The following is a 222,584-nucleotide window of genomic DNA, read 5'->3' as shown; positions in this document are numbered from 1 at the left end:
AGACGTGCGAAGAACAGAGAGGCCCAGGCCACGCCGAGCCACAGGAAGGCACGACGCTTGCGACGGTCGCGCCGCCATGCGGTGCCCTCCCCCATCAGAAAACCGACCGCGAGACCGATCAGCGACCAGCCGATCAGCGCCGACACCAGCATGCCGGTGCCATAGAGGGCGTTGGTGATGAGACCGGGGACGAAGTTGTCTTCGCCGCGGCCCGTCCACAGCGCGAGCGCAGCCGCGGCTGCGGCGGCCACGAGACCGCCGATGGCCGCAGACGGGGGTGACTTCTGGATCAGCCGCACGACGGTGAACACCGCGGCGAGCCCGACCGACACGCCCAGAGGAACGATCAGCGGCTCGGGGCGGATGGTGAAGAGGATGACGAACGCGAGGCTCGGAAGGACGGACTCGAGGATGCCGCGCCATCCGCCGATCGCGGACCACACCACACGGTGCGTCGCGCCGCTCTCGTTCGGGTCGAGACCCGCTCGGCGAGCGGCGCCGCCGAGAGCCGCGCCGACGATGTCCGACGCGCTCTGCTCGCGCTCGGGCTCCGGGGCCGGGGTGGTCACGCGGAGCCGGGAGTCGCGGGCATCTTCAGCGGGATCAGGTCGCGCGGCGGCATCGGAGCGCCACCGCGCACGACGACGATCGACCGGAAGAGATCCTCGACCTTGGCGGCCGCTTCGAGATCGGATGCCGCGGCTCCGCCGATGACCCCACGAAGGAACCAGCGGGGCCCGTCGATGCCGATGAAGCGCGCGAGGCGCAGCTCGGATCCCTCGTTGGCCGCCGCGGGAACCTCGGCGAGGAGCTCCTTGCCGAGGGGACCGTCCCGCTCCTCGACCCGGCCGCCCTGGGTGCGCACCTGATCACGCAGCTGCACCCGGGTCTCGTCCCAGAGGCCGCCCGAGCGCGGTGCCGCGAAAGGCTGCACCTGCAGGGACGAATCGGCGTAGTCGAGCCCGACGGCCACGATGCGCTTGGACTGCTCTTCGACCTCGAGCCGAAGGTTGAGGCCCTCGCGCGGAAGGATCTTGATGCCGCCGAGATCGATGTAGGGCCGGACGGGGTTCGCCTCGGAGTCGTCGAACGGGCCCTGTGTCGCCCGGTCGTCCGGTGCGGACTTCGAAGGAGTCGCGTTGTTGTCAGTCATTGGTCTGTCCTGCCGAAGGGGAATGGGATCCTGCCTGGTAGCCCGTCGAGCCGAAGCCACCCTCGCCGCGGACGCTCTCTGGCAGCTCCTCGACCGGGATGAACACGGCTCGGGTCACGGGCATCACGATCAGTTGCGCGATGCGATCGCCGACGGCGACATCGTACGCGCTGTGAATGTCGGTGTTGATCAGGCTCACCTTGATCTCACCGCGATAGCCGGCATCCACCGTGCCGGGCGAGTTGACGATCGAGATCCCGTGCTTGGCCGCGAGTCCGCTGCGCGGCACCACGAAGGCGGCATATCCCTCGGGCAGGGCGATGCGCACTCCGGTGGCCACGAGCGCCCGCTCGCCGGGTGCCAGGTGGACGGCCTCGGCGGCGACGAGATCGGCGCCCGCATCACCGGGGTGGGCGTAGCCGGGCACCACAGAGGCGATAATGGGGACATCAACGGAATCAGTCACCCCACGAGGCTAATGCAGAACATCGCTCCTGACGCGCGGATCCACTACCGCGAGAGACTGTCCCCCAGCCTGTGGCTGCTGGTGACGGTCGCTCTGGCGGGCCCAATGGTGGCGCTCATCTTCGTGCCCGTCGGCTCGACCATCGCCCTGGTCGTCGGCGCAGCGGTCTCGGCTCTCCTCGTGATCGCCTTCCTCGCACTCGCCCCGCCCGTCTCGGTCGACGGCGATGTGCTGCGGGCCGGTCGAGCGCATATCGACGTCCGACACCTCGGCACACCACGGGCGCTGAACGGCGAAGAGGCGCGCCAGGCTCGAGGACCGGGGCTCCCGGCGCGCGGCTGGCATCTGATCCGGGGCGGAGTCGACGGAATCGTCGTCGTTCCGAACATCGACCCCGACGATCCCGTCGACACCTGGACCATCTCGTCGCGCACGCCCGATCGGCTGGCCGCCGCGATCGTCGCGGCCCAGCGCTGACCACGCCGCCCGCCTGAGCACGTTGCGGGATCGATCACGCCGCTCAAGGCCGGAAAGACGACGCGCCCCTGACCAAGCGGTCGGGGGCGCGTGAGATCTCGCTCTATGGTGCGCTCAGGCGGCGCACTCCTTGCAGATGGGGCCGGATGCGCCCTCGTGGTCGAGCTGAGAACGGTGCTTCACGAGGAAGCAGTTCATGCAGGTGAACTCGTCCTGCTGCGCGGGCAGCACGACGACATCGAGCTCGAGGTCGGAGAGATCCGCTCCCGGGAGGTCGAAGCTGGACGGGTTGTCCGCGTCTTCGTCTCCCGATGAGCCGGAGAGCTTGTCCGGCACACGCTCCTTGAGGGCTTCGATCGACTCGGAGTCGTCTTCACTCTTGCGGGGAGCGTCGTAGTCGGTTGCCATGTGGTAAATCTCCACTTTCATGCGAGTGGGTGGTGCGCCGTCGGGGTAATCGGCGGCCATAGTTTGCATGACCGCGGAGGAATAAGCAAATGCCCGCGGCTGCGACAGACCAAACTCACGGCACGCCCAGACTATTCCCGGTTCTGAGCGGCCCCGCGTGACACCATGAACGCACACCCATCAGAGGGGCATTCGCATGGAAAACGTCACCATCGTCGGCACAGAAGCAGGACTGCTCGTACTCGCGACCGAGTCGGGCGAGCGGTTCGCGCTGCCCATCGACGACGTCCTGCACCGAGAGATCCGTCGGGCGACGCGACAGAGCGAGCCGGCTGCTCAGCGTCTCGCGGCGAGCCCGCGCGACATCCAGGCTCAGATCCGCGCCGGTCTCACGGCGCCCGAGGTCGCGGCCCTCCTCGGCATCGGCGTCGACGACGTCATCCGCTTCGAAGGACCCGTTCTCGCCGAGCGCGAGCACGTCATCGGCCAGGCGCTCGCCGTACCCGTCCTGATCGGCAGCGATGTCGAGCCCGACGCTCAGCCGACTTTCGGCACCGCGATCCGAGCCAAGCTGTCAGAGGTCGAGGCCTCTGCCGAGCGCTGGGCGAGCTGGAAGGACGAGAGCGGCTGGATCATCAAGCTCGAGTTCACCGCCAACGAGGTCGAGCACGACGCTCGCTGGAGCTTCGACCCCCGCCGCAGCGCCCTCGCACCGCTCAACGCCGATGCGACCCAGCTGTCTCGCCAGGGCTCGCTGCCGGACGGACTCATCCCGCGACTGCGCGCCGTCGAGGCCGAGCGGCAGGCATCGCCCTACAAGGACGACAGCCGTTTCGACTCCGGTGCCTTCGGGCCACGTCTGCTCCCGGCGCCCGAAGCCGAGGTCGACGACAGCATCGCCCCAGAGCGCTCGATGGCAGCGGCGCAGGACGCCGCGATCAAGCGCGCGCCGGAGTCCGCGACGACGAGCCCCGAGACCGCCGACCTGCTCGAGGCGTTGCGACGCCGGCGGGGTCAGCGCGAGACCGCACCGATCCTCGACGAGCCGGACGACGAGAACACGGACCAGAGTCCGATCGCGCTGTTCGACGCCTTCGAGAGCGTTCCTGCGGAGAGTGACGAGCCGGAGCCCGCACCGGAGCCCGCGAACGAGGGCAACGGTCGCCGTCGACGCCGCAACGCGATGCCGTCGTGGGACGAGATCGTCTTCGGGGCCCGCACCGACGAGTAGACCGGCCCCGGCACGAGTGCGAGGACTCAGCGCGCGAAGGCTCCGAACCTGAGCAGCGGAACCTGACGCTCTTCCGGCGTCAGCCCCCCGTGCTGCCCGATCATTCCACGACCGCGCTGGTCTGCAGCCGTGCCGTCGTAGACGGCACCGTTGCCCCGGGCCACGACGAGGACATCGCCGATCCGCGATGAGGCCGCCTCGGTCACCTCCGGGCCGAACAACCCCGCCGCGATCGCCTGATCCCGGGTTCCGACATCAGCGACGCCGTCGAGGTCACGAACCCACCGCTCGGAGACCGCAGATGCGTCGGTATCCGGTTCGACATAGACGTGCAGCATCCGCGGTTCCCCACCGAGATGGCGAACTCCCTCGAGGTGCTCTGCCTCGAGAACGATCTGCCGGTGTGCCGGCACGTCGAGCATGCCGTGGTCCGACGTCACGAGCACACCGACACCCGGCGGCACACGTCGTGAGAGCGCGGCGTCGATCTCCTCGAGCGCGGCGATCCAGTGTGCGGAGTCGAGGCCGTATCTGTGCCCCGCCTTGTCGGCCTCGGGGAGGTAGCAGTAGACGAGCGAGCCCGGGTGGCGCTCCGCGAGGTCGTATGCGGCCTCCACCCGCTCGGCGGGTGTCTGGGCGGCGACGAAGTCGGCACCGCGCAGCGTCGCACGGGTGAACCCGCTCCCCGCGTACGCCGCGACGCCGACGGCGAAGGTCGGACGACCCTCTGACCTGGCGCGCTCGAAGACCGTCGGAGCCGCCTGCCACGTCGCCGGATCGAGACCATCCGACTCCCAGCCCGTGAGCTGGTTGACCAGCACGTCCCTGTCCGGATCGAGGACCCGGTAGCCGACCAGTCCATGCTGGCCGGGCCATGTGCCCGTGAGGATGCTGGTGAGAGCCGCCGCGGTGGTCGAGGGGAAGACCGAATGGGCGACATCCTTCTTCGCCATACCGGCGGTGAGCGCTCTGGCGTGGCCGGCATGGGCGCGCAGACTGATGGCGCCGAGGCCGTCGATGAGCACGAGGACGACGGACTCGGCCCGCGGCAGGGTCGCGGACTCACCGCGCAGAGCGGCGAACACGTCGTCCGCCACCCCGACGACGCTCCGGGCTGCCGGCGACTCGGACGGTAGAATGAGGGACATCCGAGCCAGTCTGACACAGGCTCCCGTACGCCCTCAGCCTCGCACCATTCAGGATGCCCATGCCGAAGACCCCGCCTGCCGAGCTCGCCCCTGAGCGTATCCAGGACATCGATCTCGAGACAGAGATGCAGGGTTCCTTCCTCGAGTACGCCTACTCGGTGATCTACTCGCGGGCTCTGCCCGACGCTCGCGACGGCCTGAAGCCCGTGCAGCGACGCATCCTGTATCAGATGGCCGAGATGGGCCTCCGTCCCGACCGCGGTCACGTCAAGAGCGCCCGCGTCGTGGGCGAGGTCATGGGAAAGCTGCACCCGCACGGCGACTCGGCGATCTACGACGCCCTCGTGCGCCTCGCCCAGGAGTGGGCGCTGCGCGTGCCGCTGGTCGACGGACACGGCAACTTCGGCTCGCTCGACGACGGTCCCGCGGCTGCGCGCTACACCGAGGCGCGTCTCGCCTCCCCCGCGATGGCGCTCACCGAGAACCTCGACGAGGACGTCGTCGATTTCATCCCGAACTACGACGGCCAGTTCCAGCAGCCGTCCGTGCTGCCCGCAGCTTTCCCGAACCTGCTCGTCAACGGAGCGAGCGGTATCGCCGTCGGCATGGCGACCAACATGGCACCGCACAACCTGATCGAGGTCGTCGCCGCCGCCACCCACCTGCTCGAGAATCCCGACGCGACGACCGAAGAGCTCATGGAGTTCGTCCCCGGACCGGACTTCCCCTCGGGCGGCATCCTGATGGGTCTCGACGGAGTCAAGGATGCATACGCGACCGGACGCGGCGCATTGAAGGTGCGCGGCAAGGTGTCGGTCGAGCCACTCGGCCCGCGGCGCACCGGCATCGTCGTATCCGAGCTGCCGTACATGGTCGGGCCGGAGCGACTGATCGAGAAGATCCGTGATGCCGTCCAGTCGAAGAAGCTGCAGGGCATCAGCGACGTGACCGACCTCACCGACCGCAACCACGGCCTGCGCGTCGCGATCGGCATCAAGACCGGGTTCGACCCCAACGCCGTCCTCGAGCAGCTCTACCGGCTCACGCCTCTCGAGGATTCCTTCAGCATCAACAATGTGGCTCTGGTCGACGGCCAGCCGCGCACCCTCGGGCTCAAGCAGATGCTGCGCGTCTATGTCGCGCACCGGCTCGAGGTCATCACGCGCCGCAGCCGCTATCGCCTCGCTCGCCGCGAAGAGCGTCTGCATCTCGTCGAGGGGCTCCTCATCGCGATCCTCGACATCGACGAGGTCATCCAGGTCATCCGCTCCTCCGACGACTCCGAGCAGGCGCGCGCACGACTGCGGTCCGTCTTCGACCTCAGCGAACTGCAGGCGGAGTACATCCTCGAGCTGCGCCTGCGGCGTCTGACGAAGTTCTCGCGCATCGAGCTCGAGACCGAGCGCGACGCGCTGCTCGCCGAGATCGCCAGACTCCGCGATCTCCTGTCGAGTGAGGCCCTGCTGCGCGCAGTGGTCGCACAGGAGTTGGATGCCGCAGCCGAGGCCTACGGCACTCCTCGCCGTACGCTCCTGATGAACGCCGCGCCCCCGAAGCCGCGCGCGACGAAGGGGGCCGTCGACCTGCAGATCGCCGATGCTCCCACCGTGCTCGTGCTGTCGACGACCGGACGCGCCGTGCGCGTGGACCTCGCCGAGGGGCAGGAGCTCACGCTGCCGGCCCGACGGAGCAAGCACGACGCGATCCTGACCACCGTCGACACGACGGTGCGCGCGGAGATCGGTGCACTGACGACGGAAGGGCGCGTGCTGCGCTTCTCCCCCGTCGATCTGCCGTCGGTACCGTCGTCTTCCGTGCAGCTCGCAGCAGGCGCGCCGCTGCGCGATTACCTCGGGATCACCACCCGCGGAGAGCGGATCCTCGCGTTCGTGCGCTTCGACAGCGACGTCCCGATCGCCCTGGGCACGGCCCAGGGGACAGTCAAGCGGATCGTTCCCTCCACGCTCCCCGTGCGTCCCGACCTCGAGGTCATCGGCATGAAGCCCGGCGACACGGTCGTGGGTGCTGTCGAGGCTCAGGATGACGCAGACCTCGTGTTCGTGACCACGGATGCCCAGCTGCTGCGCTTCTCGGCCTCAGCCGTGCGCCCGCAGGGAGCACCGGCCGGCGGCATGGCGGGCATGAAGCTGGGGGCCGGCGCGTCCGTGCTGTTCTTCGGCGCTGTCACTCCGGATGCCGATGCCGTCGTCGCCACGGTCTCCGGTTCCGACAGCAGCCTGCCCGGTACCGAACCGGGACGTGCCAAGGTGACCTCGTTCGCGGAGTATCCCTCGAAGGGCCGAGCGACCGGCGGAGTCCGTGCCCACGCCTTCCTGAAGGGCGAGGACCGCCTCATGGTCGCCTGGGTCGGGCCGAGCCCGGCGCAGGCCGTCGATCCGACGGGTGCGGTGCGCAAGCTCCCCGAACCCGGCGCACGACGCGACGCATCGGGTCAGCCGGTGGACGGCGTGATCGGGAGCATCGGCCGCACTCTGGTCTGAGCGCTGTTCCACGCCGCTTGCCGAACGCCCACCGCGACGCGCTGCTCGACGTCTACCGCGCGGCTCTGGCGCTGAGGCGCTGACCGATCAGGCGTCGATGGATTCCCGGGAGAGGCGATCGGACGAATCGATGATGAACTCACGTCGAGGCGCGACCTCGTTGCCCATCAGCAGCTCGAACACGCGACCCGCCGCCTCGGCATCCTCCATGCGCACCCGGCGCAGCAGGCGGCCGCCGCGTTCCATGGTGGTCGTGGCGAGCTGCTCCGCGTCCATCTCGCCGAGTCCCTTGTAACGCTGAATCGGCTCGTGCCACCGCTTGCCCGACTTCCGGAGCTTGGCGAGAAGGGCGTGCATCTCCTGCTCGCTGTAGGTGTAGATGGTCTCGTTGGGCTTGGAGCCCGGATTCATCACGATCACGCGGTGCAGCGGCGGCACCGCGGCGAACACGCGGCCATGCTCGATGAGCGGCCGCATGTAGCGATAGAACAGCGTGAGCAGGAGCGTGCGGATGTGCGCGCCGTCGACATCGGCGTCGCTCATCAGGATGACCTTGCCGTACCGCGCGGCGTCGATGTCGAAGCTGCGGCCGGAGCCCGCACCGATCACCTGGATGATCGATGCGCACTCGGCGTTCGACAGCATGTCGCCGACCGACGCCTTCTGGACGTTGAGGATCTTTCCGCGAATGGGCAGCAGCGCCTGGAACTCGCTGTTCCGTGCGTTCTTCGCTGTGCCGAGCGCGGAGTCTCCCTCGACGATGAACAGCTCGCTGCGCTCCACCTCGTTCGTGCGGCAGTCGACCAGCTTGGTCGGAAGGGTCGAGGACTCGAGCGCGTTCTTTCGGCGCTGGGTCTCCTTGTGGGCACGAGCGGAGACTCGTGCCTTCATCTCCGCGACCACCTTGTCGAGCAGCTGCGTCGACTGGCTCTTGTCGTCGCGCTTCGTCGAGCTGAATCGGGCGCCGAGATCCTTCCGGAGCACCTGGGCCACGATCTGACGCACGGCCGGGGTGCCGAGGATCTCCTTCGTCTGGCCCTCGAACTGCGGCTCGGGGACGTTCACCGTGAGCACCGCGGTGAGCCCGGCGAGGACGTCGTCCTTCTCGAGCTTGTCGTTGCTGCCGACCTTCAATCGACGTGCGTTCTGCTCGACCTGCGAGCGCAGCACCTTGAGCAGCTCCTGCTCGAAGCCCTGCTGGTGGGTGCCGCCCTTGGGGGTCGCGATGATGTTGACGAACGACCGCGTGGTCGTGTCGTAGCCGGTGCCCCACCGCATCGCGATGTCGACGGCGCAGACGCGCTCGACCTCTGTGGCGATCATGTGGCCGTCGGCCTGCAGCACCGGAACTGTCTCTTTGAACGTGCCTTCGCCCTGGATGCGCCAGGTGTCGGTGACGGGAGCGTCGTTCGCGAGGTACTCGACGAACTCCGAGATGCCGCCGTCGTACCGGTAGGACGTCTCGATCGGCTGGCCCTCGACCTCGGCGCCGTTGGCCGCGCGCTCGTCGCGGATCACGAGTTCCAGCCCTGGGACGAGGAACGCCGTCTGACGTGCGCGAGTCACCAGGTCGTTGAGCTGGAACGCGGCATCCTTCGTGAAGATCTGGTGATCCGCCCAATAGCGGATACGTGTTCCGCTCGTGCCGCGCGGCGCCTTGCCGACGACCCGCAGCTCGCTCTTGTCCTGGAACGGGGTGAACGGAGCGTTCGGCCGCTTCTCGCCCTTGTCGGCGAAGAGTCCGGGCTCGCCGCGATGGAACGACATGGCATAGGTCTTGCCACCTCGGTCTACCTCGACGTCGAGCCGCTCCGAGAGGGCGTTCACCACAGAGGCGCCCACACCGTGCAGACCACCGGATGCCGCGTAAGAGCCTCCACCGAACTTGCCGCCGGCATGCAGCTTCGTGAAGACGACCTCGACGCCGGTGAGACCGGTGCGCGGTTCGACGTCGACGGGGATGCCGCGACCGCGGTCGTGGACCTCGACACTGCCGTCCTCATGCAGGATGATGTCGATCTTCGAGCCGTTGCCCGCGACGGCCTCGTCGACGGCGTTGTCGATGATCTCCCAGAGGCAGTGCATCAGGCCCGGGGATCCGTTCGAGCCGATGTACATACCTGGGCGCTTGCGGACGGCCTCGAGCCCTTCGAGCACCTGGAGATGATGGGCGGAATACTCGGCGGTCACAATCTCCGAGTCTATTCGCGATGCCTCTCCACCAGCCGCAGACACTCCCCGGGAGCCCTCAGTACGGCACCCGCGCGTACGCGCTGAGCGAAACACGCCGCAAACCGGGCATGCACACAGCCCCAGCGTGGTTGTATTGAACACGCCCAGCCAGCGAACCCGACACTCAAGGAGGCCCCGAGATGAACGCAACGACCGAACGTGAGACCTCCGCCGTCGAGTTCCGCCTGACCGCCATGGATCGCTGTGATTCATGTGGCGCTCAGGCCTACATCGCCGCCGAGGTCAACGGATCCGAGCTCCTGTTCTGCGCCCACCACGGTCGCAAGTACGAAGAGAAGCTCCGCAGCATCGCAACGAGCTGGCACGACGAGACCGCACGACTGATCGACTGATCGATCGCGGTTCGATCCGCCTCGGAGCCCGTCATCAGACGGGCTCCGCCTTCGTTAAGGGGTGGTGACCCGGCGCACGCGGCTCGTGAGCCGGGTGAGGATCTCCTCGCCGACGGAGTCGACGCGCTCGGCGAGGGTCGTCGCACTCGCTTCTCCGTGCTCGCCCGCGCCGAACAGCCAGACCGAGTCGCCGATCTGCATCCCCGGCCACCCCTGGACCAGCGACGTCGTCTCGTCGATCCGCAGCAGCTCGCGAGATCCGCCCGGGGTGCCCACGTCTGCTCCTGCGAGAGTGGACGGGATGCCGTCGAACGACCCGACGCCGACCTGAGCGTTCCCGTCCGAGATCTTTCGGACCGTCGCCGTGAGCTCGGCCACCGGCGTGACACCCGGCAGGTCGGGTCCCTCCGCCGAGCGGACGCCGTAGCAGAACGCCCCGATCCGAGACAGCGAGCCGCGGAGCTCCGGCCGCCACCAGGACGCAGCGGATGCCGTCAGGTGCAGCGCCTCGGGCGTCGGTCCGGACTGCTCCACGACACGGACGGCATCGAGGAACAGGGCCTGAGCATCGTCGTCCTCGTCGTCGCTCGCCTCGGCGAGATGGCTCCAGATCCCGGCGAGCTCGAGGTGTCCCGCCGCTTCACCCGCGCGCACATCGGCGACGGTGCGCTCCCACTCGGCCGGGAGCAGACCGTTGCGATGCAGCCCCGTGTCGATCTTGAGGTGGATACGTGCCCGCGCGCCGGCATGCGCAGCCCTGGCGGTGATGCGCGTCAGGTACTCCGCCGATCCGACGCCGAGGTCGATGTCGGCGCGCAGCGCGTCGTCGATCTCCTCGTCCGTCGAGGTGACCCACGCGAAGATCCGACCGGTGTCGCCGAGCACGCGTCGTGCTTCGACCCCGCTTCGGACGTCGTATGACCCGTACCACTCGACGCCCGTGTCCTTCGCCGCCTCGACGGCCCACCGGAGTCCGTGACCGTACGCGTCGTCCTTGAGGACGACCATGAGCTCCGACGGGGCGATGCGATCGCGGACCGCGCGGATGTTCGCTCGGAACAGGTCGGTGTCGATCCGCAGCTCCGGCCGACTCATGCCTCCCACCCCCGCTCCGCGTGTGCACCCGCGACGGTGACGAGCTCGGCGATCGTGAGTCCGGTGACGGCGCTCCATCGGGCGAGCCCGGGAGCGGCCGGCCCGCGACCTCCGAAGTAGGTGGCCTCGGCGCCCACGGTGACGGCGGCGGATCCCTGCAGATCGATCACGCACACATCCATCGCGACACGCCCGATGATCGGGCGCTGCACACCGTCGATCTCCACGTGGGCGGCATTGCCCAGCGCGCGCACGATCCCCTGGGCGTAGCCGCCGGTGATGAGTGCGGCCGTCGTGTCATGGGCCACTCGATGGGTGTAGCCGTAGGAGACCGCGTCTCCGGCCCTGAGCGGCTTCGTGGAAAGCACTCTGCCGACGAGCCGCATGACCGGCCTCGCGCTCAGTGCTCCCTCCGCATCGGGGAGCCCGTAGAGCAGGAAGGGGTCGATATCCGGCGCGCCGGTCGTCACGGCGTCGATGCCTTCGAGAGCCAGGGCCTCGACCTCCTCGGCATGGTCGACCAGCACGGCCTCCGCACCGGCGGCGACCACCGCGTGTGCGACGGAGAGCACCCCATGCCCCCAGGCATCGCGGCGGAGGTCGGCGACGCGTCCCCCTGCATCGACGGCGGCAGCGGATGCGACCGCGAGCGCCGACCGCGAGATCATCGCGCGCGGGCGGGAGCTGGATGTCTTCTCACACACGTTTCCAGCCTAGCTCCGCCTTCTCAGGATGCTCCACGCACCCACCGTAGACTGGAGGGGACCCCGAACTTGGAGATCCATGTCACGCTTTTCCCTCGCGCCCCGCGTCCGCTATCTGCTGGCGCGTGCTCGCCGCATCGACGTCGCCTCGGTCATCGAGAGGGCCAAAGAGGCGTCTTCTCAGCACGGCAAGGCCGTTCCCCTCGTGGTCGTCGACATGCTGTGGTCAGCGGGCCGCCACAACGTCGGGTTCCAGGACTACATCGACTACGACTTCGCGATCCTCACCAAGGCGGAGCGCGACACGTTCATGACCCACCCCGTGTCGAACGAGATCTCGCAGAAGTACGACCACCCCGACTATCGGCACCTGTTCCATGACAAGGCAGAGTTCAACGCCGTCTTCGATGCCTTCCTCAAGAGGGAGTGGATGCTCATCACGCAGGGCAACGCGGACGAGCTGCGTTCATTCACCGAGCGCCAGGGCACGATCGTCGTGAAGGAGACGCACGGCCAGGCGGGCACGGGTGTCCACCGCTACCACGCCGCCGACGTGACCGACTGGGATGCGTTCCACGCCGAGCTGCTCTCGAAGAAGCAGGTCCTCGTCGAAGAGGTCATCCGCCAGCACGCCGACCTCGCGGCCGTGTGCCCCGGCACCGTGAACACCACCCGCATCACCGCATTCTTCGATGGCGAGAAGACGCACATCCTCGCGATGGCCCAGAAGTTCGGACGCGGAGCGGTGAGCGACCAGATGAGCTTCGGCGGCTTCTACACGATGCTCGACGAGAACGGTCACTCTGTGGGATCCGGATACGACTCTCACGGCCACGTGCACGTCACGCACCCGGACTCCGGCTTCCCGATCGCCGACTTCCAGCTGCCGATGATGGACGAGGTCCGCGAGTTCGTCGATCAGGTCGCGCGCGTCGTACCGCAGATCCAGTACGTCGGCTGGGATGTCGTGGTCACGCCTGACGGTCCGGTGCTCGTCGAGGGCAACTGGGGCGCCGGCGTGTACGAGAACAAGCCGAGCGTCACCGGGATCCGCACAGGGCACAAGCCGCGCTACCAGGCCGCGATCGGGTTCTGACCGCGGCAGGCATGAAGAAGGGCCCGGATGCTGAGCATCCGGGCCCTTCTTGCTGAGGCGTCGATCACGCGGAGGTCAGACCTCGCGGACGATCCCCATCGGGGTCGACTGCGTCGCCTGGCCGAGAGGATTGTCGCCCAGGATCTGGACGAGCCGACGCTCCCCCGCCTTGTCGAGCGTCGAGCCGAGGATGTTGCCGCCGATGTCGTTGATGTCGACGACGGCGACCTCGAGGTCGCCGCCGAGCATCTTCTTCAGACGGAGGGCCACCTCACGCGGGTTCTTCGGTCCGAGGACGACCGCCTGGTTGTACGGCGGGATCGTGTTCTTCGTCGGGCCGTCGATGGCGCGTGCCTTGTCACCTGCGATGCGGTAGAAGTCACCGCGACGCCCGAAGGCCTTGGTGATCACCGAGACGCCGGCTGCGAAGAGGATCCGCAGGGTGCCGCATTCGCGCAAGGCCATCTCCATCGTCTCGGGCATGCCGAGACCGATGCCGTAGGAGGTGCGGACGACGTATCGCGACAGGAAGCGCGCAAGCGGACGGGGCGTGATCTCGTCGAGCCGGTACGACCGGCCCTGCGTGATCGCCACGATCTTCTCGGTCACGAACAGCAGGTCACCGGGCTGAACAGCTTCCTTCGCGTACTCCAGGACGACGGAGTCGAGGTCGTCGTTCGGCATGACGACGCGCGTCCGCAGCGGGATGCGCGCGTAGTTCTTGCCGTCGACGCTCGCCTCGAGCGCCTTGCCTTCGTTCGCCTGCATCACTCGAGGTAGTCCCGCAGCGACTGCGAGCGGCTCGGGTGGCGGAGCTTCGCCATCGTCTTCGACTCGATCTGACGGATGCGCTCACGCGTCACGCCGAACGTGTCACCGATCTGGTCGAGGGTCTTGGGCTGTCCGTCGCCGAGTCCGAAGCGCATCCGGATGACACCGGCCTCACGCTCGGAGAGCGAGTCGAGCAGCTGCTCCAGCTGACGCTGCAGCATCGTGAAGCCCACGGCATCCGCGGGGACCACTGCCTCGGTGTCCTCGATGAGGTCACCGAACTCGCTGTCGCCGTCCTCACCGAGAGGCGTGTGCAGGGAGATCGGCTCGCGGCCGTACTTCTGCACCTCGACGACCTTCTCGGGCGTCATGTCCAGCTCGCGGCTGAGCTCTTCGGGCGTGGGCTCACGGCCCAGGTCCTGCAGCATCTGGCGCTGCACTCGGGCGAGCTTGTTGATGACCTCGACCATGTGCACGGGGATGCGGATGGTGCGGGCCTGGTCTGCCATCGCGCGGGTGATCGCCTGACGGATCCACCAGGTGGCGTACGTCGAGAACTTGAAGCCCTTGGTGTAGTCGAATTTCTCGACGGCGCGGATCAGACCGAGGTTGCCCTCCTGGATCAGGTCCAGGAACTGCATGCCGCGGCCGGTGTAGCGCTTGGCGAGCGAGACGACGAGGCGGAGGTTCGCACCGAGCAGGTGGCTCTTCGCGCGCTGACCGTCGCGGGCGACCCACTGCAGGTCGAGCCCGAGCTGGCTGGCCTTCTCGGCGGCCGTCATCGTGGAGAGCTTCTCCTCGGCGAACAGGCCGGCCTCGATGCGCATCGCGAGCTCGACCTCTTCGGCCGCGTTCAGCAGGGCGACCTTTCCGATCTGCTTCAGGTAGTCCTTGACAGGGTCGGCGGTCGCACCGGTGATCTGGGTGGAGTAGACGGGCACGTCTTCGTCGTCGTTCGACGAGATGACGATCGCTCCCGTGGGCAGAGGCTCGGTGAACTTCGGCTTGGAGTCCTCGTCGTCCTCATCGGGCTCTGCGGCGGGAGGAGTCTCGTCGTCTTCGACGATGTCATCGGCCTTCTTCTTCTTCGCGGGCGCGCGCTTGGCAGCGGCACGCTGCGCGGCGGTCTTGGGCGCCGGCTTCTCAGCGGCCTCCTCGACCGGAGCATCGACCTCGGGAGCGTCGGCGGTCTTCTTCGTCCGGGTCTTCTTCGTCGTGGCAGGAGTCACGTTTCGCCTTTCACGGGGCCGCTCGCAGGCCCCGGAGCATTTCGGACACTAGTAAGACCCTTGTCAAGTCCAATCTCCGGAAAGATCGATTGACAACGGGTCAGAGTCCTAGTATCGCACACGTGTGGGCATGCAGGTGCAATCCGCCCAAGTTCGCTCGCTCGATGTCAGCCGCGACCCGGCTTGTCCTCGTCGCCGCTGGGGCGCGAGGCGAGGTAGCGCTCGAGTTCTGCGGCGAGCTCGTCCGCGCTCGGCAGGTCGCGCTCGTTGAATCCGCCCTCGTCGTACGACCCGTCCTCAGGATCACGACCGGCCATATACGCGTCGTAGCGGCGCTCGAGCCCCTGCACCATCTGCTGCAGCTCATCGTTGCCCAGCACCTGGTCGTCGACGCGCGTGAGGTAGTCCTGGCGGCGCTCCTGCACCTCGTCGAGCAGGATGACCAGGCCCGTGGCGGCCATCAGCTTCTCGGCTGCCGCGATCACGGCGTCGGGGTTCTCGGTCTCGGCGAGGTAGTGCGGCACGAGCAGCACGAACCCGACGACGCGCTCGCCGTGCTCCGCGAAGCGGAATTCGAGGAGATGCCCCGCAGTGGCCGGCACCTGGGTGCGCGGGCGCCATACCGAGTGAGCCACGGTGAGCTCACGGCGGTTGCCGCTCACCGTCGTGCCGATGGGGCGGGTGTGCGGGACCGGCATCGCGATCGAGTGCACCCAGTTGAGCCCGGAGACCTCGAATTCGTCGGCGAGCTCGAGCACGGTGCGCGCGAACTCGTTCCAGGCGAAGTCCGGCTCGTAACCGGCGAGGAGGAGGAACTTCTGGCCGAGGGCGTCGGTCGCCAGCGAGAGCTCCAGCCGGGCAGGACGGAACTCGGTCAGGTGATCCTGGTCGAAGGAGATCACCGGGCGGCGGGCGCGGTAGTCCAGCAGCACGTCGTTGTCGAAGACGGCGATCGGCTCGGGCGACGTCGTCTCGCGAAGGTGCTCGATGAGCCCGGAGACGGCGCTGCCTGCGTCGGTGAAACCCGTCAGGAGCAGGACAAGGGGCAGTCCGCGCGGCACGACCGGTGCGTTCGCTACACGTTCATGGATCTCTCCGGAGAAGGGCATGAGTCAATGCTACGAGCAGCTTCGGACGGCCGGGCGGTGACCTTCAAGCTGAGAGCGAACACCCGCTCGGCGCCCGGGCGCGCGACCCTCCTAGGATGGAGGTATGACGCTTCCCGCGCTCTCGCGCACCTCAGATCAGTTCCCAGGAAGCGCTGCAGACGCCGCAGTGCTCGTCATCCCCGAGATCTCGGACTCCGCAGAGTCGCTGACCGGCTACCCCGGACTCGCCGACTCCCTGCAGGCCGTCGGCCACACCGGCTCGGCCTCGTCGTTCACGCGGGCCTACGCCCCCGAGGTCACGACCCTGCCGTTCGCCGTCGTCGGCGTGGGCCGTGAGCCCGATGCCTCCGCCGTGCGCAACGCCGTAGGCACGGCCCTCCGGTCTCTGACCGGCTTCGAGACGGTCTCGGTGGCCCTGGCTCCCGGTCTCGAGCAGTTCGCGGCCGCTGCCGCAGAGGGCGCCGTGCTCGGCGGCTACCGGTTCGACGGCTACCGCAAGGAGTCGGGCAAGACCCGCGCGTCTTCCGTCCTGCTGCATGCCGACCTCGACGAATCCGCACTCTCCAGGTCCATCGCCGTCGGCGAGGCGATGGCCCTCATCAAGGATCTCGTGTTCGTCCCGGCCGAGTGGCAGAGCCCGGCCCAGCTCGCGCAGAGCGCAGCCGACAGCGTCGACGGTCTGGCGGATGTCTCGGTGGAGATCCTCGACGAGAAGTCGCTCGCCGAACAGGGCTTCGGCGGTATCCTCGGCGTCGCGCAGGGCTCCGACAGGCCGCCGCGCCTCGTCCGTCTCGACTACGCACCCGCGAACGCCACGCGTCACATCGCACTCGTCGGCAAGGGGATCACGTTCGACACCGGCGGGCTGTCGCTCAAGCCGGCGGCCTCGATGGTCGGCATGAAGTTCGACATGGCCGGTGCCGCGACGAGCGTCGCAGCACTGCGGGCGATCGCCGCTCTCGCCCTGCCCGTGCACGTCACCGCTTGGCTCTGCATCACCGACAACATGCCGTCAGGTCGTGCATTGCGTCCGGGAGACGTCATCCGCATCCTCGACGGCACGACCGTCGAGGTTCCGAACACGGATGCAGAGGGGCGCCTGGTCATGGCCGACGGCCTCGTCGCGGCCAGCCGCGAGAACCCCGACGTCATCATCGACGTCGCGACTCTCACCGGAGCGATCGTGATGGCTCTCGGGCACCGCCACACCGGCGTGTTCGGTGACGACGACGCGGTCGCGGAGTTCCTCGCCGCCGCCGACGCCGCCGATGAGCTCGCGTGGCACATGCCGCTCCCGTCCTACATGGAGGACTCGCTGGACTCCCCCATCGCCGACATGCAGAACGCCAACATGAGCGATCGGATGGGCGGGGCGTCGTACGCCGGCCTCTTCCTGCGCCGCTTCGTCGGCCGGGTCTCCGACGAGAAGGACGCCCCGCGCATCCCGTGGGTGCACCTCGACATCGCCGGCTCCGGCGAGCACAACGGCGCACCGTACGGCTTCACCGACAAGGGCCCCACCGGAGCGATGGTCCGGTCGATCATCGCGTTCGCCGAAGCATCCCACAAGGAGGCATGACCATGACCACGCACACCTTCGACATCGTCGTCCTGGGCGGAGGCAGCGGCGGGTACGCCGCTGCTCTGCGTGCGAGCGAGCTCGGCAAATCCGTCGCGCTCATCGAGAAGGACAAGGTCGGCGGCACCTGCCTGCACCGCGGCTGCATCCCGACGAAGGCGCTGCTGCACGCGGCCGAGGTCGCTGAGCATGTGCGAGACGCCGCCCACGTCGGCATCTCCGCGACCCTCGACGGAATCGACCCCGCCGGAGTGCGCGCATACCGCGAGGGGATCGTCGCGAAGAAGTACAAGGGCCTCGAGGGCCTGGTGAAGGCCCGCGGCATCACGACCGTCGCCGGCTTCGGTCGCCTGAACGCCGACCGGTCGGTGAGCGTGGGCGACGACGTCTACGTCGGCGCCGATGTCATCCTCGCCACCGGCTCGTACAGCCGGACCCTCCCGGGACTCGAGATCGGCGGGCGGATCCTCACCAGCGAACAGGCGCTGTCGCTCGACGTGATCCCCGAGCGCGTGCTCGTGCTCGGCGGCGGCGTGATCGGCGTGGAGTTCGCCAGCGTCTGGCGTTCGTTCGGCACCGAGGTCACCATCATCGAAGCGCTGCCGCACCTGGTGCCCAACGAGGACATCGCGATGAGCAAGGGCCTCGAACGGGCGTTCCGCCGCCGCGGCATCCAGTACTCCCTCGGAATCCGCTACCAGAGCGCCACGCAGGACGACAGCTCGGTGACCGTCACGCTGGAGGACGGCAAGGAGTTCACCGCCGACTACCTTCTCGTGGCGGTCGGACGAGGTCCGGTCACGGCCGACCTCGGCTTCGAAGAGGCCGGCGTGACTCTCGATCGTGGTTTCGTCACGGTCGATCAGGACCTGCGCACCGGTGTGCCCGGACTCTGGGCCGTCGGAGACATCACGCCCGGTCTGCAGCTCGCTCACCGCGGTTTCCAGCAGGGCATCGCCGTCGCGGAACGCATCGCCGGCTTCTCCCCCGCGCACGTCCCCGACATCCAGATCCCGAAGGTCACGTACTCGAGCCCCGAGGTCGCCTCGGTCGGCGTCACGGAGGAGGCTGCCGTCACCGAGCACGGCGCCGATGCTGTCGTGGCGTACGAGTACAACCTCGCCGGCAACGGCAAGAGCGAGATCATCGGCACAGCCGGCCTCGTGAAGGTGGTCCGACTCAAGGACGGGCCCGTCATCGGTGTCCATCTGCTCGGCGACCGAGTGGGCGAGCTCATCACCGAGGGCCAGCTGGCCGTCGCGTGGGAGGCACACCCCGAGGACATCGCCCCCCTGATCCATGCGCATCCCACACAGAGCGAGGCGCTCGGTGAAGCCTTCCTCGCCCTCGCCGGAAAGCCGCTGCACGCCCTCTGAACACCAACCGGTGAACAGTTCACTAAGCTAGACACGCGTCATTTAACTTCCTGAAGGAGACTCAGTCATGAGCACATCCGTCGTCCTCCCCCTCTCGGCGAGAGCGTCACAGAGGGTACCGTCACCCGCTGGCTCAAGCAGGTGGGAGACACCGTTCAGGCGGATGAGGGCCTGCTCGAGATCTCGACCGACAAGGTCGACACCGAGATCCCCTCGCCCGTCACCGGTGTGATCGAGGAGATCCTCGTCGCCGAGGACGAGACCGTCGAGGTCGGCGCGCTCCTCGCGCGTATCGGCGACGGCAGCGCCGCTGCTCCTGCCGAGGATGCTCCTGCAGCCGCAGCGCCGGCCGCGGAGGAGGCGCCTCAGGCTGCCGCACCGCAGGCCGAGGCCCCCTCGGAGCCCGCTCCTGCTGCCGAAGCTGCGCCCGCTGCCGCGGCTGCTCCGGCCGCTGCCCCCGCAGGCGACGCCACGGACATCGTCCTCCCCGAACTCGGCGAGAGTGTGACCGAAGGCACCGTCACCCGCTGGCTCAAGCAGATCGGCGACACCGTCGAGGTCGACGAGGCACTGCTGGAGATCTCGACCGACAAGGTCGACACCGAGATCCCCTCGCCCGTCGCCGGCGTGCTGCAGGAGATCGTCGCCGCCGAAGACGAGACCGTCGAGGTCGGCGCTGTGCTTGCTCGTGTCGGTTCTGGAGCAGCTCCCGCCGCCGCACCGGCTGCGCAGGCTCCGGCCGCCGAGGCTCCTGCCGCTCCCACCGAGACTCCCGCATCTGCGGCAGAGGCGCCTGCTGCTCCCGCGGCAGAAGCCCCCGTGCAGCAGGCTCCGGCAAGCGAGGGTGCGTCCGCACCTGTCGCCCCCGCCCCGGCGGCAGCGCCGTCCGAGCCCGCGCCCGCGGCGGCATCGGCTCCGGCTCCGGCTCCGGCCGAGCAGAAGCTGTCCCTCCCGACCGAGAGCGACAACCTGTACGTGACCCCGCTCGTGCGCCGTCTGGCTTCGCAGCAGGGCGTCGACCTGGCCAGTGTCACCGGTACCGGCGTCGGCGGACGCATCCGTAAGGAAGATGTGCTCAAGGCCGCAGAGAGCGCGTCGGCGGCACCCGCCGCTGCGGCCGCCCCTGCTGCGCCCGCTCCGCTCGAGGTCTCGCCGTTGCGTGGCACCACGCAGCCGATGTCGCGCCTGCGCAAGGTTCTGGCCAAGCGCGCCGTCGAGTCGATGCAGCAGACCGCACAGCTCACGACGGTCGTCGAGGTCGATGTGACCGCTCTGGCGGAGTACCGCGACAGCGTCAAGGCGTCTTTCCTCGAGAAGACGGGCGACAAGCTGTCGTTCCTGCCGTTCTTCGCCCTCGCTGCCGCAGAGGCTTTGCGTGCCTTCCCGATCGTGAACGCCACGGTCGACGGCGAGCAGATCGTCTATCCCGAGTCCGAGAACGTCTCGATCGCCGTGGACACCGAGCGCGGTCTGCTCACGCCGGTGCTGCGCGACGCCGCGTCGAAGAACATCGCCGAGATCGCGCATGAGATCGCCGACCTCGCGGCACGCACGCGCGACAACAAGCTGAAGCCCGACGAGCTCGCCGGCGGCACGTTCACGCTGACCAACACGGGTTCGCGTGGCGCGCTGTTCGACACTCCGGTCGTCTTCCTGCCGCAGTCGGCGATTCTCGGCACCGGAACGGTCGTCAAGCGCCCCGGTCTCGTCAAGGTCGGCGGCGCAGACGCGATCGCCGTCCGCTCGTACGTGTACCTCGCTCTCTCGTACGACCACCGCATCATCGACGGAGCAGACGCCGCACGCTTCCTCGGTGCTGTGAAGGCCCGCCTCGAGTCGGCGCAGTTCGCCGCTCAGCTCGGAGCCTGACCACCGCATCATCCTGGCTGGTCCGCGACGTCGTACACGTCGCGGACCAGCCATTTCTCTGCCACCCGGACGAGTACGACCATGCGCTCCCCGGCGGCGGACTCCGCACCGTCCTCTTCCCCTCCCGACGCAGAAGCTCGGATCACGGCGACATCTCCGTACTCGTCCACGGGTTCGAGCCGTAGCACTCCCTCACCTCCCGCCAATGCGTCCGCGACCCCGATGGACCCCTGAGCGACCGCTTCGGCGCAGACCGCGTCGTCGTTCGCCGCGCAGGTCCTGATCGCGTCGATGAGGTGGTGCGCCGCCTCGACCGGATCCTCCGGATCGGCTCGCTCGGGCGGTGATCCCTTCGGGGACTCGTCCGGCTTCGGTTCGGGTGCCGTCGGCGTCGCCGCCGGTGACGGATCGGCAGACGCAGAGTCGATCTGCTCCGCGTCCCGACCGCTCGTCGGCACCGCCGTGGTACCCCCGTCGCCCGGTTCCCCTGTCGCTCCGCCAGGCCAGAGAAGTCCGCCGGCGAGCACCGCTACGGCCCCAACCGCAGCGACGATCGCCCTCCGCCCACGTCGCACGGGGTTCGGACGCCCCCTGTGGGGGCCTCCATCCTCCTGTCGCCGCGGGCGGCGCGTGCTCGATCCGCGTCTCTCCGATGCCGGCGCGCGAGCACGAGGAGCATCGCAACCCGCCAGAGGTCGAGGCGACGCAGCAAGGGCGCGACGACGCGAGACGTCACAGCGCGCACGCGGCTATCCGCCATAGGTCGAGTGGCACGGGTTCTCATCCGACTTCGCTCGTCGGGTCGCACGACCGCTGCGCGGATCGCTGCGTCCGCACTTCTCGCCAGCTCAGGCGCATGCACATCGCGCCTCAGCGGTTTCGGCGCCGCCGTGTCGAACAGCTCTGCCTCCCACCCCTCGAGCTGTCGCATCGGCATCCTCGGCCGTCCTGTGGCAGCGCTCAGCCCTTCCTCGATCGTGACGAGCAGGCGACCGAGTGCGCGGTCGACGCAGTCCTCGCGAATCCGCGCGACGAGACCCGCCGCTGCCGTCCGTGCCGTCTCGCCTGCGCCGATCACGAAAGTCGGTCGCCCGTCATCCGTGAGCCACCAGCCACCCGTGTGTTCGTGCTCGTCGGTCCGTCCGAGCTCACCGAGACCTCGCAGGATGCTGGCGACCAGGGTCGTCATCTCCCCGGAGCCGAGCGCGACGTCGGCTGCCGAGCGACGACCGACGAACGTCGCGACCCTCTCGGTGCACCACGGAAGCAGCGCGTCGTGCCCGTCGGCGCGCCGCACGATGTCGAGCGGCCCCGCCACGTGGTCGTCACCGGCGTGGTCCCACCCAGCCCACCCGCTGATCGAGGCGGAGTCCACCAGAACGGCCATCGCCGCGCCTCGGGTGACCAGCGTTCCCGCGTACGGCCCCTCGTCCGCGTCGATCCTCCTGATCGTCCGATGCGCACCAGGCACCAGTGCCGCACCGCTCGCCTTCGTTTCCGTCTCCGCCATTCCCCCATGTCATCGCATCGCACGGCGGTCCCACGCAGACATCGCATGATGTGTACGCATGCGCACGAATCGGCCGCGTGTGCAGGAGAAGACGAGGCGCCCGAATCCGCCCGACGCGAACGACGCCATCAGCGCACCCCGGAGTCGGTATTCTTATGCACATGGCAAACCGCACGTCCGCGCCCGAGAAGCGTCCGGGATTCTTCTCCCAGATCAAGTCCCTCTTCAAGTTCACGAGGGAGATCTACCCCTGGCTGCCCTGGGCCCAGATCGCGCTGCTGGTCATCGGTGTCCTCATCGGCCTCATCGTCGGCTACCTGATCCCGCCGTTCCAGGTGTGGACTCTCATCCTCTGGGGCATCTCCGGTCTGATGCTCGGCCTGCTCGGCGCGATGTTCCTGATGACGCGCCTGTCGACTTCTGCGATGTACCAGAAGATCGACGGCATGCCCGGCGCCACGGGCCACGTGCTGAGCACGAGCCTCGGCCGCAACTGGCAGGGATCCGAGACGCCGGTCGGCATCAACCCGAAGACGCAGGATGCCGTCTACCGCACGGTGGGTCGCGGCGGCGTCGTGGTCGTCGGAGAGGGCTCCCGCGGCCGCCTGACCCGACTGGTCAACGATGAGCGCAGCAAGGCAGCCCGTGTGGCCCACGGCGTGCCGGTCACGGTGCTCTACGTCGGCCACGGCGACGACGACGTCGCGATCGCCGACCTCGCAAAGACCATCAAGAAGCTTCCGAAGGTCATCGACAAGGCCACCATGGGTGCCGTCATCCGACGCATCGAGTCCGTGTCGCAGTCGATCTCGTCGCTCCCTATCCCGAAGGGCATCGACCCCACCAAGGTCAGGGCGCAGCGTCCGCGTTGAGCTGACCCCCGCACACGCAGAAGCGCGGCCGCACCTCATCGCGAGGGCGGCCGCGCTTCGTCGTTCACTCCGACAGCGGCTGACGCGGAAGGCGACGGACCTTCGCGCGGCGACGGCGACGTTCCGGAACCATCGACCGCATCTCGTCGAGCTTGCCGAAGCAGAAGAGCCGATCCTCGGCCTCGAGGACGACGTGCTTGCGCGGGTTCGGGATGACGGAGACGCCGCGGTGCAGCGTGAGCACGGTGATGTCGCGCTCCCACAGTCCGGCTTCGCCGAGTGTCTTGCCGACGAGGTCGACAGCTCCGTGCACCATCAGCTCGGCGACCCCGTATCCCGTGGAGACGGTCAGGCGCTGACGCACATCGATCTCGGGGAATGCGACCTGGCCGGCGATGTAGTCGATGATGGCGCCTGCGACGTCGAGCTTCGTGGCCGTCTCGATGCCCTGCAGGCCAGGCGACGAGTTGACCTCCATGACGAGCGGGCCGTCGTCGCCTTCGAGCATGTCGACTCCGGCGACGCGGAGCCCCATGATCTGGGCTGAGCGCACGGCTGCGCGCTCGTAGATCGGATCGAGCTCGACGGCTTCCACCGAGCCTCCACGGTGGACGTTCGAGCGGAACTCGTCACCCGCCGCCGATCGCCGCATCGCGGCGACCACGCGGTCGCCCACGACGAGAGCGCGGATGTCGCGCCCGCGGCTCTCGGAGATGAACTTCTGGATCAGCACGTTCTGCTTGGTCGAGTGCAGCGTCTCGATGATGGCCTCGGCCACCTTCACCTGCGGCGCGAGGATCACACCGATCCCCTGCGTGCCCTCGAGGAGCTTGATGACGACAGGAGCACCCCCGACGCGTTCGATCGCCGGACGGACGTCCGCACGGTTGCGGACGAAGGCCGTGGGAGGCATCGCGATGTTGTGGCGCGAGAGGATCTGATTCGCGCGGAGCTTGTCCCGCGCGCTCGAGATCCCGTTCGCCGTGTTCGGCGTGTAGACGTCCATCTGCTCGAACTGGCGCACGACGGCGGTGCCGAAGTAGGTGATCGAGTTGCCGATGCGAGGCAGGATCGCGTCGTAGTCGCTGAGCTGACGGCCCCGGTAGTGCAGGTCCGGCTCGTCTGCGGTGAGGTCGATCGCGAATCGCAGCGTGTTGAGCACCTTGACGTTGTGACCTCGCTGGAGCGCAGCGGCGCGCAGCCTTTGGGTGGAGTACGCCTGCGGCGCGCGGGAGAGCACTGCGATCTTCACGGGGGATTTCCTGCCAGGATGGTCGGGTGAGTAAGTCATCCCATTCAAACACCCTTATCGGGTGGCGAGAATGGGTGAGCCTGCCTGATCTCGGAGTCGACTGGCTCAAAGCCAAGATCGACACGGGCGCGCGCACCTCTTCGCTGCACGCATTCCAGATCCAGGAGTTCGAGCGCGACGGCGTGTCGTGGGTTCGGTTCCGTGTGAAGCCCTGGCAGGACAGCCAGGAGGATGCCGTCATCGTCGAGTCCCCTGTGCATGATCGCCGCGCCGTGCGCAGCTCATCGGGCCATGCCCAGGAGCGACTCGTCGTCGAGATGCTGATCCGTCTGCATGATCGGGAGGTGCTCGCGGAGGTCACGCTGAGCAACCGGGACGAGATGGGTTTCCGCATGCTCATCGGTCGCGAGGCGCTGCGACAGGGTTATATCGTCGACCCTGCCCGTTCGTTCCTCGGCGGTCGCGCTCCGCGCGAGGCCAGACGCCGCAATCGCGGCAAGGAGTGAGCCCGATCAGGCGCGGATGAGCACGAGTCCCGTCACCTTGTCGTGGATTCCTCGCTGATCGGCGTCCCAGATGACCGCCGGGATCACGATGATGATCAGCAGCGTGCGGACGATCGGACGCCAGATCCCCACCCAGCCGCCGCCCAGACGTACCACGCGCATGCCGAGGATACGGTGCCCGGGGCTTCCGCCGGCCGTCGGGATGAAGAGGATCTGCAGCAGGGCGAAGACCGCCATCGGCGCGAACATGGTGAGGCCGGCCTCGGCGGGCAGCGCGAACTGGTCGTAGCCGAGGAACCCGGTGGCGATGATCGTCGCAGCCACATAGTCGATGAGAAGGGCCCCGATTCGCCGTCCAGGGCGCGCGATGCTGCCCGTCCCCGTCTGCGGCATTCCGAGTCGTTCTCCGGGGTACGTGTTCACAGCGTCCGTCACGTATCCAGCCTACCGGCGCGTAACATGCTCGAAACAAAGCGGATACCGTGGGGTAACGCCCCGCACGTACTGTGCACAATGGCCGTGAAGCCATCGATCCGCAATCCAGGAGTCGTACATGTTCAAAGATTCGTCCGAGGTGCTGACCTACATCAAGGAGAACGACGTCAAGTTCCTTGACATCCGATTCACTGATCTCCCTGGTGTTCAGCAGCACTTCAACATCCCTGCGGCCACTGTCGACGAGGACTTCTTCGTGGACGGACAGCTGTTCGACGGCTCTTCGATCCGTGGCTTCGCCAGCATCCACGAGTCCGACATGCAGCTCATCCCTGACGTCACGACGGCATACATGGACCCCTTCCGCGAGGCGAGCACCCTCGTGATGATCTTCGACATCTACAACCCGCGCACGGGAGAGATCTACTCGAAGGACCCGCGCCAGGTCGCGAAGAAGGCCGAGAAGTACCTCGCCTCCACCGGCATCGCCGACACGGCGTTCTTCGCCCCCGAGGCCGAGTTCTACATCTTCGACGACGTGCGCTACTCGGTCACCGCCGGCGAGAGCTTCTACAAGGTCGATTCCGAAGAGGCCGCGTGGAACACCGGTCGTGAGGAAGAGGGCGGAAACCTCGCCAACAAGACCCCGTACAAGGGTGGCTACTTCCCCGTCAGCCCGGTCGACAAGACCGCTGACCTGCGCGACGACATCACCCTGAAGCTGATCGACGCCGGGTTCATCCTCGAGCGCTCGCACCACGAGGTCGGCACCGCCGGCCAGCAGGAGATCAACTACCGCTTCGACACCATGGTGCACTCGGCGGACGACATCCTGAAGTTCAAGTACATCGTCAAGAACACCGCCGAAGAGTGGGGCAAGGTCGCCACCTTCATGCCGAAGCCGCTGTACGGCGACAACGGATCGGGAATGCACACGCACCAGTCGCTGTGGAACGACGGCAAGCCGCTCTTCTACGACGAGGCCGGCTACGGTCAGCTCAGCGACATCGCTCGCTGGTACATCGGCGGCATCCTGGCGCACGCTCCGGCGCTGCTCGCCTTCACGAACCCGACCCTGAACAGCTACCACCGTCTGGTCAAGGGCTTCGAGGCTCCGGTCAACCTGGTCTACTCGGCCGGAAACCGCTCGGCTGCCATCCGCATCCCGATTACGGGCTCCAACCCGAAGGCCAAGCGCATCGAGTTCCGCGCGCCTGACGCATCGGGCAACCCGTACCTCGCCTTCGCCGCGCAGCTCATGGCCGGCCTCGACGGCATCAAGAACCGCATCGAGCCGCACGAGCCCGTCGACAAGGACCTCTACGAGCTTCCCCCCGAGGAGGCGAAGAACATCCCGCAGGTCCCGAACTCGCTGCTCGACTCGCTCGACGCACTGAAGGAGGACCACCAGTTCCTCCTCGAGGGTGGCGTCTTCACCGAGGAGCTCATCGAGACCTGGATCTCGTACAAGTACGAGAACGAGATCCTGCCGATGGCTCAGCGCCCGCACCCGTTCGAGTACGAGCTGTACTTCGGGGTGTAACCAGATCCCGCGGGATTCCGGGGGTAGGTCCGCCGAATCGCACAGAGAGCCCGTCAGGCCATGCCTGGCGGGCTCTCTGTGCGTCTCGCGTAGAGTCTTTCTCGGTCCCGCCCTAGGCGCGTGAGCTCACCCCGGCTCCGCGTCCGGTTTTTCAGAGAGGGAGGCTGCCCGTTCGAGCCGGGCCGGGATGGGCCTACGCGCCCGCTACGGTGTAGCCCTGGGCGACGGACGGCGGCGCCGAGCTCACCGGTCGCGGCTGCGTCGAAGCCCGCGGACCTTGCGCACCTGCCATGCGAGCAGCACGGCCGACCCGGTCACCATGACTCCGATGAGGATCCACTGCGGGAGGGAATATGCGACGCTCCAGGTCAGCGTGACCAGCACGAGCCCGACCATGTAGGCGAAGAGCAGCGCCGACACCGCAGTCAGCAGCCACTCGCGGCGGTACCGCCACCGTGCACCCCGTCCACCCCGCTTCGCCATGTTCTGAAGACTACGCGAGCCCGCGGCATCCCGCCGGTCGCGGAAGTTCTCACTCGCCGGCGCGCGAATCCACAGCGACGCCGATCGCGACGCCGATCGAGAGGCCGAGGCCCATTCCGAGTGCGAGGTTGTCGAACACGGTGAGTCCGAGCCCCGCACCGACGGCGATGCCCAGGCCGAGGCCGACTGCAAGACCGTTCTGCGGCTTCTTCTGCGAATCCTTCTCTGCATCCGTCATGTCATCCACCGTACGAACGCCTGGCGGTCACCGCATCCCCCGCATGGGGGATCCGCCGCCCGCACGACCGTGTCGCGCTTGCTTTCACCCGCCCCTACTGGTCAACTGAGGGGTCCGAATGAACACAAGTGGGGGGCCATCATGCGCCGCAAGTACGACAGGCTGCAGCCGAAGAGGGTCCACACCACCGAGACTCCTCCCGCGCAGCCGAAGACAGCGGCCGCGGCGATCGCCCGGATCAACCCGTTCATGTTCGGCCTCCTCGGTGCTCTGGGTGTGCTCGTCGCGCTGATGCTCGGCGGAATCGTCAACCAGCTCGCCACGGTGCTGGTCTACATCGGGGTGGCGATCTTCCTCGCACTCGGGCTCGACCCGATCGTCTCGTTCATCGAACGCAAGCTCCCTCGCCCGGCCGCCGTCGCCATCGTCGTGTCCGTCGTGATCCTGGTCTTCGCCGGCATCATCCTGGCCATCGTGCCTCTTCTCATCGAGCAGGTGACCAACCTGATCCAGGACGGCCCGAAGATGGTCGAGGACTTCATGGCCAGCGCCTGGTTCAAGGACGTGAGCGAGCAGTTCGGCTCCACCTTCGACGACGCGGCGCAGGGCGTGCTGAGCTTCGTCCAGGATCCGGGCAACATACTCAACATCAGCGGCGGAGTCTTCGCGGTCGGCGCCGGCATCGCCGGCGGCTTCACCGGCGTCACCATCGTGCTCATCCTGACCCTGTACTTCATGGCCTCGCTGCGCAGCATGAAGCGCGTCGCGGTGCGCTTCGTCCCGTCCTACCAGCGCGACACCTTCGGAGGGCTCCTTGAAGACGTCTCCGGCGCCGTCGGGCGTTACGTGATGGGGCAGGCCAGCCTGGCGCTCATCAACGGCATCCTGAGCCTGATCGTGCTGAGCATCATCGGAGCCCCCGTGCCGGCGCTTCTCGCGCTGATCGCCTTCATCGGCTCGATGATCCCGCTCGTCGGAACGTTGAGCGCCTCGATCATCAATGCGCTGATCTGCCTCATCGTGAGCCCGGTGACCGCTCTCATCGCGTTCGGCTATTACCTCGTCTACATGCAGATCGAGGCATACGTCCTGTCCCCGCGAATCATGAACAAGGCGGTCGCCGTTCCCGGAGCACTCGTGGTGATCGCGGCCGTCGCCGGTGGCGCACTCGGCGGGATCCTCGGCGCACTCGTCGCCATCCCCGTCGCCGCGAGCATCATCATCATCGTGCAGAAGGTCGTCTTCCCGACGCAGGACAGCAAGGTCGTCCCACCGGGAACCCTCAGCGAACGGTGAGGGCGGCGGGCTGGACCCGCACGGTGAAGTCGGAGACGTGTCCGACCTCTTCGCCATCGATCTCGAACATCTGCGGTGACGCGAGCTGCACGCGCACCCGCTCCGCGGAGATGTGCGTCGTCGAGTCGGTGCTCACAGCGGTGTCGACATTGCCCATCATGCGACGGATGCCGTTCTCCCAGACGAAGGCACGGACGGTGTCGAGCCACTGGAGGGGCCCTTCGGCGCTCACGAGCAGCATGTCGAGCAGTCCGTCGTCGAGCACCGCATCCGGCAGGAGACGGATGCCGCCCTGCAGCATGCCGCAGTTGCCGATCAGCATGGTGTGACCGCGAAGCCCCTGCGGCTCCTGATCGTCGAGCGTCAGGGTGATGTCGGTCATCTCGGTGCCGGCGAGAGCACGTCCCATCGCCTCGACGTAGGCGATCCATCCGGCTCGGTTCTTCAGGTCCTCGTCGGTCTCGACCAGCATCTGCGCGTCGATGCCGAAACCGACCATCACCACGAACGCGTGCTCGGTGCCGTCGTGGTCGACCCAGCCCATGTCGATCCGCTGCGGCTCGCCGTCGCGCACCCGAACCAACGCGGCGGGGATGTCGTTCAGGGGGATCTCGAGGTTCCGCGCGAGCAGGTTGCCCGTGCCCTGCGGCACGATGCCCAGCGCGGCGTCCGTGCCCGCCAACGATTCAGCGACCGCCCGGACGGTGCCGTCGCCGCCGACGGCGATCACCACGTCGCAGCCTGCGGCCACAGCTTCGGCGGCCATTCCCCGCCCCGGGTCCTCGATGCTGGTCTCCCACCACTCGACAGGAGTGCCGACACCGTCGGAGACGAAGGTCTCGGCGACGGCTGCGCGCAGCGAGTCCCCGTCGACCTTCGAGGGGTTCCAGATCACACCGAGCTTCGAGATCGTCATGGAGCCAGGCTAGCCGTAGAAGAGCTGCTCGAATGCCCGGCGCGCACGCCGGGTCACGCCGAGGTAGTCGTCATCGAGAATGCTCGCCGAACGGTCGGGGTACCCGAGCAGCCGACCGATGGCGTCGAGGTCGCGCGGATCCGTCGGGAGCACGTCGCTCGTCTTGCCCGTGTAGAGGGTGATCGCAGATCGCAGACGGCTCGACAGCAGCCACGCGGCCCGGAGGAGATCGGCGGATTCGGCGGGAACGTAGCCTGCGTCGACGGCCGCCTGGAGCGCCGTGAGCGTCGACGTGGTGCGCAGGGCCGGTACGTCATGGGCGTGCTGCAGCTGGAGCAGCTGCACCAGCCACTCGACGTCGCTCAGCGTGCCCGGACCGAGCTTCAGGTGTCGACGAGGATCGACTCCCTGAGGCAGCCGCTCTCCCTCGACTCGCGCCTTGATGCGCTTGATCTCGCGGGTTCCCTGCAGGTCGATCTCGGCGGGGTAGCGGATGCTGTCGGCGAGGGCGGTGAACTTCTCGATGAGAGTCGCGCTGCCCGCCACGCCTCTCGCCCGCAGGAGTGCCTGAGCCTCCCAGGAGAGCGACCAGCGCCGGTAGTACTCCGCATACGCGTCGATCGATCGGACGACGGGTCCGTTGCGTCCCTCCGGACGGAGATCGGCATCGAGGTCCAACGGCACACGGTGGTCGGTGAGGTGCTCTCGGAGGCCGGCGACGATGCGCGTGGCGAGCGTCTGCGCGCGTTGCGGATCGACGCCGTTCGCGTCGTACACGTAGAGGATGTCGGCATCGGAGCCGAAGCCCAGCTCCGCTCCCCCGAACCGCCCCATGCCGATCACCGCGAAGTCGAGCGCCTCATCGTCGAGCGGGACGATCTCGCGGCGGACCGCGCGCAGCGCCGCCTGGATCGTCGCGTCGGTGATCTCGGTCAGGGACGTCGCGATCTGCTCGATCGAGAGCACGTCGAGGACGCCGCCCATCGCCGTTCGCAGCAGCTCGCGCCGCCGCAGCGCTCGCACCGCCTGCAGCGCGTCGCCGACGTTCCTGTGCCGCGTCTGGATGGCCCTGGCCTCCTCGTCGAGAGCGGCCCCGCTGCGGGGCCGCAGCAGCTCGCTGCTGTCGAGCCAGGCGACGGACTCGGGTATCCACTCCATGAGCTCGCCGACGTAGCGCGACGACGAGAGGAGGCGCGTCAGGCTCTCGGCAGCGCCCGAGGAATCACGCAGCATCCGGAGGAACCAGGGAGTGTCGCCGAGGCGTTCGCTGATGCGACGGAACGCGATCAACGCATAGTCGGGGTCGCTGCCGTCGGCGAACCAGCGCACCATCACGGGCATGAGGTGCCGCTGGATGGTCGCCTTGCGGCTCAATCCGGTGGTGAGTGCACCGATGTGGCGCAGGGCGCCGGCCGGATCCCGGAAGCCGATCGCCATGAGCCGGTCGTGCGCCTGTGCCGTGGACAGCGTGCGCTCCTCTTCCGGCAGCGCCGCCACAGCGCTCAGGAGAGGCCGGTAGAACAGGCGGGTGTGGATGTCGCGCACCTCCCGCCGCACGCTCTCCCAGCGCGCCCAGATCGCTTCACCGGACTCGCCCAGGCCGGTGCTGCGCGCGAGCACCCGAAGGCCCGCCGGTGTGCGGGGCATCAGGTGGGTGCGGCTGAGCTCGCGGAGCTGCAACCTGTGCTCCATCAACCGCAGCACGCAGTAGTCATCGGCGAAAGACGCAGCCTCGGCCCGGCCGATGTAGCCGCCCTCCACCAGGGCGTCGAGGCTCTCGAGTGTGCCCCGCGTGCGCAGACGGGGGTCTGTGAGGCCGTGCACGAGCTGCAGCAGCTGCACGGTGAACTCGATGTCCCGCAGGCCGCCCGAGCCGAGTTTGAGCTGGTACGGGGCATCCTCGGGGTCGATGTGCTCCATGACCCGCTCGCGCATGCGCTGCACGCTGTCGACGAAGTTCTCACGCGCGGCACTGGAGAAGACCTTCGGCTGCACGGCGGCGATGTACTCGGCGCCGAGCTCCGCATCGCCCGCGAGGGGTCGCGCCTTCAGAAGCGCCTGGAACTCCCAGCTCTTCGCCCAGCGGTCGTAGTAGGCCAGGTGCGAGCCGAGCGACCGGACGAGCGCGCCCTGCTTGCCTTCGGGACGGAGCGCGGCGTCGACCTCCCACAGCGGGGGCTCGACCTCGATGCCGCTCAGTCCTCGCATCGTCTCCCTCGCGAGACGGGTCGCGATGTCGATCGCGCGCGACTCCGGGACGGCGTCCTCGTCTGCGGTTCCGCCGACGAAGATCACATCGACATCGCTGACGTAGTTCAGCTCGCGTGCACCCGCCTTGCCCATGCCGATGATCGCCAGCTGCGTGGCTGCGACCTGCTCGCGACTCATCGTGTCGACCAGCCGCCGACGCGCGATCGCCAGAGACGCCTCCAGCGCCGCGCCCGCGATATCGGCCAGCGCGGCGGCGACATCCGCGACGATGCGCACAGGATTGTGCGCCGTCAGGTCGATCGCGGCGATCAGAGCGAGGTTGCGGCGATACGCCACACGCAGCGTGACCACCGCGCTGTCATCGCCCGACTCGGCGAATCCGTCGCGCGCTCCGACGGCCTCGAGCATCCGATCGCGCAGCTCGTGCGCGGACGGCAGTTCGGTGGACGTGTCGCCGAGCACCGAGATCTCGGTCGGATGCCGCAGGAAGAAGTCGGCGAAGCCCTGCGACGCCCCGAACACCCGCCACGCACGTCGGCGCGCCCGCTGGTCGGTGAACAGGGCGGCGATGGGTGCCGCATCGCGCCGTGCCACGCGCAGCATCCCCTCGACCGCCGCATCGGGGTCGGCCGCGTCCGCCTCGCTGAGCAGAAGTGAGCGCTCGACTCCGATCAGGGTCGCGAGCTCGGTGAGATTCGCCGCCGCCTCACTGAGCTCGGCGAACCCCAGCCTGGCCAGCGCGGAGAGAGAGACGGAGTCGTCCGAACGGGCCATCGGCGACGCTCAGAGCAGCTCGAGGTTGTTCTTCAGCTCCAGCGGAGTGACCTGGCCGCGGTAGGCCTCCCACTCCTTGCGCTTGTTGAGCAGCACGTAGTTGAAGACCGATTCGCCGAGGGTCTCGGCGACGAGCTCGGAGCTCTCCATGTACTCGAGCGCGTGGTCGAGGCTCGCCGGAAGCGCAGAATAGCCGAGCGCGCGGCGCTCTGCGTCGCTGAGCGACCACACGTTGTCCTCGGCCTCGGGAGGCAGCTCGTACTCCTCCTCGATGCCCTTGAGGCCGGCCGCGAGCATGAGGGCGTACGCGAGATACGGGTTGGCTGCCGAGTCGAGCGCGCGGTACTCGACACGCGACGAACCGCCCTTGTTGGGCTTGTACATCGGCACGCGCACCAGAGCGGAGCGGTTGTTGTGGCCCCAGGTGACGAAGCTCGGAGCCTCGTCGCCGCCCCAGAGCCGCTTGTAGGAGTTCACGAACTGGTTGGTCACCGCCGCCATCTCGTTGGCGTGTCGCAGCAGGCCGGCGATGAAGTGTCGTCCGGTCTTGGAGAGCTGGTACTTGGCGCCCTCTTCATAGAACGCGTTGCGCTCGCCCTCGAAGAGCGACATGTGCGTGTGCATGCCGCTTCCGGGGTGACCGCTCAGCGGCTTCGGCATGAAGGTGGCGTAGACGCCCTGCTCGATCGCGACCTCTTTGATGACGGTGCGGAAGGTCATGACGTTGTCGGCCATCGTCAACGCGTCCGCGTAGCGCAGGTCGATCTCGTTCTGACCCGGGCCGCCCTCGTGGTGGCTGAACTCGACGGAGATGCCGAGATCCTCGAGCATCCGCACGGAACGGCGGCGGAAGTCGTGTGCCGTGCCGCCGGGAACGTTGTCGAAGTAGCCGGCGGAGTCGACCGGAACCGGACCCTCAGGGCCGAACGACGACGACTTGAGGAGGTAGAACTCGATCTCGGGGTGCGTGTAGAACGTGAATCCGGCATCCGCCGCCTTGGCGAGCGTGCGCTTGAGCACATGGCGGGGGTCGGAGACGGCAGGACGGCCGTCCGGCGTCGTGATGTCGCAGAACATGCGCGCGGTCGGGTCGATCTCGCCGCGCCACGGCAGGGTCTGGAAGGTGGTGGGGTCGGGCTGGGCGAGCAGGTCGGACTCGTAGCTGCGGGTCAGGCCCTCGATGGCCGAGCCGTCGAATCCGATGCCCTCGGCGAACGCGCCCTCGACCTCGGCCGGCGCGATGGCGACGGACTTGAGCGTGCCGATGACATCGGTGAACCACAGGCGGACGAACTTGACGCCGCGCTCTTCGATCGTCCGGAGGACGAAATCCCTCTGCTTGTCCACGGTCACTCGGCCTTGCCGATACCGGCGTCCCAGCCGCTCTCGGCTGCTTCCTCCTCAGCCCAGGCGCGCGAACGCTCCTTGAGCTTCTCGGGAGCCCGAGACGCCTCAGCCTCGGTGTCGAAGGGGCCGACGCGGTCGGCCGATGCGGAGATCATGCCGAATTCCACCTGGCCGGTCTCCAGGTTGTACCAGTACTTCTCATCGCCGTTCGACATGGCCGATCCCCTTCTTCACGTGGTGTCATCGATCCTACTGGCGCTGAGCGTGGTCGCTAAGCTAACCAGCATGGCAAAAGCGATCGGCGTCGACATCGGCGGCACGGGTATCAAGGCAGGTCTGGTCGACCTCGAGCACGGCACCATGGCCTCGGACAGGGTACGCGTACCCACTCCTGAGGGCGCATCACCGCAGGACGTCCTGCAGGCCGTGCAGACGGTTCTGAAGACGCTCGACGTCAAGGACACGACTCTTCCCCTCGGCGTGGCGTTCCCGGCGATCGTCAAGCGCGGCAAGACGCTCTCGGCCGCCAACGTCTCGAAGGAATGGATCGACTTCGACGCCGAGCGGTTCTTCCGCGACGGGCTCGGGCGCAACATCGTCTTCGTCAACGATGCGGATGCCGCCGGCGTCGCGGAGGCCCGCCACGGCGCGGCGCGGGATGTGCGCGGCTTCACGCTGCTCACGACCCTCGGCACGGGCATCGGCTCGGCATTCCTGTACGACGGAGTCCTGCTGCCGAACACCGAGCTCGGCCACCTGAACTTCGGCGAGTACGAGTCGGTCGAGACGTATGCAGCCACCTCGGCGCGCGAGCGCGAGGGACTCAGCTGGGCGGAGTGGGCGGAACGTCTGCAGAAGTTCTACTCGCACATCGAGTTCCTCTTCAGCCCCGACCTGTTCGTGGTCGGCGGCGGAGTGTCGAAGAACGCCGGTGACTTCCTCCCGCTTCTCGACCTCAAGACACCGATCGTCCCGGCGATCCACCGCAACAACTCCGGCATCATCGGCGCGGCTTCGCTCGCCGGCGACTGATTCCCCGACCACAGAGACGACGAAGGCCCCGCCGATCCGGCGGGGCCTTCGTCGCGTCCGGGATTGCGACGCGTCTCACCGGATCACCCGCGCGGCGGCCCGGCGACGTGACACCATGGCACCCCGCCCGTCTGCGCCTCGACGGTGAGACCGGACGGCAACGAAAGGCAGCGTCGAGATGAACGAACCATCCGAATCATCATGGGACCGGCCGGTATCGCCGGAGACGACAGCCGGGATGGTGCCCGTCGACAGACCACAGGCGAAGAAGCTGCGGTCGCGTCACGTCACCATGATCACCCTCGGCGGCATCATCGGAGCGAGCCTGTTCGTCGGATCCGGGAACGTCATCCGCGCCGTGGGTCCGGCCGCCGTGCTGTCGTACCTCATCGGCGGCCTGCTCGTCTTCCTCGCCATGCGCATGCTGGGCGAGATGGCGGCGTCGCGCCCGGCGATCGGCTCGTTCATGGAATATGCGCGAGTGGGCCTCGGCAACTGGGCCGCCTACCTCGTGGGATGGCTGTACTGGTACTTCTGGGTCGGAGTCCTCGCGTATGAGGCGGTGCTGGGCGGCGAGACGATGGCGAGCTGGTTCCCCGCCGTGCCGTCATGGGCCTGGTCGCTGATCCTCATCGGCATCTTCGTCGGCACGAACATCATCTCGGTGCGCGCGTTCGGCGAGGTGGAGTTCTGGCTCGCCAGCGTCAAGGTGCTCGCGATCGTCGTCTTCCTCGGCGCGGGTCTGCTGTTCGCCTTCGGCCTGTGGCCGAACTCGGAGGTGTCGATCTCCAACCTCTGGGAACACGGCGGATTCGCCCCGAACGGCTTCGGAGTCGCGTTCACGGGTGTGGCCCTGGTGATCTTCTCGTACTTCGGCACCGAGATCGCCGTCATGGCCTCCGCCGAATCGGAGGATCCCGCCAAGGGCATCCGTCAGGCGACGAGCACGATCATCTGGCGCATCCTGCTGTTCTTCGTCGGCTCGGTGCTCATCATCGTCACCGTGGTGCCCTGGAACGAACTGCCTGTGCCGACCGACGTCGCCAACGCGCCCTTCACCTACGCCCTCGAGCAGTTCGGCATCCCGGGCGCGAGCATGATCATGCAGCTCGTCATCTTCACGGCGGTGATCTCGGTGCTCAACTCTGGCCTGTACTCGGCGTCGCGCATGTTCGCGGCCCTCGCCGAGCAGGGCTTCGCGCCGAAGATCGTGGCGAAGCGGTCGAAGAGCGGTGTCCCGGTGATGGCGCTGCTCGCCTCGACCAGCGGCGGCCTGATCGCGACGCTCGTGAACTTCTTCACCCCGGGATCGGGCATCTTCGACTTCATCATGAACTCGGCGGGCCTGGTCGCACTGTTCGTGTACGTCTTCATCGCCGTCACACAGTGGCGACTCCGCCAGAAGATGACGCCGGAAGAGGTGGCGAACCTGAAACTCAAGATGTGGCTGCACCCCTGGCTGAACGTGCTCCTGATCGCATGCATCGCCGCGGTGATCGTCGTGATGATGTTCAGCGAAGGGGGTCGCACCCAGGTCTGGACGAGCCTCGTCGCCACCGGCGTGCTCGTGCTGTTCTGGCCGCTGGTGCGACGTAACCTCGCGCGCAGGAAGCTCGAAGATTCCACGCCTCGAGAGGATCAGCCGGGACGGGACCGTCTGGCGTGACGACCGCTGGCGATGCTGTGAGCGAGAGAAAAGAGCGCCCCGGGGAACCTGGGGAATTCGCGGGGCGCTCGCCAGCATGCTGGGGACCTGCTGGCAGGTGACCCAGAAGTCGCGGTCACGCGCACAACATATCAAGATAACTAGCTAAGCAAAAGACTTGCTCGGCAATGCAACTGCGATCGCCACGCTCCCCCGCTCTCACTGACGCTGCGGCTCGCTCACGAACGGCTCCGTCACGAGCGGCTCCATGGCTCCCGGTCCCAGCGTGAGCACATCGCCGGGGTACAGCATCGAACCCAGACGGCTGTAAGTCATCGCCGCATAGACGTCCGTGCACAGCCGCTCCCTCACGGCGGATGGCGCATCCCCCGCCGCGACCGTGTAAGTCGAGATGAGCCCGTCTGACGTATGCGTGACCGTGCCGCGAGCGAAGTCGGTCTCGCCGTTGTCCACCGGTGCGACACCGTTCCATGTCGCGTAGAAGGTGGGTTCCTCGTCTCCCTCGCTGTATCCCGGGATCGAGATCATCGACAGCACCGTGCAGCGACTCGCCTCTGCGGGTGGGGTCGGTGTCGGCGCGGGCGTGTCGCTCGGCGTCGGCACAGCCGCGGGCTGAACGGCTGCCGTGGTCGCTGCGACCTCAGGCATCGTGGCGGTGCACCCGCTGAGCGCTGCGAGTGACAGAGCCGCGAGGAGCGCCGTGGCGGCAGGACGGTTCGACATGCCCGAACGCTATCGAGCATCCGGCCAGGAAGCCAGCGCGGCCCTGCTCAGGAGGTGGGTGCGAATGGGCCGACCTGTACGCCGGGTTCTGTTCCGGGGTTCTTCGCCCCTTCGACGGCCATCTCTCTCGGCGACACGTTGCCGTGGCACTCTAGCGGTCTACCCGAGGACTCGGCGAGCCGCGTCAACATCCTCTGTCTGACCTTGCTCCGGACGAGGTTTACCTGGCGGGCCATGTCACCATGGCCCCCGGTGGTCTCTTACACCACCCTTTCACCCTTACCCCTTGCGGGGCGGTCTGCTCTCTGTGGCACTTTCTCGCGGATTGCTCCGGGTGGGCGTTACCCACCGTCCTGCCCTGAGGAGCCCGGACGTTCCTCGGTGCGGTTGCCCGCCACGCGGCCGTCCAGTCGACCCATTCACAGCTCCAGTCTACGACCAGGCTGCGCTACTTCTCCGCCGACTCCGCGATGCGGAGATCGAGCGGCACCTCGATCGGGAAGTTGCCGAAGAGGCGGCGGGTGGCCACGGCCGCGGCCTCGCGCACCGCGTCGGCCGCAGCATCCGCCTGCTCCTGCGGGACATGCAGGATCACCTCGTCGTGCAGGAAGAAGGCCAGGTGTGCGCGGGCGCCGAAGATCCCGGATGCCGGCGCTTCGCGCTCCGCGACGGGGAGCAGTTGCAGGCGATGCCTGATCTCAGCCAGCCAGATCAACGACCACTCGGCTGCGGTCCCCTGCACCACGAAGTTGCGGGTGAAGCGACCCCAGTCCCGGGCCCGACGCCGGGCGAGGGCGACCTCGGCAGGGTCGGCATCCGCGCCCGTAGCCGCAGCCTGCATCGCCTCCCACTCCGTCGACGGGCGAGGAGACGATCGTCCCAACCACGTCGAGACGACTCCCCCGTCCTCTCCGAAACGGGCGGCGCGGTCGACGAGGGCCATCGCGCGCGGGTACACCTTGCGCAATCGAGGGACCAACCTGCCGCTGTCACCGGTGGTCGCGCCGTACATCGCCCCGAGGACGGCGTACTTGGCCTCCTCTCGCGTGGCGACCGCGCCGGACTCGACGACACCCTCATAGAGGTCCTTGCCCTGGGCCGCCCGGGCCATCGCGCGGTCACCGGCCATGCCGGCCAGCATCCGCGGCTCGAGCTGCGCGACATCCGCGACGACGAGCGTCCATCCGTCGTCAGCGCGCACGGCGGCGCGCAGATTGCGCGGCAGCTGGAGGGCGCCGCCACCCGCCGATGCCCATCGTCCCGTCACGACGCCGCCCGTGATGTAGATCGGTCGGAACCGGCCGTCGTGCACCCACTCGGCGAGCCAGGCCCACCCATTCGCGCTCAGCAGCCGAGACAGCTTCTTGTAGGCCAGGAGCGGTTCGACCACGGCGTGGCTGTGCTGGGCGAGCTCCCACCGGCTCGTCGACTCGACCTGCACGCCGACGCGGTGCAGAGCGCGCAGCAGCTTCGGCTGGCTCTCGAGGTTGAGCGTGGGGTCGCTGAGGATCGAGCGCACCCTCTCACCCTGAGCCACCATGCGGCTGGGAAGGCCACCCGCGATCGGTCGAGTGCCCAGGATCTCGGTGAGGATGCCGTCGTGCACGGACTCGTTCCACGGCAGACCGGCAGCGCGCATCTCCTCGGCGATGAGGCCACCCGCCGACTCGGCCGACGTGAGCAGGGTCAGCCGCCCGTCCTTGCTGTCGCGCAGGACTCGGCGCTGCTCGCGGTACTGATCGAGCGCATCCGCCACGGGGTCGTGCGAATCGCTGTGCTCGGCGACCTCGAACAATGCCGGTGCGTCGTCGACGGGTTCGCGTCGCACCCACGATGCGGACGGTGCGAGCGGACGAGCGACGGTGTCGGTGTCGCGGAGGATCGCGTGGCAGAGCACCAGATCGTGCGATCGGCCGAGAAGAACACCCGAGGCGAGCAGCACGGGGTAGATCTCCCGGGCGCTGCGGATCACCCACCGGGGCGGATCGACGCGTTCCTGCTCGGCCACCCACACCGGCATCTCGGTCGGAGAGAGCTCTGTGCGCGCGACCTCGACATCGTCCGAGTCGAGCTCCACGGCGATGTATGCACCGGTCGCGCCCTTGACCAGGGCGATCCGACGTTCGGTCTGGAGCCGCGAGCTCACCGCCGTCGCGCTCGCGGCGCGCGGATCACAGCCCGGATTCCTCGGTGCGCACCAGGATGCACCCGCACTCGGGGCAGGACACCACGAGGTCGTCTGCCGCATTGCGGATGTCGTTCAGGTCGGTGCCGGGGAGCAGGATCCGACATCCCTCGCACGTTCCGCGGGTGAGCAGCGCCGCACCGGCACTGTTCGCAGCGCGACGCGTGTACTCGGCGAGGAGCGGCGCCGGAAGGGTCGCCGTGACCGCCTCACGGTCGCGAGTCAACTGCGCGATCAGATCGGTCGCAGTGGCGACGTCGGCCTTGACCTGAGCGGTGAGCGCGGTGCCCTCCGCGGTGGTCGTCCCGAGCAGTGCCTGCTGAGCGGCGACCGCCGCGTCTGCGTCCTCCACGCGCCCCATGACGTCGAGCTCGATATCCTCGAGATCGCTCTGGCGCTTGGCGAGACTGGCGATCTCGTGCTCGAGAGCCTGCGCCTCCTTCGAGTTCGTCGCTGTGGCCAGTCGATCGGCGTCACGGGCGCGACGCTGTTCGACGAGCTTCACATCGGCTTCGAGACGCGTGAGCTCGGTGCGAACGTCATCGCGCACACCCGTCAGAGTCGTCAGCTCTCGGAGCTGCTCCTGACGGATGGCGACGAGCTCGGCGATGCGAGCGGCCTGCGGCGGCTTGGTGCGCGCGCGCTCAGCCTGCGCGATGCGCCGGTCCAGGTCGGCGACGTCGAGCAGGATGCGCTGGTGTTCTGGGCTGGCGTTCACGCTCTCAAATCTAGTCGCTGCCCGGCCCCGTCCATCACCCGACCTGTCCGTCGAGGTACAGCCAACTGCGCTCCTCCCGCACGAAGCGGCTCCGTTCACGCAGCGAACCGCGCTCGGCATCCTGCCGCCAGAACGCCTCGAACTCGACCACGCCCTCTCGGTCGAAGGGTCCGCCGTCGACCCGATCGATGATCACGAGCCGCCGCCACACCACGTCGAGGTCGAGGTCGAGGTCGGTCGGACGGGTCGACGGATGCCAGGACGCCAGGAGGTACGCGGCATCCCCGATCGCGAACGCCGTGAACCGGGAGCGCATCAGGCGTTCGGCCGTCGGCGCAGCGGCGCCGCCGAGCAGCGGGCCGCAGCATCCGCCGAAGAGATCTCCGGAGCCACAGGGACACCGCTCGGCATTATCGGGGACACCGTCATCCGACGCCATCCTCTGCACCACGCTCATCGCTCCAGCGTACGCTGGCGCCATGACGGCTCTTCCTCACTTCACGGCACACAACGGCTTCGCTCTTCCGGCTCTCGGACTCGGAACATACGCGCTCGACGGCGACGCGGGTGCGGATGCGGTCACCACGGCGATCGGGGCCGGATACCGCCTGATCGACTCGGCCTTCAACTACGAGAACGAGGGGTCAGTCGGTCGCGGCGTGCGCGCATCCGACGTGGACGCCGCAGAGCTCATCGTCACGACCAAGCTGCCCGGACGCCATCACCCGCGCGCGAAGGCGCGGACGAGCATCGAGGAGAGCCGGTCGCGGCTCGGGGTCGACGCGATCGATCTGCATCTGATCCACTGGCCGAACCCGCAGCAGGACGAGTACGTGCAGGCCTGGGAGGCGCTTGTCGACGCTCAGCAGCGCGGCGTCGTGAGGCAGATCGGCGTCTCGAACTTCCTGCCGGAGCACCTCGAGCGCATCGAGCGGGAGACCGGGGTCAGGCCCGTCGTGAACCAGATCGAGGTGCACCCGTACTTCCCGCAGACCGATCAGCTCGCCTACCACCGGGAGCACGGCATCCTCACCGAAGCATGGAGTCCTCTCGGTCGGGCGAAGCAACTCATCGAGGAGAGGGTGATCGGCGAGGTGGCTGCCGCCCATGGGATCTCCCCCGCGCAGACCGTGCTCGCCTGGCATGTGGCACGCGAGACCGTCGCGATCCCGAAGGCGTCGTCGCTCGAGCATCAGGTGTCGAACCTCGCGGCCGGAGCGATCGTGCTGTCGGATGCGGAGGTCGAGGCGATCACGGCGCTCGGACGCCCCGATGGGCGACTGTTCGACGCGGATCCCGCATCGCACGAGGAGTCCTGAGGCCTCCTGAGGCGTCTCGGTCGTAGAGCCTCGGACGACGGCGCGTCACGGCTCTCAGACGCGCTGCGTCCCGAGCACTCTGAGCAGCTCGAGCTTGCTCTCGGCGTCGCTGCAAGGCGCCGCTGTCAGGACGATGAGCGCCTGGGATTCGTCCTCGGTGAAAAGCGCCTGGCAGTCGACTTCGATCGGACCGATCTCGGGATGGATCAGGACCTTGTGGTCTTCGAAGCGCCGCCTGACCTCGTGCACCTCCCACAGCTGTGCGAACTCCGGGCTGAGCGACGCGAGCTCGCGGACGATCTCGCCGGCGCGAGACCGCTCGCCCAGGGCGCCATAGGCGGATCGGAGGGAGGCCACGAGCACACGACTGTGACGCGGATGATCCTCCTCCGGGTACCGCCGGCGCTCGTCGTCCGGGTGCGCGAACCAGCGGTAGATCCCACTGCGCTCGATCCCCTCCAGACCGCTCGCGTCGCCGAGCAGAGCGCGGGCTGCGTCATTCTGGATCAGCACCTCGTCGAGCGCGGAGACGACGAATGCGGGCGTGTCGTGAAGCCGGTCGAGCACGCGGAGCATCCCCGGATGCACGTAGTCGGTGAAGATCGTGCGGTCCGGTGCGCTGTGTCCGCAGACCCGATGCAGGTAGTCACGCTCGTCGGGGGTCAGACGCAGCGCCCGTGCGAGCGAGCCGAGGATCTGTACGCTGGGCTGCGGCCCGCGCTGCTGCTCGAGCCGCGCGTAGTAGTCGGTCGACATGGCGGCGAGCTGCGCGACCTCCTCGCGTCGAAGCCCGGGGGTGCGTCGACGCGCCCCCGCACCGAGGCCGACGTCGGACGGCTTCAGCTGCTCCCTGCGACGCACGAGGAACTCGGCCAGTGCTTCTCTGTCCACCTCTGCAGTATCTCGTGCTCTGCCTCGCGCATCCAGGGACGCCCGATCCCTGGATGCGCCATCTCTGGAGGGCCTGGGCGAAAGCACGAAGAGTGGACGTATGAACATCAGCGGAAACACCATCTTCATCCCCGGTGCCACGAGCGGTATCGGCCTCGCCCTCGCTCTGCGGCTCAGCGATCGGGGCAACACCGTGATCGTGGGCGGGCGTCGAGCCGAGCTGCTCGACGAGATCGCCGCGGCGAACCCGGGCATCCACACCGTCCGGATCGACACGACGGACGCCGACAGCATCCGCGCGGCCGCGCAGACGGTCATGGCCGCCCACCCCTCGCTCAACGTGGTCATCCCGATGGCCGGGATCATGCGGGTCGAGGACTGGACGTCGCCCGAGAGGTTCCTCGACGACGCCGAGGCCACCGTCACCACCAACCTCCTGGGTCCGATCCGACTGATCGCGGCCTTCATCGAGCACCTGCGCACCATGCCGGACGCGACGATCATGACCGTGTCGTCCGGTCTGGCCTTCGCGCCGCTTCGCGTGACGCCCACCTACAACGCGACGAAAGCGGCCATCCACATGCTCAGCGAATCTCTGCGTCTGCAGCTCGCCGACACGAGTGTGAGCGTGCTCGAGCTCGAACCGCCCTCCGTCCGCACCTCGCTCATGCCGGGGCAGGAGACCAGCGAGTTCGCGATGCCGCTCGACGAGTTCGTCAGCGAGGTCGTCGACCTGATCGAGACCCAGCCGAATGCGACCGAGATCCAGGTCGAGAACGTGAAGTTCCTGCGCTACGGCGAAGCACGGGGAGACTATGCGCAGGTGGTCGAGACACTCAATCGGCGCGACCCGCACGGGCACTGAGCCTGCACGGCAGTCGTCGTCGCCCGATCACAGCGCGGCGTCGACGGCCTGCTGGGCTGTCGTGTGCCGAAACTCGAAGCCCGAGCCTTCGAGCGCGCCGGGTCTGACGTCCGCATCGGAGAGCAGCAGCGAATCGGCGGCCGACCGACTCAGCGCGAGCCGGAGGGCCCAGGCAGGAGCCGGGATCCAGAACGGTCGGCGCATCCTCTTCGCGAGGGCGCGACCGATGTCGTTCGCCGAGGCACGCGTCGGCCCGGTGAAGTTGACGGGCCCCTCGAGGCGCTGGTCGATCACGTGTCGGATGCCGCGCACCTCATCGTCGAGAGAGATCCATGGCCAGATCTGGGTGCCGGGCCCGATCGGACCGGCGACCCCGAAGCGAGTGAGCTGGATGAGCGGCTTCAGCACACCCTTGCGATGGATGATCGGAGCGGTGCGCAGCAGCGCGACCGTCGTCTGCTCCCCCGCGCGCAGCGCCTCCTGCTCCCATCGGACGCACAGCTGCGCCAGGAACGTGTCGCCCGCGAGCGACGCCTCGGTCAGCACCTCGCCCGGCGCCGAGCCGTAGTAGCCGACAGCGGATGCCGACACGAACGCCGGAGCATCGTCTCGCAGGGTGCGCACCGCCGTCGCGAGCGTGCGGGTGCCCGTCAGTCGGGACTCGACGAGTTCGCGGCGATACCGTCGCGTCCAAGGCAGACGCCCGACGCTCGCACCACCCAGCGCGACCACGGCGACAGCGCCCGCCAGCACATCGGGGTCGAGCTCGCGCTCCCCCGGCATCCACTGCACCTCAGACGGATCGCGCGGAGGGCGACGCACGAGGGTCGTCACCTCCACACCGTCCGACCGCAGCGACGAGGCGAGCGCCGTGCCGATCAGGCCCGATGCGCCACTGATCACGATCCGCTGCGGCATGACGACTCCCTCTGTCCGTTCATCGGACTCATTGCTCTCCGCGAGTCTGTCACGTCCAGCCCCTCCTGGCGATGTCCGGAGTGCCCGGTAGGTTGCCCGACGTGACCGAACCCGTGCAGTCGTGGTGGGCGAGACGCCAGTTCTCGCGAGGACGGCAGGTGCCCTACGAGATCGGCACCTATCGTTCGCAGTGGGCCGCCTACCCCGAACTGATCCGCCAGTACCACCCCGAACTCAATCACGGCATCGCACTCTCGCAGGTGCCGTTGGCGGCCGATGTGCTGTTGTGCTGGGAATGCCGAGTGGGCCATCGTTTCGCCGCCACCCCCGCTGAGCAGCGCGAACGCCCCGGTCGGGTGCGCCGCCAGTCGGCGTGGTGCCCGGAATGCTCGACGCTCGCCAGGCCCCAGCCGGTCGTGCTGGGCGAAGCCCGCGCGATACCCCGGCGGCCGAAACGCCCGCTCACCCTCTGCAGCAAGACGCCCGATCTCCCCTCCGGCGAAGCCTTCTCCAGCGTCTGCGCCCCGGCACCGGCATCCGCCGCCGAGGCCAGACTCCGCGCGATGCTCGCCGCCCGCATCTCCGTCACGACCGGTGTCAACGCGGTCAAAGTCTCTCGCCCGTTCTTCCGCCATACCGAGGTGTGGCCGGACATCCTGCTGCCGGAGCTCCGTGTCGCGATCGAGTACGACACGGTCGGGCGCCACGGACTCGAGCATGTCGGCACCCGCGAGCAGACCGATCTCCGCAAGGATCGCGCGCTGCGCTCCGCCGGCTGGGAGGTCATCCGGGTTCGCACCGGACGGCTCGAACCACTGGGACCCCACGATCTGCAGATGCCTTCGGTGACCGCGCGGGGAATCGATCGCATCATCGACGAGCTTCGCGGGATCCGCGGGGCGCTGATCGTCGACGCGTTCCTGACGCCGGACTGACGGTGCCGCCGCGAGCGGCACGCTCGCGCTCAGACCTCGGGGAGATCGCCCGCCTGCTCCACGACCGCATCCCACTCGGACTGCAGGAAGATAGCCTCGCCGGCGGCGACGATCTGGGCGTTGTCGTTCGGCCCGAGCTCCGGCCGCATGGTGAGTCCGCCGACCTCGAGGCTCGGGATGCTCTGCCTGATGCACTCGACGCTTCCGCGCACCAGCAGCTCCGCCGTCTGCTCCGGTGTCGTCGCGGCGCCCATCACGGCATCGTCATGGGCGATGAGGATCACCTGCCATTCGGGCTGACGATCGTCAGGATCCAGCGTGTACTGCAGCAGCCCCTGCGGCGCGGCCTCGACCACGATGACGATCGACCCCGCGATCGGCTGCTCGCCTGCGTTCGTCCCCATAGCGGTTCCCCTGACCCGGGCGTCCCCACGCCCGCTGTCCGCTCAGGGTACTGCGAAATTATCTCGCCGAACGCCTTACGGCAGTCCGATCTCAACCGATATATCAACACGGGGAGCGAAGGAGAAGGATCTTGACCAGCACCTACATCGAGACGGGCGGACACGTCCGCGTCTACGACGACGCCGTCCGCACGCATCATGAGTTCCCTCTCGGCACCTATCGGGTGCACTTCACCTCGAAAGAGGGCTTCAGCCTGATCAAGATCGACGACCTCACCGTCGGCACCGAGCGCGTCTACGGCGGCCGAGACAGGAAGGTCGACAAGATCTTCCGGTCCTACGCCCTCTCGGACCGCAGCCTGGGCGTGATGCTCTCCGGCGACAAGGGGATCGGCAAGACGCTGTTCCTTCGCATGGTCGCCGAGGAGGCCCTCGAGCAGTGCCTGCCCGTCGTGATCGTCTCAGAGGACAACGACGGCATCGTGGAGTTCCTGGACACCCTCGACGAGTGTCTGATCATCTTCGACGAGTTCGAGAAGATCTTCCCCGCTGGCCGCCGCGGGGGCGCAGAGGGAGGCAATCGACAGAACCAGTTCCTGTCCCTGTTCGACGGCCTCTCGTCCGTGAAGCGCATCTACTGCCTCACGGTGAACGACATCAGCGACGTCAGCACGTACATCGTCAATCGCCCCGGCCGGTTCCACTATCACATGCGATTCGAGTACCCCGGTCCCGACGAGGTGCGCCAGTACCTCATCGATCAGGCCCCCCACGCGGACCCGGACGAGATCGAGAACGTCGCGCTGTTCTCGCGTCGCGCTCGCCTCAACTACGACCACCTCCGCGCCATCGCCTTCGAACTCGAGCAGCCGGACGCACTGTTCGCGGACGTCGTGGAGGATCTCAACATCAAGGCGGTCGAACCGAGCACCTATCGCATCGAGGCTCGCTTCCCCGACGGCAAGGTGTGGTCGGATGAGGTCGAGATGAACCTCTTCGAGCGCGGCGACGTCGGTCGCACGTTCGAGCTGCGCCACGCGACACGGTCGATCTTCGCCTCGTTCGTGCCGAAGGATCTCATCTTCGAGCCGGACGGCGGCATCTTCGTGCCGATCCACAAGCTCGAGCTGCTCGACGATGAGGATGAAGAGCCCGAGGTCTACCCGACGACGGTCAGTCTCATCCTGGTGGGTCAGCCCAGCTACGGCTTCGGTCTCTGACGGCCCTGCGGCCACGCGCGTGCGCGCGACGGATCAGACGCCGACCGCGTGCGACAGTATCGCGCGCGTGAACCGCTGACCGCCGGCCGCGAGGCGCTCGAAGTACGCGTCCAGCGCCGACGCGGAGGACCGCGCTGCCGGTGCTGCCTCACGCTGAGGGGTGTCGGCGTAGTGCCGATCCAGCGCATCTCGAAGCATGCGCACCGCTCCCGCACGCTGCTGCGAGACGGCGGCGTGGGAGACGCCGAGCTGCTCCGCGAGATCCTTGACCGTGCGGTCCTCGAAATAGATCGCCGTGATGATCGCCCGCTTGCGCTCCGGCAGCGCGTCGACGGCGCGCCGCAGGAACTCGTCGCGCTCGGAGGCGATCGCGAGCTCCTCGGGCAGGTAGCCGGTCCACACGATCTCCGGCGCGTCCGGCGCATCGAGACTCGTCAGCAGACGCTCGGCGTCGGCGAGCCCTTCGCGCGCAACGGCCGTGTCGACGCCCATGGCTGCCGCGATCTCCGCCACAGTGGGCGTGCGACCGAGGGCGGCCGTGAGTGTCTGTCGGACCTTCGTCGTCTGCTTGGCTCGCACCCGAACATCTCGAGGCGCCCAGTCCATCGACCGCAGCTCGTCTTTCAGCGCCCAGTTGACGCGTCCTCGAGCGAACGCGCCGAAGGGCACGCCGAGGGTCGCGTCGAACTTCTCGGCCGCGCGGACCAGCGCGAACGCACCGGCAGAGGCGAGGTCGTCACGGGAGACATGCGTGAGTCGAGACGCCACATATGCCGTCGCCGCACCGACGATGTGCAGGTGATCGACCACGAGCTGGTTGCGGGCACGCATAGGCATCGGATTCGCCTCTTTCACTGTAAGTGCAAGCCCTCCCCAGCGACTCACAGCGCGGCCTCTCCCCAGTGGCCAGAACTACATCTGACTACAGACTAGGGGTGCGACGGGCAAGAAATATCCCCGGAGGCCAAAACCTCCGGGGATTCTCGTTTACGTTCAGATAACGATGACTAATCGTTCACCTTGACGCGGCGGTTCACCTCGCGCGTCGCGGAGAACTTCAGCACGGTGTAGTCGTTGACCTCGGCGTCTCCGTCGTCCTTCGCGAACTGCACCCGGTGCCCCTTGTGCGTCTGCGGATAGAACTTGCCGAAGTTGGTGAGTGTGACCGTGTTCCCGCGGCCCACGAGGTCGAGGAGCTCGTCGATCATCGCGTTGTACGCCGTCTGTGCGGCCTGAACCGAGATGCCACCGCGTCGTGCGAATCTCTGCACGAACTCCCGCTTGCTCACCCGATTCGTCTCGAGCGTCCTTGATGTGCTCATGTCGTCTTCCGTCCCATGGAATGTCGCTCGTCACCGAGCGTCGTGCGCTGTACCCCTACCAACCGCATCCATGACGTGCCCCAGGTCCCGATCTCCTGCGACGACGCCGGGATCCCGCCAGTACCCCAGCCTGTGCTCTTAGCAGGATAGATGCTCTTCCTTGGTATATGCGGTGAATCTCGGAATTCTCCCCGTGCCGGGAGTCCACCATGTCGAAAGAGCCGTCGAACGTCACGCCCTGCTCAGGCACCCAGCAGGGCGCGGATCGGGTAGCGCTGATCCTCGAGGATCGCCTGTGCGGCACGGCCGGATCCGGTGTGGATCAGGATCGGCGCACGCAGGTTGATGTACACGCCGTCGGCAGAGGGGTTCGCCACGACGAACACCCGGATCTCCGACTCGTCGGCGGCGCCGATCTCGGACCGCACGTCCGCGGGGATGCTCGGCTCGTAGCCGTAGTCTCCGGATCGCGGGTCGAGGAGGAACAGGCGGACGTCGGCATCCGTCGCGCGCAGCGCGTGCAGGCCCTCCGCTCCGTCGATCTGCTCGAGGGTGAAAGAGGTGTGCGGGGCGAGTCCGGGCATCGGCGAAGCGAACTCGACGTCGAGCGTCGCCGTCGTCCGGTCAGTGGGTGCGCTCATCGCAGGAACTCCATCAGGTTGGTCTGCAGCGAGCGGGCCGTCACCTGCAGGGCGGATTGGAACACGAGCTCGGCCGACTGCAGGTGCACGAGCACCTCGAGACTGTCGACGTTCTCGACCTCGGCACGGCGCGCTTCGAGGTCGATCGACGAGGAGAGATTCTGCGCCGACGCCCGCTCGATCTGCACCTGACGAGCGCCCGTGGATCCGCGAGCCGCGGTGACGTCCTTCAGCCGCGCATCGATGTCGCCGAGACGCGAGCCGACCTCGGCACCGCTGCGCAGTTCCGCCGCGATGTCGTTCAGCAGGGCGAAGGCGCTGTCGGCCCCTTCGCCGAACGCCTGAGCGCCGTCGAAGTCCACGCGCACGGTCTCGTTCTCGCTGATGCGGCGATGCACGCCGTCGCCCGCGCCGCCGTTGAAGCTGAAGGTGGTGGGATCGAACGCGGCTCCCGCATCGCTCGTTCCCGCGAAGACGCTGCGGCCGAGCACCCTCGTGTTCGCCTTGGCGAGCAGCTCTGCGCTGATCGACTCGAGCTCCTGGGCGATCGACTCGCGAGCGGTCGGGCTCAGCGCGCCCGAGTTCGCTCCCTGTGCGGTGAGATCACGCGCGCGGTTGAGCAGATCGGCGCTTGCGCCGAGAGCGGTGTCGACCGTGGTCACCCACGCCATCCCGTCGCTGAGGTTGCGGGCGAACTGAGCGACGCGCGCCTGATCACCGTGCACACCGAGCGCCGTGGCCGCGGCGGCCGGATCGTCGCTCGGCGAGCGGAAGGCGCGCTGCGACGCGGCCTGATCCTGCAGCCGTGCGCGATCCGCGAGGTTGGTCTGCAGTGTGCGCAGCGACTGCTGCGTCATGGTGCTGGTCGTGATTCGACCGATCATTTCACTCTCCCCAGAGTCAGCGGCCGACGAGGCCGGTGCGGTTGATCAACAGATCCAGTGCCTCGTCGACGGCCGTCAGAACGCGAGCCGCCGCCTGGTATGCGGTCTGGTAGGTCAGGAGGTTGATCGTCTCCTCATCGCCGTCCACCGAGGCGTTCGACTGCTGCGCGGTGACCGCCGCGACCGCGCCCATATCGGCGATGTCCGCGCGCTGCAGATCCCCGGCGACGGCGACTGCGAACCCGGTGACGAACGTCGACCACGTCTTGCTGGGCCCCGCCGCAGATGTCCCCAGCGCACTGATGCGGTCGGCGATGGTGGTGTCCTTCGCGCCCGCACCCGGCGCTGCCAGTGCCAGCTGATCGAGTCCCGTCGGGACGACACGGAGTCCCAGCGCCGCCGGACCCGAACCGTCGAGCGCGAAGAAGTCGCCTCCGGCCGCCCCCGACGAGGTGACGCCGGTGCGGTGCACGTCGTTCACGGCGGTCGCGAGCGCGGTCGCCGTCTCGTTGTAGGCGGCCGCGACACCGGCGAGCGTCCCCCCGTCGGACGCGGGGGCCAGAGCGCTGATCGTGCCGCCGACGACGCCACCCGTGATCGGCACCGCGAGGTTCGGTCGATCCGCCCATGAGACGGTGATCCGACCTGCGTCCGCGATGTCACGCGGTCCGCTCGCGACGAGCGCTCGGCTGCTGTCGCCCGACACGAGCGCATTGCCGTCGACGCGAAGAGTCAGTGTGCCGTCCGGCTCGACGATGCCCTTCGCACCGACGGCCGACGAGAGCTGCTGGGCGAGGACGCTGCGCTGATCCATGAGCTCGTTGGCGTTGCGCCCCGATTGCAGCGCCTCCCTGATCTGCCCGTTGAGAGTGGCCACCTGGCTCGCAGCGGCGTTGACGTCGGCGAGCTGACCATCGACCTGACTGCGCAGGTCGTTCCACTGCCCCGCGATGGTCTGGTAGCCCTCCGCGATCTGTCCGATGAGCACGTCGGCATTCGAGAGCACGACCTGCGCCGCTGCCGGATCCGGCGTGTTGGCGAGGTCGGACCAGCCCGACCAGAACCTGTTGAGGTTCGCCGCGAGACCGTCCTTCGTGGGTTCGGCCAGCACGTCCTCTGCGTGGCTCGCTGCCGTCGCACGAGCCGACCAGAAGCCGGAGGTCGACAGCGCGTCGCGCACACGGGCATCGAGGATGTCGTCGCCGAGCCTCGCGATCCCGGTCACGCCCACTCCCCCGCCGATGGCGATGCCGGATGGCCAGAGCCCCGTCTGCCCCGGCGCCGAGAGCGAGGTCTGCTCCACCCGCTGGCGCGTGTAGCCCGGAGTCGTCTGGTTGGCGATGTTCTGACCCGTGACGGTCATCCCCGCGCGTGCGGCCGAGAGCGCGGATTCTGCGAGGCGGAGCCCTGCGAAGGAAGACATGGTTACCTCAGACCCTGGTGTCGAGAAGTCGGGCGTCCGCGCCGCGGACGACGTCGCCGTGCGTGTCGTACTCGCCGGTCGGCACCCCGAGGCCGGCGATCGTCTCCTGCGTCACTCGGATCGCCGTGCGCAGACGCTGCTCGTTGACCTTCTTCATGTCGCCGATCTCGTCGGCCAGAGTGGTCATGGCCTCGAGATGACCCGACAGGATCTCGCGCCACGCGTCGGTCGGCGCAGCCTCGATCAGATCGCGGAGCGTCGTCGCCTCGGGCACGCCCCACTCGTCAGCCACCGCGATGACCAGCGTGTCGCGCGACAGTGCGACGGTCGGCATGGCCGCGAGGACCCGCTCGATCTCGTTCGCCGCATGGTGGATCCACCGGTTGCGTCCGGTCGCGAGCAGCATCTGCTGCTCGTCGAGCTTGAACAGCAGCACCTCCAGCAGATCGCGCTCTCGCATCAGTTGCATGCTCAGGTCGTGAGCGGCCACGATTCGTCACCTCGTCATGTCGCGGTTTCCATGACGGGATCGCCCGTCACATGAACGACTATCGCGACAACGCTCGACGCAGTAACTCGGACTCCCGGAGATGACACTCCGAGCGTCCGATCATGGAGCAGGGGTGGTTCTGCCCAGGGCGCCGAGAATGAGCGATTCGGCGGAGTCGTCGGAGGAGGTCTGCACGGCCTCCTGATTCGCATCGCTCACGGCGATGACGATCTCGGCGCGGTTGATGCGCTTGTCGCGAGGGGCGTCGATGCCGACACGGACACCGCTCGGCGTCACGGCGAGGATCGTGACGGTGATGTCGTCGCCGATCACGATGCTCTCGTTGGCGCGTCTCGTCAGTACCAGCATGCGTCGTCTGCCTTCCATGGCGTGAGCGCCGGTGCGCCCTCTGCTCACAAACGTATCGCACTCAACTCATAAATGAGCAGAATCGAACGCTACAACGCGCCGCTGGGAAGAGCCGACTGCGTCATGCGGACGACGCCGACCACGTCGGTCGCGAGACCGCCCGCCGCAGCCTCGTCGTAGGAGAGCACCGGAAGGCCGCTGACCTGCGATGACACCATCCGACGCACCGCCTGTCGCAGTGACGGCGCGCAGACGAGAACGGGCTCCGGACCGACCTGGTCGAGTTCGGCGACAGTGCGACGCACGTTCTCGAGCACCTGCATCGTCGCCTCCGGCGTCAGCACGATCTGCGGGTGACCGTCGACGACGCGCATGCCCTCGAGCATCTGCTGCTCGAGGATCGGCTCGAACATGACGACCCGGATGCGTCCGTCCTCGGCGAAGCGCGAGGCGATCGCCGGCCCGAGCGCCGCCCTGGCCGCGTCGATGAGACCCGCCGTCTCCGTCGACGTCTTGCCTCGGAGTGCGAGCGCCTCGTAGATACGCGCCAGGTCGTTGATCGGAACCCGCTCGGAGAGGAGCCCCGCCAGCACGCGCTGGATCGCGGCGAGCGACAGCACGGCCGGGGTGAGTTCCTCGACCGTCGCGGGGCTGGACTGCTTCAGGTGCTCGGTCAGCTGGCGGACGTCTTCGAGGGAGAGCAGGCGGTCGGCCTGGCTCTGCACGATGTCGGAGAGGTGGGTGATGATGACGCTCGCCCGATCGATCACCGTCGCGCCGGCCATGTCGGCGGCGTGCGACATCTCGGCGGGGACCCACTTGCCCTCGAGACCGAACACCGGGTCGACCACGGCCGTGCCCGGAAGCTGCTCGAGTCCCGTGCCGATCGCGAGAACGTGGCCCCGAGGAACCGACCCGCGTCCGGCCTCGACCCCGGCGATGAGGATCGAGTACGTCTGCGCGGGCAGCTCGATGTTGTCCCGCGTGCGCACCGGCGGCATGAGGATGCCGATGTCGAGGGCGAGCTTGCGGCGGAGGGACTTCACCCGGGTGAGCAGATCTCCCGCTCCCCCTGAGGCGAGATCGACGATGTCGGGAGACAGCGAGATCTCGAGGGCGTGCACGCGCATCCGGTCCATGAGGTCCTCCGGGCCCTCGGTGCCGGCCTCGACGGCCTCCTGCTGCAGGGCATCCGCTTCACGTGCGGCATCGCGGTCCTCGTTCGCCTTCACGCGGGATGCCGCGAACAGCAGGACCGCTCCGATCGCCAGGAAGATCACGAGCGGCATCCCGGGGATGAACCCCATGGCGATGGCGGCGAGTCCGGTGATCACCAGGGCGTTGCGGGACTGCATGAGCTGACGGCCGGCGGCCTGACCCATCTCGGCCTCCGCGTTCTCACGCGTGACGATCATGCCGGTCGACACCGCCATGAGCAGGGCGGGGATCTGGGTCACCAGCCCATCGCCGATGGTGAGGATGCTGTAGGTCTCGAGCGCCTCGCCGACCTCCATGCCGTGCTGCACCATGCCGATGATGATGCCGCCGACGAAGTTGATGACCACGATCACGATGCCCGCGATCGCATCTCCCTTGACGAACTTCGACGCACCGTCCATCGCACCGTAGAAGTCCGCCTCCGCGGCGACCTCTGCGCGTCGCCTGCGCGCCTCGTCATCCGTGATCAGACCGGCGTTCAGGTCGGCGTCGATCGCCATCTGCTTGCCCGGCATGGCGTCGAGCGTGAAGCGCGCGCCCACCTCGGCGACGCGCTCGGCACCCTTGGTGACCACGACGAACTGGATGACGGTGAGGATGAGGAAGATCACGGCACCGATCACGAGTGAGCCGCTGATGGTGATCTGACCGAACGCCTGGATCACCTGACCCGCGTGGGCCTCGCTGAGAACGAGGCGGGTCGACGCGACGTTGAGGCCGAGCCGGAAGAGGGTCGCGACGAGCAGCAGACTCGGGAACACCGAGAAGTCCAAAGGCTTCTTCACGAACATCGCGGTCAGGAGGATCAGCAGAGCGAACGAGATGTTCAGGACGATGAGCACGTCGAGCAGACCGGTCGGGATGGGCACGATGAGCAGGAGGATGATCCCCACCACACCGACGGGAACAGCCCCCTTGGACAACAGCTGACCGATCATGCGTCTCGCCTTCTGATTCTCTCTGCTCGTTCTGATGTGCTCGCGGCCGGACTCACAGGCCGCGGTCCCTGGTGCTGGCGAAGGGCATCGTGTGCGTTCCCCTGGCCGAGCCTCGACGTTTGAGGTGCTCGATGAAGGCGAGCACCTGGGCGACCGCGGTGTAGAGCTCTTCGGGGATCTCCCGCCCGATCTCGCAGGCCGAGTGCAGCGCACGTGCGAGAGGGATGTCCCTGATCATCGGCACGCCGTTCTCCTCCGCCTTCTCGCGGATCTTCTGCGCGACGATCCCCGCGCCCTTCGCCACGACCCGTGGCGCCGACTTGCCCGGCTCGTAGCGCAGCGCCACCGCCACGTGCGTGGGGTTCACGAGCACGACGTCGCTGTCGCCCACCGCGGCGATCATCCTGTTGCGGCTCATGGCGAGCTGCCGCGAGCGGCGCTGGGAGCGCACGAGCGGGTCGCCCTCGGTCTTCTTGTGCTCGTCCTTGGCTTCGTTCTTCGTCATGTGCGTGTGCTTGCGGTTGCGCCGCATGACCACCGCCACGTCGATCGCTGCGAGCAGGATGCCCACCGCCACGGCGACCTGCAGCAGCGCGACCGCTCCCCCGGCCGCCTGCTCGAGCAGCCAGGTGATGTTGTGGCTGCCGCTGGCCATCAGTACCGGGACGAGACCCGAGACGACGATCCACAGTGCGAGCCCGATGGCCACGGTCTTCAGCAGCGCCTTGGCGCCCTCCCAGAGCGCCTGCCGGCCGAAGACGCGCTTGACGCCCGACACGATGTTGAACTGCTCGGTGCGCATGGTCACCCCGCGCAGGTGGATGCCGCCCTGCGCGACCGCGGTGGCCGTGGTGGCGAGCAGCACCACCACCAGCATCGGGAGCAGGATGCCACCGAGCGAGGTGATGGCCGAGCTCAGCACATCCATGGCGGCGCCGTCGGTGGGGTTCATCGCGACGGGCGTCACGGCGAGGAACAGCTCGGTGACCACCTGCGTGCCCGAGGCGATCGTCGGCACCATCATGACGGCCGCGGCGGCGATGCAGACCCAGGCCGTGAAGTCCTGGCTGCGGCCGATCTGGCCCTTCTTCCGCGCTTCCTTCAGGCGACGCTCGGTCGCCTTCTCGGTGCGTTCGCCGGTGTCGGTCTCGCTCATCGGGTCACCCCCAGGAGCAGTCGCGCAGCCTCCTCGGCGATCACGGCGACCACGCTCGGGAGCGCCGCGTAGACGAATCCGACGAGCAGGAGGGTGAGACCGATCTTGATCGGGAAGCCCATCGCGAAGGCGTTCAGGGCGGGCGCGACGCGGCTGACCAGACCGAGTCCGACGTCGGCGAGGAAGAGCACGATGAGCAGCGGTCCCGCGATCTGCACCGCGCTGAGCATCATCTGTCCCGCAGCGCCGACGAGCGCCTCGGCGGGCTTGGCGAGATCGATCATGCCGGTGACCGGCACCGCGTCGAACGATCGGAACAGACCGCCGAGCACGAGCTGGTATCCGTCGGAGGCGAACAGCAGCATGATCGCGGTCATCTGGAACAGTCGGGTGAACTGTGCGCCGTTGATCGCCATGCCGGGATCGAAGGCCTGAGCCAGCTGGAACCCGCCGAAGGTGTCGACGAGGTGGCCGGCGCCCTGGATCGCGCTGAAGAGCACCATCACGAGGAAGCCGAGGAGCGCCCCCGTGAGGGCCTGCCCTGCCAGTGCGAGCATGAAGGCCCCGGTGTCGAGGCGCTCATATCCTGCGGTCACGACCGGCGACACGGCGAGAGCGAGACCGACGCCGAGCATCGCGCGGATCCGCATCGGGATCGTGCCGTGACTGAACGGCGGGGCGAGGACCAGGAATGCCGTGATCCGCACGCAGGCGAGCGAGGTCGCCTCCAGCCAGGTGAAATCGATCGGGATGTTCATCAGCCGCCGTTCAGCAGCGACGGTATCCGCGCGAACATCTCGTTCGTGAACGCGATCATCTCGGCGATCATCCAGTGCCCCGTGACGAGGAGCGCGATGCCGACGGCGACGAGCTTCGGCACGAACGAGATCGTCATCTCCTGCACCTGGGTGATGGACTGCAGCAGCGAGATCGCGAAGCCCACCACCAGGGCGGTGATGAGCAGAGGCGCGCAGAGCTTCGCACCGACGATGAGCGCCGCCTGACCGATGTCGATGACCGCTTCGGGGTTCACCCGCCACCCCCGTTGTAGGACTGGACGAGCGCGGTGATGACCATGCCCCATCCGTCGATGAGCAGGAACAGGAGGATCTTGAACGGCAACGAGATCATGACGGGCGGCAGCATCATCATGCCCATCGACATGAGTGCGCTCGCGACCACCAGGTCGATGACGAGGAACGGCACGAAGATGATGAACCCGATCAGGAACGCCGCGCGCAGTTCGCTGATCATGAAGGCCGGGACGAGCGTCTGCAGCGGGATGCTCGCGGCGTCGGTGGGGTTCTCCATCTGCGCTGCGCGATGCATCAGCGCGATGTCCTCTTCGCGCGTGTACGAGAGCATCCACTGCCGCAGGGGCTCCTGGGCGAGCTCGAACGCCCTGCCGAAGTCGATCTGGCCGTCGGTGAACGGCGCGACGGCGACGGTGTTGATGTCGGTGAGCACCGGCCACATGATGAACAGCGTCAGGAACAGGCTGAGACCGGCCAGCACCTGGTTCGGCGGGATCGACGGCAGCGAGAGCGCGTTCCGGGTGAGGGCCAGCACGACGAAGATCTTGGTGAAGCTCGACATCATCAGCAGCAGCGCCGGAGCGACGCTGAGCACGGTGATGCCCAGCAACGTCATGATGCTGTCGGACGGCGCCCCGTTGATGCCGTTGATCGTGACGCCGTCGCCCTCGCCGTCACCGACCTGAGTCGGGACGTGCATCGCCGCTGCGTGCGCCCCTGTGGCCTGCAGCAGCACGAGTGCGGTCACCACGACGAGCACCGCGGCGAGCAGCACCCACACGCGGCGAGGCAGTCGCGGTGCGCGCGCAGACGGCGGCGCGGCGACTGCGGCGGATGCGGGCACGGCGGCACTCCGAAGATGGGTGGCGTGGCCGATCCGTAGCCAGGGGGTCGAGCGATCCGTGCTCGCAGTCGACTATCGCGACATCACGAGGTGCACGTAACCGCGTCGACCGATGCGCTGACCGCGGGTCAGGCGACCGAGCGCAGCGCGCGGTCGACGATGTCGTCGGGCATCTCGACGGAGGCGGATCGTACGTCCGAGGAGACGACCTCCTCCTGCTCGAGAGGAGGAGCCTCCTGGGTGTCGACGACGTTGATCCCGTGCTCCGTCACGCCGAGCACGTAGCGGATGCCGCCGAACTCCGCCACGACGAGCTGTGCCTTGCCGCCGATGCCCGACCTCGCCACCACGGTGATCTTCTCCGGGCGCGCACGCGGCGCCGCGGCGGGCCGCGTCGGCACGAGCTCGGTCAGCTTGGCGAGCTTCTTCGGCATCAGCCCTGCCAGCGGACTCACGCCCTTCGCCTGCGACTTCTGCAGGCGGCGGCTCAGGAAGAGCAGCAGCCCGAGCACCGCTCCCAGCGCGACGATCGCACGGAGCGCGACGAGGATGTCGTCCACGCTCAGACCGTCTCGGCGCTGTCGAGGATGCGCTCGACGCGGATCGCGAAGTCGCCCTCGGCGACGACGACCGTGCCGTGCCCGATCAGTCGGCCGTTGAGCTTGATGTCGGCGGGAGACCCGGCGGCGCGGTCGAGCTCGACCACACGGCCCGGCTCGAGCGAGAGCACGTCGCGCACCGGCATCCGCGTGCGCCCGATCTCGACCACGAGCTCCATCTCGACGCCCGCGATGCGGTTGAGCCGCTGCGGACCCGACGCGGATGCCGCCCTGGCTCCGTCGATGCGCACGGATGCGCGCGCCACGACGCTGCCGTCGGCGTCGACCATGTCGAACACCTGGGTCCCCGAGTCGGTGAAGACCTCGGCGGCGTCGACCACGGCTCCGTCGCCGAGCGAGCCGCTGCCGAGCACGGCGGCGGCCGCCTCGAAGATCGGGTGCAGGCGATCGGCCAGCTGAGCGTTCTTGGAGCCGTCCTCGAGCTGCGACGGGTCGACGACCTGGATCGCGATGCGGGCCCCGGGGCTGCCCGTGAAGGTGACGACCACCGCGTCGCCCGACGCGCCGGGGTCGGTCGACGGTGCGGGGATCACGGGGTAGCCGAACGGCAGCTTGCCGGCGATCGCCGCGGCGATGGCGGTCTCGTGGAAGGTGCTCATCAGTGGGTCTCCTCATGGGTGGTCGTGATCTTGCAGGTGAGGCGCGAGCCTCTGCTGCCCGGTGTCGCGAGAGCTATCCGGGTCTGCCCGGCCATGAGCTCGTACGGCCGGGTCTCGGGGTGAGGCAGGCGCAGCAGGTCGCCCGGTGCGAGATCGAGGATCTCTCCGGTGCCGATCGTGATCGGCGCGAGGCGCAGCGTCAGCTCCAACGGCGTGCTGCGCACCTGCTCCAGGGTCTGATCCGTCGAATGCGCCGATGCCGCGTCCGATCCCGTGGCCGCGAGGCGGTCGACGACCGCGGTCGCCGGCAGCATCACCGTCGCGGTCGACTCGGAATCGCCGAGACGCATGGTGTATCGGGCGACGATCACGGCCGCCGTCGCGGAGATGACCTGCATGTACTGGGGGTTGTAGTGCACCGCGGTGAAGCGCGGTGCACCAGGGAGCAGGGCGCCGAGGCTGGCGTGGAGGTGCTCGAAGGTGCCCTCCATCAGGTTGCGGACGAGGGCGAGCTCGATCGGCGTGAATGTGCGGGCTTCGGGAAGCGATGTGCTCCTGCCGCCCATCATCTGCACCACCCACAGCAGGGCGCTGTCGAGGCCGAACTGCACGACGCACGGCTCGTCGCGGTCGGCGAACGAGCCGGCGACCATGGCCGTCGTGCCGGGCAGGGTGTCGGCGTACTCCTCGTAGGACACGAGCTCGACGGTCTCGAGTGCGAGGTGGGCGCGCACGCGGATCTTCGCCGTGAGCTGGGACGACCACAGCCGGGCGAACGACTCGAAGGCCGCTTCGAGATGGCGGGTGCTCTCGCGTCCGAGCTGGGCGGGGCGTCCGAAATCGTATGCCGGATGGCGCAGGGCGGGGTCATCGAGCACGGCGGATGCGGTCATGACGGTCTCCTCGACGGTGGTGTTCACGTGAGCTCAATTGTTCGCAGCAGCCGCAAGAGCGGGTATCAGCGCTCTCACCTGCTCTTCTTCGTTCGATTCGACGATGATGTCGACGCGTCTGTTGCTGGCCAGCGCCTGAGGGGTGTCGCCCGGCACGATGGGTCGGGTGTCCGAGAACGCCGTCGCCTTCACACGGGGTCCTCCGACGCCTTCGTGCTCGACGAGGAACCGCGCCACCTGGGTCGCGCGCCCGCCGGAGAGCTCCCAGTTGGTGGCGAAGGGTGCGGCGGAGACGCGGTGGTCGGCGTGCCCCTCGACACTCACCTGGTTGTCGACCGTGACGAGCACGTCTCCGATCGTGTCGAGCACGGCGTCCGCCTTCGCCGAGAGGTCGGTGCTGTTGTCGGCGAAGAACGTCTCTGCGCCGACCAGCCCCACCTGGAGCCCTCGGTCGTCGATGACGAACTGCACCGTGTCCTGCAGGCCCTGTGCCGCCAGCGAGGTGCTCATGCGATCGCGCAGTCCTTCGAGCGACTCGAACTCGATCTCGGCCCGCGCCGCGAGGTCGACCACCCCGTCATCGTCCTGCAGTTCAGGCGGCACGATCACGCCCTCGGCCGTGTCGGCACCGCCCTCGGTGCTCTCCTGCCCGAAACCCGTGGCGAGGCTGTTCGCGAGCAGTTCGAACTTCGTCTTGTCGACGTTCGACACGGCGAAGAGCACGATGAACAGGCACATCAGAACCGTGACCATGTCCGCGTACGAGACGGCCCAGCGCTCGTCCGGCTCATCGTGCGAGTCATCCTCATGCCCGCGACCGCGAGCTCGACGGGCTGTGCTCATTGCACGCCCTCTGCCCGTTCGGGCTCGCGCTTCTTCTTGGCGGCCTTGGGCTTCACGGTCGACAGCGCCTCGAGGCGCTCCTGGAGCAGGTGCGGAGCGCTTCCGGCCTGGATGGCGAGCATGCCCTCCGAGACCAGGGTCATCCGCTCGAGCTCGACGGCTCCGATCCGTCCGAGGCGACCGGCGATCGGGTTCCAGATGAAGTTGGCCGAGAGCAGACCCCAGAGCGTGGCGACGAAGGCCGCGGCGATCATCGGCCCGAGGTGGTCGGGTTCGTCGAGCTTCTCGAGCACGTGCGTCAGCGAGACGACGGTGCCGACGATCCCGATCGTGGGCGCATATCCGCCCAGCGAGCCGAAGAACTTCGACGCCACGCGGTTGCGCGACGATGTCGCGGCGATCTCGTCGTCCATGACCGTGCGCAGATCCTCGGCATCCGTTCCGTCGGCGAGAGCCTGCAGCGCCTGTCGGGTGAATGCATCGGGTGCCGAGTCGAGCTCCTGCTCCAGTGCCAGCAGACCTTCGCCCCTGGCCTTCTCGGCATACCCCACGAGGAAGGGGATGACCGCCTCCGGCGTCATCTTCGGGCCCCTGACCATGCGCCCGAGGCTCTTCACAGCGAGGATCGTGTCGCGGAGGGTGTGGCTGGCGATGCCGACGCCGATCGTCGAGCCGAGCACGAGGATCATCGGCGCCGGAATGAGCAGAGCCTCGAAGCTCGCCCCCTCCATCGTGATCATCGCCACCAGCGCGCCGAACGCCAGGACCACCCCGATGATGAATGCGGGATCCACCGTCATGCCCCCGTCTGCGAGGTCAGCGCCTGGGCTGCGCCGAGCACGCGCGCCCGGTAGGCGACGATCAGATCGATCAGGGCGTCGAGATCCTCCTCGACCACGTACACATGACCGTCGACCATGTGCAGAGTGGTGTCCGGCGAGGCGTGGATGCGTTCGATCAGGTCGGGGTTCACCGCGAACCGGGTGCGGTCGAGGCGGGTGACGATGATCATCGGGGGTTCTCCGGGCTTCGGATGAGAGGGGGAAGTCTGCTCCGACTATCGCGACGAGGCCCGCCCCCGGTAACCAGGGACGGGCCTCGTCGCGCGTGTCCGACCGAGTCGGCGCAGGCGATCAGCGCTTGAGCTGTGTGAGCTCCTGCAGGACCTCGTCGCTCGTGGTGATGATGCGCGCGTTCGCCTGGAACCCGCGCTGGGCGACGATGAGGTTGGTGAACTCCTGCGAGAGGTCGACGTTGCTCATCTCCAGCGCACCCGAGACGAGGTTGCCGAAGCCGGCCTGGCCCGGCTCCCCGATGCGCACAGCTCCGGAGTTCACGGATGCGCGGTAGGCCGTGCCGCCCGCCTTCTCCAGCCCCTCGGGGTTCGCGAACGTCGCCATGGCGATCTTGCCCAGCGTCTGCGTCGCACCGTTGCTGAACGTGCCGACGATGGATCCGTCGCCGGTGATGCTGTAGGACTTCAACGTGCCGGCAGCCGATCCGTCCTGCTCCGTCACGGCGACCGTCGACATGTTCGCGTAGCCCGTGACCGCACCCAGGTCGACGCTCACGGCGCCGGCTGCGAGCGTGAGGCCTGCGCCGGCCTGCTTGCCGTCGGTGAAGGTCAGCGCCCCCGTTGCGCCGCTGGTCGGCTCGGTCACGTCCCATCCGGTCGCCGTCTTCGTGAAGGTCAGGCTGAGGGTCGACGGCGTGCCCTGGGCGTCGTAGACGGTCACGTCGCGCACCAGCTCGTCACCCACCGCGGCGGTCGAGGGCAGGTTGCCGGTGACCGTCGCCGAGGTCGTCGCCTTCGCAGGTGACACCGCCTCGAGCGGCAGCACGATGTTGCCCGTCGCCTGCCCCGTGTTCACCACGCCGTCCTGCGCCGACCAGCCCTGCACGATCGAGCCGTCGGCGGTCACCATCTTGCCGGTGGGGTCGAACGAGAAGCCGCCCGCCCGCGTGTAGAGGGTCTCTCCGCCGGCTCGGACGGCGAAGAAGCCGTCGCCCGAGATCATCAGGTCGCCACCGCGGCCCGTCGCCTGGGCCGAGCCCTGAGCGAAGTTGGTGCGCACGCCGGCGACCTGCACGCCCAGACCGACCTGGGCGGGGTTGCGACCACCGACCTCGTCGTCGGGGATGCCCGGGTTGCCGATGAGCTGGGACAGCGAGTCCTGGAACAGCACGGACGAGCCCTTGAACCCTGCCGTGTTGACGTTGGCGATGTTGTTGCCCGTGACGTCGAGCATGGTCTGGTGCGAGCGGAGACCGGAGATTCCGGAGTAGAGCGAGCGAAGCATGGGGTTTCTCTCTTCCTGGGTGAGACGGGGTCAGACTGCGGCGGGGGTGGGCGCAGCGGGGGTGGTCGGTGCGGGGGTGGTCGGTGCGGGGGTGGTCTGCGCGGTCGCGACTCCGGTGATGACGTCGAGCGCGACCGTCTTGTCGCCGATGGTCACCTGCGGGATCGGTCCGTCGAACGAGACCTTGGTCACGATGCCCGAGACGGTCTTGCCGTCGGCGTCCTTGTAGCTCGCTTCCTGTCCGATCAGGGCGCTCGCCGCCTGACGCATGTTCAGGGCGAAGGCCTCGGCGCCGTTGTCGGCGAGCGTGGTGAGCTGCTCCATCATCGCGAGCTGGGTCGTCTGCGAGATCATCTCGTTCGTGTCCATCGGGCTCGAGGGGTCCTGATGGGTCAGCTGCGTCACCAGCAGCTTGAGGAACACCTCGCCGTCGAGCACCTGCTTGCGGGCTGCGGGATCGGTCGTTCCTCCCGTGTGGATGGAGCTCGGTGCGGTCACTGCGTCGACAGTCATTCGGTCGTCCTCTCAGGCGAAGATGTCGAGCCCTGCACCGGATGCGGCAGAGGACGTCGTCGGGATGATGCGGGAAAGATCGGGGCTCTGCTCGGCCCCGCGGCGCTGGTCGGAGCGTCCGCGCTGCGCGTCGCGATCACCGGAGCCCTGCTCCGGTGACGCATCGCCCGCTCCCTGCTGGCCGCGGTCTCCGGCGGTGTCCGCCGATGCCCCGTGGGAGACGTTGAGAGTCGCGTGCGGCATCACCGCGGCGAGATCACGGCGAAGGTCGACGAGCATGGTCCGCAGCGCGTCGCGCCCTGCATCGGTGGCGCCGCTGACCTCGACCTGCACCTCGCCCGCTGCGCTGATGTGCGCGCGCACGGTGACGGGGCCGAGGCTGTCCGGGTTCACCGTCATCGTGAGCTGATGGGTGCCCATCGGGCGCTGCGCGATGCTCACCACCACGGGTGCGACCTGCGCGGCGACGGCCCGGTTGGTCGACGCGGCCGCTTCGGGCGAGGACACGGGCATGGCCGTCGCCGCGGCCGGAGATGCGACCGGAGCGAGAGTCATAGAAGGCGACCCGGGCTGCGGACCCGGCAGTGGATCGACGGAGTCGCTCGCCGGCAGCGGCTCTGCCTGGCCGCCCATCATTGACGCAGCGGAGACGCCGATGGTGGTCGGGATCGGAGTCGACGACACCGCACTCCGCGGGGACTCGGACCGCGGAGCCGCAGCGGCAGCGGAGGATGTCGCCGGGTCGGCGTCCCCCTCCGCCGGGTCCTGCTCACCCGTCACCGGAGCGTCACGGGGAGCGTCGCTCGACAGGGTCTCCGGGCGTACTCGGGCGCCGGCCACAGGAGGCGCCCCGTCAGCGCCGCTCTCCGATGCCGACGCCGACGCCGATGCCGACGCCGATGCCGATGAGATCTCGGGCGCAGGAGTCCGTTCCGCCGCCGACACGGCGACAGGCGGGGAGGTCACCGTCGCGCCCGTCTCGACGGCTGCCGCGGCCGAGCCTTCGGGGAGCTCGGCAGGGCGCGCCTCGTCCGACGCTGCGGCGGGAGCGGGGAGAGCGCTGCGGGCGCTCCCCGCTGCCTCCGACGCCTCCGGCGCCGTCTGCACGAGCGTCGTCCCATCGAGCGTCGTCGCATCCGGCGTCCTCTGCGCAGGCGTCGACGTGGATGCAGGGGCCGCCGCAGCCACGGCCGGAGCGAACTGCGCGGTGAGGTGCATCATGGTCGCGATCGGCGCCTCTGCCCCGCTCGCGTCGTCGGATGCCGCAGATTCCTCGGCAGTCGGCGCGTCCTGTCCGTCCGGCGTGAGCGTCGCTGCGTCCTGATCCGTCGCACCGTCGAGCACCCGGCCAGCGGCGATCAGCGCGTCGCCGAACAGAGAGCCCGAAACGGCCGAAGATCGTCCACCTGTCTCCGTTTCGCCGGTTCCTGAACCCGCCACCGTCGCGAGCAGCCCCACGGCGGTCATCGGAGCATCTCGATGATCTTCTGCATCGACGCCGTCGAGCCGTCTGCGCCGGTGGCATTGGCCGAGAACAGCGTCTGCAGCGCCGAGATGACCTCAGCGCTCGCGTCGCCGCCCGCTCCCGTGCCGGCTGCCGCCGCCACAGGCTGGGGGGTCTGGCCGGCAGCGGGTGCTTCCGGGGTCGAGGCCGCCTTCGCCGCTTCGAGGACTCCAGCGAACGTCGTCGCGCTCGCCGCCGATGTCTCGGCGGTCGCCGCGGTCGCGGTCGCTGCAGCCGACGCCGCCGCCGCGCGTCCTGCCGGATCCAGCGACACGATCTGCGTCTCGATCGCGTCGACGCGGGCGATCACCGCCGCGAGCCCGGTCATGCGGCACTCCCCTCACGTCGCGCGGTGCGGACCACAGCGATCTCATCGAGCGCCGACTGCTCCGCGGCGAGCTCGGCCTTGGTCGCCTCCACGCGGTGGGTGCTCTCGAGCCGCTCGAGTCCCTTCAGGTCGCGCCGCGCTTCGACGTGGGCCGACTTCGCCTCCGACTCCGTGCCGCGCCTCATCTCGACGAGCGCCTGCAGATCGCTGAGCGTGCTGCGTCCCGCGGCGCGAGCGGCGGCCATGGCCATCAGCGCTCGTGGATCGTCGATCTGCGCGCTGATGTCGGCGAGGCTCGAGATCGCGGTCTGCTCGTCGAGCTCGGCCTGCGCCCGTTCCGCGCTCGCACGCGACAGCTGCTCGGCGGCGACACGCTCCTGGGCGCCGCGCACGCGCAGCAGGCCAGCCAGTGGGAAGGTCATGGGGTGAGTCCTCCGAAGTCGGTGGTGAGGGCGGCGAGCCGCTGCCAGGAGTCGTCGGATGCCGCAAGATCGTCCATCCGCTGGGTGAGGAAGCGCGAGATCGCGCCTTCGTGCGCGAGGGCGGCGTCGACCATCGGGTTCGCTCCCTGGCGGTAGGCGCCGATCTCGATGAGGTCGTTCGCGCTGCGACGAGCCGCCAGGACGCTGCGCAGCATCACCGCGTCCTGACGCTGCTCAGGAGTGGTGATCTTCGACACGACGCGAGACACCGAGCCGAGCACGTCGATCGCGGGGAAGTGTCCGCGGATCGCCAGCGCGCGGTCGAGCACCACATGGCCGTCGAGGATTCCTCTCGCGGCGTCCGCGATCGGCTCGTTGTGGTCGTCGCCGTCGACGAGCACCGTGTACAGGCCGGTGATCGATCCGACGGGTCCGGTTCCTGCGCGCTCGAGCAGGCGGGCCAGCACCGAGAACGTCGACGGCGGATACCCGCGGGTGGCGGGCGGTTCGCCGGCGCTGAGCCCGATCTCGCGCTGAGCCATGGCGACGCGCGTGAGGGAGTCCATCATCAGCACCACGTCGAGGCCGTCGTCGCGGAACGCCTCGGCGATCCTGGTCGCGACGAATGCCGAGCGCAGGCGCGCCATCGCGGGCTGATCCGAGGTCGCGACGACCACGACCGACCGTGCCAGACCCTCGGGGCCCAGGTCGTCCTCGAGGAACTCGCGCACCTCACGACCGCGCTCCCCGACGAGGGCGATGACGTTCACATCGGCAGTGGAGCCACGGGCGATCATCGACATCAGCGACGACTTGCCGACGCCGGAGCCGGCGAAGAGCCCGAGACGCTGCCCCGAGCCCACCGGCGTCATCGTGTCGAGCACGCGGACGCCGAGGCCGAGCTGACGATCGATGCGCTGGCGATCCATGACGCTCGGCGCATCGTGGTCGAGCGAGACGGGAGCGACACCCCGGTCGAGCGGCCCCTTGCCGTCGATCGGTCGCCCGAGTCCGTCGAGCACGCGTCCGAGCAGCGCTCGTCCGGTCGGCACCTGCAGCGGCGCTCCCCCGTGCCGGACGCGGGCGCGGGCGGTGATCCCGTCGAGCCTGCCCAGCGGCATGCAGCGGGCGGCGGCTCCGTCGACGGCGACGATCTCGGCATCCACCACACGGCCGTCGGTCGCGTCGATGCGGATGCGGTCGCCCACCGCGCCGTCGATGCCCAGCACCTCGACGCCGAGCCCTCGCACGGCTTTCACGGTTCCTGAGCGCTCCGGGCGCGCTGCCAGGAGCGCACGGTTCCACGACCGCGTCGCGGTGATCACACGATCACCTCGGCATCCTGTTCGTCGCCGTCGAGTGCTGCGGCCGCGCGGGCGAGCGCCGACGTGATGCGCGTGTCGACGGCCCCGTTCTCGATCTCGACGATGGCGCCGCCGTTGTCCACGGCCGGAGAGGCGGAGATCCGGATGCCGCGCAACGCGTCGATCGACGACATCTCGTCCTGCAGGACTGCGACGTCCTGCTCGCTGAAGGCGACCCCTGTCCAGCGCTCCGCCGGCATCTCCGTGAGCGCCCGGCGCAGCGCATGCGCCGCCGAACGTGCCGGATCCGACAGCTCTGCTCCGAGGATCGTGGTGGCGAGGGCGACCGCGAGCTCTTCGATGCGATCGGCGGCGAGCATGCTCAGCTCGTCGATGCGGCGGTCGAGGGCCGCGTGCGCGCTCTCCAACGCGCGCAGACCCGAGCCGCGCTCATGCAGGTACAGCTCCTGGAGTTCGTGCATCCGCTGCTGCTGCGCGGCGTGCTGCACCTCTCCCTCGTCGAGGGCGAGCCTGCGACCCTCGGCGAAGCCGTCGGCATAGCCACGGGTGCGGGCCCTGTCGGCCTCGCCGCGGAGGTCCATGGGCGTCTCGCCGACGCGCGGCACGACCAGTGGCGTGAAGGCGGAATCGAGCACGGCGGACACCTCGGAATCGAAGGGCGAGGCCTGTCCGTGGCCCGTAGGTCGAGCGATCCGTGCTCCAGACCCACTATCGCGACACCCGGCTGCGTCCGTAACCGGATCGGCCGACTCACCTGCCGTCAGAGGGATCACTCGATGAGCTCATCCTCGTCTTCGCGCGAGATCGTGATCTCCTCCGCGGCTTCCAGGTCGCGGATGATGCGCACGATCTCGGCTCTGGCCTCATCGACCTGACGCATGCGCACGGGACCGAGGACTCGGGTCTCCTCAGCGAGGTTCTCCTGGTTGCGCTCCGTCATGTTGCTCTTCACCTTGTCGGTGATCTGGTCGTCCGCGCCCTTCAGCGCGAGGGCGAGCATGCGCAGGTCGATACCGCGCATCACCCGCTGGACGTCGCGATCCTCGAGGCGCGCGATGTCGGCGAACGTGACCATGCGGCTGCGGATGTCCTCGGCCAGGGCGAGATCACGGCCTTCGAGGCTTGCGAGGAGCGACTTCTCGAGCGCGGTGTCCGAGCGGTTGATGATCTCGACGAGAGGCTGCACGCCTCCGATGGACTCGTGGTTGTCGCGCATCGCGAAGACGCCGGTGCGCGAGCGCAGCGAGTCGGCCACGATCGAGATCGCCTCCTGCGTGGCGGTGCCCATCGTCGCGATCGCCTGAGCGACGTCCGTGCGCAGGGGATCCTGCAGGGCGGCGAGAACCGCCGCCGCACGATCGGCTCTGAGATTGGCCAGTACGACGGCGACGGTGGTCGGAAGCTCACCCTCGATGATCGTGGCGAGCTGGGCCGGGTCCGCCGCATTGAGGAAGTCGAACGAGACCGACCCCTGCGACATGACTCGGCCGACCATCCCGACCGCCTTCTCGCGGCCGAATGCCGTCTCGAGCAGTCCGGTGGCGAGCTCCTGTCCGCCCCGCGACGGCACCGAGCCGCCGGTGGCGATGCGCCGGAACTCGCCGAGAGCACGGGCCGTCGAGGCCACGTCCACTCCCCCGAGCTGTGTCAGCTCGGCCGCGAGCATCTCGGACCGCTCCTCGCCGAGGTGGCGGAGCACTTCGGCGCTGGCGGCGCGATCCATGTTCATCAGCACGATCGCGGCCTTGCGCAGTCCGCTCATCTCCGGCGCAGCCACGGGCACCGGCGCCTCGACGGCCGACACCTCGACCGTGTCGGCCTGCGCGTCCAGCAGCTCGGTCAGCGCGCTCATACCGTCGCCTCATCCATCAGGTCGGCCAGTGCGCTGGCGATCGTGTCGGGTTCGCGCTTGGCGAGGTCGTCGATCTCCCGGCGACGGCGCTCGACCAGCACCTTGTCGGGCTCGGGCTCGTCGTCGAGATCGGCCGACGCGGACGGCAGCAGCTTGGTCGGCGCCGGGGCGATGATCGCCTCGGCCTCCTTCAGCCCTCTGAGCGAGCGGAGCTTCTGCTCCTCGCTCTCGGTCACCGTCGCGAAGTACTCGATCGGTCCGTCTTCGGTGTACATCACCCGACGCTTCATCTTGCGGCGCACGACGAGGAAGACGATCAGGATGATCGCCGCGAGCAGGATCGCGCCGCCGATGATCGCAGAGCGCAGCAGCTCCTGCTGGAACTGCGCGTCGCGCTCGGCCTCCGCCGCCTGCAGCGCTGTCTGCGCCGCCGTCGCACCCGCCTGGTTGAACTCGACGAACTCGACGGCGATCTCGTCGCCGCGCTCGACATCGATCCCTGCCGCAGATGCCACGAGCGATTCGATCTGGTTCGCCGTCACTCCGGTGACCGTCCCTCGGTTGAGCGCGATGCTGACGGTCTGCCGCGTCACCTCTCCGGCGGGGGTGATGGTCTTCTCCGTCGACTTGTTGACGGCGTTGTTGCGAGAGGTCTCCTCGAACTCATAGGCGCCGGTCCCCTCGGCGTTGTTGGGAACCGCGATGTTGTCGGGGCCGAGCACGCCGGCACCTCCGCCCTCGCCGCCGTTGTACGTCTCGGTCTTGGTCTGCTCCGATGCGCTCAGCTCGCCCTCGGGGGCCGAGTACGTCTCGTCCATGCGCTCGGATGTGGAGTTCGCGACATCGGCCGATACCGTCACCGTCGCGTTGCCGGGCCCGACGATCGTCTCGAGCATCTTGCTGACGGATGCCGCGACCTTGGCCTCATGCTCCGTCGCCTGCTTCGAGGAGTTCCCGGTGAGCCCGGTGCCGACCGCCGAGAGCACGCGGCCGTCCTGATCGGTCACCGCGACGTCCTCCGGCGTCATCCCCGGCACGGCGGCGCTCGTGAGGTGCACGATCGCCTCGATCTTCTCGTCGCTGAGCCCCGAGCCGTTGCGGGTCTTCACGAACACGGATGCGGTCGGGCTCTGCTGCTCCGAGACGAAGACGCTCTCCTCCGGGATCGCCAACTGCACCGACGCCGTCGAGATGCCCTCCATCGCGCCGATCGTGCTGGCCAGCTCGCCCTCGATGGCACGCTTGTAGGTCACCGACTGCTGGAATTCACTCGCCGTCACACCCATCTCATCGAGCAGGGTGTAGCCCTCGCTGGTGTCGCCGGGCAGCCCGGCGGATGCCGCCGCGAGACGCTGCGGATAGACCTGGTCGTCGGGCACGAGGATCGTCGCGCCTCCCTCGGCGAGCTCGTAGCTCACGCCTGCCGACTTCAGCTGCTCGACGACGGCCGACGCGTCGCCGGCGCTCAGGCCGGTGAAGAGCGGGCTCATCTGCGGCTTGGTGAGCCACGCGCCGAGGGCGATGGCGCCCATCACGAGCAGCGCGACACCGATGATGGCGATCGTGCGCTGTGCGAGGGAGAATCCTGAGACGACCTGCTTGGCGCGGTCGTAGTAGGTCGTGAGCATCTTGGGCATCGTCAGGCCTGCATCCTCATGATCTCGTTGAACGCCGAGACGCTGCGGTCACGCACGGCCACCACCAGGTCGAGCGTCACCGAGGCGCGCGTCGACGCGATCATCGCCTGATGGATGTCCTGCAGGTCTCCCGTGACCGCCTGCACCGCGAGCTCGTTCGACGTCGACTGCAGCTGCTGCAGGTTCTCCATCGCCCCCGAGAGCGTCGTGGCGAAGGCGTTGCCGGAGGCAGGAGCACTGGTCGCGTCCGGGCCCGTCTCGAAGCTGAGCGTCGAGAGCGGCGCGACACCGGAGGCGCCGATGGCCTCGATGCCCGACATCAGTTGCGGCCGATCTGCAGCGCTGCCTCGTAGGTCGTCTTCGCCCGGTCGACGACAGCGGCGTTCGCCTCGTATCCGCGCTGAGCGAGGATCAGCATGCTCATCTGGTCGCCGAGCTCGACGTTCGGGTACTGCACGTAGCCGTCCTCGTTCGCATAGGGGTGCTCGGGGTCGTACACGAGCTTCGCGTCGGCCTCGGATTCGACGACGCCGGCGACGTACACGCCGGGGCTGTCGGTGCCGGCCTGCACGGTCACGAACTTCTCCCGGAACGCCTCCTGCCCTGCGGGTGTCGCGGTGTTCACGTTGGCGATGTTGTCGCTGAGCGCGTCGAGCCACTTGCGGTGCGCGGTCAGGCCGGTGCCGGCGATGCCGATCGCGTCGAAGGTCATGCGGAGGCCTGCCCGATCGCCTTGGTGATCGAGGCCGCCTGACCGCCGATCGCCTGACTCGCGAACTGGAAACGCAGCACGGTGTCGATGTTCGAGAGCGTCTCGGTGTCGAGGTTGACGTTGTTGCCGTTCAGCCTGGTCGGCTCGAGCGAGCGCTCGACCGTCGCGGCGACGCTTCCGGAGCCGCCCTGGACAGCAGAACGGAGTTCATCCTCGAACCGCACGCGCTGGGCCTGGTAGCCCGGCGTGTTGACGTTGGCGATGTTCTCGGCGATCGAGCGTTGGCGCAGGGCCAGCCCGTCGAGCGCGCTGATGAGCGCAGAGGACGTGACGGATTCGAGCACGGGGGCACTCCGGGATGTTGGTGGAGAGGCCGATCCCTGGCCAATCGTCGAGCGATCCGTGCTCTGTGCCGACTATCGCGACACCCGGGCATCCATGTAACCGCTGTGCTCAACCCTCGACGTCGAGGTATGCCGGCACATTCTGGGTGGAGGTCGGCACGCGCCGCAGTGCGGCGATCTCGCGAGCCACATTGGAGCGCGATGTGACGAGTCCGCCGATCATGAGCTGCTGCCGCGCGAGCACGGCTTCGGCACGCTCGCGCAGCTCCTCGGGGACGGGTCCGTCCGGCGCCTCGAAGGACTGCTCGTCGAGGTGCTCGTCGGCGGCGTCGAGGGCGCGCTCGAACTGGTCGAGCACCGTCAGCCAGGCCGAGAGAGTATCGGGCACGGTCGCTCAGGCCAGGGCCGTGATGGGGGTCTGCGCGGTCGACGAGACCGCGGCAGCCGCCGCATGCCACGCTTCGCGGAGCGGCACGACGAGAGCTCGGCATTCCGCGGTGGCCGCGCGGTCTCGAGCGATGTTGGCGGAGATCAGGCGTCCCGTGAGGTAGGTGTACACGCCGTGCAGCTCTGCGGAGCCATCCCACTCATCGGTGAGCGAGCCGTTGAGCTCGGCGACGATCTGCTGCGCGTGCACGAGGTGGTTCCCCGCAGCCGCCCAATCCCCCGCTTCCTGGCAGGCGTCCGCGCGCTCGATGTCGACCAGGAGGCGGTCGTAGAGCAACACGAGAAGGCGCTCAGGCGTGGCGGAGGCCACCTGCTGCTCCAGATACTGCTGCTTGGCCCGGTCGAGTGAGGTGAGTGCCATGAGTACGTGCTCCGATGCGATGCGATGTCACGAGGACGAGGTCAGGAATCCGACGGGGTGAGTCCGGCGAGCTGGCTGGTCAGCCACGACGATTGCGACTGCAGCTTCGAGAGCTGCACCTCGAGCTGCGCGTACGTGCGTTCGAGGGTGGCGCGGCGCTGTTCGAGCCGGATGTCCCAGCGCTCGACCTGGGTCTTGAGCGTCTTGACCTCGTCCTCCTGGCCGGTGATGCGCTTGGTCAGAAGGCCGTCGTACTTGTCGGAGTACTGGGTGGTCACGTCCTGCACCCGCCCCGAGACGGCGGAGAACAGCTCCTGCGTGCCCTCCGGGTCTTCTGCGAGAGCCGCGGCGAACTTCTCGGCGTCGAACGAGAGCACGCCTTTGTCGCTGACGGTGATGCCGATCGTCGAGGGCGAGATGCCGTCGATCGGATGCTGCACGGCGGTCGCCAGCGCGCCGCGGAGGTTTCGCACCGTGCTGTCGCCGGTGAAGACGCCGAGGGTCGTGGTCTCGCCGACCTCGCCGATGGTCGCCTTCGAGCCGTTGTCGATGCGCACCAGCAGCGCGGCGATCTCCTTGACGAACGCCTCCGCCGTCGAGCTCTGCTTCTTCGCATCGCGTGCGACGGTCACGGTGACGGGGTCGGCACTGGCCTTCGTGACGGTGACCTCGATGCCCTCTCCGACGGTGATGGTGTTGCTCGCGCTGTTCAGGGTCTGCTCGGCGTCGGTGCCGGCGAAGAGGCGGATGCGGGCATCCGCGCCCTGGGTGAGTAGTGCGGCGCCGGGGGCGGCACCGAGGTCGACCGCGGTTCCGGCGGTGACCTCCGCCGCGGTTCCGCGGTTCAGGGTGAAGGCACCAGCCGCGCCCGTCTCGGCGGAGGTGAGCTGGATGCGCGAGAGCGGCTTGCCGTCGGCATCCGTTCCCGCGGGCACGACGGTCGCGCTCACACCGGCCTTCGACGCGTTGATCGCCTTCGCGAGGTCCTGCGGACCGGTGCCCAGCGGAGTGACCTCGACGGCTTCGCCGTCGGATCCCACGAGGGTGAAGGTGCCGCCCCACGCTGTTCCTCCTGCGGCAGCGGTGACGACGGAGTGCGCTGTGGCGACGGCATCCACCACGATGGCGGTCGAGAATGCGGTCGCCTTGCTGCCGGCGGTGATCGTGACCGTCTCGGACGACGAGGACGCGGTGAAGGATGCCAGAGAGCTGGGTCCCGCGGCGGTCTTGGCCTTGTCGACGAGCTCCTGCAGCGTCTTGTTCAGCGACTGCAGGTTGGTGATGACCGAGTTGCGGTCGGTGATCTTGTTCGTGATGAGCGTCTTCGGGATCGCCGAGACGTCCATGAGCGCCTTGATGAGCTCTTCCGTCTTGAGCCCTGATACCAGTCCGTCGAGTTTCATCCCGGTCGTCTTCCGTGCGTTGCGGTCAAGGGTGTCCTACAGGAAGGCGCCCGGGCGGAGGTGACTCCGCCCGGGCGCCCTGTGCGCCTCAGGCGCAGCGACTCAACGGAGAAGCTGCAGGACGCCCTGGCCCGACTGGTTCGCCTGAGCGAGCATGGCGGTGCCGGCCTGCTGCAGGATGTTCGAGGCGGTGTACTTGACCATCTCGGCGGCCATGTCGGTGTCCGCGATGCGGCTCTTCGCTGCGGCGAGGTTCTCGGCCGAGACCTGCAGCGAGTTGATCGTCGACTCGAAGCGGTTCTGCACCGCACCGAGACCCGCACGAGCGGTCGAGACGGCGGTGATCTCGTCATCGATCGCGCCGATCGAGGTGAGTGCGTTGGCCGCGGTGTCGACCGTCAGAGCGCCGATCGTGGCGCCCAGGCCCGAGAAGTCGGTCAGCGTGACGCCGATCTGGTCCTCGGCGGCCTCGGAGCCTGCGCCGACCTGGAACGTCAGGGTGTTCGCGCTGTCGAGCAGCTTGATCCCGTTGAAGTTCGTGCTGGCGGCGACGCGGGTGAGCTCCTCGCCCAGCGAGTCGATCTCGGTCTTGATGGCGTCGCGCGACTCGGTGTTGTTCGAGTCGTTGCCGGCCTGGACCGCGAGGTCGCGGACACGCTGCAGGATCGAGTGGACCTCGGTGAGCGCGCCTTCTGCGGTCTGGATGACCGAGATGCCGTCCTGAGCGTTGCGGGCTGCGACGTTCAGACCGTTGACCTGCGAACGCAGGCCCTCGGAGATGGCGAGGCCGGCGGCGTCATCGGCTGCACGGTTGATGCGCAGACCGCTCGAGAGCTTCTCGAGCGACTTCGAGACGTCGTTCTGGTTGACAGAGAGGTTGCGGTACGCGTTGAGTGCACCGACGTTGGTTGCGATCTGAAGACCCATGAGAATTCCTCCGTGGTTATGGGGCTGGACGCGGGCCCATCCGTGGGCCTGCACAACCGATATTCGCGACATCGGCCGCTGGCGTAACCACGGATCCGGAAGATTCCACGGGTCGCCTCACACGGCGGCGAGGAGCTCGCTCGACCGGTCGCGGATCTCGGCGCGGACGGGCCCGAAGAGCGCCTCGAAGAACTCGGTCCTGGCCTTGGTCGATCGGTCACCCGTCGTGCCGTTCTCCCAGGCCTCCATGGCCTCGCGCATCAGTTCGAGTCCGCGCGAGCGCAGCTTCGACACATAGGCATGACTGACGGCGAGCTCTTCGGCGATGTCCTTCACCATGCGGTCTTCGAGATAGATGCCGCGCACGACCTGCTGCATCGCCGTGGGCAGAGCGTCGACCACTCGGTTCATCATCGCTCGCGTCTCGGACTGCTCGACGGCGTGCTCGGGGAGGATGACGCTGTCGGTGAGGTCGACCGCCTGTCGGCCGGTCTCGGCGTCGAAGTGCTCCTCGAAGCTGATCGCGGTGCGCACCATCTCGTCGAGCTTCATCATCTCCGAGACGACCTCGGCGGTGAGCCCCGACTCCCGCACGAGCTCCGCCGTGCTCGCGGCTCGGCCGGTGCGGGCGAGCACCGTCTCGGCGGCGACTCTCACGCGCTCGATCTTGTCGCGTCCTCGCTCGCCGGCGGGGTCGGCGCGACGCATCTCCGACAGCATCGCCCAGTTGATCTGGCTGCTCGCGAACGCACCGAAAGGAATGCCCCGCGCGGCGTCATACGACATGGCCGCGCGGGCGAGGCCCAGGCGGGCGGCGGAGAGAAGGTCGTCCAGATCGACGTGCGTCGCCGACCGCGCCTTCTCCACAGCCAGGAAGGTGGCGAGCGGCATGTTGTCGCGTGCGAGTTTCTCGGGCGAAGCGGGGGCTTCCGGGGGCTGTGTGGGATCAGTAGAAACAGCAGAACTACTCAGCAATGTGACTCCGTGGCTAGAACAACTGTTTTACGAGTGAAGCTAGCACGAACAACGCGGTTATGAGCAGAAAACGCGGAACTCAATCCTCGAGTCGCTCGGTTCTCCGGATCCGGTTCGCGGATTATCCTCGTCGCCCGGCGGTCTGTGAAGCCCTTATCCCGTCGCAGCGAGAACCGGTCTCATGGGCACCCATCACGATCCGACCAGAAAGGCAGCCATGTTCTTCCATCGTCAGGAACTTCAGTTCACCGCCACCCCCGAAGCCCCGGATGCCGTCTACGCCCGAAAGCTCCAGGAGGTCCTGGGCGGCCAGTACGGCGAGATCACGGTCGCCATGCAGTACCAGTTCCAGGCGTGGAACATGCACATCCCCGGCAAGTACCGCGACCTGGTCTTCGGCATCGGTGCCGAAGAGATGGGTCACGTCGAGATGCTCGCGATCATGATCGCGCAGCTGCTCGAGAAGTCGCCGCTCGGAATCACCGAGGATGCCGTCCAGGACGACCCGACGGTCGCCGCGATCATCGGAGGCACCGACGTCCAGCAGGGCATCGTCGCGGGCGCCGGAGCGCGACCCGTCGACAGCAACGGCAACCCGTGGCAGGGCTCGTACATCACATCGAGCGGGAATCTGCTCGCCGACTTCACCGCCAACGCGAACGCCGAGATGCAGGGCCGCGTGCAGGTCGCCCGGCTGTACCACATGACCGACGATCACGGAGTGCGCGATCTTCTGAGCTTCCTGCTCGCGAGGGACACCATGCACCAGAACCAGTGGCTCGCCGCCGTCGAGGAGCTCAAGGCCGAAGGCGCCGAGACCCTTCCCGTCCCGAGCAACTTCCCGCTGTCGAAGGAGCACCGCGACGTCTCGTACCAGTACTTGAACTTCAGCGACGGCCCCGCCGCCGCAGAGGGCAGCTGGGCGAGCGGACCCTCTCCTGACGGCCACGGCGAGTTCAGCTATCACGAGGGTCCGACGACCACCGCGCCGATGCCTCCGCCCACGCACCCCGACTCGCGCTTCTACGGCACGACCGAGCTGCCCAACGTCGTCGAGAAGGTGGCGGGAGCGGTTCAGGACATGACGAACAAGGAGTGAGGCCACGACGTCCGGTCGGGGTCGGCGCTGGGGGCCGACCCGACCGGCGGGGAGCCGACGGATAACCCGATAAGCGAGTCGAAGGAGCGCACGACCATGACCACACTGCACCGACAGACGGAGGCACCGAGATGAAGGCGATGGCCTACCGCGGCCCGTACAAGGTGCGGGTCGAAGAGAAACCGGAGCCACGCATCCAGCACCCGAACGACGCGATCGTCCGGGTGACGAGGGCGGCCATCTGCGGTTCCGACCTGCACCTGTTCCACGGCATGATGCCGGACACGCGCATCGGTCACACCTTCGGGCATGAGATCGTCGGCGTCGTCGAAGAGGTGGGCTCCTCGGTCCAGACCTTGCAGCGCGGCGATCGGGTCATGGTTCCCTTCAACATCTACTGCGGCTCGTGCTTCTTCTGCAGTCGCGGGCTCTTCTCGAACTGCCACAACGTGAATCCGAACGCGACCGCGGTCGGCGGGATCTACGGCTACTCGCACAGCACGGGAGGATACGACGGCGGTCAGGCGGAGTTCGTGCGCGTCCCGTTCGCCGACGTGGGCCCGTCCGTCATCCCCGACTGGCTGAGTTCGGAGGACGCCCTCCTGCTGACCGACGCGTTCTCGACCGGGTACTTCGGTGCCCAGCTCGGCGAGATCGCTCCGCTCGACACGGTCGTCGTCTTCGGCGCGGGTCCAGTCGGCCTGGCGGCCGCGCGTGCGGCGTGGTTCCTCGGCGCGGGACGCGTGATCGTCGTCGACCACATCGACTACCGACTCGAGAAGGCGCGCACGTTCGCCCACGCCGAGACCATTCATCTCGCCGAGGCGCGAGATATCGTGCTCGCGCTGAAGAAGGCGACGGGCTATCTGGGGGCCGACGTCGTGATCGACGCCGTGGGGGCAGAAGCGGACGGCAGCATCGTCCAGCACGTCACCGGCGCGAAGCTGAAGCTTCAGGGCGGGTCACCCGTCGCACTCAACTGGGCCATCGACTCCGTGCGCAAGGGCGGCACCGTCTCGGTCATCGGTGCCTACGGCCCGCTCACCTCGGCTGTACGCATGGGCGATGTCGTGAACAAGGGGCTCACCCTCCGCGCGAATCAGGCTCCGGTCAAGCGCCAGTGGCCACGGCTGCTCGAACACATCAGGGACGGCCATGTGCGCCCGTCGGAGCTTCTCACCCACCGGTTCCCGTTGGAGCACATCGCGGAGGCCTATCACGTGTTCTCCGCCAAGCTGGACGACTGCGTCAAACCGCTCGTGGTCGTCGGAGAGGAGTGATCATGCCTTACACGGCCGATCGTCCGGGCCTCGCGCCCTCCGCGGACGAGCTGCGCGAGCGGATCCCCGGATGGGGCGCCGATCTCGACCCTGAGCACCGCAGAACCTGGGACCAGCGGGATGACCTTCCGGACACGGGGGCTCGGTGGACGTTCCCCGAGCGTCAGGACGAAGACCCCCGGCGGGAGAAGTCGATCGAGCATTCGATGCTCCCTCCCGTGTTCGGCACCGCCCAGCCGCTGCACGGGGTCTCCGGCGTGATCCGTCGATTCGCGTACGACCGGTTCAGTGAGACGAAGAACACCCGGTGGCTGCTGCTCGTGCTCGGCGACCGGATCGATGCCGTCACCGCTCACGCCAGGTCCTTCCTCACGACCCGGCCGGACGATCCCGTGACCCTGACCGGTGTGACCTCCGAACCGCGCCACCGCCCGATCGCATCTCGATTCGGACGCGGACGCCGCGATCTGCGGCACGCCTGGCTCGACCCCATCATCGTCGCGGGCCCGTGGATCCTCGCCGTCGCGGCGACTGCGGCAGCGGTGCAGCGCGCCCGTCGATCGCGCTGAGCACGGATGGCGCGGCGCCCGTCTTCAGTGGGCGCCGCGTCGTGCGGCTTCCGCGACCGCCGCCGCGATCCCGTCGCGCCAGGGCACGCCGTGTCCGGGCAGCACGAGCTGAGCCGACGTCTCGGCGAGTGTGTCGAGCGAGGCGAGCGCCCGTGCGGTGTCGGCGGTCGCGGCGCGCGCGATGATCTGGGGACCTGCCTCGCCGGTGTAGGGATCGAGGGTCACGAGCGCGTCGCCCGAGAGCAGGATCCCCTCGTCCTCGAAGAACACGGCGCAGTGCCCTGCCGTGTGACCGGGAGTCCAGAGCGCGGTCGGCGCACCGGGGGCGTCGACGGGCTGCCCGTGGTGGATCCGACCGAGGGCGTCCACGCCGCGCACGCCGAGCGCCCCGTGCGCCGCCATCCGAGCGATCACGGGGATGCCGCGCGGGTGCGAGAGCAGATACGGCACCCGCGGACTCGCAGGTCGATAGCTGTACGGATGCCGGGCGAGGCGCGCGTCCGCGGAATGCACGAGCACCGTCGCCCCGTGAGCGCGGATGCTCGAGGCGACTCCTAAGTGATCGAAGTGCCCGTGGGTGAGGATGACCGCGTCGATGTCCGACTCGCGGGCGCCCAGGTGTTCGAGCAGCGCGTGCAGCGGTCGTCGACTGCCGGGCAGTCCTGCGTCGACGAGCGTGAGTCCATCGCCTGTCTTGATCAGGTAGCAGTTCACCTCGGCGACCGATACGCAGAAGAAGCCGGGTGCCACCTCGGTGAAGGATCGAGTGCGATTCATGCGGCCACGCTACGAATCCCGACTCTCGTCGGAGACGGTCTTGACATCGCGCTGATCGAAGGAGCACTATCGGCGCGGCGACTCCGACGGTCGCCCCGACCGCCATCCCGGTGTCGGTTCCAGAATGCTGTCTGCAACCGCATCCGGCGCAGATCGCTGTACGACGTGATGTCTGCCGGGAATCGCGACGATGTCCGCGTCGCGGGCGCTCGACACGAGGCGATCGCACCACGCGGCACCGGCGATCGGGTCCTTCGCTCCGCGGAGGACGAGCAGCGGCACGGTGAGACTCCCCACCCGATCCTCGGTGGGATAACGCAGCATATGGGCAGCCTGTCGCAGATACCAGCGCGGGCCGCACCTCACGTAGTCGCTGAAGACGATGACGTTCGTGGCCGGGGTCTCCCCCAACGTGTCGACAGCCAGCGCACGCGCCTGTGCGCCGAGGCTGCGCGTCGTCGACGACCGGCCCGATCGCGACCACTCGGGCGATCCGCGCCGGATGGCGAACCGCGGTCTCGACGGCCCACTGGACTCCCATCGAGTGGCCGACGAGAACCACCGGGCGGCTGCTCACTGCGACCACCAGCTCTCGGATGGCGTCGGCCATCTCTTCGATCGTGATGTCGTGACCGGGCTTGGGGAGCCCCCCGAACCCCGGCAGGTCGAGGGACACGACGCGAACCGACCGAGCGAGCACGCGGTGCAGTCGCGCGAAGTAGCGGTGAGACATCCCGATGCCGTGGATCAGCACGATCGTCTCGGTCGCGTCATCCGCCCGGCTCTCGATCACGCGGAACCGCATCCCGCGAACGGTCAGCGTGCGTTCGGATCCGAGTGGAGTAGGGCGGGTTCCCCGACTCCGAGCTGGCCGCCAACCTCGTCTACACTCCGTTCCCGAACCCCGGCGCTGAGGACGGCACGGACGTCTCGGTCAAGGTCGAGGCTTTCCCGCAGGTCTTCGCTGCCGGCATCGACCCCGCCATCTCCGAGGTCCTCGCCGTCGCACAGCGCCCCCTCGCAGCCCTTGCGTTCAGCGAGGCCGCACCGGTCGCTGCGTGGAAGACCAAGCCTGCCTTCGGCATCGTGTCCGCTGCCGACCACACCATCAACCCGGACGTCGAGCGCTTCGGCTACACCCGCGGCAACTTCCGTCGCGTCATCGAACTCGACGCACCGCACCTCGTGATGCGCGCCCTCCCCCAGGACGTCATCCAGTTCACCGTCGAGGCGGCTGCCGAGGTCGTCTGACCTCTCGAGGGCGGAGACGCCGTCCGGCGCTCTCCGCCCTCGAATGGTGCGACACCGCGCCCCACGGTCCTAGAATCGGGGCGACCCGCGCGTGCCGCGTTCGACACCTGCAGGAGGCGTCCGCCCGTTCAATCGGGTGGAATGAGTGGGACCAACGAAAGAAGGCGATCATGGCTGTGATCTCCCGCGGCTTCGGCGCCCGGCGACGCGAGTCGGATGACCGGCTCCCCCGGGTCAGTACCTCACCGAGGACTTCCCGGTGCTCTCGGCCGGACCGACACCCCGAGTCCCGACCGACACCTGGGAGTTCGCGGTCGTCGGGCTCGACGGCATTCGCCGCACCTGGTCGTGGGATGAGCTGCAGGCGCTCCCGATCGATACGATCACCACCGACATCCACTGCGTGACGCGGTGGTCGAAGCTGGGCACGCAGTGGCGCGGAGTCTCGCTCGATCATCTGCTGCAGGATGCCGGAGACGGCGACTTCACCCGGGTCTTCTCCTACGGCGGGTACACGACGAATGTTCCCCGCGCCGACCTGACCGGCGGCAAGGCGTGGATCGCATTCGAGTTCGAGGGCGAGCCGCTCGCCGCAGAGCACGGCGGCCCCGCCCGGCTCCTCGTCCCCCACCTCTACTTCTGGAAATCCGCGAAGTGGGTCCACGGCCTGGATCTTCTCGAGAACGACGAACCGGGGTTCTGGGAGCAGAACGGATACAACATGTACGGCGATCCGTGGAAAGAGGAGCGTTACTGGTGACCTCGTCGTCGCTGTGGTTTGTCGCCAGTGTCATCGAGGTCCGACGAGCCACACCCCATGGCCGCGTGCTCTCCCTCCGGGTCGACGGGTGGCCGGGGAATCTCGCCGGACAGCACGTCGACGTGCGTTTGACCGCTGAGGACGGCTATCAGGCCGTGCGGTCGTACTCGCTCGCATCGTCCGGAGAGGGTGACGTGCTCGAGCTGGCCGTCGACGAGGTGCCGGATGGCGAGGTCTCTCCGTATCTCGTCGAGGACGTCCGGCCCGGCGACGAGCTGGAGGTCCGCGGTCCGATCGGCGCCTACTTCGTGTGGACCCCTGCCCAGCCCGAGCCCGTTCAGCTCATCGCGGGCGGTTCAGGGATAGTGCCGCTCCTCGCGATGGCCCGGGAGCATGCGCGCTCGGCCAGCTCCGCACCGATGCGGCTCCTGTACGCGGTGCGTTCCGCGGACGATGCTTTCTACGCGGCCGAACTGGGCGATCTCGCCGACGACGCCTTCAGCGTCGACTGGGCGTACAGCCGCTCGGCACCGGTCGGCTTCGCTCGCCCCGCGGGCAGGGGGATGCCGCGACGCTCGAGGCCTCGGCCATCCCCGCTGCGCAGCGCCCCTCGGTGTACGTCTGCGGGCCGACCGGCTTCGTCGAGGCGGTCGCCGATCTGCTCGTCGCGGCGGGGCATCCGCCCGACCGCATCCGTACCGAGCGTTTCGGAGGTGCCTGATGGACGCTGCCCACCCCGGCCATCGCACGAGAGTCGACGGCAACGCCGCTGGCGGGATCCTGATCGAGGTGTTCGGCAGGGACATGACCGGTGCTCGGGCCACCTGCACGCGCTGCGATCGCAAGGCCGTGCTCGGCGACGCCGTCGCAGAACTGGATCCGGCCGGCGTGATCCTCTTGTGTCGCGGATGCGGACACACCCTGTTGACCTGTATTCAGATCGACGGGCGGTACTCGCTCGATGTCGGGGCTCTGTCCCGCCTGGAGTGGGCCTCCGACGGCGACTAGCTCGCTCGTCGGCGGCCGGCGCTCAGACGGGGCCCGGGTCGCATTCGGCGTCGAACACCTCACGGACGTCGTCAGGCTCGAACGCCGTGGTCGCCGTCGGCACAACCGCCAGAGCACGGGCCCGGATCCCCTCAGCTGCGCCATCATCGTCCTCGATCTGCGGCGACAACTCCGCGTGCGCCACCGCGATCGGCAGCATGGCACCGAGCGTCACCCGCACACTCGACCGACCGCCCGCGGGGCCGACGACGGGGATCTCCACGACATCCGAGCGCCGCTCCTCGGCCAAGGCCTTCCAGTACTCCAGCACCGCGTCTGCGGTCGCGTCACCCGTCAGGTAGGTGCCGACCTGGGTGATGAGGGACTTCATGATCACTCCCGGGACTCTCGACGGTTGCATTTCCGCTACCGGGTCCGGGGCAGCGATTTCACGCTAGGCCCGATCGTGTGCGAGGTCGACCCCCTTGCGCTTTCAGGATTCAGGTGATTCAAGCCTGATGTCCCGCCGCACGATGCGTTCAGCCACCTCGCTCAGACGCAGGCCGCGGTCACGGGCGAAGGTGCGCATGAGCGTGAAGGCATCGGGGATCGGCACCCCCGCCGTGAACGAGACAACACCCTTGGCCTGCTCGATCATCACCCGGCTGTTCAGTGCGGTCTGCAGTTGCGACGACAGCGATTCCTGCTCTCGGAGGCTGCGCTCGTGCAGGATCCCGATCGTTGCCACATCGGCGAACGCTCGCGCCGCGGAGAGGTCTTCAGGGGGCGGCGACCCGGTATCGGATCGGAGCAGGTTGAGGGTGCCGATCGTCGTGTTCCGCAGCCGCATCGGTATCGCCTCGATCGACGCGAAGCCGTTCTCCAACGCCGCCTGGCGGAAGACCGGCCACTTCTCTGAACCGGCGGCTATGTCGGGAACCGACACCGCCGTCCCTGTCACGAAGCACTCGATGCAGGGCCCTGCCTCCGCACCGAGTTGGATCACCTCGACGAGTTCCGTCGCCTCGCTCGTGGATGCGACGAGTTCGAGATCACCCGCGGGGTCGGCGAGAAGGATGCCGGCGTCACTCGCGTCCAGCAGCTCCTGGCACGCATCCACGAGTGTCTGCAGCAGGTCCACGACGTCGTAGTCGTCGACCATCGTGTCCGCGAGCGTGGCGAAGAGCTCCAGCAACCGAGCTTCGCGCGTGGGCGCGGTCATGACCCCGCCTCGATGCCGCCTGACGTGCGCGAGAAGCGGAGAGTACCGTCGACTACCGCCTGCGCGACCTCCATGACGCGCTGCCCGGTCGAGAACGCCCGCGCCTGAAGCATGAGCAGCGCGTCGTCCGGACCGATGTCGAGTTGCGCGAGAACGATGCCGGTCGCCTGGTGCACGGTTCGTCGAGAGTAGATGCCCGTCTGCGCGTCGTTGTCCGCGAAGTCCGACAGCGCGTCCCTCAGCACATGCCGGCTCACCACATCCGCCATGGCGCGCGCCTGCGTGCACTCGCTCGGAGTGAGCGCCACGGGTGCTGTCGAGTAGAGGTCGACCGCCCCCATCTTGATCTCGCCGACCGACAGCGGGAAGGCGAACATCGACGCGACCTCCGCGTCGTCCTCCACAGCCGAGGCGAAGGCGGGCCACCGAGAGACGCCGCGGTGCCGGAAGTCGGGCTCGAGGACAGCGGCAGAGGTGCGCATGGCCTCCCAGCACGGGCCTTCGCCGAGGTCGAACTGGAGCTCATCCAGGCGTGCCGCCACGTCGTCGGTCGCGGAGATCGTCTCGCTCCCGAGCACGTCCCCTACGGTCGAGACCGCGGCACCCGTGACCGGGAACCGATCGACGAAGAAACCACTGAGCGCGTCCAGCTGACGACCGGAGCGCTCCAGATCGTTCAGCGCATCGTCGAATGACTCACTCATAGTGCTCTTCACGATACCGCCACCGGACTGCCCGCGCGATGGAGGCACCTACGAAGTCCGAGAGTTGCACAACAACCGGTCGGTGACAAGCCCCGGGCCGGTTTCTCCCCGCGCGTCTAACTTCTCGTCTCATGAAGACGGCACACCCGCAGCGACGGCAGCGCGATCCGTACAACAGGCGTGAGGTCCTGGCCGGATACCTGTTCATCTCGCCATGGATCCTGGGATTCCTGATCTTCACGGCGGGTGCGATGACGTACAGCCTCTACATCTCGTTCAGCAACTACAACCTCGCCACCAACTCGGCGCGTCCGATCGGCATCGCCAACTACGCCGAGCTCTTCGACGACCCTCGGGTGGGGCTCTCGCTCGCCAACACGCTGTTCTACGTCGTGATGGCCGTGCCTCTCGAGATCATCTTCGCGCTCGTCCTCGCACTGCTGCTCAACCGGGTGGGCCGCGGCGCCGGCTTCTTCCGCGTGCTCTACTACCTGCCCAAGATGACCCCCGCCGTCGCCACGGCCGCCGTCTTCTTCCTCCTGCTCAACGGCAACTCGGGGGCGATCAACCAGTTCCTCCGCGTGTTCGGCCTCTCGGGGCCGCAGTGGCTGGTCGACCCGGCATGGGTCAAACCGAGCATCGTCATCATGACGCTGTGGACGGTCGCCGGAACGATGGTCATCTTCCTCGCCGCGCTCAAGAACGTGCCGATCGAACTCTACGAGGTGGCGTCGCTCGACGGCGCGGGGCCCATCCGCCGGTTCTTCTCGATCACTCTGCCGATGATCTCGGGAGCGATGTTCTTCAACGTCATCGTCCTCTCGATCGCGGCCTTCCAGATCTTCGACCAGGCCTATCTGCTGTTCTGGCGAGATCAGAGCAACGCCTCCCCCGAGGCATCGCTGTTCTATGCCATCTACCTGTTCCAGCAGGCCTTCCGCCAGTTCGACTTCGGCTTCGCGGCCGCGATGGCCTGGCTGCTGTTCGTGATCATCATGCTGATCACGCTCATCCAGGTGAAGGTCGGCAACCGCTTCGTCTACTACGAGGGAGACCGCTGATGTCGACGACGATCCGACCTGTCCCGCTCACCCCGCCTCCCGGACCGGAACCCCGCACCGACACGGTCTCGGTCACGACCCCGGGGCAGCCGCGCAGACGTCGACGCCTCGCTCGACCGAAGAGCCTGGTCGCACGCATCCTGCTGAGGACCGTTCTGATCGGCTTCGGCCTGCTGTTCCTCTACCCCTTCGTCTGGTTGATCGCCGCGAGCCTGAAGCCCCGGGGAGAGGTGTTCGACAACAGTCTCTTCCCGCGCACGTTCGTTCCCGAGAACTACATCGAGGTGTGGAATCAGCTGCCGTTGCTGAGCTGGGTATGGAACAGCGTCGCCATCGCCCTGCTCGCTGCGGGCACCGTCGCCATCTCGAGCTCGATCGTGGCCTTCGGGTTCGCCTACTTCCGATTCCCGGGCCGCAAGCTGCTGTTCGGACTGGTGCTGGCGACGATGATGCTGCCGGGAGCGGTGACGATGATCCCGGTCTACCTCATCTGGAAGCAGACCGGCATGCTCGGCACCTGGGTTCCGCTGTGGGGTATGAACCTGTTCGGCTCCGCCTTCTACATCTTCCTGCAGCGCCAGTTCTTCCTCGGACTTCCCCGAGAGCTGTTCGAGGCCGCGCGGCTCGACGGAGCGAGCGCCTGGGGCCTGTTCTGGCGCATCGCGATGCCGCTCTCGATCCCGTCGTTCGTGATCGTGTTCCTCTTCGAGTTCCAGGCCAGCTGGAACAACCTGCAGGCTTCGCTGATCTACCTCAATGCCGGGTCCGTCGACGAGTTCACCGCGCCTCTCGGCATCGCCTACGCGATGACGAAGTACAGCCCGACGGCCGGTGGTCACGGCGACTACCAGTACGTGATGGTGGCATCGCTCATCGTGACCCTGCCGATGCTGCTGCTCTTCGCCTTCGGCCAGCGGTATTTCATCGAGGGCGTCGCGACGCAGGGGCGCAAGGGCTGATCCCGATCCCGCAGGGCGGGTATCCGCCCCCACATGAATGGAGAACGACATGAAGACACGAATCCTCGGAGCCGCCGCCGCCGTGACGGCATCCGCTCTGCTGCTCAGCGGGTGCGGCGGGGGAAGCGGCGAGAGCGCCGCAGAGTCGGTCGACTTCGGCGCGGACGCCACCGGAACCCTGAAGGCCTGGGGTTTCGAGAACGCCGATGATGTCGGCACCTCGCGCATGGACTATGCCGCCGAGCAGCTCTCGGACGTCGAGGTCGACCTCGACGCCACGGCGTTCGACGCGCAGAAGTTCACCACCCGCATCGCGAGCGGCGATGTGTCCGATGTCGTGCAGATGGACCGACGCTACGTCACGACGTATGCGGCACAGGACCTGATCATGCCGTTGGACGCGTGCTTCGAGGCGCACGACGTCTCGCCGCGCGATCACTGGTATCCCTTCGTCGTCGACGATGTGACGTACGAGGACGGCGTGTGGGCCGTGCCGCAGTTCTACCAGCCGCCGGCGATCCTGCTGAACAAGGCGGTGCTCGCCGAGGCCGGTGTCTCGGCTGAGGAGTTCGACACGTCGAAGCCGGATGCCCTGATGGGAGCGATCGAGAAGATCTACCAGGAGTCGGGAGGAGTGCCGACCCGCCTGGGCTTCGACCCGGTCGCGACCGGCCAGGGCGGGCTCTGGGTGCTGGCGATGGGCGGGCAGCTCAACGATGAAGAAGGGGCTCCCACGCTCGACGATCCGAGCAACGTCGCCGGGCTGGAGATGCTGAAGGAGATCACGGACGCCCAGGGCGGATTCGCGTCGGTGAAGAGCTTCACCGACTCCTTCGACACCTTCGGCGACAACAACCAGTACGTGGCGGGACAGGTCGGCGGGCAGGTCAACGCCCAGTGGTACCCCAACGTGCTCTCCCCGTATGTCGACCAGCTCGAGCTCGAAGCGGTCCCGTTCCGCTCATCGGACGGCGAGCCTTTCTCGGTCGCGTCAGGCACGGCGTTCGTGATCCCGGTCGGTGCGGAGAACCCCGCAGCTGCCTGCGCATGGATGGTGGAACTCACCTCCGACGACGCCTGGAACGCGGCCGGCGAGGCGCGCGCCGAGGTCCGCGAGCAGGACGGCGGCATCAACACCGGCCTCTTCACCGGGTCGCCGGCATCTGACCAGGAGATCCGCGATCAGTGGGTCACCGAGAGCGGCAACGCCGGATTCGATCAGGTGATCTCGACCTACTACGACGTCGTCGAGTACGGAGAGTCGTTCGGCTCGTCGCCCGCCGGTCAGGAGATCCAGAACGAGCTCAACAACGCCATCACTGCGGCGCTGCTCGGCGACAAGTCCATCGAGGATGCCCTGGCTGACGCGCAGGACGCGGCGATGCGCGCATACGAGAAGACGGCCGGCTGATCGCCAGGCCCGGTGGATGAGAAGACCCGACGATGAGGAGAACGGCATGATCGACCACGCACACACACCCCGTAGGGCGATCGTCACCGCCGGCGATTCGGGAATCGGACGCGCCACGGCGGTGGCGCTCGCCACCGCCGGGATGGACGTGGCGATCACGTGGCATTCCGATCAGGCGGGTGCCGAGCAGACCGCCGAGGAGGTTCGCACCCACGGAGCGCGCGCGATCACGGGGCAGCTCGACGTCGCCGACATCCCCGCGTGCGGCGACGTGATCGACGGTCTGATCGCGGAGCTGGGCGGCCTCGACGTCTTCGTGAACAACGCGGGGACGGGGACGTCGACTCCGTTCCTCGACCTCGCATTGGATGACTGGAACCACGTCATCGACACCGACCTCACCGGCGCCTTCGTATGCCTGCAGCGCGCCGCGCGCGCGATGGTCGCGGCGGGCAGCGGAGGCCGTCTGATCGCCGTGACCAGCGTGCACGCGCATCAGCCGATGGTCGGTTCGAGCGCGTACGACGCCGCGAAACACGGACTCGACGGACTGATGAAGAACCTCGCCCTCGAGCTGGGCTCGGCGGGGATCAGCGCGGTCAGCGTCGCCCCCGGTGAGATCGCGACCCCGATGACCGGGCAGACGGATGTGGATCCTCACACGCAGGACCGTCCCGGCATCCCGCTGGGACGCCCGGGGGACGCACGCGAGGTCGCCGCGCTGATCGCCTTCCTCGCGTCGCCGCTGGCCGCCTACATCTCCGGAGCATCGGTGGTGATCGACGGAGGGATGCTGCAGATGGGGCCGCAGGCCGGCGCGAGCATCGAGTCGCACGAGTGGCGCAAGGCCTGAGCCCCGCGCGCAGCTAGATCTCCTCAGTGGTCTCGAGGAGCCACGGGGGCTCCGTCTCGGTCACGACGGTGGAGCGCGACGACGCGATGCGGTCGCGCATCTCCTGCACGGTCTCCCCGTTGTCCGGCTCCTCGAGCTGGGAATTGGTCGACTCGACCATGAGCTCGGTGCTCGGGGTGAGCAGGAAAGACGCGTCGACGATGTTCCCGTCCGGGCTGACGACCCGCAGCGTCACCGTGTCGGCACTCCCCTCACTCGCCAGCACCCGGGCGTAGTCCATCAGCGTGTCCGCCGCGTCATCACCCACGAGAACCGACTTCTCGGCGTACTTCACGTGCTTCATCATCCGCTCCTCTCGATCGGTTTCGTGCCAGGCAACCCTTCCGACTTCGCTGCAGACAGGGGCTTGACGATCGACGCGAGAAGGTCCTCGCTACTCGGACTCGACGCTGCTCACGTGATGCGGCACGCCGACGGGCTTCGACTCGCTCGAGCCGCGCTGCCGCAGATAGATCGAGAAGGCGACCATCGCGCCGACAGCCAGGAACTCCGACTGCCAGTTCTGCAGCGTGCGGTTCCAGAACTCCGCCGAGACGACATAGTCGATCCACGTCTCCGGTGGCAGGCCGTGCTGCGCGTTCTGCTCGTTGGCGACGACATGGCCGGCGAGCGACTGGGCGAGCCACGAGAGCAGGAAGATCGTTCCCATCGCGAGCAGAAGCGAGTTGGAGTAGATCCACCCGCGCAGTCCGTGCACCTTCGCCCAGCGCGGGGAGTCGACATGCGCGTGCTCTCCGACGAGTTGATCGGCGTCCGACCCCACTCCCTCGTCGCCCGGCTTCTTGGATTCAGGTGATCCTCGCTGGATGAACCAGATGGTCGCGAGGATGAAGAGGAAGAACTGCAGGAACTCCGACTGCCAGTTCTCCGCCACATCGACGAGGAAGTCGGAGGAGGTGATGAACTCCAGATACGGAGTGGGCGGCTGACCGTGCTGAGCCAGCTCCTGATTGTTGTAGGCGTGTCCCGCGATCGACTGCCCGATCAGGCTGAGCGCGAAGATCGCGAGGAAGACGAGGCTGAGTCCCCCGTCTCTGACGAAGCGACGCATCTCGTTCACTTCCCCGTCAGAGGCAGGGCGATCATGGTCGCCAGCCCGACCACGATGATGAGCGTCCATGACCAGAACGCGATTCGCATCGATGCGCGACCGATGGTTCGATCCGACATGACTGTCTCCTCTCTCTGTCACGTCAGGCGCTGAACGCCTCGAGCGCCGGTCGGGGCGCTCGTCCTCGAGGCTGCCGGGGCTGCGGCCCCCGCGACTGCAGTGGTGGAATCCCTCTGGTGACGGGATGTCCGGCGTCGAGCGTCACCTGCTCGTCGTAGTGGGTGATGGTGACCGGGTCGCCCGCGGCGAGCCGATAGGTGGCCTCCGCCTGGCGGACATCGACACGCAGGACGCAGCCGTGGATGCGCACCCCGAACTCGAGCCCGTCGATCTCGGACGGAAGACGCGGGCAGAACCGCAGGCCGCTGTCGCTGTCGCGCATCCCGCCGAAGCCCGCGGTGATGGCCGTCCAGACCCCCGCGAGAGCGGCGACATGAAGCCCCTGACCGGTGTTGCCATGAAGGTCGTCGAGATCGAGAGTCGCGACCTCGGCGAGGTAGTCGAGCGCGAGATCCAGGTGACCGACCTCTGCGGCGACCACGGCCTGCGCCGCCGCCGACAGCGATGAGTCCCGCACGGTGATCGCCTCGTAATACTCGAACGCACGCTCCTTCTGCTCCGCGGTGAACGACTCATGCGAGAAGAACAGGGCGAGCACCAGATCGGCCTGCTTCACGACCTGCTTGCGGTAGAGGTCGAAGTACGGGAAGTGGTCGTGCAGCAGGTATTCGTCCGGCGCCGTCGACTCGAAGTTCCACCGTTCGAGGTCGGTGTAGCCGGCGGACTGCGGGTGCACGCCCCGTTCGTCATCGAAGGGCACCGTCATCGCCGCGGCAGCGAGTTCCCACCTCGCGATCTCGTCGTCTACGACCTCGAGCTCCGACGCGACCTCCGGATGCCGTCGGGCCGCGGCCGCCGCCCCTTGAAGGTTCTTCCGGGCTGCCAGGTTCGTGAAGACGTTGTCGTTCGCGATGGCCGAGTACTCGTCCGGCCCCGTGACGCCGTCGATGTGGAAGCCTCCGTGCGAGTCCCACCGACCGAGCGAGGCCCAGAGGCGAGCGGTCTCGACCAGGATCTCGAGGCCGGCCTCCCGTTCGAAGTCGATATCGCCCGTCGCCCGCACGTAGTGCAGAACCGCTCCGGCCACATCGGCGTTGATGTGGAACGCGGCCGTGCTGGCAGGCCAGTACCCCGACGACTCTCTGCCGTCGATGGTCCGCCACGGCAATGCGGCACCCTGCAGATGCAGTTGCGCCGCCCTGTCACGAGCGCGATCGAGCACGGAATGTCGCCACCGCAGCGCCTGTTCGGCGGCGTGCGGGAGGGTAGAGGTGAGGACGGGGAGCACGAACGCCTCGAAGTCCCAGAAGGTGTGCCCCTCGTATCCGGAGCCGGTCAGCCCCTTTCCCGGAACGGATCGCAATTCCATGCGGGTGGAGGCCTGGAACACCTGGAAGAGCGCGAAGCGCACGGCCTGCTGCAGCCGTGCCGGTCCGTCGACGCGCACGTCGGCGCACTCCCAGAAGTCGTCCAGCCGCGCCCGTTGATCGGCGACCAGTGCGTCCCATCCGGCCCGCAGCGCGTCGCCGACCGCCGTCTCGGCCCGGTCGCGCAGGGCGGCGGTCGAGAGGTCGGACGAGAATTCATGACCGACGAGCTTGACGATCTCGAGCGTCTCTCCGGCAGCCAGCGATGCGTGAACCGTGGTGCGCGCACGGTCGCCCGTCGCATCGACATCCGTCTCGACGCTCGGCTCGCTCCGGGGAGAACCGCTCACGCGATGGTCCATCGCGACAGCGGTCGTGAGCCCGCTCTTCCTCGTGCGATGTACGAGGGTGGCGGCAGCCGCGTCGGCTGCCGCGGCCACCCCCTCGAGCGGCTCGCTCAGCAGCTCCTGCACCCGGGGGTCGTCGTGCGTGATCGGCAGCGGCTCGTTCGCCAGCAGGTCGGAGATGACGGTGACCTCCGCCGGACCGCCGAGCGCCTGCACACGGTAGTGCACCGCTGCGACGGAGCGGTGCGCGAAGGAGACGATCCTCGTCGACCGGATCCGCACCCGCTGGCCGGTCGGACTGGTCCACTCGACCTCGCGTTCGAGAGTTCCCGCGCGGAAGTCGAGACGACGGGTGTGCGACGTGAGCGATCCACGACGGACATCGAACGGCTCGTCCCCGACGATCAGCCGGATGAGCTGGCCGTTGGCCGCGTTGATCACGCTCTGCCCGCACTCGGGGTAGCCGTATCCCTCTTCGGCATACGGCATCGGGTGCTCTTCGAAGAGGCCGTTCAGATAGCTTCCCGCGACGCCGCGCGGGTCGCCTTCGTCGAGGTTCCCCCGCCAGCCCACATGACCGTTCGAGAGTCCGAAGACGGACTCCTCATGGGCGAGGTTCTCGACGTCGATGCCGTCGGCACCGATGCTCCACTCGTCGATATCGAATCGCGGCCGCGTCCTGCTCATGGGCTCCTCTTCCGTCGACAGTGCTTCCGGAAGAGAACGTAGTCAGGATCGAAGACCGGGAGGAGCGGGTTGATTCCCGCTCCTCCTGCGGGTAAGACGGTCAGAGCTCGACGGGCGGAGCCGGCTCCGAATCCGCTGCTTCGGGGTGACGAGCGAGGTTCACGACGGCGGCGATGAGGCCGCCCCAGATCGTGACCATCGCGATGATCATCATGACGATCGCTGTCGTGGTCATGCGCCCGCTCCCTTCTCCGTCGCGTGCGGTTCCGAGGTCGCGATCAGCGGGATCGACGAGGTCTCGGCATCCGGTTCGTAGTCTTCCTCGGTGAGGAACTCGTCGTACTCGGGATCATCCTTGGCGTGGGAGCGACCGCTCCATGGCAGCGCCGACAGCAGCAGTGCGATCACGACGAGTGCGATGACCATGCCCCACCCGAAGACGGCGAGGAACCATCCCGGATAGCCGCCGTACGGCTCGGAGATCTTCGAGATCAGCTCGGTGACGAGCAGGTACCCGAGCACGAGGGGCGCGAGCGCGCCGACGAGCAGCATCCACACTCGCCCGACCCGGAAGCTCGACCGACGATCGAGGTGGTCGACGAGTGCCGGCAGCTTGTGCAGCAGCCATGCGACCACGATCACCGCGACCAGTGCGACGGCCATGATGCCGAAGGCATTGACGAAGGCGTCAGCGGTATCGAGCACGGACAGCGCGGTGGTCGTCGAGAACAGTGCCAACGAGACGATCGCGAGCGGGATGGACACCGTGAGCGTCGTGCGGATGCGCGCCCAGCCCAGCTTGTCCTGCAGCGCCGCGACGATCACCTCGAGGATCGAGATGAGCGAGGTCACCCCCGCGAAGACCAGCGCTCCGAAGAAGAGGACGCCGATGATCGAGCCGCCTGCCGCCTGAGAGACGATCGTGGGGAAGGCGATGAAGGCCAGGCCGATTCCCGACGACGCGACACCGGCCACCTCGGTCCCCTGCGCCTGCGCCATGAAGCCGAGGGCCGCGAACACGCCGATTCCCGCGAGGATCTCGAAGCCGGAGTTCGCGAAGGCAACGACCAGACCGGAACCGGTGAGGTCGGTCTTGCGCTTCAGGTACGACGAGTAGGTCACCATGATGCCGAAGGCCACCGACAGCGAGAAGAAGATGTGGCCGTAGGCCGATGCCCAGACGGCCGGGTCGCCCAGCGCTTCCCAGTTGGGGGTGAAGAAGGCGTTCAGCCCGTCCATGGCGCCCGGCAGGAACAGCGACTGCACCACGAGGATCGCGAACATCACCGTGAGCAGAGGCATCAGGATCATGTTCGCCCGGCCGATCCCGCGCTTCACACCCAGCGCCATGATGACGATGACGATCAGCCAGACCGCCACGAGCGGGAGGCCGACCTGCGGCACGAAGTCCGTCGAGATGCCCACCTCGGCGACATCGGCCGAGCGGAGGAAGTCGATGAAGAAGAAGTCGTTCTCGTTGCCCGGCCCCCAGGTCAGCTGCGCCGAGAACCAGGTGTACATCGCGGCCCACGCGATGATCACCGCGTAGTAGACCGCGATCACCACGCAGATGAGCACCTGCCACCAGCCGAGTGGCTCGGCCCTGCGGTGCATCCGTCGGAAGGCCAACGGCGCGGACCCGCGGAATCGGTGGCCGATCGCGTAGTCGAAGAAGAGGAGCGGGATTCCGGCAGTGAGAAGCGCACACAGATACGGGATGAGGAACGCCCCGCCTCCGCCTTCGTACGCCACGTAGGGGAATCTCCAGATGTTCCCCAGCCCGACGGCAGAGCCGATCGCAGAGAGGATGAAGACGTTGCGCGAGCCGAAGGCCTCGCGTTTCGGGGTCTGCGTCGTTGCGGTGGCCATGCGCATGAGGTTACCGGAGTCAGCGTGACGAGACGTGGCGATTCTCGTGCCGATCTCTCCGCTCTCGGATCGTCATCAGGATGCGGCGATGCCCGTGAGCACGCCCCGTCTTCGCACCGAAGATCGCGGCAGCTGGCGGCTACAGGTCGGCGGGCACTCCGAGCTTCTCCCCCGATGACAGCTCATCCGGCTCTGCGACCAGGTACAGCCCGGTCGGGGCATTCGCGGTGAATGCGAGCGCATCGACCCACCGCCGGTTGATCGATGGCTGCCTGCTGCCGAGGAACCGATAAACGAGAGCACTCCCCGGGTGCAGCCAGACGGTGGTGCGGCCTCCCCCGATGCTCTGATCCTCGCGCCAGCTGAAGTTGAAGGGCTCGGCCCGCCGGAGCTTCGCGGTGATCACGAGCTGCAGGTGACTGAGCGCACGGTCTTCGATCTCGATCCTGATCGAGCCCTCATAGATGAATCTGCCCATCATGCACCTCCCTGCGGCGCGTGCACGGGGAGTCGCGACGGCGACGATGTATCGGATTCGTGCGGCCACGTGAGCGTCAGTGGCGCGCCGGTGAGGTCGGACATGGTGCCAGGGTAGGAAGACCGCGAGGCCTCTCGCAGGGTATTGACAAGTCTGCGTTCACCCTCCAGAGTGCGCCGGCGGCAGAGTCAGGCCCCGTCGAGCGTCTTCAGCACCTCGGCGACTCCGTGATAGTCGCGGGCGGGCAGCTCGTGGATGGCGTCGATGGTCGCGACCTCGAGATGATCGACGACGGCGATCCTCAGCAGATCGTCCTTGGTCGCGGGGTAGTCGATGCTCCGGAGGGTCCGTGCGAGTCTCATGTCGGAGGAGGGGTGGGCGGCAAGCGCATGGGGCGATGTGTTCATGCGGTTCATTCTTCGGACCGCGCGGCCCGAACTTCGCCTCTCTTGACAGCCGACGGGATCCCGATGTAAGTGGTGTGAGCGGCCTACATATCCTCGATCAGCAGTTCTCCGTGAGCGTTGAGGCTGTTCATCATCCGTGACACGCGCTCGGCATCCACGTGAATCGGCTCGACGCTGTCGAACGCCAGGACGAGCGGAATGCTCGGATGAATCCATGCGGTCAGTCGGCCGTCGCGGGAATCGTCTCCCGGGATCCAGGACATCATGAAGCTCTCCTGCCGCCTGAGCTTCGTGCCGACGACGATCTTCATGTGCGCGAGCGTCACATCGTCGATGACGATCGGGTCGAGTGTGCTGTCATACCTGAGGCGTCCCATCCGGCGATGCTAGGTGAGCGCCCGCCCGGGTGAAGGGGCGTTGACAACCGGAGGATCGTCGGGTGCTGTCTCAGGCCCGCGGAAGCGCACAGGCGGCCGTGCCGCCGGGAAGACGGTGTCGGAAGCGCGCGATCAGCGAATAGCCCAGCGCAGCGACCCAGGAGAACGGGGGCGTGACGAGGAGCACGCCGGCGAAGCGCAGCAGCCGGGATCGCTGCATGCGGAGCAATCCTGCGAAGGCAGCATGTCCGCGCATCCGACGCGCGCCGACCAGCAGCCACGCGTAGTGGGTGACATCCGCGGAACTCAGTCCGATTTCATCGAGGTCGAGCCATTGCCACGGCTGAGCCTCGGGAAACCTGCCGAGCCAGCGTTCGAGTCGTTGCACCCACGTGGTGCAGAACGCGCAATCGCCGTCATAGACGAGAAGTGGCCGGGCGTGCATGGAATCGACCCTACGCCTCACCGGAGAGCAGTCGCCCATCACATCATCCTTTCGATGACAAGCCCCTGTTCGCCCACGTCACCGGTGGCGGAGCCTGTCTGCATGAGCCACCCAGACGACATCAAGCAACCGCTCGACCATCTGCCTCCTCTCGACGAGCGAGACAAGGCCGTCGAGATCGACGAGCCGCACTATCCGACGTCCGAAGCGGGGCCGACCGGACCCGCGCACGCGTCTCCCGATACCGCCGCGGAGCCCGACAAGCCGAACCGGCACGGCGTGGACAAGCTTCCGCCGACCGCACGCTGATCGGTCATCGACGGTCGGACCCGTCGGATTCGCGGTGCCCCGATTCTGCATCGGCATGCTCGCGGATGCGGCGGGCCTCGTCGATGTCCTGCCGCTCCTTCTCTGCGGCCTTGTCGCTCTTGCGTGTGTCCCTCGGAGGAAGGCGGATCTCCCGCTCTGCGGCGATGCCCGCCTGCAGTTGGCGACCTCGCTCGAGTTCGGCGTCGAACTCCGCTCCGACGAGAAGCGCCAGGTTGGCGATCCACAGCCACAGCAGGAACACCACGATGCCCGCGAGGGAGCCGTAAGTGCGGTCGTAGTTCGAGAAGTTCGCCACATAGAAGGCGAAGCCCGCCGTGGCGACAGCCAGCACGATGATCGCGAGAAGCGCCCCGAGGCTGATCCACCGGAAGCGCGGCTGCTTCGCGTTGGGAGTGGCGTAGTAGAGGATCGCGACGGCGAGGACGACGATGAACCCCAACAGAGGCCACTTCGCGATCGACCAGATGGCCTGAGGCACGGTGCCGAGTCCGAGTGAGTCGCCGATGGCTCGCGTGACCGGCCCCGACACCACCAGGATGACCGCCGCGATGACGAACAGCACGATGGTGATCACCGTCACGAGCAGCTGTGCAGGCTTGAGCTTCCAGAACGGTCGCCCCTCGTCGATCTCGTAGATGCGGTTCATCGCTCGGCTGAAGGCGCCGACGTACCCGGACGCCGACCAGATCGCGAGCAGGATGCCGCTGATCAGTGCGAACCCGGCGGCCGGCGAGTCCGCGACCTGTTCGATCGGGCCCCGGAGGGCGTCCGCCGTGTCGCCCGGGGCGACCTGCTCGACGATGCCGATCACCGCTTCCCCGGCGGCCTGTCCCTGACCGACGACGCCGAGGAGGGAGAAGATCGCTATCAGACCGGGAAAGATCGACAGCACCGCGTAGTACGTCAGCGCGGCAGCTATATCGGTGCACTGGTCGGACGAGAACTCACGGATGGCCTTCTTCGCCACGTACTTCCATGATCGTCCGTGGAGATCGTCCGGGGAGTCGGGCTTGCTCGAGGCCTCGGGATCGACATTCCCGTCTCGGGCCTCCGTGTGCGGCTGCGACATCTTCATTCCTCTCATGACGGACGGACCCGTCGCCTACCCGCGTGCGACGGGTCCGTCCGGTCGATGGCGGTCAGCTGCCCGCGATGTTCTCGCGCGCCTGCTGCGCCTGATCGGTCACTTCACCGGCCGCGGTCTGCGCTTCGTCCTTCACGACAGCCACGGATTCCTGCGCCGTTTCCCTCACGGACTCGACCGACGCCTGCGCCGGTTCCTTCAGATGCTCGCCGACCTCCTTGGCCACGTCCGTGACCTCATCGAGGAGCGGCTGGGCCTGGTCCTTGACCGTCTTCGCGAGCTGCTGCTCCTTCGACGACGCCGGAACGAGCGATGCGATCAGCAGCCCCGCCCCGAAGGCCATCAGGCCGACCGCGAGCGGATTGCCCTCGGCTTTCGCGATGGCGCGGTCCTTGACCTCGGTCACGCGGTCACCGGCGTCCGAGAGCGTGGATCCCGCATCGTCCGCCGACCCCATGACGCGCTCGCGCACCGACGTGAAAGCACCGCGCACTTTCCCCATCTGCCGGTCCACGATCTTCGACGGCGTCACCTTGTCGGCGAGCGCGTCGACATCCGACCCCAGCTCCTGTCGCGTCCGCTCGATGTTCGCGCGGATCTCGTCGGGTGAATCACTCATCGGTTCTCCTCATTTCTCTTCAGTGCTTCCGGAATCTCCTTGACCGTGTCGACGGTCTGCGGCATGCCCTCGACCTGCTTCAGCTGGCTTCGGCCGACCACGAACAGGATCAGCGCGACGATCGCCCAGATCACGGCCACGACGACGCCCGACCAGCCGCGCCCCATGAGCGAGCCCAGCGCCCACCACAGTGCGACGGACAGGAAGAACACCGCCATCAGCGCCGCATAGCCGGCGGCACCCATGATGCCCGCGCCCTTCGCGGACTTCGTCGCGGTCTCCCGCAGCTCCGCGCGAGCGAGTGCGAGCTCCTGACGCATCAGCGTCGACAGGTCTCGCGAGACCTCACCCAGCAGATCGCCGAGCGAGTTCGACGCGGCCTTCGTCTCAGAGGGTGTGGGGTCGCTCATCGCCACCCTCCCCGAGTGCGCCCGATCCGGTCCAGGCGGTCTGTGCGCCGCCGCGACGGGTCGGAGGTGTGAGACCTTCTGTCTCCGTGCGTGTCGGAGCGCCGGTGAGGTCTGCAGCCGTCGCCCCGCCGCTGTCGGCGGCACCGCCCGCGGGAGAGCCGACCGGCACCGGTACGGCCGGGTCCGGGTGGACCTCACGGGGCGGTGTCACGGGCCGTGGAGATGTATGCGTGTCATCTGCCGAGGCGTTCGATGCCAGCGCTCGGGTGAGCCTGCCGACGGCGACGCCGACGATCGCCGCCCCGAGGATGAAGGTTCCGGGCTTGCGTCTCGCATACCGCTTCACCTCCGTGAGCACGGAGGCCGGATCCCGGTCCCCGAGCCAGCTCGCCGCGCCCGACAGTCGCCCGGCGACCTGCTGCACCAGATCGCTCGCGACACCGCTGCCCTCCGAGTTCGCAGCCATCGAACCGAGTTCGTCGCTGACCGACCGAAGCCCACCGGCGAGGCGCTGCTGCTGCGTGTGCGCCTGCTCCTTCAGCTCACGGGTGGTCTGCGCGTACAGGTCCTTCGCCTGCGTCTTGGCCTCGCCGACGACGCTCGCCGCCTCTGCCTTGGCGGTGCCGATCACGTCCTTCGCCTGAGCGCCGGCCGTGTCGGCAAGACCGGCCGCCTCGTTCTTGGCAGCCTCCGCCTTCCCTGAATCCTGCTCGTGATGCGCGTCCGAGCCGCTCAGGCTCGTCGTGCCATAAGTGTCCGACATCAGTGCTCCTTCGTGCGGGGTCGTCTCGGATCGAACGACTTCGTCGACCGATCCGCTGGATTGGTGAGCACTGGTCTAACGGGGTGAGAAAGCCGTTCCAGCACCCTTGCCGAAATTGAGGTCTCGGGTGTAAAAGGCGTCCGACCGAGACGCCTGCGAACGGCGCAGGAACACTCTCGATCGGTCTGCAAGGGCCTTGCGGGGGGCACCCCACCCCTGTAGGTCTGGGCACAGAAGGAGATCTAGGAAGGGACGTCCCATCATGGGCAAGTTCGTGTACGAGGGAAATCAGAAGGTGGAGATCGACGACCGCGCGCTCCATCATCTGCAGGTCGTGATGACGACGAAGCTGCGCCGCGGCGAGCCGTTCCTCTTCACCTGGAGGGAGGACGCCAGCATCGGCGGCGGTCGGAGCTCGGTCTGGATGCACCCCGGCTGCAACCTCGTCTTCAAGTACAGCGGCGGCAAAGTCCCCGAGCTCAATCGGCACTGGATCGAGGCGCTCGCGTTCACCGCGAATGCGCCGTCCGGACTGTATCTGGTTCACGAACCCGAGAACGTGGGCGCAGAGCAGGGCCATGCCGTGGGCGTGAGTTGAGGATCGGATCCGAATGCCGCTCGATGTGACCCGCGACCCGCACTCGCCGAACGACCTGACCGGTGTCTTCCGGCGCCTGGCTGACGCTCTGGATCCGGACTATGACGTCATCGACACCATGGACCTCCTCGTCGAGGCAGCGACGCGCTTCACCCCTGCGGTCGACGCCGGCATCGTCCTGGCCGATGCCGGAGGGCGGCTCCACGTGCTGGGCTCGACGAGTGAACGTGCGAGCGATGTGGAGGAGGCAGAGCTCGGCATCGAGCAGGGGCCCTGCCTCGACAGCTTCCGGTCCGGGCGCGTGGTCGAGACACCTGATCTGCGGGCGAGTGCCGATCGGTGGCCCCAGTTCGCTCCTCTCGCGGTACGACGTGGCCTTCGCGCCGGCTACGCGGTGCCGCTCTCGCTTCGCGATCAGCACCTCGGTGCGCTGAACCTCTTCTTCGACAGGGTCGGCGTGCTCACCGACCAGGATGCGGCCGTCGCTCAGGCACTCGGCGAGTTCGCCACGATCGGTCTGGTGCAGCATCGCACGCTCCGCGCGCGCGCCGACCGCACCGCGCAGCTTCAGCACGCGCTCGACAGCAGGATCGTGATCGAGCAGGCGAAGGGCGCGCTGTCGTTTCAGCGCAGCGTCTCCATCGACGATGCCTTCACCATCCTTCGACGACACGCGCGCTCTGTCGGTGGGCGACTGCACGATGTCGCGCAGCAGATCGTCGACCGCCGCCTCACCCTGTGAGCGAGTCGGTCACCGCCCTCCGCCTGCGCGTTCCGATTCCCCGCCTTCGGTGGGATCGATGATCTCCGCAGTCAGGCAGACGCCGCCCGTGCTGCTGAGTGTCTGAGAGAGCTCCTCGATCCACCGACGGTTCAGCGTCGGCGCCTCCGTCTCGTCGAACACGAAGCGCAGCGGGATCGATGGATGCAGCCAGATGGTCGATCGACCGGGGGCCTCGCCGTCCTTGTGGATCCACGACAGGGTGAAGCTCTCGTTGCGGCGCAGCTTCGTCGTGACGACGATCTTGAGGTGAGCCAACGCTCGGTCCTCGATGAGGATAGGCGGCTGAGCGGCTCCGTAGAAGAGTCTTCCCATATATCAACGCTACGCGCGTGCGGCGCGAGATGGGAGGTGACTCTTGTCCGCTCGTCTGCCGTCAGATGCGCTGCACGGGCATCGGCTCGTCGGCGAGCCCGCTGAGGAAGTCCGCGGACGGCGCGAAGAAGGTGCTGCCGGTCGTGGCGCGGGAGAAGTCCAGGAGTCGGTCGTAGGCGCCGGGCGGGTCACCGATGAACATGTTCTCGAGCATCTTCTCGATGACCCACAGGTAGCGCGAGTATCCGATGAAGTAGGTGCCGAAGGACGACGAGCCCGGGCTGCCGAAAGGCATGTTGTCACGAAGGATGTCGTGCTCGACACCGTCGACCACGATCGTGGCGAGGGTCTTGTGGGACTTCTGCCCGACGGCTGCATCGTCGAGCTCGACGTTGTCGGCCTTCTTGCGGCCGATCACGGCCTCCTGCTGCTCGGTCGTCAGCGCCTGCCACTGACCGAGGTCGTGCAGATATCGCTGGACGACGACGTAGCTGCCCCCGACGTGATCACCGTCCTCTGCGCCCACCAGCGTCGACTCGGCGACGGCGTTCCCCACCGGGTTCGCGGTCCCGTCGACGAAGCCGAGCAGGTCGCGCACGTCGAAATACCGGAATCCCGAGGTCTCGTCGACCACGGTCACGGCGTCGCCCAGCACGTCGAGCAACTGGCGCTCGAACTCGAACACGAGATCCTGGCGGTTCGCGCGGATATGGAAGAGGAGATCCCCGGGCGTGCCCGGCGCGGTGTGCACCGGGCCGACGACCGGCGCGAATGGGTGCAGCTCGGCCGGAACCCGGCGCGCGGTGAGGCGCGGCCACGCCGCGGCTCCGATGCCGACCGTGCACGACAGCATCGCGTCGAGATCACGGAATCCGACGTTCTTCACGAGGTCATCGATACCGGCGATCGCGTCGCGCGCGGTCGACGCGGCATCCGCTCCGTCAACGATCTGCAACACGAGGAACGTCGCGCTGGACGTCAGCGGCGCATCGACCTTCTGCGATTCGATCGGGACCCGGCGGGAGGAAGAGGTGCTCACCTCCCCGAACCTAGAGGATGTCGACGAGCACGGCTTCGACGGGTGTCGAAGGAACATGAGGACTCCCGCGGGCACCCTTGAGTACGACACGGAATCCCGACATCATGACCCCGACGGCATACCGACGACAGGAGATGCACCCATGAGCGACGTCAGCGACTTCATCCGGGCGGACGTTCCCCCTCCGGCCCGGGGTGTCTGGACTGCGAGGCGATCGGCTCGTGGTGGCTGCATCTGCGCCGGTGCGCCTACTGCGGGCACATCGGATGCTGCGACGACTCCTTGCACAAGCATGCGACGAAGCATGCGCACACGAGCGGCCATCGAGTGATCCAGAGCTTCGAGCCCGGTGAGGACTGGTTCTGGGACTTCGGCACCGAGACAGCCTTCGACGGTCCCGTCCTCGCTCCCCCGCACAGCCATCCGCGGTCGCAGACCACCCCCGGCCCGGCTGAGCGCGTGCCTGCGGACTGGCAGGAGCAGCTCGCAGGCGACGCGTGACCGAGGCACCCGACCAGCGGTCGCCCCTGCGTCTCATCGCCGACGCCGACGGGCCGCAGGCTTTCGCGCTGCGCGACTATCTGACCCGCAGCGAGGTTCCGTTCCTGCCGATCATGGTTCCCCGAGGTGCCGCCGCGGCGGCAGGAATCGACCTGACCGGCAGGCGGCTACCGCTGGTCGTCCTTCCCGAAGGCGCCGTGTTGGAGGACCCGAATCCCGAGCAGGTCGCTGCGGCTCTCGGCTGGGTGAAGCCTCCGGCGCAGTCGACGTACGACCTCATCATCTACGGAGCAGGACCCGCCGGACTCTCGGCCGCCGTCTACGCGGCATCCGAGGGTCTCAGCGTCGCCGTCGTAGAGCGCGACGCCGTCGGCGGGCAGGCCGGTTTCAGCAGCCTCATCGAGAACTACCTCGGTTTCCCCGGGGGGATCTCCGGGGCGGAGCTCGCCGAGCGCGCCCGCCGGCAGGCGCTCTCCTTCGGCGCCGAACTCATCGTCATGAGGTACGGCATCGCCCGCACGTTCATGGACCACGACGTGCGGGCTCGGCTCGCCGACGGGTCGGAGATCCATGCACGCGCGGCGCTCTGCGCCACCGGCGTGCAGTGGCGCAGACTCGGCCTCGACGGCGAGCAGGGCTTCCGCGGTGCCGGCATCTACTACGGCGCGGGCACCAGCGAAGCCTCCGCCTGCATCGGTCAGCACGTGTACGTCGTCGGCGGCGCCAACTCCGCAGGACAGGCGGCCATGAACCTCGCGGCCCACGCGGCGCACGTCACTGTCGTCGTCCGCGGCCCCTCGCTCTCGTCGACCATGTCGGCCTATCTGCTCGACCGGCTCGCCGCGCAGAGCAACGTCACCATCCTCGTCCACACCCGCGTCGTCGCGGTCGACGGAGACGAGCATCTGCGAGAGATCACCCTCGACCAGGCGGGCACGACCACACGCGTGCCCGCGACCCACCTGTTCGTCTGCATCGGCGGGGCTCCCAACACCGAGTGGGCGGCGACGACAAATGTGCAGCTCGACAGTCGCGGGTTCCTGCTCACCGGCGTGGACCTCTCCTCCGACGACCTGCAGAAGTGGCCGCTGGATCGCTCGCCCTACTACCTCGAGACATCCGTGCCCGGGATCTTCGCGGCCGGCGACGTCCGTGCGAACTCCGTCAAGCGCGTCGCATCCGCCGTCGGCGAGGGCGCGATGGCCGTCACCCTCATCCACCGATACCTCGCCGAAGGCGCTCAACGCTGATCGCGCTCGGAGGGCGCTGATCAGCGCAGTGGTGTGATGCCCTGTGCTCCGCGGGGGAACGTCGCCAGCACCGCGGGGTCGATGTTCAGGTGTGCGGAGACGAGCTGCGGGGGCACGTGGGAGAGCCAGTTCGCGAGGGAGATCTCCTCGTACTTGTCGGTGCGGAACACTTCGAGGAACTGCAGCACGTCGTCGCCGGTGTTCTCGATGTAATGGCCGAGATTCTTGCGCACCACACCCACATCGCCCGCGCGGAAGTCGGTCGTGTTCGCATGCGGGCCGGTGTTGAACACGGTCATGCGTGCGGAGCCGCGCAGGTAGTACTGCCACTCGTCGGCGTTCGGGTGCCAATGCAGTTCGCGCATCGACCCCGGCTCCACGGTCACCAGCGCCGCGGCGACCGTGCTCGAGTACGCGTAGTTGGTGGAGTCGGCGATCTGGATGGATCCACCGGAGTTCTCATACAGCGGCTTCGAGCGCGACAGCCGGAAGATGACCGGCTCCATGCCCCATTCCACACCCGCGGCGGCCTGGTCGATGTCGAGCGCGGGTGGCTCTTCGCCGGGGAAGATCCAGAGGTTGTGCAGCGGGATGTCGGAGAAGACCGACTGCGCGACGCCGAAGTTCTTCGCCAGGACCTCGGGCGGGGTGTGGGCGAACCAGTCGGTCAGCAGCAGTGTGTTCGACTCGGACTGGTCGCCGTCATCGAACGCCAGCACGAACTCCGCCCCGTCCGGCCCGAGACCCTGCAGGGAGTGCGGGGTGCCCGCCGGGAAGAACCACAGGTCGCCCTCTTCCACATCCTCCACCGCGGGAAGACCCGACCTGCTGAGAGTCGTCACGCGCGCCTTGCCGCGGGTCATGACCGCCCATTCGGCGGTCTGGTGCCAGTGCAGTTCGCGGATGCCGCCCGGCTCGAGGTACATGTTGACCCCGGCGATCTCGTCGGAGATGTGGAAGTCCTGCTTCGTGAGCTCCCGCGCCCAGCCGCCGCGCTGCACCCGGCGGGGTGAGATGTTGAACGAGGACCAGAAGAACGGCTGCGTGCTGATGTCCGTCGCCGGCGCGTGCATCTGGTTCGGGAACTGCGACTCGATGACCTCGTTCTGCGGACCGGTCATCGTGTTGCTCTGCGGGCGGTCGGCGATGTTCACCTCCCCCTCCTGCGGCAGATCGGGGTCGCCCAGCGACGGGATCTCGGGGTGAGTGGTGGGGTTGTCGTCACGTTCCATGCGGGATGCTCCGTCTCTTGTCGCGGGTGCGGCGCTTCTCGACGCCGCGGTGGTGAGGCAGGGGGATGGCGAGCAGGTGCGTCACCTCGAGCTCCTGGGTGCTCATCGCGCGCGCACGGGCGATCTGCTGGGCGTCGAACTCGGTGGTGCGACCTTCGTGTTGACTCACGTGCTCGCGCCACGAGCCGACGGAGTACGCCTCGATGACCGACCCCGGGTCGTCGGCGTCGACGTACACCTGCCACCCCCGCGCCCCCGTCCGCAGACGGGTCTGCTGCACGCCGGTCATCGTGTCGAGGAACTCCTGTCTCCGCTCGACCGGAATGCGATACCGGATGACCACCAGAACGGGCGCGTCGTCAGCACCGTCCGGGCGGGGCCGGTCCTCGACCCCCGGCACCTCCACGATGCCGCGGCCGATGCCGCTCGTCGCCGGCATGGGCCACACGAGCAGGAAGAGTCCGCCCAGGCCGCAGAGGATCCCGGCCCCGATGACCACGAGCCCGGGATCCCACACGGACGCGAGCACGCCCGCGCCCGCAGACCCGGCGGCCGTGCAGCCGAAGAGGACGAGCTGGTAGAACGACAGGCCGCGCGTACGCACCCAGACGGGCAGGAACGCCTGCACCGTGCCGTTGATGGTCGCGATCACCCCGATCCAGGCGAGACCGGTCGCCACGAGCGCCGGAAAGGTGATCCACAGGGTCGGCGAGGTCACGAGGACCACGAGTCCCGCCCCGAAGACCACGGACGAGGTCAGCACCACACCGTTGACCGCTGCGACGCGCCGCGCCCACGGAAGCACGAACGCACCGACGATCGATCCTGCTCCCAGCGCTGCCAGCAGAAGGCCGTAGCCACTCGCAGAGAACCCGAGCGAGTTCTTGGCGATGGTCGGCAGCAGCGCCCAGAGCGCGTTCGCCGGTATCAGGAAGACGGCGAGCCGCAGCAGGATGCGGCGGACGATCCGCGAGTGGCGGATGTAGCGGATGCCGGCCCGCGTCGCATCGACGAAGGGCTCGGGCCGAGCCACCGGCGGACTGTAGGTCTTCCAGAAGAGCAGCACGCCCAGGAACACCAGGAAGGAGAGCGCATTGAGCAGGAAGACCGCCGCGACGCCGAACTGGGCGACCACGAGGCCGGCGATCGCCGGTCCCACCGCGCGGGCGATGTTCACGCCGATCGAGGAGAGGCTCGCCGCATCGATCAGGAGCTTCGGCGGCACGATGTCCGGCACGAGTGCCTGGAATGCCGGCAGCTGGATGGCCGAGACCGTCCCCAGCACGAACGTCGACGCCAGCAGGATGGTCGTGGTCGTCTGGCCGACCGCGGTCAGATACGTGAGACCCAGCACGACGGCGAGTTGGACCGTCTGCGACCAGAGAAGGACGCGTCGACGGTTGAGGAACTCGCCGATGACGCCGGCCGGGATCGCGAACAGGAGCACGGGCGCTGCCGATGCCGTCTGCACGAGCGCGACGAGCAGCGGCGAGCTGTCGTCCTGCACCAGGAGCCATTGAGCGCCGACGGTCTGCATCCAGCTGCCGATGTTGCTGACGATCGATGCCAGCCACACCAGGCGGAAGATCGGGACGGCGAGCGGCGCGAACCCCGCCGTCCAACCGGGGCGGGTGTCGACAGCACTCCCCTGCTGCTCAGCCACGGGTCTCGATCTCGTCGAGGATGCTGTCGATGAACCGCACGATCTCCGCGGCGTGCGTCTGCGTGACCAGGTGCGGTGCGTCCAGCTCCCTCACCGCTCGACATCCCGCTCGCCGATATCCGAAGCGCTGGAGGTGCGGGCTGATGAGACGGTCGTGAGTCGCCACGACGCCCCAGCTCGGCGTCACGCTCCAGCCCGCGCCGGACGCCCGCTCGGCGAACACGGAGTCGGAGATCGGGCGCTGTGAGACCGCGAGGACTCCCGATTCGTCGGCGGGAAGGCCCTGCGCGAGAAGGCGCGCGAATTGGTCGGGTGCGACGGTCAGCTCCGTTCGCCGTGCGCCGTCTTCACCCGGGAACACGGTGGCCACGAGATGCGCGGATGCCTCTGCCGGCGCGAAGAGGTCTCGCATCTCGGCGATGCTCTCGCCCCGTTCCAGCGCATAGCCCGCGATGAAGAGCAGCCCTGAGACGTTCGCCGCCTCGCCGACGACCGTGATGACGGCCGCGCCATACCCGTGTCCGACGAGCAGCACCTCTCCGTCGACGTGCTCGACGATCGTGCGGATGTAGTCGCAGTCGCCGCGGAAGCTGCGGCCGGTCACCGGAGGAGCGAGCACCCGGTGTCCGCCGTCGAGCAGGCGGAGCACGACCGGCCACCAACCGGATGCGTCGAGGAAGGCTCCGTGCACGAGGACGACCGTGCTGCTGCTCATCATCGCGTCTCCTCGTGTCCCTTCGTCCGCTGAATACGAATCTATGAACCGTCAGACTCACGACCATGCGACAGGAGTCGAAGACGGTCGTTCCTCACTTCTGCCTGCTTTCCGCCTGGTGCGGCTGCTCGGAAGACGCTTCTATGGGGCGTACTCGAGTTCGGTGGATGTGATGTCCGCATCCATCGACGCAGAGCGACACGGTGAGCCCATCCCCCGCACAGGAGCGACCCATGACGATCAGCGATACGACGACCCCCGCAGCCTCGACGGCGCTGTCGGAGATCGCCCTCCAACTCGCAGCATCCCTGCACCGCCGAGTGGTCGTGCACGAGTTCGGTCCGGCGGCGTCCGACGGCGGGCTGTCCGCATCACCTCAGGCATCCGCCTCGCTCCTCTCCGTTCCGGTGCATGACGACGGTGTCCCGGTCGCCGTCATCGAGATCGACCTCGGAGATGGGCCGCAGCTCACGGCGAGCGAGTTCGAGGCGATCGATGCGGCCGTCGCCCTGACCCGTATCGCCCTGCGCAGGGTCCCTGGCTCGTCGCGTGTCGATCGAGAGTCGATCCTGGTCGATCTGCTGCACGCCGACGAGTCCGTGCGTCGCGGCGCCTTCGCGCACGCCGTCCAGCAGCGGTGGCTCCGGCCGGGCCCCGGGACGGTCGCCCGCGCCGTCCTCATCGATGCGACGGTGAGCGATGTCGACCGCATCGCCTTCGGACGTCACCTGACGCACCTCCGGCCCGTGCCGGCTCATTTCATCGGGCTGGAGCGCGGTGTCGTCCTGCTCGTGGGACAGCCGTCCGACAGCGGCCTCACCGACCTCCTCCTCGACGAGGCGGCGAGACGCGGCATCCGCATTCTCGGAATCGGCACCGCCTCCCCTGCGCAGGGCGCGTCGGACCTGCGCAGCGCCGCCGACGAGGCCGTCATCGCCGCCTCTCTCGCCGCCGCCCTCCCGCAGTTCCACCCCTCGGTCGACTCGAGCGCTCTCGGCGGATGGCGGCTGCTCGCCTCGGCGTCAGCCGATCCGGCAGCACTCCGGATCATCTCGCCCGCCGCGCATGCGCTCTACTCCCAACGAGACGACAGCCAGCGGGTGACCGTCGAGACGTATCTCGACGTGGGTGCGAACGTCGTCGCGGCCTGCCGCATCCTGTTCGTCCATCGGACGACGCTCTACTACCGGCTCGAGCGTCTGCCCGAGGTGGTCAGAGAGGCGCTCGACGACGGCGTCGCGCGCAGCACTCTCCATCTTGCGTTGAAGCTCATCAGGCTCTGGGAGTCGACCGGCCGCCTGTGACCGCGGGACCCCGCCGGACGATCACGCTGCATCGCCCTCTGAACCGGGTGCGCGAGACGTGCCGATGAGCGACACCTCCCGGCGCACTCTGTCGAAGATGAACGCCTCGCTGCTCCCCGGCCCCAGCATGGCCAGAGCCTCATCCGCCTCGGCGATCGCAGCGTCGCCGTCGCCCGCGTGGATCAGCGCACGGATGTGTCGGCGCATCATCAGCAGCACACGGGTGTCGTCCTTGAGTGATCGTGCGATCTCGATGCCCAGCGCGCCGACTCGGACCGCGTCTTCGTGTCGTCCGACGGCGACGTAGGCGTCGACGAGGTCCAGGCACGCCGCGAACTGCGTGACGATGCTGGTCAGACTGTCCGTGGTCTCGGCGGATCGGACGCGCGCGAGCGTCGCCTCCGTCTCGGGGATCGACTCGAGGTACTTGCCGCGTCGGGCCTTGACCATCGACGAGAGCACCTGCGCGTTCTCCGCCCCTGTCGTCTCCTGAGCCGCGCGAAAGGCGACCATGGCGGCCGCGGCCGCCGCGTCGGCCTCGACGAGACGATCCAGCGTCCAGCTCGCCCACCCGATGTAGTAGTGCGCCCAGCCCTGCTGTGCGGCATCACCCGCGCGGGTGGCCGCCTCCAGCGCGGCATGCCCGGTGAGCACCGCGTGCGCCCGGTCACCGACCTCGACGATCTCCGCCCACGCGACGTACCCCAGCTGCGCGGCTTCTGCTCTCGGGTCGCCCAGCCTCTTCGCCGCCGCAGCCGCGAGAGAGAAGAATCGATGCCAGTGTCCCCACGTGATCCAGATGTCGGAGTACCAGTGCAGCGCATCCGCGACGTCGCAGACCATCGCGTCCTCGCCGAGCTCCGCTGCCTCCGCATACGCCGGCCACCAGTGCTCGACCTCCTCGCGGATCCACACCGCGGCGGCCTCGGCATCGATGAAGCTGCGGCCGTTGCGTGAGACTGCGCTCGCATCCCTTCCCGGTTCGTACCAGGCGCCTGCGCGCTCCAGACTCCCCAGCAGCCACGCGCGGATATGGGCGTGGCGCCGTGCGATCTCATCGGATCCGACAGCATCGCGCAGCTTGCCCAGCCCGAAGAGACGCATCAGGTCGTGCAGACGGTAGCGGTCGCCACCACGCGCCTCGAGCATTCCCAGGTCCGTGAGGTCGTCCAGCCGTCGCTCCACCTCGGCCACATCTGACGATCGCACGGCAGCCGCGGCGAGATGGGCCCCGAAGGTGCGACCGTCGATGAGCGAGATCCACCGGAACAGCGCGGCAGTGCGCGGGTCCAGCTCCTCGTAGGAGAGAGAGATGGCCGCTTCCACGGCCAGGTCACCGGCGACGAGCATGCGCAGCCTGTCCTCCGACGTGCGCAGGCGGCTCAGGAGATCGGCGGCCGTCCATGAGGGGCGACTGGCGATGCGGTTGCCGACCACTCGAAGCGCGAGGGGCACGTCGTCGCACAGGGCCGCGATCTCACTCAGCGCATCCAGATCGGAGGCATCGTCATGCGGGATGAGACGACCGAGGAACGCGATGCTCTCGTCCCGCTGCAGGGGCCCGAGCCGCAGGCGCCGCACCCCTTCGAGGCCTGCGAGACTGCGGCGCGATGTCACGACCACGACATCCCCCGCGCAGATCGACAGGATCGGACGGATCTGCGCCTCGTTCGCGACGTTGTCGAGCAGCACCTGGACGGGAGCCTCTGCGACCGCTGCCCGCCATTGCGTTCGCGCCGTCGCCAGATCAGCAGGCGGCTTCTGCTCCGCTCCGGGGAGCTGCCGCAGCATGGCGGTGACCACCTGGAGCGGTGTCAGCGGAGACGAGCTGAAACCGTCCAGCCCCACGAAGACCAGCGGACGGCGGTCGGCCTCTCCTCCACGCGACAGGATCTCGACGGCGCCGGTCGTCTTGCCGATTCCCGGCGCGCCGCTGATGACCAGCGCCGGTCGCTGCCGATCTGCGGGCTGAGGGCCGTGCAGGATGCGAAGTGCTTCATCGATCTCGGCCTGCCGGCCCGAGAAGTCGAACACCCGGTGCGGGGCTATGGCCCCCGCGGGCTCTGTCGCGACGGCGGCACGGGGCCGGGCACGCGCAGCGCGGAGGAACGCATGCTGATCGGCCACATCGAGTCCGAGTCCGTCGGCGAGCGCATCGACGGTGCGCCGTTGCGGCGAGGCGCTCGCTCCGCGTTCGAGGTCGCCGATCGTGCGCACGCTCACCCCGGATCGAGACGCGAGCGCTTCGAGAGTCAGGTTCTGGCCCACGCGCAACGAGCGCAGCATCAGCCCGAAGGGTGAGGGTTGTGTCACGACGTCCGCCTTTCGCTGATCTCAGCTTGGCAGGTCTCGTCGGCGGGATGATGGCGCGCCGGTTACGGGGCGGTTTCGTCGGGACCGGACACTGCACGTCCGGCCCTCGCGCCGGGCTCCTGACCGACGAGCGCGCGACGCATGACGACCGCCGCCGAGACGGTCGCGACCGACACGATCGAGATGAAGACGAGGAGCACCGTGGTCTGCGATGCGAACGTGAGGATCACTCCGATCGCGAGCACCGGAAGCGCGAGGCCGCAGTAGGCGATGAGGAAGACCAGCGCGAGCGTCTCCCCCCGTCGTCCCGGCTCGGCGAGGCCCGCGGCCGTCGCGACCGACGACTTGAACAGCAGCCCGACGCCGACGCCTGCGACGACGCCTCCGATGAGGAACACCGCGAGCGACGGCACCAGCGTTCCTGCGGCGACGGCGACGAGCCCGCATGCGCAGCAGACGGCCGCGACCGTCAGTTGGATGCGCAGCGGCACCCGAGCGAGAGCCACCTGGCCGGTTGTCGCGGCAGCGAACACCGAGCACGCGGTGATCCCGGCGAGAAGGTGGTCATGCTCGCCGAACGTGCTGATGAGGATGGTGGGCGCGAGAGAGGTGAACAGGCCGAACAGGGCGAATCCGGCGAATGCTCCGAAGCCCGCGGCGATGAATGCCGCCCTCGATCGCGGCGGTGCGGCTATGCGTTGGGGCCTGTACCGTCTCGGCTCGCCGGGTGGCGTCACCGTCTCCGGGACACCGGACACCGCGATCGCGGCCGCGATGAGCACCACGAGGAAGACCGCGTGCGGCAGCACCAGCGGCGCGGGCAGGAACTCGGCGAACAGACCGCCGATCAGCGGTCCGAGCGCCAGTCCGCCGAGATTGGCGGCACCCGCCACGGATGCGGCCACGATCGCGTTCTCGCTGGGGCGCGCCTGGGCCCGCAGCTCACCCAGATGCGCGGTGGCGGTGGCGGTGAGGATGCCGACGCTCGCGCCGTTCACCAGCCTCGCGGCGAGCAGTCCCGGCACCTCGTGCCATGCGAGGAACAGGACGGCGCTGAGAGCCGCGATGAGGATCGCGATCACCAGCATCCGCCGTCGCCCCATCCAGTCGCTGACATGCCCGAGCAGGAAGAGGCTGAGCACGACGCCGACGGCGAAGGCCGCGAAGATCAGGGTGATCACCGAGACCGGGAACCCGTCGACCTCCTGGTACAGCGGGTACAGAGGGGTCGGCACGGTCGCGTACGCCATCACGAGCAGGAAGGCGGAGGCGACCACCCAGAATCCCGCCCCGTGCGAGATCCGGGAGTTCGACATGGTCGAGACGCTATCGATGCGGCCTCGACGCCGCACCGGACAGATGTCGAAAACGCCGGGGACGGATTCTGGACAGATGTCGAGCGCGCCGTGAGGACGGACGGGTTAGCGTGGTCGCGCTCCCACGAAGCTGACGTGGGGCGTTCGACAGTCGTCCGGGATCTCTCTCGGGACGGCGGAAACCTGGAGGCTGATCATGGCGTTCGTGACCACGGATGATGGCGCAGAGATCTATTACAAGGACTGGGGCAGCCCCGACGCGCAGCCCATCATGTTCCACCACGGCTGGCCGCTCTCGTCCGACGACTGGGACGCGCAGATGCTGTTCTTCCTCGACAAGGGCTACCGCGTCATCGCGAGCGACCGCCGGGGCCACGGAAGGTCGTCGCAGATCGGCACCGGCCATGACATGGACCACTACGCCAGCGATGCCTCGGCCGTCGTCGAGCACCTCGATCTCCGCAACGCCATCCACATCGGGCACTCGACGGGCGGCGGCCAGGTCGCGCGCTACGTCGCGCAGTACGGACAGCCTCAGGGCCGCGTCGCCAAGGCGGTGCTCGTCTCGTCGGTGCCGCCGCTGATGGTGCAGACCGACAGCAACCCCGAGGGCACCCCGATCTCGGTCTTCGACGGCTTCCGCGAGGCACTCGCCGCGAATCGCGCCGAGTTCTTCCAGGCTGTCGCCTCCGGGCCCTTCTACGGCTTCAACCGCGATGGCGTCACGCTGTCGCAGCCCGTGGTCGACAACTGGTGGCGACAGGGCATGACGGGCAGCGCCCTCGCTCACTACGAGGGGATCAAGGCCTTCTCCGAGACGGACCAGACCGAAGACCTCACGGCGATCACCGTTCCGGTCCTCGTGATCCAGGGCGACGACGACCAGGTCGTGCCGTACAAGGATGCCGCTCTGAAGCAGGCGGAGCTCCTGAGCGACTCGACCCTGAAGATCTACCCCGGGTTCCCCCACGGCATGCTGACGACGCACGCCGATGTGATCAACCCCGACATCCTCGCCTTCATCCAGCAGTAGCGCCCACGCGGCACACGATGGCGCATCCGGACCGAGAGTCCGGGTGCGCCATCGCTATGTCCCGGCGAGACCGGCCCCGGCCACGTCGAAGGCCGCGGCGAGCAGTCCGACGGCCATCGCTTCAGGAAGCGGCTCGAGCGGCCGGCACGCCCTCGGGTCCTCGTCGGGGCCGTGGTCAGGACGAGGGTCGCGGTCTCGGCGGCGCGGGACCAGGTGCGCATGCACATGCGGCCCTGCAGCTCCGGAGAGCACGACGTCGACCCGATCGGCTCCGGTCGCTCGGCGGATGATGCGAGAGGCGAACTGGATGTCGACCAGGAAGAGCTCGGCGATCTCCGCCGGCGCGTCGGCGATGTCGTCGTAGTGATCGCGGAGGCTCAGGATGCTCCGGCCGGGGAACCGGGCGTCGGAGAGCAGTCCCACACGCGAGACGGTGAGTCGGCCCACCGGATTGGCCACGACGAACCGACACTCTCGACAGATGTCCACGTGGCCTCCTTCCCGGCATCGCCTCGACGTCCGCAAGCCGCTCAGAGTCCACGGAGAACTCTACGAGCGGCGCGACGCCGCAGGAAGAAATCAGCCGACCCTGGCCATTCTCGACCCTGCGGAGTAGAGTTCTGCGCCCCGTCGGAGACACGGGGTGGAGGAGCGTCCGCCTTCAGCAGATGATCGATGCGGTGGGCCCTGCCGGGATCGAACCGACGACATCCACGGTGTAAACGTGGCGCTCTACCAGCTGAGCTAAAGGCCCTGGTGCGTCCCAGTCTACAGATGACCCGATGCGCGCTGATGTCGTGGAAGAGGGATAGGCTGAGGGCGGCACGCGTTGTGCACAGCCGACAAGGCTGCCCGCGTCGCTTCCCGTTTCATTGGCATGACCTGCCAGCTTGACGAAAGGCTCCCCGTGACTGTGCACGACCAGGATCCGTATTCCCAGGGCCCCCTCGACAGCGATCCGGAAGAGACGGGCGAGTGGCAGCAGTCTCTCGACGAGCTCGTCGACGCGAAGGGCCACGGTCGTGGCCGCGAGATCATGCTCAGCCTGCTCAAGCGCTCGAAGGAGCTGCACCTGGGCGTGCCGATGGTCCCGACCACCGACTACATCAACACGATCGCGCCGGAGAACGAGCCCGAGTTCCCGGGGGACGAAGAGATCGAGCGCCGCTACCGTGCGTGGATCCGCTGGAACGCCGCGATCACCGTGCACCGCGCGCAGCGCCCCGGCATCGGCGTCGGCGGCCACATCTCGACGTACGCATCGTCGGCCGCTCTGTACGAGGTCGGCTTCAACCACTTCTTCAAGGGCGCAGACCACCCCGGTGGCGCCGACCAGATCTTCATCCAGGGCCACGCCTCCCCCGGCACCTACGCGCGCTCGTACCTCGAGGGCCGCCTGAGCGAAGACCAGCTCGACGGCTTCCGCCAGGAGAAGTCGCACGCACCGCACGGCATCCCGTCGTACCCGCACCCGCGTCTGATGCCGGAGTACTGGCAGTTCCCCACCGTCTCCATGGGACTTGGCCCGATCAACGCCATCTACCAGGCGATGTCGAACAAGTACCTCGAGAACCGCGGCATCAAGGACACCTCGCAGTCCCACGTCTGGGCCTTCCTCGGCGACGGTGAGATGGACGAGGTCGAGAGCCGCGGACAGCTGCAGGTCGCAGCCAACGAGGGGCTCGACAACCTGACGTTCATCGTCAACTGCAACCTCCAGCGTCTCGACGGTCCGGTGCGCGGCAACGGGAAGATCGTCCAGGAGCTCGAGTCGTTCTTCCGCGGCGCGGGCTGGAACGTCATCAAGGTCGTCTGGGGTCGCGAATGGGACGACCTGCTCGCCCGCGACACCGAGGGTGCGCTGCTCAACCTGATGAACGTCACCCCCGACGGCGACTACCAGACCTACAAGGCCGAGTCCGGCGCGTACGTCCGCGAGCACTTCTTCGGCCGCGACGAGCGTGCTGCGGCCCTCGTCAAGGACTACTCCGACGACGACATCTGGAACCTGAAGCGCGGTGGCCACGACTACCGCAAGGTCTACGCCGCGTTCAAGGCCGCGACCGAGCACAAGGGCAAGCCCACCGTCATCCTCGCGAAGACCGTCAAGGGCTACGGCCTCGGTCCGCACTTCGAGGGCCGCAACGCGACCCACCAGATGAAGAAGATGACGCTGGACAACCTCAAGACGTTCCGCGACGCGATGCACATCCCGATCACGGATGCGCAGCTCGAGGAGAACCCCTACCTGCCCCCGTACTACAACCCGGGCCCGCAGGACGAGACGATCCAGTACATGCTCGAGCGTCGCCAGGCTCTCGGCGGCTACCTGCCCGAGCGCCGTTCCACTCACGTGGGACTCTCGCTCCCCGACGACACGGCCTACGCGCTTCCCAAGAAGGGCTCCGGCACGCAGGAGATCGCCACGACCATGGCGTTCGTCCGTCTGCTGAAGGACCTGCTGCGCTCGAAGGACTTCGGGCACCGCATCGTCCCGATCATCCCGGACGAGGCCCGCACGTTCGGCATGGACGCGTACTTCCCCTCGGCGAAGATCTACAACCCGAACGGCCAGCACTACACCTCGGTCGACCGCGAGCTCCTCCTCGCCTACAAGGAGAGCCCTCAGGGACAGATCGTGCACGTCGGCATCAACGAGGCGGGCGCCCTCGCGGCGTTCACCGCGGCCGGCACGTCGTACGCCACGCACGGCGAGCCGCTGATCCCGATCTACCTCTTCTACTCGATGTTCGGCTTCCAGCGCACCGGTGACGCCCAGTGGGCCGCCGGTGATCAGATGGCGCGCGGCTTCATCATGGGGGCGACGGCCGGCCGCACCACCCTCACGGGTGAAGGCCTGCAGCACGCCGACGGCCACTCGCACCTGCTCGCCGCCACCAACCCGGCGACGGTCTCGTACGACCCGGCCTACGGCTATGAGATCGCGCACATCATGCGCTCCGGTCTCGAGCGCATGTACGGCGGCAACCACGAAGACCCGAACGTCATGTACTACATCACGCTCTACAACGAGCCGATGGTGATGCCGGCCGAGCCGGAGAACGTGGACGTCGACGGCATCGTGCGCGGCATCCACCGCATCTCCGTCGGCGAGGGCGAGGGCCCGCGTGCCCAGCTCTTCGCCTCGGGCGTCGGACTCCCCTGGGCTCTCGAAGCACAGGAGCTGCTGAAGAACGACTGGGGCGTGATCGCCGATGTCTGGTCGGTCACCTCGTGGACCGAACTGCGCCGCGACGGCCTCGCCGCCGACGAGCACAACTTCCTGCACCCCGAAGAAGAGCCCCGCACCGCGTACCTCACGCAGAAGCTGCAGGGTGCCGAGGGTCCCGTCGTCGCAGTGAGCGACTACATGCACGCCGTGCAGGACCAGATCCGTCCCTGGGTCCCGCAGCGGTTCGCGACGCTCGGTGCCGACGGATTCGGCTTCTCCGACACGCGTGCGGCCGCTCGTCGCTTCTTCAAGATCGACGGTCCGTCGATCGTCGTCCGCACGCTGCAGTCGCTCGCCGAAGACGGGGTCGTCGACCGCTCTCTCGCCGCGCAGGCCATCCAGAAGTACAGCCTGCTCGACGTGAACGCCGGCACGAGCGGCAACGCGGGCGGCGAAAGCTGAGTCATCGGTGACGGGTTCCTCTTCGCGCGGCATGGACAAGTCCGCCACGCTCACCTGGCTGCGCCGGATCTCCGGTGACATCGCCTCGGTGACGATCAAGCGCCTCGAGGACACCCTCCCGTGGTACGCCGACATGCCACCAGCCCGCCGCTCTGCGGTCGGGCTGGTGGCCCAGGCGGGCATCACCTCGTTCATCCAGTGGTACGAGGACCCGACGTCGACGCCGTGGATCGCCGCCGACATCTTCGCGGCGGCACCGCGCGAGCTGCTCCGCAGCGTCAGCCTGCAGCAGACCCTCCAGTTGATCCGCGTCACCGTCGAGGTGACGGAAGAGAGGGTCGCGGGTCGGGGTGCAGATCTCCGCGAGGCGATCCTCCTCTACTCTCGCGACGTGGCCTTCGCCGCGGCCGACGTCTACGCCCGCGCTGCTGAGGCCCGCGGCCTCTGGGATGCCAGGCTCGAGGCGCTCGTCGTCGACTCGATCCTGACCGGCGAAGCCGACGAAGAGCTGCCGAGTCGCATCGCCGCGCTGGGCTGGCACGGACACGGCGAGGTCGCGGTGCTGGTGGGCACGACTCCCCCGCAGTTCGATGTCGATCTGGTGCGTCGCACGGCACGCAAGCTCGCAGTCGATGTGCTGATCGGCGTGCAGGGCTCGCGCCTCGTTCTCGTCATCGGGCGGGCACGCGTCGCCGGCCAGGAGCTCGCGGAGGGCGAAGAGGACGAACTCGGCTTCGAAGAGATCGCGACGCGCCTCGAGCCCTCCTTCGGTCCGGGCTACGTCGTGCTCGGCCCCGCGGTCGCCGCGCTCGTCGACGCGAGCCAGAGCGCCCGAGCCGCCCTCGCCGGGTTCGCCGTGGCGCGGGCGTGGCGGAGCGCTCCGCGGCCCGTCGACGCCGACGACCTGCTTCCCGAGCGTGCCCTCGCCGGTGATCCTCTCGCCAAGCAGACGCTGATCGAGCGCATCTACCGACCGCTGCAGGCGCATTCGACCGACCTGGTGACGACGCTGTGGAGCTACCTCGACAACGGTCGCTCGCTCGAGGCGACCGCCCGCGAGCTGTTCGTGCACCCGAACACCGTGCGCTATCGCCTGAAGCGCGTCAGCGAGGTCATCGGTTGGGACGCCACGGGCCCACGTGAGGCTCTGATCCTGCAGACGGCGCTCATCCTCGGTTCGATCGGCGCCGCCGAGCAGGTGCGACGTCGCCCTCCGCTGCGGCGTCCCGCACGCTGATCGCCGCGCCAGACACCCTTCAGCTGTACGCCACACACAAGGGTTCTTCGGAATCTTGTGATGGATCATCCACCACTTCTGTCAGATCGTTGGCAGACTGGGGTGGTGATTGTCGTCGTATGCCCTGGACAGGGCTCGCAGACCCCCGGTTTCCTCTCCCCCTGGCTCGAGCTGGACGGCGTGACGGAGACTCTCGCCTCGTACTCCGAGGCGTCCGAGGTCGACCTCCGGCAGCACGGAACGGTGTCGGATGCTGACACGATCCGCGACACGCGCGTCGCCCAGCCGCTGATCGTCGCCGCGTCCCTCATCGCCGCCGCCGCACTCACCGCTCGCGCGGGACGCCGAGCAGACGGCGTCGCCGGACACTCCGTCGGCGAGATCGCCGCACTCGTCGGCAGCGGAGTGATCGATGCCGAGACCGGCATGCGCCTCGTCGGCATCCGCGGCCGCGCGATGGCCGATGCCGCCGCCCAGACTCCGACCGGCATGAGCGCCGTGCTCGGCGGAGACGAGGAGGCCATCCTCACCCGTCTGAGCGAGCTCGGCCTCTCCCCCGCCAACTACAACGGTGGCGGCCAGCTCGTCGTGGCCGGTGAGCTCGCCAGGCTCGACGCTCTCGCCACCGAGCCCGTCAAGGGCACCCGCGTCATCCCTCTGCAGGTGGCGGGCGCGTTCCACACCTCGTTCATGGGGTCGGCCGTCGCCGCGCTGCGTGACGCCGTGTCGACCGTGACTCCCGCAGATCCCGACATCACACTGTGGACCAACCGCGACGGCTCGGTCGTCAGTGACGGTTCGCAGGCCTTGACCTATCTCGTCGACCAGGTCTCCTCGCCGGTGCGCTGGGACCTGTGCATGGCCTCGTTCGCCGACCAGGGCATCACCGGCCTGATCGAGCTCGCCCCGGCGGGCGCGCTGACCGGTCTCGCCAAGCGCGGCCTGCGCGGCGTGCCGACCGTCGCCGTGAAGACCCCCGATGATCTCGATGCGGCCGTCGCGCTGCTGAACGGAGAAGCCGCATGAGCCCCACCCTGAACCAGATCACCGGTCCCGCCTACACCCGCATCTACTCCTTCGGCGCTGCCCGGGGCGAGAACGCCGTGCCGAACGAGGACCTCATCGGACCGATCGACTCGAGCGACGAGTGGATCCGCCAGCGGACCGGCATCGTCACACGTGTTCGCGCGGACAAGGACACGGACGCGATCGATCTCGCCGCGATCGCCGGCGCTGAGGCCATCGAGAAGTCGGGGATCCCCGCTGACCAGGTCGACCTCGTGATCGTCGCCACCATCAGCAACCCCAAGCAGTCGCCGTCGGTGTCCGCGATCGTCGCCGACCGCGTCGGTGCGAACCCCGCCGCGGCCTACGACGTGAACGCCGCCTGCGCCGGCTATGCCTATGCGATCACCCAGGCGGATGCGCTGATCAGGTCCGGCGCCGCCCGCTACGCGCTCGTGATCGGAACCGAGAAGCTGTCCGACGTCGTCGATCCGACCGACCGCAGCATCTCGTTCCTGCTGGGCGACGGTGCCGGAGCCGCGCTCATCGGCCCGAGCGACACGCCGGGCATCGCGCCCGCAGTGTGGGGATCGGACGGGTCGAAGGCCGACGCTGTCGGCATGAATGCGACGCTCACCGAGTTCCGCGACGGCGAGGTGCCGTGGCCCACCCTTCGTCAGGAGGGCCAGACGGTCTTCCGCTGGGCGGTCTGGGAGATGGCGAAGGTCGCGCGCGAGGCGCTCGACCGGGCCGGCGTCGAGCCGACGGACATCGCCGCCTTCATCCCGCACCAGGCGAACATGCGCATCATCGACGAGTTCGCGAAGCAGCTCAAGCTTCCGGAGAGCACCGTGATCGCCCGCGACATCGAGACCACCGGCAACACGTCGGCGGCCTCCATCCCGCTCGCGAGTCACCGTCTGATGGCCGAGCACCCCGAGCTCTCGGGCGGCCTCGCACTGCAGATCGGCTTCGGCGCGGGTCTCGTGTTCGCCGCTCAGGTCGTCGTCCTTCCCTGACAACGCGCCGACTTTCCCTAGACTGTTCCACGGTTCCGAATACAACCCGTAAGAAAGAGGAAGACCACATGGCTTTCACCAACGATGAGGTCCTCGCTGGCCTCGCAGAGCTGATCACCGACGAGACCGGCATCAACGCCTCCGAGGTCGCCCTCGAGAAGTCGTTCACCGACGACCTCGACATCGACTCGATCTCGATGATGACGATCGTCGTCAACGCCGAGGAGAAGTTCGGCGTCACCATCCCCGACGACGAGGTCAAGAACCTCAAGACCGTCGGCGACGCCGTCAACTTCATCGTCGCAGGCCAGGAGTAATCCACGCAGGATGCCACCCCGCATCTGCGGGGCGTGGCATCCTCCGCCTTGCCCGCCCTCTGCTCGACCCGCCTGACAAGGAACCACACATGACCAAGCGCATCGTCGTCACCGGCATCGGCGCCACGTCCGCCATCGGCGGGACAGCTCCCGAGAACTGGACGAACCTGCTCGCAGGCCAGTCCGGCACCCGCACTCTCGAGCACGACTGGGTGCAGCAGTACGAACTCCCCGTGACCTTCGCCGCTGAGGCGATCGTCCGCCCCGAAGAGGTCCTTCCCCGCCACGAGGCGAAGCGTCTCGACCCGTCGTCGCAGTTCGCGCTCATCGCGGCGCGCGAGGCATGGGCGGATGCCGGCTCGCCCGAGGTCGCACCCGAGCGCCTCGGTGTCGACTTCGCCACCGGCATCGGCGGCCTCTGGACCCTCCTCGACGCCTGGGACACTCTGCGCGAGAAGGGACCGCGCCGGGTGATGCCCCTGACCGTTCCGATGCTGATGCCGAACGCCGCTGCCGGCAACCTGTCGCTGCAGTTCCAGGCTCGCGCCTACGCGCAGACCGTCGTGAGTGCCTGCGCATCGAGCACCGAGTCGATCATCCACGCCTTCCACCACCTGCAGGACGGTCTCGCCGACGTCGTGATCGCGGGTGGCACCGAATCCGCCATCCACCCGATCACGATGGCGTCCTTCGCCTCGGCTCAGGCCCTGTCGCGGCGCAATGACGACCCGGCGACCGCCTCGCGCCCCGGCGCGATCGACCGTGACGGCTTCGTGATGGGAGAGGGCGCTGCGGCGCTGATCCTCGAGACCGAGGAGCACGCACGGGCGCGCGGCGCCAAGATCTACGGCTACGTGCTCGGCGGTGGCGTCACGGCAGACGCCTACCACATCACGGGCAATGACCCCGAGGGCACCGGTGCCGCCCGCGCCGTCACCCAGGCTCTCGACGAGGCCGGCATCAGCGCCGACCAGGTGGCCCACATCAACGCCCACGCGACGTCGACCCCGGTCGGCGACCCCAACGAGTACGTCGCACTCAAGAAGGTCTTCGGCGACCGGATCGATGAGATCCCCGTGTCGGCCACGAAGGCGTCGACGGGGCACCTGCTCGGCGGCACCGGAGCCCTCGAGGCGATCTTCTCGCTGCTCGCCCTGCGGGACCGCGTCGCTCCGCCGACCATCAACATGACCGAGCCCGACCCGGCCGTGCCGTTCAAGCTCTCAGGTGAACCGCAGCCCCTCGGCGACGGTCAGCTCTACGCGATCAGCAACTCGTTCGGCTTCGGCGGGCACAACGCCGTCGCCGTGTTCGCAAGCGCCGACTGACTGAGGTGGAAGAGAGAACGGCCCCCGGGTGATCCCGGGGGCCGTTGTCGTCGACAGCGGTGGGACTACGCGCGGGCGAGCTGTCGTGAGCGAGCCGCCCGCACCCTCGTCGTCCAGGGCAGGAACCACCCGATCAGCGGCCCCACTCCGAACGCGAAGAGCACGGTTCCCACGCCCACAGGTCCGCCGAGCAGGAACCCGATCAGCAGCACGCTGCCCTCGATCAGAGTGCGGACGAGCCAGACCGGCCAGCCCGTTCGCCCGACGAGACCCGTCATGAGGCCGTCGCGCGGGCCGGGACCGAAGTCCGCGGCGATGTAGAGCCCGGTGGCGAACGCGAGGAGCAGCAGCCCCGCCACGAACATCGGGGCACCCACCCACACCGACGGGGGCACGGGGAGGAGGAAGAGTGCGAGATCTGCACTCGGTCCGACGAGCAGTGCATTGAGCAGCGTGCCGAGACCGACGCGCTGCCGCAGGGGGATCCACAGGAGCAGCACCAGCACGGAGACGAGCACCGTCACCACCCCGTAGCCGATGCCTGCGTTTCCGGCGATGCCGAGAGCGAGGACATCCCAGGGCGCGACGCCGATGCCTCCGCGCACCATCAGACCGAGTGCCACACCGTAGAGGAACAGCCCGACGAGCAACTGGACGATGCGCTCGACGACGTCACGACGACTGGTGGCTGCGATGGGGAGGAAGACGGAGCGGAGCTGCATCCCTCCATCGTGCACCCGCCGCGGATGCGCGCCAGACGTCCACTCGACGAGAAGTGGCCTGCTTTCCTCAGGCCACTTTGCGGCATGCTGGACAGATGACCTCACGACTCGTCCAGCAGCTCGGCGCACAGAACGTCGCCGGCGGTACAGCGAAGGCCCTGGCCGAACAGATCCGTGCGCTGATCCTCGACGGTCGACTGACGGTGGGCGAGCGTCTGCCGTCCGAGCGAGCGCTCGCCCTCGAGCTGCGACGGTCCCGCTCCACCACGACCCGCGTGTACGGGCTCCTCGAGGTCGACGGCTACGTCTCGCGTCGGCACGGAGGCAGCACCCGTGTCACACTTCCGCACACCGCAGCACGTGTCGGTCCTGTGGCTGACGCCTCGGCGATCGATCTGTCGATCGCCTCGATGGATTCGACGCCGGGGCTGTACGACGCGACGGTACGATCGCTCCCCCGTCTGGCCGCGCTGCGCGGCACGAGCGGATACTCGCTGCAGGGCCTTCCCGAGCTGCGTGACGCAGTCGCCGAGCGCTTCACGCAGCGGGGGCTCCCGACGGATGCCGACGAGATCATGATCACGTCCGGCGCCCTCCACGCGTTCAACCTGGTGCTCGCGACGATCGGCCGACGCGGAGAGCGTGCACTCGTCGAGCAGCCGACCTTCCCGCACGCTCTCGAGGCGCTCCACCGCCATGGCTACCGACTGGTGCCGACTCCGGTGGATGTCACCGGGTGGGATGAGCGCCACATCGCCGACACGCTTCTTCGCAGTCGCCCCCACCTGGCCTATCTGATCCCCGACTTCCACAATCCCACCGGCGCGACGCTGCCCGACACGGCCCGGTCACGCATAGCGGCGACGGCGCAGAGCGTCGGGACCCATCTCGTCGTCGACGAGACGACCGCGGAGCTCGACATCGATCGCGGCTGGTCTCCACGTCCTCTGGCGGCGTTCGGCCCGCGCGTGATCACCGTCGGCTCGATGTCGAAGATCGCCTGGGGCGGCATGCGCATCGGCTGGATCCGTGCCGACCGCGCGATGATCACCCGCCTGCTCGCCGTCCGCCCCTCGTTCGAGCTCGGCACGGCGCTGCTCGAGCAGTGCATCGCCGTCGAGCTACTGCGCGAGATGCCCGCTCTCACCGCGCACGTCGCGTCACGCCTGCACGCGGGTCGGGATGCCGTGGCGGTGGGACTCGAATCGATCGAGAGCCTCTCGATGCCTCAGACGAACGGCGGACTGTCCGCCTGGCTCGATCTCGGCGCTCCCGTCTCGACGGAGTTGTCGCTGGCCGCACGTGATCACGGGCTGATCCTCCCGCCCGGACCTCGCTTCTCCACGGGTGGCGTGCTCGAGCGGCGCCTGCGCATCCCGATCACGCTGCCCCCGGAGCGCACCGCCGAGGCGATGCAGCGACTGCGGCTCGCGTGGGACGACGTGATGTCCGGCGGAACCACCGCCCGCACCGACATGGCCCGGTCAGCCGTCATCTGACGGACGAAGACCCCGTCCCTGTTGTCCAGGGGCGGGGTCCTCGTCATGTATGGAAAGGGAATTCGCCTTCTCAGCGTCCGGGATCGCTCACCGGCATCCGATACTCGCGCCTTCCCCTTCCAGGCCTGTGGGCGGCTGCCTAGCCGACCTTGTGCAGCCACACGACACGCGCGTCATCGCTCGCGTGGCGGAACGGCTCCAGCTCCTCGTCCCAGGCCGAGCCGAGTGCGATGTCGAGTTCACGCTGCAGCTCGGTCGCGCTCCCGGCCGCGATCTCCATCGCGTAGCGGATGCGGTCCTCGCCGATGACGATGTTTCCGGCCGCGTCCGTCTGGGCGTAGTGGATCCCGAGGTCGGGAGTGTGCAGCCAGCGCCCGCCGTCACTGCGAGGAGTCGGATCCTCGGTCACCTCGAAGCGGAGATGCTCCCAGCCGCGGATCGCGGTCGCGAGAGCAGCGCCCGTGCCGACCGGACCATCCCAGTAGAACTCGGCGCGGCGTGCGCCGTCGAGCACGGGCTGGTCGCTCCAGTCGAAGTTCACCGCACGACCGATGGCGCGTCCTACCGCCCATTCCAGGTGCGGGCAGAGCGCGCGAGGTGCAGAGTGGATGAACACCACTCCGCGTGCGTAAGCCGTCGCCATGATCTCTCCGTTTCATCAGGTGCGTCTTCCCCAACGACCTGAAACACCGAGAACTGGCGTGAATATGCGGTTATGGGGCTATTCTCGCCCAGACCAGGCGAAATCACAAGCATGTGATTCCACGAAGAAGGCCCCGGTCACGAGGACCGGGGCCTTCGGACCGTCGCCGGTCCTGATTCGGATGAGGCTCAGGCCTCGCTCATGGCCTGCTTGACCTGCTGCCCCTTGGCGGCGTAGTACGCGGCACGGGCGGCGTCACGGCGAGCCTGCTCGGCGTACCCGGCCTCGAGGACCTCCTGCGGGACCTCGACGTTCGGCACGTCCTGGGTGCCGTGGTACTTCTCGATGTAGGCGTCGAGCTCAGGGCCGGACGTCCACGACGTGATGAGGCAGTAGCGGGGCTCGGTGCCCACGTGCGTCGCGGCGTGCCACAGACGCTGCGTGTCGACGATGAGCTGTGCACCGGCGGGCAGGGCGATGCGGTACTCGATGCTCGGGTCCGTGCGGTTCTCGCGCAGGACGAAGAAGCTGTCCTTGTCGTCGCTGAGGTTGAAGAATCCGCGCACGACCCATCCGGTGCCGTCGGGGTTCAGGCGGTTGTTGTCGTCCTGGTGGAGGTTGTACAGGCACTCGCCGTACGGGGTCGGCTGCAGCTCGATGACGCGGCAGCGACCGACGTTGGCGCCGGGCTCCTGTGCGCGACGCGTGAGGTTCGGAGCCTTCGCCGTCTGCGAGTCGATCCAGACGCCGTCCTTGTCGGTGCGCGGCGGCTTGTGGTTCCAGAAGCCGTTGCACTCGATCTCGCCCTTGGCGCTGGCGAGCGGCGCGAAGCGGGTGTCGCCCGACGACTTCCAGTCGTTGTACTCGATGTCGAGCCACTCCTTGGGGTCGAGCTCCTGGTCGTAGCTGTCGAGCACCACGAAGCCCTTGTCTTCGAGCGCCTTCGATTTGATGTATCCCATGATCTAGGTCATGTCCCTTCATCGGGGGCCAGCACGTTTTAACAGGCCCTGATAAGGCAAGCCTAACAGGGCACCTCTGGAGCGCCGCCGAGGGCCGCCGTGAATAAGCGAATAGACTGAATCGGGCGCCTGGCGACTCCTCGGCGCCGGGCGTTACGGGAGGACGAGACACCAGCATGAGCACTGCGACCAACGTCGAGGCGACAGCTGTCAACACGATCGAGTGGCTCGCAGAGGACTCCACGACCATCGTCGTGCCGGTGTACCAGCGCCAGTACCGGTGGGACATCGGCGGGTGCGAGCAGCTTCTCTCGGACGTCCGTGCGGTCGCCCGCGAGGACTCATCCCACCGCCACTTCATCGGGTCGATCCTGTCGGCGGCCGACGACAGCGATGCCGACACCGACCTCGTCCTGATCGACGGGCAGCAGCGCATCACCACGCTGATGCTGCTGGTCGCGGCCCTTCGGCATGCGGTCCAGGACTCCGACCCCCGGCTCGCCGCCGATCTCGACCGCGTGCTCGTGCGCCCCGACGACCCCACCCGCACGAAGCTGCGCCCGCACGACGCGTGGGCCGAGCTCTACGAATCCGTGGTGCTCGAACGCGACGGCCACGCCGACCGCGAGTCGCGGTTCGATGACAACTACGCGTTCTTCCGCAGCCAGGTGCACGCCGATGAAGCCCCGCTCATCTGGGCCGGTCTGCAGAAGCTCGAGCACGTGTCGATCACGCTCGGTGCCGACGCGAACGCCCAGCAGATCTTCGCGAGCCTGAACTCGACGGGCGAGCCGCTGCGCGACCACGAGCTCATCCACAACTACATGCTCATGGGCCTGACCCACACGGAGCAGCTCGAGGTCGAGGAGCGGTTCTGGCTTCCGATCGAACGGCACACAGGAGAGGCGATCGGAGCCTTCTGGCGGCACTATCTGGTGATGACGACGGGACGGGAGGTCGCCGCCAACGGCGAGCACGGCGTCTACAGCGCGTTCCGGCAGTCGTTCCCTCGCGTCGGCCTGGACCATCTGCAGGCGGATGCCGAGGTCTGGCGCCACTACGCCGAGATCTACGGCATCCTGCTCGATCCTTCGCGCGAGCAGGACCCGGAGATCGCCCGGCAATTGCGCTACGTCAACACCTTCGGCCGGGCGTCCTCCCCTCTCGTCCTCAGCGTCTACAGCGAGCACGCCCGAGGTCTGATCGAGCGGGATGAGCTCGTCGAGACTCTCGAGTGCATCCAGGCGATGTACCTGCGGCGGACGCTCGTCAATCTTCCGAACGAGCGCCTGGTCGCCCGTCTCTGCCGCGCACGTGCGCATGGGCGCGACGCCCTGGCTCGCGCCTTCGCCCGCATCACCCCGTCTGACGAACGGGTGAGTGCGGTGGTGAAGTACAGCGAGCTCGCGCACCCGGCATACGTGCTGGGCCGCATCGAGGGGGTCGATGACCCGATCGACTTCGATGTCGAGCACATCGTGCCCACGGTGCCCAGCGACAGCTGGTCCGGCGACGGCGTGCGCCAGTGGATCGAGTACTCGGACGACGAACGCAACGCGCATCGTGCTCTCGCACCCACGCTCGGCAACCTCACGCTTCTCGAGCAGCGTCTTTCGGAGCGGGTCTTCGGAGAGTCCTATTCCGTCAAGCGCGACTCCGCGTACGCCCGCAGCACGATCGCCGAGACGAAGGCGCTCGCGGCCACCGACACCTGGGGCACCGCGGCCATCTCGCAGCGCACGATCCGCCTGACCGCAGACCTGCTGCGGATCTGGGCCCGCCCCGCACTGCCGGAGATCGATGACGACGGCCTCACTCCCATCCTCGATGCCGTCCGCCGTCGTGGATGGCCCGCCGGGTGGGAACGCGAGTTCGAGTACGTCGAATACCGCGGAGAGCGCTGGGAGGTCTTCGACGTCAAGCACCTCTTCAACCGCGTCTTCCGCCGCTCCTGGACCGACACCCGCGCGGCCGCCGTGTCGTACTGCGCCGCTCACGGCGGTCCGATCTACGACACCATGGCCTGGAAGGGTCAGTGGGACCAGCTGGACGAGACGCACCACCTCTACATGGGGTGGGATTCGAACTACATGATGAACGCAGTGCAGGGCGTGCTCCACGAGGCCGACATCGCCTCGGAGGTCTTCGTCAAGTACTCCTACATCGGGAATGTGATGTGACATGACCACCACCATCCACCGCCTCTTCGACCTCACGATCGAGGAGCACACTCTGACCGTGCCGCTCGTCTGGGGCGACGCCGCAGACACCCGCACGATCGACATCTTCGCCCGCGTCGTCACCCGCGAGGGAGGCGAGCGACTCCCCTTCCTCGTCTACCTGCAGGGCGGCCCCGGTCACGAAGCGCCGCGACCCTTCCACGCCTCATCCTCCCCCGCCTGGCTCGACGAGGCCCTCGCTCACTACCGCGTCGTGATGCTCGACCAGCGCGGCACCGGCCTGTCCACGCCCGTGGGCGACGGCGACCTCGCACGAGGCTCCGAGGCAGTGGCCGAGTACCTGACCCATCTCCGCGCGGACTCGATCGTCCGGGACTGCGAGGCGATGCGCGAGCACCTCAGCGCCGAGACGTGGAGCGTGCTCGGCCAGTCGTTCGGCGGGTTCACGACCTTGGCCTATCTCTCCACCGATGCGGACTCGCTGGCGGACGTCTTCATCACGGGCGGCCTGAGCACCGTCGATCGTCATCCTGACGAGGTGTACGCGCTCTGCTATGACAAGATGCGCGCGGCCTCCGAGCAGTACTACCGGCGATTCCCGCAGCATCGCGACGTCATGCGGGGTCTGGTCGATCGGGCAGCGGCCGGCGACATCGTGCTCCCCGACGGCGAGGTGGTGTCGCCGTCTCGACTGCGCTCTGTGGGTTCGGCGCTCGGCACGAACGAGGGCTGGCAGACCCTGTGGTCGCTCCTGGAGCGAGATGCCGCATCGAACGCGTTCCGCCACGACCTCATGCACGCGCTGCCCTACAGCGGGCGCAACCCGCTCTACTTCGTCTTCCACGAGTCGAGCTACGCCAGCGGACACGCGACCCGCTGGTCCGCCGAGCGGACGGAGCCCCAGGACTTCCGGGACGACCTCACGCTGTTCACCGGAGAGCACATCCGCCGCGACTGGACCGAGACCGTGCCGGCCTTCCGGCCGTGGCGCGATGTGACGCTCGCGCTCGCCGAGTTCGAGTGGCCGCGCATCTACGACGAGGTCGCGATCGCCACCTCGGGTGCGACGGGCGCGGCCGCCGTGTACGTGAACGACGTCTACGTGCCGCTGGAGTACTCCCTCGAGACCGCGCGCCTGCTGCCGGGCGTGAAGCTCTGGGTGACGAGCGAACACGAGCACAACGGCCTGCGGTCGGGTCCCGTGCTGACGCATCTCATCGATCTCGCCCAGGGCCGACGCATCCGCTGAGGATCCTCCTGCAGACGGATGCCGATCGGAGCCGTCCCGCCTAGCCTGGAGTCATGGCCGACATTCTCGGGACCCTGCTGACGATCGCGATCCTCCTCGTGGCCGCGACCGCGGTCGTGGTGATGATCGTGGCGGTCTACGCCCGTACTCCGCTCGAGAAGAAGTACGAGAGCGCGGGCGGCGGCCTGGGCGGATCGTTCGACGCGGTGTGGATGCCGTCGGCGCACGAAGCCGGTGCCGAGCGAGACCGTCAGACTCAGCGCACCGCCCCCGCACCGGCCCCTGGCGACCCGCTGGGCCGCATCGACGGAGAGCGCATCGTCATCGACGTCTGACGACTCGCGCGCTCTCCGACCGCAGAAGACGAACCCACTGCAGACGACGAAGGCCCCGTGTTCCGAGGAACACGGGGCCTTCGATCGCGGGGGTCGTTACTTGGACGATCCGCCGAAGCCCTTGAAGCGCTGGTTGAACTTCTCGACGCGACCGGCCGAGTCCATGATGCGCTGCTTGCCCGTGTAGAACGGGTGCGATGCCGAGGAGATCTCGACGTCGATCACCGGGTACTCGACGCCGTCGAGCTCGATGGTCTTGTCGCTCGAGACAGTCGAACGGGTGAGGAACGTCTCGCCCGAGCCGAGGTCGCGGAACACGACAGCCTTGTACACGGGGTGAATGTCAGTCTTCATGGGATTCCTTAGTTGCTGCCCTGGATTGTGCCAGGGACGAGGGAAGTCTGCGGTGCAGAGAGCACCAAGGATCGATTCTATCAGATGCGCATCAGGATGCCGCGCGGGCCGCATAGCGACCCTCTTCGCTGCTGAGGACGATCGGCATGCCGAACGTCTCGGTCAGAGCCTCGGCCGTCAGGGTCTCGGCGACGGGCCCGGCGGCGACGATGCGCCCCTCGCGCATCAGCAGCACATGAGTGAATCCGACCGGGATCTCCTCGACGTGGTGCGTGACCATCAGCATCGCCGGCGTCGTCGGCGACGACGCATAGCCGCTCAGGAGTGCAAGGAGCTCCTCGCGAGAGCCGAGGTCGAGAGACGCGGTCGGCTCGTCGAGCAGCAGCAGCTCGGGATCGGTCATCACGGCGCGGGCGATCTGCACGCGCTTCTGCTCGCCGTCGCTCAGCGTGCCGAAGGTCCGGTCGGCGAGGTGGTCGAGTCGCCAGTCGCCGAGGACGCGCAGCGCACGACGTTCGTCGATGTCCTCATAGCTCTCGTTCCATCGCCCGAGCACGGAGTATGCCGCTGTGAGCACCGTGTTCAGAACCGTCTCTTCGCGCGGAACGCGCTTCGCCATCGCGGAGGAGGCGAAGCCGATGCGCGGGCGCAGCTCGAACACATCCGTGCGTCCGAGGGTCTCTCCCAGCACCGTGACGGTTCCCGAGGTCGGGTGCATCAGCGTGTCCGCCAGCTGGAGCAGCGTCGTCTTGCCTGCACCGTTGGGTCCGAGGATCACCCACCGCTGATCATCGTCGACCTGCCAGGTCACGTGATCGATGATGTTGCGCCCCTCGCGGCGCACGACGACGTCGGTGAATTCCAGAGCGCTCGACATGCCTCCAGCCTATCGGCTCAGGCGGTCAGCTCCGCGTACAGCGCGCGCGTGGTGTCGGCGATCGCGCCCCAGCTGAACTCGTCGCGAGCCCGCTCCCGGCCGGCCGCACCATAGGCACGGGCTCGCTCGGGATCGGACGTCACCTCGGTGAGCACGTCAGCGAGGTCGGCGACGTAGCGCTCCGGATCGACCGGCGTCCCCGTGCCGTCCTGGAGCTGCTCGATCGGCACCAGGCGGCCGGTGACCCCGTCGTCGACGACTTCGGGGATTCCGCCGGTCGCCGTGCCGACGACGGCAGCGCCGCAGGCCATGGCCTCGAGGTTCACGATTCCCAGCGGCTCGTAGACGGACGGGCACACGAATGTCGTCGCCGCGGTGAGGATGGCCGACAGCTCGTCGCGCGGCAGCATCCGATCGATCCAGACGACGCCCTCGCGGGTCTGCTGGAGAAGCCGTACGCCCTCCTGCACCTCCGCCATGATCTCGGGGGTGTCCGGCGCGCCGGCGCAGAGGATGAGCTGCACCTCCGGGGGCAGCAGACGAGCGGCCTGAAGGAGGTACGGCAGGCCCTTCTGCCGGGTGATCCGGCCGACGAACACGACGGACGGCCTGGTCGGGTCCATACCGACCGACTCGAGGAACGCCGGGTTCTGCACCGGCCGCCAGCGATCCACGTCGATGCCGTTGTGGATCACGCGCACCCGGGTCGGGTCGACCGACGGGTAGCTCCGCAGGATGTCCTCGCGCATGCCGGCGCTGACCGCGATCACCGCCGCGGCGTTCTCGTACGCGAGCTTCTCGATTCCGCTCGACACCGCGTATCCCCCGCCGAGCTGCTCGGCCTTCCACGGGCGGAGCGGTTCCAGGCTGTGCGCGGTGAGGACGTGCGGGATGCCGTGAAGCTGAGAGGCGATGTGCCCGGCGAAGTTCGCGTACCAGGTGTGACTGTGCACGAGATCGGCGTCCGAGATCGCCGCGACGATCTCGAGGTCCGTCCCGAGGGTCTGCAGCGCGGGGTTCGCGGAGGCCAGTCCTGAAGGTGTCCGGTAGGCGAAAGTTCCCGCCTCGTCACGAGGAGCTCCGAAGGCTCTGACCTGTACATCGATATTCTGCCGCAGGGCCGTGACGAGCTCGGCGACGTGCACACCGGCACCTCCGTAGATCTCCGGCGGGTATTCCTTCGTGATCATCTCGACGCGCATGTCTAGACGGTAGTGACTCAGTTGTCCAGATGCTAGTTAGCCGAGCCGAATCGCATCTATGGTTGGTGCATGTCCGCACCAAAGAAGATCTTCGGCATCATCCTCGCCGGCGGCGAGGGAAAGCGTCTCATGCCCCTCACGGCCGATCGGGCCAAACCTGCAGTGCCTTTCGGCGGACAGTACCGATTGATCGATTTCGCGATCTCGAACCTCATCAACTCGGGTCTGCGCCAGATCGTCGTGCTCACGCAGTACAAGTCGCACAGCCTCGATCGCCACATCTCGCAGACGTGGCGCATGTCGGCTCTCCTCGACTCGTACGTGACCTCGGTGCCCGCGCAGCAGCGTCTCGGAAAGCGCTGGTTCTCGGGCTCGGCCGATGCGATCCTGCAGAGCCTGAACCTCATCAACGACGAGAAGCCCGACATCGTCGTCGTGATCGGCGCCGACCACGTCTACCGCATGGACTTCCGACAGATGCTCGACGCGCACATCGAGTCCGGCGCGAAGGCCACCGTCGCGGGCATCCGCCAACCGCTCGCCATGGCGTCCCAGTTCGGGGTCATCGACGCCGACACCGAGTCCGGCCGCATCAAGCAGTTCCTCGAGAAGCCGACCGACATCGCCGGCCTCGAGGACTCGCCCCACGAAGTGCTCGCCTCGATGGGCAACTACATCTTCGACGCGGATGCGCTGATCGCCGCGGTCGAGGCAGACGGCGAATCGCCGACCTCCGGGCATGACATGGGCGGCGACATCGTGCCGTATTTCGTCGATCGAGGCGAGGCCGGCTACTACGACATGAAGCGGAACGACGTCCCCGGCTCATCGCCGCGCGACCGCTCGTACTGGCGCGACGTGGGTACGATCGACTCCTTCTTCGACGCGCACATGGACCTGATCTCCACGCTTCCGATCTTCAACCTCTACAACATGGAGTGGCCGATCCACTCGCAGGCCGTGAACTCGCCGCCCGCGAAATTCGTGCGCGACTCCGTCGGGCGCATCGGCAATGCGATCGACTCGATCGTGTCGCTCGGATCCGTGCTCTCGGGCACTCATCTCGAGCGCAGCGTCGTGGGTCCGTGGACACTCGCCGGAGGAGGATCCACCATCACCGACTCCGTCGTCTTCGACGGGGTGCGGGTGGGAGCGGGATCGAGAGTCCATCGAGCCATCCTCGACAAGAACGTGGTCCTCGCGGACGGTGCGACCGTCGGCGTCGACCGCGAGCGAGATCTGGCTCGCGGATTCACCGTGACCGAGTCCGGCATCACCGTGGTGGGCAAGGGCCTGTTCATCGAGAGGTGACGGTGTCGCCGCGATACGCGGCTGCACAGCGGGCCGTTCTGCTGTCGATAGGCTCGAAGGCGTGACTGCCGCGCGTTTCCTCGTCGTCCTCGATGCCGATTCCACCCTCATCCGCAACGAGGTGATCGAACTGATCGCCGATGAGGTCGGGCGGGGCCCCGAGGTGCAGGCGGCCACCGAAGCCGCGATGCGCGGCGAGATCGACTTCGCCACGAGCCTGCGCTCCCGCGTCGCTGCGCTCGAAGGCGTGCCGGTGTCGGGGTTCGCGCGCGTGCTGGCGCGCATAGAGCCGACCCCTGGGGTGCGCGAGCTCACTGCGGCCGTCCATGAGCGCGGCGGTGTCGTGGGAGTCGTGTCCGGAGGGTTCCACGAGATCCTCGACGACGTCGCCCCCGGGCTCGGCGTAGACCGGTGGCGCGCCAACCGCCTAGAGATCGTGGACGGCGCCCTGGCCGGCCGCGTCGATGGCGAGATCGTGGATGCCGCGGTGAAGGCCGCCTCACTGCAGCAGTGGGCCGACGAGCTCGGGGTCCCCCGTCACGCCACCATCGCGATCGGGGACGGAGCCAACGACCTGCAGATGATGGCCGTCGCCGGTCTCGGACTGGCGTTCAATGCGAAGCCTGCCGTACGCGCGGCGGCGAGTCTCGTGATCGGTCCGCAGGACCTCTCCGAGGTCATCGCGCTCCTGCCCTAGCGGATGTCCGAGGCCCCGTCTAGCGTCGGGGCATGGACATCATCCTCATCCCCGGTCTCTGGCTCGACGCGTCCAGTTGGAGCGAGGTGACCGCCGACCTCGAACGCGCAGGGCACTCGGTGCATCCCCTGACGATGCCCGGCGTCGGTCTCCCCGCCGCCGCTTCCTCCGACATCGGAATCGCCGAGTGGGTCGATGCCGCCGTGGCCGCGGTCGACGACATCGGGGCACCCGTGGCCGTCGTCGGTCACAGCGGCGGCGGCAACGTCGCCTGGGGCGTCGCCGACGCACGGCCCGACCTCGTCTCGCGGGTCGTCTTCGTCGACACGGTGCCGCCGCCCTCCGGGTTCGGCATCAGCGAGTTCGAGGTCGTCGACGGCGTCGTCCCCTTCCCCGGGTGGGACTACTTCCCCGCCGAAGACGTCGACGACCTCGACGACTCGACCCGCGCCCGCACCGCTCCGCTGGCTCGGAGCGTTCCCGCGCGGGTGCCCACCGATCCGATCGAGCTGCGCTCGGAGCAGCGCCACGGGGTACCCGTGACACTGCTGATGGGCGCGATGGATCAGGAGACTCTCGAGTCGGAGCTCGAGCAATGGGGCCCGTACGCGGATGAATTCCGAGCGATCGGCGATGCCGAGGTCATCCGCATCGGCTCAGGTCACTGGCCGCAGTTCTCGGTTCCGGGCCGCTTGGCCGAGCTCATCGACGCGGCGGTCTCCCGTCGGTGACGACAGGGCGTCGGTCTCGGCTCAGTGCCCCATCCCGAGGCCGCCGTCGACGGGGATGACCGCGCCCGAGATGTAGCCGGCGTCGTCGCCCGCGAGCCAGGTGACCACGCCCGCGACCTCGTCAGGTGTGGCGAAGCGTCCGGCGGGAATGTTCGCCTTGTACTGCTTCTGAGTCTCCTCGGGCAGCTCTGCGGTCATGTCGGTCTCGATGAAGCCCGGCGCGACGACGTTCGCGGTGATGCCGCGTCCGCCGAGTTCGCGGGTCAGCGATCGCGCGAAGCCCACGAGTGCACTTTTCGATGCGGAGTAGTTCACCTGCCCCGCCGAGCCGTACAGGCCCACGACGCTCGAGATGAGGATGACGCGTCCGAAACGAGCCCGCAGCATGCCCTTGGACGCGCGCTTGACGACACGGAACGTTCCGCCGAGGTTGGTGGCGACGACGCTGTCGAAATCGTCCTCGCTCATGCGAAGGAGGAGAGTGTCCTTGGTGATCCCCGCGTTGGCGACCACGATCTCCACCGGCCCGAGCTGCTGCTCGACCTCGGTGAATGCCGCGTCGAGAGCCGCGGCGTCCGTGACGTCCGCGCGGACCGTCAACGTGCCGTCGGGGCCTTCCCCGCTCCGCGCCGTCACTGCGACGCGGTATCCGTCACGGACGAATCGCTCTGCGATGGCGCGGCCGATGCCGCGGTTGCCGCCGGTGACGAGGACGACGCGAGAACTCATTTCCACTCCTGATCTGGCCGCTGGGGTCGGGGCCTGGTCGTCCTCGATCCTACCGAGGATGCCGCCGTCCGACCGGCGTCGTTTGACAGACGGACGCCGCGACTGGAACGCTGAACCCGACGAAAGGCGCCACCGTGAGCGACAACAGCATCCCCACCCCTTCGGGCGGACCGCAGCCGACTCCCCCGCCGCCCGCAGCGTCGGCACCACCCGCACAGCCTTACCAGGCAGCTTCTCCGGCGGCGCAGCCGCCGTCGTACCCGACTGCCCCTCCGGCGTCGCCCACCCAGGCGTACCCGGGCGCCGCGCCTTCCTTCGCGCCGAGCCAGCCTGTCCACGGCGGCGGATCGATGCACCCCTACGGCTCAGCGTCTGCAGCGTCGCCCTACCCGACGTCCGCTCCCGGCCAACCCGCCACCGGATACCCGAACTACGCGGCACCGAACTACGCAGCACCGAACTATCCCGCATCTCGCCCGGCGAGCGGACTCGCGGTCACGTCGCTGATCTGCGGAATCGCCGGAGTCGTGCTCTTCTGGGCTGTGGTGCCTCTGCTCGCCTCGATCGTCGCCGTGATCACCGGCCACATGGCGCTCCGACAGACGAAGGCGAACCCCTCGATCGGCGGACGCGGCATGGCCTTCGCCGGCCTCATCATGGGGTACATCATGGTCGCGGTGCTCGTCATCGGCATCGTCATGACGGTCATCGGGTTCCTGTTCTTCGGCGCCTTCACTCTGCCCTTCCTCTTCTCGCCCTGAGCGGCAGACGGGCGCGCCGTGGTGCCCGCACCGGCGTAGGCTGGACTCATCGTGAAGAGCAAGCCACTGGTCCCTGCTGTCACCTCGCTTCCGCAGTCGCCGAAAGACGAGGCGGACCACCGCGTGCGCCGATACGCGCTCACCATGACGATCCGCATCGTCTGCTTCGCGCTGATGATGTTCGTGCAGCCCTACGGCTGGTACACATGGGTCTTCGCGCTCGCGGCCGCGCTCCTTCCCTACATCGCGGTGGTGTTCGCGAACGCAGGAAGCGACAGCACCGAGACGACGGCGGAATCTCCCGTGCAGCAGCTGGAGGCACCTGCCCCGGCCCCGACGCTGCCGGTCGAACAGGACCCGCCGCCTCACGTCATCACCATCCACGAAAGCCGCCAGGATCGCGAGTGAGTGGACTGGAGTGCTCGCGTGCCGGATGCCGGAGCGCGGCGACCACGCAGGTGGTGTGGCGCAATCCGCGTATCCATGCCGCCGACCGTGAGAAGATCTGGCTCGCGTGCGACGAGCATGTCTCGTTCCTCCACGACTACCTGGCGGCCAGAGACTTCCCCGTGACAGTGAGAGATGGTATGCCCTCGTGAGTGCCCGGATGGGTCGATGGACCGTGTACGTGCTGATCGCGATCGGCTTCGCGGTCGGGTGCGCCTTCCTGTCGAATTGGCAGTTCGAGCGGAACGAGACGAGATCCGAGCAGATCGCTCTCGTCGAGAAGAACTATGACGCGGATCCCGTCCCGCTGTCCGACCTCATCGGCGCCGACGGAGCGCTCGAGCCCGGCGACGTCTGGCACCCTGTCGTCCTGAACGGCGAGTACATCGCCGATGACCAGCTCCTCGTGCGCAATCGGCCCCATGGCGGCACGAGTGCGTTCGAGGTTCTGGTGCCGTTCCGCGATGTCGACGGACGTGTGTTCATCGTCGACCGCGGATGGGTGCCGCCCGGCGACGGTGATTCCCCGGATGCCGTTCCTGCGCCTCCGAGCGGAGAGGTCGAGGTCATCGTGCGTCTGCGTCCCGGAGAGCAGCTGCCGGCCTCCGGACGCGGCGCTCCCGAGGGACAGGTGCCGACGATCAACCTCCCCTCGATCGCCGAGCTGGTCGACGGAGACGTGATCACGAGCGCGTACGGGCAGATCGTGAGCGAGGAACCGGCGGGCGAAGGCGCCCTGGGCCGCTTCGACTCCCCCACCGACGACCCCGGCCCGCATCTGTCGTATGCGATCCAGTGGATCCTGTTCGCGCTGATGGGCTTCGTGTTCATCGGCTACATCATCCGCACCGAGATCGTGAAGCACCGCGAAGAGGTGGAGGGGATGCCGGCACCCGTCAAGAAGTCCCGGCGCCGTGACAGCGATGCCGACGTCGAGGACGAGCTCCTCGACGCTCGCTGAGGCGCGTCAGCCCCAGGCCCGCACGTCCACGACGAGGGCGGACTTGGGGTAGCGGCCCGAGGGCGTCCCGATCTCGAAGAGATCGATCAGGAGCATCAGCGGATAGTCGGGCGACTGCGGGATCCGCCGCAGCACCCTCCCCTCGCAGCCGATCACCGTCTCGCCGTCACCCCAGACGACTGTCCAGGTGTGCTGCTCACTCGCGTCGAACGGGAGCACCACCTCGGCCATGTCGGTCTGCAGACGCGGATCACCGTGCGCCTTGATGCCGGTCCGCGCTCGAGTCGTATTCGAGACCGCATCCGCGTCGATCTCGAAGATGCAGATCTCGCCGGCATCCCTCTCCGAGAGGTGTTCGATCCCGACGAGCCAGGCGGCGAGCATGCATCCTTCGTCGGTGCTCGCGGCGACGGTCACATCGATGCGTCCGCGGGCGGGAGCGAACAGCAAGTGCAGAGGCGTCTCCGTTCGCACCTCCAGACCGTCCGATCGATGTCGGTGCGTGCCGCGCGCCGACCCGACGGATCCGGAGAACACCGCGGTCTGCACATTCGACACACGGAGCGAGGCATCCTCCTTCCGCCAATCGAGCTGATCGCTGTCGATACGCAGGCGCAGCCCCGAGTCGACGATCTCATATCGCGCCGCCGACCTCTCGGGAACCGTCCAATGCGGGAGGTAGTGGGCGACCCACTTCTCGTCGTCGAGCCCCGTCGAGAAGTCGTCGGCGAAGCTCGGGACCCCTGACGGCGGAGGCGGGAGAACCTCGCTCATCGTTCAGTCGGACCAGGGCAGCGGCCGGTCAGGCAGGCGCGCGCTGTCATCGGGAAGATGCGGCAGCTCCTGGCCTCCGGCCCGGATGCACAGCCAGCGGAGCTCCCCGCACTGCCAGGGTGAGACCGCCAGGTGCGGGCGACCCCCTGACCGACTCGGATCACGGTGCCGGGGCCGACCTCGACGATCTCGCCGTCGAGACCCATCTGCCCGCGCCCCTCGAGGAAGACGTAGAGCTCCTCGATGCGTGAATGAACGTGCCAGTACCCCGCCTCCTCACCCGGAGCGAGGGCGTTCGCGGTGAGTCCGATGAACTGCATCGTCAGCTCGTGGTCGACGACGCGGCGACCGTCGCGGGAGCGCGCGGCATCGAAGCCGCCGTGGTGCTCACGCCACTCGTCCAGCGCACCGATCTCGATGACCTGGAAGTCGCTCATGCGCGAGCCTCCTCCTCGATGCGGTCAGCGGCGCGACCGGAGAGCGCCCGGCTCCAGCCGTCCGCGGATGCCTCGTACACGAGGCGGGTGTGGTTCCGATCGGTCTCCCCCTGCCAGAACTCGATGCGGCTCGGGACGATGCGCCAGAGCACCCAGTCCCCGTCGGCGATGCCGGCCTGTGCGGCCGCCGAGCGAGCGGCGAGGTCGGCGGCGCTCTCCTCGGGCGTCGCCTCCTCCACGCGGCCGCGCACGCGGACTGCACGGACCTGCGGCTGCCACCAGAAGTTCAGGGCCGCTGCCGGCACTGCGCCGAGCTGCGCCCCCTTACGGGACGACCGCGTGCTCGCGAAGGCCCACCCTCGTTCGTCGATCCTCTTCAGGATGAGCGTGCGCGCATCGGGGATCCCGTCGGCGTCGACCGTCGCCAGCGTCACCGTGTGCGGTTCCGCCACCCCGGCTGCGGCGGCGGCGCGCAACCACTCGGCGAACAGGACCGCCGGGTCATCCGGCAGGTCGCGGATGTCCCAGTCCGGAGCGACGCCGGTGAGAGCGTGGCGTCCTCTCAGCCAGTCGTTGAGCGGATCGAGGGCGAGGTCGGAATCGTCATGGGTCACCCTGTCGACTATGCCACTCCTGTCGGACGTGGCCCACCCCGGACGCGTTACGCGAGCTCGATGAGGTCCTGGTACTCCTGGCTCCAGAGGTCCTCGACACCGTCGGGAAGGATCAGCACGCGCTCCGGGTTGAGCGACTGCACCGCACCGGGGTCGTGCGAGACGAGGACCACTGCACCTTCGTAGTGCGCGAGAGCGCCGAGGATCTCCTCGCGAGACGCGGGATCGAGGTTGTTGGTGGGCTCATCGAGCAGCAGCAGGTTGGCCGAGGAGACCACGAGGGTCGCCAGCGAGAGACGCGTCTTCTCGCCGCCCGAGAGAACCCCGGCGGGCTTGAGCACATCGTCGCCGGTGAAGAGGAAGGATCCGAGCACCTTGCGCGCTTCCATCTCCGTGATGTGCGGAGCGGCCGAGACCATGTTCTCGAGCACCGAGCGGTTCACGTCGAGGTTCTCGTGCTCCTGCGCGTAGTAACCGACCTTGAGTCCGTGGCCCGGCTCGAGCTGACCCGTGTCCGGCTCGTCGACTCCGGCGAGCATCCTCAGCAGCGTGGTCTTGCCCGCACCGTTGAGGCCGAGCACGACGACCTTCGATCCGCGGTCGATCGCGAGGTCGACATCCGTGAAGATCTCGAGCGATCCGTACGACTTCGACAGCCCCGTCGCCATCATCGGGGTCTTGCCGCAGGCGGCGGGCTTGGGGAAGCGGAGCTTCGCCACCCGGTCTTCCTGGCGGACCTCGTCGAGACCCGCGAGGAGCTTCTCGGCACGCGCGATCATCTGGTGAGCGGCAGCGGCCTTCGACGCCTTCGCACCGAAGCGGGCCGCCTGCTGCTGCAGCGTGGTGGCCTTCTTCTCGGCGTTGGCTCGCTCCTTCTTGCGGCGCTCCTCGTCGGCCACCCGCTGGCGCAGGTAGTTCTTCCAGTTCATGTTGTAGGTGTCGATGATCTGGCGGTTCGCGTCGAGGTAGAAGACGCGGTTGACGGTCTCGCCGACGAGCTCGACGTCGTGGCTGATCACGATCAGCCCGCCCTTGTAGTTCTTGAGGAACTCGCGCAGCCACACGACGCTGTCGGCGTCGAGGTGGTTGGTCGGCTCGTCGAGGATCATCGTCTCCGCATCCGAGAACAGGATGCGCGCGAGCTCGATGCGACGACGCTGTCCGCCCGAGAGCGTCGAGAGCGGCTGATCGAGGATGCGGTCGGGCAGCGAGAGGTTGTTGGCGATGGATGCCGCCTCGGCTTCTGCGGCGTATCCGCCCTGTGCCTCGAACTGCTCGGTGAGGCGCGCATAGCGCTTCATCGCCTTCTCGGCCACGGCGGGGTCTTCCGAGCCCATGGCCAGCGAGGCCTCGGTCATGCCGAGATTCAGCTGTCCGAGTCCGCGGGCATCGAGGATCCTCGTGCGCGCCAGATCCTCCGGGTTGCCCGAACGGGGATCCTGGGGAAGGTAGCCGAGCTCTCCGGAGCGCGTCACCGTGCCCCCAGAGGGAAGGACGTCGCCGGCGAGCACCTTGGTGAGCGTGGTCTTGCCTGCACCGTTGCGGCCGACGAGACCGATCTTGTCTCCGTCGCTCACACGGAACGACACGTTCTCCATCAGGAGGCGTGCGCCCACGCGGATCTCGAGTTCGTGCACGGCAAGCACAGGCGGGATGTCCGTTCTTTCAAGGGGGTTCAGGCCGAGGGGCCAAACTCCCAGTATAGATCGCTCGGCTGGGTGTTCAGTCGACGTACGGATCGTGGTGCAGTCGTCGGCCTGTGCACAGATCTACCTCTGCGGGTGGATGCGATCGATACCTCAGGGTGATGCCCTGCGTGCCCTCCGCTTTCTAGCCTGCTGAGGTGGACGTCATCAACGAGCTCATCCTGCAGACCGTCGCCTCCCCCTGGCTGTATGCCGTGCTGCTCGCGGTGACGATCATCGACGGCTTCTTCCCGCCTGTTCCGAGTGAGACCGTGCTCGTGGCGGCAGCCGCCGTGCTGGCATCCTCAGGAGAGCCATGGGCGCTGATCCCGCTCGGGCTCGTCGCCGCCGTCGGCGCGACCATCGGCGACAACATCGCATTCGTGCTCGGTCGTCGACTCGGCACGACCCGCTGGGCGTGGATGCGTCGACCGCGGATCGCCTCGGCCTTCGCCCACGCGGAACGCGCCCTCGACCAGCGCAGTGCGGCTCTGATCCTCGGCGCTCGATACATCCCTGTCGGCCGTGTCGCTGTGAACATGTCGGCGGGCGCGCTGCGATTCCCCTGGAGGCGTTTCCTTCCCCTGAGCGTCGTGGCCGGTCTCAGCTGGAGCGCGCTGAGCCTGGCGATCGGGCTGCTCGCCGGATCATGGATCGAAGATCAGCCCCTCGCCAGCGCCGGGATCGGTATCGGGGTCGCTCTCATCATCGGACTGGTCATCGACCGCGTCACCGCTGCCCGGCGTCGACGCGCCCCCGTCCCGCAACTGGCAGGATGACACTCATGGCACGTCGCCTGCCCCGCACACCCCGCACACCGCGGACTCCCCGCATCAGCCGTCGAACGGCCGCGCTCGCCGCGCTCGCCGTGGCGAGCCTGGCGCTCTTCGCGGTGCTCGTGTCGCTGCAGACCGTGCTGTACGGCACCGCGTTGCCGCTGACGTTCATCCTCGGCGCCGCACTCTGCTCGGCACCGCTGCTCTCCCTGCGGTATCCGCGGTGGGCGATCGCGATGTTCTGCTCTGCGGCGTTCGCGCTCCCGCTGCTGGTCGTGCCCGATCAGGCGACCGAGGCGCCGTGGCCGTGGTCGGTGCCCGCGCTCGTCACCTTCGTCCTCTTCGTGGGCGTCGTGACCTTCGTCCACGGCGCGCGCCTGGGCGTCGTCCCGCTCGGCGTCGGCGCGCTGCTCTCCCTCACGGCCCCGCTGCTGCGCCCCGAGATCGTCGCCACTCCGGCGACGGCAGGCAGCGCCACGGCAGATCTCATCGTGACCACGTCTGTGGCCGCAGCCGTGTTCCTGGTCGCCATACTGGTCGCAGGACGCGTGAGGGTATCTGCCGAGCTCACGAAGGAACGGGAGCATTCAGCCCTCGAAGAGTCCCGCCGCGCGCTCGTCGAGGAGCGCACCCGTATCGCTCGCGAACTGCACGACGTCATCGCCCACAGCATGTCGGTCATCCAGGTGCAGGCGTCCACTGCTCGATACCGACTGCCCGAGATCGGCGACGCGGCGACGTCGGAGTTCGAGAGCATCGCGGCCACAGCGCGGGGATCGCTCACCGAGATGCGGCGGATGCTGGGCGTGCTGCGCACCGAGGACCAGGCGGCCGAGCTGGCGCCGCAGCAGAGCATCGACGACATCCCGGCCCTCGTCGACACGATCCGGCGCGCCGGCGTGACGGTGGGGCTCGAGATGACGGGCGCGTTCACCGACGCCCCGCAGGCCGTGCAGATCGCCGCCTTCCGCATCGCGCAGGAGGCGCTCAGCAACGCGGTACGGCACGCGTCCGGCGCCGCCGTCACGGTGCGCCTGCAGGCGGATCTCCACGCCATCGGCATCCGCGTCCGCAACGGCCGCGCCACCACCCCACCGGCTCACCCCAGCGGAGGCTATGGACTTCGCGGCATGCGTGAGCGCGTCGAACTGCTCGGCGGGTCCTTCGCCGCCGGCCCCACCACCGAGGGCGGGTGGGAGGTCATCGCCTCCCTCCCGCTGCACGAGCGTCCATCGAGCGAGACCACCGCTCCGATCACCCAGGAGAACCCGTGACGATCAGCGTCCTCATCGCCGACGACCAGGCGATGGTGCGCGCCGGATTCGCCGCTCTGCTCGATGCGCACGAGGGCATCCGTGTCGCGGGCCAGGCGGCCGACGGAGCCGAAGCCATCACCCTCGCTGCCCGCCTCGATCCGGACGTCATCCTGATGGACGTGCGGATGCCGCAGGTCGACGGCATCGAGGCCACTCGGCGCATCCTCGGACCCGGCTACCCTGCGGCTCATGTGCCGAGGATCCTCATGCTCACGACCTTCGACATCGACGACTACGTCTACGACGCGCTCGAGGCCGGCGCGAGCGGATTCCTGTTGAAGGACGCTCTTCCCGAGGAGCTCGTGCACGCCGTGCGCGTCGTCGCCGGCGGCGATGCCCTGCTCGCCCCCAGTGTGACGCGGCGCATGATCGAGCAGTTCGCCGGACGTCGGCCCCGCACCGCGAAGGCGGCGACCTCGCTCGCGGACCTGACCGATCGGGAGCGGGAGGTGCTGGTGCTCATCGGTCGCGGACGGTCGAACAGCGAGATCGCGTCCGACCTCTTCATCGCCGAGCAGACCGTGAAGACGCATGTCGGCAAGGTGCTCGCCAAGCTCCGACTTCGCGACCGCGTGCACGCCGTGATCCTCGCCTACGACACGGGTCTCGTCGAGCCCTCCTGAGCCGCTGCTCCGGGTCACACCGCAGTAGGGGTGCGAACCAGCCCGGAGAGTGATCCCCCGACCGGCACCGCGTCCATACGCTCCTCGGACACCCATCCGAGGAGGACTCCATGGCCATCGTCGAAGCGCCGCCCCGCATCGCTCCCCGCCCCCCGCTGCCGGCCGGTCGTGATGCCGCGATCGACCTGCTGCGAGCGATCTGCGTCGCAGGAGTCGTGCTGCTTCACGCCATCATGGTGGGCGTCACGATCGCCGACGGCAGCCCGGTCTTCGCGAACGCGAGCGAGGGCACCTCGTGGATCATCCCCGTGAGCTGGGTCCTCCAGGTCATGCCGCTGTTCTTCATCATCGGAGGCTTCGCCGGTCACATCGCCTTCCGGCGGTCGCAGGCGCGCGGCGGCACCGCATCCGACTTCATCGCAGCCCGCGTGCATCGCCTGCTCCGGCCCGCACTGTTCGCCATCGCCGTCGTCGGCGTCGCGCTCGCGGCTCTCCACGTCGCAGGTGTTCCCGCCGACATCATCGCCACCGCCGGCTTCCGCTACAGCCAGCCGCTGTGGTTCCTCGGAGTCTTCCTGGGCTGTCAGGCGCTCCTCCCGGCACTCTCGAGAGCCCACGCACGCAGGCCCCTGGTCACCGTCGCAGCCCTCGTGTGGGCATCGGTCTGCGTCGATGTGGCCCGGGCGAGCACGGGGGTCGAGGGACTGGGGTTCCTGAATCTCGCCTTCGTGTGGGTCGCACTCCAGCAGATCGGGTTCTTCCTCGCCGACGGCACGATCGACCGGCTGCCTCGAGCGACGCGGGCCCTAGTGGGAGCAGCGGCTCTGACCGCCCTCATCGCAGCGTTCGCGACCGGGATCTACTCCCCCGACCTCATCGCGAACATCAATCCCCCGACCGCCGCGCTGCTGCTCGTCGGCGTCGTGCACCTGAGCGCCGTCTCGCTTCTGCGCGATCGCATCGACGCGCTCAGCCACCGGCCGGTCCCCGCCGCGTTCGGCGCCTTCGTCAATCGCCGCACCATGACGATCTACCTGTGGCACATGCCGGTACTGCTCGCCATGGCGGGGATCTCGGCCGTCGCCTCACTCGTCAGCGGAATCGCGCTGCCGGATCCGAGTTCCGTCTCCTGGTGGGTGTCGCGTCCGATCTGGCTCGCCGTCGCCCTGACTCTGACAGCGGCGATCGCGACCTCCCTCACCCGCATCGAGACGCAGCCGTCGCCGCGATCCGCTGACAGCACGCACCGGGTCGTGATCGCCGCCGTCCTGGGCATCGCCTCCGTCGTCCTGCTCCTCGTCGCGGGGACGACCGTGCTCACTGCCTCGGTCGCCGCCGGCGGGATGCTGCTGTCCCTGCGCATCGCCCGCCGATCACACGAGACCGCGAGCGGCGAGAGCGTCGCCGACGTCGTCCGCGTGGCGTAGTGTCCTGACCATGAGCGGCACCGCGCCTCGCACGCCGCGACGGATGCCGCGTGCGAGGTGGGCCTCGGTGACCGCATGGGCGAAGCCTGCGACCACCGGAATCATCGTGAGGGTCAGTGAGATCGTCATCGCGACGGCATCGGCATCGATGCCCAGTCGGCGCAGCGGTCCCAGCATCCGATGCAGCACCGCGAGCAGATCGCCCATCCGGGTGGTGATCGTGAGAAGCGACGCCAGCAGCAGCAGTGATGCCACCCTGGCCGTGCTGACCCATGCCGTGAGCGGTGTGGCGAAGATCCACAGGGCGGCCCCGAGAACCAGTACGAGCCACCGCAGCCGCCACGCCTCGACGAGCAGGGTCGTCACCGGAAGGCCGGCGGCGAGATAGAGCAGGCAGACGACGAGAAGCGCGGCTGTGACGCTCCATCGATCGTGCGGATAGCCGGACGAGACGAGCGCGAGCACGGCGAAGACGGCGAGCTTGGGGCCCGCCGGCATCCGGTGGACGATACTCGCCCCCGGCCGATAGGACTGGATCACGCGGCCAGCTCGCGATACTCGGCGACCACGTCCGGCGGGGCGCCCGACGCGATGATCGAGCCCGCCTCGAAGAGGACCGCGTGGTCGCACCCCTCTGCGAGCTCGAGGTCGTGGGTGACGATGACGACCTGGGCGGGAAGCGCCAGCAGCAGATCCGCGATCCGTCGGGAGTTGCGCAGGTCCAGCAGGGTCGTCGGCTCGTCGGCGACGATCAGCTGCGGTTCGGTGATCAGGACAGACGCGAGAGCCAGCATCTGCTTCTGACCGCCGGACAGCGCCGACGCCGGCACGTCCGCCCGATCGGTCAAGCCGTGCTCGGCGAGTGCCGCGGCCACACGTCTGTCGACGTCCGCACGAGAGGATCCGCGAAGCGACAGCGCGAGGTCCTCGGCAGGCGTAGGCATGAGGATCTGCGCCTGCGGATCGGTGAAGACGAAACCCACCCGCCGCCGCAGAGCCTTCACGTCCCGACGAGAATCGAGACCGTGCACCGTGACGCGCCCTGCATCCGGGAGCACGAGGCCGTTCAGCAGACGCGCGAAAGTCGACTTTCCTGAACCGTTCGCGCCGATGACCGCGATCCTCGCCGTCGTGAGCTCGATGCTCACATCGCGCAGGATCGGCTGCCCCTCCCGCTCGACGGTGACATCGTCGACCGAGATCGATCCGGTCGAGGTCTCAGACCGCACGGACGGATGCCGGCACGGATGGGGCACTCGTGCCGAAAGCTCGAGGGTACGCGCGCCGTAGCGCGAGGACCAGCGCTGTGGCCGCTGCCGCCTTGAGCAGATCGCCGGGGAGGAAGACGAGACTCGCCAGTGCGGTGGGTCCCAGGTCGAGCCCGAGTACGAGCGCGGTGACCGGCACCCCGCAGACGTACACGACCGCGATGCCGCCGACGACGACCCCGAGGGCGATCCGCCACCAGCTGGGCGGACCGCTGCGCACGATCAGTCCGATGACGATGACGCCCAGGAGCCACCCGAGCAGGTAGCCGGCCGTCGGACCGACGAAGACGCCGAGACCGCCACGGCCACCGGCGAGGACGGGGAGCCCGACCGCTGCCAGCACCAACACGAGGAGCACCGAGAGCGGGGCCAACCGCGGGCCGAGTACAGCGCCGGCGAGCATCACCCCCAGGGTCTGCGCGGTGATGGGCACCCCGCCGGGGATCGGGATCGTCACCATTCCGAGGACGACGATGAGCGCGGCGAAGATCGCCACCCTCGCGAGTTCGCGACCGAGGTCGTCTGTGTGCCGAGCCATCATCCATCACCTTCCTGAACACCGTTCACTTGAACGGTGTTCACTATACTGACGGGATGGCCCCGGAGCACAACTCGACCCGTCACGACCGCGACGGCGTCGCGCGCGCTGCACTCGCGCTCCTCGACGAGGTCGGCCTCGCCGACCTCTCGATGCGGCGGATCGCCGGCAGGCTCGATGTGCAGCCGAGTGCTCTCTATTGGCACTTCTCGAGCAAGCAGGAGCTGCTGGCGGAGTTGGCCGATCGCATCACCGCGGGCATCCCGCGCGACGATGCGGACGTGTTGACCACCGCCCGCAGCATCCGCGACGCGCTCTTCACCTATCGCGACGGGGCCGAGCTCGTGCTCAGCACGTATGCCCTGCGTCTCGGCTCGTCGTATGCGCACACCGCACTGGAAGCCGCGCTGACGCGCCACGGCCTGTCGGACGCACCGGAGCGAGCAGCCGCACTCCTGCACTTCGTGCTCGGCCATGCGACTCTCGTTCAGCAGCGGATGCACGCCGACAGCCACGGAGCAGCGCTCGACGACCACACGATCGACGTCACAGCGGGACTCGACCGCGTCTTCGACCTCGGCGTGGCCGCGCTCGCCGGAGAGTCGTCCGGCGCCGGCCTCACCGCTCGGGCGACTCCGCGTCCGTCAGCTCCGCGGCGTGACCCAGCCTGAGTCCGGGCACGAACGCCAGGAGCACCAGACCGAGACAGAACGCGAAGACGACGCCGAAGGCGCTCGCACCACCGCCGAGGCTGGCGACGGCGAGACCCGCGAGAGCGATGACGACCGCGGCGCCCGTGGAGTCCGAGATCGACAGAGCTGACGAGTTGAAGCCCTGGTTGCCGGCATCCGAGTACGCGAGCGTGAGCACGGTGAGGCGGGGATAGAGCAGACCCATGCCGCCGCCGGCGAATGCCCATCCCACCACCACGAAGAGCGGCGAGAACCCCCAGAGCGCTGCGAGGAGCACGAAGACCAGCGCACAGACGAGCAGCGAGAGACTGACGACGGTGATCCTCGTGTTGCCGAGACGTTCACCGAACCTCCCCTGCAGCGCGGACGCCCCGGCCCAGGCGAAGGCGGCGAACATCAAGGCGATGCCCGCCCACGTCGCCGTGAATCCGAACCTCTCCATGAGCAGGTACGGGATGTACGCTTCCGCGGCGAAGAACGCGCCGGCGACGACGCCCCGCATGAGTACTACGCTCGGCAGGCCCCGGCCGGCGCGCAGAGTGTGTCGAGGCAGCAGCGGCAGCACGGCCACGGCGATGACGGCCACCGAGCCCAGTGCGACCGACCATCCGATCTGCGCGGTCATCTCGGCCGTGAAGCCGATCAGCACGGCGAACACCGCGACGACGACGGCGAGCATCAGACGAGTCACGAGAGCTCGACGGTCCTGTGGTTCGCCATGCCCGAGGTCGACGCCGCGCAACCGGATCGCGATCATGAGAAAGGCGGCCGTCGTCAGCACGGCCACCCCGAGGAATGCCCACCGCCAGTCGAGGTACTCGGCGACGGCACCCGCGAGGAACGGGCCGATCATCGACGGCACCACCCAGGCCGCGGCGAACGCCGCGAAGACCCTTCCGTGCAGGTGGGGCGGATACAGGCGGGCCACCACGACGTACAGGGCCACCGTCTGTCCGCCCGCACCGAGCCCCTGCACCAGGCGGCCGATGAGGAACTGATCCATCGTCACCGCGAACCCCGACAGCAGAAGGCCGGCGATGAACAGCGACACGGCGGCGTAAAGCGCACCCCGGGGCCCGCGAGCGTCCGACCAGGCACCCGCTGCGACCATCCCGATCACGCTCGTCGCCAGTGTCCCCGCGAAGGCCACCGCATACAGCGCCTGGCCGTCGAGCGCCTCGCTGACGATCGGCATGACGGTCGTCACCGCTAGAGCCTCGATCGCCGCCAGGAAGATCAGCGCGACCGCGCCGGCGGTGACCCAGAGGCGTTCTCGGTCCCAGATCGACGATGTCGCGCGATCGACCGTCATCGATCCACGAGCGTCGCGATGCGCTCGATGGCCTCGGTGATGATCTCCGGACTCGTCCCGAAGTTCAACCGCACGAATCCCCTGCCCTGCTCGCCGAAGGCGGGGCCGAAGTGCAGGGCCACCTTCGCCTCCTTGAGGATCCGACGCGCGGGGTTGTCGCCCCATCCGAGAGCCGAGAGATCGATCCAGGCGAGGTAGCCGGCATCGGGCATCCGGTAGCGGGCACCGGGGAGCTTCGATGCGAGCAGGTCCTCGAGGAGTACGCGGTTCGCGTCGAGTGTCGCGAGCAGCCCGTCCAGCCACTCATCGCTCTCCTCCGAGAAGGCGGCGACAGCCGCGAGCAGACCGAACTGACCGGTGCGCCACTCGACCTCGATCGGCAACCCGCGCACGACCGCGCTCGTCGAATCGGAAGCGGTCACCATGAGGGCGCACTTGAGGCCGGCCAGATTGAAGGCCTTGCTCGCGCTGACGACCGCATACCCCACGCGCTCGGCGGCCTCGCCCGTGTCGAGGAACGGCGTGAAGCCGGTTCCCGGCTGGGCGAGCGGTGCGTGGATCTCGTCGGAGACCACCGCCGCGCCGAACTCGTCGGCGATCTCGGCCAGCGCCGCGAGCGCGTCGCGACTGTGGACGGTGCCCGTCGGGTTGTGCGGATTGCAGAGCAGGATCGCGGTCGCGCCGTCCTCGAACGCTGCACGGACGCCGTCGAGATCGAGTTCCCACCCCATCCCCGTGTCGATGAGAGGCACCCGTTCCACCTCGGCGCCGGCCTCGGACACCAGGTCGAAGAACGGCGGGTACACGGGAGGGGTGACGACCACCCGCTCTCCCGGCTGCGTCACGCGGCGGAGTATCTCGACGATGCCCATGCTCACATCGGCCGTGGTGCGCATCCGCGTCGGATCCGCCTCCCAGCCGAAGCGACGGCGTGCGAACGCCGCGTAGGTGTCGGGCAATGGTGTCCGCGAGGCGATGTACCCCGTGTCTCCGAGCTCGACGGCGCGACGCAACGCGTTCGAGACCTCCGGTGCGAGCGGGAAATCGGTCTCCGCGACGAAGAGCGGAAGCACGTCGGCGGGATACTCCCGCCACTTCTCGCTGCTACGTCGTCTGAGCTCCGCCAGAGGCAGAGCCGTGACTTCGAGCATTCTCAGATCGCGAAGCCGAGGGCGCGCATCATGTCGCGCCCGTCGTCTGTGATCTTCTCCGGACCCCACGGCGGCATCCACACCCAGTTGATGCGGAAGCGGTCGACGACGTTGTCCAGAGCCTGCGCGGTCTGGTCCTCGAGCACGTCCGTCAGGGGGCAGCCGGCGCTGGTCAGCGTCATGTGGATGACGAGAGCATCGTTCTCGTCATCCCAGGCGAGGTCGTAGATGAGGCCGAGGTCGACGACGTTGATCCCGAGTTCCGGGTCCATGACGTCTTTGAGCGCCTCGGTGACCTCGTCGTACTTCGCGTCCGTGAGGGTGGCTGTCATGCGAATCAGCCTACGCCTCGATGGGGGCTGCGGGGTCGAGGAAACGGTCGTATCCCTCTTCCTCGAGCCGGTCTGCGAGCTCAGGGCCGCCCTCTTCGACGATCTTGCCCGCGACGACCACATGCACGAAGTCCGGACGGATGTAGCGGAGGATACGGGTGTAGTGCGTGATCAGCAGCACGCCGAGGCCGGTCGACTCCTTGGCGCGATTGACGCCTTCCGAGACGATCTTCAGCGCGTCGACGTCGAGGCCCGAGTCGGTCTCGTCGAGAATCGCGAACTGCGGCTTGAGGACCTCGAGCTGCAGGATCTCGTGACGCTTCTTCTCGCCACCGGAGAAGCCTTCGTTGACGTTGCGCTGAGCGAACTTCGGGTCCATGCGGAGGTTCGCCATGGCCGCCTTGACGTCCTTGGTCCAGCCGCGGATCGCCGGAGCTTCGCCGTCGAGTGCCGTCTTGGCGGTGCGGAGGAAGTTCGTCACCGTCACGCCGGGGATCTCGACCGGGTACTGCATCGCGAGGAACAGGCCGGCGCGCGCGCGCTCGTCGACGCTCATCGCGAGCACATCCTGGCCGTCGAAGGTGATCGAGCCGGAGGTCACGGTGTACTTCGGGTGGCCGGCGATCGTGTACGCGAGCGTCGACTTGCCCGAGCCGTTGGGGCCCATGATCGCGTGCGTCTCACCGGTGTTCATGGTGAGGGTGATTCCGTTGAGGATCGGGGTGGTACCCGCCTCGGTCTCGACCGTCACGTGCAGGTCGCGGATTTCGAGAACAGACATTCAGACTTCCTTCGTCACAGTCGGGTCGATGAGCACGTCGTCGCCGTCGATCTCGACGACGTAGACCGGAACGGGCTCATAAGCAGGGAGGTTCTGGGGCTTGCCGGTGAGCAGCGAGAACGCGGAGCCGTGGGCCCAGCACTCCACCGTGTCACCTTCGACGAAGCCTTCGGCGAGAGAGATGTCGCCATGCGTGCAGGTGTCCCCGATGGCGTGGATCACGCCTTCGGAGTCCTTGATCACGGTGATCGGGACGCCGTTCGGCTCGACGCGGATCGGCATGTCCTGCTCGAGTTCCGCGACGCCGCACACGCGCTCGGCGCTCATGCGTTCACCTCGGCGAGCTCCGTCTCGATCGCGTCGAGCAGCTCGGTCTCCAGCGCCCGGATCCCCAGGCGCTGAACGATGTCGGTGAGGAATCCGAGCACGACGAGTCGGCGCGCTTCCTCCTCGCTGATGCCGCGGGCCTGCAGGTAGAACAGCTGCTCGTCGTCGAAGCGCCCCGTGGCGCTGGCGTGGCCGGCGCCGAGGATGTCCCCGGTCTCGATCTCGAGGTTCGGGATCGAATCGGCGCGTGCACCCTCGGTGAGCACCAGGTTGCGGTTCGCCTCGTAGGAGTCGGTGCCCGTCGCGTCGGCGCCGATGAGCACGTCGCCGATCCAGACGCTGTGCGCTCCCTGCCCCTGGAGCGCACCCTTGTAGAGCACGTCGCCCTTGGTGTGCGGGCCCTTGTGGTGCAGGTAGACCTGGCTCTCGAGGTGCTGCCCGGCATCGGCGTAGGACAGTCCGTAGAGGTAGCCCTCGGATCCGGCGCCGGCGAGCTCGACGCTCGGGTTCACGCGCACGACTCCGCCGCCGAAGCTGATCACGAAGTGCTTGAGCGTGGCATCCGCATCGACCCTGGCCTGATGCGCAGAGGTGTGCACGGCCTCGTCCTGCCACTGCTGCAGGCTGATGACAGTGAGCTTCGCGCCATCGCGGACGATGATCTCGACGTTCTGCGAGTACTGCGCGGCTCCGGTGTGCTGGAGCACGACGGTGGCCGAGCTGTGCTCGAGGGCCTCGATCACGATGTGGGCATCGGCGCGCAGTTCGGCGCCGAGGCCCTCGATCGAGACGAGGATCGGCTCAGCGACCTCTTCTTCGCGCGGGATGCGGATGTGCAGCGCTTCGGACGAGCCCTGCCAGGCGACGGCCGCCGTGATGTCCTCGGCCAGGAAGACCTCCCCGCGCGGGGCATCACCCGCGGCGAGCGGTGCCGCCACGTACTTCTCGCCGTCACCGAACGAGTAGCGCACGCCCTCGGTCAGACCTGCCACCTCGAAGAGGGCGGAGAGCTTGGCCACCGGAGTGTGCTTCCAGTTGACCTCGCGGCCGGTCGGCGAACCGAAGTCGGCGGGTTCGAAGGAGTGCGGACGCTCCGAGCGGGTCTGCACCGGGACGAATCCGGCATCCGAGACCTGAGCTGCGGGGTCGATGTGCGCGTTCGTGTGCTGCGCCTCGCTGGGCGCTGTCGTCGAGGCCGCCATTTAGCCGACCGATCCTTCCATGCCCATTTCGATGAGCTTGTTCAATTCCATCGCGTACTCCATGGGCAGTTCGCGCGCGATCGGCTCGATGAAGCCGCGCACGATCATCGCCATCGCCTCGTCCTCGGGCATGCCGCGGGACTGCAGGTAGAAGAGCTGCTCCTCGCTGACCTTCGAGACGGTGGCCTCGTGGCCCAGCTGCACGTCGTCGACCCGGATGTCGATGGCCGGGTACGTGTCGGAGCGCGATTTCGTGTCCACCAGCAGCGCGTCGCAGCGCACGGTGTTCGCGGAGTGGTGCGCGTTCGCGTCCACCCTCACCTCGCCGCGGTATCCCGCACGTCCGCCGCCACGGGCGATCGACTTGGAGACGATCGACGACTGCGTGTACGGAGCCATGTGGATCATCTTCGCGCCGGCATCCTGGTGCTGGCCGGGACCCGCGAAGGCGACCGAGAGGGTCTCGCCCTTGGCGTGCTCGCCCATCAGGTAGATCGACGGGTACTTCATCGTCACCTTGGAGCCGATGTTGCCGTCGACCCACTCCATCGTCGCGCCCTCATGGGCGACGGCTCGCTTGGTGACGAGGTTGTAGACGTTGTTCGACCAGTTCTGGATCGTCGTGTACCGAACGCGGGCGTTCTTCTTCACGATGATCTCGACGACGGCCGAGTGCAGCGAGTCCGACTTGTAGATCGGAGCGGTGCAGCCCTCGATGTAGTGGACGTAGCTGTCCTCGTCGGCGATGATCAGGGTCCGCTCGAACTGGCCCATGTTCTCGGTGTTGATGCGGAAGTACGCCTGCAGCGGGATCTCGACGTGCACGCCCTTGGGGACGTAGACGAACGAACCTCCCGACCACACGGCCGTGTTGAGCGCGGCGAACTTGTTGTCGCCGGCCGGGATCACGGTGCCGAAGTACTCCTCGAAGAACTCGGGGTGCTCGCGGAGCGCGGTGTCGGTGTCCATGAAGATGACGCCCTGCTCCTCCAGATCCTCGCGGATCTGGTGGTAGACGACCTCGGACTCGTACTGCGCTGCGACGCCGGCGACGAGGCGCTGACGCTCGGCCTCGGGGATGCCGAGGCGCTCGTACGTCTCGCGGATCTCAGCCGGGAGATCCTCCCAGGACTGGGCCTGCTTCTCGGTCGAGCGCACGAAGTACTTGATGTTGTCGAAGTCGATCTCGCTGAGGTCTGCACCCCAGGTCGGCATCGGCTTGCGACCGAAGAGCTGATAGCCCTTGAGTCGGGTCTTCAGCATCCATTCGGGCTCGTGCTTGAGCGCCGAGATCCCGCGGACCACCTCTTCGGAGATACCGCGCTTGGCGATGGCTCCGGCGGCATCTTCGTCATGCCACCCGAATTCGTACACCCCCAGGCCGTCAAGCTCCGGGCGGTCGATCAGCACATCCGACATCACACACTCTCCTCACAGGTCCCAAACGGTGTCATCCGCCCCGACACACCTGATCCCCGTCGAGTCTGCGGGAGCGGGTGCCGTTGGTGGGCCCTCATCACCGGCGCATCCATCGCGCCTAAACTGTTAGCGATGCTTCAGCGCGGTCAGCGCTCATCACAACAATCCGATTCTACAGGTTCCGCCTGAAGACAGGGCCGCTCGCCGTGTCCGGCGCGGTTCGGAGAGACTTATGCCCGAGACGACGATCTTCTCCCCCACGAACGCGGCAGCGTCGACGCATGCGATCCTCTGGGGACGAGCGCTTCGCGTCTTCGCCTGGCTCTCATTCCTCGCGCAGACCATCATCATCGGCACCGGCGGTGCCGTGCGGCTGACCGGATCAGGCCTCGGATGCTCCGAGTGGCCGCTCTGCACGCCGGAGTCGCTCGTCCCGATCTATGCCGATCAGGGAATCCACGGCATCATCGAGTTCGGCAACCGCGTCATGACGGGTGTGGTCGGCGTCATCGCCCTCGCCGTCCTGCTGCTCATGCTGGCGCGCACCGGGGGGAAGGCCACGGTGTTCTCGGCCCTCCGCTTCGCCGCCGCCGGAATCGTGGCGGCCGGGGTCGTGTTCTTCGTCTTCACGCTCGTCGACCTCCCCGCCACGCCCTTCGCGATGGCGGCTCTGCTCGTGACGGTCATCGCCGCCACGGTCAGATCGGTCAGGGTGACGACCGAAAGGCGGGATCTCGTCATCCTCGCCTGGGTCGTGCTGATCGGCGTCGTCGCGCAGGCTCTTGTGGGCGGCATCACGGTGCTCACGGGACTGAACCCCTTCATCGTCGGATTCCACTACGTGTCGTCCCTCCTCCTTGTGTGCGTGACCGCGGCCTTCCTGGTCAGGCTCTACGCCGCGCCCGGACCGCGTGAGCGCACGGTGCCGACCTGGTTCGCGGCACTGAGCCACATCACCGGTCTCGCCCTCGCCGTGACGATCCTGTTCGGCGTGCTGACCACCGGTTCCGGGCCGCACTCCGGCGACGCGGCCGTCGAGCGCCAGGGATTCGACGCCACGGTGCTCGCCCACGTGCACTCCTGGCCGGGATACATCCTCGCCGCGCTCGTCGTCACCTTGACGATCGCCGCGTGGGTGCTGCACCTACGACCGCGCAGATGGCTGCTCGTGCTCGTGCTGGCGATCCTGGTGCAGGTCGGCGTGGGCGTGTGGCAGGCGCGCGAAGGCCTCCCGCCGGTGCTCGTGGGCATCCACATGGTGCTCGCCTCGCTGTCGGCGGCTGCGTACACCGTGGTGGTGCTGAACCTGAAGAAGCCGGCCGCTGCGGAGGCCTGACCGCGGCTGCGCACAGAGGATGCATAGCCCCGGCATCAGCGGCTCATCAGTTCGTCGTGCACCGTTGCGGACATGAACAAGTCACTGACACGCAGCATCGGCTTCTGGCTCCTCCTCGTGCTCTCGCTCGCTTCAGCGGGAGTGGGCGGGTGGCTGATCGCCGGCCAGGTCGGCACCATGACGAGCACTCTGCTCGACGGCACGGCGACCGGCATCGAGGTCTACGTGGGGCAGTCGCTCGTCGTCGTCGGAGCCGCGCTTCTGGGCGCCGGCGTCATCGGCGTGCTGATCGCCGTCGGTCTGAGTGCGGTGCAGGCGCTCCTGCCTTCTCCTGCACCCGCAGTCGTCGGGCCGATCGATGGGACGAACGAATCAGCTCAGGCCGACGAGGTCGACACCATCGACTCCGAGATCCCCGCGACAGCGGCGGACGACGAGCTGGTCGGCGGCGCCGAGCAGGATCAGAACGGCAGCAGCGGGTCGACCGCGACGGCCACGAAGATCAGCGTCAGATAAGTGATCGAGGCGTGGAAGACTCGCATCGGCCGCGCCTCGTTGCCTCGCACCGCCTGGTTGTACAGGCGGTGCGACTCATAGATGAACCAGCCGCCGAACACCGCGGCGGAGACGCCGTAGACGAGGCCCATGTTCGCGATCGGGATCAGCAGCAGCGAGCAGGCGACGGTCGCCCAGGCATAGAGGATGACCTGGAGGCCGACCTGTGAGGCGTTGCGGGTGACACCGAGCATGGGCACGTCGACGTCGTCGTAGTCGTCCTTGTACTTCATCGACAGCGGCCAGTAATGCGGCGGCGTCCAGAGGAAGATGAGCGCGAACAGGATGAACGCGGGCCAGTCGAGCGAGCCGGTGACGGCAGCCCAGCCGATGAGCACCGGGAAGCACCCGGCGATGCCGCCCCAGATGATGTTCTGCTCGGTGCGTCGCTTGAGGATCATCGTGTAGATGACGACGTAGAAGAAGATGGCGGATGCCGACAGCGTGGCCGCCAGCCAGTTCGTGGTGAACCACAGCCATACGGTCGAGACGACGGCGAGCGTCCAGGAGAAGATCAGCGCGCCTCGCGGGCTGATCTCGCCGGTCACCAGCGGACGGTTCTCCGTGCGATGCATGTGGGCATCGATGTCGCGGTCGAGGTACATGTTGAACGCCGCAGCCGAGCCGGCGCTCAGCGACCCGCCGATCACGGTGGCCAGCACGAGCCACATGTCGGGAAGACCGCCCTGAGCGAGGAACATCACCGGGACGGTCGACACCAGCAGCAGTTCGAGGACGCGCGGCTTGGTGAGGGCGACGTACGCCTTCACGGTGCGACCGATGGACTTCTTCACAACGGTCTGATCAGACATCGTCGAGATCTCGATCGCCTCCTCCACACGCGTCACGACAGCGTTTCCCAGTCTAGGGCACGCCGGGCGCAGGGCTCGCCCGCCCCGATGATCAGCGCTCCACCGACCCTCGCATCCGGGCTCCCGGGACGCGACGGGATCGCGTTCCAGGACTCCTGACCCGCAGTTCCACCGCTCATCGGAAGCCTCGACGAAGGCATGGAATTACTGGACGGGCGGAGCGTTGTAAAGGGGGTAACGAGTCGAACCTCGGCGCTATGCTGAAATGACTCGCGCGTCCGGCGCACATCACAAACCCCTCCGTATCGTTGCGGACTGCGATCGTGCAATCCGGCGCTCTCGAACAGTTGCAGAAGGGCTTCACAGTGTCGGAATTGCAGTGGGATGAGATCGACCGACGCGCGGTGGACACCGCGCGTCTTCTGGCTGCGGATGCCGTGGAGAAGGTCGGCAACGGCCACCCCGGCACCGCGATGAGCCTGGCTCCGGCCGCGTATCTCCTCTATCAGCGGGTGCTTCGTCACGACCCGACCGACACCGACTGGCTGGGTCGTGACCGTTTCATCCTCTCGGTCGGACACTCCTCTCTCACCCAGTACGTGCAGCTCTACCTCGGCGGCTTCGGCCTCGAGCTCGACGACCTCAAGGCACTGCGCACGTGGGGTTCCCTCACCCCGGGCCACCCCGAATACGGTCACACCAAGGGCGTCGAGATCACCACCGGCCCGCTGGGACAGGGACTCGCTTCCGCCGTCGGCTTCGCCTACGCCGCCCGCTACGAGCGCGGCCTGTTCGACCCCGAGGCAGAGGCGGGCACCAGCCCGTTCGATCACTTCGTCTACGTGATCGCCGGTGACGGCGACCTCCAGGAAGGCGTCACCAGCGAGGCCTCCTCGCTCGCGGGCCACCAGGAGCTCGGCAACCTCATCGCGATCTACGACTCCAACCAGATCTCGATCGAGGACGACACGAACGTCGCCTTCACCGAAGACGTCGCCAAGCGCTACGAGGCCTACGGCTGGCAGGTCCAGGTCGTCGACTGGAAGAAGACCGGCGAGTACGTCGAGGATGTCGCCGAGCTCAACGCGGCGATCGAGGCCGCGAAGGGCGAGACCTCGAAGCCGTCGCTCATCATCCTGAAGACGATCATCGGCTGGCCCTCGCCCGGCAAGCAGAACTCCGGCAAGATCCACGGCTCCGCGCTCGGTGGCGACGAGCTCGCCGCAACGAAGAAGGTCCTGGGCTTCGACCCCGAAGAGCACTTCGCCATCGCCGACGACATCATCGCCCACACCCGCGCACTCGCGGATCGCGCCGCGGAGACCCGCGCCGAGTGGCAGAAGTCGTTCGACGCGTGGGCGGCGGCCAACCCTGAGCGCAAGGCGCTGCTCGACCGCCTCGAGGCGAAGCAGCTGCCAGCCGACATCACCTCGGCGCTCCCCGTCTTCGAAGGCGGCAAGGACGTCTCGACGCGTGCGGCCTCCGGTCAGGTCATCAACGCCCTCGCCGCCGAGCTCCCCGAGCTCTGGGGCGGATCGGCCGACCTCGCCGAGTCGAACCTCACCACGATCAAGGACTCGAAGTCCTTCATCCCCGCCGAGTGGTCGACCCACGAGTGGTCGGGCGACCCCTACGGCCGCGTGCTGCACTTCGGCATCCGCGAGCACGCCATGGGCGCCATCGTCAACGGCATCGTGCTGCACGGCCCGACGCGCGCCTTCGGCGGCACCTTCCTCATCTTCAGCGACTACATGCGCCCGCCGGTGCGTCTGGCCGCGCTGATGAACGTCCCGAGCATCTTCGTCTGGACCCACGACTCCGTCGCCCTCGGAGAAGACGGCCCGACGCACCAGCCCGTCGAGCAGATCGCGACGCTCCGCGCCATCCCGAACTTCACCCTGGTGCGTCCGGCTGACGCCAACGAGACCTCGGCCGCCTGGCTCGAGATCCTCCGACGCCACGAGGGCCCCACCGGCATCGCGCTGACCCGTCAGAACATCCCGGTGTTCGAGCGCGGCCAGGGTGCAGCCGACGGCGACCTCTTCGCCTCGACAGACGGTGTCTCGAAGGGTGCATATGTGCTCGCCGAGGCGCCGAACGGCACCCCCGACGTGATCATCATCGCGACCGGGTCCGAGGTCCAGCTGGCGGTCGACGCCCGGGCGGCCCTGGCCGACGAGGGCGTCAACGTCCGCGTCGTGTCGGCTCCCTCGCTCGAGTGGTTCGACGAGCAGGACGAGGCATACCGCGAGTCGGTCCTGCCGAAGGCCGTCACCGCCCGCGTCTCGGTCGAGGCCGGCTCCGTCCTCAGCTGGCGCGGCATCGTGGGCGACCGCGGCCGTTCGGTCGGCATCGACCACTTCGGCGCCTCCGCCGACTACAAGACCCTGTTCCAGAAGTTCGGCATCACCACCGAGGCCGTCATCGCGGCCGCACGCGAGACCATCAAGGAGAACGCATGAGCACCCCCACCGCAGACCTCGCAGCAGCCGGTGTCAGCATCTGGCTCGACGACCTGTCCCGCACCCGCATCTCGTCCGGCAACCTCGCCGAGCTGATCGAGTCGCGCAACGTGGTCGGCGTGACCACCAACCCGACGATCTTCGCGAACGCGATCACCGACAAGAACAACACCTCGTACGACGCTCAGGTCACCGAGCTCGCAGCGTCGGGCGCCACGGCGGAAGAGGCCGTGTTCGCCGCGACCACGCAGGACGTCGCCGCCGCTCTCGACGTCTTCCGCCCCGTGTGGGAGAAGTCGGGCCACGTCGACGGCCGCGTCTCCATCGAGGTCTCCCCCGACCTCGCGCATGACACCGAGGGCACCGTCGCACAGGCCAAGCAGCTGTGGGCAAAGGTCGACCGTCCGAACCTGCTCGTGAAGATCCCCGCGACGAAGGCGGGCCTGCCTGCCATCACCGAGGCGATCGCATCGGGCATCAGCGTCAACGTCACCCTGATCTTCAGCCTCGAGCGCTACGCCGAGGTCATCGACGCCTACCTCACCGGTCTCGAGCGCGCGCACAGCGCCGACTTCGATCTGTCGAGCATCCACTCCGTGGCCTCGTTCTTCGTGTCGCGCGTCGACACGGAGACCGACAAGCGCCTCTCGGCGATCGGAACCGACGAGGCCGAGGCGCTCAAGAGCAAGGCGGGCCTCGCGAACGCGCGTCTCGCCTATGAGCTCTACGAGCAGAAGTTCGCCGAGAAGCGTGCGCAGGACCTCATCAAGCTGGGCGCCAACCCGCAGCGTCCGCTGTGGGCGTCGACCGGCGTCAAGGACCCGGCCCTGCCCGACACGCTCTACGTCACCGAGCTCGTGGCAAAGGACGTCGTCAACACGATGCCGGAGAAGACGCTCGAGGCCACCTTCGACCACGGCGTCGTCACCGGTGACACGATCACGGGCGGCTACGACGAGGCTCGCGCCGTGTTCGCCGGTCTCGCCGACCTCGGCATCGACTTCGCCGACGTCACCCAGGTGCTCGAGGACGAGGGCGTCGCCAAGTTCATCGACTCCTGGCACGATCTGCTGACGCAGGTGGCTGAGGGCCTCGAGGCGCAGCGATGACGTTTGCGATCCACGCCTCGGGCGCGGCTCGGGTCGCGATCGACGAGACGGTTCCCGCTCTCGTCCACGACCTGGTCGCCTCGCGGGTGACCGGCGGTGACGCAGCCCTGTGGGGTCCCGCCGCCGAGTCCGAGGCGTCGATCCGCCTGGGCTGGGTCGAGGCGGTATCCGTCTCGCGCCCCCTCGTCGCCGAGATCGTCGCCCTCCGCGCCGATCTGCACGCGAAGGGTGTGAATCGGGTGGTGCTCGCCGGCATGGGCGGGTCATCGCTCGCCCCCGAGGTGATCGCCCAGACCGCCGGTGTCCCGCTGACGATTCTCGACTCGACCGCGCCGAGCCAGGTGCTCGCCGCGCTCGACGAGGGCCTGGAGAACACCGTGCTGGTCGTCTCCTCGAAGTCAGGCTCGACCGTCGAGACCGACTCGCAGCGTCGCACTTTCGAGGCCGCGTTCCGCGACGTGGGCATCGACCCGCTCGAGCGCATCATCGTCGTGACCGACCCGGGCTCGCCGCTCGACGTCTCCGCCCGTGAAGCCGGCTACCGCGTGTTCAACGCCGACCCGCACGTCGGCGGACGGTACTCGGCCCTCACCGCCTTCGGCCTCGTACCGTCGGGGCTCGCGGGCGCTAACATCGCCGAGCTCCTCGACGAGGCCGAGGCCTCGCTCCTCGAGGTCGCCATCGACTCGGCCGACAACCCGGCACTCCGGCTGGCCGCGGCGATCTCCGCCACCACGCCGCGACGCGACAAGCTCGGTCTCATCACCGACGGCACGCACATCAACGGGCTCCCCGACTGGATCGAGCAGCTCATCGCGGAGTCCACCGGCAAGGACGGCACCGGCATCCTGCCCGTCGTCCTGCTGCCCGTGTCGCCGGAGCTCGACTCCCGACCCGCCGATCTCCAGATCGTGCGGCTCGTCGACGACGCGAACGAGTTCCACCTGCGCGAACGTCACGAGGGCGAGATCCTCGTCAGCGGTTCGCTGGGTGCGCAGCTCATCGTCTGGGAGTACGCGACCGCCATCGCCGGGTATCTGCTCGGCATCAACCCGTTCGACCAGCCCGACGTCGAGTCGGCGAAGGTCGCCGCCCGTGGACTGCTGGATGCACGTCCCGCTCCGACGGCACCGGCGTTCGTCGAGAACGGCGTCGAGGTCCGCGTCTCCGACCCCGCTCTCGCGGCGTCGGGAACCGTCGAGGGCGTGCTCGACGCGCTGTGGGCTGCGCTGCCGGAAGACGGCTACGTGTCGATCCAGGCATACGTCAACAGGCTCGACGTCCCGCAGCTGCAGGGTCTCCGCGAGCTCGTCGCCGCCGACTCCGGTCGGCCGACGACGTTCGGATGGGGACCCCGGTTCCTGCACTCCACCGGCCAGTACCACAAGGGCGGGCCGGCGCAGGGCGTGTTCCTGCAGATCCTGGAGCGCACGGATGTCGACCTCGAGATCCCCGAGCGCCCGTTCACGTTCGGACAGCTCATCGAGGCACAGGCCGCCGGCGATGCCGGTGTCCTCGCCGAGCACGGCCGTCCGGTCGTCTCCCTGACGATCACCGATTCGTCGGCCGACGTCCTCACCCTCTTCGAAGCCGCACAGAAGTAACAGCCAGGAGAATCCCCCACCGATGTCTGTTCCCATCTCGCGCGGGCACAACCCGCTGCGTGACCCCGATGATCGCCGCCTCAACCGGATCGCCGGGCCCAGCGCCCTCGTGATCTTCGGTGTGACCGGAGATCTGTCACGCAAGAAGCTCATGCCCGCCGTCTACGATCTCGCCAACCGCGGACTCCTGCCTCCCGGATTCGCCCTCGTGGGCTTCGCCCGTCGAGACTGGGAGGACCAGGACTTCGCCCAGGTCGTGTACGACGCCGTGAAGCAGCATGCACGCACGCCCTTCCGCGAAGAGACGTGGGCGCAGCTGCTGCAGGGCATCCGCTTCGTCTCGGGCGAGTTCGACAACCCCGAGTCCTTCCGCAAGCTGCGCGACACGGTCGATCAGCTCGACGTCGAACGCGGCACGATGGGCAACCACGCGTTCTACCTGTCGATCCCGCCGAAGGATTTCCCCCTCGTCGCGAAGCAGCTCAAGGACTCCGGCCTCGTCGGAGCGAATGACGACGACGATGAGCGCTGGCGACGCGTCGTGATCGAGAAGCCGTTCGGCCACGACCTCGAGTCGGCGCGCGAACTCAATGCCGCCCTCGAGGTGGCGTTCTCCGCCGACTCGATCTTCCGCATCGACCACTACCTCGGCAAGGAGACGGTCCAGAACATCCTGGCCCTGCGCTTCGCGAACGAGCTGTACGAACCGATCTGGAACCGCAACTACGTCGACCACGTGCAGATCACGATGGCCGAGGACATCGGCGTCGGTGGCCGTGCGGGCTACTACGACGGCGTCGGCGCGGCGCGCGATGTCATCCAGAACCACCTGCTGCAGCTGCTCGCGCTCACCGCCATGGAAGAGCCGATCAGCCTGTCCGCCGAGCACCTGCGTGCCGAGAAGGAGAAGGTTCTCGCTGCGGTCCACGTGCCGGAGGATCTCTCGCTCGCGACCGCCCGCGGGCAGTACGCGGGCGGCTGGCAGGGTGGCGAGCAGGTGACCGGATTCCTGGACGAGGACGGGATGAACCCCGAGTCCGCGACCGAGACCTATGCCGCTATCAAGCTGGAGATCGACACCCGACGCTGGTCCGGCGTCCCGTTCTACCTTCGCACCGGGAAGCGTCTGGGGCGTCGTGTGACCGAGGTCGCCGTCGTGTTCAAGAAGGCACCGGAGCACCTCTTCGGCCGCTCGAACACGGCAGAGCTCGGCCAGAACGCGCTCGTCATCCGCGTCCAGCCCGATGAGGGCGTCACGATCCGCTTCGGATCGAAGGTGCCCGGAAACGGCACCAACGTGCGCGATGTCACCATGGACTTCGGTTACGGCCACGCGTTCACCGAGGCGAGCCCTGAGGCGTACGAACGTCTGATCCTCGACGTGCTCCTGGGCGACCCGCCGCTGTTCCCGCGCCATGAGGAGGTCGAGCTCTCCTGGAAGATCCTCGACCCCGTGGAGAAGTACTGGGCAGCCGAGGGCGGCCCGGTCGACCAGTACGCACCCGGTTCGTGGGGTCCGGCATCCGCCGACGACCTCCTTGCCCGTGATGGACGAGTGTGGAGACGCCCATGATCATCGACCTTCCCGACACGACCGTCAGCCAGGTCGCCAAGCAGCTCGTCAAGGTGCGCGAAGAGGGCGGCGCCGTCGCACTCGGCCGTGTGCTCACGCTGATCATCTCTGCACGCAACGGCGTCGCAGAGGCAGCGATCGACGCGGCAAACGACGCGTCCCGCGAGCACCCCATGCGTGTCATCGTTCTCACCACGGGTGAGGGCGAGTCGCGTCTCGACGCTCAGATCCGTGTCGGCGGTGACGCCGGCGCCTCCGAGGTCGTCGTCCTCCGGGCCTACGGAGACGCCGCCAGCAACGAGGAGAGCCTGGTCACAGGTCTGCTCCTGCCCGACGCCCCCGTCGTCGCCTGGTGGCCCGAAGAGGCGCCGACATCGCCGGCCTCGTCTCCCCTCGGCAAGATCGCGCAGCGCCGCATCACGGATGCCGCGACCGCACCCGATGTTCGCGACCGCCTGGGACTGCTCGGCGAGACCCACGCGCCCGGCGACACCGACCTCGCGTGGACCCGTCTCACGCACTGGCGCGAGCAGCTCGCCGCCGTGCTCGATCAGCCGCCGTTCGAAGAGGTCACCGCTGTCGAGGTGCGCGGTGGATCGGCCTCGCCGTCGACCGCGCTGCTCGCCGCGTGGCTGCAGATGGCCCTCGACGTCCCGGTGACCTGGTCGTACGAAGACCCCGAGCACTGGCAGGAGGGCATCAAGTCGGTGCGTCTGCACCGCTCGTCGGGCGACATCCTGCTCGAGCGGCCCACGCCCGGCGTGGCCGTGCTCACGCAGCCCGACCAGCCCGACCACGACCTGCACCTGCCGCGCCGCACGCTGCGGGAGTGCCTCGCCGAGGAGCTGCGACGCCTCGACCCCGACGTCCTGTACGGTCGAGTGATCACCGAGGGCTGGGAGAAACTGGGTCCGCCCCAGACAGGAGAATGATGTCGACGAAGACAGCGCCCGCAGAGAAGCGGGTCGTGGTCGAAGCCACGCCCGCAGCACTTGCCGCGAGCGTGGCCGACAGATTCCTGACGCGCCTTCGTGCGCGCACGCGCAACGGCCGCATCGCCCACATCGCCCTCACCGGCGGTTCGATGGGCGGTGCGGTTCTGCGTGCGACGCGCGACGACCCCAGGTCGGCTCAGATCGACTGGTCGCTGGTGCACTTCTGGTGGGGCGATGAGCGGTTCGTCGCTCGCGACGACGCAGATCGCAATGCGGTGCAGTCGCGTGAGGCCCTGCTCGACCACATTCCCGTCCCCGCCGAGAACATCCACGAGGTCGCTGCTGCGGACGAGGGGCTGACCCTCGACGAGGCCGCGTCGGCGTACGCGGCGGATCTCGCGCGCTACGGGACCGACGAGCACCCGTGGCCGTCGTTCGCGGTCTGCTTCCTCGGCGTGGGGCCCGACGGCCACATCGCCTCACTCTTCCCCGATCGCCCCGAGGTCACCGTGACGGACGCCGCCGCGCTGCCGGTTCGCGACTCTCCCAAGCCTCCGCCGGAGCGTGTCACGCTGACGCGCCCGGTGCTCAACGCGTCGAAGCGTGTCTGGCTGGTCCTCACCGGCGCGGACAAGGCGTCGGCGCTCGGACTCGCCCTCGCGGGCGCGAGCTACACCAACGTTCCGGCCGCGGGCGCCAAGGGCCGCAAGCGCACCGTCTTCTTCGTCGACGAGGCCGCTGCGTCGGAGGTCTCTCCCGACCTCATCGACCCGGCGTACTGAAGTCCAGAGAAATCAGGCCTCGGGGTCTTTTGTCGCGTCGTCACTGCCGCGCGTGATCCCGAGGTCCTGGCTGTCGCTCAGCACCTGCGGGTGATACCGCGCGAGGTTGACGACGCCCCAGATCGCGATGGCACCGGCCACGGCGAAGATCACGAGAACCCACGGCGGTGACGCCGCGGCCTCTCCGAGCACGACCATGCCGATGAGCACGGCGACCATGGGGTCGACGACCGTCAGTCCGGCGATGACAAGATCCGGCGGCCCTGAGCTGTAGGCGGACTGGACGAAGTACGCTCCGACGGCGCCGGCCGCGATCAGCGCGATGACGCACACGAGGGTGATCCACTCGAAGTTGCCGGCGCTGATCCGGCTGATGACGGCTTTGGCGAGAGTGGCGACGAAACCGTAGAGGATGCCGGCGCCGATGACGTAGAACAGAGCGCGCATGCGGTGGCGGAGCACCAGCCAGCAGGCGCCGAGCACGATGATGACGACCAGCAGGATCGCCAGGATCGTGAAGAGCTCGGTGTCGGTGATCTCCTTCTCCGTGGCGTAGATCGCCGCGAAGAAGACGAACAGGAAGATGCCGCCCACACAGCAGACGATCGCGATGATCGACTTCCTGGTCGGCGAATGACCCGAGATCCGTGCGTTGAGCAGCGTGGTGATGACAAGCGCGATGGCGCCGAGCGGCTGCACGACCATCAGCGGCGCTTGAGAGAGCGCCGCGAGCTGACACACGATCGCCAGGCCGAGCATCAGCGTTCCGGCTATCCAGGAGGGCCGGGTGAGCAGGCCCTTCATCTGGCTCATGCTCAGACCGCTGGCTCCGTCGGATCCGCTGAGCCGCTCCACCTTCTCGACGCCACGATGCTGATACTGCGCGCCGAGAGACATGAAGACGGCACCCGCAAGCGCGAGGGGGATGCCGAGGAGCAGTTTCGGGTTCTGGAAGACACCGACCAGCTGCTCGGTGACGTCTTCCGCCCCAGTCATCCATACGGAGATGCTCACCCTTCGACCCTACCCGGCGATGTGCGCCGAGTAGGGTTATGGCGTGGCTGTTCTTCCTATTCGCATCATGGGCGACCCCGTCCTGCACTCCCCCGCTTCCGTCGTCGAGGAGATCTCCGACGACATCCGCACGCTCGTCGCCGACATGTTCGAGACGATGGACCGGGCCCCGGGAGTCGGTCTCGCCGCACCCCAGGTCGGTGTGCCGCTGCGCATCTACACGTACGCGTACGTCGACGATGACGAGCAGCCGTGGCGTGGCGTGATCATCAACCCGGAGCTCTGGATGGTGCCGCTGGAGCCCGGCGAGCCGGACGACGAGCTGGAGTCCGAAGGCTGCCTCTCGTTCCCGGGTGAGCGATTCCCGCTGCGGCGCTCGGAGCGGGTGCGGGTCTCAGGCGTCGATCTCGACGGGGCGCCGGTGGAGATCGCGGTCGACGGCTGGCGCGCCCGCATCATGCAGCACGAGTTCGACCACCTCGACGGCATCCTCTACATCGACCGCCTCTCGGACGGCGACTGGAAGACCGTCCAGAAGATCGCGAAGAAGCGCGGGTGGGGCAAGCCCGGCGCGAGCTGGGTCCCCGGCATCGACGATCTGGAAGCCTGACCTCCCCTCCCAGCCCGCTCACAGGCTTCTCGGAGTTGCATCACAGACTCCGGCCCGGATACCGTGCTTGAGGTGGTATTTCAATATGCCACTCACCAAGAGGCTCTGGAGGGGACGAAATGATGAAGATGCGCACGCGACGCGCACTGGCGCTGGCAGGTTCTGCTGTGGCGCTGTCGGTCGCACTGACCGGCTGCAGCGCGCTGAACGGCATCCTGGGGGGCGGTTCGGGCGACGCCGACCGCGACGAGGACACCGGACAGGTGACCGAGAGCTCGAACATCGACATCTTCTCGCTGAAGCTCGGCGACTGCAAGATGGCGAGTGCAAGCGGTCTCATCGAGGACGCCGACGTCGTCCCGTGCGACCAGCCGCACGATGAAGAGGTCTACTACGAGATCACGATGGACGACGGCGAGTTCTCCGAGGAGAACATCGACGCCGCGTCGCAGGAGTGCATCGGCGACGCCTACACGAGCTTCGTCGGTGTCGCCTTCGAGGCCTCGGTGCTCGAGGTCTACCCGATCACGCCGACCCAGCAGACCTGGGACGAGCTGAACGACCGCGTCGTGCAGTGCGTGATCTCCGACCCCGCCGGCCAGACCACCGGGTCACTCAAGGGCGCAGCGCGCTGATCTCGCTCTGATCCACCGAACGAGGCTCCGTCATCCGACGGGGCCTCGTTCGCGTATCCGGAGGTCACCATCGAATGACCTCGAAGAGACAGTAGCGGGGACTCGCACCGCATAAAGGGAAAAGCCCCTCCGAAGAGGGGCTTTTCATTGGCTCCCCGGCTTGGACTCGAACCAAGAACCTGCCGGTTAACAGCCGGCTGCTCTGCCAATTGAGCTACCGAGGAATGTGCTCCGCTGTGCGGGCAACTCGTCAATCCTAGCAAACTCCGGAGCGTGCTCGTGACACGGGCCGCAGGTCGGGCGTGTCGTCGGCACCCCTGTCAGTGGCCCGAATCCGCCTCGGCGTTGGGCGCCCACAGCAGGTCCTTGCCGACACCGCGGGCGACCACGTGACCCCCGCGCAGCATCAGCGTCTCCGCATTCAGCTCACGGATGAAGTCGGCGTCGTTCGTCACCAGCAGCGCGCCCATCCCCTGCTCCTTGCGCCGACGGGTGATCGCGTCGAACACCACGGGCCGCACCTCGAGATCGAGGTTGGCGAGGATCTCGTCGGCGATGAGCACCCAGGGCTCGAGCACGAACGATCGCGCGATCGCCACGCGCTGACGCATGCCTGCGCTCAACTCGTACGGGAACCTCGCTGCTGTTCCGAGAGGCAGGTGCAACTCGTCGAGCAGCGTCGCGACGCGAATGGAGAGCGCCTGGGTATTGACCCGCTTCTCGCGGATCAGGATCGGCTCTGAGATGATCTCGCTCACCGTGAGCTGGGGAGGGAGGTCGGCACCGGCGCCCTGCGGAACGAATCCCGTGCGGTAGGTCAGCAGGCGATGCTTGCGACCCGGCCGGCGGATGTCGACTCCGCACACCTGAGCGCTGCCTCCGACGACCCGGACCGACGGATCCGTGGATCCTGCCAGCGCCGCGACGAGCGTCGACTTGCCCGAGCCGGTCGGGCCGGCGACGCAGATGAGCTCGCCCGGTGCGAGAGCGAAGCTCACCCCGTCGATCGCGCGGGTGGGGCCGCTGTGCCCGATTCGATCGATGACCAGATCAGAGCTGTCGATCGCGTTGGTCGATTCGGGCCGGGAGAACATTCCTCCATCCTGCCTTGCCGCGCCTGACAGCCGGCGTTACGACTCGGCGAACCGCTGACGCTCGACGTCGATGTCGCGAAGACGCATACGCAGGGCGCGCCCGCCGTCCGAGTCCGCGGGAACCCGCTGCACGGCACCGAGGAGCTCCTGCTTCTCGTGCTCGAGGATGCGCATGATGAGCCGCTTGGCGAGATCGGTCGTCGAGGCGACGGCGCCGTCTTCGTTGCGAGCCGGGAACGGCGTCATCAGCAGCTCGCCCGCGAGCGATCGGTAGGGTTCGCGCACCGAGTTCACGGCATCCGTCACCCAACCGGCGCGGGTGCGGTCAGCCGCGGCCGCGACGGCCTCGCGCACGGCGTCGAGCCCCGGGGTGCGGAACGGAGCACTGAGGGCGCGGGTGAGCAGCGCCTGATCGATCTGGTGACCGTACTGCAGGGCGCCCATCAGCGCGTCGCGTTCGACCGCGACATCCGCGGTTCGCGGCAGGCTCGCAAGAGTGACCGGAGCCATGCCCGGCGCCCCGGTGGCGGAGTCGATCGCGGTCTCGTGCCTGGCCGCCTCGTGCCGCGCGGACTGCGCTCCGCCACGTGCGGCACGTTCGACCTCGTTGCGCACCTCGGTGGGGTCCATGCCCAGCCTTCGCGCGAGCACCCGCTCGTATCCGGGTCGCAGCAGACGATCGCGAATCTCCGCCACGATCGGCGCTGCCGCGCGCAGCGCGCCCACCCGGCCCTCGACCGTCGAGAGGTCGAAGCCGCTGAGCTTCCTGTCGATCGCGAACTCGAACATCGGCTGCTTGGTCTCCATGAGGGAGCGCACGGCGGCATCACCGCGCTGCAGCCTGAGGTCGCACGGGTCGAGGCCGTCGGGCGCCACCGCCACGAACGTCTGCGCGTTGAAGCGATCGTCCTCGGTGAAGGCGCGAAGCGCGGCCTTCTGACCTGCCTCGTCGCCGTCGAAGGTGAAGACCACCTCGCCGGAGGCGTTGTCGTCGCCCATCACCCGGCGGAGCACCTTGATGTGATCGGTTCCGAACGCGGTGCCGCACGTCGCGATCGCGGTCGTGAGGCCGGCGAGGTGACACGCCATGACGTCGGTGTATCCCTCGACCACCACGACCCGGCGGGGATCGCCCCGCGAGATGTCGCGCTTGGCGAGATCGAGGCCGTACAGGACCTGGGCCTTCTTGTAGATCGGCGTCTCAGGCGTGTTCAGGTACTTCGGCCCCTGGTCGTCGTCGAAGAGCTTGCGCGCACCGAACCCGATCGTCTGACCGGAGACGTCGCGGATCGGCCAGACGAGGCGGCCACGGAAGCGGTCGTAGACGCCGCGCTGACCTGTCGACACCAGACCGGCAGCACTCAGTTCCTCGCGCGTGAACCCCTGAGCCGTGAGGGCTTTCAACATCTTGTCCCACCCGCGCGGCGCGAAGCCCACGCCGAAGTGCGCGGCAGCACCGGCGTCGAAGCCGCGCTCCCCGAGGAACCGGCGTCCCGCCTCCGCATCGGCGGTGAGCAACTGGCCGCGGAAGTACTCGGCGGCAGCGGTGTTGGCCGCATAGAGACGACTGCGTCCGCTCGTCTCCGGTGCCGACCCGCCGTCTTCATAGTGCAGCGCGTAGCCGAGGCGGCCGGCCAGTCGCTCTACGGCCTCGGTGAAGCTGACGTGGTCCATCTCGCGCAGGAACGAGTAGACGTCACCCGATTCACCGCATCCGAAGCAGTGGTAGTAGCCGACCTGGGGCCGCACGTGGAAGCTGGGGCTCTTCTCGTCATGGAACGGGCACAAGCCCTTCAGCGAGCCGACTCCGGCGGACTTGAGTGCGACGCGCTCCCCGACGATGTCGGCGATGTTCGTGCGGGCCTTGACCTCGTCGACGTCGGCCTGGCGGATGCGGGGCATCAGCCGACCCCTTCGATGACCGCCTGACGCGGCGTGTGCTGACGAGCACCCGGTCGCGCATGTCTCGGAGTCCAGATCCCGACCTCTGCAGGGTCGATCTCGCCGACGAGCCTGTTGTGCCAGTCGATCGCGCTCTGATCGGTGAGGCTCGCGATCTGATCGACGATCACGCGGGCGCGTTCGGCGTCGCTCGTCGCCGCGAGGAAGTCCGCCGAGAAGGCGGGCTCGAGCACGTCCGCGCCGGCAGACCACAGCGCGTCGGTCGACCAGAGGGCATCGGCCAGACGCTTCAGCACCCGCCGCTGCTCTTTGTACACGCCCTTGCGGGCATCGATCGTGACGATCGCCTGGCCCATGATGCCCTTGAGCACGGCGATCTCAGCCTCGATCACCCGCGGCACCACGACGTGAGCGTTGTAGCGCACGAGAGCGGGGCCGGAGTATGCCTCACGCGTCGCCGAGACGGCTGCTCTCGCGAAGCGGCCGATGAAGTCGCTCGTCAGGTTCTTGAGCCGGGCGAGGTCATGCCGCGATCGGTCGAAGGACTGCAGCCACATCGGCTGGGAGGCGAGTCGATACAGGGCATCGGCGAGGTCGTCGCGGGTGAAGTCGTACCCGACCCACTGCTGGATGCGGTCGATGAGCGCCTCATGCTGACGCGGATCGGACAGCTGCGCGACATCGACGTAGCCGTTGACGATCGCATCCTCGAAGTCGTGCACCGAATAGGCGATGTCATCGGACAGATCCATGATCTCCGCCTCGATGCAGCGTCGGCGTCCGGGGATTCCCTCGCGCAGCCACCGGAAGACCGCCTCGTCCTCGGGATACACGCCGAACTTGAGTCGACCTCCCGGGTCGGGCACGGGGCTGTCGGCGGTCCAGGGGTACTTGCAGGTCGCGTCGAGGCTGGCTCGCGTCAGGTTGAGTCCGACAGAGCGCCCGTCGTCGTCGATCGCCTTGGCCTCGAGACGGCTCAGGATGCGCAGCGACTGCGCATTGCCTTCGAACCCGCCGATCGGCTCGGCCCACTCGTTGAGCGCACGCTCGCCGTTGTGCCCGAAGGGGGTGTCCGAGATCGTGACTGAGGCACGCGGTGTCGACCACATCGGCCGAGACTCCGAGTGCGGTGGCGAGTTCGCGTCCGACCTGGGCGACCTCGAGCGAGTGGGTCAGACGATTGCGGGCGAAATCGGCTGTGCTGGCCGGGCTGAGCACCTGGGTCTTCGCGGCCAGTCGACGCAGAGCCGCCGAGTGCAGCACACGCGCACGGTCGCGGGCGAAGTCGTCTCGTTCGGATCGATGGGTCTCGGCGAAGAATCGCTCGGCATCGCGCGGGTCGTATCCGTCCGAGCGTCCGCGAGCCAGGTATGCCTGAGGATCAGCCGCCACTGTTCTCGATCTCCGCCCCTCGCATCATCTCTGAGGCCGACGCCGCGAGTTCCCGCGACTCCAGCCACTTGTCCGGCAGCGCCGGGCGTTTCGGGCGACCGGACCGACCGCGCTGTCCTTCGGCATCGGCGCCGGGGTACGGCGCCGAATGATCGAGCTGGCCGAGCAGCTCGTCGATCTCGGCGAGGCTGGATGCTGTCGCGAGCCCCGTCCGGATGTCGCCGCCGACCGGATAGCCCTTGAAGTACCACGCGACATGCTTGCGGACATCGCGGCATCCGCGGTCCTCATCCTCGAAGAACTCGACCAGCAGCTCGGCGTGGCGACGGAAGGCATCGGCCACGAACCCGAGGGTCGCGTCGACCGGATGCGATTCCGCGCCGAAGGCCGCCGCGAGCTCGCCGAAGAGCCAGGGACGACCGAGGCATCCACGTCCGACGACGACTCCGTCGCAGTCGGTCTGCTGCATCATGCGCACGGCGTCGTCGGCCGACCAGATGTCGCCGTTGCCGAGCACGGGGACGCTGGTGACGGCCTGCTTGAGCTCGCCGATCGCGTTCCAGTCCGCGAAGCCGGAGTAGAACTCGCTCGCCGTCCGCGCATGCAGCGCGATGGCCGAGACACCGGCGTCTTCGGCAGCGCGCCCGGCGTCGAGGAACGTGAGGTGGTCGGGATCGATGCCCTTGCGCATCTTGATGGTCAGGGGGACGTCGCCCGCCGCCTTGACCGCCTGGGTGACGATCTGCGAGAAGAGAGAGCTCTTCCACGGCAGCGCCGCTCCCCCGCCCTTGCGCGTGACCTTGGGGACCGGGCATCCGAAGTTCAGGTCGATGTGGTCGGCGTGGTCTTCGGCGACGATGATGCGGACGGCCTCGGAGATCGTGTGCGGGTCGACGCCGTAGAGCTGGATCGACCGCGGAGTCTCGGACTCGTGGTGGCGGATGAGTCGCATCGTGGTCTCGTTGCGCTCGACCAGCGCGCGCGAGGTGATCATCTCGCTCACGTAGAGCCCCGCACCGTATTCGCGGCACAGCCTGCGGAACGCGGTGTTCGTGATACCCGCCATGGGTGCGAGGACGACCGGCACGTCGAGGGCGATCGGACCGATGTTGAGGGTGCGAGCTGAGGCGGTGGCGAGAGTCATGTCCCCTCCATTCTCCCAGACACGGAGCCGGTCTCGGCGCATCGACCTAAGCTGTGAATATGACCGATCCCGCAGTCCGTTCCATCCCCTTCACAGACGCCGACGGCAACGAGAAGACACTCGATGATCTGGGTGCCGATGTCGTCCTCGTGGTGAACGTCGCCTCGAAGTGCGGCCTCACTCCGCAGTACGAGCAGCTCGAGGAGCTGCAGCGCCTGTACGGCGACCGCGGGTTCAGCGTCGTCGGGTTCCCCTGCAACCAGTTCTTCGGGCAGGAGCCGGGATCGGTCGATCAGATCCTCGAGTTCTGCTCGACCACGTACGGTGTGACCTTCCCGATCAACGACAAGGTGAAGGTCAACGGCAAGAACGCCACCGATCTCTACAAGACGCTCAAGGAGACCCCGGATGCCGGCGGCAAGGCGGGTCGCGTCGAGTGGAACTTCGAGAAGTTCCTGGTGCTTCCCGACGGAGAGGTCGTCCGCTTCCGCCCGAAGCAGAAGCCGAACGACCCCGAGATCGTCGGCGCGATCGAAGCCGCGCTGACCCGCTAGACCGCGGCCGTCTCGGCTTCGGCTTCCGGCTCGGTCTCACCGCGCTTGGCCCAGAGGTCACGCAGGACGTTCTCGAACGCTGCGGGCGGCTGCGCTCCGCTGATGCCGTACTGACCGTCGATCACGAAGAACGGCACGCCCTGGATCCCATAGGCCTGGGCCTGCGCCTGGTCCTGGCGGACGTCGGCGAGGTGACGAGCGGACACCAGTGCTTCTCTCGTGTCATCCGGGTTGAGTCCGACCTCGACCGCGAGTTCGACCAGGTCGTCGATACGGCCGACGTGCTTGCCCTCGGTGAAGTACGCGGACATCAGCCGCTCCTCCATCGCGTGCTGCACACCCTGTGCCTTCGCGAAGTGAAGGAGCTCGTGCGCCTTCACGGTGTTGGTGTGCTGGAGGAGGTCGAAGCGGTACGCGAGCCCGGCGTTCTCGGCGACTCCGGTGACGTGCGACAGCATCTGCTCGACCTGGTCGCGCGGCATCCCCTTGTGACCGGCGAGGAAGTCGATCTCATCCCCGTCGAAGTCGACCGGGGTGTCGGGCGAGAGCTCGAACGAATGGAAGGTGATGTTCACCTGCGGCGCGTCGTCGTCGCCGGAGACGGCTTCGAGACCCTTCTCGAGGTTGCGCTTGCCGATGTAGCACCACGGGCAGGCGATGTCGGACCAGATGTCGATCGAGATGGCTTCACTCACATTGACATCCAACCGCATGCACCTATGGGCTATTCCGTCGTTAGGATTCTCAGATGCTCTCCGCCGACGATCCGCTGCCGCTTCGGCCGGAGAGAGTGCTGATCGCCGGTGTCACAGGATCGGGCAAGACGACGCTCGCACGACGCATCGCCGACCTCTGGGATCTGCGTCACGTCGAGATCGACGGACTCTTCCACGGTGAGAACTGGACTCCACGGCCGTCCTTCCTCGACGACGTCCGCGCCTTCGCTGCGGAGGACCGCTGGGTCACCGAGTGGCAGTACACGAGCAAGGGAACCGATGAGATCCTCGCTCCTCGTGCGAAGGTCGTGATCTGGCTGGACTACCCGTATCGCGTGGTCCGGGCACGTCTGCTGCGGCGCACGCTCGGGCGCAGCATCCTGCGCACCCGCATGTGGAACGGCAACGTCGAGAAGCCGATCTGGCGGATGTTCTCGGGAGATCCCGAGGAGAACATCATCGCCTGGCAGACGCTAACGCTGCACAAGTGGACCGAGCGGATGCCCGGCGTCGTGAGCGAGCAGTCCCATCTTCTCATCGTCCGGCTGCGCCACCCGCGAGAGACGGAACGATGGCTGCGGGCTCAGGCGGAAGCGTCAGGGGTGTCGATCGCCCCGCCGAAACGACGATCGCGGGACAGGTAGACCCCGATCGCGCGCCAGAGCTCCTCGCGAGAGAAATCGGGCCAGAGCGTGTCGAGGAACACCATCTCGGCATACGCCGCCTGCCAGAGCAGGAAGTTCGAGGTGCGCTGCTCGCCGGAGCTGCGCAGGAACAGGTCGACGTCGGGCATGTCCGGCACGTAGAGGTTGCGACGGATCATCTTCTCGGTGATCGCGTTCGGTTTCACCCGTCCCGCCGCGACATCGGCGGCGATCGCGCGCATCGCGTCGACCAACTCGATACGCCCGCCGTAGTTCACGCACATGGTGAGGGTGAGCACGTCATTGCTCTTCGTGAGCTGCTCCGCGTACTGCAGCTCTTTGATCACGCTGCCCCACAGCCGGGGCTTGCGTCCAGCCCATCGCACGCGCACGCCCCACTCGTTGAGCTGATCACGTCGACGGTGCAGCACGTCGCGGTTGTACCCCATGAGAAAGCGCACCTCCTCGGGAGACCGGGCCCAGTTCTCAGTCGAGAACGCGTAGACGGAGAGATGCTTGACCCCTGCCTGGATCGCACCGGCGACGACGTCGAGGAGCACCTCCTCCCCCGCCTTGTGCCCCTCGACGCGGTTCAGTCCGCGGCGGTTCGCCCAGCGGCCGTTGCCGTCCATGACGATGGCGACATGCTCGGGCACCGCTCGGAACGCCGGCGGGTGGACGCCCGTCCAGTCGAGCGGACGATAGGCGACGGCATCCTTGTGGGTGTAAGGCTTGGGGCTCACCGTGCTCCTTCTCGAGGGATGTCGGCCACGAGGTGGGCCAGCGAGCGGATGCCGCGCTCCAGGTGCCACTGCGCATAGGCAGCGACGAGGCCCGATGCCGCGGCGTTGTCCGCGTGAGGCGCGGCATCGATCGCCTCCCACTCTCCGGTCATGAGGGATCGCAGCAGCGACAGGGTCTTCTCTGCCACCTTCGGACTTCCGGCCGGCGCGCAGTTCACGCATACGGCGCCTCCGAGCTGACCGACGAAGTGCGCGTGCGGGCCGGGGGCGGCGCATCGTGCGCAGTCGCCGAGAGACGGCGCCCATCCCGACAGCGCCATCACGCGCAGAAGGTAGGAGTCGAGGATGCTCCTGGGGGAATGCTCGCCCCGCGAGAGCGCACGCAGCCCGCCCACCAGCAGCAGGTACTGCTCGGGCGTCGCCTCGGAGTCGCTCAGCCGATCGGCGGTCTCGACCATCGCGTTCGCCGATGTGAACCGGTCGTAGTGGGCCGCGATGTCGGAACCGTAGGAGCCGAGCGACTCCGCCTGCTGCACGATGTCGAGCGAGCGTCCCTGATACAGCTGCACGTCGGCCACCATGAACGGTTCGAGGCGCGACCCGAACTTCGACGACGTGCGCCGGACGCCCTTGGCCACCGCACGGATCTTGCCGTGCTGACGCGACAGCATGGTGACGATGCGATCCGCCTCACCCAGCTTGTGGGTGCGCAGGATCACTGCTTCGTCTCGGTAGGTGGGCACCGTTCGATTATCCTCCGTGCGGGAGAATAGAGGCGTGACCGAACCGCTCTTCACCATTCCGCTCTGGGCGGACCTCCTCGGCGTCGGCCTCGGCGGCGTTCAGGGCGCGATGTTCGCGTCGGGGTTCCAGGGGCAGCGACGACTCGACTGGCTCGGCGTCGCGATCATCGGCATCATGATCGGCATGGGCGGCGGTCTCATCCGCGACATCCTGCTCGGTCAGACTCCGGCCACGCTGCAGAGCAACTGGTACCTGCTCACGGCCACCGGCGCCTCGCTGCTCGGGATGCTGCTCGCGGGACTCTTCAACCGTCTCAACACCGTCATCGTGGTGCTCGACGCCGTGGTGATCGGCATGTTCGGCGCGTTCGGCACGAGCAAGGCGATCGCCTTCGGCATCCCTCCCGTTCCCGCGGTGTTCATCGGCGTCTGCGCAGCGGTCGGCGGCGGCGTGCTGCGCGACATGCTGATGGGCCTGCCGACCTCGATCATGCATGTCGGCTCGCTCTACGCCGTCGCCGCCGGTGCCGGCTGCGTCTTCATCGCCACCGCGAACGGACTCGGGATGTCGATCACGCTCGCCGCCGTGCTCGGCATCGTCGTCACCGCGGTGATCCGAGTGCTCGCCGTGAGCTTCGACGTCTCGCTTCCGGAGCAACGTCGCCTGTATCGCCGCAAGGTCGCCGCAGAGACCGGAGTGATCCAGGTCGTCAAGCCGAGCCCTGAGTGACCGATCCTCGGCACGGGGCAGACGTAACGCCCCCGCGGTCGATGACCGCGGGGGCGTTCTCGTCGACCGTCAGACCGCTGCCAGCTCCAGCTGGCGCGTGCGGATCGAGCGGTTGACGCCCGAGACGATCGCCTTGAGGGATGCCGTCGAGATGTCTCCGTCGATGCCGACGCCCCACAGGCGCTGATCGCCGACCTGCAGCTCGACGTACGCCGCAGCCTGCGCGTCGCCACCTGCACTGAGTGCGTGCTCGACGTAGTCGTAGAGAGTGATGTCGAAGCCCTGACCGCGCAGCACCTCGATGAACGCGGCGATCGGTCCGTTGCCGTTACCGGCGACGGACACCTGCTGATCGTCGTCGCGCAGTGTCACGTCGAGCACCACGTCACCCGACATGTCGCTGCGGGTCTGCGTCGAGAGCAGCTCGAACCGCCCCCACTTGGCCTCGGTGTCAGTGGCGGGCAGGTACTCGTCGTTGAAGATCGACCAGATCTGCTCGCTCGTGACCTCGCCGCCCTCGGCGTCGGTCTTGTTCTGGACGACGCCCGAGAACTCGATCTGCAGCTTGCGCGGCAGGTCGATCGCGTGGTCCGCCTTGAGCAGATAGGCGACGCCGCCCTTGCCGGACTGCGAGTTCACACGGATCACGGCCTCATAGGAGCGTCCGAGATCCTTCGGGTCGACCGGCAGGTAGGGGACGGCCCATTCGATGTCGTCGACCGTGACGCCCTCAGCCTCGGCACGGGCAGCCATCGCCTCGAAGCCCTTCTTGATCGCATCCTGGTGCGACCCGCTGAACGCGGTGAAGACCAGGTCGCCCGCCCACGGCGACCGCTCGGGCACCGGCAGCTGGTTGCAGTACTCGACGGTGCGCTTGACCTGGTCGATGTCGCTGAAGTCGATCTGCGGATCGATGCCCTGCGTGAAGAGGTTGATGCCCAGCGCCACGATGTCGACGTTTCCGGTGCGCTCGCCGTTGCCGAACAGGCAGCCCTCGATGCGGTCGGCCCCGGCCATGTAGCCGAGCTCGGCCGCCGCGATCGCCGTGCCACGGTCGTTGTGCGGGTGCAGCGACAGGATCACGTTCTCGCGGTGCGCCAGGTTGCGGCTCATCCACTCGATCGAGTCGGCGTAGACGTTCGGCGAGGCCATCTCGACGGTCGCCGGCAGGTTGACGATGACCTTGCGGTCGGGGGTGGGCTCGAAGACCTCGATCACCTGGTTGCAGACGTCGACGGCGAACTCGAGCTCGGTTCCCGTGTAGCTCTCGGGCGAGTACTCGTAGTAGACCTTCGTGTCGGGGATGGTCTTCTCGTACTGACGGCAGAGCCGAGCACCCTCGAGCGCGATGTCGATGATGCCCTGCTTGTCAGTGCGGAACACGACCTCGCGCTGCAGCACGCTGGTCGAGTTGTAGAGGTGCACGATCGCCTGTTTGGCCCCGGAGATCGACTCGTACGTGCGGGCGATCAGATGCTCGCGCGCCTGGGTCAGCACCTGGATGGTGACGTCATCCGGGATCAGGTTCTCTTCGATGAGCTGACGGACGAAGTCGAAATCGGTCTGGCTCGCCGAGGGGAATCCGACCTCGATCTCCTTGTATCCCATGCTGACGAGGAGTTCGAACATGACGCGCTTGCGCTCGGGCGACATCGGGTCGATGAGCGCCTGATTGCCGTCGCGGAGGTCGACTGCGCACCAACGGGGCGCCTCGGTGATGCGGGCGTCCGGCCAGGTGCGGTCGGGCAGGTTGACCGTGATCTGCTCGTGGTACGGCCGATACTTGTGGATCGGCATCGCAGACGGGCGCTGAGTGTTCTGCATGATGGGGCTTCTTCTCTTCGTCAGAATTGTGAACGGGCCAACACAAGCGCCGCGACGAGGAAGGCCCTAGCTTTAGGACTCGTCGCGGCAGCTAAGAAGAAGCAGACCGCCGAAAGGCATGCGGCCATGGTAGCAGGGATGCCGATCCGCTCCGAGCCGCCGTGAGACGATCACCCGTCACGAGACACTGTCAGGCATGAGCACATCGCGCAGCCGCATGCTTCTCGCCGCCGTCGTCGTCATCGGGATGTGCGGCCTCGCCGCCTGCTCGTCCGGTCCCGGCGGTGCATCCGCGCCGACGAGTTCGGCCTCACCGACCTGGGATGCCGCGAGCGTCCCACCGCCGGAAGGACGGGTGATCGGCACCGGCACGGTGCTCGATGTGGACGGTGAGCCTCGGCTCTGCCTCGGAATCGTCGCCGAGTCGTATCCACCGCAGTGCTCGGGCCTTCCCCTCGACGGCTGGACCTGGGACGGGGTAGACGGGAGCGAATCCAGCGGCGACACCACGTGGGGAACCTACGCGGTGTACGGAACCTTCGACGGCGAGCGATACGCGGTCACCGATCCTCCGATCATGCTCGCCCTGTACGACCCTGTCCGACCGGAGGATCCCACGGGCGGTGTCCCAGGCGCGAGCTCCGAGGCTGAGCTGGCGCAGGTGTCCGACGAGCTGTCGAATGCCGTGGGACGCGATGCACTCACCCTGTGGACCGAACGCGGCTATGTCTGGATGCAGGTCGTGTGGGACGACGGGTCGGTGCAGAACGCGATGGATGCGGCGTACGGAGATGGGGTCGTGGTCGTGACCTCGGCGCTGCGCGAGATCGATTAGGACGACGGGATCAGAGCGAGCTTTCCGCCGGGGTGCCCTTCGGCGAGCAGAGCGAGTGCCGCCGGAGCCTCCTCCAGGGCGAACGTCCGCGCCACGGGAACGATCAGATCTCCGTTCTGAGCGAGAGCGATCAGTTCCCCGCGCACCTCGTCCCGGAATCGGGCGCTGACGGGCATCGAACCGGCGATCACCCGGATGCCGTCGGAGGCGGCCCTGCCCATCGCTGCGATCGTGACGATGCGCTGGCGGTCTGCGACCAGCTCGAGGGACACGTCCACGGCCTCGTCCGTGCCCACCGCGTCGAGGGCTACCGAGACGCCCGCCTCGCCCGCGGCCCCCCGGACCCGATCCGCCAGGCCGGCCCCGTATCGCACGGGGACTCCCCCGAGACGACGGACGACGTCGAACCGCTCGGCGCTCGCGGTGCCGATCACTCGGATCCCCCGCAGCGCGGCCTGCTGCAGCACGCTCACTCCCACCGCTCCGGACGCGCCGTGCAGGAGGATCGTCTCCCCCGGTGCCGCGCCGGTCACCCAGAGCATCTCAGCGGCCGTGGTGCCGGCGAGCAGCAGATTCGCGGCTTCCGCGTGCGTGAGTGTGGTCGGCTTCGCGAAGGCCTTCTCGGCAGGCACGGTCAGCTCGGTCGCGTATCCCCCGCGCACGCGGAAGGCGACGACCTCGTCCCCTTCTTTCGCCTCCCCCGAGCCGATCCGCGTGTCGGGTCCGATCGCGCTGATCGTGCCCGAGACCTCGTAGCCGATCGGCACAGGCAGCTGCACGCCCTGGTGAGCAGACGCGACGTGCTTGGCGTCCGCGGGATTCACCCCGGCGGCCTGCACGCGGATCGTCACCTCACCGCGGCCGGGAGACGGCACCTCGTAGTCGACGAACTCCCATGCCTCAGGCGCGCCCCACGACGATGCGATCCAGTGCTGTGCGAGTGTCATATCGCGACCCTACCCCTGCGGGAGAGTCCTGCGGCCGTGCCGCTGGAGCGCCGGATCCTCGCCGCCTCTCGTGTCGAGGGTCAGAAGCCGAGGCGGCCGAGCTGCTTCGGGTCGCGCTGCCATTCCTTCGCGACCTTCACATGGAGGCCCAGGAACACCCTCGTGCCGAGAAGCTCTTCGATCCCGACACGGGCCCGGCGTCCGACATCGGCCAGACGCTTGCCCTTGTGGCCGATGATGATCGCCTTCTGGCTGTCACGCTCCACCACGATGGATGCGTGCACATCGGTCAGGTCGGTTCCCTCACGCGGGGCGATGTCGTCGATCACGACCGCGATCGAGTGGGGAAGCTCGTCGCGGACCCCGTCGAGCGCGGCCTCGCGGATCATCTCGGCGATCCGGTCCTCCTCCGACTCGTCGGTCGTGACACCCTCGCCGTACAGAGCCGGCCCCTCGGGCATCAGTGCGAGCACCTCGTCGGCGAGCACCTCCAGCTGGTCGTTCGTGAGCGCGGAGATCGGGATCACCGCGTCCCAGTCCTCGCGCAGCGCGTCGACCTCCATCAGTCGCTCGGTGATCTGGTCGCGACTGGCCGCGTCCGTCTTCGTGACGATGGCGATCTTCTTGGCACGACGGTATCCGTCGAGGGACGTCGCGATGCGGCGGTCGCCGGGCCCGACCTTCTCGGTCGCCGGCACGCAGAAGCCGATCACGTCGACGTCGCCGAGCACCTGTTCGACGAGGTCGTTCAGGCGCTCGCCGAGGAGCGTACGGGGCTTGTGGATGCCGGGGGTGTCGACGATGACGAGCTGCCCCTGCGGACGGTTCACGATCCCGCGGATCGCCCGCCGCGTCGTCTGCGGCTTCTCACTGGTGATCGCGATCTTCTCGCCCACCAGCGCATTCGTGAGAGTGGACTTCCCGACGTTCGGTCGTCCCACGAAGGTCACGAACCCGCTCCGCGTCTGCTCAGTCATCGTTTCCGTCTCTCTCATCTGCGGCATGACCCGCGTCGTCTGCCGCTCGTTCCACGAAGACGGTCGCGATCCCGCGCCCTCGTCCTCGAGACGCGCCGCCGGTGAGGGTCAATCCCTCGACCGTCGCTGTGGATCCCGGTTGCGGGACCTGTCCGAGTGCCTTGCCCAGCAGACCGCCGATGGAATCGACGTCCTCGTCCTCGAGCTCGAGGCCGAACAGATCGCCGACGTCCTCCAGCGAGAGTCGGGAGCTCACGCGATAGCGTCCGTCGCCGAGTTCGACGACCTCTGCCGATACCTGATCGTACTCGTCGGAGATCTCGCCCACGAGTTCCTCGATGAGGTCCTCCAGGGTCACGAGCCCCGAGATGCCGCCGTGCTCGTCGATCACGAGGCACACGTGCACGGCATCCCGCTTCATCTGCTGCAGGAGGGTCTCGGCGCGCATGGACTCCGGCACGAAGGTCGCGGGTCGCGAGATCGGACGGATGGATGCGGTTCGCCAGGCGTTCTCGTCGCGGAAGGCGAACAGCACCAGGTCCTTCAGATAGAGCACTCCGACCACGTCATCGGCGTCGTCGTCGACCACAGGCATTCGGGAGACGCCCCGCTGCAGGAACAGCGTCATCGCCTCGCTCGTGGTCGCCGTCGCATCGACCGTCACCATCTCGGTGCGCGGCACCATCACCGCACGCACGAACTGGTCGGTGAAGTCGAACACGGAGTGGATGAGGTCGCGGTCGTCAGCCTCGATCAGATCGTTCGAGGCGGCCTCGTCGACCATGCTCAGCAGCTGCTCCTCGGACGTGAACGAGCTGCGTCCCCGCCCGGGGGTCACCCGGTTGCCGAGCACCACGAGTCCGTGAGCGAGTGGCCCCAGGATGATGCGCAGCCCGCGGACGATGCGTGCGTTGGCCCGGAGCATGCCCTCGGCGTGGTGCCGCCCGAAGGATCGAGGGCTCGCCCCCACCAGCACGAAGCTGATACCCGTCATGAGCAGCGCTGCGGCCAGCATCGCCCACCAGATGTTGTCGAACAGGATGCTGAACGCCACCGTGACGAGCACCGCGGCCGCCGTCTCGGCGAGCACGCGGATGAATGCGACGGCGTTGACGTGTGCGTCAGGGTCGGCGGCGATGCGCACCAGCTGGGGGCCGTTGCGCCCCTCCGCGCCCATCTCCTCGATGTCCGACCGGGACGTGACGCCGAAGGCGGCGTCGATCGCCGCCATCAGGCCGCCGAAGGCGACGAGCAGGACAGCGCCTGCGAGCAGGAGGGCCGCGGTCATCGTCGACGTTCAGCCGCGGCGAAGCCCTGGATGAGCTCCTTCTGCAGTCCGAACATCTCGCGCTCCTCGTCGGGCTCGGCGTGATCGAAGCCGAGGAGGTGCAGCAGACCGTGGGTGGTGAGCAGGATCAGCTCGTCCATCAGGGTGTGGCCGGCGGCCTGGGCCTGAGCCTCGGCGACCTGAGGACACAGCACGATGTCTCCCAGCAGCCCCGGGGCCGTGGGGCGATCCTCGGTGCCCGGGCGCAGCTCGTCCATCGGGAAGCTGAGCACGTCGGTCGGACCGGGCTCATCCATCCACTGCACGTGGAGGGCCTCCATGGCAGCCTCGTCGACGAGCACGATCGCGACCTCGGCGTCCGGGCTGACATGCATCTGCGCGAGGTTGAAGTCGGTCAGGCGCTGCAGCACGGTCTCGTCGACGTCGATGGCCGACTCGTTGTTGATCTCGATCATGGCTGTGCTCGTTTCATCAGGAGAGGCCTCGTTTCGGCATCCGGTCTCGGGGTCCTGGTCGCTGTGCGCCCCGCCGGTCGGCACGGTTGGCGAACTCCGCCGCCTGCTCGCGCTCGTAGCGCTGGGCGGTGCGCCGCTCGTCATACTCGCTGTAGGCGTCGACGATCCGTCCGACCAGCGAGTGACGCACCACGTCGTCGCTCGTGAGCCGCGCGAAATGGATGTCGTCGATGCCGTCGAGCACGCGGGTGACGAGCCGGAGTCCCGAGGATCCCTGCGGGAGATCGACCTGGGTGATGTCACCGGTGACGACCATCTTCGACCCGAAGCCGAGACGCGTGAGGAACATCTTCATCTGCTCGGGAGTCGTGTTCTGCGCTTCGTCGAGCACCACGAACGAGTCGTTGAGCGTGCGGCCGCGCATGTAGGCGAGAGGGGCGACCTCGATCGTGCCCGTCGCCATCAGACGAGGGACGATCTCGGGGTCCATCATCTCGTTCAGCGCGTCATAGAGCGGGCGGAGGTACGGGTCGATCTTGTCGGTGAGCGTGCCCGGCAGGAATCCGAGCCGCTCTCCGGCCTCGACCGCGGGGCGGGTGAGGATGATGCGGGTGACCTCTTTGCGCTGCAGGGCCTGGACGGCCTTGGCCATCGCGAGGTAGGTCTTTCCGGTACCGGCCGGGCCGATGCCGAAGACGATCGTGTTCTCCTCGATCGCGTCGACGTACTCCTTCTGCCCCAGCGTCTTGGGACGGATGACCTTGCCCCTGGTCGACAGGATCGCCTCTCCGAGCACCTCGCTCGGGCGAGGGCCGCCGTCGTTGCGCAGCAGGCGGGCCGAGCTCGTCACGTCGCTCGGGGCGAGGTCGTGGCCTGCCTTGGTCATGGTCATCAGCTCGTCGACCAGGGTCTTCGCCTTCGCGACTGCCTCCGGCGCGCCGGTGAGCGTGATCTCGTTGCCGCGCACGAGCACCTGGACGTCGCGGTGCTCCTTCTCGAGCATCCGGAGCAGTCGATCCTGCGGACCGAGGAGCTGCACCATGGCGACGCCGTCGGCGTAGATCTTCTCGACGGCGGTGTCGGATGCGGTCAGGTCGTTTTCGTCAGAAGCCAACGAGCTTGCTCTCCTCGATGTTGCCGAGCACATGGGCGTGCACGTGGAAGACGGACTGGGCGGCGCTGGCGCCGTTGTTGAAGATGAGGCGGTATTCGCCGTTCGCATGCTCGGAGGCGAGCTGCTTCGCAGCCGCGACGATCTCCGCGAGCAGACCGGGGTCGCCCTCGGCGAGCTCCGTGACGTCGCGGTAGTCCTCGGTCTTGGGGATCACGAGCGCGTGCAGCGGTGCCTGCGGGTTGATGTCCCGGATCGCGAACACGCGGCCGGTGTCGAGCAGGATCTCACCCGGGATGTCGCCGTTGAGGATGCGCGTGAAGATCGAGGGCTCGGACATGCTCCCAGTCTACTGACCGCAGCACTGCCGGGTCCGTAGCCTGATCACCAGCGGCTGAGTGCGACCGACAGCACGGCGATCGCAGCCGGGCCCGCCGTGGACGTGCGCAGCACGGTGTCTCCGAGCAGCACACGCTCGGCGCCGGCGTCCGACAGCTTCAAGAGCTCGTCGTCGGAGATACCGCCCTCGGGCCCGACGACGAGGACGATGTCCCTGCCGTCCGGCTCGAGCTCGGACAACCGCACGGGGGCGGTCGGGTCGAGAAGCAGCACCCGCTGAGATGCGGCGCGTCTCGCGAGGTCGGCGGTCGACGCCGGAGGCGCCACCTCCGGGACCCACGCCCGGTGAGCCTGCTTCGCCGCCTCGCGGACGATCGTCGCCCACCGCTCGCGCCCCTTGACGGCCTTGGGACCATCCCATCGGGATACGCTTCGACTCGCCTGCCACGGCACGATCTCATCGACGCCGAGCTCGCATGCCGCCTGCACGGCGAGCTCGTCGCGATCGCCCTTCGCGAGAGCCTGCACGAGCACGATGCGAGGGCTGGGCGCGGGGTCGACCGATCGCTCGGCCACGCGCACGTCGACGCGGGACGGAGACACCTCTTCGGCGACGCCGGTCAGCCACACCCCCGAGCCGTCGCCGACCGTCACCGCCTCGCCGACGCGGAGCCGTCGGACGACGGCGGCGTGCTTCGCCTCGGCGCCGGTGAGCGACACGAGGTCTCCGACCGCGGCATCCGAGGAGTTCTCGACGAGGAAGTGGAGTGCCATGAGCGCCGTCCGGATCAGTGCGAACGGAAGCGGTCGCGGAGCTTCGAGAACAGCCCCTGCTGGAACTGCGCCAGCTGCGGGCCCGGTGCCTTGGTCTTCTTCGCGAAGTCCTCGATGAGCGCGCGCTGCGCGGAGTCGAGCCGGGTCGGAGTGACCACCTGCACGCCGACGCGGAGGTCGCCGCGCTGGTTGCCCCGCAGCGGCGTGATGCCGCGGCCCTTGATCGTCAGCACGTCGCCGGACTGGACGCCCGAGCGGATCTCGAGATCGACCTCGCCGTCGAGACCCTGGATCGTGGTCTCGGTGCCGAGGATCGCATCCGGCATCGACACCTCCAGCGTCGCCAGCAGGTCGTCGCCGTCGCGGCTGAAAGACGGGTGCGGGTTCACGGTGACCTCGACGTACAGGTCGCCGTTCGGGCCACCCGCCTTGCCGACCTCGCCAGAGCCCGGCAGCTGCAGGCGCAGCCCGGTCTCGACGCCGGCGGGGATGTCGAGCGAGACGGTGCGACGCGAGCGCACCCGCCCCTGGCCGCCGCAGGTGCCGCACGGATACGGGATCGTCGTGCCGTAGCCCTCGCAGGTGCCGCAGGGCTGAGAGGTCACGACGTTGCCGAGCAGGCTCCGCACCTGACGCTGAACGTGTCCGGAGCCGCCGCAGATGTCACAGGTGACGGGCGACGTGCCCTCCTGGCAGCACGAGCCGTTGCACGTCTCGCACAGCACGGCCGTGTCGACCTCGATGTCGCGGTGCGCACCGAAGACGACGTCGCCGAGATCGAGGGTCACCCGGACGAGGGCGTCCTGTCCCCGTTCGCGGCGTGACCGCGGACGCGCGCCCCTGCCACCGCCTTGGCCCGCGCCGAAGAAGGTCTCGAAGATGTCCCCGAAGCCGCCGAAGCCCTGGAAGTTGCCAGCGGCGCCGTCTCCGCCGCCCATGTCGTAGCGGCGACGGGAATCGTCGTCGCTCAGGACGTCGTATGCATGCGTGACGAGCTTGAACTGCTCGGCCGCGTCTTCACCCGGATTCACATCGGGGTGGAGCTGACGAGCGAGGCGTCGGTACGCCTTCTTGATCTCGTCGGTGGAGGCGTCACGAGAGACGCCGAGTACCTCGTAGTGGTCTGCCACAATGGCCCTTCTGCGTGTGCTGTTCTCTGGGCGGCCGCGTCAGCGGGCCGCCTCGTCTTCGTCGAGCATCCGAGACAGATAGCGGGCCACGGCCCGCGCCGCCGCGAGATTGCTCGGATAGTCCATGCGCGTCGGCCCCATCACGCCGACTCGCGCTGTGCCGCTGGGGGCGGCGTAGTTGCTGGCCACGATCGATGCCTCGCCGAGGCCGAAGGACGCGTTCTCGGTGCCGATGCTGGCGGCGAGACCGTGGGAGTCCGCCTCCATCTCGCTCATCAGCCGCAGCAGCGTCACCTGCTCCTCGATCGCCTCGAGCAGAGGGTGGATGCTGCCGCGGAAGTCCTGCTCGCGTCGAGCCAGAGTCGCTGCTCCGGCCATCACCAGGCGCTCCTGACGGAAGGCGCCGAGCTCGTCGATGACGATCGTCGCGAGAGCGCGCAGTACGACGTCATGACTGTGTGCGTCGTCCGCGAGAAGCGCCTGCAGCCGCTCAGCGGCGTCGCTCACCGCCCGGCCCGTGATCAGGGCGGAGAGACGAGCACGCAGCAGCGCCATGTCGGCGTCGTCGACGTCGACGGGCAGCGGGGCGATGCGCTGCGAGACGCCGCCCGCGTCGGTGACGAGCACGATGAGCAGACGATTCGGCGCCAGCGCCACGAGTTCGAGATGCGTGAGATGCGCGCGCGCGAATGACGGGTACTGCGCCAGCGCGACCTGCCCCGTGAGCTGCGTCAGCACTCGGACCGTGCGCACCATCAGGTCGTCGAGGTCGGAGGGAGCGGTGAGGAAGGACTCGATGGCCGTGCGCTGCGCGACCGACAGTGGCCGCAGCTGGGCGAGATGATCCACGAACACGCGGTAGCCCTTGTCGGTGGGAACGCGACCGGAGGAGGTGTGCGGGGCGGCGATCAGCTCTTCGTCTTCGAGCAGTGCCATGTCGTTGCGGATCGTCGCCGCGGACACGCCGAAGGAGTATCGGTCGACGATCGATCGGCTGCCGACGGGTTCATGGGTCTCGACGTAGTCCTGCACGATCGCGCGGAGAACCTGGAGGCCTCTTTCGCTGACCATCGCAACTCCCTCCCTCTTGGCACTCACTGGCTACGAGTGCCAATTCTACCCGCCGACGCCGACCACGTGCTGATCCGGCACGATGTCCGGACTCAGCGGTCGCCGATCAGTCGGTGAGCTCACGCACGACGGCATCGGCGAGCAGGCGCCCCCGCAGTGTGAGCTGCACGCGTCCGCGAACGGCAGCGGCCGGGTCGACGAGCCCATCCGCGATCAGACCCGCGACGCGTGTCCTCTTGTCCGCGGCGAGGTCGCTGACGGCGATGCCCTCGCGGATGCGACTCAGCAGCAGGATGCGCTCGAGCGTCGTCGACTGCTCGTCCGGCCGCTCCGTGCCGGCGGCGGGAGACTCCGCTGCGGCGAGCCGCTGTGCATACGCGGCCGGATGCTTGACGTTCCACCACCGCAGGCCGGCGACGTGACTGTGCGCGCCGGGACCGAATCCCCACCAGTCGCTCCCCCGCCAGTAGGCGAGATTGTGCCGCGAACGCTGCTCGGGCGAGCGAGACCAGTTGCTGATCTCGTACCAGTCGAAGCCCGCCGCTGCGAGACGCGCATCGGCGAGCTCGTACATGTCGGCCTGCAGGTCGTCGTCCGGCGCCGGCACCTCGCCTCGGCGGATCTGTCGCGCGAGCTTCGTGCCGTCCTCGATGATCAGCGCGTACGCCGAGATGTGGTCCGACTCGAGTGCGAGCGCCGCGTCGAGCGACGCCTCCCAATCACCGATCGACTCACCGGGGGCGCCGTAGATGAGGTCCACGCTCACGGCGAGGCCAGCGTCCTTCGCCGCGGCGACCGCTGTCGTCACGTTCTCGGGGCGATGAGTGCGGTCGAGAGCGGCGAGCACATGCGGCACTGCCGACTGCATGCCGATCGACAGCCGCGTGACGCCGGCATCCGCGAGGGTCCGCGCGACCTCGGGCGTCACCGTGTCGGGGTTCGCCTCGACCGTGATCTCGGCGCCGTCGACGAGGCCGAACGCGTCGGTCGCCGCACCGAGCATCCGGGCGAGATCCCCCGCGGGCAGAAGAGTCGGCGTGCCGCCGCCGAAGAACACGGTGTCCATCGGGCGCAGCGCGCCCGCATCCGCGAGAACGCGCCTCGCCAGGGCGATCTCGGTGATGAGCGTCGAGGCGTAGTCCTCCTGCTTTGCGCCGCGGAGCTCTCCCGAGGTGTAGGTGTTGAAGTCGCAGTAGCCGCACCGCACCCGGCAGAAGGGGACGTGCAGGTATGCGGAGAAGGGCACGGAGGAATCGATCGGCAGATCGGAGGGCAGATGTCCGTCTGCCGGTGCCGGATCGCCGAGTGGAAGCGGACCGGCCATCAGAGAGGTGCGACCATCAGACCGGAGTCGCGTACAGCGGCGAGATCGCCCGCAGATAGCGTGCGAACAGTTCCCGGCGACGGCGCTTCACCAGCGGCGGGACGACGCGGTAGAGCAGGGAGTTCGGCGCGTCGAAGGCACGGACGGAGAACCACACCTCGTCGTTGTCCTCACGCCAGTCGATGTCGAAGGACTCCTCACCGCGCACCACCGAGCCTCCGACCGTGCCCAGCACGAATCCGATCCGGCGCTTCTCCTCGGTCACGGAGATCACGCGCAGCTCGGCATCCGCCCGCATGCCGGCAACCCGCCCATGCAGACGCAACGTCATGCCCGGGCCGGCGAACGGGGTGCCTTCCGCGTCGAAGCGCTGTTCGACGTCGTTCTTGCTCGGTGCGATCGGAGTGCCCTCGGCGTCGAAGCTGACACCGGCGTAGGCGGGACCGGGCGCGGGGCGCACATCCTCGATGCTGAGGCCCGCCGCGCGCTGCGCGGTCCAGGTCAGCAGCGCTTCGCCCGCGGACTGGAAGCGGTCATGACCGCTGCCGATCCGCCAGGAGTTCTCCGCCGGGATGCTGCGCTCCGGCGGGTACTGCATCAGATCGGGCGCGTGGGTCGCACCCACGGCCGCATAGTCAACCGTGTCGTCTCGGAAAGTCCCGCGCCGCATGCCTTCCAGCCTACTTCCCGTTCCCTGGACGATCACCCTCCACGCCGGGAACAGCCCGGCCCGAAGGTCCTACTTCTTGTCCTTGCCCTCGACGTCGCCGGAGAGCGCTGCGATGAACGCCTCCTGCGGCACTTCGACACGACCGACCATCTTCATGCGCTTCTTGCCCTCTTTCTGCTTCTCGAGGAGCTTGCGCTTGCGGCTGATGTCACCGCCGTAGCATTTGGCGAGCACGTCCTTGCGCAGCGCCCTGATCGTCTCGCGGGCGATGATCCTGGCGCCGATGGCGGCCTGGATCGGCACCTCGAAGTTCTGGCGAGGGATCAGCTTGCGCAGTCGCTCCGTCATCAGCGTGCCGTAGGCGTAGGCCTTGTCGCGGTGCACGATCGAGCTGAACGCGTCGACCTTGTCACCCTGCAGCAGGATGTCGACCTTGACAAGGTCCGCCTCCTGCTGTCCGGCGGGTTCGTAGTCGAGCGAGGCATAGCCCTGGGTCTTGGACTTGAGCTGGTCGAAGAAGTCGAAGACGATCTCACCGAGCGGCATCATGTAGCGGAGCTCCACGCGCTCCTCGGAGAAGTACTCCATGCCCAGCAGCGCTCCGCGACGAGACTGGCAGAGCTCCATGACCGTGCCCACGTAGTCCTTGGGCAGCAGGATCGCGGTCTTCACCATCGGCTCCGACACCGAGCCGATGCGACCGTCGGGGTACTCGCTCGGGTTCGTCACCGTCACGGTCTCGCCCGTGTCGCTCGTGAGCACCTCGTAGATCACGCTGGGTGCGGTGGTGATGAGGTCGAGGCCGAATTCTCGCTCGAGACGCTCGGTGATGATCTCGAGATGCAGGAGTCCCAGGAACCCGCAGCGGAAGCCGAAACCGAGGGCGACCGAGGTCTCAGGCTCGTACTGCAGCGAGGCGTCGGAGAGCTTGAGCTTGTCGAGCGCCTCCCGGAGCTCCGCGTAATCGCTGCCGTCGATCGGGTAGATCCCCGAGAAGACCATCGGCTTCGGGTCGGTGTAGCCCGGCAGAGCCTGGGTCGAGGGCCTGCGTGCCGTCGTGATCGTGTCACCGACCTTCGACAGACGGACGTCCTTCACACCGGTGATGAGGTAGCCGACCTCGCCGACGCCGAGCCCCTTGGACGGCACCGGTTCGGGGCTCGACACGCCGACCTCGAGCGCTTCGTGGTTGGCACCCGTCGACATCATCTGAATGCGCTCGCGGGGCGACAGGCTGCCGTCCACCATGCGGACGTAGGTGACGACCCCGCGGTAGGCGTCGTAGACGGAGTCGAAGATCATGGCGCGGGCCGGAGCATCGGCGTCTCCGACGGGTGCGGGGATCTCCTTGACCAGTCGGTCGAGCAGCTCCTCGACGCCGACACCGGTCTTGCCCGAGACACGGAGCACGTCCTCGGGCTTGCCGCCGATGAGCGATGCCAGCTCCTTGGCGTACTTGTCGGGGTCGGCCGCCGGCAGGTCGATCTTGTTCAGCACCGGGATGATGTGCAGGTCGTTCTCGAGCGCGAGGTAGAGGTTCGCCAGAGTCTGGGCCTCGATGCCCTGGGCGGCGTCGACGAGCAGGATCGCGCCCTCGCAGGCGGCGAGAGACCGGGACACCTCGTAGGTGAAGTCGACGTGCCCCGGGGTGTCGATCATGTTGAGCGCGAAGGTCTCGCCGTCGATCTCCCACGGCATCCGCACGGCCTGGCTCTTGATGGTGATGCCGCGCTCACGCTCGATGTCCATGCGGTCGAGGTACTGCGCGCGCATGTCGCGATCCGAGACCACGCCGGTGATCTGGAGCATGCGGTCGGCGAGGGTCGACTTGCCGTGGTCGATGTGCGCGATGATGCAGAAGTTGCGGATCTGCGCCGAAGGCGTCGCGGCAGGCTGAAGCGGAGTGAGAGCGCGTGGTGACATGTCCTGACGATTCTACGGTGAGGCGAGGCTTATGCCCGCTTCGTGCGATCCGGTGATATTCTGCCGAGGTTGCCCGGGAGCCATCCGTGACACCGGATCCCGTGAGCGATAAGACTCCGTCACAGACCAAGTGCAGGCGTCGTGTCGCGCAGATCGGCTGATGGTGATTGACTGTCTTCCCGGCTCAGCGTTGCGTCGGCGGATCCCGCGCGCGTCTGTAAAAGAGAAAGAATCATCACCTTGATCAAGTATCTGTTGCGCCGCCTGCTGGGATGGGTGCTGATGATCGTCATCGCGACGAACATCACCTACTTCCTCGCGTGGCTGTATCTCGATCCCGAGAACAACTACGTCGGACGTCGACCTCCGCTTTCGCCCGATCAGATCGATGCGCTGCTGAAGCCTCGCAACCTCAGCGAATCGGTCCCCCTGATCGAACGATGGTGGACCTGGTTCTCCAGCATCCTCTTCCGCTGGGACTGGGGAGTCGGCCCCACAGGCGAGTCCGTCAACGAGCAGGTCGCATACCGGGTCTGGATCAGCGCCGAGCTCGTGCTCGGGGCGACGATCATCACGACCATCCTGGGCATCGCCCTCGGTGTCTACACGGCATCCCGTCAGTACAAACTGGCCGACCGCATCGGTCAGGGCACGAGCATCATCACGATGAACATCCCCACGGTCGTTGCGGGATTCGCTCTGGTTCTGCTCGCGATCAACTTCAACAACGCGGTCGGCACGACCGTCTTCTACGTCGTCGGATCCTCCAGTCAGGGGGTCGAGGGATTCTTCCCCGTCCTCATAGACGTCCTCCAACATCTGACGCTCCCCACACTCGGCCTGGTGCTCACGGGCTACGCGTCCATCCACTTCCTGCAGCGCTCGCTGCTGCTCGACAACATCAAGGCGGATTACGTTCGCACCGCCCGTGCCAAGGGACTCACCAAGCAGCAGGCCATCCGCAAGCACGCGCTGCGGACGTCGCTGATCCCCGTCACGACGCAGGTCGCGTTCACGATCCCCGCGGTCTTCACCGGAGCGGTGCTGACCGAGACGATCTTCAACTGGAACGGAATGGGTCGGTACTTCATCCAGACCCTGAACAACAACGACATTCACGGCGTGGTCGCAGTCGCGGCGTTCGGCGCCCTGATGACGGCGATCGGCGCGATCCTCGCTGACGTCGCCGTGGTCGTCCTCGATCCGAGAGTGCGGGTGAGCTGATGTCCCTGGAAGCCATCGGGGTGTCCCCCGAGATCGCCGAGCCGGAGAAGCCGAAGAACCGCAAGCGCACCTCGATGCTGACGCTGTACACGCGTCGGTTCCTGCGCAACCGCGGTGCCTTGATCGGCGTCGTCATCCTCGCGCTTCTGGTGGTGTTCGCGATCGTGGGACCGCTCATCGCGCCGTACTCGCACACTGACCTCGACTTCCTCGCACTGCGCCAGGCTCCCTCGGCCGAGCACTGGTTCGGGACGAACGGTTCGGGCAACGACAACTTCGCCCAGGTCGCCGTCGGTCTTCAGCGCTCCATGATGATCGCTGCCCTCGTGGCCATCGGCACCACGGTCGTCTCTGCACTCATCGGTGCCACCGCCGCCTACTTCGGCGGCCGCTACGAGCGGATCATGCTCGCGATCATCCACTTCATGATGGTGGTCCCGAACTTCCTGATCCTCGCGATGATCTCGAACGACGCCGGCGGGAACTGGCTGGTGATCTCGCTCGTCATGATCTTCGTCGTCGGCTGGTTCTTCCCTGCCCGGATCATCTGGACCCTGTCGCTGTCGATCCGCGAGCGCGAGTACGTGCATGCCGCTCGCTACGCCGGGCTCTCGGGGATGCGGATCGTCCTGCGTCACATGCTCCCGAACATCGGGTCGCTGCTGGTGATCAACTTCACGCTCGGCGTCGTGTCGGCCGTCCTCACCGAGACCGCGCTCTCGTTCCTCGGCTTCGGTGTGAAGCTGCCCGACGTCTCGCTCGGCGCCCTGATCGGCTACGGCTCCAGCACTCTGGTGAGCGCACCGTGGCTCTTCTACTTCCCTGCAGCGGCGCTCACCCTGCTCACCGTCTCGATGGCTCTCATCGCCGACGGTCTGCGCGACGCCCTGGATCCGACCTCTGCGGCTGGAGGTCGCGCATGAGTACTGTCCTTTCCGTCCGAGACCTCAAGGTCAGCTTCCCGTCGGAAGCCGGTCGAGTCGATGCCGTGCGCGGCGTCTCGTTCGACCTCGAAGAGGGTCGCACCCTCGGCATCGTCGGCGAATCCGGTTCGGGCAAGTCCGTCACCTCGCTCGCGATCATGGGCCTGCTCGACGACAACGCCAAGGTCACCGGGTCGATCATCTATGACGGCCAGGAACTGCTCGGCAAGTCCGACAAGCAGCTCTCGGTGATCCGCGGCAACGGGATGGCCATGGTCTTCCAGGACCCGCTGACCTCGCTCACGCCCGTGTTCACGATCGGCGACCAGCTGATCGAGGCTCTCACGGTGCATCGTCGGCTGTCGAAGAAGGACGCCTGGGATCGGTCCGTCGAGCTGCTGAAGCTCGTCGGGATCCCCGAGGCGGAGCGCCGCATGAAGGCCTTCCCGCACGAGTTCTCCGGCGGCATGCGTCAGCGTGTCGTGATCGCGATCGCGATGGCCAACAATCCCAAGCTCATCATCGCGGACGAGCCGACGACCGCGCTGGACGTCACCATCCAGGCGCAGATCCTCGAGCTCATGGAGAAGGCGCAGCAGGAGACCGGCGCCGCGATGATCATCATCACGCACGACATGGGGGTGGTCGCCAAGACCGCCGACGACGTGCTGGTGATGTACGCCGGCAAGCCCGTCGAGCAGGCCCCGGTGCGCGAGCTGTTCTACCGCACCCGGATGCCGTACTCGATCGGCCTTCTGGGTGCCATCCCGCGGGTCGACAAGACCGAGAAGGTGCCGCTGATCCCGATCAAGGGCAACCCCCGCTCCTGATCAATCTGCCGGATGCGTGCCCGTTCGCGGCGCGATGCCCCATCGCGATCGACGCGTGCCTGCAGCGCGAGCCCGATCTGCTCCCCATCTCCACCGAGGGTCACTCCGACCACTCCGTCGCCTGCATCCGCGCGAACGACATCGACGACGACGGACGCATCGGCGGGCTCCCCGTCTTCCCCGTCCCGGAGATCCCCGAGAGCGGGCTGGCGAAGGTGCCCCGCGAGGATCGTCCCATCACCCTCGAGGCGGTCAACCTCAACAAGACCTTCCCCCTCATGAAGGGTGCGCTCTTCAAGCGCAAGGTCGGCGAGGTGCACGCCGTCAAGGGGATCAGCTTCGACATCCGCCAGGGCGAGACCCTCGCGATCGTCGGCGAGTCGGGCAGCGGGAAGACGACGACGCTCCTCCAGATCATGGATCTCGTCGCCCAGGAGGACGGCGACATCCGCATCGGCGGCACGAGCGTCGCTGACATCAAGAACCGAGCGGAGGAGCGAAAGCTCCGTCGTGATCTGCAGATCGTCTTCCAGGACCCGATGGGGGCGCTCGACCCTCGCATGACGGTCTGGGACATCATCGCCGAGCCGATGCTCGCGATCGGCATGAGCAAGGACGACGTGTTCGATCGCGTCGAGGAGCTCATGGGTCTCGTGGGTCTCGACCCGGCGCACAGCGACCGGTTCCCCCAGGCGTTCTCGGGCGGTCAGCGTCAGCGCATCGGCATCGCACGAGCGCTGTCGACCAACCCCAAGATCGTGGTGCTCGACGAGCCCGTCTCGGCTCTCGACGTCTCGATCCAGGCCGGCGTGATCAACCTGCTCGACGAGCTGAAGGCCAAGCTCGGGCTGTCCTACCTGTTCGTGGCGCACGACCTCGCCGTCGTACGCCACATCGCCGACCGGGTCGCGGTGATGTACAAGGGCTCGTTCGTGGAGCACGGAGACGTCGATCAGGTGTTCGACGATCCGCAGCACCCCTACACGAAGGCGCTGCTCTCGGCGATCCCGATCCCCGACCCCGACATCGAGCGCACGCGCGAGCGGATCATCCTTCCCGTCGAGGGTTTCGACGCAGAGGCCGTCGCCGTCAGCTGACCTGTGTACCGATGTGCACAGTCCGATAACGGTTCCGTGTCACTGGGGTTTCGCCCGAGAGTTGCGGGGTTAGTCTGCCCCTATCCCAAGTAAGGCCGACAGGCACTAAGGAGTACCATGAAACGGCATCAGAAGCTGATGGGCATCGCTGCTCTCGGCGCCGCCTTCGCCCTCGTCATGAGCGGGTGCGCACCGGCAGGCAACGGCGGCGGCAACAGCGGTGAAGGCGAAGCTCAGACGGTCGAGGGCGCGGACTACAACCCGCAGCCCCGTGAGAACCTCGCAGAGGGCGGCGAACTCCGCATCCCCGTCTCGAACATCGCCGAGCAGCTGAACTACTTCCACAGCGACGGTGACGCCCGCGTCACCCAGATCGGGACGTGGTTCCGCCCCCAGATCCTGCTGATGGATCCTGACGGCACCGTCAAGAAGAACGACGCATACCTCGACGACTACTCCTTCGGTGTCGAAGACGGCAAGACCGTCCTGCACTTCAAGGTCAACGAGAAGGCTGTCTGGAACGACGGCACGCCCATCGACGTCACCGCGTTCAAGGCCACCTGGGAAGCCCAGAGCGGCGAGAACGAGGAGTACCAGCCCAACGCGACCGACGGCTGGAAAGAGATCGAGTCCGTCGAGGCCGGCGAGAACGACCGCGACGTCATCGTGACCTTCAAGGGCGAGTTCGCCTGGCCCGAGATGGTCTACTCGCAGCTGCTGCACCCGGCCGTCAACACGCCTGAGCTGTTCAACACGGCGTTCCTCGGCGACTGGCACCCGGAATGGGCCGCAGGCCCCTACACGGTCGACAACTTCGACAAGACCGGCGGCGTGGTCACGCTCGTCCCGAACGAGAAGTGGTGGGGCAACGCTCCGCTGCTCGACAAGGTCTCCTTCATCCAGATGGAGCCGACCGCGGCGGTCAACGCACTGCGCAACGGCGAGGTCGACATGGCCGAGACCGGCAGCGCCGAGCTGCTCGCACAGGTCGAGGGTCTCGAAGGCGTCAAGACCTACAAGGGTCAGGCGACCGCGAACGCGATCTTCACGCTGAACTCGACCAACCCGGTGCTGTCCGACCTCGAGGTCCGCAAGGCCGTGTTCGAGGCGATCAGCATCGAGCAGGTCAAGGACATCGTCTTCAACGGCCTGAACTACACCGAGGAGCCCGCAGGGTCCCTGACCCTCTTCTCATTCCAGCCTGACTATGTCAACGCGCTGGAGGAGGCCGGCCGCAAGGACGGCGACACCGAGGGTGCCAACAAGCTCCTCGATGAGGCCGGCTGGGTCGCCGGTGCCGACGGCATCCGCGAGAAGGACGGCCAGCGCCTGTCGCTCGTCTTCCCCGTGCACTCCGACACCGAGACCGCGCGCGCGCGTTCGCTCGCCGTTCAGGCGCAGCTGAAGGAGGTCGGCGTCGAGGTGACGATCGACACCCGTCCGTCCGCCGACTTCGCCGAGGACTACACCACGCAGAACGGTGACATCTTCTTCCTCAACTTCACGTCGTCCGACCCGTTCGGTGCCGCCTGGTTCTGCCAGCTGTACTGCTCGGACAGCGGCCTGAACCTGTCGGGCACCGGCACCGAGGAGATCGACACGATGATCCACGAGGAGCTCGAGACGATCTCCGACCCGGTCGAGCAGACCAAGAAGGCCATGGAGATGGAGTCCGAGATCTTCGCGAAGACCTGGGGCATCATCCCGGTCCTCAACGGCCCGGAGATCTGGACCGTCAAGGAAGGTCTCGCCAACCTCACGCCCGAGCCCTACGTGGGTCTCGACCTCTTCGGCATCACGCCGGTGGAGAACGTGGGATACGAGAAGTAATCCATTCGGAGCCTGACTCGTCAGCGCTTCGCAGCGGGGTCGGTGGTCCATCCACCGGCCCCGCTTTTCTCTATGCTGAACGCGTGAGCGTCCAGATCGTCTTCGTGCACGGCATCCGTACGTCCGCGACGATGTGGCGGTCGCAACTCGCCTTCCTCGAGGAGCAGGGCATCGGGGCCGTCGCTGTCGACCTTCCCGGGCATGGCACCCGGATGGAGGAGGACTTCACCCTGCACGAGGCGCTCCACACCATCGACGTCGCGGTGCGCGACGCAGCGACGCGAGGTCCCGTGCTGCTCGTCGGGCACTCGATGGGCGGCCTGCTGACACTCGCCTACGTCGGCGGAGCGGAGGCACCGAGGGTCGCGGGGCTCGTCGCCGCGTCGTGCACGTCGCTCCCCCGAGGCGCCGGTCTCGCGGCGTATCGCGCGATCGCGCGCGCCGTCGATCGGCTGCCCGATCGCGGGATGTGGATCACGAAGCGCATCCTCGAAGCGACGATCCCCGAAGAGACGCGCTCCGATTTCGCCGCCGGCGGCTATGCGCTGGACACCCAGGACACGGCACTGCGAAATCTCGCCACGCTCGATCTCGCGACAGCGGTCGCCCGCATCCGCGTGCCGCTGTGGTTCGTGAACGGACAGTGGGATCAGCTGCGAGTCAACGAAGCCCTCTTCCGACGGCTCGCGCCTCACGCAGAGCTCATCGTCGTGCCGCGCACCACGCACCTCGTCACGGCGATGCGTCCGCAGATCTTCAACGCCGTCCTGCGGTTGGCCGTCGCGACCATCGAATCCGAGGCTACGGGTGAGGCCGCGGATCCCGCGCCGGCTGCCTCGCCAGAGCCGTGAGCGCACCGCCCACGAGCGACAGCACGGCGGCTGCTGCGAACACCAGCCAGAATCCCCCGACGAGCGCGACGAGCCCCGCCCCGAGCACCGGGCCGATCAGCTGGCCGAGTGCCGCCGTGACGTAGACGATGCCGAGGTCACGGGCGTGGTCCCTCTCGCCGGGCAGCAGGTCGGCGGCGAAGGCGAGTCCGACGGTCGAGAACGCGCCGTAGCCGAGCCCCATGAGCGCGGCGGCGACCATCGTCGCCTCGAAGGTCGGCACGACGGCGATCACGACGCCGGAGGCCGCCTGCACCAGGGTCGCCAGGATCGTGAGGGAACGCCGGTTGCCCGTGCGATCGGAGAGCACACCGGTGAACACCGATGCGAGCACCACGAACAGCGTGTAGACGACGATCAGGAGCAGCAGGTTGTCCTGCGCCACCGTCGTCTCCTGGTGCAGACCATGGAGCAGGAAGAAGAGGAACAGTGCAGTGCCGAGTGCGTTGCCGATGTTGGTCACGAGCCGGCCCGACAGCATCCAGGCGAAATCCCGATCGCGCAGCGATGCCAGCAGATGACGATCACGCGTCACCGGAGTCGCGTCGACGGCCGCGGGCGGATCGGGCAGAAGCAGCGCTGCACCGATTCCCACCGTCGCGATGATCCCGGCGAGCAGCAGGTACCCCTCACGGATGCCGAGCCCGAGGAGCACCACGAGCCCGACGCCGAGCACGATGCCCACCGCCTGACTGGAGCCCACGGCGGCGGACGCGGCGCCACGCTGCGTCGGAGGAAGCTGGTCCGCTATCAGTGCGGTGAAGGCGGCCGACGACACCGCGACGCCGATCGACACCCCGACCCAGGCTCCTCCCACGGCCCAGGGCCCCTCACTGAAACCGGTCACCACGAGGAACAGCGCGGTGACGAGCACGCCACCGATCGCCCATGGTCGCCGACGCCGCCGTCCGACGGCCGCGCGATCCGACAGCGCCCCGGCCAACGGGCCCGCGACGATCCCTGCGAGACCGCCGATGCCGAGCACCAGCCCGGACGAGATGACGCCGGGTATCCAGTCCTTCTCAGACGTGTTCAACTGCAAGGGGAGGAGCAACTGGACCGGAGTGAGCTGCACCGTCCAGATCGCCAGCCAGGCGAGCGTGAAGACGGTCATCCATGGCGGTCCGACTCTCCGCAGAGCGGACACCGGCGATCCGGATGGGAGGGCGGGGCTCATGTCGCTCCTTGACGTCGGGGTCGCGACGCGAGTGTCGGGATACTGATGATTGTGCACCCACACGCACCGACACCGCATCAGTGACGAGGACACCTCGCTCGTTTAGGGTGAACCGCCCGGATGCTGGTAGAGTTGGTTCTTGGCTTGCGTGTGGGTTCTTCCCTCACGACCGCCGAGTGGAAGCCCTCTTCTTCTGCCGGCATTTCCTAACAACTCCGTACAGAAAGCGTCCACACGTGGCAAACATCAAGTCGCAGATCAAGCGCAACAAGACCAACGACAAGGCTCACGAGCGCAACAAGGCCGTGAAGAGCGAGCTGAAGACGCACATCCGCGCGACCCGCGCCGCTGTCGTCTCCGGTGACAAGGCTGCAGCCGAGGCTGCTCTGAAGGCTGCCTCCCGCAAGCTCGACAAGGCCGTCAGCAAGGGTGTCATCCACCAGAACCAGGCTGCGAACCGCAAGTCCTCCATCGCCAAGCAGGTCTCCGCTCTCTGAGCCGATTCCACGCCTGACGGTGTGACAAGAGCCCGTCCCGTTCGCGGGGCGGGCTCTTTCGCGTGCTCGGAACCGTATGTGCCAGCGATCTCGACGGACGAGGCAGCTGCCGCGCGTCAGACCGCGCTCACTCGCCGAACGGCTGGCGGGTGGCGATGACGGTGAGCATCCGCTCGAGAGCGAAGATCGGGTCACGGGCGGCACCCTTGACTTCGGCATCGGCGCGCGCCGTCGCCTGGATGGCCATTCCCAGCGAACGCTCGTTCCATCCGGCGAGGTCGCGTCGCGCACGGTCGACCTGCCAGTCCTTCATTCCCAGTCGCTGCGCGAGCTGGCGGCTCGGCTCGCGGTTTCCGGCGACGCGCGCCATGGTGCGCAGCTTCATGGCGAACGCCGCGACCATCGGCACGGGGTCGGCGCCGGAGGCGAGGGCATGGCGCAGGGCCACGAGAGCCTCGCCATAGCGTCCGGCGATCGCCGTGTCAGCGACGACGAAGGCAGAGACTTCGACCCGCCCGCCGTAGTACTTGGTGACGACTTCTTCGGTGACATCGCCCTCGACGTCGCCGATCAGCTGCTGGCATGCCGCCGCGAGCTCGGTGAGATCATCGGCGAAGGCCGAGACCAGAGCGCGCAACGCAGGCGGGGCGATCCGCTTCTTCGCCGCAGAGAACTCGCCGGCAGCGAAGTCGACGCGGTCGCCGTCGCGCTTGATGGCCGGGCACGGGATCTCGATGCCGTCGCCCGTCCCGGCGCGCACCGCATCGAGCAGCTTCTTGCCGCGGACGCTGGCCCCGGTGTGGCGCAGGATCACTGTCGCACCCTCCTGCGGGTGGTCGAGGTAGGACACAGCCTCCTGCAAGAAGGCATCCGAGCACTTCTCCACCCCCGACACGCGCACCAGCCGGGGTTCCCCGAACAACGACGGCGAGGTCAGCGCGAGGAGAGTCCCGGGCGCGTAGTCATCAGCGCGGACATCGGTCACCTCGAGCGCGGGGTCTTCCGTGCGGAGGTAGTCGCGGACTCCGGCGATCGCGCGCTCTGCGCAGACCTCCTCCGGGCCGAACACGAGCACCACCGGCGCCGGACGCGGATCGCGCCACGACACCTGCGGGACCTTGGCTGCCTTGGTCCCACCGCGGGAAGGAGTACGAGAAGCAGCCATGCCTCCAGACTACCGGGGGCCACAGACGTCGACCCCGTCGTCAGGGTGGCTGCTTCTCGGCCCACAGCTGAAGCTCGTCCCCCGCGAGGCCCACGAGGAGACGGCCCTGCTGGTCGGTCCGCAGCACTCGCGCACCGGCAGCTTCGAGCGATGCCAGAGTCTCCGCTCGCGGATGCCCGTAGTCGTTGTCGACGCCTACGCTGAACAGCGCGACACTCGGGTGCAGGTCCTGATAGAGCGGGAAGTCCTGGTCGGCGCTGCCGTGATGGGCGACTTTGACCACCGCGTAGCCGCCTCGGAGATGCGCGGTGCGTTCCAGCATCCGCTGCGCCTCCCCCGACAGGTCGCCCAGGAAAAGCGAGCGGGGTACGCCGCCGCCACCTATCTCCAGAACCACGCTCTGGTCGTTGCCCGGCGGGAACGCCTCCGACCCACGCTGCGGCCACAGCACCTGCCAGGACGCCGCGCCCAGGTCACCCCGCATGCCCGCTGCCGCCTGACCGACCGTCGCACCGCCGTCGGCGAGGTGCTGCAGCATCCGCTCGTCACCGCTCTCCCCCGGTGGCCCATGCAGCACCGCCTCGACTCTCCCCTGAACAGCCTCGACCCCGCCGACGTGATCCAGATCGAAGTGCGTGAGCACGAGCAGATCCACGCGTTCGACACCGAGTTCGCGCAGACACGAGGCGAGCGGCTCCGGTTCCGGCCCGGTATCGATCAGTGCGATCGCCCCCTCGGAGCGCACGACGAGTGCGTCTCCCTGGCCCACATCACAGGCGGCGACCGACCATTCGTCGGGAGTGGTCGCGCTCGCCAGCGGACCGTTGAGCACCACATGCGCACCGCCCAGGGCGAGCGCGACTGCCAGCACGGCCGCTGCGACACCCCTGACGACCGGCACCGCGCGGTACCCATCGGCGAGAATCACCCCGATCGCCGCGCTCACGACGCCGACCAGCACGGCGCTGGCGATGCCGGGCACCATGGCGATCTGAGCGAACGGCAGCCTGGCCGTGATGCTGGCCGTTTGCGCGATCCACGCGGCGGGCAGCCATGCCGACGCCGCCAGAAGGTCGGCGAGAACGCCCACCGGAGCGGCGAGACACGCGAGGAGGCCGATGACAGTGGCGATCGGCGCCGCGGGCGCAGCCAGCAGGTTCGCCACGAGCCCCACGAGAGACTGCTGCTCTGCGAAGAGGGCGATGACGGGGCCGCACACGAGCTGTGCGGACGTCGGCACGGCGATCGCGAGAGCGAGAGGTTGCGGCATGAATCGCGCGAGTCCGCGGGTGAGCGACGGCGAGAGCAGGATCAGCGCACCCGATGCGGAGACCGAGAGCGCGAATCCCGCAGTCGAGGCCAGCCACGGGTCGGCGATCAGGATGCCGCTCGCGCTGAGCGCCAGCATCCCCGCACCCGCGCTCGGCCGCCCGAGAAGCAGTGACAGCATCGCGACACCCGCCATGACCGCCGCCCTGACCACGCTGGGTTCCGGCGTCACGAGGACGACGAAGCCCGCGAGACCGAGAGCGGCCGCGACGACTCGAGTCCCCCGTCCGGCGCCGCACAGCGCAGCCAACCAGAACACCGCCCCGACGACGATGGCGCAGTTCGCTCCGGAGACCGCCGTCAGGTGGCTGAGACCGCTGGTGCGCATGTCATCGTTCAGCTCGGTCGACACCGCGCGGGTGTCGCCGACTGCGAGTCCGGGAAGCAGACCCGCTCCGGGCTCGGGAAGTCGCTGCGCCCGGTCGATGAAAGCGCTGCGCAATCCGGCCGCGACCGCGAAGACCCCGGATGCCGGCTCCTCGACCGACGCCTCGCTCGCGAACACGACGAGCGCTGCCCTCTCCCCCGGATCCGTCGCCGCCGCCTCTCCCTTCACCCGGACTGTGGCGCCGAGATCGAACCCCTCGGCCGGATCGATGCCGACCCGCACCGGAGCCGACGCCGCCCGCACCGACCCCGGCGACCCGATGCGCGTGAGCTGCACCTCCATCCACAGGCGCCCATCCCGACCGACCGACGCCGAGGTGCTGACCTCCCCCGTCACCTCGACCACACGTCCGTCCCACGACGCGGCGCCCTCGCGCGCCGGTGTCGCGGCAAGAACAGTGACGGAGACAGCGGCGATCGCGGCGAGCATCACGAGCACCACCCCGGCCATGGACGCCGCGGCGGACGACCGCCGCAGCATCCACAACAGCGACGCCGCCGCCCCCAGCACGCCACCGAGAAGGCACCACTGCGCAGCTGGAGGCACGAACACGCAGACCAGGGCGACCACCCACACTCCGCCTGCGATCGGCAGCAGACGCAGATCCCGGCTCATACCCGCGCGTCATCGCGCGGTCGAACCCGCGGGTCGCATCTCATCGGCAGCCGGTGCATCAGGACAACGTAGGGGCGTGCGACCACCTCGCAGCGCACCCGCCCCCCGGTCGGTGGACAACACAACGATGCCGACGCGGCGTGCAGGAGCGCCGAATGCGAAGCGATGATCTCTGAGTGTGGACCGCTGGCACTTCGATTCACCGACCGCGGGTCGTTCCGACAGCCGACAGTCTCCACCACACCGAGCGACTCAGGCATACTCGGGGAATGGTCGACGTACGCGACACCGCAGAGCACCAGCCCATTCGCCTGACTCTGGTGCGAGACTTTCTGACGCGCCGAGGAGAGGTCATCGCGAATGCATGACGTGATCGTGATCGGCGCCGGCCTCGCAGGGCTCCGCTGCGCGGGACTGCTCTCCGCTCACGGACTCGACGTCGTCGTCCTCGAGGCCGCGGATGCGGTCGGCGGACGCCAGCGCACCGACATCATCGACGGCTTCCGGCTGGACCGCGGGTTCCAGGTCCTCAACCCGGCCTACCCGGCACTTCGGCGCAGCGTCGATCTCGACGCACTCGCGCTCGGGAGCTTCCCTGTGGGCGTGCGGGTGCGCACGACGGACGGGGTGGCCGAGCTGCGGCATCCGCTTCGGCATCCGCTGTCGATCGTCACGTCTCTGCGCAGCGGCCTGGTGAGCGGTCGGGATGCCGTCGCGCTGGCACGCTGGGCCGCGCCGGCACTGGTGAGTCCGCTCTCGCATCTGGCTCGGAACGATGCCACCATGCGCGAGGGATGGGATGCCGCGGGGCTTCGTGGCCCGCTTCGCACCGCTGTACTCGAGCCGTTTCTCGCCGGGGTTCTGGCGGAGAGAGGCGGCGAGACGTCGAACGCCTTCGCGCGACTGCTCGTACGCTACTTCGCGCTCGGCCGACCCGGGCTTCCCACACAGGGGATCGCCGCTGTCCCCGAGCAGCTCGCCGCGCACGCGCGCGCGGCGGGTACTGACATCCGTTTCGGGGCGCGCGCGGGAGGCATCTCAGCAGGAGGAGAGGAGATCACGGTGGGGCTGAGCGACGGCGACTCCGTGCGAGCGGCTCGGGCGGTGGTCGCAGTCGGCGCCGAAGCCGTCAGCGAGCTCACCGGTCTCGCCCGTCCGGTCACGAGAGGTCTGCAGACGTGGTGGTTCGCCGCCACTGAACCTCCCAGCGGATCCGCACTGCTCACCGTCGACGGCCGAGGTAGAGGCCCCGTCGTGAACACCGTCGTGATGACGCACACCGTGCCCTCGTATGCGCCGGCCGGACGTCACCTCATCGCCGCGACCTGCCTGCTGCCGCGTGGCGGCGCACCCGCCGACGAGTTCGACGTGCGCCGCCACCTCGAAGAGGTCTGGGGTACGGACATCAGCGCGTGGCAGCTGATCCGGCGCGACGACATCCTCGACGCGTTGCCTGCCCAACCGGCACCGCTCGGCCCACCGCGATCGCCGCGCTACGCCGAGCGGCTGTATGCAGCCGGGGATCACAGAGACACCGCGTCGATCCAAGGCGCCCTCGCTTCCGGCGAGCGTGCCGCACGTGCCGTCCTGACCGACTCGGGGGCGTCGAGAAGCGGCACGTCGCTGCACAGCTGACGACGCTCTGACTCAGGCGAGAGAGAGACAGCGCCCGCAGACCGCGCATCACACCCGCGCACCGTCGCGGATGCCGGCGAGCAGCTTCTCTCCGATGCCGGGGACCGACAGCAGGTCATCGACCGATGTGAACCGACCGTTCTCGTCACGCCAGGCGATGATCCGCTCGGCCAGGGCGGGGCCGATGCGCGGCAGAGTCTCGAGCGCCGCCTGATCTGCGGTGTTGAGATCCACCAGATCGTCCGCGGGCGCGCCTGCTCCCGGCGGCCCCTCCGCGGCTGCGGCACCCACGACCGGCACGCTGATCTGTTCGCCGTCCGAGAGCACGCGGGCGAGATTGACCGCGGTCAGGTCGGCATCGTCAGTGGTCCCGCCGGCCGCCGCCACCGCATCGACCAGCCGGGAGTCGAGATCGAGGACATAGAGTCCCGGATGCTCGACCGCGCCCAGCACGTGCACGTAGAGCTCTCCCGTCGATCCGCCGCTCTCGGCGGCCTCGGTGGCCAACGGCACCGATTCGGTCGGCACGGCCTGCCCCCGCATCAGTCCGAGTCCGACGGCCGCGGACAGCACGACGAGCGCCAGCACGACGGCGGCGCCGACCCCCAGCCGCAACCGGCGCGGCGCCGGTGAGGAAGCGGCGGATTCGGGCATTCCGCAACGCTATGCCAGCGAACGGACGCCTCTCATGCATCCGGCCGCCCGTCGGGGAGAACCCCCGTGGGCGGCCGGATGTGCAGAGCGGCTGGCTACGCGGTCGGTCAGCCCTTCACGACGATGCTGACGATCTTCGGGGCGCGCACGACGACCTTGACGATCTCGCGGTCGCCGATCGAGCGAATGACCCGCTCGTCGGCACGGGCGAGCGATTCGAGCTCGGCCTCGCCGATGCGCGCGGGCACCTCGAGCTGAGCGCGGACCTTGCCGCCCACCTGCACGACGGCGGTCACGGTGTCCTCGACGAGCAGCGCCGGGTCGGCGGAGCGCCAGGTGACGAGCCCGACGGACGGCTCGTGTCCGAGGATCTCCCACATCTCCTCCGCGGTGTGCGGGGCGATCAGATCGAGCATCACGGCGACGGTCTCGGCCGCCTCACGCACCGCCGGATCAGCGGCGCCTGCGGCACCGTCGATCGTCTTGCGGGTGACGTTGACCAGCTCCATCAGGCGCGCGACCAGGACGTTGAACTTCGTCTGCTCGACGAGCCCAGGAGCATCTGCCAGCAGCTTGTGCGTGGCTCGACGCAGCGCCGCATCTCCGCCCGCGAACACGACGTCGACAGGAGAGGACACCTCGTGGGCGATGCGCAACGCGCGGGCCAGGAACTTCTGCGCACCGGTCGTCGAGACGTCGGCCCAGTCCTTGTCGTCTTCGACCGGTCCGGCGAACGCGAGACCCACGCGCAGCGCATCGGCGCCGTAGGCGTCGAGCTCCTCTTCGAAGAGCACCAGGTTGCCCTTGCTCTTCGACATCTTGGCGCCGTCGAGCAGGACCATGCCCTGGTTGATGAGGTTCGAGAAGGGCTCGGTGAAGTCGATCAGCCCCATGTCGAACAGCACCTTGGTGATGAATCGCGCGTACAGCAGGTGCAGGATGGCGTGCTCGACGCCGCCGATGTAGGAGTCGACCGGCGACCAGCGGGCGGCCTGAGCCGGGTCGAACGCGACCGTGTCGCTGTTCGGCGACAGGAATCGCAGGAAGTACCACGAGCTGTCGACGAACGTGTCCATCGTGTCCGGATCCCGCAGAACGGGGTCACCGCTGGCGGCATCCACCGTGCGGACCCAGCTCTCAGCGGCGCCGAGCGGCGACGATCCCTTGGGCTTGAGGTCGAGCCCCTCGACGCTGGGCAGCTTCACCGGCAGCTGCTCCTCGGGCACGGGGATGATCCGGCCGTCCTCCGCGTGCAGCATCGGGATCGGCGTGCCCCAGAAGCGCTGACGCGAGATCAGCCAGTCCCGCAGACGGTAGTTCTTGGCGGCGCGCCCGGTGCCGGACGCCTCGAGCTGCTCGATCGCACGGGCGATCGCATTGCGCTTCGACAGACCGTTGAGCGGTCCGGAGTTGATCATCCGGCCCTCTCCCGTCAGAGCGATGCCGGTGGAGGCGGGGTTCTGCTCGTCGAGCGCCGCGCCGGTGTCGATCGGCACGCCCTCTTCATCGACCTCGATGACCGGCATCGCACCGGTGACCGGCGCCGTCGTGTCGACGACGACCTTCACGGGCAGGTCGAAGGCGCGGGCGAAGTCCAGGTCTCGCTGGTCGTGCGCCGGCACGGCCATGACCGCTCCGTGACCGTAATCGGCCAGCACGTAGTCCGCCGCCCAGACCGGCAGCTTCTCGCCGTTGACCGGGTTGATCGCGTACCGCTCGAGGAAGACCCCGGTCTTCGGGCGATCGGTGGCCTGTCGGTCGACGTCGGTGGTCTTCTGCACATCGGCCAGGTACTTCTGGAAACGCTCACGCACGTCGGCCGGAGCATCCGCTGCGAGCTCCGACGCCAGGTCGGAGTCGGGGGCCACGACGAAGAACGTCGCTCCGTGCAGGGTGTCAGGACGCGTCGAGAACACGGTGACGGGCTCGTCGCGCCCCTCGATGCGGAAGTCGACGTCGGCGCCGATCGAGCGTCCGATCCAGTTGCGCTGCATCTGCAGCACCTTGTGCGGCCAGAAGCCCTCGAGCTGGTTCAGATCATCGAGCAGCCGGTCGGCGTAGTCCGTGATCTTGAAGTACCACTGAGTCAGCTTCTTCTTCACGACCTCGGCACCGCAGCGATCGCAACGGCCGTCGACGACCTGCTCGTTCGCGAGCACGGTCTGGTCGTTCGGGCACCAGTTGACCGCGCTCTTCTTGCGGTACGCAAGACCGCGCTCGTGCAGCTTCAGGAACAGCCACTGGTTCCAGCGGTAGTACTCGGGGTCGGAGGTGTGCAGCACTCGCGACCAGTCGAACGAGACGCCGTAGTTCTGGAACGCCTGCTTCTGCTGAGCGATGTTCTGGTAGGTCCACTCGCGGGGATCCGCACCCTGACGGATCGCCGCGTTCTCCGCAGGCAGCCCGAAGGAGTCCCAGCCGATCGGGTTGAGCACGTTGTGCCCGCGGTGGCGCCAGAACCGGGCCACGATGTCCGAATACAGGTAGTTCTCCGCGTGCCCCATGTGCAGGTCGCCGGAGGGGTAGGGGAACATCGCCAGCACGTAGCGGCGGGGCCGCTTGTCATCGTCGCCGCCGGTGAGGAACGTCTCGTTCTCCGCCCAGTACTTCTGCCACTTGGCCTGGATAGCGTGCGCCGAGGAGGTCTCCTCGGCGACGGGAGAGGTGGACAGGTTCTCAGACAACGAACGCACGACCAATCTGAAGGGAAAAGGGGATCAGTTCAGGATATCGGAAGCCCAGGCCGCGGGCATTTCCACTCCCAGCGCAGCGAGCGGCGCCCGAGCCTTCGTCGCGACCTCGGCGACCTCCGAGGCGGCGACCGATCGCCAGGTGATCCCCCGCCTGCGCCGACCACAGCGCCCGTACCGTCGATCACGATGCTGCGGATGACCATCGCGAGGTCGAGCGACCCCTCATCGCCGATGTAACCGAAGCACCCGGCGTAGATACCGCGAGGCCCTCCCTCCAGCTCATGCAGGCGCGTCATCGCCGAGAGCTTCGGCGCGCCTGTCATGCTGCCTCCCGGGAAGGTCGCTGCGAGAAGTTCGCTCGCCGTCGTGCCCGCGGCCGCCGTGCCGCTGACGGTACTGACGAGCTGGTGCACCGCCGGATACGTCTCCACGGCCCACAGCGCCTCGACCCGGATCGACCCGGGTCGGCACACCCTCGACAGATCGTTGCGCATCAGATCGACGATCATGACGTTCTCAGCCCGTTCTTTCGGGTCCGCCGCGAGCTCGGCGGCGAGCTCGGCATCGTGCGCGGCGTCTGCGCCGCGGGGCCGCGTCCCCTTGATCGGCCGCGTGCGGATGACGCCGCCTTCAGCGTGGAGGAACTGCTCGGGGCTCGCACTGAGCAAGGAGCGGCCGCCGATCCGGATGAAGCCGCCATGGTGCGCCGGAGTTGCGGCACGGAGGCGTCGGTACACCGCGACTCCGTCGTGCTCCCCCGGAACGGTGAACCGGGTGGTGAGACAGAGCTGGTAGGCGATCCCCGCTCTGATGAGCTCGCGGCAGCGCTCGATGAGTCCTGCGTACTCCGTCGGAGTGTGTCGCGCCTCGCTGCGTACGGACGAGGGCGCACTGAACACCGTCTCCCCGCGCGGCACGGCGGAGGGGGTGACACGAGCGACGACGGCGCTCCACTCGTCGAGATCGGCATGGGCTGCGGCAACCCATACGGTGCCGGTCGCATGATCGAACGCCGCCAGCCGGGAGACCCGCAACCAGGCGTCGCCGGGCTCGTCAGCGGCTTCCGATACGGGTGCTCCCGCTGCTCGGGCGCCGGTCTCGTAGTCGTACCAGCCGACCCACCCGCCCCGCAGCGGAGGACCGGGATGCGCGGCGGCCGTGCGGGCATCCATCCGCACTTCACCGGGGAACGACGCCGGATCGCCCGTCCCGACGAAGCTCCATCCCTCCGTCGCGTCCGCCCCGGCGTCGAGCCAGAACAGGTCGGCGCACGACCGTTCGAGGGCGAGGAAGAGCGCGTCAGGCGTCACCCGATCGGGCAGGACGCGGGCGCTCAGAGGTTCGGGCACGTTCTCAGCCTAGGCGGCGTGCACTCCCGTATTCTCAAGGGGTGGACGACTTGGTGCCGTGGCTGATCGACTTCATGCGGTCCATCGACCCGATCACTCGCACCCTCGTCGCGGGGCTCGCCGTGATGCTGGAGACGAGCGTCTTGATCGGGCTCGTATTCCCCGGTGACACTGTCGTACTCGTCGCGTCCATCGGCATCACCAGCCTCCCTCAGGCCGTGGCGATGGTCGTCTCGGTCGTCGTCGGCGCGCTGATCGGCGAGAGCATCGGCTTCTGGCTCGGGCGGTGGGTCGGCCCGCACATCCGTGCCTCCTGGGTCGGCCGACGCGTCGGCGAGGAGAACTGGGTGCGGGCGGAGCGTTACCTCGCCCGCCGCGGCGGCATCGCCATCTTCCTCTCGCGGTTCCTGCCGGTGCTGCACTCCCTCGTGCCGCTGACCGTGGGGATGAGCCATTACTCCTACCGCCGATTCCTCGCGTGGACGGCGCCGGCCTGCCTGCTCTGGGCGACGGCCTACGTGAGCATCACCTCGCTCGCCGCCGGCAGCTTCGATGAGCTCGCCGACCGGGTGCACTACGCCGGATACATCTTCGTCGGCATCATCGCCCTTTTCCTCGTCGCCGTGTTCGTGGGCAAGAAGGTGATCTCGCGCCTCGAGGCGCGCCATCTCGACATCTCCGACGCGAAGGACTCGACCGACGTGAAAGACTGAAGCAATGGCTTCGTCACCTCCGGCGCCCCGGATCCACTGGTTCGCGCGCCTCGAACACCGCCTCCACGTGTGGCGCGAGGGGCGAGCGCGCCGTCGCGGCCGCACCGCGACCATCCTCCCGTTCCCCGGTTACGGCGGGCCCGGCTGGGTGCGTGTCGTCGGTCGCGTTCTCATCGTCCCTCCCGCACGGAGCACGAAGGACGGCGAGCCGGCCAGCGTCCGCGGCTGGCGGAGCTTCGTCGGCATCCCCGTGAGCTTCGCGAAGGTCGCCGTGCAGATCGGCGATTCGGTGCACTATGTCGTCGCCGACCGGGGCGGTGTGATCGACTCGGTCGTGCACGCCGAGCTCGAGCCAGGATGGCAGACCTTCACGTTCTCCGTCGAGGGTCAGGACCCGGTCGAGACGACCGCGTTCATCGTGGCCGAGTCGACCCACTTCGGGGTCGTCTCCGACGTCGACGACACCGTGATGGTCACCGCCCTCCCCCGACCTTTCATCGCCGCCTGGAACTCTTTCGTCGTCGACGAGCACGCGCGCATCCCCGTGCCGGGCATGGCCGTGCTGCTCGATCAGGTGCTCCGCGAATATCCCGGTGCTCCCATGGTCTACCTCTCGACCGGAGCCTGGAACGTCGCCCCGACTCTCCGCCGGTTCCTCGGGCGCCACCTGTTCCCCGCAGGCTCCATGCTCCTCACCGACTGGGGCCCCACCCACGACCGATGGTTCCGCAGCGGACGCGAGCACAAGCTCACCAACCTGCGTCGCCTGGCCACGGAGTTCCCGCACGTGAAATGGTTGCTGATCGGCGACGACGGCCAGCACGACGAGGCGATCTACTCCGAGTTTATGGATGAGCACCCCGACTCCGTCGCCGGCGTCGCCATCCGTCGGCTGCTCCCGGCCGAGGCCGTGCTCGCCGGTGGTCGCGCGGGCCACGAGCCGCACTCCGACGACGTCGCCCCCTGGGTCAGTGCCGAGGACGGCGCGGGGCTCCGTGACCTGCTCGGCAAAGCCGGCATCCTCCGTTGAGGTGACCATGACGCTGGCGCGGACCGACTGGCTGGAACGCGAACGAGCGCACCAGACGAGAGCCGACGCCCTCACGGCTGAGCATCGGGAACGAGCCGCGCGGGGCGAGAAGCACCCGGTATGGGACTTCCTGTTCACCTATTACAGCTACAAGCCCGCGCAGCTGCGTCGGTGGCACCCCGGCGCCGGGGTCGAGCTCGAGGAGGCCGACGAGCGGCTGACCTGGCGGTGGTACTCCCCCGGCGCGACCGAAGCCGGTGCGGTGCCGGATGCCGCTGCCTTCGCGCGCGAGAAGGCAGACCTCGCCGGCCTCATCGAGCGGATGCTGCGTCGCACCGCCTCTCGACCCGGGCAGTTCGGATGCTTCGGACTGCATGAGTGGGCGATGGTCTATCGAGCAGACGAGCACAGACACGCGGTGCCCCTGCGTCTTGGGCAGGACGCAACGGATCTGGTCGTCGAGAGCCATGACCTCAGATGCACCCACTTCGATGCCTTCCGGTTCTTCACACCCGCGGCCGTGCCTCGCAACCGCACGGAGCTGACCCGCGACGAGCAGCCCCTGTTCGAGCAGCCCGGATGCCTTCATGCCGGCATGGACCTGTACAAATGGGCGGTCAAGCTGGGCCCCCTCGTGCCCGGCGAACTTCTGCTCGACACCTTCGAGCTCGCAAGAGACATCCGCCTTCTCGACATGCAGGCCGCGCCGTACGACCTGGCACCGTGGGGTGTCGAGCCCGTACCGATCGAGACGACCGAGGGCAAGGCGGAGTACGTCCGCCGGCAGCGCGTGTTCGCAGAGCGCGGTGGGCATCTGCGCGGCGAGCTGCTGCATGCCTGGCTCGGCTCCACCACCGCCGTCACGCTCGCGGGCTGACCGGCGTGAGCGGGCTGAGCGATCAGTCCGCCGGCTCGCACTCCGGGCACGGTGCCCAGTCGGTGGTCGCCGACGTCGACTGCAGGCGCAACGTCATCACGCGGGTGGCCGCGTCGGCGAGCCGATCGGCGGGCAGCACCCCCGCATCGACCGCATCCGCGAGCCCGCGGACGATCTGGCCGGCGGTGTCGGGAGTCGAACCGGCGATCATCAGCACGAGGTCGCTCCCGGCGACGACCGCCGACACGGCGTTCGTCACGGGGTCGGCGTACTCGGGTATCCCCGAGGACTGCAGCATCCCGAGGTCATCGGTCACGATCACGCCGTCGAATCCCAGTTGTTCACGGGCGATCTCGTGCCAGCGCGCCGACAGAGACGCGGGAGCAGGATCGATCGAGGTGTAGGCCAGGTGGCCGAACATCAGCAGAGAGGCACCGGCCTCGATACCTGCAACGAAAGGCACCGCGTCCGTGGAACGCCACTCATCGATGGTCTCGGCTGTGGCAGGGACAGCACTGTGGGAGTCGCCCGGCGCCGCCCCATGACCGGGGAAGTGCTTCAGCGTGGAGGCGATGATCTGCTCTTGCGCCGTGGTGGCGGCAGCGACTCGCTCGGCGGCCGTCTGGGAGTCGGTGCCGAGTGCCCTGCCGTAGATGAATGACGACGGGTCGGACGTCACGTCTGCGACCGTGCCGAAGTTCACGGTGATCCCCGCTCTCGCCACCAGCGCCGCGCGGGCGGAGAAGGCCGACGACGTGTCGGAGACCGGCTGCGATTTCAAGACGGTCGAGGCGGGGAAACCATCGCCGACGAGGCGCGACACGATCCCGCCCTCCTGATCGACCGCCACGAGCGGAGGCAGCGCGGGGTCGACCGTGAGAGCAGACGTGAGGGTCTGGAGCTCGTCGTAGGTCGCCGGGATGTTCGCTCCCATCAGGATGAAACCGCCGAGGCCCTGCTGCATGTAGGCGCGGAGCGCTCCGGCATCCGTCGTCGGGATGTGCCCCATCACGACGCTCGCCGCCTGCTCGACCGTCGTCATCTCGGCGACGAGAGCCTCGGCGTGCTCGCCGATTGCTGGTGAGGAAATCTGCGCATGGGCGAGACCGCCCTGCACCGAGCCGACAGCCGCGGCAGAGGCCGGTGCGGCCGCCGTCGCGAGGGCGACGAACGCCGCGGCACTGACCGCTCCGAAGCGACGTCGCAGCATGAGGTCAGGTGGTGAGAGCGTCGGCGATGGGCACGCCGGAGTCGGCCGTGCCGTTTCCGAATCGGATGGTGCGACCGAACGTCGAGGGGTTGCCGAGAGATTCCGCGATCACAGCCGCCACATCGGCGCGCGCGACCTCGCCCTTGCCGTCCGGGTCGAGCAGGATACGGCCCGTCGGCTCATCGAACGTGAGCGTGCCGGGGCCGAGGATCGTGCCGTCGAGGTCCGTCGATCGCAGGTGCTCGTCCGCCGCCCACTTCGCATCCGCGTAGGCGAAGAACCCGTCGTCCTCAGCCACTCCGTGATCGGCCTTCGAACCGATCCACGAGACCATGACATAGCGCATGACGCCCGCCGCCTCTGCGGCATCCATGGTGCGGATCGCCGCGTCACGATCGACGGCGTACGTGCGATCCGCGGAACCCCCACCGGCCCCGGCCGACCAGACGACGGCATCGTGACCGCGGATGATCTCCGCGAGTTCAGACGTGTCGAGGGTCTCGACGTCGGCGACGAGCGCATGCGCCCCTGTCGCCTCGACCTCCGAGACGTGGTCGGGATTGCGGATGACCGAGGTGACCTCGTCACCCCGCTCGACGAGAAGAGGAGCGAGAAGGAGTGCGATGCGGCCGTGGCCGCCGAAGACGATGATTCGCGACATGTCTTCACCCTACGCGCCCTCGCCGACCTCAGCTCGGGACGATTGGGCCGAGATCGCTCAGGGGCTCCGGACGGATGCGACGGCCAGCGCCCGCTGGACGCCCTTCGCCGCTGAGCGTCCCGCCCTGTTCGCACCGATCGTGCTCGCCGACGGACCGTAGCCGACGAGCTGGATCCGCGGGTCCTGCACCGCGGTCGTCCCCCGCCCGCCGCGGTCGAGCTGGATGCCCCCGGCCGCGCTGCGGAGGTGCAGCGGCGCGAGGTGCGCGATCGCCGGGCGGAACCCCGTCGCCCAGAGGATGACGTCGACCCGCTCGAAGGTGCCGTCGGCCCAGCGGACGCCGTCCGGCTCGATGCGCGAGAACATCGGGCGGCGAGCAGCGTAGGCGCCGAGCCTCTCCGCCTCCCGTTCCTGCGGCCGCAGCATGAGCCCTGTGACGCTCACCACGCTCTCGGGAGGCAGCCCCTGGGCGACCCGTCGCTCGACGAGCGCGACAGCGGCTGCTCCTGCTTCGGGCGTGAAGTCGTCGCTGCGCCACACCGGCTCACGCCGCGTCACCCAGAGTGTGTCGGTGATCGGCGCCAGAGCTCCGAGGAACTGGACAGCCGACGCGCCCCCGCCGACGACGAGGACGCGCTTGCCCACGAAGTGCTCTGGTCCCGGATAGTCGACCGTGTGCAGCTGCTCGCCGAGGAACGTCTCCATCCCCGGGTAGTGCGGCAGGAACGGATGAGTCCACGTCCCGGTCGCGTTGACGAGCGTCCGACTGCGCCATTCCTGTTCCCCCGCGCGCACGACCAGGAGGCCGTCCTCGTCGACCACCCGGTCGACTCCCACGGGCCGGATCACCGGCAGGCGATGAGCGCGCTCATACGCCGCGAAGTATGCCGGCACGGCCATATTGGCGCGCTGCCCGTCTCGCGGCGGTGGAGAATCCCCCGGCAGCTCCGCCACTCCGTGCACGTCGCGCATCGTCAGAGCATCCCACCGGTGCCGCCATGCGCCTCCGGGCTCGGAGTCCGAGTCGAGCACGACATGACCGATGCCCAGACGGGTCAGATGAAAGGAGGCCGACAGACCGGCCTGACCGGCGCCGATCACGACGCTGTCCAGGATGCTCACGATGATGACAACACCCGCGATCACGCGGTTGTTCCGGGGCGTCAGAGGGCGATCTGGTAGTGCGTGTACCCGGTGTGCGTCGCCACGTTGTCGTAGAGCGCGCGGGCTGTCATGTTGGTCTCCTGCGTCAGCCAGTAGACCTTCTCGCACCCGTTCTCGACAGCCCAGTCACGCACGTGGGCGATCAGCAGCCGCCCCACCCCGGAGCCTCGGGACTCGCCGTCGACATAGAGGTCTTCGAGGTAGCAGTAGGGCGATGTGCTCCACGTCGCCGGGTGCGTGAGCCAGTGCACGATGCCGATCGCGCGCCCGTCGCCGTCGCGCGCGACCGCTCCGTGCAGATCCCGCCCCTCGACGATCCGCCGAAACGACTCGGTCGTGATCTCGTCAGGGAGCTCCGTGCCGTAAAAGGTCAGATACCCGCGCCACAGACCGGACCATTCATCGAAGTCGGCCTCTACGGTGGCGGTGATCGTCGTCATGCGGTCAGCCTAATGCGACGCGCCCGGGGGCCCCGCGCCGATTGGTGTTGCGCGCGATCCGTGTAGTACTCTGTTCAAGTTGCTTCGAGCAGTGAGGAAGCAGTTCTGGGCCTGTGGCGCAGCTGGTAGCGCACCTGCATGGCATGCAGGGGGTCGGGGGTTCGAGTCCCCCCAGGTCCACCCGATAGAAGGCCCCGCGAGAGATCGCGGGGCCTTCTTCTCGTTCATCCGACACACCGGCGCGCGCGGGCGCCCTCGTCATCGGCGAAGGGCCGCCCATGGCAGAGCGCCAGGGACTTGCCATCGTCCGCTGCGCCGGATAGAAAGGCCAGGCCGTCTTCGTCACCGAGACGGTCTTCGACGAGGTGGAGGACGCACGTGCTGGGACTGTTCCGACGACCGGAGACCATGTCATCGTCTCTGTCAGACGCGTCGACCCCGATGACGGAGACGCGACTGTGGTCGCGGGGATTCGGCCTCGCCGCCACACGGAGTCTGCAGACCCTCTCGGTGCTCGCCCTGGTCGCCATCGGCGTGCTGGTGATCACGCAGCTCTCTCTCGTGTTCATCCCCGTGACGATCGCGCTGATCCTCGCCTCGGCCATCCACCCGCTCGTCGCGTTCATGCGGCGTCGCGGAGTGCCGTCGATCCTCGCCACCTGGATCGCGCTGATCGGCATCCTCGCGATCCTCGGCGGCATCGTCTGGGTGATCGTGCTGACGGTCCGTTCCCAGTGGGACGATCTGATCGAGTCGGCCACCGACGGCGTGACGCAGGTGACGGCCTGGCTCGACACCCTGCCTTTCGACATCGCATCGATCGATCTCGACGAGGTGTGGGCAGGAGTCGGCGACTTCCTGACCAGCGCCTCGTTCGGACGCGGAGCTCTCGCGGGGGTCTCGGCCACTGCGAGCTTCTTCACCGGCCTCGCGCTGATGATCGTCGTGCTGTTCTTCTTCCTCAAGGACGGACCGCGCATCTGGGAGTTCCTGCTCCGTCCCTTCACCGGGAACAGCTATGAGCGTGCGCGCCGCATCGGCGACAAGACCGTCGATGTCTTCGGAGGCTACATCCGCGGCACGTCGATCGTCGCCGCCGCCGATGCTCTCGGCATCGGCATCGGCTTGGCGATCCTGCAGATCCCTCTTGCACTCCCCCTCGCCGTGATCGTCTTCCTGACGGCGTTCATCCCCCTGGTCGGCGCAACCGCCGCCGGGATCCTCGCGGCTCTCGTGGCGCTCGTCACGCACGGCCCGGTGGCAGCCCTCATCGTCGTCGGCATCGTCGTGCTCGTGAATCAGCTCGAGGGCAACTTCCTTCAGCCGGTCGTGATGGCCCGCTCCCTCAAGCTCCACGCTCTCGTGATCCTCCTCGCCCTGACCACGGGCACCATCCTCGGCGGCATCGTCGGCGCGGTGCTCTCGGTGCCGATCGCCGCTGTCGCCTGGGGCATCATCACGGTGTGGGACGGCCCGCACACCCCCGCGAAGCCGTTCCGCAAGAAGCGCCCCGAAATGGTGTGACGCCGCCGACCCATCGAGTGCCGCAGAATCGTCGCACCGCCGGATACTCCTCCGGACCTCGGTCGTCAACCCACTCCCTGTCTGTGCACGCCCGACCTATCGTGGCGCGCACATCTCACGAGAGGAGTCGATGATGACCAACAACCCGATACCGCCGCTGGTCCCCCGCCCGGATGACGAAGGAGAGATCGACGGCGTGCCTCACCGCGACGTCGACGGCGAGCCCGTTCTCGACACGGATGCGGATGCCGACCAGGTCGACGGCGCCGCGGCCGACCGCCTGGCGTCGGAGAAGCCGCTGGGCGAGGACTCCTGAGTCCTCGCCCAGCACGCCCCTGCGCGGCAGGCCCCTCCCCGGGTCCTGCCGCGCAGCCTGTTCAGGTCGCGAGAAGAGGGGGCAGGTGCGGGATCGCGATGGGCCTCGTCGCCCGGCTCGAATCCTGCACTCGCGTCACCTCTTCGAGAACTTCGTAAGCGGTCGTGTACCGCACTGCCAGAGGCAGGTCGCGAAGCCACACGACCTCGACCTCGGTTTCCGCGTACTCGTAGACGCATGCCACCACGTGCCGCGGATCGTTCGTCTCGTATCGTCGGTCGTTGATCACCCACTCCGACGGTGTGACGCGATGCAGCACGTATCTAGGATCTGGATCTCCGGACATGTGATTCCCTCCAAGACTCTCTCCCCACTCAAGATCATCCCCGCTCCGACCGAAAGGTCACAGGGGCTTGACAGCTGAGACGAGAGACTTCAGGGGGTCACGCCCGAGGGCGGATGGTCAGATCGGTGAGAGCGGCGTCGTCCGGCAGGTCGAGCGCGGTGAGGATCGTCGTCGCGACGGAATCCGCCGTGATGAACCGCTCCGGATCGTAGTCCCGCCCTTCCTGCTGGTGCACTCGCTCCTGCATGGGGGTCGCGGTGCGTCCGGGGTAGATCGATGTGACCCGCACACCATGCTCGCTCTCCTCGGCCCGCAATGCGTCGGCGAGAGCCTTGAGCCCGTGCTTCGAGGCGGCATACGCCGACCAGCCGGCGTGCGCGTGCAACCCCGCACCGGAGTTGACGAACACGATCCGAGCGCGAGAGACGCGCAGCACAGGGAGGAGCAGACGGGTGAGCTCGGCAGGCCCCACGAGGTTGACCGCGAGCTGGCGCTCCCAGAGATTCGCCGGAAGGTCGGCCACGGGTCCGAGGTCGACGACGCCCGCCGCGTGCACCAGCGAGTCGATGCGCTCGGGAAGCGCCTGCTTCGACAGTGCCCACGACAGCCTGCCGGGTTGCGCGAGGTCGCCGACGACGGCCGAGGCTCCTGGCAGCGCCGCGGTGATCTCCTTGGCGCGCCCGGCATCGCGGGCGAGCACCACGACCTGATCGCCCCGATCGAGGAGGCGGCGCGCGACGACCGAGCCGATGCCGGATCCGGCACCGGTGATCAGGTGGACGGTCACGTCAGTCGCGGTCTGCTGCGGCGGAGTCTGCGAGCTCGAACGGCACGACGGGGCAGTCCTTCCAGAGACGCTCGAGGCCGTAGTAGACGCGCTCTTCCTGGTGGAAGACGTGGACGATCAGATCGCCGAAGTCGAGGAGAACCCATCGGGCCTCCGCGCGACCCTCGCGGCGGACCCGCTTGTGACCGGCTTCGATGAGCTTGTCCTCGATCTCATCGGCGATGGCGGCGACGTTGCGCTCGCTGTTTCCGGTGACGAGCAGGAAGATGTCGACGAGCGGCAGAGGCTCCGAGACGTTGAGCGCGACGAGATCCTCACCGCCCTTCGAGACGGCGGCGTCGGCCGCGAGCTGGAGCATCTCTTCGGCGGTTTCAGGTGACTGCATCAGAACACATTCGTGGTGAAGGCGACGATCAGGGACACGCCCAGCGCGAGCGCGAGACCACCCGCCACGATCGCGAGGATGAGCATGAGTTTGTTGCCCTTTTCGGGGGCGGGCGGGCGGATGACCTCGCCGGCGGGCTTGATGGTGCTGACGGCCGCGCTGGCGGCGATCGGCGTGGGCGAGGATGCCGGGGGCAGTTCGCCGTCGATGAGCACGGCGTCCACGTCCTTGCCGTCCGTGGTGCCGTGCGCGTGGCCCTGTGAACCGAGTCCCTTGGGAAGTTCGTAGGAACCGGTCACGAGGATCTCCCCTGTGGAGGCGACGGGGCCTGAGAGCGACCCCTCTCCCGGGGAGGGGTTGAAGATGAGGGTGTTCGGAGCGAGATGCTGGGAACCGGTCGAGTCGCCGACGGTCAGCAGCTCGTCGAACGACGGCGAGAAGGGCTTCCGTGTCTCCGCGTCGTCGCTGAGCAGATCCTGACCGAAGGCGGAGTTGACCACGGGGCGCTCCCCGTCCGCGATGTCGTCGTCAGCGTCGTCCACATCCGCCAGAACGTCGCCTGCGTCGACCTCGTCGGTCGTTTCTGCATCGATTCCGAGCTCCGCGACGGCGGCACTCGTGTCGCCCGCGCCGGAGGTGACCGGCTCGCGGTCGTCGTCCGTCGTGTCGAGGTTCGTCGAGGCGCTGACCGGTGCGGGCAGATCCGCCGCAGCCGAGTCGTCGTCTTCCTGGTCATCGTCGTCAACGACATCGGAGTCGTGGACATCGGAGTCGGGAGCGTCGGCTGCCTCGGCCGCGGGGACCTCGACGGGCGGAACCTCGTCGGTCCAGTCCGCATCATCCGCGTTGTCCGGCGCGTCGGACTCGTCAGCGTCGCCGATGGGAACGGATCCGGTCATGGAGCGTTCGCGCTCGCGAACCTGGCGACGCGTCAGCGGCGTGTTCCCCGGCTCGGTCTCGCCGCGGTCGGCCGGTGCCGACGGTGCAGCGGGTTCGGTCTCGGCGGCGTCCTGCTCCTCGGTCGGCGTTACGGCGGGCGGAGTCGCGACCGCGGCGGCAGCAGCAGCCTCCTCCGCCGAGATGACCGGTGTGGAGCCGGTCAACCGGATCTCACGCAACTGCTTTCGCGTCAGCGGACCCTGTTCCTGCCGATCCGATGTACTCATGCCTTGCTCCGATACAGATGATGCTTCGCGATGTATTGAACGACTCCGTCGGGGACGAGGTACCAGACCGGCTCGTCGTCACGGACCCGCGCCCGGCAGGCCGTCGACGAGATGGACAGCGCCGGCACCTCCAGTTGGCTGACGTTGTCGCTCGGGAGGCCGTCAGTGCTCAGGACGTGTCCTGGACGTGAGACCGCGACGAAGTGGGCCAACTCCCACAGTTCATCATGGTCCCTCCAACTGAGAATTTGCGCCACGGCATCGGCACCCGTGATGAAGAACAGCTCGGCGTCGGGCCGCTTCTCCTTCAGGTCGCGGAGGGTGTCGATCGTGTACGTCGGCCCTTCACGGTCGATATCGACTCTGCTCACCGTGAACTGCGGGTTGGACGCCGTCGCGATCACGGTCATCAGGTAGCGGTGCTCACTGGGGGTGACATCCGACTTCTGCCACGGGTGTCCGGTGGGCACGAAGACGACCTCGTCGAGATCGAAGGAGTGCGCGACCTCGCTCGCGGCGACCAGGTGCCCGTGGTGGATGGGGTCGAACGTGCCGCCCATCACACCGATGCGCGCCGGACGCGAGGTCGTGTCGTTCATATGGGCCTAGTGGCCGTGCCCTGCCTCGTGGCCGTCCTTGCCGTGCCTCGCGGCCCAGGCGTCAGCCTTGGCGGAGTGACGGTTGGCGACGTTCTTGTATGACAGCGTGACCAGGCCGAGGAAGGCGAAGACGATGATCGCGATGACGCCGAAGATCAGCGTCTCGAGCTGGACATTGCCGTGGTGCTCGGTTTCGGCAGCGACCATCGCGATCTGTGCGACGAGGTTCATCCTGACTCCGTTTCGTGGCTGGCGGGCGTGGCTCACGAAGAGCCACAGCGCCCCCTAGTCTAGCCCTCAGCCGCGCGTCTGCCCTGCCCCACGCGCCAGCCATTTCGTGCTGGTCAGCTCGGAAAGCCCCATCGGGCCCCTCGCGTGCAGCTTCTGCGTCGAGATCCCGACCTCGGCACCGAACCCGAACTCCCCGCCGTCGGTGAACCGCGTGGAGGTGTTCACCATCACGACCGCCGAGTCGACCTCGGCCAGGAACCGCTCCGCGTTGCGCGAATCCGTCGTGATGATCGACTCCGTATGGCCGGTGCTGTAGCGACGGATGTGGTCGAGAGCGTCATCGAGCGTGTCGACGACCTTGATCGCGATGTCGAGGCTCAGATACTCCGTCGCCCAGTCCTCCTCGGTCGCGGGGATCACGTTCGAGACGAGGCCGACCACCATGTCGTCGCCGTGAATGGCCACGCCCTCGCTCTGCAGCGCACTCGCGACCAGCGGGACGAGCCGTGGCGCGGCCTGACGGAGCACGAGGACCGTCTCGACCGCATTGCAGACGCTGGGGCGCTGCACCTTCGCGTTCACGACGATGTCCTGCGCCCAGTCGTCAGGGGCGCTCTCGTCGAGGACGATGTGCACGTTGCCGGCGCCGGTCTCGATCACGGGCACGGTCGCCTCGGTCACGACGGTCTCGATCAGCCCCGCACTGCCGCGAGGCACCAGCACGTCGATGTAACCCCGTCCGTGCATGAGGGCGGTGGCGCCGTCGCGACCGAAGTCGTCGACGGTCTGCACCGCTTCCGCGGTGACGCCTGCCTCCTCGAGTGCCTGGCGCATGATCTCGACGAGCACCGCGTTGGAGTCTCGTGCGGCGCTGCCACCGCGCAGGACCACGGCGTTCCCCGAGCGCAGCGCGAGCGCCGCGATGTCGACCGTGACATTGGGGCGCGCCTCGTAGATCGCCCCGACTACCCCGAACGGCACCCGCACCTGCTCGAGAGCGACGCCGTTCGGCATCCGGTGCCCTCCGACGACACGACCGACAGGGTCGGGAAGAGCCGCCACCTGACGGACCGCAGCGGCGAGGGAGGCGACGCGCTTCTCATCGAGGCGCAGTCGGTCGATGAGCGACTCGCCGATGCCGTCAGATCGACCGCGCTCGATGTCTCGGCCGTTGGCCTCGATGATCGCGGCCGCATTCCCCTCGAGAGCCACCGCGATGGCTTCGAGCGCGCGGGACTTGTCGTCGCTGGTCAGTCTGGCCGTGGCGCGGGACGCCTCTTTGGCACGCTCGAGCCGCACCTGCGGGGTCTGGTCGGTCATCCGCCCAGTCTAGGAGAGCGCGGGCTCGAACCAGGTCCCTATGTCGGCGCCCGCGAGGGCCTTGTCGACGAGGTCGGCGCTGGTCACGAGCACACCGATCC

General features: G+C 68.0%; 231 protein-coding genes, 3 tRNA genes, 1 other RNA gene and 5 pseudogenes (2 of these 240 only partly in view). 85 read left to right on the top strand and 155 right to left on the bottom strand.

The window, feature by feature from the left end:
- The 3 genes in view from ACZZZQ_RS16345 to dut are tightly spaced (each overlapping or abutting the next) and all read right to left on the bottom strand, a layout consistent with a single transcriptional unit that may run on beyond the window.
- Positions 1–569: the 5' portion of a DUF3159 domain-containing protein gene (locus tag ACZZZQ_RS16345; protein ID WP_463507942.1), read on the bottom strand. It extends 166 nt beyond the left edge of the window; only the first 569 of its 735 coding nucleotides appear in the window; its start codon is at positions 567–569; its stop codon lies beyond the left edge, outside the window.
- A complete protein-coding gene (locus tag ACZZZQ_RS16340) occupies positions 566–1,153 on the bottom strand; it encodes a DUF3710 domain-containing protein (protein ID WP_056278806.1) in 588 nt (195 codons plus the stop codon). Before ACZZZQ_RS16340 ends, ACZZZQ_RS16345 begins: the two co-directional genes overlap by 4 nt.
- Positions 1,146–1,619: a dUTP diphosphatase gene (dut, locus tag ACZZZQ_RS16335; RefSeq protein WP_056278807.1), complete on the bottom strand. Its 474-nt coding sequence runs from the start codon at positions 1,617–1,619 to the stop codon at positions 1,146–1,148. The genes ACZZZQ_RS16340 and dut overlap by 8 nt, the downstream gene beginning before the upstream one ends.
- A 12-nt stretch (positions 1,620–1,631) precedes the next feature.
- On the opposite strand from dut, the gene ACZZZQ_RS16330 reads away from it, so the two are divergent.
- Entirely contained in the window at positions 1,632–2,096 is a 465-nt protein-coding gene (locus ACZZZQ_RS16330) for a DUF3093 domain-containing protein (RefSeq protein WP_056278808.1), read from the top strand.
- Between the two features lie 114 nt (positions 2,097–2,210).
- Here ACZZZQ_RS16330 and ACZZZQ_RS16325 read toward each other — a convergent pair whose 3' ends face one another.
- A complete protein-coding gene (locus ACZZZQ_RS16325; RefSeq protein WP_042540214.1) occupies positions 2,211–2,504 on the bottom strand; it encodes a DUF4193 domain-containing protein in 294 nt (97 codons plus the stop codon).
- Between the two features lie 196 nt (positions 2,505–2,700).
- On the opposite strand from ACZZZQ_RS16325, the gene sepH reads away from it, so the two are divergent.
- Complete coding sequence (sepH, locus tag ACZZZQ_RS16320; RefSeq protein ID WP_053096248.1) at positions 2,701–3,735, top strand: septation protein SepH; 1,035 nt, start codon at positions 2,701–2,703, stop codon at positions 3,733–3,735.
- Positions 3,736–3,761: 26 nt separating this feature from the next.
- Here sepH and ACZZZQ_RS16315 read toward each other — a convergent pair whose 3' ends face one another.
- On the bottom strand, positions 3,762–4,883 hold the full coding sequence (locus tag ACZZZQ_RS16315; RefSeq protein WP_463507941.1) for an alkaline phosphatase family protein: 1,122 nt from the start codon (positions 4,881–4,883) through the stop codon (positions 3,762–3,764).
- A 59-nt stretch (positions 4,884–4,942) separates the two neighbouring features.
- Here ACZZZQ_RS16315 and ACZZZQ_RS16310 point away from each other — a divergent pair, with 59 nt between their 5' ends.
- Complete coding sequence (locus ACZZZQ_RS16310; protein WP_463507940.1) at positions 4,943–7,384, top strand: DNA gyrase/topoisomerase IV subunit A; 2,442 nt, start codon at positions 4,943–4,945, stop codon at positions 7,382–7,384.
- A gap of 87 nt (positions 7,385–7,471) precedes the next feature.
- Here ACZZZQ_RS16310 and ACZZZQ_RS16305 read toward each other — a convergent pair whose 3' ends face one another.
- Complete coding sequence (locus ACZZZQ_RS16305) at positions 7,472–9,574, bottom strand: DNA gyrase/topoisomerase IV subunit B (protein ID WP_463507939.1); 2,103 nt, start codon at positions 9,572–9,574, stop codon at positions 7,472–7,474.
- A gap of 182 nt (positions 9,575–9,756) precedes the next feature.
- Between ACZZZQ_RS16305 and ACZZZQ_RS16300 the strand changes: the two genes are divergently transcribed.
- The gene (locus ACZZZQ_RS16300) at positions 9,757–9,969 is read left to right on the top strand and encodes a DUF7455 domain-containing protein (RefSeq protein WP_042540282.1); all 213 of its coding nucleotides are present in this window, start codon (positions 9,757–9,759) and stop codon (positions 9,967–9,969) included.
- A 54-nt stretch (positions 9,970–10,023) separates the two neighbouring features.
- Here ACZZZQ_RS16300 and ACZZZQ_RS16295 read toward each other — a convergent pair whose 3' ends face one another.
- Both ACZZZQ_RS16295 and ACZZZQ_RS16290 read right to left on the bottom strand, forming a co-directional pair.
- On the bottom strand, positions 10,024–11,064 hold the full coding sequence (locus ACZZZQ_RS16295) for an alanine racemase (protein WP_463507938.1): 1,041 nt from the start codon (positions 11,062–11,064) through the stop codon (positions 10,024–10,026).
- Positions 11,061–11,768: an alanine racemase gene (locus ACZZZQ_RS16290; RefSeq protein WP_230101208.1), complete on the bottom strand. Its 708-nt coding sequence runs from the start codon at positions 11,766–11,768 to the stop codon at positions 11,061–11,063. The genes ACZZZQ_RS16295 and ACZZZQ_RS16290 overlap by 4 nt, the downstream gene beginning before the upstream one ends.
- Before the next feature lie 79 nt (positions 11,769–11,847).
- Here ACZZZQ_RS16290 and ACZZZQ_RS16285 point away from each other — a divergent pair, with 79 nt between their 5' ends.
- Complete coding sequence (locus ACZZZQ_RS16285; RefSeq protein WP_053096256.1) at positions 11,848–12,864, top strand: sugar-transfer associated ATP-grasp domain-containing protein; 1,017 nt, start codon at positions 11,848–11,850, stop codon at positions 12,862–12,864.
- 75 nt (positions 12,865–12,939) lie between these two features.
- On the opposite strand, the gene ACZZZQ_RS16280 is transcribed toward ACZZZQ_RS16285, so the two are convergent.
- The 3 genes from ACZZZQ_RS16280 to ACZZZQ_RS16270 all read right to left on the bottom strand — a co-directional run bounded on the left by ACZZZQ_RS16280 (position 12,940) and on the right by ACZZZQ_RS16270 (position 15,973).
- A complete protein-coding gene (locus ACZZZQ_RS16280; protein WP_053096259.1) occupies positions 12,940–13,632 on the bottom strand; it encodes a coenzyme F420-0:L-glutamate ligase in 693 nt (230 codons plus the stop codon).
- Positions 13,632–14,864, bottom strand: a complete 1,233-nt coding sequence (locus tag ACZZZQ_RS16275; RefSeq protein WP_053096261.1) for an RNA polymerase sigma factor — start codon at positions 14,862–14,864, stop codon at positions 13,632–13,634. Before ACZZZQ_RS16275 ends, ACZZZQ_RS16280 begins: the two co-directional genes overlap by 1 nt.
- A 167-nt stretch (positions 14,865–15,031) precedes the next feature.
- Positions 15,032–15,973 (bottom strand): proteasome assembly chaperone family protein, encoded by a 942-nt coding sequence (locus ACZZZQ_RS16270; protein ID WP_053096264.1) that lies wholly within the window; start codon positions 15,971–15,973, stop codon positions 15,032–15,034.
- A gap of 103 nt (positions 15,974–16,076) precedes the next feature.
- Between ACZZZQ_RS16270 and ACZZZQ_RS16265 the strand changes: the two genes are divergently transcribed.
- From ACZZZQ_RS16265 to sucB, 3 genes and pseudogenes are all read left to right on the top strand, one after another.
- Positions 16,077–17,552, top strand: coding sequence for a leucyl aminopeptidase (locus ACZZZQ_RS16265; protein WP_463507937.1), 1,476 nt, complete (start codon positions 16,077–16,079; stop codon positions 17,550–17,552).
- A 2-nt stretch (positions 17,553–17,554) separates the two neighbouring features.
- Positions 17,555–18,928 (top strand): dihydrolipoyl dehydrogenase, encoded by a 1,374-nt coding sequence (gene lpdA, locus ACZZZQ_RS16260; protein WP_463507936.1) that lies wholly within the window; start codon positions 17,555–17,557, stop codon positions 18,926–18,928.
- A gap of 67 nt (positions 18,929–18,995) precedes the next feature.
- Positions 18,996–20,797, top strand: a pseudogene (sucB, locus tag ACZZZQ_RS16255) (2-oxoglutarate dehydrogenase, E2 component, dihydrolipoamide succinyltransferase).
- Positions 20,798–20,805: 8 nt separating this feature from the next.
- On the opposite strand, the gene ACZZZQ_RS16250 reads toward sucB, so the two are convergent.
- Both ACZZZQ_RS16250 and ACZZZQ_RS16245 read right to left on the bottom strand, forming a co-directional pair.
- A complete protein-coding gene (locus tag ACZZZQ_RS16250) occupies positions 20,806–21,255 on the bottom strand; it encodes a hypothetical protein (RefSeq protein WP_463507935.1) in 450 nt (149 codons plus the stop codon).
- 71 nt (positions 21,256–21,326) lie between these two features.
- Positions 21,327–22,307: a hypothetical protein gene (locus ACZZZQ_RS16245; RefSeq protein WP_463507934.1), complete on the bottom strand. Its 981-nt coding sequence runs from the start codon at positions 22,305–22,307 to the stop codon at positions 21,327–21,329.
- A gap of 161 nt (positions 22,308–22,468) precedes the next feature.
- Here ACZZZQ_RS16245 and ACZZZQ_RS16240 point away from each other — a divergent pair, with 161 nt between their 5' ends.
- Positions 22,469–23,179 carry a DUF4191 family protein gene (locus tag ACZZZQ_RS16240; RefSeq protein WP_053099128.1) on the top strand — a complete coding sequence of 237 codons (711 nt, stop codon included), beginning with the start codon at positions 22,469–22,471 and terminating at the stop codon, positions 23,177–23,179.
- A gap of 64 nt (positions 23,180–23,243) precedes the next feature.
- On the opposite strand, the gene ACZZZQ_RS16235 is transcribed toward ACZZZQ_RS16240, so the two are convergent.
- A complete protein-coding gene (locus tag ACZZZQ_RS16235; protein WP_053096274.1) occupies positions 23,244–24,431 on the bottom strand; it encodes a RimK family alpha-L-glutamate ligase in 1,188 nt (395 codons plus the stop codon).
- Between the two features lie 26 nt (positions 24,432–24,457).
- On the opposite strand from ACZZZQ_RS16235, the gene ACZZZQ_RS16230 reads away from it, so the two are divergent.
- Positions 24,458–24,937 carry an ATP-dependent zinc protease family protein gene (locus ACZZZQ_RS16230; RefSeq protein ID WP_053096276.1) on the top strand — a complete coding sequence of 160 codons (480 nt, stop codon included), beginning with the start codon at positions 24,458–24,460 and terminating at the stop codon, positions 24,935–24,937.
- A 6-nt stretch (positions 24,938–24,943) separates the two neighbouring features.
- On the opposite strand, the gene ACZZZQ_RS16225 is transcribed toward ACZZZQ_RS16230, so the two are convergent.
- Positions 24,944–25,330, bottom strand: a complete 387-nt coding sequence (locus ACZZZQ_RS16225; protein WP_150115179.1) for an RDD family protein — start codon at positions 25,328–25,330, stop codon at positions 24,944–24,946.
- A gap of 160 nt (positions 25,331–25,490) precedes the next feature.
- On the opposite strand from ACZZZQ_RS16225, the gene glnA (ACZZZQ_RS16220) reads away from it, so the two are divergent.
- Positions 25,491–26,915 (top strand): type I glutamate--ammonia ligase, encoded by a 1,425-nt coding sequence (gene glnA / locus ACZZZQ_RS16220; protein ID WP_053096279.1) that lies wholly within the window; start codon positions 25,491–25,493, stop codon positions 26,913–26,915.
- 243 nt (positions 26,916–27,158) lie between these two features.
- Here the strand turns inward: glnA (ACZZZQ_RS16220) and ACZZZQ_RS16215 are convergent, their stop codons facing one another.
- Entirely contained in the window at positions 27,159–27,398 is a 240-nt protein-coding gene (locus ACZZZQ_RS16215) for a hypothetical protein (RefSeq protein ID WP_053096281.1), read from the bottom strand.
- Between the two features lie 49 nt (positions 27,399–27,447).
- The gene (locus ACZZZQ_RS16210) at positions 27,448–27,636 is read right to left on the bottom strand and encodes a hypothetical protein (protein ID WP_053096284.1); all 189 of its coding nucleotides are present in this window, start codon (positions 27,634–27,636) and stop codon (positions 27,448–27,450) included.
- Positions 27,637–27,777: 141 nt separating this feature from the next.
- Between ACZZZQ_RS16210 and ACZZZQ_RS16205 the strand changes: the two genes are divergently transcribed.
- Complete coding sequence (locus tag ACZZZQ_RS16205; RefSeq protein WP_082586596.1) at positions 27,778–28,932, top strand: AI-2E family transporter; 1,155 nt, start codon at positions 27,778–27,780, stop codon at positions 28,930–28,932.
- Here the strand turns inward: ACZZZQ_RS16205 and ACZZZQ_RS16200 are convergent.
- From ACZZZQ_RS16200 to ACZZZQ_RS16185, 4 genes are read right to left on the bottom strand one after another with little or no spacing between them, the layout of a single operon-like run.
- Entirely contained in the window at positions 28,919–29,848 is a 930-nt protein-coding gene (locus tag ACZZZQ_RS16200) for a diacylglycerol/lipid kinase family protein (RefSeq protein WP_320488402.1), read from the bottom strand. The two genes, ACZZZQ_RS16205 and ACZZZQ_RS16200, sit on opposite strands and share 14 nt — an antisense overlap.
- A 9-nt stretch (positions 29,849–29,857) precedes the next feature.
- Entirely contained in the window at positions 29,858–32,833 is a 2,976-nt protein-coding gene (locus ACZZZQ_RS16195; RefSeq protein WP_285365437.1) for a bifunctional [glutamine synthetase] adenylyltransferase/[glutamine synthetase]-adenylyl-L-tyrosine phosphorylase, read from the bottom strand.
- 9 nt (positions 32,834–32,842) lie between these two features.
- Entirely contained in the window at positions 32,843–34,180 is a 1,338-nt protein-coding gene (gene glnA / locus ACZZZQ_RS16190; protein WP_042541155.1) for a type I glutamate--ammonia ligase, read from the bottom strand.
- A 2-nt stretch (positions 34,181–34,182) separates the two neighbouring features.
- Positions 34,183–34,395 carry a hypothetical protein gene (locus tag ACZZZQ_RS16185; protein ID WP_053096290.1) on the bottom strand — a complete coding sequence of 71 codons (213 nt, stop codon included), beginning with the start codon at positions 34,393–34,395 and terminating at the stop codon, positions 34,183–34,185.
- 70 nt (positions 34,396–34,465) lie between these two features.
- Between ACZZZQ_RS16185 and ppgK the strand changes: the two genes are divergently transcribed.
- Together ppgK and ACZZZQ_RS16175 are read left to right on the top strand one after the other, a co-directional pair.
- A complete protein-coding gene (ppgK, locus tag ACZZZQ_RS16180) occupies positions 34,466–35,212 on the top strand; it encodes a polyphosphate--glucose phosphotransferase (protein ID WP_053096292.1) in 747 nt (248 codons plus the stop codon).
- Positions 35,213–35,390: 178 nt separating this feature from the next.
- A complete protein-coding gene (locus ACZZZQ_RS16175) occupies positions 35,391–36,878 on the top strand; it encodes an amino acid permease (RefSeq protein WP_463507933.1) in 1,488 nt (495 codons plus the stop codon).
- Between the two features lie 198 nt (positions 36,879–37,076).
- Here the strand turns inward: ACZZZQ_RS16175 and ACZZZQ_RS16170 are convergent, their stop codons facing one another.
- The 5 genes from ACZZZQ_RS16170 to ACZZZQ_RS16150 form a co-directional block, all read right to left on the bottom strand.
- Positions 37,077–37,601: a hypothetical protein gene (locus ACZZZQ_RS16170; RefSeq protein WP_400341057.1), complete on the bottom strand. Its 525-nt coding sequence runs from the start codon at positions 37,599–37,601 to the stop codon at positions 37,077–37,079.
- A gap of 61 nt (positions 37,602–37,662) precedes the next feature.
- Positions 37,663–38,019: RNase P RNA component class A (gene rnpB, locus ACZZZQ_RS16165), an RNA gene on the bottom strand.
- Between the two features lie 30 nt (positions 38,020–38,049).
- Positions 38,050–39,747: a bifunctional 3'-5' exonuclease/DNA polymerase gene (locus ACZZZQ_RS16160; RefSeq protein WP_463507932.1), complete on the bottom strand. Its 1,698-nt coding sequence runs from the start codon at positions 39,745–39,747 to the stop codon at positions 38,050–38,052.
- Positions 39,748–39,772: 25 nt separating this feature from the next.
- Complete coding sequence (locus ACZZZQ_RS16155) at positions 39,773–40,504, bottom strand: zinc ribbon domain-containing protein (RefSeq protein ID WP_463496905.1); 732 nt, start codon at positions 40,502–40,504, stop codon at positions 39,773–39,775.
- Between the two features lie 34 nt (positions 40,505–40,538).
- Positions 40,539–40,961, bottom strand: coding sequence for a YchJ family protein (locus ACZZZQ_RS16150; RefSeq protein ID WP_053096300.1), 423 nt, complete (start codon positions 40,959–40,961; stop codon positions 40,539–40,541).
- 22 nt (positions 40,962–40,983) lie between these two features.
- On the opposite strand from ACZZZQ_RS16150, the gene ACZZZQ_RS16145 reads away from it, so the two are divergent.
- Positions 40,984–41,823 (top strand): aldo/keto reductase, encoded by an 840-nt coding sequence (locus ACZZZQ_RS16145; RefSeq protein ID WP_053096303.1) that lies wholly within the window; start codon positions 40,984–40,986, stop codon positions 41,821–41,823.
- Positions 41,824–41,877: 54 nt separating this feature from the next.
- On the opposite strand, the gene ACZZZQ_RS16140 is transcribed toward ACZZZQ_RS16145, so the two are convergent.
- Positions 41,878–42,714, bottom strand: coding sequence for a helix-turn-helix transcriptional regulator (locus tag ACZZZQ_RS16140; RefSeq protein ID WP_463507931.1), 837 nt, complete (start codon positions 42,712–42,714; stop codon positions 41,878–41,880).
- 100 nt (positions 42,715–42,814) lie between these two features.
- On the opposite strand from ACZZZQ_RS16140, the gene ACZZZQ_RS16135 reads away from it, so the two are divergent.
- Complete coding sequence (locus ACZZZQ_RS16135) at positions 42,815–43,579, top strand: SDR family oxidoreductase (protein WP_463507930.1); 765 nt, start codon at positions 42,815–42,817, stop codon at positions 43,577–43,579.
- A gap of 27 nt (positions 43,580–43,606) precedes the next feature.
- On the opposite strand, the gene ACZZZQ_RS16130 is transcribed toward ACZZZQ_RS16135, so the two are convergent.
- Positions 43,607–44,497 carry a TIGR01777 family oxidoreductase gene (locus ACZZZQ_RS16130; protein ID WP_053096309.1) on the bottom strand — a complete coding sequence of 297 codons (891 nt, stop codon included), beginning with the start codon at positions 44,495–44,497 and terminating at the stop codon, positions 43,607–43,609.
- Between the two features lie 101 nt (positions 44,498–44,598).
- On the opposite strand from ACZZZQ_RS16130, the gene ACZZZQ_RS16125 reads away from it, so the two are divergent.
- Positions 44,599–45,432: a zinc-ribbon domain-containing protein gene (locus ACZZZQ_RS16125; protein WP_463507929.1), complete on the top strand. Its 834-nt coding sequence runs from the start codon at positions 44,599–44,601 to the stop codon at positions 45,430–45,432.
- Positions 45,433–45,461: 29 nt separating this feature from the next.
- Here the strand turns inward: ACZZZQ_RS16125 and ACZZZQ_RS16120 are convergent, their stop codons facing one another.
- On the bottom strand, positions 45,462–45,836 hold the full coding sequence (locus tag ACZZZQ_RS16120; protein WP_053096313.1) for a hypothetical protein: 375 nt from the start codon (positions 45,834–45,836) through the stop codon (positions 45,462–45,464).
- 131 nt (positions 45,837–45,967) lie between these two features.
- On the opposite strand from ACZZZQ_RS16120, the gene ACZZZQ_RS16115 reads away from it, so the two are divergent.
- On the top strand, positions 45,968–47,056 hold the full coding sequence (locus ACZZZQ_RS16115; RefSeq protein WP_053096315.1) for an AAA family ATPase: 1,089 nt from the start codon (positions 45,968–45,970) through the stop codon (positions 47,054–47,056).
- Positions 47,057–47,089: 33 nt separating this feature from the next.
- On the opposite strand, the gene ACZZZQ_RS16110 is transcribed toward ACZZZQ_RS16115, so the two are convergent.
- From ACZZZQ_RS16110 to ACZZZQ_RS15940, 35 genes are all read right to left on the bottom strand, one after another.
- A complete protein-coding gene (locus ACZZZQ_RS16110) occupies positions 47,090–47,893 on the bottom strand; it encodes a sigma-70 family RNA polymerase sigma factor (RefSeq protein ID WP_463507928.1) in 804 nt (267 codons plus the stop codon).
- Positions 47,894–48,063: 170 nt separating this feature from the next.
- Positions 48,064–48,378, bottom strand: a complete 315-nt coding sequence (locus ACZZZQ_RS16105; protein ID WP_053096320.1) for an HU family DNA-binding protein — start codon at positions 48,376–48,378, stop codon at positions 48,064–48,066.
- Between the two features lie 242 nt (positions 48,379–48,620).
- Positions 48,621–49,019, bottom strand: coding sequence for a flagellar assembly protein FliW (locus ACZZZQ_RS16100; RefSeq protein WP_295103790.1), 399 nt, complete (start codon positions 49,017–49,019; stop codon positions 48,621–48,623).
- Positions 49,016–49,903, bottom strand: a complete 888-nt coding sequence (gene flgL, locus ACZZZQ_RS16095) for a flagellar hook-associated protein FlgL (RefSeq protein WP_072591334.1) — start codon at positions 49,901–49,903, stop codon at positions 49,016–49,018. The genes ACZZZQ_RS16100 and flgL overlap by 4 nt, the downstream gene beginning before the upstream one ends.
- Before the next feature lie 16 nt (positions 49,904–49,919).
- Positions 49,920–51,326, bottom strand: coding sequence for a flagellar hook-associated protein FlgK (gene flgK / locus ACZZZQ_RS16090; protein WP_463507927.1), 1,407 nt, complete (start codon positions 51,324–51,326; stop codon positions 49,920–49,922).
- A gap of 7 nt (positions 51,327–51,333) precedes the next feature.
- Positions 51,334–51,795 (bottom strand): flagellar export chaperone FlgN, encoded by a 462-nt coding sequence (flgN, locus tag ACZZZQ_RS16085; RefSeq protein ID WP_222839304.1) that lies wholly within the window; start codon positions 51,793–51,795, stop codon positions 51,334–51,336.
- Positions 51,796–51,936: 141 nt separating this feature from the next.
- Complete coding sequence (gene csrA, locus ACZZZQ_RS16080; RefSeq protein WP_053096324.1) at positions 51,937–52,185, bottom strand: carbon storage regulator CsrA; 249 nt, start codon at positions 52,183–52,185, stop codon at positions 51,937–51,939.
- Between the two features lie 89 nt (positions 52,186–52,274).
- Positions 52,275–54,341, bottom strand: coding sequence for a flagellar biosynthesis protein FlhA (locus ACZZZQ_RS16075; protein WP_072591335.1), 2,067 nt, complete (start codon positions 54,339–54,341; stop codon positions 52,275–52,277).
- 52 nt (positions 54,342–54,393) lie between these two features.
- Entirely contained in the window at positions 54,394–55,497 is a 1,104-nt protein-coding gene (locus ACZZZQ_RS16070) for an EscU/YscU/HrcU family type III secretion system export apparatus switch protein (protein ID WP_056278827.1), read from the bottom strand.
- Positions 55,494–56,255 carry a flagellar biosynthetic protein FliR gene (locus ACZZZQ_RS16065; protein WP_042541108.1) on the bottom strand — a complete coding sequence of 254 codons (762 nt, stop codon included), beginning with the start codon at positions 56,253–56,255 and terminating at the stop codon, positions 55,494–55,496. Before ACZZZQ_RS16065 ends, ACZZZQ_RS16070 begins: the two co-directional genes overlap by 4 nt.
- The gene (gene fliQ / locus ACZZZQ_RS16060; RefSeq protein WP_042541106.1) at positions 56,255–56,530 is read right to left on the bottom strand and encodes a flagellar biosynthesis protein FliQ; all 276 of its coding nucleotides are present in this window, start codon (positions 56,528–56,530) and stop codon (positions 56,255–56,257) included. Before fliQ ends, ACZZZQ_RS16065 begins: the two co-directional genes overlap by 1 nt.
- Entirely contained in the window at positions 56,527–57,375 is an 849-nt protein-coding gene (gene fliP, locus ACZZZQ_RS16055; protein WP_232224443.1) for a flagellar type III secretion system pore protein FliP, read from the bottom strand. The genes fliQ and fliP overlap by 4 nt, the downstream gene beginning before the upstream one ends.
- Positions 57,376–57,503: 128 nt before the next feature.
- Positions 57,504–57,935, bottom strand: coding sequence for a flagellar biosynthetic protein FliO (locus ACZZZQ_RS16050; RefSeq protein WP_072591336.1), 432 nt, complete (start codon positions 57,933–57,935; stop codon positions 57,504–57,506).
- A gap of 2 nt (positions 57,936–57,937) precedes the next feature.
- Positions 57,938–58,594: a FliM/FliN family flagellar motor switch protein gene (locus ACZZZQ_RS16045; protein WP_056278829.1), complete on the bottom strand. Its 657-nt coding sequence runs from the start codon at positions 58,592–58,594 to the stop codon at positions 57,938–57,940.
- The gene (locus tag ACZZZQ_RS16040) at positions 58,594–59,514 is read right to left on the bottom strand and encodes a flagellar motor switch protein FliM (RefSeq protein ID WP_463507926.1); all 921 of its coding nucleotides are present in this window, start codon (positions 59,512–59,514) and stop codon (positions 58,594–58,596) included. The genes ACZZZQ_RS16045 and ACZZZQ_RS16040 overlap by 1 nt, the downstream gene beginning before the upstream one ends.
- A 6-nt stretch (positions 59,515–59,520) precedes the next feature.
- Positions 59,521–60,330, bottom strand: a complete 810-nt coding sequence (locus tag ACZZZQ_RS16035; protein WP_053096330.1) for an OmpA/MotB family protein — start codon at positions 60,328–60,330, stop codon at positions 59,521–59,523.
- The gene (locus tag ACZZZQ_RS16030; protein WP_463507925.1) at positions 60,327–61,130 is read right to left on the bottom strand and encodes a motility protein A; all 804 of its coding nucleotides are present in this window, start codon (positions 61,128–61,130) and stop codon (positions 60,327–60,329) included. The genes ACZZZQ_RS16035 and ACZZZQ_RS16030 overlap by 4 nt, the downstream gene beginning before the upstream one ends.
- Entirely contained in the window at positions 61,127–61,342 is a 216-nt protein-coding gene (locus tag ACZZZQ_RS16025) for a flagellar FlbD family protein (RefSeq protein WP_042541095.1), read from the bottom strand. The genes ACZZZQ_RS16030 and ACZZZQ_RS16025 overlap by 4 nt, the downstream gene beginning before the upstream one ends.
- A 121-nt stretch (positions 61,343–61,463) precedes the next feature.
- Positions 61,464–62,630, bottom strand: coding sequence for a flagellar hook protein FlgE (locus tag ACZZZQ_RS16020; RefSeq protein WP_363520544.1), 1,167 nt, complete (start codon positions 62,628–62,630; stop codon positions 61,464–61,466).
- A gap of 30 nt (positions 62,631–62,660) precedes the next feature.
- On the bottom strand, positions 62,661–63,143 hold the full coding sequence (locus ACZZZQ_RS16015; RefSeq protein WP_320488432.1) for a flagellar hook capping FlgD N-terminal domain-containing protein: 483 nt from the start codon (positions 63,141–63,143) through the stop codon (positions 62,661–62,663).
- A gap of 12 nt (positions 63,144–63,155) precedes the next feature.
- Positions 63,156–64,610: a hypothetical protein gene (locus ACZZZQ_RS16010; RefSeq protein WP_463507924.1), complete on the bottom strand. Its 1,455-nt coding sequence runs from the start codon at positions 64,608–64,610 to the stop codon at positions 63,156–63,158.
- Positions 64,607–64,975, bottom strand: a complete 369-nt coding sequence (locus ACZZZQ_RS16005) for a hypothetical protein (protein WP_463507923.1) — start codon at positions 64,973–64,975, stop codon at positions 64,607–64,609. Before ACZZZQ_RS16005 ends, ACZZZQ_RS16010 begins: the two co-directional genes overlap by 4 nt.
- On the bottom strand, positions 64,972–65,397 hold the full coding sequence (locus tag ACZZZQ_RS16000) for a flagellar export protein FliJ (RefSeq protein WP_072591340.1): 426 nt from the start codon (positions 65,395–65,397) through the stop codon (positions 64,972–64,974). The genes ACZZZQ_RS16005 and ACZZZQ_RS16000 overlap by 4 nt, the downstream gene beginning before the upstream one ends.
- Positions 65,394–66,719 carry a FliI/YscN family ATPase gene (locus ACZZZQ_RS15995; protein WP_056279097.1) on the bottom strand — a complete coding sequence of 442 codons (1,326 nt, stop codon included), beginning with the start codon at positions 66,717–66,719 and terminating at the stop codon, positions 65,394–65,396. Before ACZZZQ_RS15995 ends, ACZZZQ_RS16000 begins: the two co-directional genes overlap by 4 nt.
- Complete coding sequence (locus ACZZZQ_RS15990; RefSeq protein ID WP_230100772.1) at positions 66,719–67,357, bottom strand: FliH/SctL family protein; 639 nt, start codon at positions 67,355–67,357, stop codon at positions 66,719–66,721. The genes ACZZZQ_RS15995 and ACZZZQ_RS15990 overlap by 1 nt, the downstream gene beginning before the upstream one ends.
- Before the next feature lie 134 nt (positions 67,358–67,491).
- Positions 67,492–68,574 carry a flagellar motor switch protein FliG gene (fliG, locus tag ACZZZQ_RS15985; RefSeq protein ID WP_463507922.1) on the bottom strand — a complete coding sequence of 361 codons (1,083 nt, stop codon included), beginning with the start codon at positions 68,572–68,574 and terminating at the stop codon, positions 67,492–67,494.
- Positions 68,571–70,211 (bottom strand): flagellar basal-body MS-ring/collar protein FliF, encoded by a 1,641-nt coding sequence (gene fliF, locus ACZZZQ_RS15980; protein ID WP_056278837.1) that lies wholly within the window; start codon positions 70,209–70,211, stop codon positions 68,571–68,573. The genes fliG and fliF overlap by 4 nt, the downstream gene beginning before the upstream one ends.
- 2 nt (positions 70,212–70,213) lie before the next feature.
- A complete protein-coding gene (gene fliE / locus ACZZZQ_RS15975; RefSeq protein WP_053096339.1) occupies positions 70,214–70,531 on the bottom strand; it encodes a flagellar hook-basal body complex protein FliE in 318 nt (105 codons plus the stop codon).
- Positions 70,531–70,923 carry a flagellar basal body rod protein FlgC gene (gene flgC, locus ACZZZQ_RS15970; RefSeq protein ID WP_053096340.1) on the bottom strand — a complete coding sequence of 131 codons (393 nt, stop codon included), beginning with the start codon at positions 70,921–70,923 and terminating at the stop codon, positions 70,531–70,533. Before flgC ends, fliE begins: the two co-directional genes overlap by 1 nt.
- A complete protein-coding gene (gene flgB, locus ACZZZQ_RS15965) occupies positions 70,920–71,267 on the bottom strand; it encodes a flagellar basal body rod protein FlgB (protein ID WP_053096341.1) in 348 nt (115 codons plus the stop codon). The genes flgC and flgB overlap by 4 nt, the downstream gene beginning before the upstream one ends.
- A 109-nt stretch (positions 71,268–71,376) precedes the next feature.
- Positions 71,377–71,655, bottom strand: coding sequence for a hypothetical protein (locus ACZZZQ_RS15960; protein ID WP_463507921.1), 279 nt, complete (start codon positions 71,653–71,655; stop codon positions 71,377–71,379).
- 6 nt (positions 71,656–71,661) lie between these two features.
- Complete coding sequence (fliS, locus tag ACZZZQ_RS15955; protein ID WP_230100768.1) at positions 71,662–72,075, bottom strand: flagellar export chaperone FliS; 414 nt, start codon at positions 72,073–72,075, stop codon at positions 71,662–71,664.
- Between the two features lie 41 nt (positions 72,076–72,116).
- Positions 72,117–73,478, bottom strand: coding sequence for a flagellar filament capping protein FliD (gene fliD / locus ACZZZQ_RS15950; RefSeq protein WP_463507920.1), 1,362 nt, complete (start codon positions 73,476–73,478; stop codon positions 72,117–72,119).
- A 102-nt stretch (positions 73,479–73,580) separates the two neighbouring features.
- Entirely contained in the window at positions 73,581–74,405 is an 825-nt protein-coding gene (locus tag ACZZZQ_RS15945) for a flagellin N-terminal helical domain-containing protein (RefSeq protein ID WP_053096345.1), read from the bottom strand.
- A gap of 117 nt (positions 74,406–74,522) precedes the next feature.
- Entirely contained in the window at positions 74,523–75,380 is an 858-nt protein-coding gene (locus ACZZZQ_RS15940) for a sigma-70 family RNA polymerase sigma factor (protein ID WP_463507919.1), read from the bottom strand.
- Positions 75,381–75,597: 217 nt separating this feature from the next.
- Between ACZZZQ_RS15940 and ACZZZQ_RS15935 the strand changes: the two genes are divergently transcribed.
- The 3 genes from ACZZZQ_RS15935 (at position 75,598) to ACZZZQ_RS15925 (ending at position 78,328) form a co-directional block, all read left to right on the top strand.
- Complete coding sequence (locus ACZZZQ_RS15935; protein WP_463507918.1) at positions 75,598–76,479, top strand: manganese catalase; 882 nt, start codon at positions 75,598–75,600, stop codon at positions 76,477–76,479.
- Positions 76,480–76,610: 131 nt separating this feature from the next.
- A complete protein-coding gene (locus ACZZZQ_RS15930) occupies positions 76,611–77,759 on the top strand; it encodes a zinc-dependent alcohol dehydrogenase (protein ID WP_463507917.1) in 1,149 nt (382 codons plus the stop codon).
- Positions 77,760–77,761: 2 nt separating this feature from the next.
- Complete coding sequence (locus ACZZZQ_RS15925) at positions 77,762–78,328, top strand: hypothetical protein (RefSeq protein ID WP_372983478.1); 567 nt, start codon at positions 77,762–77,764, stop codon at positions 78,326–78,328.
- Between the two features lie 24 nt (positions 78,329–78,352).
- Here the strand turns inward: ACZZZQ_RS15925 and ACZZZQ_RS15920 are convergent, their stop codons facing one another.
- The 3 genes and pseudogenes from ACZZZQ_RS15920 to ACZZZQ_RS15910 form a co-directional block, all read right to left on the bottom strand.
- On the bottom strand, positions 78,353–79,105 hold the full coding sequence (locus ACZZZQ_RS15920) for an MBL fold metallo-hydrolase (protein WP_463507916.1): 753 nt from the start codon (positions 79,103–79,105) through the stop codon (positions 78,353–78,355).
- Between the two features lie 66 nt (positions 79,106–79,171).
- Positions 79,172–79,609, bottom strand: a complete 438-nt coding sequence (locus ACZZZQ_RS15915; RefSeq protein WP_463508104.1) for an alpha/beta fold hydrolase — start codon at positions 79,607–79,609, stop codon at positions 79,172–79,174.
- Positions 79,610–79,613: 4 nt separating this feature from the next.
- Positions 79,614–79,838: pseudogene (locus tag ACZZZQ_RS15910) on the bottom strand (alpha/beta fold hydrolase); the annotation flags it as partial.
- A gap of 353 nt (positions 79,839–80,191) precedes the next feature.
- Between ACZZZQ_RS15910 and ACZZZQ_RS15905 the strand changes: the two are divergent.
- The 3 genes and pseudogenes from ACZZZQ_RS15905 to ACZZZQ_RS15895 form a co-directional block, all read left to right on the top strand.
- Positions 80,192–80,356, top strand: a complete 165-nt coding sequence (locus ACZZZQ_RS15905; protein WP_463507915.1) for a hypothetical protein — start codon at positions 80,192–80,194, stop codon at positions 80,354–80,356.
- A 259-nt stretch (positions 80,357–80,615) separates the two neighbouring features.
- Entirely contained in the window at positions 80,616–81,116 is a 501-nt protein-coding gene (locus ACZZZQ_RS15900; protein WP_463507914.1) for a molybdopterin-dependent oxidoreductase, read from the top strand.
- Positions 81,011–81,550, top strand: a pseudogene (locus ACZZZQ_RS15895) (FAD-binding oxidoreductase); the annotation flags it as partial. The gene ACZZZQ_RS15900 and the pseudogene ACZZZQ_RS15895, both read left to right, overlap by 106 nt.
- A gap of 26 nt (positions 81,551–81,576) precedes the next feature.
- Here the strand turns inward: ACZZZQ_RS15895 and ACZZZQ_RS15890 are convergent.
- On the bottom strand, positions 81,577–81,795 hold the full coding sequence (locus ACZZZQ_RS15890; protein WP_463507913.1) for a hypothetical protein: 219 nt from the start codon (positions 81,793–81,795) through the stop codon (positions 81,577–81,579).
- A 41-nt stretch (positions 81,796–81,836) separates the two neighbouring features.
- On the opposite strand from ACZZZQ_RS15890, the gene ACZZZQ_RS15885 reads away from it, so the two are divergent.
- Positions 81,837–82,124, top strand: a complete 288-nt coding sequence (locus tag ACZZZQ_RS15885) for a DUF6510 family protein (RefSeq protein WP_463507912.1) — start codon at positions 81,837–81,839, stop codon at positions 82,122–82,124.
- Between the two features lie 22 nt (positions 82,125–82,146).
- Here ACZZZQ_RS15885 and ACZZZQ_RS15880 read toward each other — a convergent pair whose 3' ends face one another.
- The 3 genes from ACZZZQ_RS15880 to ACZZZQ_RS15870 form a co-directional block, all read right to left on the bottom strand.
- Positions 82,147–82,494, bottom strand: coding sequence for a hypothetical protein (locus tag ACZZZQ_RS15880; protein ID WP_463507911.1), 348 nt, complete (start codon positions 82,492–82,494; stop codon positions 82,147–82,149).
- 102 nt (positions 82,495–82,596) lie between these two features.
- Positions 82,597–83,325 carry an ANTAR domain-containing protein gene (locus tag ACZZZQ_RS15875; protein ID WP_463507910.1) on the bottom strand — a complete coding sequence of 243 codons (729 nt, stop codon included), beginning with the start codon at positions 83,323–83,325 and terminating at the stop codon, positions 82,597–82,599.
- Positions 83,322–84,029, bottom strand: coding sequence for a GAF and ANTAR domain-containing protein (locus ACZZZQ_RS15870; RefSeq protein ID WP_463507909.1), 708 nt, complete (start codon positions 84,027–84,029; stop codon positions 83,322–83,324). The genes ACZZZQ_RS15875 and ACZZZQ_RS15870 overlap by 4 nt, the downstream gene beginning before the upstream one ends.
- Positions 84,030–84,160: 131 nt before the next feature.
- On the opposite strand from ACZZZQ_RS15870, the gene ACZZZQ_RS15865 reads away from it, so the two are divergent.
- Genes ACZZZQ_RS15865 through ACZZZQ_RS15850 form a run of 4 tightly spaced genes read left to right on the top strand, consistent with a single transcriptional unit; the run spans position 84,161 to position 88,313 of the window.
- Positions 84,161–85,090 carry a carbohydrate ABC transporter permease gene (locus tag ACZZZQ_RS15865; protein ID WP_463507908.1) on the top strand — a complete coding sequence of 310 codons (930 nt, stop codon included), beginning with the start codon at positions 84,161–84,163 and terminating at the stop codon, positions 85,088–85,090.
- Complete coding sequence (locus ACZZZQ_RS15860; RefSeq protein ID WP_463507907.1) at positions 85,090–86,049, top strand: carbohydrate ABC transporter permease; 960 nt, start codon at positions 85,090–85,092, stop codon at positions 86,047–86,049. The genes ACZZZQ_RS15865 and ACZZZQ_RS15860 overlap by 1 nt, the downstream gene beginning before the upstream one ends.
- A 49-nt stretch (positions 86,050–86,098) precedes the next feature.
- Positions 86,099–87,460: an ABC transporter substrate-binding protein gene (locus ACZZZQ_RS15855; protein WP_463507906.1), complete on the top strand. Its 1,362-nt coding sequence runs from the start codon at positions 86,099–86,101 to the stop codon at positions 87,458–87,460.
- A 46-nt stretch (positions 87,461–87,506) separates the two neighbouring features.
- Entirely contained in the window at positions 87,507–88,313 is an 807-nt protein-coding gene (locus tag ACZZZQ_RS15850) for an SDR family oxidoreductase (RefSeq protein ID WP_463507905.1), read from the top strand.
- A gap of 13 nt (positions 88,314–88,326) precedes the next feature.
- Here ACZZZQ_RS15850 and ACZZZQ_RS15845 read toward each other — a convergent pair whose 3' ends face one another.
- The 9 genes from ACZZZQ_RS15845 to ACZZZQ_RS15805 form a co-directional block, all read right to left on the bottom strand.
- Positions 88,327–88,656: a hypothetical protein gene (locus ACZZZQ_RS15845; protein ID WP_463496841.1), complete on the bottom strand. Its 330-nt coding sequence runs from the start codon at positions 88,654–88,656 to the stop codon at positions 88,327–88,329.
- A gap of 90 nt (positions 88,657–88,746) precedes the next feature.
- Positions 88,747–89,424, bottom strand: a complete 678-nt coding sequence (locus tag ACZZZQ_RS15840; protein ID WP_295101365.1) for a DUF6766 family protein — start codon at positions 89,422–89,424, stop codon at positions 88,747–88,749.
- A 142-nt stretch (positions 89,425–89,566) separates the two neighbouring features.
- Entirely contained in the window at positions 89,567–91,945 is a 2,379-nt protein-coding gene (locus ACZZZQ_RS15835; protein ID WP_463507904.1) for a glycoside hydrolase family 65 protein, read from the bottom strand.
- Positions 91,946–92,045: 100 nt separating this feature from the next.
- Positions 92,046–92,180 (bottom strand): methionine/alanine import family NSS transporter small subunit, encoded by a 135-nt coding sequence (locus tag ACZZZQ_RS15830; protein ID WP_082297825.1) that lies wholly within the window; start codon positions 92,178–92,180, stop codon positions 92,046–92,048.
- Complete coding sequence (locus tag ACZZZQ_RS15825; protein WP_053099140.1) at positions 92,177–93,814, bottom strand: sodium-dependent transporter; 1,638 nt, start codon at positions 93,812–93,814, stop codon at positions 92,177–92,179. The genes ACZZZQ_RS15830 and ACZZZQ_RS15825 overlap by 4 nt, the downstream gene beginning before the upstream one ends.
- A 139-nt stretch (positions 93,815–93,953) precedes the next feature.
- Complete coding sequence (locus ACZZZQ_RS15820) at positions 93,954–94,292, bottom strand: DUF7882 family protein (protein WP_072591349.1); 339 nt, start codon at positions 94,290–94,292, stop codon at positions 93,954–93,956.
- 188 nt (positions 94,293–94,480) lie between these two features.
- Positions 94,481–94,699: a DUF2795 domain-containing protein gene (locus ACZZZQ_RS15815; protein ID WP_463507903.1), complete on the bottom strand. Its 219-nt coding sequence runs from the start codon at positions 94,697–94,699 to the stop codon at positions 94,481–94,483.
- 83 nt (positions 94,700–94,782) lie between these two features.
- Positions 94,783–95,076: a DUF7882 family protein gene (locus ACZZZQ_RS15810; RefSeq protein WP_056278853.1), complete on the bottom strand. Its 294-nt coding sequence runs from the start codon at positions 95,074–95,076 to the stop codon at positions 94,783–94,785.
- 70 nt (positions 95,077–95,146) lie between these two features.
- Entirely contained in the window at positions 95,147–95,521 is a 375-nt protein-coding gene (locus ACZZZQ_RS15805) for a thiol-disulfide oxidoreductase DCC family protein (RefSeq protein WP_463507902.1), read from the bottom strand.
- Between the two features lie 102 nt (positions 95,522–95,623).
- Between ACZZZQ_RS15805 and ACZZZQ_RS15800 the strand changes: the two genes are divergently transcribed.
- The gene (locus tag ACZZZQ_RS15800) at positions 95,624–95,830 is read left to right on the top strand and encodes a hypothetical protein (protein ID WP_053096369.1); all 207 of its coding nucleotides are present in this window, start codon (positions 95,624–95,626) and stop codon (positions 95,828–95,830) included.
- A gap of 4 nt (positions 95,831–95,834) precedes the next feature.
- Here ACZZZQ_RS15800 and ACZZZQ_RS15795 read toward each other — a convergent pair whose 3' ends face one another.
- The 4 genes from ACZZZQ_RS15795 to ACZZZQ_RS15780 form a co-directional block, all read right to left on the bottom strand.
- Positions 95,835–96,926, bottom strand: a complete 1,092-nt coding sequence (locus tag ACZZZQ_RS15795) for a YihY/virulence factor BrkB family protein (protein ID WP_463507901.1) — start codon at positions 96,924–96,926, stop codon at positions 95,835–95,837.
- A gap of 64 nt (positions 96,927–96,990) precedes the next feature.
- Positions 96,991–97,554, bottom strand: coding sequence for a DUF3618 domain-containing protein (locus ACZZZQ_RS15790; protein ID WP_320488465.1), 564 nt, complete (start codon positions 97,552–97,554; stop codon positions 96,991–96,993).
- Positions 97,551–97,964, bottom strand: coding sequence for a phage holin family protein (locus tag ACZZZQ_RS15785; protein WP_295101355.1), 414 nt, complete (start codon positions 97,962–97,964; stop codon positions 97,551–97,553). The genes ACZZZQ_RS15790 and ACZZZQ_RS15785 overlap by 4 nt, the downstream gene beginning before the upstream one ends.
- Positions 97,942–98,727, bottom strand: a complete 786-nt coding sequence (locus ACZZZQ_RS15780; protein ID WP_463507900.1) for a hypothetical protein — start codon at positions 98,725–98,727, stop codon at positions 97,942–97,944. The genes ACZZZQ_RS15785 and ACZZZQ_RS15780 overlap by 23 nt, the downstream gene beginning before the upstream one ends.
- A gap of 262 nt (positions 98,728–98,989) precedes the next feature.
- On the opposite strand from ACZZZQ_RS15780, the gene ACZZZQ_RS15775 reads away from it, so the two are divergent.
- Both ACZZZQ_RS15775 and ACZZZQ_RS15770 read left to right on the top strand, forming a co-directional pair.
- Positions 98,990–99,325 carry a DUF7882 family protein gene (locus ACZZZQ_RS15775; protein ID WP_320488468.1) on the top strand — a complete coding sequence of 112 codons (336 nt, stop codon included), beginning with the start codon at positions 98,990–98,992 and terminating at the stop codon, positions 99,323–99,325.
- A 13-nt stretch (positions 99,326–99,338) separates the two neighbouring features.
- On the top strand, positions 99,339–100,067 hold the full coding sequence (locus tag ACZZZQ_RS15770) for a GAF and ANTAR domain-containing protein (protein WP_463507899.1): 729 nt from the start codon (positions 99,339–99,341) through the stop codon (positions 100,065–100,067).
- Positions 100,068–100,076: 9 nt separating this feature from the next.
- Here the strand turns inward: ACZZZQ_RS15770 and ACZZZQ_RS15765 are convergent, their stop codons facing one another.
- The gene (locus tag ACZZZQ_RS15765; protein ID WP_072591357.1) at positions 100,077–100,421 is read right to left on the bottom strand and encodes a DUF7882 family protein; all 345 of its coding nucleotides are present in this window, start codon (positions 100,419–100,421) and stop codon (positions 100,077–100,079) included.
- A 61-nt stretch (positions 100,422–100,482) separates the two neighbouring features.
- Entirely contained in the window at positions 100,483–101,460 is a 978-nt protein-coding gene (locus tag ACZZZQ_RS15760) for a Dyp-type peroxidase (RefSeq protein WP_463507898.1), read from the bottom strand.
- 198 nt (positions 101,461–101,658) lie between these two features.
- Between ACZZZQ_RS15760 and ACZZZQ_RS15755 the strand changes: the two genes are divergently transcribed.
- Together ACZZZQ_RS15755 and ACZZZQ_RS15750 are read left to right on the top strand one after the other, a co-directional pair.
- Positions 101,659–101,961, top strand: a complete 303-nt coding sequence (locus ACZZZQ_RS15755; protein ID WP_463508103.1) for a UBP-type zinc finger domain-containing protein — start codon at positions 101,659–101,661, stop codon at positions 101,959–101,961.
- Positions 101,958–103,211 (top strand): NAD(P)/FAD-dependent oxidoreductase, encoded by a 1,254-nt coding sequence (locus ACZZZQ_RS15750; RefSeq protein WP_463507897.1) that lies wholly within the window; start codon positions 101,958–101,960, stop codon positions 103,209–103,211. The genes ACZZZQ_RS15755 and ACZZZQ_RS15750 overlap by 4 nt, the downstream gene beginning before the upstream one ends.
- Before the next feature lie 20 nt (positions 103,212–103,231).
- Here the strand turns inward: ACZZZQ_RS15750 and ACZZZQ_RS15745 are convergent, their stop codons facing one another.
- From ACZZZQ_RS15745 to ACZZZQ_RS15735, 3 genes are read right to left on the bottom strand one after another with little or no spacing between them, the layout of a single operon-like run.
- Positions 103,232–104,443 carry a cupin domain-containing protein gene (locus ACZZZQ_RS15745; protein ID WP_295103562.1) on the bottom strand — a complete coding sequence of 404 codons (1,212 nt, stop codon included), beginning with the start codon at positions 104,441–104,443 and terminating at the stop codon, positions 103,232–103,234.
- The gene (locus ACZZZQ_RS15740; RefSeq protein ID WP_463507896.1) at positions 104,433–106,106 is read right to left on the bottom strand and encodes an MFS transporter; all 1,674 of its coding nucleotides are present in this window, start codon (positions 106,104–106,106) and stop codon (positions 104,433–104,435) included. The genes ACZZZQ_RS15745 and ACZZZQ_RS15740 overlap by 11 nt, the downstream gene beginning before the upstream one ends.
- Positions 106,099–106,821 carry an alpha/beta hydrolase gene (locus ACZZZQ_RS15735; RefSeq protein ID WP_187249719.1) on the bottom strand — a complete coding sequence of 241 codons (723 nt, stop codon included), beginning with the start codon at positions 106,819–106,821 and terminating at the stop codon, positions 106,099–106,101. The genes ACZZZQ_RS15740 and ACZZZQ_RS15735 overlap by 8 nt, the downstream gene beginning before the upstream one ends.
- 233 nt (positions 106,822–107,054) lie before the next feature.
- On the opposite strand from ACZZZQ_RS15735, the gene ACZZZQ_RS15730 reads away from it, so the two are divergent.
- Complete coding sequence (locus tag ACZZZQ_RS15730; RefSeq protein WP_463496810.1) at positions 107,055–108,125, top strand: PucR family transcriptional regulator; 1,071 nt, start codon at positions 107,055–107,057, stop codon at positions 108,123–108,125.
- Between the two features lie 21 nt (positions 108,126–108,146).
- Here ACZZZQ_RS15730 and ACZZZQ_RS15725 read toward each other — a convergent pair whose 3' ends face one another.
- Positions 108,147–110,438 (bottom strand): helix-turn-helix domain-containing protein, encoded by a 2,292-nt coding sequence (locus ACZZZQ_RS15725; RefSeq protein ID WP_463507895.1) that lies wholly within the window; start codon positions 110,436–110,438, stop codon positions 108,147–108,149.
- Between the two features lie 62 nt (positions 110,439–110,500).
- Positions 110,501–111,754: an MFS transporter gene (locus ACZZZQ_RS15720; protein ID WP_463507894.1), complete on the bottom strand. Its 1,254-nt coding sequence runs from the start codon at positions 111,752–111,754 to the stop codon at positions 110,501–110,503.
- 196 nt (positions 111,755–111,950) lie between these two features.
- Here ACZZZQ_RS15720 and ACZZZQ_RS15715 point away from each other — a divergent pair, with 196 nt between their 5' ends.
- A complete protein-coding gene (locus ACZZZQ_RS15715) occupies positions 111,951–112,787 on the top strand; it encodes an alpha/beta fold hydrolase (protein WP_072591362.1) in 837 nt (278 codons plus the stop codon).
- 54 nt (positions 112,788–112,841) lie between these two features.
- On the opposite strand, the gene ACZZZQ_RS15710 is transcribed toward ACZZZQ_RS15715, so the two are convergent.
- Positions 112,842–113,276, bottom strand: a complete 435-nt coding sequence (locus ACZZZQ_RS15710; protein ID WP_053096385.1) for a hypothetical protein — start codon at positions 113,274–113,276, stop codon at positions 112,842–112,844.
- A 192-nt stretch (positions 113,277–113,468) separates the two neighbouring features.
- Positions 113,469–113,541 (bottom strand) — tRNA-Val (locus tag ACZZZQ_RS15705).
- A 153-nt stretch (positions 113,542–113,694) separates the two neighbouring features.
- Here ACZZZQ_RS15705 and aceE point away from each other — a divergent pair.
- From aceE to ACZZZQ_RS15675, 6 genes are all read left to right on the top strand, one after another.
- The gene (aceE, locus tag ACZZZQ_RS15700; RefSeq protein WP_053096386.1) at positions 113,695–116,421 is read left to right on the top strand and encodes a pyruvate dehydrogenase (acetyl-transferring), homodimeric type; all 2,727 of its coding nucleotides are present in this window, start codon (positions 113,695–113,697) and stop codon (positions 116,419–116,421) included.
- 31 nt (positions 116,422–116,452) lie between these two features.
- Positions 116,453–117,658, top strand: coding sequence for a PucR family transcriptional regulator (locus ACZZZQ_RS15695; protein WP_463508102.1), 1,206 nt, complete (start codon positions 116,453–116,455; stop codon positions 117,656–117,658).
- Positions 117,659–117,763: 105 nt separating this feature from the next.
- Positions 117,764–118,684: an ACP S-malonyltransferase gene (locus ACZZZQ_RS15690; RefSeq protein WP_463507893.1), complete on the top strand. Its 921-nt coding sequence runs from the start codon at positions 117,764–117,766 to the stop codon at positions 118,682–118,684.
- Entirely contained in the window at positions 118,681–119,682 is a 1,002-nt protein-coding gene (locus tag ACZZZQ_RS15685; RefSeq protein WP_053096388.1) for a beta-ketoacyl-ACP synthase III, read from the top strand. Before ACZZZQ_RS15690 ends, ACZZZQ_RS15685 begins: the two co-directional genes overlap by 4 nt.
- A gap of 68 nt (positions 119,683–119,750) precedes the next feature.
- The gene (locus tag ACZZZQ_RS15680; RefSeq protein ID WP_017202249.1) at positions 119,751–119,999 is read left to right on the top strand and encodes an acyl carrier protein; all 249 of its coding nucleotides are present in this window, start codon (positions 119,751–119,753) and stop codon (positions 119,997–119,999) included.
- Between the two features lie 89 nt (positions 120,000–120,088).
- Entirely contained in the window at positions 120,089–121,327 is a 1,239-nt protein-coding gene (locus ACZZZQ_RS15675; protein WP_056278865.1) for a beta-ketoacyl-[acyl-carrier-protein] synthase family protein, read from the top strand.
- Between the two features lie 65 nt (positions 121,328–121,392).
- Here the strand turns inward: ACZZZQ_RS15675 and yczE are convergent, their stop codons facing one another.
- Positions 121,393–122,049: a membrane protein YczE gene (yczE, locus tag ACZZZQ_RS15670; RefSeq protein WP_072591365.1), complete on the bottom strand. Its 657-nt coding sequence runs from the start codon at positions 122,047–122,049 to the stop codon at positions 121,393–121,395.
- A gap of 95 nt (positions 122,050–122,144) precedes the next feature.
- Between yczE and yczR the strand changes: the two genes are divergently transcribed.
- On the top strand, positions 122,145–123,548 hold the full coding sequence (gene yczR, locus ACZZZQ_RS15665; protein ID WP_463507892.1) for a MocR-like transcription factor YczR: 1,404 nt from the start codon (positions 122,145–122,147) through the stop codon (positions 123,546–123,548).
- Positions 123,549–123,687: 139 nt separating this feature from the next.
- Here yczR and ACZZZQ_RS15660 read toward each other — a convergent pair whose 3' ends face one another.
- Positions 123,688–124,191, bottom strand: a complete 504-nt coding sequence (locus ACZZZQ_RS15660; RefSeq protein ID WP_053096393.1) for a DUF3145 domain-containing protein — start codon at positions 124,189–124,191, stop codon at positions 123,688–123,690.
- Between the two features lie 188 nt (positions 124,192–124,379).
- Entirely contained in the window at positions 124,380–125,153 is a 774-nt protein-coding gene (locus ACZZZQ_RS15655) for a hypothetical protein (protein WP_053096395.1), read from the bottom strand.
- Between the two features lie 176 nt (positions 125,154–125,329).
- Between ACZZZQ_RS15655 and ACZZZQ_RS15650 the strand changes: the two genes are divergently transcribed.
- The 3 genes from ACZZZQ_RS15650 to ACZZZQ_RS15640 are packed head-to-tail and all read left to right on the top strand — an operon-like array spanning position 125,330 to position 128,917.
- The gene (locus ACZZZQ_RS15650; protein ID WP_463507891.1) at positions 125,330–127,333 is read left to right on the top strand and encodes a DUF262 domain-containing protein; all 2,004 of its coding nucleotides are present in this window, start codon (positions 125,330–125,332) and stop codon (positions 127,331–127,333) included.
- 1 nt (position 127,334) lies between these two features.
- The gene (locus ACZZZQ_RS15645; protein ID WP_463507890.1) at positions 127,335–128,582 is read left to right on the top strand and encodes an alpha/beta fold hydrolase; all 1,248 of its coding nucleotides are present in this window, start codon (positions 127,335–127,337) and stop codon (positions 128,580–128,582) included.
- Between the two features lie 53 nt (positions 128,583–128,635).
- Positions 128,636–128,917, top strand: a complete 282-nt coding sequence (locus tag ACZZZQ_RS15640) for a hypothetical protein (RefSeq protein ID WP_463507889.1) — start codon at positions 128,636–128,638, stop codon at positions 128,915–128,917.
- 96 nt (positions 128,918–129,013) lie between these two features.
- Here the strand turns inward: ACZZZQ_RS15640 and ACZZZQ_RS15635 are convergent, their stop codons facing one another.
- From ACZZZQ_RS15635 to glgA, 3 genes are all read right to left on the bottom strand, one after another.
- Complete coding sequence (locus ACZZZQ_RS15635) at positions 129,014–129,271, bottom strand: type B 50S ribosomal protein L31 (RefSeq protein WP_042537536.1); 258 nt, start codon at positions 129,269–129,271, stop codon at positions 129,014–129,016.
- A gap of 91 nt (positions 129,272–129,362) precedes the next feature.
- Positions 129,363–130,148, bottom strand: a complete 786-nt coding sequence (locus ACZZZQ_RS15630) for an ABC transporter ATP-binding protein (RefSeq protein ID WP_053096402.1) — start codon at positions 130,146–130,148, stop codon at positions 129,363–129,365.
- A gap of 17 nt (positions 130,149–130,165) precedes the next feature.
- On the bottom strand, positions 130,166–131,350 hold the full coding sequence (gene glgA, locus ACZZZQ_RS15625; protein ID WP_053096404.1) for a glycogen synthase: 1,185 nt from the start codon (positions 131,348–131,350) through the stop codon (positions 130,166–130,168).
- Positions 131,351–131,419: 69 nt separating this feature from the next.
- On the opposite strand from glgA, the gene glgC reads away from it, so the two are divergent.
- From glgC to ACZZZQ_RS15610, 3 genes are all read left to right on the top strand, one after another.
- Complete coding sequence (glgC, locus tag ACZZZQ_RS15620; protein ID WP_053096406.1) at positions 131,420–132,661, top strand: glucose-1-phosphate adenylyltransferase; 1,242 nt, start codon at positions 131,420–131,422, stop codon at positions 132,659–132,661.
- 61 nt (positions 132,662–132,722) lie between these two features.
- Positions 132,723–133,358, top strand: a complete 636-nt coding sequence (gene serB / locus ACZZZQ_RS15615) for a phosphoserine phosphatase SerB (RefSeq protein ID WP_320488521.1) — start codon at positions 132,723–132,725, stop codon at positions 133,356–133,358.
- Between the two features lie 32 nt (positions 133,359–133,390).
- Complete coding sequence (locus ACZZZQ_RS15610) at positions 133,391–134,089, top strand: alpha/beta fold hydrolase (RefSeq protein ID WP_056278873.1); 699 nt, start codon at positions 133,391–133,393, stop codon at positions 134,087–134,089.
- A 21-nt stretch (positions 134,090–134,110) separates the two neighbouring features.
- On the opposite strand, the gene ACZZZQ_RS15605 is transcribed toward ACZZZQ_RS15610, so the two are convergent.
- A complete protein-coding gene (locus ACZZZQ_RS15605) occupies positions 134,111–134,818 on the bottom strand; it encodes a beta-ketoacyl-ACP reductase (protein ID WP_053096412.1) in 708 nt (235 codons plus the stop codon).
- 134 nt (positions 134,819–134,952) lie between these two features.
- On the opposite strand from ACZZZQ_RS15605, the gene ACZZZQ_RS15600 reads away from it, so the two are divergent.
- Genes ACZZZQ_RS15600 through ACZZZQ_RS15585 form a run of 4 tightly spaced genes read left to right on the top strand, consistent with a single transcriptional unit; the run spans position 134,953 to position 136,987 of the window.
- Positions 134,953–135,579 (top strand): DUF4190 domain-containing protein, encoded by a 627-nt coding sequence (locus ACZZZQ_RS15600; RefSeq protein ID WP_463507888.1) that lies wholly within the window; start codon positions 134,953–134,955, stop codon positions 135,577–135,579.
- Positions 135,580–135,630: 51 nt separating this feature from the next.
- A complete protein-coding gene (locus ACZZZQ_RS15595; RefSeq protein ID WP_072591374.1) occupies positions 135,631–135,987 on the top strand; it encodes a DUF3099 domain-containing protein in 357 nt (118 codons plus the stop codon).
- On the top strand, positions 135,984–136,178 hold the full coding sequence (locus ACZZZQ_RS15590) for a hypothetical protein (RefSeq protein ID WP_053096420.1): 195 nt from the start codon (positions 135,984–135,986) through the stop codon (positions 136,176–136,178). The genes ACZZZQ_RS15595 and ACZZZQ_RS15590 overlap by 4 nt, the downstream gene beginning before the upstream one ends.
- A gap of 8 nt (positions 136,179–136,186) precedes the next feature.
- The gene (locus tag ACZZZQ_RS15585) at positions 136,187–136,987 is read left to right on the top strand and encodes an SURF1 family cytochrome oxidase biogenesis protein (RefSeq protein WP_463507887.1); all 801 of its coding nucleotides are present in this window, start codon (positions 136,187–136,189) and stop codon (positions 136,985–136,987) included.
- A 6-nt stretch (positions 136,988–136,993) separates the two neighbouring features.
- Here ACZZZQ_RS15585 and ACZZZQ_RS15580 read toward each other — a convergent pair whose 3' ends face one another.
- From ACZZZQ_RS15580 to ACZZZQ_RS15565, 4 genes are read right to left on the bottom strand one after another with little or no spacing between them, the layout of a single operon-like run.
- Positions 136,994–137,761, bottom strand: a complete 768-nt coding sequence (locus ACZZZQ_RS15580; RefSeq protein ID WP_463507886.1) for a LamG domain-containing protein — start codon at positions 137,759–137,761, stop codon at positions 136,994–136,996.
- Complete coding sequence (locus ACZZZQ_RS15575; RefSeq protein ID WP_463507885.1) at positions 137,758–138,198, bottom strand: cupin domain-containing protein; 441 nt, start codon at positions 138,196–138,198, stop codon at positions 137,758–137,760. Before ACZZZQ_RS15575 ends, ACZZZQ_RS15580 begins: the two co-directional genes overlap by 4 nt.
- On the bottom strand, positions 138,195–138,812 hold the full coding sequence (locus ACZZZQ_RS15570; protein WP_053096428.1) for a pyridoxamine 5'-phosphate oxidase family protein: 618 nt from the start codon (positions 138,810–138,812) through the stop codon (positions 138,195–138,197). The genes ACZZZQ_RS15575 and ACZZZQ_RS15570 overlap by 4 nt, the downstream gene beginning before the upstream one ends.
- A 47-nt stretch (positions 138,813–138,859) precedes the next feature.
- Complete coding sequence (locus ACZZZQ_RS15565) at positions 138,860–140,458, bottom strand: ABC-F family ATP-binding cassette domain-containing protein (RefSeq protein WP_053096429.1); 1,599 nt, start codon at positions 140,456–140,458, stop codon at positions 138,860–138,862.
- A 197-nt stretch (positions 140,459–140,655) separates the two neighbouring features.
- Between ACZZZQ_RS15565 and ACZZZQ_RS15560 the strand changes: the two genes are divergently transcribed.
- The 4 genes from ACZZZQ_RS15560 to ACZZZQ_RS15545 all read left to right on the top strand — a co-directional run bounded on the left by ACZZZQ_RS15560 (position 140,656) and on the right by ACZZZQ_RS15545 (position 144,639).
- Positions 140,656–141,276: a DedA family protein gene (locus ACZZZQ_RS15560; RefSeq protein WP_053096431.1), complete on the top strand. Its 621-nt coding sequence runs from the start codon at positions 140,656–140,658 to the stop codon at positions 141,274–141,276.
- A 5-nt stretch (positions 141,277–141,281) separates the two neighbouring features.
- A complete protein-coding gene (locus ACZZZQ_RS15555; protein WP_431738246.1) occupies positions 141,282–142,547 on the top strand; it encodes a sensor histidine kinase in 1,266 nt (421 codons plus the stop codon).
- Positions 142,544–143,212 carry a response regulator transcription factor gene (locus ACZZZQ_RS15550; protein ID WP_285363218.1) on the top strand — a complete coding sequence of 223 codons (669 nt, stop codon included), beginning with the start codon at positions 142,544–142,546 and terminating at the stop codon, positions 143,210–143,212. The genes ACZZZQ_RS15555 and ACZZZQ_RS15550 overlap by 4 nt, the downstream gene beginning before the upstream one ends.
- Before the next feature lie 110 nt (positions 143,213–143,322).
- Positions 143,323–144,639, top strand: a complete 1,317-nt coding sequence (locus ACZZZQ_RS15545) for an acyltransferase family protein (protein ID WP_463507884.1) — start codon at positions 143,323–143,325, stop codon at positions 144,637–144,639.
- Here ACZZZQ_RS15545 and ACZZZQ_RS15540 read toward each other — a convergent pair.
- From ACZZZQ_RS15540 to ACZZZQ_RS15530, 3 genes are read right to left on the bottom strand one after another with little or no spacing between them, the layout of a single operon-like run.
- Entirely contained in the window at positions 144,586–145,137 is a 552-nt protein-coding gene (locus ACZZZQ_RS15540; protein ID WP_463507883.1) for an energy-coupling factor transporter transmembrane component T, read from the bottom strand. The two genes, ACZZZQ_RS15545 and ACZZZQ_RS15540, sit on opposite strands and share 54 nt — an antisense overlap.
- 38 nt (positions 145,138–145,175) lie before the next feature.
- Positions 145,176–145,868 (bottom strand): energy-coupling factor ABC transporter ATP-binding protein, encoded by a 693-nt coding sequence (locus tag ACZZZQ_RS15535; protein WP_463507882.1) that lies wholly within the window; start codon positions 145,866–145,868, stop codon positions 145,176–145,178.
- On the bottom strand, positions 145,858–146,448 hold the full coding sequence (locus ACZZZQ_RS15530) for a biotin transporter BioY (protein WP_463507881.1): 591 nt from the start codon (positions 146,446–146,448) through the stop codon (positions 145,858–145,860). Before ACZZZQ_RS15530 ends, ACZZZQ_RS15535 begins: the two co-directional genes overlap by 11 nt.
- Positions 146,449–146,501: 53 nt before the next feature.
- Here ACZZZQ_RS15530 and ACZZZQ_RS15525 point away from each other — a divergent pair, with 53 nt between their 5' ends.
- On the top strand, positions 146,502–147,116 hold the full coding sequence (locus ACZZZQ_RS15525) for a TetR family transcriptional regulator (protein ID WP_463507880.1): 615 nt from the start codon (positions 146,502–146,504) through the stop codon (positions 147,114–147,116).
- Here the strand turns inward: ACZZZQ_RS15525 and ACZZZQ_RS15520 are convergent.
- From ACZZZQ_RS15520 to sufB, 7 genes are read right to left on the bottom strand one after another with little or no spacing between them, the layout of a single operon-like run.
- Positions 147,064–148,449, bottom strand: coding sequence for an MFS transporter (locus tag ACZZZQ_RS15520; RefSeq protein ID WP_463507879.1), 1,386 nt, complete (start codon positions 148,447–148,449; stop codon positions 147,064–147,066). The two genes, ACZZZQ_RS15525 and ACZZZQ_RS15520, sit on opposite strands and share 53 nt — an antisense overlap.
- A complete protein-coding gene (locus tag ACZZZQ_RS15515; RefSeq protein ID WP_072591383.1) occupies positions 148,446–149,600 on the bottom strand; it encodes a MalY/PatB family protein in 1,155 nt (384 codons plus the stop codon). The genes ACZZZQ_RS15520 and ACZZZQ_RS15515 overlap by 4 nt, the downstream gene beginning before the upstream one ends.
- A 2-nt stretch (positions 149,601–149,602) precedes the next feature.
- Positions 149,603–149,932: a metal-sulfur cluster assembly factor gene (locus ACZZZQ_RS15510; protein ID WP_053096448.1), complete on the bottom strand. Its 330-nt coding sequence runs from the start codon at positions 149,930–149,932 to the stop codon at positions 149,603–149,605.
- Between the two features lie 10 nt (positions 149,933–149,942).
- The gene (gene sufC / locus ACZZZQ_RS15505) at positions 149,943–150,713 is read right to left on the bottom strand and encodes a Fe-S cluster assembly ATPase SufC (RefSeq protein WP_053096451.1); all 771 of its coding nucleotides are present in this window, start codon (positions 150,711–150,713) and stop codon (positions 149,943–149,945) included.
- Positions 150,714–151,040 (bottom strand): non-heme iron oxygenase ferredoxin subunit, encoded by a 327-nt coding sequence (locus ACZZZQ_RS15500; protein WP_053096453.1) that lies wholly within the window; start codon positions 151,038–151,040, stop codon positions 150,714–150,716. It abuts the gene before it with no gap.
- Complete coding sequence (sufD, locus tag ACZZZQ_RS15495; protein ID WP_463507878.1) at positions 151,037–152,242, bottom strand: Fe-S cluster assembly protein SufD; 1,206 nt, start codon at positions 152,240–152,242, stop codon at positions 151,037–151,039. Before sufD ends, ACZZZQ_RS15500 begins: the two co-directional genes overlap by 4 nt.
- Complete coding sequence (gene sufB, locus ACZZZQ_RS15490) at positions 152,243–153,661, bottom strand: Fe-S cluster assembly protein SufB (protein ID WP_053096457.1); 1,419 nt, start codon at positions 153,659–153,661, stop codon at positions 152,243–152,245.
- A 232-nt stretch (positions 153,662–153,893) separates the two neighbouring features.
- Between sufB and ACZZZQ_RS15485 the strand changes: the two genes are divergently transcribed.
- Positions 153,894–154,997, top strand: a complete 1,104-nt coding sequence (locus tag ACZZZQ_RS15485; RefSeq protein WP_463507877.1) for a COX15/CtaA family protein — start codon at positions 153,894–153,896, stop codon at positions 154,995–154,997.
- A gap of 72 nt (positions 154,998–155,069) precedes the next feature.
- Complete coding sequence (locus ACZZZQ_RS15480; RefSeq protein ID WP_463507876.1) at positions 155,070–155,513, top strand: hypothetical protein; 444 nt, start codon at positions 155,070–155,072, stop codon at positions 155,511–155,513.
- Here ACZZZQ_RS15480 and ACZZZQ_RS15475 read toward each other — a convergent pair.
- Complete coding sequence (locus tag ACZZZQ_RS15475; protein WP_053099149.1) at positions 155,459–156,364, bottom strand: heme o synthase; 906 nt, start codon at positions 156,362–156,364, stop codon at positions 155,459–155,461. The two genes, ACZZZQ_RS15480 and ACZZZQ_RS15475, sit on opposite strands and share 55 nt — an antisense overlap.
- A 365-nt stretch (positions 156,365–156,729) precedes the next feature.
- Here ACZZZQ_RS15475 and tkt point away from each other — a divergent pair, with 365 nt between their 5' ends.
- The 6 genes from tkt to pgl are packed head-to-tail and all read left to right on the top strand — an operon-like array spanning position 156,730 to position 164,829.
- A complete protein-coding gene (tkt, locus tag ACZZZQ_RS15470; protein ID WP_463496768.1) occupies positions 156,730–158,826 on the top strand; it encodes a transketolase in 2,097 nt (698 codons plus the stop codon).
- Positions 158,823–159,935, top strand: a complete 1,113-nt coding sequence (tal, locus tag ACZZZQ_RS15465; protein WP_463507875.1) for a transaldolase — start codon at positions 158,823–158,825, stop codon at positions 159,933–159,935. Before tkt ends, tal begins: the two co-directional genes overlap by 4 nt.
- Entirely contained in the window at positions 159,932–161,539 is a 1,608-nt protein-coding gene (locus ACZZZQ_RS15460) for a glucose-6-phosphate isomerase (protein WP_463507874.1), read from the top strand. Before tal ends, ACZZZQ_RS15460 begins: the two co-directional genes overlap by 4 nt.
- A 22-nt stretch (positions 161,540–161,561) precedes the next feature.
- Positions 161,562–163,112 carry a glucose-6-phosphate dehydrogenase gene (gene zwf / locus ACZZZQ_RS15455; protein ID WP_053096466.1) on the top strand — a complete coding sequence of 517 codons (1,551 nt, stop codon included), beginning with the start codon at positions 161,562–161,564 and terminating at the stop codon, positions 163,110–163,112.
- Entirely contained in the window at positions 163,109–164,044 is a 936-nt protein-coding gene (locus ACZZZQ_RS15450) for a glucose-6-phosphate dehydrogenase assembly protein OpcA (protein ID WP_053096468.1), read from the top strand. Before zwf ends, ACZZZQ_RS15450 begins: the two co-directional genes overlap by 4 nt.
- Entirely contained in the window at positions 164,044–164,829 is a 786-nt protein-coding gene (pgl, locus tag ACZZZQ_RS15445; RefSeq protein ID WP_463496762.1) for a 6-phosphogluconolactonase, read from the top strand. Before ACZZZQ_RS15450 ends, pgl begins: the two co-directional genes overlap by 1 nt.
- Before the next feature lie 12 nt (positions 164,830–164,841).
- Here the strand turns inward: pgl and ACZZZQ_RS15440 are convergent, their stop codons facing one another.
- Positions 164,842–165,825, bottom strand: a complete 984-nt coding sequence (locus ACZZZQ_RS15440; RefSeq protein WP_053096472.1) for a DMT family transporter — start codon at positions 165,823–165,825, stop codon at positions 164,842–164,844.
- A gap of 61 nt (positions 165,826–165,886) precedes the next feature.
- On the opposite strand from ACZZZQ_RS15440, the gene def reads away from it, so the two are divergent.
- Positions 165,887–166,453: a peptide deformylase gene (def, locus tag ACZZZQ_RS15435; protein WP_072591388.1), complete on the top strand. Its 567-nt coding sequence runs from the start codon at positions 165,887–165,889 to the stop codon at positions 166,451–166,453.
- A 128-nt stretch (positions 166,454–166,581) separates the two neighbouring features.
- Positions 166,582–167,088: a septum formation family protein gene (locus ACZZZQ_RS15430; protein ID WP_261987781.1), complete on the top strand. Its 507-nt coding sequence runs from the start codon at positions 166,582–166,584 to the stop codon at positions 167,086–167,088.
- Positions 167,089–167,236: 148 nt separating this feature from the next.
- On the opposite strand, the gene ACZZZQ_RS15425 is transcribed toward ACZZZQ_RS15430, so the two are convergent.
- From ACZZZQ_RS15425 to dusB, 5 genes and pseudogenes are all read right to left on the bottom strand, one after another.
- Positions 167,237–167,312 (bottom strand) — tRNA-Asn (locus ACZZZQ_RS15425).
- A gap of 96 nt (positions 167,313–167,408) precedes the next feature.
- The gene (locus tag ACZZZQ_RS15420; RefSeq protein WP_053096485.1) at positions 167,409–168,182 is read right to left on the bottom strand and encodes an ATP-binding cassette domain-containing protein; all 774 of its coding nucleotides are present in this window, start codon (positions 168,180–168,182) and stop codon (positions 167,409–167,411) included.
- 36 nt (positions 168,183–168,218) lie between these two features.
- A complete protein-coding gene (gene dnaG, locus ACZZZQ_RS15415) occupies positions 168,219–170,084 on the bottom strand; it encodes a DNA primase (RefSeq protein ID WP_463507873.1) in 1,866 nt (621 codons plus the stop codon).
- Positions 170,084–171,476: pseudogene (locus ACZZZQ_RS15410) on the bottom strand (deoxyguanosinetriphosphate triphosphohydrolase). The gene dnaG and the pseudogene ACZZZQ_RS15410 overlap by 1 nt, the downstream one beginning before the upstream one ends.
- The gene (dusB, locus tag ACZZZQ_RS15405) at positions 171,466–172,620 is read right to left on the bottom strand and encodes a tRNA dihydrouridine synthase DusB (RefSeq protein WP_053096491.1); all 1,155 of its coding nucleotides are present in this window, start codon (positions 172,618–172,620) and stop codon (positions 171,466–171,468) included. The pseudogene ACZZZQ_RS15410 and the gene dusB overlap by 11 nt, the downstream one beginning before the upstream one ends.
- A 59-nt stretch (positions 172,621–172,679) precedes the next feature.
- Here dusB and ACZZZQ_RS15400 point away from each other — a divergent pair, with 59 nt between their 5' ends.
- The gene (locus tag ACZZZQ_RS15400; protein WP_053096494.1) at positions 172,680–173,174 is read left to right on the top strand and encodes a glutathione peroxidase; all 495 of its coding nucleotides are present in this window, start codon (positions 172,680–172,682) and stop codon (positions 173,172–173,174) included.
- On the opposite strand, the gene ACZZZQ_RS15395 is transcribed toward ACZZZQ_RS15400, so the two are convergent.
- Positions 173,171–173,869: a DsbA family oxidoreductase gene (locus ACZZZQ_RS15395; protein WP_056278893.1), complete on the bottom strand. Its 699-nt coding sequence runs from the start codon at positions 173,867–173,869 to the stop codon at positions 173,171–173,173. The genes ACZZZQ_RS15400 and ACZZZQ_RS15395 overlap by 4 nt on opposite strands.
- A 53-nt stretch (positions 173,870–173,922) precedes the next feature.
- Here ACZZZQ_RS15395 and ACZZZQ_RS15390 point away from each other — a divergent pair, with 53 nt between their 5' ends.
- Positions 173,923–174,534, top strand: coding sequence for a P-loop NTPase family protein (locus tag ACZZZQ_RS15390; protein ID WP_463507872.1), 612 nt, complete (start codon positions 173,923–173,925; stop codon positions 174,532–174,534).
- On the opposite strand, the gene ACZZZQ_RS15385 is transcribed toward ACZZZQ_RS15390, so the two are convergent.
- Together ACZZZQ_RS15385 and recO are read right to left on the bottom strand one after the other, a co-directional pair.
- A complete protein-coding gene (locus ACZZZQ_RS15385; protein ID WP_230100744.1) occupies positions 174,474–175,277 on the bottom strand; it encodes an isoprenyl transferase in 804 nt (267 codons plus the stop codon). The genes ACZZZQ_RS15390 and ACZZZQ_RS15385 overlap by 61 nt on opposite strands.
- Positions 175,274–176,020, bottom strand: coding sequence for a DNA repair protein RecO (gene recO, locus ACZZZQ_RS15380; protein WP_053096502.1), 747 nt, complete (start codon positions 176,018–176,020; stop codon positions 175,274–175,276). Before recO ends, ACZZZQ_RS15385 begins: the two co-directional genes overlap by 4 nt.
- Before the next feature lie 34 nt (positions 176,021–176,054).
- Between recO and ACZZZQ_RS15375 the strand changes: the two genes are divergently transcribed.
- Positions 176,055–176,750, top strand: coding sequence for a trimeric intracellular cation channel family protein (locus ACZZZQ_RS15375; protein WP_053096504.1), 696 nt, complete (start codon positions 176,055–176,057; stop codon positions 176,748–176,750).
- 69 nt (positions 176,751–176,819) lie between these two features.
- Here ACZZZQ_RS15375 and leuA read toward each other — a convergent pair whose 3' ends face one another.
- Positions 176,820–178,574, bottom strand: a complete 1,755-nt coding sequence (leuA, locus tag ACZZZQ_RS15370) for a 2-isopropylmalate synthase (protein WP_053096506.1) — start codon at positions 178,572–178,574, stop codon at positions 176,820–176,822.
- Between the two features lie 196 nt (positions 178,575–178,770).
- On the opposite strand from leuA, the gene ACZZZQ_RS15365 reads away from it, so the two are divergent.
- Positions 178,771–179,409: a hypothetical protein gene (locus tag ACZZZQ_RS15365; protein ID WP_463507871.1), complete on the top strand. Its 639-nt coding sequence runs from the start codon at positions 178,771–178,773 to the stop codon at positions 179,407–179,409.
- Here the strand turns inward: ACZZZQ_RS15365 and ACZZZQ_RS15360 are convergent.
- The 12 genes from ACZZZQ_RS15360 to lepA form a co-directional block, all read right to left on the bottom strand.
- Positions 179,406–180,356, bottom strand: a complete 951-nt coding sequence (locus ACZZZQ_RS15360; RefSeq protein ID WP_463507870.1) for a quinone oxidoreductase family protein — start codon at positions 180,354–180,356, stop codon at positions 179,406–179,408. The genes ACZZZQ_RS15365 and ACZZZQ_RS15360 overlap by 4 nt on opposite strands.
- Positions 180,357–180,436: 80 nt before the next feature.
- On the bottom strand, positions 180,437–181,333 hold the full coding sequence (gene era / locus ACZZZQ_RS15355; protein ID WP_053096511.1) for a GTPase Era: 897 nt from the start codon (positions 181,331–181,333) through the stop codon (positions 180,437–180,439).
- Positions 181,326–182,621, bottom strand: coding sequence for a hemolysin family protein (locus tag ACZZZQ_RS15350; protein WP_053096513.1), 1,296 nt, complete (start codon positions 182,619–182,621; stop codon positions 181,326–181,328). The genes era and ACZZZQ_RS15350 overlap by 8 nt, the downstream gene beginning before the upstream one ends.
- Complete coding sequence (ybeY, locus tag ACZZZQ_RS15345) at positions 182,618–183,076, bottom strand: rRNA maturation RNase YbeY (protein WP_053096515.1); 459 nt, start codon at positions 183,074–183,076, stop codon at positions 182,618–182,620. The genes ACZZZQ_RS15350 and ybeY overlap by 4 nt, the downstream gene beginning before the upstream one ends.
- 16 nt (positions 183,077–183,092) lie before the next feature.
- Positions 183,093–184,118: a PhoH family protein gene (locus ACZZZQ_RS15340; RefSeq protein ID WP_230100781.1), complete on the bottom strand. Its 1,026-nt coding sequence runs from the start codon at positions 184,116–184,118 to the stop codon at positions 183,093–183,095.
- Between the two features lie 61 nt (positions 184,119–184,179).
- Positions 184,180–184,527 (bottom strand): HIT domain-containing protein, encoded by a 348-nt coding sequence (locus ACZZZQ_RS15335; RefSeq protein ID WP_053096519.1) that lies wholly within the window; start codon positions 184,525–184,527, stop codon positions 184,180–184,182.
- Between the two features lie 44 nt (positions 184,528–184,571).
- On the bottom strand, positions 184,572–185,300 hold the full coding sequence (locus ACZZZQ_RS15330; protein WP_463507869.1) for a 16S rRNA (uracil(1498)-N(3))-methyltransferase: 729 nt from the start codon (positions 185,298–185,300) through the stop codon (positions 184,572–184,574).
- A gap of 14 nt (positions 185,301–185,314) precedes the next feature.
- On the bottom strand, positions 185,315–186,430 hold the full coding sequence (gene dnaJ / locus ACZZZQ_RS15325) for a molecular chaperone DnaJ (RefSeq protein ID WP_053096522.1): 1,116 nt from the start codon (positions 186,428–186,430) through the stop codon (positions 185,315–185,317).
- A 39-nt stretch (positions 186,431–186,469) separates the two neighbouring features.
- Positions 186,470–187,501, bottom strand: a complete 1,032-nt coding sequence (gene hrcA / locus ACZZZQ_RS15320) for a heat-inducible transcriptional repressor HrcA (protein ID WP_053096524.1) — start codon at positions 187,499–187,501, stop codon at positions 186,470–186,472.
- Between the two features lie 106 nt (positions 187,502–187,607).
- Positions 187,608–188,825 (bottom strand): radical SAM family heme chaperone HemW, encoded by a 1,218-nt coding sequence (hemW, locus tag ACZZZQ_RS15315; RefSeq protein WP_320488579.1) that lies wholly within the window; start codon positions 188,823–188,825, stop codon positions 187,608–187,610.
- 16 nt (positions 188,826–188,841) lie between these two features.
- Positions 188,842–189,495 (bottom strand): DUF1990 family protein, encoded by a 654-nt coding sequence (locus ACZZZQ_RS15310; protein WP_053096528.1) that lies wholly within the window; start codon positions 189,493–189,495, stop codon positions 188,842–188,844.
- A gap of 69 nt (positions 189,496–189,564) precedes the next feature.
- Complete coding sequence (gene lepA, locus ACZZZQ_RS15305) at positions 189,565–191,418, bottom strand: translation elongation factor 4 (protein ID WP_053096530.1); 1,854 nt, start codon at positions 191,416–191,418, stop codon at positions 189,565–189,567.
- Positions 191,419–191,658: 240 nt separating this feature from the next.
- Here lepA and ACZZZQ_RS15300 point away from each other — a divergent pair, with 240 nt between their 5' ends.
- From ACZZZQ_RS15300 to ACZZZQ_RS15280, 5 genes and pseudogenes are all read left to right on the top strand, one after another.
- Complete coding sequence (locus ACZZZQ_RS15300) at positions 191,659–192,642, top strand: ABC transporter permease (RefSeq protein WP_053096532.1); 984 nt, start codon at positions 191,659–191,661, stop codon at positions 192,640–192,642.
- A complete protein-coding gene (locus ACZZZQ_RS15295) occupies positions 192,642–193,565 on the top strand; it encodes an ABC transporter permease (protein ID WP_053096534.1) in 924 nt (307 codons plus the stop codon). Before ACZZZQ_RS15300 ends, ACZZZQ_RS15295 begins: the two co-directional genes overlap by 1 nt.
- Positions 193,562–195,492 (top strand): annotated as a pseudogene (locus ACZZZQ_RS15290) (ABC transporter ATP-binding protein). Before ACZZZQ_RS15295 ends, ACZZZQ_RS15290 begins: the two are co-directional and overlap by 4 nt.
- A 117-nt stretch (positions 195,493–195,609) precedes the next feature.
- Complete coding sequence (locus ACZZZQ_RS15285) at positions 195,610–197,322, top strand: ABC transporter family substrate-binding protein (protein ID WP_053096539.1); 1,713 nt, start codon at positions 195,610–195,612, stop codon at positions 197,320–197,322.
- Positions 197,323–197,405: 83 nt separating this feature from the next.
- Positions 197,406–198,173 carry an alpha/beta fold hydrolase gene (locus ACZZZQ_RS15280; RefSeq protein ID WP_400341124.1) on the top strand — a complete coding sequence of 256 codons (768 nt, stop codon included), beginning with the start codon at positions 197,406–197,408 and terminating at the stop codon, positions 198,171–198,173.
- On the opposite strand, the gene ACZZZQ_RS15275 is transcribed toward ACZZZQ_RS15280, so the two are convergent.
- The gene (locus ACZZZQ_RS15275; protein ID WP_295104022.1) at positions 198,124–199,389 is read right to left on the bottom strand and encodes an MFS transporter; all 1,266 of its coding nucleotides are present in this window, start codon (positions 199,387–199,389) and stop codon (positions 198,124–198,126) included. The two genes, ACZZZQ_RS15280 and ACZZZQ_RS15275, sit on opposite strands and share 50 nt — an antisense overlap.
- A gap of 236 nt (positions 199,390–199,625) precedes the next feature.
- Between ACZZZQ_RS15275 and rpsT the strand changes: the two genes are divergently transcribed.
- Complete coding sequence (gene rpsT / locus ACZZZQ_RS15270) at positions 199,626–199,886, top strand: 30S ribosomal protein S20 (RefSeq protein WP_053096545.1); 261 nt, start codon at positions 199,626–199,628, stop codon at positions 199,884–199,886.
- Between the two features lie 127 nt (positions 199,887–200,013).
- Here the strand turns inward: rpsT and holA are convergent, their stop codons facing one another.
- Positions 200,014–201,051: a DNA polymerase III subunit delta gene (gene holA, locus ACZZZQ_RS15265; protein ID WP_053096547.1), complete on the bottom strand. Its 1,038-nt coding sequence runs from the start codon at positions 201,049–201,051 to the stop codon at positions 200,014–200,016.
- 40 nt (positions 201,052–201,091) lie between these two features.
- On the bottom strand, positions 201,092–203,383 hold the full coding sequence (locus ACZZZQ_RS15260; protein ID WP_463507868.1) for a ComEC/Rec2 family competence protein: 2,292 nt from the start codon (positions 203,381–203,383) through the stop codon (positions 201,092–201,094).
- A 360-nt stretch (positions 203,384–203,743) separates the two neighbouring features.
- Here ACZZZQ_RS15260 and ACZZZQ_RS15255 point away from each other — a divergent pair, with 360 nt between their 5' ends.
- The gene (locus tag ACZZZQ_RS15255; protein WP_463507867.1) at positions 203,744–205,018 is read left to right on the top strand and encodes an FAD-dependent oxidoreductase; all 1,275 of its coding nucleotides are present in this window, start codon (positions 203,744–203,746) and stop codon (positions 205,016–205,018) included.
- Positions 205,019–205,066: 48 nt separating this feature from the next.
- On the opposite strand, the gene ACZZZQ_RS15250 is transcribed toward ACZZZQ_RS15255, so the two are convergent.
- From ACZZZQ_RS15250 to ACZZZQ_RS15240, 3 genes are all read right to left on the bottom strand, one after another.
- The gene (locus ACZZZQ_RS15250) at positions 205,067–205,672 is read right to left on the bottom strand and encodes a helix-hairpin-helix domain-containing protein (RefSeq protein WP_400341129.1); all 606 of its coding nucleotides are present in this window, start codon (positions 205,670–205,672) and stop codon (positions 205,067–205,069) included.
- Between the two features lie 107 nt (positions 205,673–205,779).
- Positions 205,780–208,356, bottom strand: coding sequence for a leucine--tRNA ligase (gene leuS, locus ACZZZQ_RS15245; protein WP_053099152.1), 2,577 nt, complete (start codon positions 208,354–208,356; stop codon positions 205,780–205,782).
- A 38-nt stretch (positions 208,357–208,394) separates the two neighbouring features.
- Entirely contained in the window at positions 208,395–209,714 is a 1,320-nt protein-coding gene (locus ACZZZQ_RS15240; RefSeq protein WP_463507866.1) for an anthranilate synthase component I family protein, read from the bottom strand.
- Between the two features lie 41 nt (positions 209,715–209,755).
- Between ACZZZQ_RS15240 and ACZZZQ_RS15235 the strand changes: the two genes are divergently transcribed.
- Genes ACZZZQ_RS15235 through ACZZZQ_RS15225 form a run of 3 tightly spaced genes read left to right on the top strand, consistent with a single transcriptional unit; the run spans position 209,756 to position 212,334 of the window.
- On the top strand, positions 209,756–210,427 hold the full coding sequence (locus tag ACZZZQ_RS15235; protein WP_056278906.1) for a DedA family protein: 672 nt from the start codon (positions 209,756–209,758) through the stop codon (positions 210,425–210,427).
- 4 nt (positions 210,428–210,431) lie between these two features.
- Complete coding sequence (locus ACZZZQ_RS15230) at positions 210,432–211,457, top strand: App1 family protein (RefSeq protein WP_056278907.1); 1,026 nt, start codon at positions 210,432–210,434, stop codon at positions 211,455–211,457.
- Positions 211,458–211,464: 7 nt separating this feature from the next.
- A complete protein-coding gene (locus ACZZZQ_RS15225) occupies positions 211,465–212,334 on the top strand; it encodes a 3-methyladenine DNA glycosylase (RefSeq protein ID WP_400341273.1) in 870 nt (289 codons plus the stop codon).
- A gap of 22 nt (positions 212,335–212,356) precedes the next feature.
- Here ACZZZQ_RS15225 and ACZZZQ_RS15220 read toward each other — a convergent pair whose 3' ends face one another.
- Genes ACZZZQ_RS15220 through ACZZZQ_RS15205 form a run of 4 tightly spaced genes read right to left on the bottom strand, consistent with a single transcriptional unit; the run spans position 212,357 to position 215,809 of the window.
- Positions 212,357–213,544 (bottom strand): glycoside hydrolase family 3 N-terminal domain-containing protein, encoded by a 1,188-nt coding sequence (locus ACZZZQ_RS15220; RefSeq protein ID WP_400341132.1) that lies wholly within the window; start codon positions 213,542–213,544, stop codon positions 212,357–212,359.
- 4 nt (positions 213,545–213,548) lie between these two features.
- Positions 213,549–214,205, bottom strand: coding sequence for an SDR family oxidoreductase (locus ACZZZQ_RS15215; protein WP_053096566.1), 657 nt, complete (start codon positions 214,203–214,205; stop codon positions 213,549–213,551).
- A gap of 57 nt (positions 214,206–214,262) precedes the next feature.
- A complete protein-coding gene (locus ACZZZQ_RS15210) occupies positions 214,263–215,327 on the bottom strand; it encodes an NAD(P)-binding domain-containing protein (RefSeq protein ID WP_295105685.1) in 1,065 nt (354 codons plus the stop codon).
- 41 nt (positions 215,328–215,368) lie between these two features.
- Positions 215,369–215,809: an N-acetyltransferase family protein gene (locus ACZZZQ_RS15205; RefSeq protein ID WP_463507865.1), complete on the bottom strand. Its 441-nt coding sequence runs from the start codon at positions 215,807–215,809 to the stop codon at positions 215,369–215,371.
- Between the two features lie 107 nt (positions 215,810–215,916).
- On the opposite strand from ACZZZQ_RS15205, the gene ACZZZQ_RS15200 reads away from it, so the two are divergent.
- The 3 genes from ACZZZQ_RS15200 to ACZZZQ_RS15190 all read left to right on the top strand — a co-directional run bounded on the left by ACZZZQ_RS15200 (position 215,917) and on the right by ACZZZQ_RS15190 (position 217,649).
- A tRNA-Ala gene (locus tag ACZZZQ_RS15200) sits at positions 215,917–215,989 on the top strand.
- A gap of 261 nt (positions 215,990–216,250) precedes the next feature.
- Positions 216,251–217,333 (top strand): AI-2E family transporter, encoded by a 1,083-nt coding sequence (locus ACZZZQ_RS15195; protein ID WP_400341133.1) that lies wholly within the window; start codon positions 216,251–216,253, stop codon positions 217,331–217,333.
- Positions 217,334–217,466: 133 nt separating this feature from the next.
- Positions 217,467–217,649: a hypothetical protein gene (locus ACZZZQ_RS15190; RefSeq protein WP_053099155.1), complete on the top strand. Its 183-nt coding sequence runs from the start codon at positions 217,467–217,469 to the stop codon at positions 217,647–217,649.
- A 61-nt stretch (positions 217,650–217,710) separates the two neighbouring features.
- On the opposite strand, the gene ACZZZQ_RS15185 is transcribed toward ACZZZQ_RS15190, so the two are convergent.
- The 8 genes from ACZZZQ_RS15185 to proB form a co-directional block, all read right to left on the bottom strand.
- Positions 217,711–217,968: a hypothetical protein gene (locus ACZZZQ_RS15185; RefSeq protein ID WP_463507864.1), complete on the bottom strand. Its 258-nt coding sequence runs from the start codon at positions 217,966–217,968 to the stop codon at positions 217,711–217,713.
- A gap of 124 nt (positions 217,969–218,092) precedes the next feature.
- The gene (locus ACZZZQ_RS15180) at positions 218,093–218,782 is read right to left on the bottom strand and encodes an SDR family oxidoreductase (RefSeq protein WP_400341134.1); all 690 of its coding nucleotides are present in this window, start codon (positions 218,780–218,782) and stop codon (positions 218,093–218,095) included.
- 1 nt (position 218,783) lies between these two features.
- Entirely contained in the window at positions 218,784–219,167 is a 384-nt protein-coding gene (gene rsfS, locus ACZZZQ_RS15175) for a ribosome silencing factor (protein WP_042537705.1), read from the bottom strand.
- The gene (locus ACZZZQ_RS15170; RefSeq protein ID WP_463507863.1) at positions 219,167–220,333 is read right to left on the bottom strand and encodes a hypothetical protein; all 1,167 of its coding nucleotides are present in this window, start codon (positions 220,331–220,333) and stop codon (positions 219,167–219,169) included. The genes rsfS and ACZZZQ_RS15170 overlap by 1 nt, the downstream gene beginning before the upstream one ends.
- Positions 220,330–220,932, bottom strand: a complete 603-nt coding sequence (gene nadD / locus ACZZZQ_RS15165) for a nicotinate-nucleotide adenylyltransferase (protein ID WP_053096575.1) — start codon at positions 220,930–220,932, stop codon at positions 220,330–220,332. Before nadD ends, ACZZZQ_RS15170 begins: the two co-directional genes overlap by 4 nt.
- 6 nt (positions 220,933–220,938) lie before the next feature.
- Positions 220,939–221,163 carry a hypothetical protein gene (locus ACZZZQ_RS15160; RefSeq protein ID WP_053096577.1) on the bottom strand — a complete coding sequence of 75 codons (225 nt, stop codon included), beginning with the start codon at positions 221,161–221,163 and terminating at the stop codon, positions 220,939–220,941.
- A 66-nt stretch (positions 221,164–221,229) separates the two neighbouring features.
- Positions 221,230–222,483 carry a glutamate-5-semialdehyde dehydrogenase gene (locus tag ACZZZQ_RS15155; RefSeq protein ID WP_072591409.1) on the bottom strand — a complete coding sequence of 418 codons (1,254 nt, stop codon included), beginning with the start codon at positions 222,481–222,483 and terminating at the stop codon, positions 221,230–221,232.
- A gap of 9 nt (positions 222,484–222,492) precedes the next feature.
- Positions 222,493–222,584, bottom strand: partial view of a glutamate 5-kinase gene (proB, locus tag ACZZZQ_RS15150; protein WP_053096581.1) — the final stretch only. Its footprint extends 694 nt past the window's final position; the window shows 92 of its 786 coding nt (coding positions 695–786); its start codon lies beyond the right edge, outside the window; its stop codon occupies positions 222,493–222,495.

The organism is Microbacterium sp. AC132 (assembly GCF_979258525.1).
The sequence above is the reverse complement of the archived record's forward strand: the minus strand, read 5'-3'. Positions and strand labels throughout refer to the sequence as shown.

Coding starts and splice junctions, on each gene's coding strand:
- ACZZZQ_RS16340 (WP_056278806.1), bottom strand. CDS start 1,153: ATGACTGACAACAACGCGACTCCTTCGAAGTCCGCACCGGACGACCGG.
- ACZZZQ_RS16330 (WP_056278808.1), top strand. CDS start 1,632: ATGCAGAACATCGCTCCTGACGCGCGGATCCACTACCGCGAGAGACTG.
- ACZZZQ_RS16325 (WP_042540214.1), bottom strand. CDS start 2,504: ATGGCAACCGACTACGACGCTCCCCGCAAGAGTGAAGACGACTCCGAG.
- sepH (WP_053096248.1), top strand. CDS start 2,701: ATGGAAAACGTCACCATCGTCGGCACAGAAGCAGGACTGCTCGTACTC.
- ACZZZQ_RS16315 (WP_463507941.1), bottom strand. CDS start 4,883: ATGTCCCTCATTCTACCGTCCGAGTCGCCGGCAGCCCGGAGCGTCGTC.
- ACZZZQ_RS16310 (WP_463507940.1), top strand. CDS start 4,943: ATGCCGAAGACCCCGCCTGCCGAGCTCGCCCCTGAGCGTATCCAGGAC.
- ACZZZQ_RS16300 (WP_042540282.1), top strand. CDS start 9,757: ATGAACGCAACGACCGAACGTGAGACCTCCGCCGTCGAGTTCCGCCTG.
- ACZZZQ_RS16295 (WP_463507938.1), bottom strand. CDS start 11,064: ATGAGTCGGCCGGAGCTGCGGATCGACACCGACCTGTTCCGAGCGAAC.
- ACZZZQ_RS16285 (WP_053096256.1), top strand. CDS start 11,848: ATGTCACGCTTTTCCCTCGCGCCCCGCGTCCGCTATCTGCTGGCGCGT.
- ACZZZQ_RS16280 (WP_053096259.1), bottom strand. CDS start 13,632: ATGCAGGCGAACGAAGGCAAGGCGCTCGAGGCGAGCGTCGACGGCAAG.
- ACZZZQ_RS16270 (WP_053096264.1), bottom strand. CDS start 15,973: ATGCCCTTCTCCGGAGAGATCCATGAACGTGTAGCGAACGCACCGGTC.
- ACZZZQ_RS16265 (WP_463507937.1), top strand. CDS start 16,077: ATGACGCTTCCCGCGCTCTCGCGCACCTCAGATCAGTTCCCAGGAAGC.
- lpdA (WP_463507936.1), top strand. CDS start 17,555: ATGACCACGCACACCTTCGACATCGTCGTCCTGGGCGGAGGCAGCGGC.
- ACZZZQ_RS16245 (WP_463507934.1), bottom strand. CDS start 22,307: ATGGCGGAGACGGAAACGAAGGCGAGCGGTGCGGCACTGGTGCCTGGT.
- ACZZZQ_RS16240 (WP_053099128.1), top strand. CDS start 22,469: ATGGCAAACCGCACGTCCGCGCCCGAGAAGCGTCCGGGATTCTTCTCC.
- ACZZZQ_RS16225 (WP_150115179.1), bottom strand. CDS start 25,330: ATGCCGCAGACGGGGACGGGCAGCATCGCGCGCCCTGGACGGCGAATC.
- glnA (WP_053096279.1), top strand. CDS start 25,491: ATGTTCAAAGATTCGTCCGAGGTGCTGACCTACATCAAGGAGAACGAC.
- ACZZZQ_RS16215 (WP_053096281.1), bottom strand. CDS start 27,398: ATGGCGAAGCGGGGTGGACGGGGTGCACGGTGGCGGTACCGCCGCGAG.
- ACZZZQ_RS16210 (WP_053096284.1), bottom strand. CDS start 27,636: ATGACGGATGCAGAGAAGGATTCGCAGAAGAAGCCGCAGAACGGTCTT.
- ACZZZQ_RS16205 (WP_082586596.1), top strand. CDS start 27,778: ATGCGCCGCAAGTACGACAGGCTGCAGCCGAAGAGGGTCCACACCACC.
- ACZZZQ_RS16200 (WP_320488402.1), bottom strand. CDS start 29,848: ATGACGATCTCGAAGCTCGGTGTGATCTGGAACCCCTCGAAGGTCGAC.
- ACZZZQ_RS16195 (WP_285365437.1), bottom strand. CDS start 32,833: ATGGCCCGTTCGGACGACTCCGTCTCTCTCTCCGCGCTGGCCAGGCTG.
- ACZZZQ_RS16185 (WP_053096290.1), bottom strand. CDS start 34,395: ATGTCGAACGGCGATGAGAAGTACTGGTACAACCTGGAGACCGGCCAG.
- ppgK (WP_053096292.1), top strand. CDS start 34,466: ATGGCAAAAGCGATCGGCGTCGACATCGGCGGCACGGGTATCAAGGCA.
- ACZZZQ_RS16175 (WP_463507933.1), top strand. CDS start 35,391: ATGAACGAACCATCCGAATCATCATGGGACCGGCCGGTATCGCCGGAG.
- ACZZZQ_RS16170 (WP_400341057.1), bottom strand. CDS start 37,601: ATGTCGAACCGTCCTGCCGCCACGGCGCTCCTCGCGGCTCTGTCACTC.
- ACZZZQ_RS16150 (WP_053096300.1), bottom strand. CDS start 40,961: ATGAGCGTGGTGCAGAGGATGGCGTCGGATGACGGTGTCCCCGATAAT.
- ACZZZQ_RS16145 (WP_053096303.1), top strand. CDS start 40,984: ATGACGGCTCTTCCTCACTTCACGGCACACAACGGCTTCGCTCTTCCG.
- ACZZZQ_RS16135 (WP_463507930.1), top strand. CDS start 42,815: ATGAACATCAGCGGAAACACCATCTTCATCCCCGGTGCCACGAGCGGT.
- ACZZZQ_RS16130 (WP_053096309.1), bottom strand. CDS start 44,497: ATGCCGCAGCGGATCGTGATCAGTGGCGCATCGGGCCTGATCGGCACG.
- ACZZZQ_RS16120 (WP_053096313.1), bottom strand. CDS start 45,836: ATGGGGACGAACGCAGGCGAGCAGCCGATCGCGGGGTCGATCGTCATC.
- ACZZZQ_RS16110 (WP_463507928.1), bottom strand. CDS start 47,893: ATGCCTATGCGTGCCCGCAACCAGCTCGTGGTCGATCACCTGCACATC.
- ACZZZQ_RS16105 (WP_053096320.1), bottom strand. CDS start 48,378: ATGAGCACATCAAGGACGCTCGAGACGAATCGGGTGAGCAAGCGGGAG.
- ACZZZQ_RS16100 (WP_295103790.1), bottom strand. CDS start 49,019: ATGAGCGCACCCACTGACCGGACGACGGCGACGCTCGACGTCGAGTTC.
- flgL (WP_072591334.1), bottom strand. CDS start 49,903: ATGATCGGTCGAATCACGACCAGCACCATGACGCAGCAGTCGCTGCGC.
- flgK (WP_463507927.1), bottom strand. CDS start 51,326: ATGTCTTCCTTCGCAGGGCTCCGCCTCGCAGAATCCGCGCTCTCGGCC.
- flgN (WP_222839304.1), bottom strand. CDS start 51,795: ATGCAACTGATGCGAGAGCGCGATCTGCTGGAGGTGCTGCTGTTCAAG.
- csrA (WP_053096324.1), bottom strand. CDS start 52,185: ATGCTGGTACTGACGAGACGCGCCAACGAGAGCATCGTGATCGGCGAC.
- ACZZZQ_RS16075 (WP_072591335.1), bottom strand. CDS start 54,341: ATGATCGGTCAGCTGTTGTCCAAGGGGGCTGTTCCCGTCGGTGTGGTG.
- ACZZZQ_RS16070 (WP_056278827.1), bottom strand. CDS start 55,497: ATGAGCGAGACCGACACCGGCGAACGCACCGAGAAGGCGACCGAGCGT.
- ACZZZQ_RS16065 (WP_042541108.1), bottom strand. CDS start 56,255: ATGAACATCCCGATCGATTTCACCTGGCTGGAGGCGACCTCGCTCGCC.
- ACZZZQ_RS16045 (WP_056278829.1), bottom strand. CDS start 58,594: ATGAGCACCTTCCACGAGACCGCCATCGCCGCGGCGATCGCCGGCAAG.
- ACZZZQ_RS16035 (WP_053096330.1), bottom strand. CDS start 60,330: ATGAGCACAGCCCGTCGAGCTCGCGGTCGCGGGCATGAGGATGACTCG.
- ACZZZQ_RS16030 (WP_463507925.1), bottom strand. CDS start 61,130: ATGACGGTGGATCCCGCATTCATCATCGGGGTGGTCCTGGCGTTCGGC.
- ACZZZQ_RS16025 (WP_042541095.1), bottom strand. CDS start 61,342: ATGATCATCGTCACCCGCCTCGACCGCACCCGGTTCGCGGTGAACCCC.
- ACZZZQ_RS16020 (WP_363520544.1), bottom strand. CDS start 62,630: ATGCTTCGCTCGCTCTACTCCGGAATCTCCGGTCTCCGCTCGCACCAG.
- ACZZZQ_RS16015 (WP_320488432.1), bottom strand. CDS start 63,143: ATGACTGTCGACGCAGTGACCGCACCGAGCTCCATCCACACGGGAGGA.
- ACZZZQ_RS16010 (WP_463507924.1), bottom strand. CDS start 64,610: ATGACCGCCGTGGGGCTGCTCGCGACGGTGGCGGGTTCAGGAACCGGC.
- ACZZZQ_RS16005 (WP_463507923.1), bottom strand. CDS start 64,975: ATGACCGGGCTCGCGGCGGTGATCGCCCGCGTCGACGCGATCGAGACG.
- ACZZZQ_RS16000 (WP_072591340.1), bottom strand. CDS start 65,397: ATGACCTTCCCACTGGCTGGCCTGCTGCGCGTGCGCGGCGCCCAGGAG.
- fliG (WP_463507922.1), bottom strand. CDS start 68,574: ATGAGCGCGCTGACCGAGCTGCTGGACGCGCAGGCCGACACGGTCGAG.
- fliF (WP_056278837.1), bottom strand. CDS start 70,211: ATGCCCAAGATGCTCACGACCTACTACGACCGCGCCAAGCAGGTCGTC.
- fliE (WP_053096339.1), bottom strand. CDS start 70,531: ATGTCGGGCATCGAGGCCATCGGCGCCTCCGGTGTCGCGCCGCTCTCG.
- flgC (WP_053096340.1), bottom strand. CDS start 70,923: ATGACCTTCGACGCGATCGGCATCGCCGGCACCGGCCTGACCGCGCAC.
- fliS (WP_230100768.1), bottom strand. CDS start 72,075: ATGGCACTCACCTCACTCGACCGGGCCAAGCAGCAGTATCTGGAGCAG.
- fliD (WP_463507920.1), bottom strand. CDS start 73,478: ATGAAACTCGACGGACTGGTATCAGGGCTCAAGACGGAAGAGCTCATC.
- ACZZZQ_RS15945 (WP_053096345.1), bottom strand. CDS start 74,405: ATGGGTCTTCAGATCGCAACCAACGTCGGTGCACTCAACGCGTACCGC.
- ACZZZQ_RS15935 (WP_463507918.1), top strand. CDS start 75,598: ATGTTCTTCCATCGTCAGGAACTTCAGTTCACCGCCACCCCCGAAGCC.
- ACZZZQ_RS15930 (WP_463507917.1), top strand. CDS start 76,611: ATGAAGGCGATGGCCTACCGCGGCCCGTACAAGGTGCGGGTCGAAGAG.
- ACZZZQ_RS15925 (WP_372983478.1), top strand. CDS start 77,762: ATGCCTTACACGGCCGATCGTCCGGGCCTCGCGCCCTCCGCGGACGAG.
- ACZZZQ_RS15920 (WP_463507916.1), bottom strand. CDS start 79,105: ATGAATCGCACTCGATCCTTCACCGAGGTGGCACCCGGCTTCTTCTGC.
- ACZZZQ_RS15890 (WP_463507913.1), bottom strand. CDS start 81,795: ATGCCCCGCCGCGACGAGCAGATCGGCGACCGCCTCGACGAAGCCGGT.
- ACZZZQ_RS15885 (WP_463507912.1), top strand. CDS start 81,837: ATGGACGCTGCCCACCCCGGCCATCGCACGAGAGTCGACGGCAACGCC.
- ACZZZQ_RS15880 (WP_463507911.1), bottom strand. CDS start 82,494: ATGAAGTCCCTCATCACCCAGGTCGGCACCTACCTGACGGGTGACGCG.
- ACZZZQ_RS15875 (WP_463507910.1), bottom strand. CDS start 83,325: ATGACCGCGCCCACGCGCGAAGCTCGGTTGCTGGAGCTCTTCGCCACG.
- ACZZZQ_RS15870 (WP_463507909.1), bottom strand. CDS start 84,029: ATGAGTGAGTCATTCGACGATGCGCTGAACGATCTGGAGCGCTCCGGT.
- ACZZZQ_RS15865 (WP_463507908.1), top strand. CDS start 84,161: ATGAAGACGGCACACCCGCAGCGACGGCAGCGCGATCCGTACAACAGG.
- ACZZZQ_RS15860 (WP_463507907.1), top strand. CDS start 85,090: ATGTCGACGACGATCCGACCTGTCCCGCTCACCCCGCCTCCCGGACCG.
- ACZZZQ_RS15855 (WP_463507906.1), top strand. CDS start 86,099: ATGAAGACACGAATCCTCGGAGCCGCCGCCGCCGTGACGGCATCCGCT.
- ACZZZQ_RS15850 (WP_463507905.1), top strand. CDS start 87,507: ATGATCGACCACGCACACACACCCCGTAGGGCGATCGTCACCGCCGGC.
- ACZZZQ_RS15845 (WP_463496841.1), bottom strand. CDS start 88,656: ATGAAGCACGTGAAGTACGCCGAGAAGTCGGTTCTCGTGGGTGATGAC.
- ACZZZQ_RS15840 (WP_295101365.1), bottom strand. CDS start 89,424: ATGCGTCGCTTCGTCAGAGACGGGGGACTCAGCCTCGTCTTCCTCGCG.
- ACZZZQ_RS15835 (WP_463507904.1), bottom strand. CDS start 91,945: ATGAGCAGGACGCGGCCGCGATTCGATATCGACGAGTGGAGCATCGGT.
- ACZZZQ_RS15830 (WP_082297825.1), bottom strand. CDS start 92,180: ATGACCACGACAGCGATCGTCATGATGATCATCGCGATGGTCACGATC.
- ACZZZQ_RS15825 (WP_053099140.1), bottom strand. CDS start 93,814: ATGGCCACCGCAACGACGCAGACCCCGAAACGCGAGGCCTTCGGCTCG.
- ACZZZQ_RS15820 (WP_072591349.1), bottom strand. CDS start 94,292: ATGGGCAGATTCATCTATGAGGGCTCGATCAGGATCGAGATCGAAGAC.
- ACZZZQ_RS15815 (WP_463507903.1), bottom strand. CDS start 94,699: ATGAACACATCGCCCCATGCGCTTGCCGCCCACCCCTCCTCCGACATG.
- ACZZZQ_RS15810 (WP_056278853.1), bottom strand. CDS start 95,076: ATGGGACGCCTCAGGTATGACAGCACACTCGACCCGATCGTCATCGAC.
- ACZZZQ_RS15805 (WP_463507902.1), bottom strand. CDS start 95,521: ATGCACGCCCGGCCACTTCTCGTCTATGACGGCGATTGCGCGTTCTGC.
- ACZZZQ_RS15800 (WP_053096369.1), top strand. CDS start 95,624: ATGAGCCACCCAGACGACATCAAGCAACCGCTCGACCATCTGCCTCCT.
- ACZZZQ_RS15795 (WP_463507901.1), bottom strand. CDS start 96,926: ATGAAGATGTCGCAGCCGCACACGGAGGCCCGAGACGGGAATGTCGAT.
- ACZZZQ_RS15790 (WP_320488465.1), bottom strand. CDS start 97,554: ATGAGTGATTCACCCGACGAGATCCGCGCGAACATCGAGCGGACGCGA.
- ACZZZQ_RS15785 (WP_295101355.1), bottom strand. CDS start 97,964: ATGAGCGACCCCACACCCTCTGAGACGAAGGCCGCGTCGAACTCGCTC.
- ACZZZQ_RS15780 (WP_463507900.1), bottom strand. CDS start 98,727: ATGTCGGACACTTATGGCACGACGAGCCTGAGCGGCTCGGACGCGCAT.
- ACZZZQ_RS15775 (WP_320488468.1), top strand. CDS start 98,990: ATGGGCAAGTTCGTGTACGAGGGAAATCAGAAGGTGGAGATCGACGAC.
- ACZZZQ_RS15770 (WP_463507899.1), top strand. CDS start 99,339: ATGCCGCTCGATGTGACCCGCGACCCGCACTCGCCGAACGACCTGACC.
- ACZZZQ_RS15765 (WP_072591357.1), bottom strand. CDS start 100,421: ATGGGAAGACTCTTCTACGGAGCCGCTCAGCCGCCTATCCTCATCGAG.
- ACZZZQ_RS15745 (WP_295103562.1), bottom strand. CDS start 104,443: ATGGAACGTGACGACAACCCCACCACTCACCCCGAGATCCCGTCGCTG.
- ACZZZQ_RS15735 (WP_187249719.1), bottom strand. CDS start 106,821: ATGAGCAGCAGCACGGTCGTCCTCGTGCACGGAGCCTTCCTCGACGCA.
- ACZZZQ_RS15730 (WP_463496810.1), top strand. CDS start 107,055: ATGACGATCAGCGATACGACGACCCCCGCAGCCTCGACGGCGCTGTCG.
- ACZZZQ_RS15720 (WP_463507894.1), bottom strand. CDS start 111,754: ATGTCGAACTCCCGGATCTCGCACGGGGCGGGATTCTGGGTGGTCGCC.
- ACZZZQ_RS15715 (WP_072591362.1), top strand. CDS start 111,951: ATGGCGTTCGTGACCACGGATGATGGCGCAGAGATCTATTACAAGGAC.
- ACZZZQ_RS15695 (WP_463508102.1), top strand. CDS start 116,453: ATGGACAAGTCCGCCACGCTCACCTGGCTGCGCCGGATCTCCGGTGAC.
- ACZZZQ_RS15685 (WP_053096388.1), top strand. CDS start 118,681: ATGAGCCCCACCCTGAACCAGATCACCGGTCCCGCCTACACCCGCATC.
- ACZZZQ_RS15680 (WP_017202249.1), top strand. CDS start 119,751: ATGGCTTTCACCAACGATGAGGTCCTCGCTGGCCTCGCAGAGCTGATC.
- ACZZZQ_RS15675 (WP_056278865.1), top strand. CDS start 120,089: ATGACCAAGCGCATCGTCGTCACCGGCATCGGCGCCACGTCCGCCATC.
- yczE (WP_072591365.1), bottom strand. CDS start 122,049: ATGCAGCTCCGCTCCGTCTTCCTCCCCATCGCAGCCACCAGTCGTCGT.
- yczR (WP_463507892.1), top strand. CDS start 122,145: ATGACCTCACGACTCGTCCAGCAGCTCGGCGCACAGAACGTCGCCGGC.
- ACZZZQ_RS15660 (WP_053096393.1), bottom strand. CDS start 124,191: ATGGCGACGGCTTACGCACGCGGAGTGGTGTTCATCCACTCTGCACCT.
- ACZZZQ_RS15655 (WP_053096395.1), bottom strand. CDS start 125,153: ATGGGATACATCAAATCGAAGGCGCTCGAAGACAAGGGCTTCGTGGTG.
- ACZZZQ_RS15650 (WP_463507891.1), top strand. CDS start 125,330: ATGAGCACTGCGACCAACGTCGAGGCGACAGCTGTCAACACGATCGAG.
- ACZZZQ_RS15645 (WP_463507890.1), top strand. CDS start 127,335: ATGACCACCACCATCCACCGCCTCTTCGACCTCACGATCGAGGAGCAC.
- ACZZZQ_RS15640 (WP_463507889.1), top strand. CDS start 128,636: ATGGCCGACATTCTCGGGACCCTGCTGACGATCGCGATCCTCCTCGTG.
- ACZZZQ_RS15635 (WP_042537536.1), bottom strand. CDS start 129,271: ATGAAGACTGACATTCACCCCGTGTACAAGGCTGTCGTGTTCCGCGAC.
- ACZZZQ_RS15630 (WP_053096402.1), bottom strand. CDS start 130,148: ATGTCGAGCGCTCTGGAATTCACCGACGTCGTCGTGCGCCGCGAGGGG.
- glgA (WP_053096404.1), bottom strand. CDS start 131,350: ATGCGCGTCGAGATGATCACGAAGGAATACCCGCCGGAGATCTACGGA.
- glgC (WP_053096406.1), top strand. CDS start 131,420: ATGTCCGCACCAAAGAAGATCTTCGGCATCATCCTCGCCGGCGGCGAG.
- ACZZZQ_RS15610 (WP_056278873.1), top strand. CDS start 133,391: ATGGACATCATCCTCATCCCCGGTCTCTGGCTCGACGCGTCCAGTTGG.
- ACZZZQ_RS15605 (WP_053096412.1), bottom strand. CDS start 134,818: ATGAGTTCTCGCGTCGTCCTCGTCACCGGCGGCAACCGCGGCATCGGC.
- ACZZZQ_RS15585 (WP_463507887.1), top strand. CDS start 136,187: ATGGGTCGATGGACCGTGTACGTGCTGATCGCGATCGGCTTCGCGGTC.
- ACZZZQ_RS15580 (WP_463507886.1), bottom strand. CDS start 137,761: ATGAGCGAGGTTCTCCCGCCTCCGCCGTCAGGGGTCCCGAGCTTCGCC.
- ACZZZQ_RS15575 (WP_463507885.1), bottom strand. CDS start 138,198: ATGAGCGACTTCCAGGTCATCGAGATCGGTGCGCTGGACGAGTGGCGT.
- ACZZZQ_RS15555 (WP_431738246.1), top strand. CDS start 141,282: ATGGCACGTCGCCTGCCCCGCACACCCCGCACACCGCGGACTCCCCGC.
- ACZZZQ_RS15545 (WP_463507884.1), top strand. CDS start 143,323: ATGGCCATCGTCGAAGCGCCGCCCCGCATCGCTCCCCGCCCCCCGCTG.
- ACZZZQ_RS15540 (WP_463507883.1), bottom strand. CDS start 145,137: ATGCCGGCGGGCCCCAAGCTCGCCGTCTTCGCCGTGCTCGCGCTCGTC.
- ACZZZQ_RS15530 (WP_463507881.1), bottom strand. CDS start 146,448: ATGATGGCTCGGCACACAGACGACCTCGGTCGCGAACTCGCGAGGGTG.
- ACZZZQ_RS15525 (WP_463507880.1), top strand. CDS start 146,502: ATGGCCCCGGAGCACAACTCGACCCGTCACGACCGCGACGGCGTCGCG.
- ACZZZQ_RS15520 (WP_463507879.1), bottom strand. CDS start 148,449: ATGACGGTCGATCGCGCGACATCGTCGATCTGGGACCGAGAACGCCTC.
- ACZZZQ_RS15515 (WP_072591383.1), bottom strand. CDS start 149,600: ATGCTCGAAGTCACGGCTCTGCCTCTGGCGGAGCTCAGACGACGTAGC.
- ACZZZQ_RS15510 (WP_053096448.1), bottom strand. CDS start 149,932: ATGACAGCCACCCTCACGGACGCGAAGTACGACGAGGTCACCGAGGCG.
- sufC (WP_053096451.1), bottom strand. CDS start 150,713: ATGTCTGTTCTCGAAATCCGCGACCTGCACGTGACGGTCGAGACCGAG.
- ACZZZQ_RS15500 (WP_053096453.1), bottom strand. CDS start 151,040: ATGAGCGCCGAGCGCGTGTGCGGCGTCGCGGAACTCGAGCAGGACATG.
- sufD (WP_463507878.1), bottom strand. CDS start 152,242: ATGGCGGCCTCGACGACAGCGCCCAGCGAGGCGCAGCACACGAACGCG.
- sufB (WP_053096457.1), bottom strand. CDS start 153,661: ATGTCGGATGTGCTGATCGACCGCCCGGAGCTTGACGGCCTGGGGGTG.
- ACZZZQ_RS15485 (WP_463507877.1), top strand. CDS start 153,894: ATGCCCGAGACGACGATCTTCTCCCCCACGAACGCGGCAGCGTCGACG.
- ACZZZQ_RS15480 (WP_463507876.1), top strand. CDS start 155,070: ATGAACAAGTCACTGACACGCAGCATCGGCTTCTGGCTCCTCCTCGTG.
- ACZZZQ_RS15475 (WP_053099149.1), bottom strand. CDS start 156,364: ATGTCTGATCAGACCGTTGTGAAGAAGTCCATCGGTCGCACCGTGAAG.
- tal (WP_463507875.1), top strand. CDS start 158,823: ATGAGCACCCCCACCGCAGACCTCGCAGCAGCCGGTGTCAGCATCTGG.
- ACZZZQ_RS15460 (WP_463507874.1), top strand. CDS start 159,932: ATGACGTTTGCGATCCACGCCTCGGGCGCGGCTCGGGTCGCGATCGAC.
- zwf (WP_053096466.1), top strand. CDS start 161,562: ATGTCTGTTCCCATCTCGCGCGGGCACAACCCGCTGCGTGACCCCGAT.
- ACZZZQ_RS15450 (WP_053096468.1), top strand. CDS start 163,109: ATGATCATCGACCTTCCCGACACGACCGTCAGCCAGGTCGCCAAGCAG.
- pgl (WP_463496762.1), top strand. CDS start 164,044: ATGTCGACGAAGACAGCGCCCGCAGAGAAGCGGGTCGTGGTCGAAGCC.
- ACZZZQ_RS15440 (WP_053096472.1), bottom strand. CDS start 165,825: ATGACTGGGGCGGAAGACGTCACCGAGCAGCTGGTCGGTGTCTTCCAG.
- ACZZZQ_RS15430 (WP_261987781.1), top strand. CDS start 166,582: ATGCGCACGCGACGCGCACTGGCGCTGGCAGGTTCTGCTGTGGCGCTG.
- ACZZZQ_RS15420 (WP_053096485.1), bottom strand. CDS start 168,182: ATGTTCTCCCGGCCCGAATCGACCAACGCGATCGACAGCTCTGATCTG.
- dnaG (WP_463507873.1), bottom strand. CDS start 170,084: ATGCCCCGCATCCGCCAGGCCGACGTCGACGAGGTCAAGGCCCGCACG.
- dusB (WP_053096491.1), bottom strand. CDS start 172,620: ATGACTCTCGCCACCGCCTCAGCTCGCACCCTCAACATCGGTCCGATC.
- ACZZZQ_RS15400 (WP_053096494.1), top strand. CDS start 172,680: ATGACCGATCCCGCAGTCCGTTCCATCCCCTTCACAGACGCCGACGGC.
- ACZZZQ_RS15390 (WP_463507872.1), top strand. CDS start 173,923: ATGCTCTCCGCCGACGATCCGCTGCCGCTTCGGCCGGAGAGAGTGCTG.
- leuA (WP_053096506.1), bottom strand. CDS start 178,574: ATGCAGAACACTCAGCGCCCGTCTGCGATGCCGATCCACAAGTATCGG.
- ACZZZQ_RS15365 (WP_463507871.1), top strand. CDS start 178,771: ATGAGCACATCGCGCAGCCGCATGCTTCTCGCCGCCGTCGTCGTCATC.
- ACZZZQ_RS15360 (WP_463507870.1), bottom strand. CDS start 180,356: ATGACACTCGCACAGCACTGGATCGCATCGTCGTGGGGCGCGCCTGAG.
- era (WP_053096511.1), bottom strand. CDS start 181,333: ATGACTGAGCAGACGCGGAGCGGGTTCGTGACCTTCGTGGGACGACCG.
- ACZZZQ_RS15350 (WP_053096513.1), bottom strand. CDS start 182,621: ATGACCGCGGCCCTCCTGCTCGCAGGCGCTGTCCTGCTCGTCGCCTTC.
- ybeY (WP_053096515.1), bottom strand. CDS start 183,076: ATGATCGAGATCAACAACGAGTCGGCCATCGACGTCGACGAGACCGTG.
- ACZZZQ_RS15340 (WP_230100781.1), bottom strand. CDS start 184,118: ATGGTGCAGCTCCTCGGTCCGCAGGATCGACTGCTCCGGATGCTCGAG.
- ACZZZQ_RS15335 (WP_053096519.1), bottom strand. CDS start 184,527: ATGTCCGAGCCCTCGATCTTCACGCGCATCCTCAACGGCGACATCCCG.
- ACZZZQ_RS15330 (WP_463507869.1), bottom strand. CDS start 185,300: ATGGCACTCCACTTCCTCGTCGAGAACTCCTCGGATGCCGCGGTCGGA.
- hrcA (WP_053096524.1), bottom strand. CDS start 187,501: ATGGTCAGCGAAAGAGGCCTCCAGGTTCTCCGCGCGATCGTGCAGGAC.
- hemW (WP_320488579.1), bottom strand. CDS start 188,825: ATGGCCGGTCCGCTTCCACTCGGCGATCCGGCACCGGCAGACGGACAT.
- ACZZZQ_RS15310 (WP_053096528.1), bottom strand. CDS start 189,495: ATGCGGCGCGGGACTTTCCGAGACGACACGGTTGACTATGCGGCCGTG.
- lepA (WP_053096530.1), bottom strand. CDS start 191,418: ATGTCACCACGCGCTCTCACTCCGCTTCAGCCTGCCGCGACGCCTTCG.
- ACZZZQ_RS15295 (WP_053096534.1), top strand. CDS start 192,642: ATGTCCCTGGAAGCCATCGGGGTGTCCCCCGAGATCGCCGAGCCGGAG.
- ACZZZQ_RS15285 (WP_053096539.1), top strand. CDS start 195,610: ATGAAACGGCATCAGAAGCTGATGGGCATCGCTGCTCTCGGCGCCGCC.
- ACZZZQ_RS15275 (WP_295104022.1), bottom strand. CDS start 199,389: ATGAGCCCCGCCCTCCCATCCGGATCGCCGGTGTCCGCTCTGCGGAGA.
- holA (WP_053096547.1), bottom strand. CDS start 201,051: ATGGCTGCTTCTCGTACTCCTTCCCGCGGTGGGACCAAGGCAGCCAAG.
- ACZZZQ_RS15260 (WP_463507868.1), bottom strand. CDS start 203,383: ATGAGCCGGGATCTGCGTCTGCTGCCGATCGCAGGCGGAGTGTGGGTG.
- ACZZZQ_RS15255 (WP_463507867.1), top strand. CDS start 203,744: ATGCATGACGTGATCGTGATCGGCGCCGGCCTCGCAGGGCTCCGCTGC.
- ACZZZQ_RS15250 (WP_400341129.1), bottom strand. CDS start 205,672: ATGCCCGAATCCGCCGCTTCCTCACCGGCGCCGCGCCGGTTGCGGCTG.
- ACZZZQ_RS15230 (WP_056278907.1), top strand. CDS start 210,432: ATGGCTTCGTCACCTCCGGCGCCCCGGATCCACTGGTTCGCGCGCCTC.
- ACZZZQ_RS15225 (WP_400341273.1), top strand. CDS start 211,465: ATGACGCTGGCGCGGACCGACTGGCTGGAACGCGAACGAGCGCACCAG.
- ACZZZQ_RS15220 (WP_400341132.1), bottom strand. CDS start 213,544: ATGCTGCGACGTCGCTTCGGAGCGGTCAGTGCCGCGGCGTTCGTCGCC.
- ACZZZQ_RS15215 (WP_053096566.1), bottom strand. CDS start 214,205: ATGTCGCGAATCATCGTCTTCGGCGGCCACGGCCGCATCGCACTCCTT.
- ACZZZQ_RS15205 (WP_463507865.1), bottom strand. CDS start 215,809: ATGACGACGATCACCGCCACCGTAGAGGCCGACTTCGATGAATGGTCC.
- ACZZZQ_RS15195 (WP_400341133.1), top strand. CDS start 216,251: ATGACGGAGACGCGACTGTGGTCGCGGGGATTCGGCCTCGCCGCCACA.
- ACZZZQ_RS15190 (WP_053099155.1), top strand. CDS start 217,467: ATGACCAACAACCCGATACCGCCGCTGGTCCCCCGCCCGGATGACGAA.
- rsfS (WP_042537705.1), bottom strand. CDS start 219,167: ATGCAGTCACCTGAAACCGCCGAAGAGATGCTCCAGCTCGCGGCCGAC.
- ACZZZQ_RS15170 (WP_463507863.1), bottom strand. CDS start 220,333: ATGAGTACATCGGATCGGCAGGAACAGGGTCCGCTGACGCGAAAGCAG.
- nadD (WP_053096575.1), bottom strand. CDS start 220,932: ATGAACGACACGACCTCGCGTCCGGCGCGCATCGGTGTGATGGGCGGC.
- ACZZZQ_RS15160 (WP_053096577.1), bottom strand. CDS start 221,163: ATGAACCTCGTCGCACAGATCGCGATGGTCGCTGCCGAAACCGAGCAC.
- ACZZZQ_RS15155 (WP_072591409.1), bottom strand. CDS start 222,483: ATGACCGACCAGACCCCGCAGGTGCGGCTCGAGCGTGCCAAAGAGGCG.